This is a genomic window from Neobacillus bataviensis (assembly GCF_019969725.1).
Genome location: NZ_JAHXYW010000007.1, coordinates 1 through 230,686, shown reverse-complemented (window position 1 = coordinate 230,686; position 230,686 = coordinate 1). Strand labels below are relative to the sequence as shown.

General features: G+C 37.8%; 244 protein-coding genes, 1 tRNA gene, 1 pseudogene, 2 riboswitches and 1 other annotated feature (1 of these 249 cut by a window edge). Of the genes and pseudogenes, 163 read left to right on the top strand and 83 right to left on the bottom strand.

The features are described from left to right. From gndA to LC455_RS18950, 6 genes are all read left to right on the top strand, one after another. Nucleotides 1-293: the final stretch of an NADP-dependent phosphogluconate dehydrogenase gene (gene gndA / locus LC455_RS18975; RefSeq protein ID WP_223593081.1), read on the top strand. The gene continues 1,120 nt to the left of window position 1, outside the view; only the last 293 of its 1,413 coding nucleotides appear in the window; its start codon lies beyond the left edge, outside the window; the stop codon is at nucleotides 291-293. Nucleotides 294-505: 212 nt separating this feature from the next. Then, nucleotides 506-1,393 (top strand): AraC family transcriptional regulator, encoded by an 888-nt coding sequence (locus LC455_RS18970; RefSeq protein ID WP_223593150.1) that lies wholly within the window; start codon nucleotides 506-508, stop codon nucleotides 1,391-1,393. Then, entirely contained in the window at nucleotides 1,393-2,280 is an 888-nt protein-coding gene (locus LC455_RS18965; protein ID WP_223593079.1) for a sugar phosphate isomerase/epimerase family protein, read from the top strand. Before LC455_RS18970 ends, LC455_RS18965 begins: the two co-directional genes overlap by 1 nt. A 2-nt stretch (nucleotides 2,281-2,282) precedes the next feature. Continuing rightward, nucleotides 2,283-3,443 (top strand): Gfo/Idh/MocA family protein, encoded by a 1,161-nt coding sequence (locus LC455_RS18960; protein ID WP_223593077.1) that lies wholly within the window; start codon nucleotides 2,283-2,285, stop codon nucleotides 3,441-3,443. Nucleotides 3,444-3,507: 64 nt separating this feature from the next. Then, on the top strand, nucleotides 3,508-4,512 hold the full coding sequence (locus tag LC455_RS18955) for a Gfo/Idh/MocA family protein (RefSeq protein ID WP_223593076.1): 1,005 nt from the start codon (nucleotides 3,508-3,510) through the stop codon (nucleotides 4,510-4,512). Between the two features lie 3 nt (nucleotides 4,513-4,515). Further along, the gene (locus tag LC455_RS18950; RefSeq protein WP_223593075.1) at nucleotides 4,516-5,373 is read left to right on the top strand and encodes a sugar phosphate isomerase/epimerase family protein; all 858 of its coding nucleotides are present in this window, start codon (nucleotides 4,516-4,518) and stop codon (nucleotides 5,371-5,373) included. A 442-nt stretch (nucleotides 5,374-5,815) separates the two neighbouring features. Here the strand turns inward: LC455_RS18950 and LC455_RS18945 are convergent, their stop codons facing one another. Together LC455_RS18945 and LC455_RS18940 are read right to left on the bottom strand one after the other, a co-directional pair. After that, complete coding sequence (locus tag LC455_RS18945) at nucleotides 5,816-6,724, bottom strand: nuclease-related domain-containing protein (RefSeq protein ID WP_223593074.1); 909 nt, start codon at nucleotides 6,722-6,724, stop codon at nucleotides 5,816-5,818. Between the two features lie 109 nt (nucleotides 6,725-6,833). Continuing rightward, nucleotides 6,834-8,003 carry an ROK family transcriptional regulator gene (locus LC455_RS18940; RefSeq protein WP_223593072.1) on the bottom strand — a complete coding sequence of 390 codons (1,170 nt, stop codon included), beginning with the start codon at nucleotides 8,001-8,003 and terminating at the stop codon, nucleotides 6,834-6,836. A 201-nt stretch (nucleotides 8,004-8,204) separates the two neighbouring features. Between LC455_RS18940 and LC455_RS18935 the strand changes: the two genes are divergently transcribed. From LC455_RS18935 to LC455_RS18905, 8 genes are all read left to right on the top strand, one after another. Further along, entirely contained in the window at nucleotides 8,205-9,473 is a 1,269-nt protein-coding gene (locus LC455_RS18935) for a lactate racemase domain-containing protein (RefSeq protein ID WP_223593071.1), read from the top strand. A 21-nt stretch (nucleotides 9,474-9,494) separates the two neighbouring features. Then, on the top strand, nucleotides 9,495-10,265 hold the full coding sequence (locus LC455_RS18930) for an SDR family oxidoreductase (RefSeq protein WP_223593070.1): 771 nt from the start codon (nucleotides 9,495-9,497) through the stop codon (nucleotides 10,263-10,265). Between the two features lie 55 nt (nucleotides 10,266-10,320). Then, nucleotides 10,321-11,121: an ATP-dependent sacrificial sulfur transferase LarE gene (gene larE / locus LC455_RS18925; protein ID WP_223593068.1), complete on the top strand. Its 801-nt coding sequence runs from the start codon at nucleotides 10,321-10,323 to the stop codon at nucleotides 11,119-11,121. 106 nt (nucleotides 11,122-11,227) lie between these two features. Continuing rightward, nucleotides 11,228-12,700, top strand: coding sequence for a gluconokinase (locus LC455_RS18920; RefSeq protein WP_223593066.1), 1,473 nt, complete (start codon nucleotides 11,228-11,230; stop codon nucleotides 12,698-12,700). 33 nt (nucleotides 12,701-12,733) lie between these two features. Next, a complete protein-coding gene (larB, locus tag LC455_RS18915; RefSeq protein WP_223593064.1) occupies nucleotides 12,734-13,507 on the top strand; it encodes a nickel pincer cofactor biosynthesis protein LarB in 774 nt (257 codons plus the stop codon). Further along, nucleotides 13,488-14,375 carry a LarC family nickel insertion protein gene (locus tag LC455_RS18910; protein ID WP_263297838.1) on the top strand — a complete coding sequence of 296 codons (888 nt, stop codon included), beginning with the start codon at nucleotides 13,488-13,490 and terminating at the stop codon, nucleotides 14,373-14,375. Before larB ends, LC455_RS18910 begins: the two co-directional genes overlap by 20 nt. Beyond that, nucleotides 14,372-14,836: a LarC family nickel insertion protein gene (locus LC455_RS31480; RefSeq protein WP_263297837.1), complete on the top strand. Its 465-nt coding sequence runs from the start codon at nucleotides 14,372-14,374 to the stop codon at nucleotides 14,834-14,836. Before LC455_RS18910 ends, LC455_RS31480 begins: the two co-directional genes overlap by 4 nt. A gap of 223 nt (nucleotides 14,837-15,059) precedes the next feature. Further along, nucleotides 15,060-16,409: a GntP family permease gene (locus tag LC455_RS18905; RefSeq protein WP_223593062.1), complete on the top strand. Its 1,350-nt coding sequence runs from the start codon at nucleotides 15,060-15,062 to the stop codon at nucleotides 16,407-16,409. A gap of 58 nt (nucleotides 16,410-16,467) precedes the next feature. On the opposite strand, the gene LC455_RS18900 is transcribed toward LC455_RS18905, so the two are convergent. Next, a complete protein-coding gene (locus tag LC455_RS18900; protein WP_223593060.1) occupies nucleotides 16,468-17,313 on the bottom strand; it encodes a MurR/RpiR family transcriptional regulator in 846 nt (281 codons plus the stop codon). A 130-nt stretch (nucleotides 17,314-17,443) separates the two neighbouring features. Between LC455_RS18900 and gntK the strand changes: the two genes are divergently transcribed. Further along, nucleotides 17,444-18,985, top strand: a complete 1,542-nt coding sequence (gene gntK, locus LC455_RS18895) for a gluconokinase (RefSeq protein ID WP_223593059.1) — start codon at nucleotides 17,444-17,446, stop codon at nucleotides 18,983-18,985. 47 nt (nucleotides 18,986-19,032) lie between these two features. On the opposite strand, the gene LC455_RS18890 is transcribed toward gntK, so the two are convergent. The 3 genes from LC455_RS18890 to LC455_RS18880 form a co-directional block, all read right to left on the bottom strand. Next, nucleotides 19,033-19,311, bottom strand: coding sequence for a hypothetical protein (locus LC455_RS18890; RefSeq protein WP_223593057.1), 279 nt, complete (start codon nucleotides 19,309-19,311; stop codon nucleotides 19,033-19,035). A gap of 11 nt (nucleotides 19,312-19,322) precedes the next feature. Then, nucleotides 19,323-20,603 (bottom strand): ArsB/NhaD family transporter, encoded by a 1,281-nt coding sequence (locus LC455_RS18885; RefSeq protein WP_223593055.1) that lies wholly within the window; start codon nucleotides 20,601-20,603, stop codon nucleotides 19,323-19,325. Between the two features lie 153 nt (nucleotides 20,604-20,756). After that, on the bottom strand, nucleotides 20,757-21,878 hold the full coding sequence (locus LC455_RS18880; RefSeq protein ID WP_223593054.1) for a metallophosphoesterase: 1,122 nt from the start codon (nucleotides 21,876-21,878) through the stop codon (nucleotides 20,757-20,759). Nucleotides 21,879-22,075: 197 nt separating this feature from the next. Between LC455_RS18880 and LC455_RS18875 the strand changes: the two genes are divergently transcribed. Further along, complete coding sequence (locus LC455_RS18875) at nucleotides 22,076-22,396, top strand: hypothetical protein (protein ID WP_223593053.1); 321 nt, start codon at nucleotides 22,076-22,078, stop codon at nucleotides 22,394-22,396. Nucleotides 22,397-22,436: 40 nt separating this feature from the next. Here the strand turns inward: LC455_RS18875 and LC455_RS18870 are convergent, their stop codons facing one another. Beyond that, nucleotides 22,437-24,611: an MMPL family transporter gene (locus LC455_RS18870; protein ID WP_223593052.1), complete on the bottom strand. Its 2,175-nt coding sequence runs from the start codon at nucleotides 24,609-24,611 to the stop codon at nucleotides 22,437-22,439. Nucleotides 24,612-24,810: 199 nt separating this feature from the next. Between LC455_RS18870 and LC455_RS18865 the strand changes: the two genes are divergently transcribed. The 7 genes and pseudogenes from LC455_RS18865 to LC455_RS18835 form a co-directional block, all read left to right on the top strand. After that, complete coding sequence (locus LC455_RS18865) at nucleotides 24,811-25,755, top strand: sugar-binding transcriptional regulator (protein ID WP_223593051.1); 945 nt, start codon at nucleotides 24,811-24,813, stop codon at nucleotides 25,753-25,755. Nucleotides 25,756-25,940: 185 nt separating this feature from the next. Further along, complete coding sequence (deoC, locus tag LC455_RS18860) at nucleotides 25,941-26,615, top strand: deoxyribose-phosphate aldolase (protein WP_223593050.1); 675 nt, start codon at nucleotides 25,941-25,943, stop codon at nucleotides 26,613-26,615. A 23-nt stretch (nucleotides 26,616-26,638) separates the two neighbouring features. Then, a complete protein-coding gene (locus LC455_RS18855) occupies nucleotides 26,639-26,809 on the top strand; it encodes a DUF1427 family protein (RefSeq protein WP_223593049.1) in 171 nt (56 codons plus the stop codon). A gap of 25 nt (nucleotides 26,810-26,834) precedes the next feature. Further along, nucleotides 26,835-27,233 (top strand): cytidine deaminase, encoded by a 399-nt coding sequence (locus LC455_RS18850; protein WP_223593048.1) that lies wholly within the window; start codon nucleotides 26,835-26,837, stop codon nucleotides 27,231-27,233. Between the two features lie 104 nt (nucleotides 27,234-27,337). Continuing rightward, a complete protein-coding gene (locus tag LC455_RS18845; protein ID WP_223593047.1) occupies nucleotides 27,338-27,850 on the top strand; it encodes a DUF3189 family protein in 513 nt (170 codons plus the stop codon). A 21-nt stretch (nucleotides 27,851-27,871) separates the two neighbouring features. Beyond that, nucleotides 27,872-28,675 (top strand): pyrroline-5-carboxylate reductase, encoded by an 804-nt coding sequence (gene proC / locus LC455_RS18840; protein WP_223593045.1) that lies wholly within the window; start codon nucleotides 27,872-27,874, stop codon nucleotides 28,673-28,675. 289 nt (nucleotides 28,676-28,964) lie between these two features. Beyond that, nucleotides 28,965-29,225, top strand: a pseudogene (locus LC455_RS18835) (glycosyltransferase); the annotation flags it as partial. 27 nt (nucleotides 29,226-29,252) lie between these two features. On the opposite strand, the gene LC455_RS18830 reads toward LC455_RS18835, so the two are convergent. From LC455_RS18830 to LC455_RS18820, 3 genes are all read right to left on the bottom strand, one after another. Next, nucleotides 29,253-29,828 carry a YitT family protein gene (locus LC455_RS18830; RefSeq protein WP_223593043.1) on the bottom strand — a complete coding sequence of 192 codons (576 nt, stop codon included), beginning with the start codon at nucleotides 29,826-29,828 and terminating at the stop codon, nucleotides 29,253-29,255. Nucleotides 29,829-29,943: 115 nt separating this feature from the next. Beyond that, complete coding sequence (locus LC455_RS18825) at nucleotides 29,944-30,930, bottom strand: inorganic phosphate transporter (protein ID WP_223593041.1); 987 nt, start codon at nucleotides 30,928-30,930, stop codon at nucleotides 29,944-29,946. A gap of 11 nt (nucleotides 30,931-30,941) precedes the next feature. Further along, the gene (locus LC455_RS18820; RefSeq protein WP_223593039.1) at nucleotides 30,942-31,559 is read right to left on the bottom strand and encodes a DUF47 domain-containing protein; all 618 of its coding nucleotides are present in this window, start codon (nucleotides 31,557-31,559) and stop codon (nucleotides 30,942-30,944) included. 308 nt (nucleotides 31,560-31,867) lie between these two features. Between LC455_RS18820 and LC455_RS18815 the strand changes: the two genes are divergently transcribed. Together LC455_RS18815 and LC455_RS18810 are read left to right on the top strand one after the other, a co-directional pair. Next, nucleotides 31,868-32,572 (top strand): pirin family protein, encoded by a 705-nt coding sequence (locus LC455_RS18815; protein ID WP_223593037.1) that lies wholly within the window; start codon nucleotides 31,868-31,870, stop codon nucleotides 32,570-32,572. Between the two features lie 171 nt (nucleotides 32,573-32,743). After that, the gene (locus tag LC455_RS18810) at nucleotides 32,744-32,998 is read left to right on the top strand and encodes a GlsB/YeaQ/YmgE family stress response membrane protein (protein WP_223593035.1); all 255 of its coding nucleotides are present in this window, start codon (nucleotides 32,744-32,746) and stop codon (nucleotides 32,996-32,998) included. A 37-nt stretch (nucleotides 32,999-33,035) separates the two neighbouring features. On the opposite strand, the gene LC455_RS18805 is transcribed toward LC455_RS18810, so the two are convergent. Continuing rightward, nucleotides 33,036-33,959 (bottom strand): RluA family pseudouridine synthase, encoded by a 924-nt coding sequence (locus LC455_RS18805; protein ID WP_223593033.1) that lies wholly within the window; start codon nucleotides 33,957-33,959, stop codon nucleotides 33,036-33,038. A gap of 109 nt (nucleotides 33,960-34,068) precedes the next feature. Between LC455_RS18805 and LC455_RS18800 the strand changes: the two genes are divergently transcribed. Both LC455_RS18800 and LC455_RS18795 read left to right on the top strand, forming a co-directional pair. Then, the gene (locus LC455_RS18800) at nucleotides 34,069-34,467 is read left to right on the top strand and encodes a YhcU family protein (RefSeq protein ID WP_223593031.1); all 399 of its coding nucleotides are present in this window, start codon (nucleotides 34,069-34,071) and stop codon (nucleotides 34,465-34,467) included. Between the two features lie 191 nt (nucleotides 34,468-34,658). Then, nucleotides 34,659-36,401, top strand: coding sequence for a phospho-sugar mutase (locus LC455_RS18795; RefSeq protein ID WP_223593030.1), 1,743 nt, complete (start codon nucleotides 34,659-34,661; stop codon nucleotides 36,399-36,401). A gap of 447 nt (nucleotides 36,402-36,848) precedes the next feature. On the opposite strand, the gene LC455_RS18790 is transcribed toward LC455_RS18795, so the two are convergent. From LC455_RS18790 to LC455_RS18780, 3 genes are all read right to left on the bottom strand, one after another. Beyond that, on the bottom strand, nucleotides 36,849-38,261 hold the full coding sequence (locus LC455_RS18790) for a SpoVR family protein (RefSeq protein WP_223593029.1): 1,413 nt from the start codon (nucleotides 38,259-38,261) through the stop codon (nucleotides 36,849-36,851). Between the two features lie 90 nt (nucleotides 38,262-38,351). Then, on the bottom strand, nucleotides 38,352-38,669 hold the full coding sequence (locus tag LC455_RS18785) for a DUF3889 domain-containing protein (protein ID WP_223593027.1): 318 nt from the start codon (nucleotides 38,667-38,669) through the stop codon (nucleotides 38,352-38,354). A 61-nt stretch (nucleotides 38,670-38,730) separates the two neighbouring features. Then, on the bottom strand, nucleotides 38,731-39,708 hold the full coding sequence (locus LC455_RS18780; protein WP_223593025.1) for a M14 family zinc carboxypeptidase: 978 nt from the start codon (nucleotides 39,706-39,708) through the stop codon (nucleotides 38,731-38,733). A 136-nt stretch (nucleotides 39,709-39,844) separates the two neighbouring features. Here LC455_RS18780 and LC455_RS18775 point away from each other — a divergent pair, with 136 nt between their 5' ends. Continuing rightward, on the top strand, nucleotides 39,845-40,099 hold the full coding sequence (locus LC455_RS18775) for a YhdB family protein (RefSeq protein ID WP_223593024.1): 255 nt from the start codon (nucleotides 39,845-39,847) through the stop codon (nucleotides 40,097-40,099). A gap of 92 nt (nucleotides 40,100-40,191) precedes the next feature. On the opposite strand, the gene LC455_RS18770 is transcribed toward LC455_RS18775, so the two are convergent. Together LC455_RS18770 and LC455_RS18765 are read right to left on the bottom strand one after the other, a co-directional pair. Further along, complete coding sequence (locus LC455_RS18770; protein ID WP_223593022.1) at nucleotides 40,192-40,842, bottom strand: response regulator; 651 nt, start codon at nucleotides 40,840-40,842, stop codon at nucleotides 40,192-40,194. 13 nt (nucleotides 40,843-40,855) lie between these two features. Next, entirely contained in the window at nucleotides 40,856-41,971 is a 1,116-nt protein-coding gene (locus LC455_RS18765; protein ID WP_223593020.1) for a GAF domain-containing sensor histidine kinase, read from the bottom strand. 243 nt (nucleotides 41,972-42,214) lie between these two features. On the opposite strand from LC455_RS18765, the gene LC455_RS18760 reads away from it, so the two are divergent. Beyond that, entirely contained in the window at nucleotides 42,215-43,693 is a 1,479-nt protein-coding gene (locus LC455_RS18760; protein WP_223593018.1) for an FTR1 family iron permease, read from the top strand. A 21-nt stretch (nucleotides 43,694-43,714) separates the two neighbouring features. After that, complete coding sequence (locus LC455_RS18755) at nucleotides 43,715-44,089, top strand: hypothetical protein (protein WP_223593016.1); 375 nt, start codon at nucleotides 43,715-43,717, stop codon at nucleotides 44,087-44,089. Between the two features lie 685 nt (nucleotides 44,090-44,774). On the opposite strand, the gene ald is transcribed toward LC455_RS18755, so the two are convergent. Beyond that, nucleotides 44,775-45,908 carry an alanine dehydrogenase gene (gene ald, locus LC455_RS18750; RefSeq protein ID WP_223593014.1) on the bottom strand — a complete coding sequence of 378 codons (1,134 nt, stop codon included), beginning with the start codon at nucleotides 45,906-45,908 and terminating at the stop codon, nucleotides 44,775-44,777. A 130-nt stretch (nucleotides 45,909-46,038) separates the two neighbouring features. Then, nucleotides 46,039-47,292 carry a PucR family transcriptional regulator gene (locus LC455_RS18745; RefSeq protein ID WP_223593012.1) on the bottom strand — a complete coding sequence of 418 codons (1,254 nt, stop codon included), beginning with the start codon at nucleotides 47,290-47,292 and terminating at the stop codon, nucleotides 46,039-46,041. A gap of 300 nt (nucleotides 47,293-47,592) precedes the next feature. Here LC455_RS18745 and LC455_RS18740 point away from each other — a divergent pair, with 300 nt between their 5' ends. The 4 genes from LC455_RS18740 to LC455_RS18725 all read left to right on the top strand — a co-directional run bounded on the left by LC455_RS18740 (nucleotide 47,593) and on the right by LC455_RS18725 (nucleotide 51,878). Continuing rightward, nucleotides 47,593-48,993 (top strand): amino acid permease, encoded by a 1,401-nt coding sequence (locus tag LC455_RS18740; RefSeq protein ID WP_223593010.1) that lies wholly within the window; start codon nucleotides 47,593-47,595, stop codon nucleotides 48,991-48,993. Between the two features lie 85 nt (nucleotides 48,994-49,078). Further along, entirely contained in the window at nucleotides 49,079-49,891 is an 813-nt protein-coding gene (locus LC455_RS18735; RefSeq protein ID WP_223593008.1) for a 5'-nucleotidase, lipoprotein e(P4) family, read from the top strand. A 217-nt stretch (nucleotides 49,892-50,108) separates the two neighbouring features. Then, nucleotides 50,109-50,978, top strand: a complete 870-nt coding sequence (locus tag LC455_RS18730; protein ID WP_223593006.1) for a permease — start codon at nucleotides 50,109-50,111, stop codon at nucleotides 50,976-50,978. A 12-nt stretch (nucleotides 50,979-50,990) separates the two neighbouring features. Then, nucleotides 50,991-51,878: a TIGR03943 family putative permease subunit gene (locus LC455_RS18725; protein WP_223593005.1), complete on the top strand. Its 888-nt coding sequence runs from the start codon at nucleotides 50,991-50,993 to the stop codon at nucleotides 51,876-51,878. Between the two features lie 90 nt (nucleotides 51,879-51,968). On the opposite strand, the gene LC455_RS18720 is transcribed toward LC455_RS18725, so the two are convergent. From LC455_RS18720 to LC455_RS18710, 3 genes are all read right to left on the bottom strand, one after another. Further along, a complete protein-coding gene (locus LC455_RS18720) occupies nucleotides 51,969-52,334 on the bottom strand; it encodes a cytochrome-c oxidase (protein WP_223593003.1) in 366 nt (121 codons plus the stop codon). Between the two features lie 136 nt (nucleotides 52,335-52,470). Beyond that, complete coding sequence (locus LC455_RS18715) at nucleotides 52,471-53,727, bottom strand: DUF445 domain-containing protein (RefSeq protein ID WP_223593001.1); 1,257 nt, start codon at nucleotides 53,725-53,727, stop codon at nucleotides 52,471-52,473. 125 nt (nucleotides 53,728-53,852) lie between these two features. Next, a complete protein-coding gene (locus tag LC455_RS18710; RefSeq protein WP_223593000.1) occupies nucleotides 53,853-55,055 on the bottom strand; it encodes a HupE/UreJ family protein in 1,203 nt (400 codons plus the stop codon). Nucleotides 55,056-55,337: 282 nt separating this feature from the next. Here LC455_RS18710 and LC455_RS18705 point away from each other — a divergent pair, with 282 nt between their 5' ends. Next, nucleotides 55,338-61,883, top strand: a complete 6,546-nt coding sequence (locus tag LC455_RS18705) for an Ig-like domain-containing protein (RefSeq protein ID WP_223592998.1) — start codon at nucleotides 55,338-55,340, stop codon at nucleotides 61,881-61,883. A gap of 168 nt (nucleotides 61,884-62,051) precedes the next feature. Beyond that, entirely contained in the window at nucleotides 62,052-62,591 is a 540-nt protein-coding gene (locus LC455_RS18700; RefSeq protein ID WP_223592996.1) for a YgdI/YgdR family lipoprotein, read from the top strand. Nucleotides 62,592-62,637: 46 nt separating this feature from the next. Here LC455_RS18700 and LC455_RS18695 read toward each other — a convergent pair whose 3' ends face one another. Beyond that, on the bottom strand, nucleotides 62,638-62,949 hold the full coding sequence (locus LC455_RS18695; RefSeq protein ID WP_223592994.1) for a HesB/YadR/YfhF family protein: 312 nt from the start codon (nucleotides 62,947-62,949) through the stop codon (nucleotides 62,638-62,640). Between the two features lie 253 nt (nucleotides 62,950-63,202). Between LC455_RS18695 and LC455_RS18690 the strand changes: the two genes are divergently transcribed. Beyond that, a complete protein-coding gene (locus tag LC455_RS18690; protein ID WP_223592993.1) occupies nucleotides 63,203-63,499 on the top strand; it encodes a hypothetical protein in 297 nt (98 codons plus the stop codon). 69 nt (nucleotides 63,500-63,568) lie between these two features. On the opposite strand, the gene LC455_RS18685 is transcribed toward LC455_RS18690, so the two are convergent. From LC455_RS18685 to LC455_RS18660, 6 genes are all read right to left on the bottom strand, one after another. Beyond that, nucleotides 63,569-63,751, bottom strand: coding sequence for a hypothetical protein (locus tag LC455_RS18685; RefSeq protein WP_223592992.1), 183 nt, complete (start codon nucleotides 63,749-63,751; stop codon nucleotides 63,569-63,571). Between the two features lie 117 nt (nucleotides 63,752-63,868). Further along, nucleotides 63,869-65,221, bottom strand: a complete 1,353-nt coding sequence (locus LC455_RS18680; RefSeq protein ID WP_223592991.1) for a hemolysin family protein — start codon at nucleotides 65,219-65,221, stop codon at nucleotides 63,869-63,871. A 61-nt stretch (nucleotides 65,222-65,282) separates the two neighbouring features. Further along, a complete protein-coding gene (locus LC455_RS18675) occupies nucleotides 65,283-65,714 on the bottom strand; it encodes a MerR family transcriptional regulator (RefSeq protein WP_223593148.1) in 432 nt (143 codons plus the stop codon). A 159-nt stretch (nucleotides 65,715-65,873) separates the two neighbouring features. After that, nucleotides 65,874-67,181, bottom strand: coding sequence for a hemolysin family protein (locus tag LC455_RS18670; RefSeq protein ID WP_223592990.1), 1,308 nt, complete (start codon nucleotides 67,179-67,181; stop codon nucleotides 65,874-65,876). 135 nt (nucleotides 67,182-67,316) lie between these two features. Next, complete coding sequence (locus tag LC455_RS18665; RefSeq protein ID WP_223592989.1) at nucleotides 67,317-67,871, bottom strand: GNAT family N-acetyltransferase; 555 nt, start codon at nucleotides 67,869-67,871, stop codon at nucleotides 67,317-67,319. Nucleotides 67,872-67,992: 121 nt separating this feature from the next. Continuing rightward, nucleotides 67,993-69,135, bottom strand: coding sequence for a histidine kinase N-terminal domain-containing protein (locus LC455_RS18660; protein ID WP_223592988.1), 1,143 nt, complete (start codon nucleotides 69,133-69,135; stop codon nucleotides 67,993-67,995). A gap of 198 nt (nucleotides 69,136-69,333) precedes the next feature. Beyond that, a riboswitch (TPP riboswitch) is annotated at nucleotides 69,334-69,440 on the top strand. A 71-nt stretch (nucleotides 69,441-69,511) separates the two neighbouring features. On the opposite strand from LC455_RS18660, the gene thiT reads away from it, so the two are divergent. From thiT to LC455_RS18600, 12 genes are all read left to right on the top strand, one after another. Then, nucleotides 69,512-70,102: an energy-coupled thiamine transporter ThiT gene (gene thiT, locus LC455_RS18655; RefSeq protein ID WP_223592987.1), complete on the top strand. Its 591-nt coding sequence runs from the start codon at nucleotides 69,512-69,514 to the stop codon at nucleotides 70,100-70,102. A gap of 328 nt (nucleotides 70,103-70,430) precedes the next feature. Next, nucleotides 70,431-70,655 carry a FeoA family protein gene (locus LC455_RS18650; protein WP_223592986.1) on the top strand — a complete coding sequence of 75 codons (225 nt, stop codon included), beginning with the start codon at nucleotides 70,431-70,433 and terminating at the stop codon, nucleotides 70,653-70,655. Beyond that, the gene (gene feoB, locus LC455_RS18645; RefSeq protein ID WP_223592985.1) at nucleotides 70,655-72,658 is read left to right on the top strand and encodes a ferrous iron transport protein B; all 2,004 of its coding nucleotides are present in this window, start codon (nucleotides 70,655-70,657) and stop codon (nucleotides 72,656-72,658) included. Before LC455_RS18650 ends, feoB begins: the two co-directional genes overlap by 1 nt. 37 nt (nucleotides 72,659-72,695) lie before the next feature. After that, nucleotides 72,696-72,848: a FeoB-associated Cys-rich membrane protein gene (locus LC455_RS18640; RefSeq protein WP_223593146.1), complete on the top strand. Its 153-nt coding sequence runs from the start codon at nucleotides 72,696-72,698 to the stop codon at nucleotides 72,846-72,848. Nucleotides 72,849-72,966: 118 nt separating this feature from the next. Beyond that, complete coding sequence (locus LC455_RS18635) at nucleotides 72,967-73,422, top strand: helix-turn-helix transcriptional regulator (RefSeq protein WP_223592984.1); 456 nt, start codon at nucleotides 72,967-72,969, stop codon at nucleotides 73,420-73,422. 60 nt (nucleotides 73,423-73,482) lie between these two features. After that, entirely contained in the window at nucleotides 73,483-75,477 is a 1,995-nt protein-coding gene (locus LC455_RS18630) for a transglycosylase domain-containing protein (RefSeq protein WP_223592983.1), read from the top strand. 140 nt (nucleotides 75,478-75,617) lie between these two features. Next, complete coding sequence (gene sigY / locus LC455_RS18625) at nucleotides 75,618-76,175, top strand: RNA polymerase sigma factor SigY (RefSeq protein WP_223592982.1); 558 nt, start codon at nucleotides 75,618-75,620, stop codon at nucleotides 76,173-76,175. After that, nucleotides 76,129-76,476, top strand: a complete 348-nt coding sequence (locus LC455_RS18620; protein WP_223592981.1) for a YxlC family protein — start codon at nucleotides 76,129-76,131, stop codon at nucleotides 76,474-76,476. The genes sigY and LC455_RS18620 overlap by 47 nt, the downstream gene beginning before the upstream one ends. Further along, a complete protein-coding gene (locus tag LC455_RS18615; RefSeq protein ID WP_223592979.1) occupies nucleotides 76,473-76,709 on the top strand; it encodes a sigma-Y antisigma factor component in 237 nt (78 codons plus the stop codon). The genes LC455_RS18620 and LC455_RS18615 overlap by 4 nt, the downstream gene beginning before the upstream one ends. Beyond that, nucleotides 76,690-77,004 carry a YbjQ family protein gene (locus LC455_RS18610; RefSeq protein ID WP_223592977.1) on the top strand — a complete coding sequence of 105 codons (315 nt, stop codon included), beginning with the start codon at nucleotides 76,690-76,692 and terminating at the stop codon, nucleotides 77,002-77,004. The genes LC455_RS18615 and LC455_RS18610 overlap by 20 nt, the downstream gene beginning before the upstream one ends. A 317-nt stretch (nucleotides 77,005-77,321) precedes the next feature. Further along, the gene (locus tag LC455_RS18605) at nucleotides 77,322-79,079 is read left to right on the top strand and encodes an ABC transporter ATP-binding protein (RefSeq protein ID WP_223592976.1); all 1,758 of its coding nucleotides are present in this window, start codon (nucleotides 77,322-77,324) and stop codon (nucleotides 79,077-79,079) included. Next, complete coding sequence (locus tag LC455_RS18600; RefSeq protein ID WP_223592975.1) at nucleotides 79,076-81,091, top strand: ABC transporter ATP-binding protein; 2,016 nt, start codon at nucleotides 79,076-79,078, stop codon at nucleotides 81,089-81,091. The genes LC455_RS18605 and LC455_RS18600 overlap by 4 nt, the downstream gene beginning before the upstream one ends. Nucleotides 81,092-81,129: 38 nt before the next feature. Here LC455_RS18600 and LC455_RS18595 read toward each other — a convergent pair whose 3' ends face one another. Continuing rightward, nucleotides 81,130-81,753 carry an NAD(P)-dependent oxidoreductase gene (locus tag LC455_RS18595; protein WP_223592974.1) on the bottom strand — a complete coding sequence of 208 codons (624 nt, stop codon included), beginning with the start codon at nucleotides 81,751-81,753 and terminating at the stop codon, nucleotides 81,130-81,132. A 298-nt stretch (nucleotides 81,754-82,051) separates the two neighbouring features. On the opposite strand from LC455_RS18595, the gene fumC reads away from it, so the two are divergent. Beyond that, nucleotides 82,052-83,431: a class II fumarate hydratase gene (gene fumC, locus LC455_RS18590; RefSeq protein WP_223592973.1), complete on the top strand. Its 1,380-nt coding sequence runs from the start codon at nucleotides 82,052-82,054 to the stop codon at nucleotides 83,429-83,431. Nucleotides 83,432-83,510: 79 nt separating this feature from the next. On the opposite strand, the gene LC455_RS18585 is transcribed toward fumC, so the two are convergent. Then, the gene (locus LC455_RS18585; RefSeq protein WP_223592972.1) at nucleotides 83,511-83,717 is read right to left on the bottom strand and encodes an alpha/beta-type small acid-soluble spore protein; all 207 of its coding nucleotides are present in this window, start codon (nucleotides 83,715-83,717) and stop codon (nucleotides 83,511-83,513) included. Nucleotides 83,718-84,050: 333 nt separating this feature from the next. On the opposite strand from LC455_RS18585, the gene LC455_RS18580 reads away from it, so the two are divergent. After that, entirely contained in the window at nucleotides 84,051-84,293 is a 243-nt protein-coding gene (locus LC455_RS18580; RefSeq protein ID WP_223592971.1) for a hypothetical protein, read from the top strand. Between the two features lie 41 nt (nucleotides 84,294-84,334). Here the strand turns inward: LC455_RS18580 and LC455_RS18575 are convergent, their stop codons facing one another. From LC455_RS18575 to LC455_RS18540, 8 genes are all read right to left on the bottom strand, one after another. Next, entirely contained in the window at nucleotides 84,335-85,435 is a 1,101-nt protein-coding gene (locus LC455_RS18575; protein WP_223592969.1) for an ABC transporter ATP-binding protein, read from the bottom strand. Between the two features lie 108 nt (nucleotides 85,436-85,543). Then, entirely contained in the window at nucleotides 85,544-86,449 is a 906-nt protein-coding gene (locus LC455_RS18570; protein WP_223592968.1) for a PucR family transcriptional regulator, read from the bottom strand. 116 nt (nucleotides 86,450-86,565) lie between these two features. After that, the gene (locus tag LC455_RS18565; protein ID WP_223592967.1) at nucleotides 86,566-86,757 is read right to left on the bottom strand and encodes a hypothetical protein; all 192 of its coding nucleotides are present in this window, start codon (nucleotides 86,755-86,757) and stop codon (nucleotides 86,566-86,568) included. A 53-nt stretch (nucleotides 86,758-86,810) separates the two neighbouring features. Then, nucleotides 86,811-87,020 (bottom strand): YheE family protein, encoded by a 210-nt coding sequence (locus LC455_RS18560; RefSeq protein WP_223592966.1) that lies wholly within the window; start codon nucleotides 87,018-87,020, stop codon nucleotides 86,811-86,813. Between the two features lie 75 nt (nucleotides 87,021-87,095). Then, nucleotides 87,096-88,145 carry a YheC/YheD family endospore coat-associated protein gene (locus LC455_RS18555; protein ID WP_223592965.1) on the bottom strand — a complete coding sequence of 350 codons (1,050 nt, stop codon included), beginning with the start codon at nucleotides 88,143-88,145 and terminating at the stop codon, nucleotides 87,096-87,098. Continuing rightward, nucleotides 88,142-89,506 (bottom strand): YheC/YheD family endospore coat-associated protein, encoded by a 1,365-nt coding sequence (locus tag LC455_RS18550; protein WP_223592964.1) that lies wholly within the window; start codon nucleotides 89,504-89,506, stop codon nucleotides 88,142-88,144. Before LC455_RS18550 ends, LC455_RS18555 begins: the two co-directional genes overlap by 4 nt. Continuing rightward, nucleotides 89,484-90,587: a YheC/YheD family endospore coat-associated protein gene (locus tag LC455_RS18545; protein ID WP_223592963.1), complete on the bottom strand. Its 1,104-nt coding sequence runs from the start codon at nucleotides 90,585-90,587 to the stop codon at nucleotides 89,484-89,486. Before LC455_RS18545 ends, LC455_RS18550 begins: the two co-directional genes overlap by 23 nt. Nucleotide 90,588: 1 nt before the next feature. After that, complete coding sequence (locus LC455_RS18540; protein WP_223592962.1) at nucleotides 90,589-91,968, bottom strand: YheC/YheD family endospore coat-associated protein; 1,380 nt, start codon at nucleotides 91,966-91,968, stop codon at nucleotides 90,589-90,591. A 239-nt stretch (nucleotides 91,969-92,207) separates the two neighbouring features. Between LC455_RS18540 and LC455_RS18535 the strand changes: the two genes are divergently transcribed. From LC455_RS18535 to LC455_RS18515, 5 genes are all read left to right on the top strand, one after another. Next, the gene (locus tag LC455_RS18535; protein WP_223592960.1) at nucleotides 92,208-92,558 is read left to right on the top strand and encodes a YlbF family regulator; all 351 of its coding nucleotides are present in this window, start codon (nucleotides 92,208-92,210) and stop codon (nucleotides 92,556-92,558) included. A 127-nt stretch (nucleotides 92,559-92,685) separates the two neighbouring features. Next, entirely contained in the window at nucleotides 92,686-93,555 is an 870-nt protein-coding gene (locus LC455_RS18530; protein WP_223592958.1) for a Cof-type HAD-IIB family hydrolase, read from the top strand. Between the two features lie 128 nt (nucleotides 93,556-93,683). After that, nucleotides 93,684-95,195, top strand: a complete 1,512-nt coding sequence (locus LC455_RS18525) for a coproporphyrinogen III oxidase (protein WP_223592956.1) — start codon at nucleotides 93,684-93,686, stop codon at nucleotides 95,193-95,195. 133 nt (nucleotides 95,196-95,328) lie between these two features. After that, a complete protein-coding gene (locus tag LC455_RS18520; protein WP_223592954.1) occupies nucleotides 95,329-96,948 on the top strand; it encodes a long-chain fatty acid--CoA ligase in 1,620 nt (539 codons plus the stop codon). Between the two features lie 149 nt (nucleotides 96,949-97,097). Further along, the gene (locus tag LC455_RS18515) at nucleotides 97,098-97,883 is read left to right on the top strand and encodes an enoyl-CoA hydratase (RefSeq protein WP_223593144.1); all 786 of its coding nucleotides are present in this window, start codon (nucleotides 97,098-97,100) and stop codon (nucleotides 97,881-97,883) included. A 37-nt stretch (nucleotides 97,884-97,920) separates the two neighbouring features. On the opposite strand, the gene LC455_RS18510 is transcribed toward LC455_RS18515, so the two are convergent. Further along, nucleotides 97,921-98,106, bottom strand: a complete 186-nt coding sequence (locus LC455_RS18510) for a YhzD family protein (RefSeq protein ID WP_223592952.1) — start codon at nucleotides 98,104-98,106, stop codon at nucleotides 97,921-97,923. Nucleotides 98,107-98,230: 124 nt separating this feature from the next. On the opposite strand from LC455_RS18510, the gene LC455_RS18505 reads away from it, so the two are divergent. The 6 genes from LC455_RS18505 to LC455_RS18480 all read left to right on the top strand — a co-directional run bounded on the left by LC455_RS18505 (nucleotide 98,231) and on the right by LC455_RS18480 (nucleotide 106,011). After that, nucleotides 98,231-99,130 carry an ABC transporter ATP-binding protein gene (locus LC455_RS18505; RefSeq protein ID WP_223592951.1) on the top strand — a complete coding sequence of 300 codons (900 nt, stop codon included), beginning with the start codon at nucleotides 98,231-98,233 and terminating at the stop codon, nucleotides 99,128-99,130. After that, a complete protein-coding gene (locus LC455_RS18500; RefSeq protein WP_223592950.1) occupies nucleotides 99,123-100,376 on the top strand; it encodes an ABC transporter permease in 1,254 nt (417 codons plus the stop codon). The genes LC455_RS18505 and LC455_RS18500 overlap by 8 nt, the downstream gene beginning before the upstream one ends. Before the next feature lie 117 nt (nucleotides 100,377-100,493). Beyond that, the gene (locus LC455_RS18495; RefSeq protein WP_223592949.1) at nucleotides 100,494-101,714 is read left to right on the top strand and encodes a metallophosphoesterase family protein; all 1,221 of its coding nucleotides are present in this window, start codon (nucleotides 100,494-100,496) and stop codon (nucleotides 101,712-101,714) included. 20 nt (nucleotides 101,715-101,734) lie between these two features. Further along, nucleotides 101,735-104,737, top strand: coding sequence for an ATP-binding protein (locus LC455_RS18490; RefSeq protein WP_223592948.1), 3,003 nt, complete (start codon nucleotides 101,735-101,737; stop codon nucleotides 104,735-104,737). Nucleotides 104,738-104,785: 48 nt separating this feature from the next. After that, on the top strand, nucleotides 104,786-105,733 hold the full coding sequence (gene yhaM, locus LC455_RS18485; protein WP_440446412.1) for a 3'-5' exoribonuclease YhaM: 948 nt from the start codon (nucleotides 104,786-104,788) through the stop codon (nucleotides 105,731-105,733). Between the two features lie 83 nt (nucleotides 105,734-105,816). After that, on the top strand, nucleotides 105,817-106,011 hold the full coding sequence (locus LC455_RS18480; RefSeq protein ID WP_420491622.1) for a sporulation YhaL family protein: 195 nt from the start codon (nucleotides 105,817-105,819) through the stop codon (nucleotides 106,009-106,011). A 41-nt stretch (nucleotides 106,012-106,052) separates the two neighbouring features. Here LC455_RS18480 and LC455_RS18475 read toward each other — a convergent pair whose 3' ends face one another. Then, nucleotides 106,053-106,922 carry a peptidylprolyl isomerase gene (locus LC455_RS18475; RefSeq protein WP_223592946.1) on the bottom strand — a complete coding sequence of 290 codons (870 nt, stop codon included), beginning with the start codon at nucleotides 106,920-106,922 and terminating at the stop codon, nucleotides 106,053-106,055. Nucleotides 106,923-107,129: 207 nt separating this feature from the next. Here LC455_RS18475 and LC455_RS18470 point away from each other — a divergent pair, with 207 nt between their 5' ends. Together LC455_RS18470 and LC455_RS18465 are read left to right on the top strand one after the other, a co-directional pair. Continuing rightward, nucleotides 107,130-107,216 (top strand): YjcZ family sporulation protein, encoded by an 87-nt coding sequence (locus LC455_RS18470; RefSeq protein WP_223593141.1) that lies wholly within the window; start codon nucleotides 107,130-107,132, stop codon nucleotides 107,214-107,216. Between the two features lie 33 nt (nucleotides 107,217-107,249). After that, on the top strand, nucleotides 107,250-107,342 hold the full coding sequence (locus tag LC455_RS18465) for a YjcZ family sporulation protein (RefSeq protein ID WP_223592945.1): 93 nt from the start codon (nucleotides 107,250-107,252) through the stop codon (nucleotides 107,340-107,342). Nucleotides 107,343-107,448: 106 nt separating this feature from the next. Here the strand turns inward: LC455_RS18465 and LC455_RS18460 are convergent, their stop codons facing one another. Next, nucleotides 107,449-107,628, bottom strand: coding sequence for a hypothetical protein (locus LC455_RS18460; RefSeq protein ID WP_213116688.1), 180 nt, complete (start codon nucleotides 107,626-107,628; stop codon nucleotides 107,449-107,451). A gap of 209 nt (nucleotides 107,629-107,837) precedes the next feature. Here LC455_RS18460 and LC455_RS18455 point away from each other — a divergent pair, with 209 nt between their 5' ends. Further along, complete coding sequence (locus tag LC455_RS18455) at nucleotides 107,838-108,176, top strand: DUF1878 family protein (RefSeq protein ID WP_223592944.1); 339 nt, start codon at nucleotides 107,838-107,840, stop codon at nucleotides 108,174-108,176. On the opposite strand, the gene LC455_RS18450 is transcribed toward LC455_RS18455, so the two are convergent. Then, entirely contained in the window at nucleotides 108,173-108,748 is a 576-nt protein-coding gene (locus tag LC455_RS18450) for an HTH-type transcriptional regulator Hpr (RefSeq protein ID WP_223592942.1), read from the bottom strand. The genes LC455_RS18455 and LC455_RS18450 overlap by 4 nt on opposite strands. A 222-nt stretch (nucleotides 108,749-108,970) precedes the next feature. Here LC455_RS18450 and LC455_RS18445 point away from each other — a divergent pair, with 222 nt between their 5' ends. Beyond that, nucleotides 108,971-109,162, top strand: coding sequence for a hypothetical protein (locus LC455_RS18445; protein WP_223592940.1), 192 nt, complete (start codon nucleotides 108,971-108,973; stop codon nucleotides 109,160-109,162). Between the two features lie 68 nt (nucleotides 109,163-109,230). Here LC455_RS18445 and LC455_RS18440 read toward each other — a convergent pair whose 3' ends face one another. Next, nucleotides 109,231-109,758, bottom strand: a complete 528-nt coding sequence (locus LC455_RS18440) for a tryptophan transporter (protein ID WP_223592938.1) — start codon at nucleotides 109,756-109,758, stop codon at nucleotides 109,231-109,233. A gap of 136 nt (nucleotides 109,759-109,894) precedes the next feature. Further along, the gene (locus LC455_RS18435; RefSeq protein WP_223592936.1) at nucleotides 109,895-110,314 is read right to left on the bottom strand and encodes an HIT family protein; all 420 of its coding nucleotides are present in this window, start codon (nucleotides 110,312-110,314) and stop codon (nucleotides 109,895-109,897) included. A 595-nt stretch (nucleotides 110,315-110,909) separates the two neighbouring features. On the opposite strand from LC455_RS18435, the gene LC455_RS18430 reads away from it, so the two are divergent. The 3 genes from LC455_RS18430 (at nucleotide 110,910) to LC455_RS18420 (ending at nucleotide 113,651) form a co-directional block, all read left to right on the top strand. After that, complete coding sequence (locus LC455_RS18430; RefSeq protein WP_223592934.1) at nucleotides 110,910-111,650, top strand: ABC transporter ATP-binding protein; 741 nt, start codon at nucleotides 110,910-110,912, stop codon at nucleotides 111,648-111,650. Beyond that, nucleotides 111,643-112,866, top strand: coding sequence for an ABC transporter permease (locus LC455_RS18425; protein WP_223592933.1), 1,224 nt, complete (start codon nucleotides 111,643-111,645; stop codon nucleotides 112,864-112,866). The genes LC455_RS18430 and LC455_RS18425 overlap by 8 nt, the downstream gene beginning before the upstream one ends. A 62-nt stretch (nucleotides 112,867-112,928) precedes the next feature. Further along, the gene (locus tag LC455_RS18420) at nucleotides 112,929-113,651 is read left to right on the top strand and encodes an EcsC family protein (RefSeq protein WP_223592930.1); all 723 of its coding nucleotides are present in this window, start codon (nucleotides 112,929-112,931) and stop codon (nucleotides 113,649-113,651) included. Nucleotides 113,652-113,673: 22 nt separating this feature from the next. Here LC455_RS18420 and LC455_RS18415 read toward each other — a convergent pair whose 3' ends face one another. Next, nucleotides 113,674-114,846 (bottom strand): M20 family metallopeptidase, encoded by a 1,173-nt coding sequence (locus LC455_RS18415; RefSeq protein ID WP_223592928.1) that lies wholly within the window; start codon nucleotides 114,844-114,846, stop codon nucleotides 113,674-113,676. A 139-nt stretch (nucleotides 114,847-114,985) separates the two neighbouring features. Here LC455_RS18415 and LC455_RS18410 point away from each other — a divergent pair, with 139 nt between their 5' ends. After that, nucleotides 114,986-115,621, top strand: coding sequence for a phosphatase PAP2 family protein (locus LC455_RS18410; RefSeq protein ID WP_223592926.1), 636 nt, complete (start codon nucleotides 114,986-114,988; stop codon nucleotides 115,619-115,621). 37 nt (nucleotides 115,622-115,658) lie between these two features. Here LC455_RS18410 and LC455_RS18405 read toward each other — a convergent pair whose 3' ends face one another. After that, entirely contained in the window at nucleotides 115,659-117,056 is a 1,398-nt protein-coding gene (locus tag LC455_RS18405; RefSeq protein ID WP_223592925.1) for a hypothetical protein, read from the bottom strand. Nucleotides 117,057-117,345: 289 nt separating this feature from the next. Between LC455_RS18405 and hemE the strand changes: the two genes are divergently transcribed. The 11 genes from hemE to LC455_RS18350 all read left to right on the top strand — a co-directional run bounded on the left by hemE (nucleotide 117,346) and on the right by LC455_RS18350 (nucleotide 128,199). Beyond that, nucleotides 117,346-118,392, top strand: a complete 1,047-nt coding sequence (gene hemE, locus LC455_RS18400; RefSeq protein WP_223592923.1) for a uroporphyrinogen decarboxylase — start codon at nucleotides 117,346-117,348, stop codon at nucleotides 118,390-118,392. A 107-nt stretch (nucleotides 118,393-118,499) separates the two neighbouring features. Then, nucleotides 118,500-119,432 (top strand): ferrochelatase, encoded by a 933-nt coding sequence (hemH, locus tag LC455_RS18395; protein WP_223592922.1) that lies wholly within the window; start codon nucleotides 118,500-118,502, stop codon nucleotides 119,430-119,432. 32 nt (nucleotides 119,433-119,464) lie between these two features. After that, nucleotides 119,465-120,907 carry a protoporphyrinogen oxidase gene (hemY, locus tag LC455_RS18390; protein ID WP_223592921.1) on the top strand — a complete coding sequence of 481 codons (1,443 nt, stop codon included), beginning with the start codon at nucleotides 119,465-119,467 and terminating at the stop codon, nucleotides 120,905-120,907. 116 nt (nucleotides 120,908-121,023) lie between these two features. Continuing rightward, nucleotides 121,024-121,758 carry an MBL fold metallo-hydrolase gene (locus LC455_RS18385; RefSeq protein ID WP_223592920.1) on the top strand — a complete coding sequence of 245 codons (735 nt, stop codon included), beginning with the start codon at nucleotides 121,024-121,026 and terminating at the stop codon, nucleotides 121,756-121,758. Between the two features lie 16 nt (nucleotides 121,759-121,774). Further along, the gene (locus LC455_RS18380; RefSeq protein WP_223592919.1) at nucleotides 121,775-122,764 is read left to right on the top strand and encodes a lipoate--protein ligase; all 990 of its coding nucleotides are present in this window, start codon (nucleotides 121,775-121,777) and stop codon (nucleotides 122,762-122,764) included. A gap of 144 nt (nucleotides 122,765-122,908) precedes the next feature. Beyond that, the gene (locus tag LC455_RS18375) at nucleotides 122,909-124,471 is read left to right on the top strand and encodes a fatty acid--CoA ligase family protein (RefSeq protein WP_223592918.1); all 1,563 of its coding nucleotides are present in this window, start codon (nucleotides 122,909-122,911) and stop codon (nucleotides 124,469-124,471) included. A gap of 79 nt (nucleotides 124,472-124,550) precedes the next feature. Next, entirely contained in the window at nucleotides 124,551-125,327 is a 777-nt protein-coding gene (locus LC455_RS18370; protein WP_223592917.1) for an enoyl-CoA hydratase-related protein, read from the top strand. Between the two features lie 95 nt (nucleotides 125,328-125,422). Continuing rightward, nucleotides 125,423-126,154 (top strand): AzlC family ABC transporter permease, encoded by a 732-nt coding sequence (locus LC455_RS18365; RefSeq protein WP_223592915.1) that lies wholly within the window; start codon nucleotides 125,423-125,425, stop codon nucleotides 126,152-126,154. Further along, complete coding sequence (locus LC455_RS18360; RefSeq protein ID WP_223592913.1) at nucleotides 126,144-126,452, top strand: AzlD domain-containing protein; 309 nt, start codon at nucleotides 126,144-126,146, stop codon at nucleotides 126,450-126,452. The genes LC455_RS18365 and LC455_RS18360 overlap by 11 nt, the downstream gene beginning before the upstream one ends. Nucleotides 126,453-126,549: 97 nt before the next feature. Then, nucleotides 126,550-127,818: a M48 family metallopeptidase gene (locus tag LC455_RS18355; RefSeq protein WP_223592912.1), complete on the top strand. Its 1,269-nt coding sequence runs from the start codon at nucleotides 126,550-126,552 to the stop codon at nucleotides 127,816-127,818. A gap of 141 nt (nucleotides 127,819-127,959) precedes the next feature. Continuing rightward, nucleotides 127,960-128,199, top strand: a complete 240-nt coding sequence (locus tag LC455_RS18350; RefSeq protein ID WP_223592910.1) for a hypothetical protein — start codon at nucleotides 127,960-127,962, stop codon at nucleotides 128,197-128,199. Between the two features lie 74 nt (nucleotides 128,200-128,273). On the opposite strand, the gene LC455_RS18345 is transcribed toward LC455_RS18350, so the two are convergent. Continuing rightward, nucleotides 128,274-128,510, bottom strand: a complete 237-nt coding sequence (locus LC455_RS18345) for an IDEAL domain-containing protein (RefSeq protein ID WP_223592908.1) — start codon at nucleotides 128,508-128,510, stop codon at nucleotides 128,274-128,276. A gap of 198 nt (nucleotides 128,511-128,708) precedes the next feature. On the opposite strand from LC455_RS18345, the gene LC455_RS18340 reads away from it, so the two are divergent. Then, nucleotides 128,709-129,281: a competence protein ComK gene (locus LC455_RS18340; RefSeq protein WP_223592907.1), complete on the top strand. Its 573-nt coding sequence runs from the start codon at nucleotides 128,709-128,711 to the stop codon at nucleotides 129,279-129,281. A 19-nt stretch (nucleotides 129,282-129,300) separates the two neighbouring features. Here LC455_RS18340 and LC455_RS18335 read toward each other — a convergent pair whose 3' ends face one another. After that, nucleotides 129,301-129,666 (bottom strand): hypothetical protein, encoded by a 366-nt coding sequence (locus LC455_RS18335; RefSeq protein WP_223592905.1) that lies wholly within the window; start codon nucleotides 129,664-129,666, stop codon nucleotides 129,301-129,303. A gap of 268 nt (nucleotides 129,667-129,934) precedes the next feature. Between LC455_RS18335 and LC455_RS18330 the strand changes: the two genes are divergently transcribed. The 5 genes from LC455_RS18330 (at nucleotide 129,935) to addA (ending at nucleotide 139,599) form a co-directional block, all read left to right on the top strand. Next, nucleotides 129,935-130,876 (top strand): LCP family protein, encoded by a 942-nt coding sequence (locus tag LC455_RS18330; RefSeq protein ID WP_223592903.1) that lies wholly within the window; start codon nucleotides 129,935-129,937, stop codon nucleotides 130,874-130,876. 49 nt (nucleotides 130,877-130,925) lie between these two features. After that, nucleotides 130,926-131,594, top strand: a complete 669-nt coding sequence (locus tag LC455_RS18325) for a TVP38/TMEM64 family protein (protein WP_223592902.1) — start codon at nucleotides 130,926-130,928, stop codon at nucleotides 131,592-131,594. Beyond that, nucleotides 131,584-132,138 (top strand): signal peptidase I, encoded by a 555-nt coding sequence (lepB, locus tag LC455_RS18320; protein ID WP_223592900.1) that lies wholly within the window; start codon nucleotides 131,584-131,586, stop codon nucleotides 132,136-132,138. Before LC455_RS18325 ends, lepB begins: the two co-directional genes overlap by 11 nt. A gap of 203 nt (nucleotides 132,139-132,341) precedes the next feature. Beyond that, on the top strand, nucleotides 132,342-135,827 hold the full coding sequence (addB, locus tag LC455_RS18315) for a helicase-exonuclease AddAB subunit AddB (RefSeq protein ID WP_223592898.1): 3,486 nt from the start codon (nucleotides 132,342-132,344) through the stop codon (nucleotides 135,825-135,827). Beyond that, on the top strand, nucleotides 135,820-139,599 hold the full coding sequence (gene addA / locus LC455_RS18310) for a helicase-exonuclease AddAB subunit AddA (RefSeq protein WP_223592897.1): 3,780 nt from the start codon (nucleotides 135,820-135,822) through the stop codon (nucleotides 139,597-139,599). Before addB ends, addA begins: the two co-directional genes overlap by 8 nt. A 41-nt stretch (nucleotides 139,600-139,640) precedes the next feature. Here addA and LC455_RS18305 read toward each other — a convergent pair whose 3' ends face one another. The 6 genes from LC455_RS18305 to LC455_RS18280 form a co-directional block, all read right to left on the bottom strand. Next, the gene (locus LC455_RS18305; RefSeq protein WP_223592895.1) at nucleotides 139,641-139,859 is read right to left on the bottom strand and encodes a spore germination protein; all 219 of its coding nucleotides are present in this window, start codon (nucleotides 139,857-139,859) and stop codon (nucleotides 139,641-139,643) included. 78 nt (nucleotides 139,860-139,937) lie between these two features. Beyond that, nucleotides 139,938-140,345 carry a spore germination protein GerPE gene (locus tag LC455_RS18300; RefSeq protein ID WP_223592894.1) on the bottom strand — a complete coding sequence of 136 codons (408 nt, stop codon included), beginning with the start codon at nucleotides 140,343-140,345 and terminating at the stop codon, nucleotides 139,938-139,940. 2 nt (nucleotides 140,346-140,347) lie between these two features. Further along, nucleotides 140,348-140,530 carry a spore gernimation protein GerPD gene (locus LC455_RS18295; protein ID WP_223592893.1) on the bottom strand — a complete coding sequence of 61 codons (183 nt, stop codon included), beginning with the start codon at nucleotides 140,528-140,530 and terminating at the stop codon, nucleotides 140,348-140,350. Beyond that, nucleotides 140,520-141,140: a spore germination protein GerPC gene (gerPC, locus tag LC455_RS18290; RefSeq protein WP_223592892.1), complete on the bottom strand. Its 621-nt coding sequence runs from the start codon at nucleotides 141,138-141,140 to the stop codon at nucleotides 140,520-140,522. The genes LC455_RS18295 and gerPC overlap by 11 nt, the downstream gene beginning before the upstream one ends. Nucleotides 141,141-141,149: 9 nt before the next feature. Then, nucleotides 141,150-141,392: a spore germination protein GerPB gene (locus tag LC455_RS18285; protein WP_223592891.1), complete on the bottom strand. Its 243-nt coding sequence runs from the start codon at nucleotides 141,390-141,392 to the stop codon at nucleotides 141,150-141,152. A 17-nt stretch (nucleotides 141,393-141,409) separates the two neighbouring features. Next, nucleotides 141,410-141,631: a spore germination protein gene (locus LC455_RS18280; RefSeq protein WP_223592890.1), complete on the bottom strand. Its 222-nt coding sequence runs from the start codon at nucleotides 141,629-141,631 to the stop codon at nucleotides 141,410-141,412. A gap of 214 nt (nucleotides 141,632-141,845) precedes the next feature. Continuing rightward, nucleotides 141,846-141,932, top strand: a riboswitch (cyclic di-GMP riboswitch). Between the two features lie 17 nt (nucleotides 141,933-141,949). On the opposite strand from LC455_RS18280, the gene LC455_RS18275 reads away from it, so the two are divergent. From LC455_RS18275 to LC455_RS18260, 4 genes are all read left to right on the top strand, one after another. Then, nucleotides 141,950-142,390 carry an ATPase, T2SS/T4P/T4SS family gene (locus tag LC455_RS18275; protein WP_223592889.1) on the top strand — a complete coding sequence of 147 codons (441 nt, stop codon included), beginning with the start codon at nucleotides 141,950-141,952 and terminating at the stop codon, nucleotides 142,388-142,390. A 115-nt stretch (nucleotides 142,391-142,505) separates the two neighbouring features. Further along, a complete protein-coding gene (locus LC455_RS18270) occupies nucleotides 142,506-142,874 on the top strand; it encodes a YisL family protein (RefSeq protein ID WP_223592888.1) in 369 nt (122 codons plus the stop codon). A 124-nt stretch (nucleotides 142,875-142,998) separates the two neighbouring features. Next, nucleotides 142,999-143,271, top strand: a complete 273-nt coding sequence (locus tag LC455_RS18265; protein WP_223592887.1) for a ubiquitin-like small modifier protein 1 — start codon at nucleotides 142,999-143,001, stop codon at nucleotides 143,269-143,271. Nucleotide 143,272: 1 nt separating this feature from the next. Continuing rightward, entirely contained in the window at nucleotides 143,273-143,545 is a 273-nt protein-coding gene (locus LC455_RS18260) for a hypothetical protein (protein WP_223592885.1), read from the top strand. A 39-nt stretch (nucleotides 143,546-143,584) separates the two neighbouring features. Here the strand turns inward: LC455_RS18260 and LC455_RS18255 are convergent, their stop codons facing one another. Next, complete coding sequence (locus tag LC455_RS18255; RefSeq protein ID WP_223592883.1) at nucleotides 143,585-145,417, bottom strand: aldehyde ferredoxin oxidoreductase family protein; 1,833 nt, start codon at nucleotides 145,415-145,417, stop codon at nucleotides 143,585-143,587. A gap of 158 nt (nucleotides 145,418-145,575) precedes the next feature. On the opposite strand from LC455_RS18255, the gene LC455_RS18250 reads away from it, so the two are divergent. After that, nucleotides 145,576-146,604 (top strand): ThiF family adenylyltransferase, encoded by a 1,029-nt coding sequence (locus LC455_RS18250; protein ID WP_223592881.1) that lies wholly within the window; start codon nucleotides 145,576-145,578, stop codon nucleotides 146,602-146,604. 31 nt (nucleotides 146,605-146,635) lie between these two features. Here the strand turns inward: LC455_RS18250 and LC455_RS18245 are convergent, their stop codons facing one another. Beyond that, complete coding sequence (locus LC455_RS18245; RefSeq protein WP_223592879.1) at nucleotides 146,636-147,199, bottom strand: DUF2777 domain-containing protein; 564 nt, start codon at nucleotides 147,197-147,199, stop codon at nucleotides 146,636-146,638. Between the two features lie 416 nt (nucleotides 147,200-147,615). On the opposite strand from LC455_RS18245, the gene asnB reads away from it, so the two are divergent. Together asnB and LC455_RS18235 are read left to right on the top strand one after the other, a co-directional pair. Continuing rightward, nucleotides 147,616-149,463: an asparagine synthase (glutamine-hydrolyzing) gene (gene asnB / locus LC455_RS18240; protein WP_223592877.1), complete on the top strand. Its 1,848-nt coding sequence runs from the start codon at nucleotides 147,616-147,618 to the stop codon at nucleotides 149,461-149,463. 105 nt (nucleotides 149,464-149,568) lie between these two features. Beyond that, on the top strand, nucleotides 149,569-151,086 hold the full coding sequence (locus tag LC455_RS18235; protein ID WP_223592876.1) for an alpha-amylase family glycosyl hydrolase: 1,518 nt from the start codon (nucleotides 149,569-149,571) through the stop codon (nucleotides 151,084-151,086). A 35-nt stretch (nucleotides 151,087-151,121) separates the two neighbouring features. Here the strand turns inward: LC455_RS18235 and LC455_RS18230 are convergent, their stop codons facing one another. Together LC455_RS18230 and LC455_RS18225 are read right to left on the bottom strand one after the other, a co-directional pair. Continuing rightward, entirely contained in the window at nucleotides 151,122-151,994 is an 873-nt protein-coding gene (locus tag LC455_RS18230; protein WP_223592874.1) for an SDR family oxidoreductase, read from the bottom strand. A gap of 105 nt (nucleotides 151,995-152,099) precedes the next feature. Next, on the bottom strand, nucleotides 152,100-152,591 hold the full coding sequence (locus LC455_RS18225; RefSeq protein ID WP_223592873.1) for a YajQ family cyclic di-GMP-binding protein: 492 nt from the start codon (nucleotides 152,589-152,591) through the stop codon (nucleotides 152,100-152,102). A 137-nt stretch (nucleotides 152,592-152,728) separates the two neighbouring features. On the opposite strand from LC455_RS18225, the gene LC455_RS18220 reads away from it, so the two are divergent. Both LC455_RS18220 and LC455_RS18215 read left to right on the top strand, forming a co-directional pair. Continuing rightward, nucleotides 152,729-153,592, top strand: coding sequence for a CvfB family protein (locus LC455_RS18220; protein WP_223592871.1), 864 nt, complete (start codon nucleotides 152,729-152,731; stop codon nucleotides 153,590-153,592). Nucleotides 153,593-153,664: 72 nt separating this feature from the next. Then, nucleotides 153,665-153,796: a DUF3941 domain-containing protein gene (locus LC455_RS18215; RefSeq protein ID WP_223592870.1), complete on the top strand. Its 132-nt coding sequence runs from the start codon at nucleotides 153,665-153,667 to the stop codon at nucleotides 153,794-153,796. Nucleotides 153,797-153,823: 27 nt separating this feature from the next. Here the strand turns inward: LC455_RS18215 and LC455_RS18210 are convergent, their stop codons facing one another. Continuing rightward, nucleotides 153,824-154,681, bottom strand: a complete 858-nt coding sequence (locus tag LC455_RS18210) for a DegV family protein (protein WP_223592868.1) — start codon at nucleotides 154,679-154,681, stop codon at nucleotides 153,824-153,826. Nucleotides 154,682-154,789: 108 nt separating this feature from the next. Between LC455_RS18210 and LC455_RS18205 the strand changes: the two genes are divergently transcribed. Both LC455_RS18205 and LC455_RS18200 read left to right on the top strand, forming a co-directional pair. Beyond that, nucleotides 154,790-155,632 (top strand): YitT family protein, encoded by an 843-nt coding sequence (locus LC455_RS18205; protein ID WP_223592866.1) that lies wholly within the window; start codon nucleotides 154,790-154,792, stop codon nucleotides 155,630-155,632. An 18-nt stretch (nucleotides 155,633-155,650) separates the two neighbouring features. Beyond that, nucleotides 155,651-156,412, top strand: a complete 762-nt coding sequence (locus tag LC455_RS18200) for a BsuPI-related putative proteinase inhibitor (protein ID WP_223592864.1) — start codon at nucleotides 155,651-155,653, stop codon at nucleotides 156,410-156,412. A gap of 47 nt (nucleotides 156,413-156,459) precedes the next feature. Here LC455_RS18200 and LC455_RS18195 read toward each other — a convergent pair whose 3' ends face one another. The 3 genes from LC455_RS18195 to LC455_RS18185 all read right to left on the bottom strand — a co-directional run bounded on the left by LC455_RS18195 (nucleotide 156,460) and on the right by LC455_RS18185 (nucleotide 157,726). Then, nucleotides 156,460-156,645, bottom strand: coding sequence for a DUF3813 domain-containing protein (locus LC455_RS18195; RefSeq protein ID WP_223592863.1), 186 nt, complete (start codon nucleotides 156,643-156,645; stop codon nucleotides 156,460-156,462). 1 nt (nucleotide 156,646) lies between these two features. Then, nucleotides 156,647-156,799: a hypothetical protein gene (locus LC455_RS18190; RefSeq protein ID WP_223592861.1), complete on the bottom strand. Its 153-nt coding sequence runs from the start codon at nucleotides 156,797-156,799 to the stop codon at nucleotides 156,647-156,649. 111 nt (nucleotides 156,800-156,910) lie between these two features. Continuing rightward, nucleotides 156,911-157,726 (bottom strand): Cof-type HAD-IIB family hydrolase, encoded by an 816-nt coding sequence (locus tag LC455_RS18185; RefSeq protein WP_223592859.1) that lies wholly within the window; start codon nucleotides 157,724-157,726, stop codon nucleotides 156,911-156,913. Nucleotides 157,727-157,959: 233 nt separating this feature from the next. On the opposite strand from LC455_RS18185, the gene LC455_RS18180 reads away from it, so the two are divergent. Both LC455_RS18180 and LC455_RS18175 read left to right on the top strand, forming a co-directional pair. Beyond that, nucleotides 157,960-158,268, top strand: a complete 309-nt coding sequence (locus tag LC455_RS18180) for a metal-sulfur cluster assembly factor (protein ID WP_223592858.1) — start codon at nucleotides 157,960-157,962, stop codon at nucleotides 158,266-158,268. Between the two features lie 176 nt (nucleotides 158,269-158,444). Beyond that, nucleotides 158,445-159,569, top strand: a complete 1,125-nt coding sequence (locus LC455_RS18175; RefSeq protein ID WP_223592857.1) for a TIGR04053 family radical SAM/SPASM domain-containing protein — start codon at nucleotides 158,445-158,447, stop codon at nucleotides 159,567-159,569. 35 nt (nucleotides 159,570-159,604) lie between these two features. Here LC455_RS18175 and LC455_RS18170 read toward each other — a convergent pair whose 3' ends face one another. After that, nucleotides 159,605-160,303: a Crp/Fnr family transcriptional regulator gene (locus LC455_RS18170; protein ID WP_223592856.1), complete on the bottom strand. Its 699-nt coding sequence runs from the start codon at nucleotides 160,301-160,303 to the stop codon at nucleotides 159,605-159,607. 287 nt (nucleotides 160,304-160,590) lie between these two features. Between LC455_RS18170 and moaA the strand changes: the two genes are divergently transcribed. Beyond that, on the top strand, nucleotides 160,591-161,607 hold the full coding sequence (gene moaA, locus LC455_RS18165; RefSeq protein WP_223592855.1) for a GTP 3',8-cyclase MoaA: 1,017 nt from the start codon (nucleotides 160,591-160,593) through the stop codon (nucleotides 161,605-161,607). Between the two features lie 37 nt (nucleotides 161,608-161,644). Here moaA and ric read toward each other — a convergent pair whose 3' ends face one another. Beyond that, nucleotides 161,645-162,343: an iron-sulfur cluster repair di-iron protein gene (gene ric, locus LC455_RS18160; protein ID WP_223592854.1), complete on the bottom strand. Its 699-nt coding sequence runs from the start codon at nucleotides 162,341-162,343 to the stop codon at nucleotides 161,645-161,647. Between the two features lie 233 nt (nucleotides 162,344-162,576). On the opposite strand from ric, the gene LC455_RS18155 reads away from it, so the two are divergent. Beyond that, a complete protein-coding gene (locus LC455_RS18155; RefSeq protein WP_223592853.1) occupies nucleotides 162,577-163,842 on the top strand; it encodes a molybdopterin molybdotransferase MoeA in 1,266 nt (421 codons plus the stop codon). After that, the gene (gene mobB / locus LC455_RS18150) at nucleotides 163,830-164,360 is read left to right on the top strand and encodes a molybdopterin-guanine dinucleotide biosynthesis protein B (RefSeq protein WP_223592852.1); all 531 of its coding nucleotides are present in this window, start codon (nucleotides 163,830-163,832) and stop codon (nucleotides 164,358-164,360) included. The genes LC455_RS18155 and mobB overlap by 13 nt, the downstream gene beginning before the upstream one ends. Nucleotides 164,361-164,396: 36 nt before the next feature. Here the strand turns inward: mobB and LC455_RS18145 are convergent, their stop codons facing one another. Then, entirely contained in the window at nucleotides 164,397-165,071 is a 675-nt protein-coding gene (locus LC455_RS18145) for a Crp/Fnr family transcriptional regulator (RefSeq protein WP_223593139.1), read from the bottom strand. A 297-nt stretch (nucleotides 165,072-165,368) separates the two neighbouring features. Between LC455_RS18145 and LC455_RS18140 the strand changes: the two genes are divergently transcribed. Both LC455_RS18140 and clpB read left to right on the top strand, forming a co-directional pair. Further along, on the top strand, nucleotides 165,369-165,548 hold the full coding sequence (locus LC455_RS18140; RefSeq protein ID WP_223592850.1) for a YjzC family protein: 180 nt from the start codon (nucleotides 165,369-165,371) through the stop codon (nucleotides 165,546-165,548). 127 nt (nucleotides 165,549-165,675) lie between these two features. Further along, complete coding sequence (gene clpB / locus LC455_RS18135; protein ID WP_223592848.1) at nucleotides 165,676-168,270, top strand: ATP-dependent chaperone ClpB; 2,595 nt, start codon at nucleotides 165,676-165,678, stop codon at nucleotides 168,268-168,270. 59 nt (nucleotides 168,271-168,329) lie between these two features. Here clpB and LC455_RS18130 read toward each other — a convergent pair whose 3' ends face one another. Continuing rightward, complete coding sequence (locus LC455_RS18130) at nucleotides 168,330-168,512, bottom strand: DUF2929 family protein (protein WP_223592847.1); 183 nt, start codon at nucleotides 168,510-168,512, stop codon at nucleotides 168,330-168,332. A gap of 201 nt (nucleotides 168,513-168,713) precedes the next feature. Here LC455_RS18130 and LC455_RS18125 point away from each other — a divergent pair, with 201 nt between their 5' ends. From LC455_RS18125 to LC455_RS18110, 4 genes are all read left to right on the top strand, one after another. Next, complete coding sequence (locus LC455_RS18125; protein WP_223592844.1) at nucleotides 168,714-169,436, top strand: hydrolase; 723 nt, start codon at nucleotides 168,714-168,716, stop codon at nucleotides 169,434-169,436. A gap of 80 nt (nucleotides 169,437-169,516) precedes the next feature. Next, nucleotides 169,517-170,350, top strand: coding sequence for a hypothetical protein (locus LC455_RS18120; protein ID WP_223592843.1), 834 nt, complete (start codon nucleotides 169,517-169,519; stop codon nucleotides 170,348-170,350). Between the two features lie 173 nt (nucleotides 170,351-170,523). Continuing rightward, nucleotides 170,524-171,474: a BMP family ABC transporter substrate-binding protein gene (locus LC455_RS18115; protein ID WP_223592841.1), complete on the top strand. Its 951-nt coding sequence runs from the start codon at nucleotides 170,524-170,526 to the stop codon at nucleotides 171,472-171,474. 19 nt (nucleotides 171,475-171,493) lie between these two features. Further along, on the top strand, nucleotides 171,494-171,691 hold the full coding sequence (locus LC455_RS18110) for a ComZ family protein (RefSeq protein WP_223592839.1): 198 nt from the start codon (nucleotides 171,494-171,496) through the stop codon (nucleotides 171,689-171,691). A 29-nt stretch (nucleotides 171,692-171,720) separates the two neighbouring features. Here the strand turns inward: LC455_RS18110 and LC455_RS18105 are convergent, their stop codons facing one another. Beyond that, a complete protein-coding gene (locus LC455_RS18105) occupies nucleotides 171,721-172,041 on the bottom strand; it encodes a hypothetical protein (protein WP_223592837.1) in 321 nt (106 codons plus the stop codon). A gap of 204 nt (nucleotides 172,042-172,245) precedes the next feature. On the opposite strand from LC455_RS18105, the gene LC455_RS18100 reads away from it, so the two are divergent. From LC455_RS18100 to LC455_RS18060, 9 genes are all read left to right on the top strand, one after another. Further along, nucleotides 172,246-173,178: a beta-ketoacyl-ACP synthase III gene (locus tag LC455_RS18100; RefSeq protein ID WP_223592835.1), complete on the top strand. Its 933-nt coding sequence runs from the start codon at nucleotides 172,246-172,248 to the stop codon at nucleotides 173,176-173,178. 54 nt (nucleotides 173,179-173,232) lie between these two features. Next, nucleotides 173,233-174,471, top strand: a complete 1,239-nt coding sequence (gene fabF, locus LC455_RS18095) for a beta-ketoacyl-ACP synthase II (protein ID WP_223592833.1) — start codon at nucleotides 173,233-173,235, stop codon at nucleotides 174,469-174,471. A gap of 223 nt (nucleotides 174,472-174,694) precedes the next feature. Continuing rightward, a complete protein-coding gene (locus tag LC455_RS18090; RefSeq protein WP_223592832.1) occupies nucleotides 174,695-175,468 on the top strand; it encodes a DUF2268 domain-containing protein in 774 nt (257 codons plus the stop codon). Between the two features lie 172 nt (nucleotides 175,469-175,640). Then, nucleotides 175,641-176,663, top strand: a complete 1,023-nt coding sequence (locus LC455_RS18085) for an ABC transporter ATP-binding protein (protein WP_223592831.1) — start codon at nucleotides 175,641-175,643, stop codon at nucleotides 176,661-176,663. Continuing rightward, complete coding sequence (locus LC455_RS18080; RefSeq protein ID WP_223592830.1) at nucleotides 176,663-177,673, top strand: ABC transporter ATP-binding protein; 1,011 nt, start codon at nucleotides 176,663-176,665, stop codon at nucleotides 177,671-177,673. The genes LC455_RS18085 and LC455_RS18080 overlap by 1 nt, the downstream gene beginning before the upstream one ends. 34 nt (nucleotides 177,674-177,707) lie before the next feature. Continuing rightward, on the top strand, nucleotides 177,708-179,423 hold the full coding sequence (opp4A, locus tag LC455_RS18075) for an oligopeptide ABC transporter substrate-binding protein (protein ID WP_223592829.1): 1,716 nt from the start codon (nucleotides 177,708-177,710) through the stop codon (nucleotides 179,421-179,423). A gap of 156 nt (nucleotides 179,424-179,579) precedes the next feature. Then, nucleotides 179,580-180,545: an oligopeptide ABC transporter permease gene (gene opp4B / locus LC455_RS18070; RefSeq protein WP_223592828.1), complete on the top strand. Its 966-nt coding sequence runs from the start codon at nucleotides 179,580-179,582 to the stop codon at nucleotides 180,543-180,545. A gap of 11 nt (nucleotides 180,546-180,556) precedes the next feature. After that, nucleotides 180,557-181,468 carry an oligopeptide ABC transporter permease gene (gene opp4C, locus LC455_RS18065; RefSeq protein ID WP_223593137.1) on the top strand — a complete coding sequence of 304 codons (912 nt, stop codon included), beginning with the start codon at nucleotides 180,557-180,559 and terminating at the stop codon, nucleotides 181,466-181,468. 181 nt (nucleotides 181,469-181,649) lie between these two features. Beyond that, entirely contained in the window at nucleotides 181,650-182,396 is a 747-nt protein-coding gene (locus LC455_RS18060) for a YjbA family protein (protein WP_223592827.1), read from the top strand. A gap of 59 nt (nucleotides 182,397-182,455) precedes the next feature. Here LC455_RS18060 and trpS read toward each other — a convergent pair whose 3' ends face one another. After that, a complete protein-coding gene (gene trpS, locus LC455_RS18055) occupies nucleotides 182,456-183,445 on the bottom strand; it encodes a tryptophan--tRNA ligase (protein WP_223592826.1) in 990 nt (329 codons plus the stop codon). Nucleotides 183,446-183,495: 50 nt separating this feature from the next. Beyond that, nucleotides 183,496-183,752 (bottom strand) — a binding site (T-box leader). A gap of 46 nt (nucleotides 183,753-183,798) precedes the next feature. Further along, on the bottom strand, nucleotides 183,799-184,164 hold the full coding sequence (locus LC455_RS18050; protein ID WP_223592825.1) for a DUF3899 domain-containing protein: 366 nt from the start codon (nucleotides 184,162-184,164) through the stop codon (nucleotides 183,799-183,801). Between the two features lie 221 nt (nucleotides 184,165-184,385). Here LC455_RS18050 and LC455_RS18045 point away from each other — a divergent pair, with 221 nt between their 5' ends. From LC455_RS18045 to LC455_RS18025, 5 genes are all read left to right on the top strand, one after another. Continuing rightward, a complete protein-coding gene (locus tag LC455_RS18045; protein WP_223592823.1) occupies nucleotides 184,386-186,077 on the top strand; it encodes a peptide ABC transporter substrate-binding protein in 1,692 nt (563 codons plus the stop codon). Nucleotides 186,078-186,190: 113 nt separating this feature from the next. Further along, nucleotides 186,191-187,123: an oligopeptide ABC transporter permease gene (opp3b, locus tag LC455_RS18040; protein ID WP_223592821.1), complete on the top strand. Its 933-nt coding sequence runs from the start codon at nucleotides 186,191-186,193 to the stop codon at nucleotides 187,121-187,123. Next, a complete protein-coding gene (gene opp3C / locus LC455_RS18035) occupies nucleotides 187,120-188,148 on the top strand; it encodes an oligopeptide ABC transporter permease (RefSeq protein ID WP_223592819.1) in 1,029 nt (342 codons plus the stop codon). The genes opp3b and opp3C overlap by 4 nt, the downstream gene beginning before the upstream one ends. A 17-nt stretch (nucleotides 188,149-188,165) precedes the next feature. Beyond that, nucleotides 188,166-189,251, top strand: a complete 1,086-nt coding sequence (locus LC455_RS18030) for an ABC transporter ATP-binding protein (RefSeq protein ID WP_223593135.1) — start codon at nucleotides 188,166-188,168, stop codon at nucleotides 189,249-189,251. Next, nucleotides 189,252-190,193 carry an ABC transporter ATP-binding protein gene (locus LC455_RS18025; protein ID WP_223592817.1) on the top strand — a complete coding sequence of 314 codons (942 nt, stop codon included), beginning with the start codon at nucleotides 189,252-189,254 and terminating at the stop codon, nucleotides 190,191-190,193. Nucleotides 190,194-190,231: 38 nt separating this feature from the next. On the opposite strand, the gene LC455_RS18020 is transcribed toward LC455_RS18025, so the two are convergent. Next, nucleotides 190,232-190,417: a hypothetical protein gene (locus LC455_RS18020; protein WP_223592816.1), complete on the bottom strand. Its 186-nt coding sequence runs from the start codon at nucleotides 190,415-190,417 to the stop codon at nucleotides 190,232-190,234. Nucleotides 190,418-190,973: 556 nt separating this feature from the next. Between LC455_RS18020 and spxA the strand changes: the two genes are divergently transcribed. The 5 genes from spxA to pepF all read left to right on the top strand — a co-directional run bounded on the left by spxA (nucleotide 190,974) and on the right by pepF (nucleotide 197,190). After that, nucleotides 190,974-191,369 carry a transcriptional regulator SpxA gene (gene spxA / locus LC455_RS18015; RefSeq protein ID WP_223592815.1) on the top strand — a complete coding sequence of 132 codons (396 nt, stop codon included), beginning with the start codon at nucleotides 190,974-190,976 and terminating at the stop codon, nucleotides 191,367-191,369. 316 nt (nucleotides 191,370-191,685) lie between these two features. After that, nucleotides 191,686-192,357, top strand: a complete 672-nt coding sequence (gene mecA / locus LC455_RS18010) for an adaptor protein MecA (protein WP_223593133.1) — start codon at nucleotides 191,686-191,688, stop codon at nucleotides 192,355-192,357. Between the two features lie 74 nt (nucleotides 192,358-192,431). Then, nucleotides 192,432-193,943: a cardiolipin synthase gene (cls, locus tag LC455_RS18005; protein WP_223593131.1), complete on the top strand. Its 1,512-nt coding sequence runs from the start codon at nucleotides 192,432-192,434 to the stop codon at nucleotides 193,941-193,943. Between the two features lie 95 nt (nucleotides 193,944-194,038). Next, a complete protein-coding gene (locus LC455_RS18000; RefSeq protein WP_223592814.1) occupies nucleotides 194,039-195,235 on the top strand; it encodes a competence protein CoiA in 1,197 nt (398 codons plus the stop codon). Nucleotides 195,236-195,372: 137 nt separating this feature from the next. Beyond that, nucleotides 195,373-197,190: an oligoendopeptidase F gene (gene pepF / locus LC455_RS17995; RefSeq protein ID WP_223592813.1), complete on the top strand. Its 1,818-nt coding sequence runs from the start codon at nucleotides 195,373-195,375 to the stop codon at nucleotides 197,188-197,190. A gap of 489 nt (nucleotides 197,191-197,679) precedes the next feature. Here the strand turns inward: pepF and LC455_RS17990 are convergent, their stop codons facing one another. The 3 genes from LC455_RS17990 to LC455_RS17980 form a co-directional block, all read right to left on the bottom strand. Beyond that, nucleotides 197,680-198,552 (bottom strand): ClpXP adapter SpxH family protein, encoded by an 873-nt coding sequence (locus LC455_RS17990; protein WP_440446411.1) that lies wholly within the window; start codon nucleotides 198,550-198,552, stop codon nucleotides 197,680-197,682. After that, nucleotides 198,539-198,949, bottom strand: coding sequence for a globin domain-containing protein (locus LC455_RS17985; protein ID WP_223592811.1), 411 nt, complete (start codon nucleotides 198,947-198,949; stop codon nucleotides 198,539-198,541). Before LC455_RS17985 ends, LC455_RS17990 begins: the two co-directional genes overlap by 14 nt. 133 nt (nucleotides 198,950-199,082) lie before the next feature. Further along, nucleotides 199,083-199,667, bottom strand: coding sequence for a CYTH domain-containing protein (locus LC455_RS17980; RefSeq protein ID WP_223592810.1), 585 nt, complete (start codon nucleotides 199,665-199,667; stop codon nucleotides 199,083-199,085). A gap of 127 nt (nucleotides 199,668-199,794) precedes the next feature. Between LC455_RS17980 and LC455_RS17975 the strand changes: the two genes are divergently transcribed. From LC455_RS17975 to LC455_RS17960, 4 genes are read left to right on the top strand one after another with little or no spacing between them, the layout of a single operon-like run. Beyond that, a complete protein-coding gene (locus tag LC455_RS17975) occupies nucleotides 199,795-200,154 on the top strand; it encodes a hypothetical protein (protein WP_223592809.1) in 360 nt (119 codons plus the stop codon). Between the two features lie 16 nt (nucleotides 200,155-200,170). After that, nucleotides 200,171-200,809 carry a GTP pyrophosphokinase gene (locus tag LC455_RS17970; RefSeq protein WP_223592807.1) on the top strand — a complete coding sequence of 213 codons (639 nt, stop codon included), beginning with the start codon at nucleotides 200,171-200,173 and terminating at the stop codon, nucleotides 200,807-200,809. A gap of 46 nt (nucleotides 200,810-200,855) precedes the next feature. After that, the gene (locus LC455_RS17965; protein ID WP_223592805.1) at nucleotides 200,856-201,650 is read left to right on the top strand and encodes an NAD kinase; all 795 of its coding nucleotides are present in this window, start codon (nucleotides 200,856-200,858) and stop codon (nucleotides 201,648-201,650) included. A 14-nt stretch (nucleotides 201,651-201,664) separates the two neighbouring features. Then, entirely contained in the window at nucleotides 201,665-202,570 is a 906-nt protein-coding gene (locus LC455_RS17960; protein WP_223592803.1) for an RluA family pseudouridine synthase, read from the top strand. Nucleotides 202,571-202,583: 13 nt separating this feature from the next. Here the strand turns inward: LC455_RS17960 and prpE are convergent, their stop codons facing one another. Next, nucleotides 202,584-203,339: a bis(5'-nucleosyl)-tetraphosphatase PrpE gene (prpE, locus tag LC455_RS17955; RefSeq protein ID WP_223592802.1), complete on the bottom strand. Its 756-nt coding sequence runs from the start codon at nucleotides 203,337-203,339 to the stop codon at nucleotides 202,584-202,586. A gap of 97 nt (nucleotides 203,340-203,436) precedes the next feature. Between prpE and LC455_RS17950 the strand changes: the two genes are divergently transcribed. The 3 genes from LC455_RS17950 (at nucleotide 203,437) to LC455_RS17940 (ending at nucleotide 206,769) form a co-directional block, all read left to right on the top strand. Further along, the gene (locus tag LC455_RS17950; protein ID WP_223592801.1) at nucleotides 203,437-205,296 is read left to right on the top strand and encodes a monovalent cation:proton antiporter family protein; all 1,860 of its coding nucleotides are present in this window, start codon (nucleotides 203,437-203,439) and stop codon (nucleotides 205,294-205,296) included. A 105-nt stretch (nucleotides 205,297-205,401) separates the two neighbouring features. Continuing rightward, entirely contained in the window at nucleotides 205,402-206,172 is a 771-nt protein-coding gene (fabI, locus tag LC455_RS17945; RefSeq protein ID WP_223592800.1) for an enoyl-ACP reductase FabI, read from the top strand. Nucleotides 206,173-206,289: 117 nt separating this feature from the next. Further along, a complete protein-coding gene (locus LC455_RS17940) occupies nucleotides 206,290-206,769 on the top strand; it encodes a CotO family spore coat protein (protein WP_223592799.1) in 480 nt (159 codons plus the stop codon). Nucleotides 206,770-206,821: 52 nt separating this feature from the next. Here the strand turns inward: LC455_RS17940 and LC455_RS17935 are convergent, their stop codons facing one another. After that, nucleotides 206,822-207,334 (bottom strand): CotY/CotZ family spore coat protein, encoded by a 513-nt coding sequence (locus tag LC455_RS17935; RefSeq protein ID WP_223592798.1) that lies wholly within the window; start codon nucleotides 207,332-207,334, stop codon nucleotides 206,822-206,824. Nucleotides 207,335-207,461: 127 nt separating this feature from the next. On the opposite strand from LC455_RS17935, the gene LC455_RS17930 reads away from it, so the two are divergent. The 7 genes from LC455_RS17930 (at nucleotide 207,462) to LC455_RS17900 (ending at nucleotide 211,149) form a co-directional block, all read left to right on the top strand. Continuing rightward, nucleotides 207,462-207,818, top strand: coding sequence for a DUF1360 domain-containing protein (locus LC455_RS17930; protein ID WP_223592797.1), 357 nt, complete (start codon nucleotides 207,462-207,464; stop codon nucleotides 207,816-207,818). 371 nt (nucleotides 207,819-208,189) lie between these two features. Further along, nucleotides 208,190-208,657, top strand: a complete 468-nt coding sequence (locus LC455_RS17925; RefSeq protein WP_223592796.1) for a YhcN/YlaJ family sporulation lipoprotein — start codon at nucleotides 208,190-208,192, stop codon at nucleotides 208,655-208,657. A 16-nt stretch (nucleotides 208,658-208,673) separates the two neighbouring features. After that, complete coding sequence (gene spoVAC / locus LC455_RS17920; protein WP_223592794.1) at nucleotides 208,674-209,150, top strand: stage V sporulation protein AC; 477 nt, start codon at nucleotides 208,674-208,676, stop codon at nucleotides 209,148-209,150. After that, nucleotides 209,151-210,167: a stage V sporulation protein AD gene (gene spoVAD, locus LC455_RS17915; protein ID WP_223592793.1), complete on the top strand. Its 1,017-nt coding sequence runs from the start codon at nucleotides 209,151-209,153 to the stop codon at nucleotides 210,165-210,167. Between the two features lie 13 nt (nucleotides 210,168-210,180). After that, entirely contained in the window at nucleotides 210,181-210,537 is a 357-nt protein-coding gene (gene spoVAE / locus LC455_RS17910) for a stage V sporulation protein AE (protein ID WP_223592791.1), read from the top strand. A 108-nt stretch (nucleotides 210,538-210,645) separates the two neighbouring features. Continuing rightward, nucleotides 210,646-210,762 (top strand): YjcZ family sporulation protein, encoded by a 117-nt coding sequence (locus LC455_RS17905; RefSeq protein WP_223592790.1) that lies wholly within the window; start codon nucleotides 210,646-210,648, stop codon nucleotides 210,760-210,762. Nucleotides 210,763-210,894: 132 nt separating this feature from the next. Beyond that, the gene (locus LC455_RS17900) at nucleotides 210,895-211,149 is read left to right on the top strand and encodes a stage VI sporulation protein F (RefSeq protein WP_223592788.1); all 255 of its coding nucleotides are present in this window, start codon (nucleotides 210,895-210,897) and stop codon (nucleotides 211,147-211,149) included. 23 nt (nucleotides 211,150-211,172) lie between these two features. On the opposite strand, the gene LC455_RS17895 is transcribed toward LC455_RS17900, so the two are convergent. The 5 genes from LC455_RS17895 to LC455_RS17875 all read right to left on the bottom strand — a co-directional run bounded on the left by LC455_RS17895 (nucleotide 211,173) and on the right by LC455_RS17875 (nucleotide 215,737). Then, nucleotides 211,173-213,464, bottom strand: coding sequence for a UvrD-helicase domain-containing protein (locus LC455_RS17895; RefSeq protein WP_223592787.1), 2,292 nt, complete (start codon nucleotides 213,462-213,464; stop codon nucleotides 211,173-211,175). A 138-nt stretch (nucleotides 213,465-213,602) separates the two neighbouring features. Further along, nucleotides 213,603-214,025 (bottom strand): GNAT family N-acetyltransferase, encoded by a 423-nt coding sequence (locus LC455_RS17890; protein ID WP_223593129.1) that lies wholly within the window; start codon nucleotides 214,023-214,025, stop codon nucleotides 213,603-213,605. Between the two features lie 5 nt (nucleotides 214,026-214,030). Continuing rightward, complete coding sequence (locus LC455_RS17885; protein ID WP_223592785.1) at nucleotides 214,031-214,543, bottom strand: YjcG family protein; 513 nt, start codon at nucleotides 214,541-214,543, stop codon at nucleotides 214,031-214,033. A 139-nt stretch (nucleotides 214,544-214,682) separates the two neighbouring features. Beyond that, a complete protein-coding gene (locus tag LC455_RS17880; protein ID WP_223592783.1) occupies nucleotides 214,683-215,405 on the bottom strand; it encodes an alpha/beta hydrolase in 723 nt (240 codons plus the stop codon). Nucleotides 215,406-215,512: 107 nt separating this feature from the next. Further along, nucleotides 215,513-215,737, bottom strand: coding sequence for a hypothetical protein (locus LC455_RS17875; protein WP_223592782.1), 225 nt, complete (start codon nucleotides 215,735-215,737; stop codon nucleotides 215,513-215,515). Between the two features lie 164 nt (nucleotides 215,738-215,901). Here LC455_RS17875 and LC455_RS17870 point away from each other — a divergent pair. From LC455_RS17870 to LC455_RS17850, 5 genes are all read left to right on the top strand, one after another. Next, nucleotides 215,902-215,974, top strand: a tRNA-Val gene (locus LC455_RS17870). 165 nt (nucleotides 215,975-216,139) lie between these two features. After that, nucleotides 216,140-217,183: a tyrosine-type recombinase/integrase gene (locus LC455_RS17865; RefSeq protein WP_263297832.1), complete on the top strand. Its 1,044-nt coding sequence runs from the start codon at nucleotides 216,140-216,142 to the stop codon at nucleotides 217,181-217,183. 271 nt (nucleotides 217,184-217,454) lie between these two features. Then, nucleotides 217,455-217,793: a YolD-like family protein gene (locus LC455_RS17860; protein WP_223592781.1), complete on the top strand. Its 339-nt coding sequence runs from the start codon at nucleotides 217,455-217,457 to the stop codon at nucleotides 217,791-217,793. A 249-nt stretch (nucleotides 217,794-218,042) separates the two neighbouring features. After that, nucleotides 218,043-218,270 carry a hypothetical protein gene (locus LC455_RS17855; RefSeq protein WP_223592780.1) on the top strand — a complete coding sequence of 76 codons (228 nt, stop codon included), beginning with the start codon at nucleotides 218,043-218,045 and terminating at the stop codon, nucleotides 218,268-218,270. 332 nt (nucleotides 218,271-218,602) lie between these two features. Beyond that, entirely contained in the window at nucleotides 218,603-218,788 is a 186-nt protein-coding gene (locus tag LC455_RS17850) for a hypothetical protein (RefSeq protein WP_223592779.1), read from the top strand. Nucleotides 218,789-218,857: 69 nt separating this feature from the next. Here LC455_RS17850 and LC455_RS17845 read toward each other — a convergent pair whose 3' ends face one another. The 3 genes from LC455_RS17845 to LC455_RS17835 form a co-directional block, all read right to left on the bottom strand. Continuing rightward, on the bottom strand, nucleotides 218,858-219,034 hold the full coding sequence (locus LC455_RS17845) for a hypothetical protein (RefSeq protein WP_223592778.1): 177 nt from the start codon (nucleotides 219,032-219,034) through the stop codon (nucleotides 218,858-218,860). A gap of 138 nt (nucleotides 219,035-219,172) precedes the next feature. Next, on the bottom strand, nucleotides 219,173-219,355 hold the full coding sequence (locus tag LC455_RS17840) for a hypothetical protein (protein ID WP_223592777.1): 183 nt from the start codon (nucleotides 219,353-219,355) through the stop codon (nucleotides 219,173-219,175). A 57-nt stretch (nucleotides 219,356-219,412) separates the two neighbouring features. Continuing rightward, entirely contained in the window at nucleotides 219,413-219,613 is a 201-nt protein-coding gene (locus LC455_RS17835) for a helix-turn-helix transcriptional regulator (RefSeq protein ID WP_223592775.1), read from the bottom strand. A gap of 414 nt (nucleotides 219,614-220,027) precedes the next feature. On the opposite strand from LC455_RS17835, the gene LC455_RS17830 reads away from it, so the two are divergent. The 16 genes from LC455_RS17830 to LC455_RS17755 all read left to right on the top strand — a co-directional run bounded on the left by LC455_RS17830 (nucleotide 220,028) and on the right by LC455_RS17755 (nucleotide 230,523). After that, nucleotides 220,028-221,200, top strand: coding sequence for an FtsK/SpoIIIE domain-containing protein (locus LC455_RS17830; RefSeq protein ID WP_223592774.1), 1,173 nt, complete (start codon nucleotides 220,028-220,030; stop codon nucleotides 221,198-221,200). Beyond that, nucleotides 221,133-221,747 (top strand): replication-relaxation family protein, encoded by a 615-nt coding sequence (locus tag LC455_RS17825; protein ID WP_223592772.1) that lies wholly within the window; start codon nucleotides 221,133-221,135, stop codon nucleotides 221,745-221,747. The genes LC455_RS17830 and LC455_RS17825 overlap by 68 nt, the downstream gene beginning before the upstream one ends. A 15-nt stretch (nucleotides 221,748-221,762) precedes the next feature. Continuing rightward, nucleotides 221,763-222,197 carry a hypothetical protein gene (locus LC455_RS17820; protein WP_223592771.1) on the top strand — a complete coding sequence of 145 codons (435 nt, stop codon included), beginning with the start codon at nucleotides 221,763-221,765 and terminating at the stop codon, nucleotides 222,195-222,197. Beyond that, nucleotides 222,194-222,796, top strand: coding sequence for a M23 family metallopeptidase (locus LC455_RS17815; protein ID WP_223592770.1), 603 nt, complete (start codon nucleotides 222,194-222,196; stop codon nucleotides 222,794-222,796). The genes LC455_RS17820 and LC455_RS17815 overlap by 4 nt, the downstream gene beginning before the upstream one ends. Further along, complete coding sequence (locus tag LC455_RS17810) at nucleotides 222,748-223,050, top strand: hypothetical protein (RefSeq protein WP_223592769.1); 303 nt, start codon at nucleotides 222,748-222,750, stop codon at nucleotides 223,048-223,050. Before LC455_RS17815 ends, LC455_RS17810 begins: the two co-directional genes overlap by 49 nt. A gap of 366 nt (nucleotides 223,051-223,416) precedes the next feature. Then, nucleotides 223,417-223,857: a helix-turn-helix domain-containing protein gene (locus tag LC455_RS17805; protein WP_223592768.1), complete on the top strand. Its 441-nt coding sequence runs from the start codon at nucleotides 223,417-223,419 to the stop codon at nucleotides 223,855-223,857. A gap of 238 nt (nucleotides 223,858-224,095) precedes the next feature. Beyond that, nucleotides 224,096-224,698 (top strand): hypothetical protein, encoded by a 603-nt coding sequence (locus LC455_RS17800; RefSeq protein WP_223592767.1) that lies wholly within the window; start codon nucleotides 224,096-224,098, stop codon nucleotides 224,696-224,698. Between the two features lie 168 nt (nucleotides 224,699-224,866). Next, nucleotides 224,867-225,373 carry a hypothetical protein gene (locus LC455_RS17795; protein WP_223592766.1) on the top strand — a complete coding sequence of 169 codons (507 nt, stop codon included), beginning with the start codon at nucleotides 224,867-224,869 and terminating at the stop codon, nucleotides 225,371-225,373. Then, nucleotides 225,366-226,451: a serine/threonine-protein kinase gene (locus LC455_RS17790; RefSeq protein ID WP_223592765.1), complete on the top strand. Its 1,086-nt coding sequence runs from the start codon at nucleotides 225,366-225,368 to the stop codon at nucleotides 226,449-226,451. The genes LC455_RS17795 and LC455_RS17790 overlap by 8 nt, the downstream gene beginning before the upstream one ends. Before the next feature lie 21 nt (nucleotides 226,452-226,472). Beyond that, nucleotides 226,473-226,658, top strand: a complete 186-nt coding sequence (locus LC455_RS17785; RefSeq protein ID WP_223592763.1) for a hypothetical protein — start codon at nucleotides 226,473-226,475, stop codon at nucleotides 226,656-226,658. Nucleotides 226,659-226,769: 111 nt separating this feature from the next. Then, nucleotides 226,770-226,994: a helix-turn-helix domain-containing protein gene (locus LC455_RS17780; RefSeq protein WP_223592762.1), complete on the top strand. Its 225-nt coding sequence runs from the start codon at nucleotides 226,770-226,772 to the stop codon at nucleotides 226,992-226,994. Continuing rightward, nucleotides 226,994-227,179, top strand: a complete 186-nt coding sequence (locus tag LC455_RS17775; RefSeq protein WP_223592760.1) for a hypothetical protein — start codon at nucleotides 226,994-226,996, stop codon at nucleotides 227,177-227,179. Before LC455_RS17780 ends, LC455_RS17775 begins: the two co-directional genes overlap by 1 nt. Next, nucleotides 227,164-227,412, top strand: a complete 249-nt coding sequence (locus LC455_RS17770) for a hypothetical protein (protein ID WP_223592758.1) — start codon at nucleotides 227,164-227,166, stop codon at nucleotides 227,410-227,412. The genes LC455_RS17775 and LC455_RS17770 overlap by 16 nt, the downstream gene beginning before the upstream one ends. Before the next feature lie 615 nt (nucleotides 227,413-228,027). Then, nucleotides 228,028-228,423: a hypothetical protein gene (locus LC455_RS17765; RefSeq protein ID WP_223592757.1), complete on the top strand. Its 396-nt coding sequence runs from the start codon at nucleotides 228,028-228,030 to the stop codon at nucleotides 228,421-228,423. 16 nt (nucleotides 228,424-228,439) lie between these two features. Continuing rightward, nucleotides 228,440-229,228, top strand: a complete 789-nt coding sequence (locus LC455_RS17760; RefSeq protein WP_223592756.1) for a hypothetical protein — start codon at nucleotides 228,440-228,442, stop codon at nucleotides 229,226-229,228. A 473-nt stretch (nucleotides 229,229-229,701) separates the two neighbouring features. Beyond that, the gene (locus LC455_RS17755) at nucleotides 229,702-230,523 is read left to right on the top strand and encodes an ATP-dependent DNA ligase (protein ID WP_223592755.1); all 822 of its coding nucleotides are present in this window, start codon (nucleotides 229,702-229,704) and stop codon (nucleotides 230,521-230,523) included. Nucleotides 230,524-230,686 lie beyond the last annotated feature (163 nt).

Here is a 230,686-nt window from a genome sequence, read left to right as displayed (position 1 = left end):
AAAAAATTAAGGATGCCTATGACCGTGAACCACAATTAGCTAATTTGTTATTAGATCCTTATTTTAAAGAAATCGCAGAAAGCTATCAGAAGGACTTACGTCAAGTTCTGGCTGTGGCGATTGAACGCGGTATTCCTGTGCCGTCATTCGCAAGTGCGATTGCCTATTATGACAGCTATCGGACTGAAACTCTTCCAGCGAACTTGCTTCAGGCACAACGTGACTACTTTGGTGCTCACACGTATCAACGCATTGATAAAGATGGCGTTTTCCATACAAACTGGATGGAATAATCTTAGCCGGCAAAAGAGACAAAACTTTCCAATGGTTTTGTCTCTTTTTACTGAAATTAACATATAAAAAGCAATCTCAGTCAAAAATATATAATAATAAAGCAGTTTTAGAGAATGATTTTTATCAATATTTTTATTAAAATTAAAGTATGTTAAGTTAACAAACAAATTTTGTTAGCGCTTACTCAAAAAGGTGTGAGATCTTGAAATTAATGAATGAGTGGATTAACGCTTTTTATCGAGTACGAGGGGTAGAATCTAATACCTTTCAATTTCATTCACATCAGGAATATGAGATTTACTTTTTTCATTCTGGAGATTGTAAGTATTTAATTAACAATCGAATTTATGAATTGCAGCCGGGAGATATTATCCTTCTGGATGGTTTAACCTTGCATAAACCAAATCCAAAACCGGGCAGCACGTATACCAGGAGCATGCTTCATTTTTCCCCTACCTGGTTAGATGAGATTTTGTCAGTATTAGGGATGCCTTATTTGTTAGACCCATTTAAAAAACTTAATAATTATTTGCTCCGTACCGGGTATGATGAATCAGGGCAATTTGTAGATGGAAGAATCAAGAAAATTGCCGGCCTAATTGCTGAAACTGATGAAGAAAAACAGCGAACTGGTCAGAAATGTGAACCCATTGAAGCAGAAATAAGGCTTGAACTCATTCAATTATTATTAGGAATTTATAAAATGAGTCAAAAGGATTTGGCACAGCTCCCGAGCAAAAAGGCAGAGAAGGAGATTCATGCTGAGTCTATTGCCTCTTGGATTAATGACCATTATTTCGAAAAGATAACATTGGACCGAATTGCCGCTGAACTGAATTTAAGTAAATATTATACCTCTCATGTCTTTAAGGAAGTGACAGGATTTACGATTATGGAATATGTGATGGGCTGCCGTCTAAATCAAGTAAAGTATTTACTAGAAATGGAACCAGATCGAACATTATCTGAGATTGCTCGTGAAACAGGCTTTGAAAGTATGGCTCATTTCAGTCGTTTCTTTAAAGAAAAGGCAGGGATGACGCCGTCCAATTATCGAAAAAATAAACTTAATACTGTAAAAAAGGAGGATATAAATTAATGAATAAGGATTTATTGATTTCTGGCTTTTCTGATGAAATCTCGTCTGATTTTGATACTCAGCTTGAGGTTGTTGCAAACCTGGGCATGCGTTATCTTTCACTGCGTGGAATTGATGGGAAAAATATTGGCGACTTTTCTGTTGCCGAAATCAAAGAAAGTGTACAGCCTCGTTTACAAAAAGCCGGAATAGGCGTTTCTTCTATCGGATCGCCGCTCGGAAAAATCTTTATCAATGATGAAGAGGGATTTGCCAAACAAAAGGTGATGCTTAAGGAGCTTTGCAAAATTAGTAATTTGCTAGATTGCAAGTATATCCGCATATTCAGCTTTTATATCCCAAAGGGTGAGGACGCCGATACCTTTCGAGAGGATGTAATCAGTAAGTTAAAGCAGTTCGCTGCAATTGCTGCTGAATATAATGTCATTTTATTACATGAGAATGAGAAAGACATATTCGGCGATATTGCACGACGCTGCAATGAAATTTTGAAAGCGGTTGACTCTCCAAACTTTAAGGCGATTTTTGATTTTGCAAACTTTGTACAATGTGGCGAGGACACTCAAGCTTGCTACGACTTACTTAAGGATGAAGTCATTTATGTACACATTAAGGATGCTGTTTCATCTGATAAAGAAAATGTGGTCTGCGGAACAGGAGAAGGGAAAATACCAGAGCTGCTCTCTCAATTTATAAAATCAGGATATAAAGGCTTCTTAACTTTAGAGCCTCATTTAGTTCTTTTTGATTCTTTAAAAGATTTAGAGCTGGAAGAGGCAGCTGAAATTATTAAGGATAATAAAGGACTTGATGGTGTTGGCGCATACAAGCTTCAATATGAAGCTCTATTAGATATTCTTAATAAAATAGAAAGCGGGGAAATGTAATTATGGCAGACGTACGATTAGGAATTATTGGTTTAGGTGCACAAGGCGGTGCATATGCTGGTTTCATAGCAGAAGGCAAAGTGAAAAATATGGTTATCGGTGCCATTTGCGATACGGATCCTGCTAAAAAGCAATTGGCTCAGGAAAAGTATCCTGATGTCCCATTCTATGAAAATTATATTGATATGTTAGAAAGTGGAACAGTTGATGCTGTTGTTACATGTGTACCTCACTATTTACACCCAGAAATGGGAATAGAATCGTTAAAAAGAGACATCCATGCATTAGTTGAAAAACCAGCTGGTGTTTATACCAAACAGGTTCAAGAGTTAAATGATTTTGCTGCAACTAAGCCGGAGGTTAAGTTTGGAATCATGTTTAACCAACGGACAAATCCTCTTTATCAAAAAGTAAAAGAAATTATTGATAATGGTGAAATTGGTAATATCCGCCGTACAAACTGGGTTATTACTACTTGGTGGAGACCACAAGGTTACTACAACCAAAGTGAATGGAGAGCAACATGGGGCGGCGAAGGCGGCGGTGTTCTTGTAAACCAGGCACCACACCAAATCGATTTGCTTCAATGGATCTGCGGGATGCCGAAAAAAGTCTGCTCCAACGTAAAATATGGATACCAAAGAGATATCGTAGTAGAAGATGAAGTAACAGCTGTACTTGACTATGGCAATGGTGCTACTGGGGTTTTTGTAACTTGTACACATGATGTTGTAGGTACTGACCGCTTTGAAATCTTAGGGGATAAAGGGAAAATTGTTGTTGATGACAGCAAAAAGGTAACAATTAAACGTCTTGTTAAACCCGAAAACGAAATGAGCGCTACCATGAACATGCAAGATGTAATGAAAATTTTCATGGGCGGAAATGCAGATGATATTTTCACCGAGGAAGTGCTTGAGTTTGGCAGCGTTTGGGGCGGACAGCACATTGCCGTATTAGAGGACTTTGCTTCTGCAATTGTAGAAGGTACTCCACTATTAGCGCCAGGCAGTGATGGTATCAATGGTGTTAGACTTGCAAATGCAATTCATCTTTCAAGCTGGTTAGGAAAAGAAGTAGAAGTACCATTTGATGAAGATTTATTCCTGGAAGAATTAAATAAAAGAATTGCTGATGAAGGTAAATATCCTGTAAGAGGCTAATCTATCACAATAAACGAACTCATCGCTGAAAGGCTTTGAGTTCGTTTTAAAGAGGGGAATAGTTATGCTAAAAGCAGCGTTAATTGGGCTTGGTGATATTTCCAAAATTCATTTGCCTGCAATTAAAGAAAACCCAAATGTAGAACTGACTGCGGTATGTGATGTAAATGAAGACTTAAGAACTCTTGTACCGGAAGCTCGCTTTTATACTGACTACCAAGACATGCTGGAATCAGAAGCACTTGATGTTGTCCATATTTGCTTGCCTCATTATCTGCACAATCCAGTCACAAAGGCCTGTATCGAAAAGGGCGTCCATGTCTTTCTTGAAAAGCCGCTAGGATTAAATACAGAGGAGGCACTCGAGATCGTTAATCTGGAGGAAGCACATCAGGAAGTAAAGGTCTGTGTCTGCTTCCAAAACAGATATAATGAGTCGTTTGAAATGCTCCAAAAAATAGCGCTTAGCGGCGAATATGGAAAGATAGTTGGAATTAAAGGGCTTGTCGCTTGGTATAGACCGAAATCTTATTATGACGTAAAGCCATGGCGTGGACAGATGGAATATGCCGGCGGCGGTGTCATGATCAATCAGGCACTTCATACGCTCGACTTGATGCAATTACTTGGCGGTAAAATCGAGTCCATTCGCGGAAGTCTTGATCAACTGCTTGATTATGGAATTGAAGTGGAAGACACTGCATCAGCACGGATTCAATTTGAAAACGGCGTCACGGGGTTGTTCTTTGCTACAAATGCAAATGCAGAAAATTCAAGTGTTGAACTTGAAGTAATTTTCGAAAAAGGTAAATTTACGATTAAAGATAGCATCTTAACTCGAGTAACTGAAAATGGGGAAAAGGAAGAATTAGTAGAAGATGCAAAGCTTCCTGGTTCCAAATTTTATTATGGTGCGAGCCATGTTAAGTTAATTCATCAATTCTATCAATGTATTGAACAAGGTACGGAAAATTATGTTCATGCTAAGGATGCTTTTCCAGCAATTCAAATAATCGATATAATCCGCAAATCATCAGATTCGAAGCAAGCAATTCAATTGGAGGGATAACGAATGAATAAACGTAAAATTGGCGTGCAGATGTTTAATCTTAAAAATAAAATTATTGAGTTAGGCGTATATGAAACGTTAAGAAAAATAAAAGAGCTTGGATTCAATGCTGTTGAGGTTACACAAATTCAGATGACCGAGGAAAATGTCGCGGAGCTTAGAAGGGCAAGTGTGGATTTTGATATTAAAATCGCTTCGATTTCAGCTCCATTAGACACTATGCCAGGAATGCCAGGGGAGTCATTGGCAAAGGACTTTGATAAAATCGTCAATGATTGCAGAATCCTTGATTGTAACTTCATCCGAATCGGGATGATGCCAATTACATTAATGGGCCAAAAGGATAAAGCGATGGAATATATACACGCGGCAGAAGAAATGGCTGAGCGATTGGCGGAATATGGAATTGAACTCTATTATCATAACCATCACATTGAATTTGAGAAATATGATAATGAATGTCTGCTAGATATTATGAAAAATAATACAACAAAACTTGGTTTTGAGTTAGATGTTCATTGGGCTCAAAGAGGCGGTGAGAATCCGATAAATGTTATTAAGAGATTTGCAGGACGTGTCTCCTTAATTCACTTAAAGGATTACCGGATTGGTCATATGGATTTAACAGAAGATGATTATAAAGATTTGGGTAAGTTCATGCAGAAATTCACGAATATTATTGAATTTGCAGAGCTTGGCCAAGGGAACCTTGATATCAAAGGGATTATGGATGCTGGAGTTGAGAGCGGGGTTCAATATTATTTAATTGAACAAGATGATACCTATGGACGAGATCCATTTGATTGTCTTAAAGAATCAGCTGACTACTTAAGAGAAATAGGCTATGAAGACTGGTTTTAAGAATGAAAAAGGCAGCTGTGATAAAGCTGCCTTTTTCAGATTATAGAGTTGATAAAACGTTGCTGTTGGGGACAAAACTAGTAAGAAAATCAATAGAAATGTCCTCAATAAGGGCTCTTGGGGACAAAACTAGTAAGGAAATTGAGAGAAATGTCCTCAATAAGGGCTGTTGGGGACAAACCTAGTAAGAAAATCAATAGAAATGTCCTCAATAAGGGCTGTTGGGGACAAAACTATTAAGGAAATTGAGAGAAATGTCCTCAATAAGGGCTGTTGGGGACAAAACTAGTAAGGAAATTGAGAGAAATGTCCTCAATAAGGGCTCTTGGGGACAAAACTAGTAAGGAAATTGAGAGAAATGTCCTCAATAAGGGCTGTTGGGGACAAAACTAGTAAGAAAATCAATAGAAATGTCCTCAATAAACAAAAAAATTATTTTTAATCAATACTCGAAATAAGCCCATTGTCCAACACCGACAATTTTAAAGTTTTTCTCTAAAATCCTACGAATTCTTTTTTTTGACTCCACAACCCCACACCATTCATGAATAACATTGGTAGAAATTTTTTGATCAGGAAAAAGAAGCATATACTCCCGTACGCATCGCATAACAGCAACTGTTACCAATTCTTCATGCCCACAATCTCCACACACACATTTCTTTCCTGTGACAGAAATCGAAAACGAGTTGCACAAAGCACATGTTAGCCCCTTCCGGACCTCATCATATTTATAGGTAGGTAATATCGTATAAGGATTTTCTTCAATATGAAGTGAAATTAGTTTGTCAGCAAGTTTTTCCTGCCGGGTAGTCAGTATCGATGGCATCAAATCTAATTTTTTTAAATAACTATTAACTAATGTTGGAAGAATAATAGGCTTATCTAGTGGTGCTTGGTATAGGGTGAACTCAGGATTGATAAATACAACCTTGCCGTCAATGGGGAACTGATAACCTTCACGATGCAGTAATTGGCGGAGTAGTGATTCGCTTCGATTCAATTGGACTAGAGGATCACTATATTCAGTTTTGGGCTTCTTGTATAATCTCTCACCTTCATAAAAATACTCACCCTCATAATTTTTCACTTCGTAAACATGCATATTTTCAGATATTATTATCAGTGTATCGATTTGGAACGTGGAGTTGTTTACTTTGAATAACAAGTCGTTTAAGATCGTGCATTCATACTGTAACTTCTCAGTTAATGTATCAAACATTACCTCACCCTCATAACCCTTTTTAAGGCTGTAATAATGTTGCCGATCTTTTTCAGCTAGCGTCATTCGTGTGTTCAAGGATTTTAAAATTCTTAATTCTTTGGATTCAATACGATTCTTCTTAGCCATGTGACACTTCCTTATTTTTTTGATCACTCCGAGTCTATTTTATAAAATAAAACCGACTCGGCTTGTCAAAAAAGTGAAGAGTTTGTTAATTTATCGAAAGAATCGCTCGTTATCTATGATCAGCCAAAGACAAATTTAGTTCCGGTACCTCTAAAAACTTCTTAATCGCCATCGCGCAAGCGCCTAAGATACAAGCCTTTTTTCCAAAATCTGAAATTACCAGTTCACGATAGTGACCAACTGAAGAGTTCAAATGATTTTTTAATTCAAAAACAGCTTCAGGAAACAATCGGAGCAGCTCGCTATTAATAACAACAATTTCAGGATTATATAGATTAATAATATTATTAAGGCCAACGGATAATATTTTAATAAACTGTTTTATTTGATGACAAGTAGTAGAATCCCTATTGTTAATCCAATCTTTCAATTCTTCATAGCTAATGGCGTCCATTTGTTTTATCTCAGCTAATCGCCTAATAAAACTGGCTTCAGAAGCATATTGTTCAAAACAGCCTTTTTTCCCGCAGCGGCACAGTTTCCCTTCTGGAACAACAATCATATGCCCAATTTCCCCAGCATAACCATGGTATCCTTTTATTAATTCTTTATTAACCATCAGTCCAAGACCAATTCCAGAATACAGACTAACAGATAATAAATTTTCACTTTGATGGTGTTTATAAACGATTTCAGAAAAAGCGCACAAATTTGCGTTATTTTCGATAAATATATTGACACCGGTTTCATTTTTTAAATCAACCTTTAAATTCTTGTTACGCCATTGGTGGTGGGGGGCGAAATAGATGATTTCATCGTTATTCACAATACCGTGAATTCCAATAACTACACCAATCAGTCCATAGCGGGCATTAGCATATTTTTCTTTATAATCTTTAATATATTTTGATAATAACAAGAGAACCTCATTATAATCAGTGGTTTGAAGCGCAATTGTTTCAGTGGAAATAGGCCTGCCGCTTAAGTCTGATAACGTAAAAGTTATGGTAGATTTATCAAGGTCAATTCCTAAGGAAAATCCAGCATTCTGAATAATCGAAAGCATTATTGGGTTTCTGCCAAGATTTTTATGCTCCTTTGGTGTTTCGATAATTAATTTTTCGGCTAATAAATCAGCTGCCTGAACAGAGATTGTTGCTTTATTTAAGCCAGTTATTTTCGCTAAATCTGAACGTGAAACCCTCCCGTGCTCAATAATTTTGCTAAGGATTAAGGAACGATTGATTTTTTTAATGTAAGCTGCATCCCCAGTAAGCATAATTTACTCCTTTATTTATTGACGTTTTGGAAGCATAATGATATTATACAGGTAATTAGTTTGTTTGATGAACAAATTAAAATAAATAAATTTATAAATAGCCTTAAAAATGAAAGGGATTTCAAGTAACTGACAAAGTAATTACATGGAATATAATCCCGTGAGGAACACTTTAAACAATGAAAAGGAGTGAGTATATACATGGGGATTCTGCAAGAATTAGTTAAAGATATTCCAATTCCAAAGATGGCCAAAGTAAGAGTAAAGTTTGATGATACGAAAATTGAAAACCTTGAAAAAGAACTAAAAGAAAAATTACAACGAGAAAAAATCCAGAAACAAATTAAACCTGGAATGGAAATTGCGATTGCTGTCGGCAGCAGAGGGCTTGATTGCCTTGTTGAACTTACGGCAGTAACCGTGAAATTTTTAAAAGAATTAGGAGCCAAACCCTTTATTGTACCAAGTATGGGAAGCCATGGCGGTGCGACTGCAGAAGGACAGAGAGAAGTGTTAGCGCATCTTGGAGTAACAGAGGAAAGTGCAGGTTGTGAAATTCGCTCATCGATGGAAGTTGTAAAGATTAGCGAACTGCCAAACGGACTGCCAGTATATGTCGATAAATATGCTTCAGAAGCTGATGGCATCGTGGTGATTAATCGGGTGAAACCCCATACCGCCTTTAGGGGACCAGTTGAAAGCGGCATCATGAAGATGATCAGTATTGGTTTAGGGAAACAAAAAGGGGCAGAAGCATGTCATCAAATGGGTTTTAAGTATATGGCAGAAAATGTACCGGCCATGGCAAAGATCATCATGGAAAAAACACCATTCCTTTTTGGCGTTGCTTCGGTTGAAAATGCATTTGACAGGGTAGCCATTGTTGATGTGTTAACACCAGAAGAGATTATTGAAAAAGAACCTGATTTACAGAAACAAGCCAAAGCCTTATTGCCAAAGTTGTTTTTTGATCAAATAGATGTCCTCGTGATTGATGAAATTGGTAAAAATATTTCGGGTGATGGAATGGACCCAAATATCACTGGCCGCTATCCAACACCCTATGCGTCAGGTGGTCCCGATGTAAGTAAAATGGTCGTGCTTGATGTCACTCGAGAGTCAGAGGGAAATGCCAATGGTGTTGGAACTGCAGATTTTACCTGCCAGCGCCTTGTTGACAAAATGGATTTAGAAGGAACCTATGCCAATGGTTTGACTTCTACGGTAGTCGCTCCTACAAAAATTGCAACTACCTTACCTAATGATAAACAGACCATTCAAGCAGCCATAAAAACATGTAATATCTTGGATTTTACAACAGTCAAACTCGTACGGATCAAAAATACATTAAAGCTTAGTGAAATTGAAGTGTCTGAGCCATTGCTTGAGTATATAAAAAATCATCCAAATATGGAGCAAATATCAGAAGTCTATGAGTTTCCTTTTGGGGAAAACGGAAATTTATTCTAGAATATAGGGGAGAGAAGAGACATGACAAATTTATTTGATTTAACTGGTAAAACCGCAGTAGCCATTGGGGGAAATGGTGTACTAGGGTCAGCAATGGCAAAAGGGTTGGCGGCACACGGTGCGAAAGTGGCCATTGTCGGACGAAACCTTGAAAAAGCTGAAGAAGTAGTAAAAGAAATTGAACAAAATGGCGGAGAAGCCAAAGCATTTGCTGCGGATGTCAGTTCACAGGAATCATTAATTCAAGCGGCAAAAGAAATTGAACAATGGTCCGGCGGCTGGGACATTCTTTTAAATGCTCCCGGTACGAATAGTGCAACGCCTTTCTTTGAAATTGGAATGGATGAATATGACAAAATTATGGATATAAACTTGAAGGGGATTGTATTAACCTGTCAGATTTTTGCTAAAAGAATGATAGAGCAGGAAAGAAAGGGAAGTATCATTAATATTTCGTCTGTTTCTTCCACAACACCTCTTTCTAGAGTATTTACGTATTCCGTTTCCAAAGCGGGCCTTAACAGTGTTACGCAGTTCTTAGCACGAGAATTTGCACCGAATGGAATTCGTGTGAATGCCATTATTCCAGGGTTCTTCCCAGCGGAACAAAACCGAAAAATCTTAGATAAAGAACGAATCGAATCGATCATGAGTCATACTCCAATGAATCGCTTTGGGGAAGCAGAAGAACTACAAGGGGCAACCGTTTGGCTTGCATCAGAAAAAGCTTCAAGCTTCGTAACGGGAGCCTTGATTCGAGTAGATGGCGGCTTTGGAAGCATGACAATATAATAAGACACATAGTTATATACAAGTAATTGGCTCTAAAAAGATGGGAGAGGGGACAATGCAAATAGAGAAGTATAATAACCTACAGTCAATTCTCCGTGAAATGGAATCAGTGGTGGTCGCATTCTCAGGAGGGGTGGACAGTACTTTTCTTTTAAAAGCAGCTGTGGAGACATTAGGCACGGACCGTGTTTTGGCTGTAACTGCAGATTCAGAAACGTATCCTTCAAGTGAACTGGAAGAGGCCAAAATACTTGCTGAAAAAATCGGTGTTAAGCACCAGGTAATCGAAACATCAGAGTTAGCGATTCCTGGATATGCGGAGAACAATAAGAATCGATGCTACTTTTGTAAAAGCAGTCTATTTGACCACTTAATCCCGGTCATGGAAGAAAAGGGATTTCAGAATGTGATTTATGGCGTCATTGCAGATGATATGAATGAATTCAGACCAGGCATGCAGGCTGCAAAAGAAAAAGGAATCCGCGGACCGCTGCAAGAAGCTAATCTTTTCAAAGAAGAAATACGTGAACTTTCACGAAATTTCGATTTACCAACATGGAATAAACCATCATTTGCCTGTCTATCTTCAAGGATTGCCTATGGTGAATATATTACTAAAGAAAAGTTAACAAAGGTTGAAAAAGCGGAAAGCTATTTAAAATCTTTACAAATTCGGCAGGTCCGGGTTCGAACTCATCAGGAGATTGCTAGAATCGAGGTAGAACCGACCGACATGAAGATTGTTTTGGATAACCACGATTCTATAGTCAAAGAACTTCAAGCCTTTGGATATAAATATATTACTTTAGATTTAATTGGCTACCAAAGTGGCAGTATGAACAAAGTTTTATCCTAAAAGGAAGCAGCTAAAAGAAAAGGCTTTGGAATCCTCCAAGGCTTTTTCTTTTAACGATATTAAAAATATAGATATACTATGTTTTATTTGAAAAGGAAGAGGAAGCATGTATAAAGAGTATGTAATGGGTATTGATTTTGGAACAACTAGCGTCAAAGCATGTGTATTCAATTTGACTGGAAAGCTCATCGCTGATTCAGAAGAAATGATTACCTCTTATTATCCTAAGCCTGGATGGGTAGAGCAGGATCCAATAGAAATCGAAAGGTTAACAATTAAAGCGGTAAGGAATGCAATTAACAAAGCAGCCATTAAAAAAAATGAACTACTTTCCGTTGGATTTTCAGCGGCAATGCATTCACTCATATGTGTTGATGAAAATAAAAAGCCGATATCTCCAGCACTTATATGGGCAGATGGAAGAAGCTTTGATCAGGCTGAAAAGGTATTGGAAAAAACCGGGAGCAAATATTATGCCAATACAGGAACGCCTATTCACCCGATGACACCATTCGTCAAGCTTTTATGGATGAAGGAAACAAACTATGAATCCTATAATCTGGCAGCCTACTATATGTCGATTAAGGAGTTTGTGCTTCACACATGGTTTGAACAGCGTGTGATTGACTATTCGATGGCTTCTGCCACAGGTCTATTTAATCCAGCCACACAAAGCTGGGATTCGGAATTATTAGGGTTAACTGGTATAAACGAAGGACAGCTTTCGAACATCGTTCCTCCGACTGCGATATTAACAGGAATCAACCCGATTGTTGCGGAAGAAATTGGTCTCGATCCTAGTACACCTTTCGTAATTGGAGCTGCTGACGGCCAATTAGCAAACCTTGGAATCGGTGCTATTCTCCCTGGGGAAGCAGCAGTTTCAGTGGGGACTAGCGGGGCAATTAGACAATTTACCAAAGGCGTAAAAATAAGTGAAAACCAAGAAACCTTTTGTTATTCCTTTACAGAGGGCACTTCCATCATTGGCGGTCCAACGAACAATGGCGGAATTGCCTTGCAATGGTTAAAAGATCTTCTGAATTACGAAGGAAGTTATGATGAATTCCTTGCAGAAGCAGGACGAGTTGCTCCTGGGGCCGATGGCATTATTTTTCTTCCCTATATAAACGGTGAAAGAGCACCGATTTGGAATCAGCAGGCTAAAGGAAATTTTTATGGGGTTTCGATTACCCACGGTAAAGAACATTTTATTCGTGCCGTATTAGAAGGAATTACTTTTAATCTCTATCAAATTGGGAAAGCTTTAGAGAGATTAGCTGGCGAGCCGCAAAAAATTTATGTAAACGGCGGTTTATCCAGGTCCCCGATTTGGCTGCAAATGATGGCTGATGTATTTGAAGCTGAAATATATGTTTCAGAAAGTCATCACAGTGCTGCATGGGGGGCAGCATGGACGGCATTAGTGGCTACTGATAAAGCTGGTTCCTTCGAAGAGATTAAGAAGAATATCCCTATGGGGGAAGCAATTCTTCCAAATATCGAAAACAGTAAGGCCTATAAAAAGGTTTACAAGAAATATGAAAAGCTGGCAGTAGATATCGCGAAGTATTTTTAATAATCATTACGATTCGGATTGGGGGGGATTTTTATGCTTGAGGAAATTTTGGAGCAGGTTCAAAAAGGTACCCTCAGCGTTGCAGAGGCAAAAGAGAAGCTAGCTACATTTGAGAATTTGGGTTTTGCTAAAGTTGATCACCACCGAAAGAAAAGACAGGGGTTCCCTGAAGTTGTTTTTGGCGAAGGGAAAACTGCTGAGCAAATCGTCACTATTATTCAGGCATTAAGAGCACGAAATAATCAAGTTTTAGTAACAAGAATTTCCAAAGAAAAGGCGGAAACGGTTCAGAAAACCTGTCCTGATTTTACTTATAACGAAATAGCAAACATTCTATTTTGGAAGGATGAAGCACGCCCAGCAGGAAATACTCAGGGATACATTGCCGTGGTTGCCGCAGGCACATCGGATTTAAGAGTAGCTGAAGAAGCAGCCGTTACAGCAGAAGTCCTTGGGAGTAATGTTCATCGGATATACGATGTAGGTGTTGCGGGCATTCATAGATTATTAAACCATGCTGAAGAAATTCAAAATGCGACGGTTTCTGTTGTCGTGGCGGGAATGGAAGGGGCATTGCCCAGTGTGGTTGGCGGACTTGTTTCCCATCCCGTAATTGCTGTGCCAACTAGTATCGGATATGGCGCTAACTTTAATGGATTATCAGCCTTACTAACGATGCTTAATTCATGTGCTTCTGGAATTAGTGTTGTTAATATTGATAATGGTTTTGGCGGGGGATATAATGCGGTTTTAATCCATCAACTTGCACAAAAAGGGGCAGGCAAAAATGAAGACACTTTATTTTGATTGTTTTTCAGGAATCAGCGGCGATATGGTCATTGGCGCACTCATCGATGCTGGTGCAGATCCTAATATTTTAGTCGAAGAATTAAAGAAACTTCATCTTGAGGATGAATATGAAATAACCTGGAAAAAAATTGTGAAGAACGGGATTACTAGTACAAAATTTGATGTATCGTTGAAACAACACACTCATAATCATCAACATAATCACGGGCATGAACATGCCCATCATCATGACCATGACCATCACCATGAACATAATCATCATCATGAACACGACCATGAACATGACCATGACCATGAACATAATCATGAAAATGACCATGGTCACCACCACCATCATGACCATGACCATCATCACCGTGCTTATCAAGATATCGTTAAATTAATTGAGGAAGCTGGATTTTCTGACCATGTGAAGGAAACAGCTTTAAAGATATTTAAGAAAATTGGTGAAGCAGAAGGCAACATTCATGGAATACCATTAGAGAAAGTTCATTTTCATGAAGTGGGTGCGATTGATTCCATCATTGATATAATCGGGGCAGCCATTCTGATTCATCAGTTGGAAATATCAACAGTAAAAGCATCTCCTGTACCCGTGGGAACAGGCAGAATTCACATCGATCATGGCATTTATCCAGTGCCTGCACCGGCAACACTTGAAATATTAAAAGGGGTACCTATTGAACAATCCGATATGAGAGCAGAGCTTACGACTCCGACCGGCGCAGCCATTGTTGCGGTACTGGTGGAAGAGTTTTGTTCCCTTCCCTCGATGAAGGTTCAGTCAATTGGCTATGGAGCAGGAACAAAAACCTTTAAGGACCGGCCAAACGTACTGCGTGTCGTTATTGGAGAGTCAAAATGATTTCACTCCCTCCTAATCATGAACATCTTGATGATCAAATGATCAAAATGGAAGTCAATCTTGACGATATTCCAGGGGAATGGCTGGGTAATGTAATGGACCTGCTATTCGAGGCCGGGGCAAATGATGTTTTTTATACACCTATTTATATGAAAAAAAATCGTCCGGGCATTTTGCTTCAGTTGCTATGTTCTTTTCAAAATGTAGATAGGATGAAAGAAATTTTATTTCATGAAACAACCACACTTGGTGTACGGTATTATCCTTTAACTGTTCATAGACTAGAAAGAAAGTTTAGAAAAATTATGACTGAATGGGGAACGGTAACGGTAAAAGAGGGAATTTATCATGGACAGGTTGTGCAAAGTGCACCAGAATTTGAAGAATGCAAAAACATTTCAAGACTGCATAATGTACCATTAAAGAAAGTATATGAACAGGTTTGGAAAGCTTTGCGCTAAGATAAACTAGACACGATTTATTAAATAAAGAATAAAAAAAGAGTTACTGCTCAGATTAATCATGACAGTAACTCTTTTTATTTCCTAATATTTCAATAAATATTTTTTTAAAAAACATATTGCATTAAGAAATTTTTTTTCATATAATCAATTACACATGAAAGTGCTTTCAGAAATATGCATGTAAAAATAAAACAAGTTAGTCTATATGGGGGGTTCATCAATGTTATTATTGATTGTGTTTGCCGCAATTGTAGCGTTACTATTGTTAATTACAGTTGCAAAATTAAATCCGTTTGTCGCATTAATTATCACAGCAGTTGGAGTAGGGTTGGCAACGGGTATGCCTTTGGTGGCTCCGGATCCGGAACATCCTGGTATTATTGATTCCATTAAAGCTGGTATGGGTAATACGTTAGGATTCCTTGCTATTGTCCTTGGTCTTGGTACAATGCTTGGTAAAATGATGGCAGAATCCGGCGGTGCCGAAAGAATTGCTCAAACGCTGATCAACCGTTTTGGTCAAAAGAATGTACACTGGGCCATGATGTTTGTTGGTTTTATCGTAGGTATTTCTGTATTCTTCCAAGTTGGTTTTGTGTTATTAATTCCATTAGCCTTTACGATTGCTCGTCAAACGGGTGTTTCATTAGTTAAAATTGGGGTACCATTGGTAGCTGGTCTTTCAGTAGTGCACGGTTTGGTTCCTCCGCATCCAGCAGCCATGGCCGCAGTAGGAATTTTTAAAGCAGATGTTGGTAAAACCATTCTTTATTCCATTATTGTTGGATTGCCAACTGCAATCCTCGCAGGTCCAGTATATGCAAGCTGGATTGGAAAACGCATTCACAAAGATGTTCCAAAAGAATTAGCTGAACAAATGTCAGCTCCGAAGGATTTAAAAGAATTACCAAGCTTTTTCAATACAATTTTTACAGTTCTTCTTCCTGTTATTCTTATGCTTGTTGCATCTATAGCGGAAATCCAATTAGACAAAGCAAGCTTTGGTTATAAAGCACTTAAATTCTTGGGAGATCCAGTAGTTGCGTTATTAATTGCAACAGTTTACTCATTCTTTAGCCTTGGTTTCTCTCGCGGCATGAATCGTGAAAAAATCTTGAAATTTACGAATGACTGTTTAGCGCCAACTGCTTCAATCTTATTAGTTATTGGTGCAGGCGGAGCATTTAATAAAGTATTACTTGATTCTGGTATCGGAACATACATCGCTGACTTAGCAAAAGAATCACATATGTCACCAATCCTTTTAGGCTGGGGAATTGCAGCCATGATTCGTGTTGCAACAGGATCTGCTACTGTATCTATGATGACAGCAGCTGGAATTGTTGCACCAATTGCAGCAGCTATGCCTGGTACAAACGCTGAACTGCTTGTTTTAGCAACTGGAGCAGGGTCACTCATTCTTTCACACGTTAATGATGCAGGCTTTTGGATGTTCAAGGAGTACTTTGGAATGTCAGTAAAAGAAACATTAATGACATGGACAGCACTTGAAACAATCATAGCAACAGCAGCATTAGTGTTTATTCTCATCCTAAATGTATTTGTATAGCATCACGAGTTGTTTAAAAAAGATGAACCCGCAGTGGGTTCATCTTTTAAAGTTTTCTTTATATACGAGTATCAGAAATGGCACTTCTAATTTTTTCAATGGCTGTTTTAGCTCTTTCTTTATTTAGAATCATCAAATTCACATAAAGGGCATCAATAAGGCTTAATTGAGCAATTCTTGATGCAAGTGCCTCAGAGCGATATTCTGTCTCGTCTGAACTAGTGTATAAGGCAACATCGACATTTTGGCTAATCGGTGACTTGGGGAAACTGGTAATTCCAATCGTCTTGGCACCGCTTTCAATTGCAGTATTTAAAATATTCGTAGTATCTTTATTTGTTCCGGAATGGGAAATGACTACTGCGACATCATTTTTTGTTAACTGTGATGCAGACATGAGCTGAAAATGGGAATCTAAAAAAGCAAATGCTTTTATACCAGTTCGAATAAACTTGTGAAACGCATCCATGGCAATGAGTGCCGAACCTCCCGTTCCATAAAACTCTACTCTGTCAGCAGAATGAAGCAATTCAACTGCTTTTTGGATAGAATCACTGTCCATGATTTGTAATGTATTTTCGAGGGTACGAATATTGGATTGAAAGACCTTTTCCGAAATGGTTTTTTCGCTGTCATGTTCTGAAATTTTTTCGTGGATTTGCTGAATCGGCGTGATGATTTCTGAAGCAAGGGCAATTTTCAATGCTTGATAGCCTTTATAACCAATTCGTTTGCAAAAACGAAACACTGTGGCATCGGCAACGTTTAAATCTTCAGCTACCTCATTAATTGTGCAGTGAATAATTTTATCTGGATTATCTAAAATATAATTGGCAATTTTCTTTTCTTTATCGCTAAATCTTGCGTAATAAGAACGTATTTTTCCAAGGCAGCTTTCTGTCATTACGGATTTCCTTTCTTAAGTCAGTAGATACTATCAGTATACCATAATAATAGCTGCGAAAAAATATTTCCCGCAAGCGATTACAAAAGTAAAAAATATTAACTAGTTTCCTTTTTGGAGGTATGGATTTATGAATGAAAAATATGTTATTGGCGTTGATATCGGTACAACTAGTACAAAATCGGTTCTGTTTTCAAAAACCGGGAAAGTGATATCGACTCATGGAATTGAATACCCTTTATTTTCGCCGACGCCAGCTACTGCAGAACAAGACCCTGAAGAAATTTTTCAAGCTGTTATTGATACCATAAAGACAGTCATTAAAAAAAGTGGGACTGCACCAAATGATATCCTTTGTATATCATTTAGTTCAGCGATGCACAGTGTAATTGCAGTGGATGAATCTGGTAAACCTCTTACCAATTGTATTACATGGGCAGATAACCGAAGTGCTGAATGGGCGGAGAAATTATTAAACGAAATGAATGGACATGAAATTTATCTTCGAACCGGAACCCCTATTCATCCAATGTCCCCGCTTTCAAAATTAATTTGGTTAAGGAATGAACAGGGAGACATTTTTAATCGTACATATAAATTTATTTCAATTAAAGAATATGTTTTTTATAAACTTTTTAACGAGTATGTAATCGATTATTCCATTGCATCAGCAACGGGGATGTTTAATTTAGCTTCCTTGCAATGGGATGAAGAAGCACTAAGAGTTGCAGGGATTTCTCCCGACAAGCTATCAAAGCCAGTCTCCACTACCTTCAGTCTAACTGGTTTAAATGAAAGTTTTGCGGAAGAGATGACGCTTCCGATGGACACTCCTTTTGTTGTCGGTGCAAGTGACGGGGTGTTGTCCAATTTAGGTGTAAACGCAATTGATCCAGGAGTTGTAGCCGTTACCATTGGAACGAGTGGAGCCATACGGGCTGTGACAAATAAACCTGTCACCGATCCAAAAGGAAGGATTTTCTGTTATGCACTGACCGAAAATCATTGGGTTATTGGGGGACCGGTTAATAATGGTGGCATGCTTTTTAGATGGGTTCGGGATCAACTTGGATCCGCCGAAGTGGAAACCGCAAAGCGTCTGGGGAAGGACCCTTATGAAGTGTTAACAGAGATTGCTTCACGCATCACACCTGGTTCGGACGGACTTTTATTTCATCCTTATTTTGCCGGAGAAAGGGCGCCAATTTGGGACGCGAATGCACGAGGCTCCTTTTTTGGATTAGGATTGCATCATAAAAAAGAGCACTTAATTCGGGCTGTATTAGAAGGGGTTATTTTAAACTTGTATACAGTACTCTTGGCCTTAGAGGAATTAATCGGGGAACCGAAAAAAATTCAGGCCACTGGCGGATTTGCCCGGTCAGAGCTATGGCGTCAAATGATGGCGGATATATTTAATCAAGAAGTAAGTATTCCTGAAAGCTTTGAAAGTTCATGTCTGGGTGCTGCCATATTAGGCTTATATAGTTTGGGTGAAGTAGATTCATTAAATGTGGTTTCCGAAATGGTCGGGGCAACCAATCATCATGAACCTGTTCCAGAAAATGTTGAAATTTATCAAGAATTAATCCCAATCTATATTCGCCTATCACGACTGTTAAAAGAAGAATACGCAAGCATTTCTGCCTTCCAGAAAAAGTGGATTGGGTAATAATCAAACAAAAAAGGATGTCCATCTTACTAGGACATCCTTTTTTGTTATACCCATTTAATTTCCTTCAATAACCCCTGCCTGAATAATTGAATTATAAATTCATTGTAAAAGTCTTTTCTTACGATAATTTGATATTTATTATTTGGATGAATGTAAAAGTAGATATCTGAAATAACGTCATTTTCATCAAAAAAATCTCGAACTTTTTTTAGATTTTTCTTTAACTCACTGTCAATTAGAGTAATGGAAATTTCAATATCATTGCCGTTAACCGTTTCTGTTATCTCAAGTAATTGCTCGTTATATTTATACTCTGTCTTCATTCCAATTCCCCCTATATTAAATATCGCAGGTAAATATAAACAGTACAGATTATGATAGAAAGAATCATTAATGGAAAAGCGATGATTAGAAATTTGCCAAAAGTGATGTTATATCCTTCTTTTGCCGCAAGACCAGCCACAATGACATTAGCACTGGCTCCTATTAAAGTTCCGTTTCCGCCCAAACAGGCTCCAAGGGACAAGCTCCACCACAGCGGCTCTAAATTTTGAATTCCGAGGTCCCCCATATCTTTAATCATTGGAATCATCGTAGCGACGAATGGGATATTATCAATAAAGGCAGAGGCTATTGCACTCACCCAAAGAATTAAAATAGAAGTGGAGGTAACATCTCCTCCCGTTAAATGAACAGAATAATCCGCTAATAACGAGATCACTCCTGTCTCAATCAATCCGGATACGAGAACGAAAAGCCCGATAAAGAAAAAGATGGTTGTCCATTCTACCTTGTCAAAAGCTTTATCCAAGTAACTTTCCCCTGTTAATAAAAGTAAAAGAAAAGCTCCTGCTAAAGCTACTGTCGCTGATTCTATGTGAAAAAGCTGATGCAAGAAGAATCCCAAAATGGTTAATGCTAATGCAGTTAACGACTTTATTAAAAGAGCTTTGTCTGTAATTTCTTCCTTTTCATCCAAATTCATTAGATTTGATTTTAATTCGGCAGACGTTTTAAGCTGCTTACGGTAAATGAATGCTAAAATTCCGATATTCACAAATAAAATGAAAAATGTAATAGCTGTTAAATTGTTGATAAACGCCATAAATGTCAGCTCTTTTACAGCGCTTCCAAGCATAATATTCGGCGGGTCACCAATCAGGGTCGAAGTTCCGCCAATATTGGAAGCAATTATTTCGGTGATCAAAAAAGGAATCGGGTTTACCCGCAATTGTCTGGTGATACTGAAAGTGACAGGTACCATCAATAGAACGGTGGTAACGTTATCTAAAAAGGCCGATCCTAAAGCTGTAATGACCCCTAGGACAAGCAGGATTTTTAACGGGTCACCCTTTACTTTTTTTGCAGACCAAATCGCTATGTATTTAAAAAGTCCCGTTTCAGAGGTTATCGCGACAATAATCATCATCCCAGTTAGTAACCCGAGCGTATTAAAATCAATATGATGAAGGGCCTTTTCCTGACCGACAATTCCTAGAAGGATCATCATGATGGCGCCGGCCATTGCAATAATGGTTCGGTGAATTTTTTCTGTGACGATAAAGGCATATGTAATAAGAAATACGCCCAGTGCAATGTATGCTTGTGTTGACATGTTTTACCTCATTCCCCTTATTACGGTGTTTAAAAAAATGCAAAAAGGAGCCTGCTTTGACAGACTCCACCAAAATTACACCGTATATATTATTTACTTAATATTATAAAAATATAACTTGGTTGTAAAGTAAGAACTTTTTTGGGAAGGCTGCTACAACCCTAATTTTCTAATAAAATCTACTGTTTCTTGATGCTCTGGTCTTATGATTCTATATAAATTTTTATCATTTTTAACAAGCGGTTGCCCATTCTCATTACTAATAGCCCTAGTGGTGGAGGTCCCTTGTAAGACCGTCCACTTCCCAGCTGTCTTCTTGATTTTTAAATCAATAATACCAAGACGGTTCCCGAAAGCTCCAGCCATTACAACGGGTTTTCCATTGATTATGCCCTTTTCAATATCTGTGTTTGGGAGGTGTTGAAATACGGGGCCAGGGAAGACACTGTGTGAGTGGCCGGCTAATATAGCATTTATTTCTGGTAATTGTGTTAAATAATAGACAGCATTTTCTGTATCAGGATTATAAGGCTCACTGCTGATACCTGTGTGAGCAAGGGCAATAATAATATCTGCTCCTTTGGCCTTAATAATCGGGATAAATTCCTTTGCCGCATCAAGAATCGGTTTTGCATAGACCTTTCCTTCTAAATTTGCTTTATCCCATTTCATTATCTGAGTGGGCATGAAGGCGATAACCCCTACGTTTAATGAGTACTTATTTCCACTTTGGTCGACAACATTCTTTTTTAAAATCGTATATGGTGTAAAATATGGCTTGTTGTTTTTTACCGAAAAAACATTCGCATTTAAAACAGGCATTTTGGCCCCTTTTATCGCTGAGTTTAAAAACTTTAGTCCGTAATTAAATTCATGATTTCCAATGGCAACTGCGTCATAATCTAAATAATTAAAGGCACGGTAGACTGGATGCGTTTTACCTTTATTAATCCCCCTGATTCTGGCGAGATACTCACCAAGTGGATTGCCTTTTAGATGGTCCCCATCATCAAACAATAAGGAATTTTTAACCTCGCCTCTTGCTTCTTGAATAAGGGTAGCCGTTTTAACAAGGCCAATCCTGTTATCTACTTTTGTTTGATAGTAATCATAATTGACCAATGAAGCATGTAAATCGGTTGTTTCTAAGATTCGCAAATCGATTATTCCGCTATTATTTGGTTTAACCTCTTCAGCAAAAGTGCTTAACGGGTAAATATAACAATAAAGAAGAATGAACGTGATTAATAGGAAAGGAACCTTTTTTTCAAGCATTATTGTACCTCCTCCATCATTTTTCTACTGTTATTATTTTGCCTAAAACGGATGTTAATACCTTTTAAAGGGAGTAATGAAAATGGACAGAAATTTGTCAAAAACATTTGAATAAAAAACGAATTAAAGAGATTTCAAACATTAGGGAAGTGAAAATGATTTATAATGAAGCCATAAAAAAGTGGAGGTAAGGAAAAATGAACATTACAACCATTATTGAATTAGAAAATCAGGAAGTCGAAAATATCACAGGTGCTAAATTAGTGTTTACTCAAGAACAAATTGATGAAAATATTATCGAAACATGTGTAGATTGCTTACAAATGGAGGATTCAGAAAAAATGATTACCACAGAGGAGGCAATGCAACTAGTATTTGAACAATTACAGGAAAGGGGACTCATTCCAGCAAAAGTTGAGGATTTTTCGTATGAAATGCCATCATGTGAGCGTTTAAAAAGAAAAACTGAAAGTGAGACAGATTTACCACAAAAAGTAATCCTTTCATTTATGTCTTAAAAGAAGTCCTTGATAAAGGGGAAAAGCCAGCCTTGAAAAGTCAGGCTGGCTTTTTTCGTTTCTCCAATTGATTTTTGTTTTTGATTCCAAAGAACCACCAGTTCCAGTCACCAAGAAGCTTCATTAAGGCAGGGACAAGAACCATCCTGACAAGGGTCGCATCAATAAAAATGGCTGTAGCAATGCCAACACCCAATTGCTTTATTGGCATAACTCCTGTAAAAGCGAAGGCCCCTGTTACAACAATCATGATAGCAGCCGCTGACGTAATAATCTTGCTTGTATAGGTTAAGCCATAGATTGTCGCCTCGCTGTTATTACCTGTTTCTAGATAAAACTCTTGAATTCTCGAGATAAGAAAGACCTCATAATCCATTGAAAGCCCAAAGACAAGAGTAAAAACAAATACTGGTAAAATTAAGGCAATATTTGCAGGTGTCATACCCAAATGGCCTTGTTGAAATATCCAAACGACAATGCCAAACGTGCAGCCAAGGCTTAATATATTCATTAAGATTGCTTTTATTGGAATAAGAATTGATCGAAATGCCGCCATCAAAATCACAAGTGTGGAAATAACAATTAAAAGTAATCCATAAGGTGCTTTTTTATAAATTTCCGTAAAGATTTCTTGTTCAAATTTTATCGAGCCGCCAAAAAAAGCTTTCAAGCCTAAATCTTTTGTTGACCATTTTTCAACCCAAGCTCGAGCTTTTGAAGAATGCTCACTAGTTTTTAAATAAACCTCAAAAAGCATTTTATTATCTTTTATAAAATAGTCTATTATCGGTGCAACCTTAGATTTGTCCCCATTGGTTAAAAACTGAAGGAGCTGGTCTGAGTCGTTTATTCCTGTTACTGAAAATGGGGAATTAACAGTATTGACGAGAGGATCTTCCTCAATTCGATTTATTACCTGACCAATTTTATTAAAATTGTTCTTTTCAAAGATTTTTCCATTCGTGGTTAAGACGATGGTTACTTTTTTCTCGTCTCGTTTCTCCTTAGCGATAAATTGATGCTTGAAGGTTTCTAATGCTACTCTTGAAGGATATTTTGCCGGCAATGAATCTGTCCCAGGGATGGTTAAGACCATCTGCTTAACTGGAATAAGGCCGGACAGAAGAATTGCAAGTGCCGTAATCGACATGAGAACAGGACGCCGCATCACAAATTTAGCGAACTTATACCATAAACTAGTTTGTTTATCTGTAACAGGCAGTAAACTTAATTTATTTACCTTTTTTCCTAATATAGACAAAATGGCAGGGAGAAAGGTTAAAGCGCACAGAGCAGATAAAAATACAACTGTCATTCCGCCCAAGGCAACATTTTGAAAAATATCAATCTTGATAAACCAAAGCCCAGATAAACCAATAAACACACAAAGTCCTGAAAAGATAATTGAACGGCCGGCGGTTTCCACTGTTATCTCAATTGCTTCTTGAATTGGTTTCGTATCGATTTCCTCTTTAAAGCGGTTTATTAATAACAACGCAAAATCAATGCTTAAAGCCAGACCAATCATCGGGACAATATTTAAAATAAAAATAGTTAAATCAGCACCATAGCTAAAAAAATAAACAGCTCCCATAGTTGTTAAGATGGAAACCACTCCAATAACAAGTGGAAGAGAGGCAGCCACAAGACCGCCAAAAGCTAGGATAAGGACAATGAGGGCAATTGGCAGGCCAATCATTTCAGCTTTTGCGAGATCTTCCTGACTTGCGGTATTTAAATCTTGGACGATTATTGGTTCTCCGGTTATGGTAACCTTTAATCCGTTTTTATTATTTAGGAACTTTTTTAATTCATCAATTTCATTACCAAGGCTTTCGGCTTTTTTGTTAAAAGTGAGCAGCCCATAGGCATAGTTCCCCTTTAGCATTCCATCACGCTCAAAAGGAGTTGTCACTTTGTGCTGGCCATCAAAATTTCTCAATTTATCAAATGTATTTTGAATAAAGTCATGAAATTTCTCTTCACTTATTTGTTTTTCTTTTTCAAAAACCAAGATAATCGACGATTTGGGCTGACCAAAGTCCTGCTCTAATATCCTCCTTGTTTCACTGTAATCCCCTTTAAATTCAAAGCCGTTTCCACTTAAAACTGAAGGCAATTGTAATGCGAAAAATCCAAAAAAGATAATGATTGCTATCCATAATCCTAAAATCAATTTTCGCTTTTGGTAAATGTATAAGCCAAATTTTTTCAATGTATCACTCCTTATCCAAAGGAAAACAGTTGGTTAATAAATTTTCCCCTTATATCAATTTGAAAATTCACTATTTAATTCAACTCCTAAGCCGTTAATAATTAGAATATGTTCATATTGATTTTTACAAATGTAAAACTGTTATGACTATACTCCTTTTTTTGATACAATAAAGAAAATATCTTTTTAGGTGGGACCTATGGATCGAGAAAAATTAAGTAAGGTGATTGAAGCAGCCAAGTTATATTATTTACTGGATTATAATCAAAACGAGATAGCAAAAGTTTTAGGTGTCTCCCGCCCGACAGTATCCAGGTTATTACAGCAAGCAAAAAGTGATGGTATCGTTAAGATCAGCATCATGGACCCTACAGAAAATGTTGAAAATTTGTCAGAGCAATTAGAAAAAAAATTCAATTTAAAAAAAGCCATTGTCGCATCGATTCCGCAATTTGAAAACCACATCATCAAAAACTATCTTGGCGAAAAAGCAGCCCAATTTCTTGATGAAATTGTGAAGGATAATGACATTATCGGTGTGACCTGGGGAACAACCCTTTACCATATCGCAATAGAGTTGAAACAGAAATTTGTTAAAGATGTAAAAGTCATCCAGCTAAAGGGTGGAGTCAGCCATGCCGAAACGAATACGTATGCCTCAGAAATTTTATATCTTTTTGGTAAAGCCTATAATACGACCCCACACAACCTTCCACTTCCAGCTATTGTGGATCATGTGGTGGTAAAGCAGGCGATGGAGGCAGATCGGCATATTCGTAAAATCCTTGAACTTGGCAGGCAGGCGAACATTGCCTTGTTTACCATTGGATCAATAAAAACAGATTCTTTACTATTTCAGTTGGGGTATTTTACCGAAAGTGATTTGGAATCATTGTATGGAACTGCTGTCGGGGATATTTGCTCGCGTTTCTTCGATAAAGATGGGAGAATCTGCAACGAAAGCTTGAATCAAAGAACCTTAGGAGTCAATTTGAATGATCTAAGGGCGAAAGAGCATTCTATTCTTGTCGCTGGTGGCCCAAACAAAATTGATGGTATATACGGTGCTTTAAAAGGCGGTTATGCAAATGTCCTCGTAACTGATCAATTTACTGCCCAATTTTTACTTGATAAAAAGGAATAATAGCTTAAAAAAAACAGCCTTGGAGCTGTTTTTTGTCTTTTATGTGAATAAATGATAAACGAAATTTACATTTGTTCATAAAAGTGTTTACAAATGTTCAATGTCTTTGCTATAGTAACAGTGTGATAATTAACCTTTAAAATTTTAAATAAAAATGTTTTAAAAATCGGGGAGGAATTCCAGTTATGACTCAAAATATTGTAAAAATGATTGATCATACATTATTAAAAGCAGACGCTACGAAAGAAGAAATCAAAATATTAGCAGAAGAAGCTAAAGAGTATTCTTTTGCTTCAGTCTGTGTCAATCCTACTTGGGTAAGTACTGCAGCTAAAATTCTTGCAGATAAACCTGAAGTGAAGGTATGTACCGTCATCGGTTTCCCGCTTGGCGCTTCAACACCTGAGACAAAAGCATTTGAAACCATAAATGCCATTGAAAACGGCGCAGATGAAATTGATATGGTCATAAATATTGCAGCTCTTAAAGATAAACAAGATGATTTAGTGGAAAAAGATATTCGAGCAGTTGTAGAAGCAGCTAATGGAAAAGCTTTAGTTAAAGTTATTATTGAGACATGTTTATTAACGAATGAGGAAAAAATAAGAGCATGTGAAATATCCGTTAAAGCAGGTGCAGACTTTGTTAAAACATCCACTGGTTTTTCAACAGGAGGCGCAACGGTTGAGGATATTCGCTTAATGCGTGAAACAGTAGGTCCTGAAATTGGTGTAAAAGCTTCCGGCGGAGTTCGCAGCCGTGAAGATGCACTGGCAATGGTGGAAGCAGGAGCTACTCGTATTGGCGCAAGTTCTGGAGTATCAATCGCTAAAGGTGAACTTTCTTATAGTAATTACTAATAATTAATGAGAGGGTATCAAATATGAGAGATGTATTAATGGCGTTATTAGCCGGCTTAGTTGTTGGAATGCTGTTTAAATTTTTAAAATTGCCATTACCTGCACCCCCAGTATTCTCAGCAGTCGTTGGTGTTTTCGGTGTATACTTTGGCGGCGTAATACTTGAATGGATTTTTAAATTAGTTCAACATTAATATTTCACGGCGGAGAGTGAGAAGGATGGAAGAAAAAGATTTAATGATCGAAGCGAATAAAGCGAGAGAGTTTGCTTATGTTCCCTATTCTAAATTTAAGGTTGGCGCAGCCCTTTTATCTAGTGACGGTCAAATATTTCATGGCTGCAACATTGAAAATGCCGCTTATGGGATGACCAACTGTGCAGAGAGGACCGCATTATTTAAGGCCTATTCAGAAGGGATAACTAAGTTTGATTCACTTGTAGTTGTGGCCGATACAGAGCGGCCCGTTCCTCCGTGCGGTGCCTGCCGTCAAGTGATTTCTGAGCTATGTGATGAAAATATGGAAGTAGTTCTTACCAATCTAAAGGGTGATATCCAAAGAATTCTTGTAAAAGACCTTCTTCCAGGTGCTTTTTCGCCAAAGGATTTAAATAAATAATCTCTCAAAAGAAGCTTTTAGATTTATCTAAAGGCTTCTTTTTTTGGTTAATCTTTCAATAATCATCCATAATAAAAATAGACAAAAGTATAAAGGATGATACCATGATTTATATCTATAATGATTATGGTGGGACACATACAACTGCTTTAGCAGCTGCATATCATTTAAAACAATTGCCACAATCGGAACAGAAATTGACGACGGAAGAAATATTAAATGTGAAGTATTTCAATAAATTAACGAAACAGGATTTTGGCAAGCTTATTTTTCACGGGGTGGATGAAGAAGGACATTCTGTGTACACAATTGGACGGAAAAGAAACAAATATGTAATTCCGGCATTAAAAGAAATGAGTTTATTGCTGCAAGAAAAATTTAAGTTTGATGAAAAAATCGTGTTTTCCAACACATCTCCAACGGTACCATTTTTAATGTCAATGGGAGGATTTTTTTCGAGAGGATTAAAAATTGATGTTATCGGAGTGCCTCTTTTAGTAAAAGGGGCGAAAAGATGTTGTGACAATGTTTATCGCTTAGTGGAAAATACAAAAGAAGTTGGGAGAACAACGTTTGCAGAAAATGTCATCATATTAGAAAATGAAATGTACAAGTAAGAAGAATAGGGTGTGGAGAGCATGAATAAAAAGATAGGATTTATTGGAGCGGGGAAAATGGCGCAGGCCATGCTGGGGGGAATAGTAAAATCAGAAGTGATTTCACGTGAAAACATCATGGCAAGTTCAGCAACAAAAAATACGATTGATAAAATTGCTGAGAACTTCCGGATTAGGACATCTTTACATAATATTGAAGTTGCAAGGTTTGCAGATATTCTTATCCTCGCTATCAAGCCAGAACTTCATACTTCCGTAATTGAGGAAATTAAGCATGAAATTAAACAAGATACAATTATTGTAACAATTGCAGCAGGCATTACTTTAGTTGATCTTGAACATGCCTTTGGCCAGAAGGTTAAAGCTGTTCGGACCATGCCAAATACGCCTTCCCTTGTAGGAGAAGGAATGAGTGTCATTTGTCCAAATGACCTTCTTAGTGAAGAAGATATAATGGAAGTTGAGCACTTGTTCAAGACCTTTGGAAAAACTGAGCGACTCGAAGAAAAATGGATGGATGCAGTGCCAGCAATAAGTGGTTCTTCCCCTGCTTATATTTATATGCTTATTGAAGCCATGGCAGATGGAGGAGTTCAACAAGGAATCCCAAGGGACAAGTCCTATCGTCTTGCTGCTCAGGCCATTCTCGGCGCAGCCAAAATGGTTCTGGAAACTGGTATTCATCCTGGCGAACTTAAGGATAATGTGTGTACCCCTGGGGGTGCAACCATTGAAGCTGTGGTTGCTCTTGAGAAAATGCAATTTCGTGGAGCCATCCTAACTGCGATGAAGAGCTGTACGGATAAGGTAAAAATGTTAAGGTGATTTTCACATTGGATCCATTTAAGCATCCTTTTTTTATAAATGGCTATGTTAAAGGGGAATGTTGATTTTTAACACTGTTGATTGGAGCAGAAGGCGCGAAGACTCCTGCGGGAGTACGGGGCAGGGGAGACCCCGAAGGCGCCAAAGCGCCGAGGAGGCTCCCCGGGACGCCCTAAGGTACGCGAAGCGCCTGGAGCGCAAATCAACAACTAATTTTAACAGAGCCTTATAAATAGGAAAAAATAAATCGGGAGGAGCTGCATTATTGCTGATTTGAAAGGTGAAAAAAATGGAACAACTAATTAGTTATGTTTCAGAGTTTGTGTTTTGGTATCCATTAATGATGTCTTTGGTTTGGATAGCGGGTACTCACTTATTTTTTAATTATCGTGAACAAGAAGACATAATTGATTTTGATCAAATTGAATGGCCGTTAATCAGTATTTTAGTACCATGCTATAACGAAGAGGAAACTGTTGAAGAAACCATACACTATTTGTCTAAAATCAATTATCCGAAAAAAGAAATTATTGCTGTAAATAATGGGAGTACTGATAACACTTTTGCTGGTGGTCTTCTAATGTGTTTCCGGTCTTTTTGCCACAGTTACAGTTGTCATGAGTCCAACACAAATTATTGTCAAAAGGGAATAAAAAAACTTTTCCAATCCAACTACTTGAATGCCGCTTGTTATAATCAGCCCGTCAATTAAGAAAATGATAATTCCTATATTAATGGAAGTAAATTTAGTTAACAGCTGGGCTAATAAATCCGTCCCGCCAGTGCTTGTTTCATAACGAAGCATGACGCCGATGCCAATCCCAACAAGCAAGCCGCCAATGACTGTACTTGGTAAAATGCCGAGATTGATTCTTCCATTAATAAAGGAAAAAAGATCAATACAAAAAGAAGAAATAATTAAACCATGAAGGCTGTAGAAGAAATAACGCCTCTCAAAAAACCAAGCTAAAACATAGAGGGGAAGGCTTAGAAGAATAATACTAAGTCCAGTGGGCCAGCCATAAAAATAATGAATGATTAGGCCTAAACCAATTACACCACCATCTAGCAAGTGATAAGGGACTAGAAATCCGTTTACACCTAAACTTAATAAAATTGAACCAATCATCATTGCGAATATTTTTTCAATCATAAGTTTCACCTCAAAACTTGTCCTTTTACAATAAAGTTATGAAGTAGTGACCTAATTAGAAGTGAATCCAATAAAAAAAGAGGAGGAAACAATCGTTTCTTCCTCTTTTTATCATTTAAAAAATAAGATTTAGAATAAAGTAGCAAATTCCTGCTAATACAGCAGTAATTGGCAGAGTAATAACCCAAGTTATGAGCATACGCTGAGCTGTACCCCATTTAACACCCTTAAGACGATGAGCAGAGCCAACCCCTAAAATACCGGAAGAAATAACGTGAGTTGTACTTACAGGTAAATGAATGTAGGTAGCACCAAAAATAATGGCAGCCCCTGTTAAATCCGCAGCAACCCCGTTAATTGGCCGTATTTTCATGATCTTTCCACCAACGGTTTTAATGATTTTCCAACCACCGATAGAGGTCCCAAGTCCCATGGCAATCGCACAGGAAGCTTGAACCCAAAAAGGAACTTCATCACTCTGAATCGTACCAGTGGTCAGAAGGGCCATTGTGATGATTCCCATCGATTTTTGTGCATCGTTCGTTCCATGTGAATAGGACTGTAATGCAGCTGTAGCTATTTGGATATAACGAAAGTTTCGATTGGTTTTTGTTAAATTAAAATTCTTAAATACAACTTTAAAGATACTATAAACGATGTATCCGACAACAAACGCTATAATTGGAGAAAGAATTAGTGCTTGTAAAATTTTTAAAAACCCGCCATAGTTAAGTGAAGCAAAACCTTCTGCAGCAATGGCAGCCCCTGCAATAGAGCCAATTATCGCGTGAGAGGAACTACTTGGAATTCCGTAGTACCAAGTGATTAGGTTCCATGCAATGGCAGCAATTAAAGCTGCTAAAATTACAATTGAACCATTGCCAAGGCTAAATGGATCGACAATATCTTTTGATACCGTTTTTGCAACCCCAGTAAATGTCATTGCCCCAATAAAGTTCATTACCGCAGCCAAAATGATGGCATGACGGGGTTTTAACGCTTTTGTTGAAACAGATGTCGCAATTGCATTTGCTGTATCATGGAAACCATTAATAAAGTCAAATGCAAGGGCACCAATTACAATTAATATAAGTAGAGTCATGTTTATGCTCCTTATGCATTTTTCATAATAATGGTTTCAAGAGTATTGGCAACTGATTGACAGTAGTCAGCAATGTCCTCTAGATTTTCATAAATTTCTTTGTATTGAATAATGCGGATTGGGTCTTTTTCAACAGTAAATAAATTTTTGATGGATTGTCTTAAGATATTATCGCATTTTGATTCAAAATCTTTTATTTTGATGGCGTGCTCTCTAATTTGAGTAAGCTTCTTATTGGAAAGAAGTACAACGGCTTTATCGATTTCATGAACACTTCCCTGAATGGCTTCTACAAACTTAACCATAAAATCATCAGCACTAGTTATAGAATACATTTCAAATAGCGCTGAACATCCTTCAAGTCCATCTAGGACATCATCCATACTCATGGCAAGATGCAGAATGTCTTCTCGTTCAATTGGAGTGATAAAGGCGTCATTTAATTCTTTAATCACTTCATGAACGTAGGAATCTCCTTTTGTTTCAAGCTCTTTCATTTTTTCAGAGAAAATTTTTAAATCACTTACGTTTTTTAATTTGTATTCTGTAAAGAAATTGGCACTTTCCTTTAAGTTAGCGGAAATATTATTTAATAAAACCGAGAACTTATCATTTTTTTTGAATGCCATGTAATTACCTCCAATATTCATATGAAAAGTTTGTACTCTTACCGAAAATTATTTTATCGGAAAGTTGTCGAAAAAAGAAACATATCTTAACGAAATTTACAAAAACTTAACATTAGAATTTTCTGAATAATACTTCATGTTTGATAGTACTTTTTTACTTTTTCCATAGAAATGTTTCATTATGTATGAAGTTGACTAATATCGACGCGGGTAGTATAATTATCTCGAATTAAAGATATTTGATTTTGAGATTGTGAAGTACAAAAAATATTGGGATACTACTATAAAAACAATTGAGGTGGAAACTGATGATAAACATTTATAAAGCTGAGAATAGATACACTGCCGACCATGGCTGGTTAAAAAGTAATTTTAGTTTTTCTTTTGCTGAATATTATGATCCAGCTAACATGCAATTTGGACCAATGCGCGTTTTAAATGATGATATTGTCCAGCCCTTAAGAGGTTTCGGGGCACACCCGCATCGTGAAATGGAAATTATATCCTTAGTTTTAAAGGGACAATTAAAGCATGAAGATAGTACCGGACGAAGTGCTGTGACGACCTTTGGCGGGGTTCAAAGGATGTCAGCAGGAACTGGGGTTATTCATTCTGAGGTAAATCCTTCAGCTACAGAAGAAGTAAACTTCTTGCAATTATGGTTTATGCCTGAGCAAAATGGTCTTTCACCATCCTATGAGAAAACAGAATTTGATGTAAATCAAATGAAAAATAAGCTGTTACCAATTGTATCGAAAAATGGTGAAGGTGAAAAAGTAGCTGGTATCCATCAAGATTTAACCATTTATTTGTCTGATTTAGATGAGGGCAGTGAGTTGACTTTTCAACAAGAAAAGAATCGGCGGATATTCTTCTTTGTGATTGAGGGAGATGTAGAACTAAACCAAGATTATAAGTTGAATAAGCGCGATTCTGCTCGGATAAAAGATACTACTGAATTACAAATCAGGGCTGTTAATAAAAGCAGATTAATGCTGATTGATTTACCATAATCTAGACCGGATTCTTTGAATCCGGTTTTTATTCTTTCTATGAGTAATAAAATAAAAAAAATTGGGTAATTTATAGGTACAGGCAGGAAGAATTCAATTTCTTCACCCACAGCCTGAAATGCAGGCTCAGACGCTTTAAAAATAGGTGAAAACTAAAAAGGAGTGTTCGTAATGGGCTTTATTTGGTCATTAATCGTTGGTGGTATTATTGGATGGTTAGCAGGTCTAATCGTTGGAAGAAATATTCCTGGTGGCATTATTGGTAATATAATTGCTGGATTTGTTGGCGCATGGCTTGGAACAATGATTTTAGGAAACTGGGGTCCGCATGTTGCTGATTTTGCCATCATCCCGGCGATAATTGGAGCTGCTGTACTCGTTCTCCTCCTAAGCTTCATCATGAGGGCATTTAGACGAGCCGATTAAGAAATCAAAGCCTCCCAATACGGGAGGCTTTATCTATTTATATCGAATATACATCAATATCATCAAAAATAACTGGAGTATCGATAAAAGGTGCGTGACAGCTGATTTTTTCATGTGTAAACGGATGGACAAATTCAAGCTTAGCGGCATGAAGGGCCTGCCTGTTTACAAGTGGTTTTCCTCCGTACAAAATATCTCCAACTAAAGGATGGCCGAGGTGACTTAAGTGAACGCGGATTTGATGTGTTCTCCCGGTATCCAGCCAGCACTTTACATATGACAGATTCCGTACTTTAACATCTTTTAATACTTGATAATGGGTAATAGCTGCCTGTCCAGAAGGAGAAACTCTTCTTTTGGTTGCATGATGGCGATCACGCCCTATTGGAGCATTAATGGTCCCTTTTTTTCTCTGTATTAAGCCATGCACCATTGCAAGGTAGGTTCTCTTTATTTGGCGCTCTTCCAGCATTCTATCTAAGATAACACCAGCTAAAACGTGCTTCGCAAACAAGATTGCTCCCGATGTATCCCGGTCTAAGCGGTGGATTTGGCGTACGTTTTTCATTTCACCTTTTGACAATAAATAAAAAGAGGCGGCATTGATTAAAGTGTTTGTTTCCGTATTTGTATCATTTGGATGAGTATTCATAAACGGCGGCTTATTGATAACAAGAAAATGATCATCCTCGAACAAAACATCGATTTCATAGTAATGTGGAGTGACCTGAATATCTTCTTCCTCAAAAATTTGAATTTGCAGTTTAATGCCTGCTGTAAGCGGCAAATTCCAATCTACACGATTCCCTTCCAAGCGGACCTTTTCTTCCATTCTAAAAGAATGAATGACTTTTTTTGGAGCTTTCCACTCATGGCGGAAAATTTCATCAGTTGTTTTGCCTTCCCACTCTTTTGGGGTAATGATTTGCAGCCAATCTCCCTGTCGTATTGTATTAAGCATAAGTACTCCTTTACTTTCTATTAATTACCACACTTTATTCTTTGGTTGTTATGTTATTCTTATCATATATATTACGATAGAATTATGCGATGGCAAAGGTGGGTTATAAGTGAAAATTGTTTTTGCCTCGACACCAAGTCAGGAGCAAGAAATTTGTGAACTTGTGAGGTATATTTACTCTAATATTTTTCCACTCTATTTTACTGATGAGGAAATTTTTCAGTTCGAACAGTTAAAGGTCCTGCATACTTCAGGGAAGCATGTTGAAGATTTTAGTACCTTAAAGGATGCCTTTCAGGTAATGACAAGCATTCAAACGATCATTTCCATTCTTGAGGCATCACCTCTTGATGAACAGTATGCTGCTTTATTTGATAAAAATGTTGCGAATCTGCAGGAATTTGGATTGTTTTTCCCATTTGAATTTGAACAGTTTATTGAAGCCAAGAGTTTGAAAAATACGATCCTTAGTATATACACGAAAGCAGATAACGAATTGCTCATATAAAAAGTAAAATGCCTGCATTTTTTGCAGGCATTTTACTTTGCATTTTTTTAATTTATTAAAATTATAAGGTAAAATAGTAATGGGTAATATACCATTCTGCGAAAATTGTCGGATTTTTTATGAGATTTTTAAAGGAGTAACATGTTATAACTAAGAAAAAATAAAAATTAGAATGAAACGGGAGGGCCCTCATGGACTGGAAAGAAGTAGCAAATAGTTGGATTGAATTTAAGGATTTGGATGTAGAATTACATAATCAATTAGAAGAAATAAAGAAAGAAGAAAAACTACTTGAAGAGGCATTTTATAAGAATTTGGAATTTGGAACTGGCGGAATGCGCGGTGAATTAGGTGTTGGGACAAACCGTATGAACATCTATACGGTACGAAAGGCTTCTGCCGGACTGGCTGCATACATAGAAGAACATGACTTAGAAGCAAAACAACGCGGAGTTGTGATTGCCTTTGATTCCCGCCACAAATCACCGGAATTCGCAATGGAGGCTGCCAAAACACTTGCCACCAAAGGAATTCAAACATATGTATTTGATGAATTAAGACCAACTCCTGAATTATCGTTTGCCCTAAGGCATTTAAATGCTTTTTCTGGAATTGTCATTACCGCAAGTCATAATCCTCCGGAATATAACGGATATAAGGTTTATGGTTCTGATGGCGGCCAGCTTCCTCCTGCTGATGCCGATATAGTAATCAGCCGGGTAAATGAAATTGAGAACGAATTATTAATCGAGGTCGACAGCGAGGAAAAGTTAAAAGCTGCGGGACTTATTAAAACCATTGGTCAAGAAGTGGACAAAGCTTACCTTGAAAACTTAAAAACAATTTCCGAGAATCCGCATCTTGCAGAAGAAACGGATCTTCATGTAGTATTTACTCCGTTACATGGAACGGCCAATAAACCGGTTCGTTCAGCGCTTGCTGCTTTAGGCTATAAGAATGTAACAGTGGTGAAGGAGCAAGAGCTTCCAGACCCTGAATTTTCAACAGTAAAAAGTCCAAACCCGGAAGAGCATGCGGCCTTTGAATTAGCCATTCGTGATGGGAAACGAGTAGGGGCAGATCTTTTAATTGCGACGGATCCGGATGCAGATAGACTTGGTATAGCAGTCCTTAATCCTGAGGGCGAGTATGTTGTTTTAACTGGGAATCAAACAGGGGCTCTTTTACTTGATTATCTCTTAACCCAGAAAAAGGCAAAAGGAACTTTGCCTCAAAATGGAGTTGTGTTAAAAACGATCGTAACATCGGAATTAGGTCGAAAAATTGCTTCCGCTTTCCAATTAGAAACGATTGATGTATTAACAGGCTTTAAATTTATCGCTGAAAAAATCAAAGAGTATGAAGCTACAGGTGAGCATACATACCTATTTGGTTATGAAGAATCATACGGATATCTCATTGGCGATTTTGCTCGTGATAAGGACGCAGTCCAAGCTGCACTATTGGCAACAGAGGTTTGCGCATATTATAAGAAACAAGGAATGTCCCTTTATGAAGGAATGATTCAGGTTTTTGAAAAGTACGGTTATTATCAGGAAGGTCTTCGCTCTCTAACGTTAAAAGGTAAAGAGGGAGCGGAACAAATTCAGCGCATTTTAGCCTCATTCCGAAACGATCCGCTTAAGAACCTTGGCTCATTGAAAACAGCAGTATCTGAGGATTATTTAACGGGACTTCGTATAAGCGGAAATAAGGAAGAAAGAATTGAATTGCCAAAATCCAATGTATTAAAATATACTTTCGAAGACGGTTCATGGGTATGTTTAAGACCTTCAGGTACTGAACCGAAAGTAAAATTCTATTTCGGAGTAAATAGTGAAAGTCTTAAAGATAGTAAAGCGAAACTAGCAGCTATTGAGAAGGACTTTATGGAACTTGTAGATCAAAAAGTCAAGATGGTGCAAGAAATTTAATAATTTAACAGCATCCAAGAATTTCAACAATATCCGATATCAAAAGAATACCCCCGAAAGGCTTAGGTGCCTTTCGGGGGTATTTTTTTGAAAATGGTTACTGGATTGAAATCGAAGTGGTAAAAGCGGAGGCAGGAATGACTTTACGTTACCTAAAATGTGGTGATGAATAGAAATGGTAACGTAGAAGGAGTCTACGTTACCGAAAACGAGGTGGTGAAGAGAAAAGGGTAACGTAGAAAGGGTCTACGTTACCAAAATGATGCTGAAGAGGATATAACGGTCACGTAGAAAAAGTTTCATTGCCCGAAGCGCATAAAAAAGAGTTTGGATGGTAAAATGAAAAGGCAATTCATTGCCCGTAGCGCCTAAAAAAGAGCTCCTACGGTATATGAAAGCCCAGCTAAAAAAGCCATCCCACCTAAAGCAGGATAGCTCACTCCAATATTATAAATATTTCCGATGTACACCTTTGCCGTCATAGGAAAACAGCATTTTTCTTTCCTCAATGATGGTTTCAATATGGACGGGTCTTCCCCAAAGCTGCTGAACGTATGGCAATACCTTTTCAAGATATTTCACATCTAATTCAACGCCTTCATACCAATGCTTTAAGTAAAGTTCACCATTTTTGAGGTAATCGCCATCATTAACGGTAATGTACGGAAACCCTCCATTTACCCGCATATTGACTAATTGATCGCGGATATGCTCCCACTGCTTATCAACAATCTTATAATCCCGTCCTTGCTTTTGGAAAAGATACATATCCTCTCGCATGACAAGGTCTTTATTCAAATAATTTCGTAAGAAGGAAATATCTGATTCAACCTCACGAACTTCAAATATTTTATCACGTCCAGAACCTGGCTGTACTCCCCTAAGCTTCATTTCTTCTGTTGGGTTATTGTAGCGCTCCTCGATATCTTCAAAAATTTTAATACCAAGATAATAAGGATTAATGCCTGTTTTTGAAGGCTGTACCACACCAGCATTTAATTTGGCAAATTCAATGGCTTCCCCGCTTGTTAATTCCAATTCTCGTAATATCCGTTGATGCCAGAAGGATGCCCAGCCTTCGTTCATGATTTTTGTTTCCAGCTGCGGCCAGAAGTAGAGCATTTCTTCACGCATCATAGTTAAAATATCCCGCTGCCAATCTTCAAGCTCTCTGCTGTAGGTTTCAATAAAAAGGAGCAAATCCTTTTCCGGCCTAGGTGGAAATTTCTTTTTCCTTGGCTGTGCAGGTTCCTGTTTTTCCTTTTCATCTAAACTCCATAGGTCATCGTAGGGAGTGATGATTGGGTTTTCCCCCGATTCTTCTTCTTGATCGCCAATTGACCAAGCAAGCTTTGGCCTCATCAACGAAGGATCAATATGCTCATCAATTGCCAATACTGCATCTAAAAATGTTTCTACTTCTTTTTTTCCGTATTGAATTTCATATTTGTGAATTCGTTCAGCAGTGGCGGCCATGCTTTCTACCATATCCCGCTTTGTATTTTGGAAACGGACGTTATTTTTAAAGAAATCACAGTGGGCTAAAACGTGAGCAACGATTAACTTATTTTGAATCAGGGTATTAGAATCAAGTAAAAAGGCGTAGCATGGATTTGAATTAATAACCAGTTCGTAAATTTTACTCAAACCCAGGTCATAATGGAGTTTCATTTTGTGAAATTGCTTTCCAAAACTCCAGTGTGAAAACCGGGTTGGCATACCATAGGCTCCAAAGGTATAAATAATTTCAGCGGGACAAATTTCATATCTCATTGGATAAAAATCCAGCCCAAATCCACTTGCAATCTCCGTAATTTCACTAATTGCATATTCTAGTGATTTGCGTTCTTCTCCATTCAATTGCCATTCCCCCCTTTTCCTCTTACCACAATGTATGAGGGTAAACTGGGAATGATGAGAAAGAAGCCAAAAAACAATAAGCAAGGCTGCTTATTGTTTTTGATTTTCCACGTTTATATTTAAAACCTTATTATTTGTGGCATCATGACTCACTCTTACAATCACAAAGAAGTTCTGGTTATTTTCTTGCACTTTAAAACGGAAACCATCCTCTACCTTTGTTGCATCAATTTTCTTCCTTCCCAAGTATTCATAATCTTTAATGGGGGCGCCTGGAAAATCTGCCTGTACAACTGTTATGGCAATCCTGCCAAATTTTTCATAGTCAGGCTTTTGTGCCTCTCCTTGTAGGTTAACATAGACTAAAAAACACAACATAATAAATAGGCCAGCTAAAAACTTTCTCAAGAAAATCCCTCCAAAAAAAAGCGTTTGAGAATATTTTGTCCAAAATGTTCTGTATTATGTATTATTTGGAAATTTCTTTCGCTTCTTGTGCAAGCTTTAGTCCCACCAATCGATTTCGTTTCCATTCCTTTTTAAAAACAGATAAAGGAGGGCTTGTCTCTCCAACAAGATAACTAATTTCAATCGTCATAGCGGGTTTGTGATATGTGGTGATAAACCAGTCAGTGAATCCTCCTCCAACCGCATCATCAGGGGGAGTATTTAATTTATATCCTGTTATCTTCGCAATTTTTTTAGCGATTAATTTATCCCGGACAAGATTCTTTCCATTTTTATATTTCCAAAAAATCTCTTCTCCAGCCGTATGATAAGCAACTGCAATGGAAGGATTAATTTCATTAATAAAATTGGTCAAGGCTATAACTTCTTTAGCTTGCAGCGGTTTTTTCCCTTTATAAAATTTATAAAATGGTTTGTTCATACTTGTATCTAGACTTTCCCATCCTGCGGGATATTGCCTGTTTAGGTCTATACCTACTCCATTTGCTTTCCATCTTTTATATCGTTTTGAATCATCATTCATATGGAATATTTGATCCTTTTGTTTCGCTGAAAATTGTTTAAAGTTGTGTTGTTGTATGGCAACACCATCTGGATTTAGCATAGGGACAAACCAAATCGAAATTTCGTTTAAAATATTTTTAGAGCCTGTCGTTTCCAATGCATGATAATCATGGGCATAAGTCTCCAGCATTTTCATTAAAAGCATACTCGTAAGCCATTCACGACCGTGATGAGAGCCAATTAAGACGATATTTTTTTCCCCGGTGCCAAGCTTAACCGCTAAAATATTTTGTCCAAAATGGGTCGTTCCGATTGTTTTTAATTCCATTTCTTCTTTATATTTTTCCTTCAATAGCTTAAGGTCATGTTCAAGGATTTCATAAGAATATGGTTTATTTGTTTTTACAATAGCGGCATTAGCTGTGGTTTGAAATGCAAGGAAGAGCACTATTAGTAAACAAAGATATTTAACCATATAACCTCCTAAAAAGAATTTATACAGGTAAAAGTTGAAAAGGGCATAAGAATAGGGTGTCCAACATTTTCTGTGAAAGTTCTTTTAAAAATGTCATACAATAAACTCAACTCCTAATAAGGAGGAGAGATAAAAAATGAATAAAGTGGATTATGACAGGGCGTTATATTATACGCATCGGTCAGAATGGGACAATTTACTGATTTTAATGGTTCGAACAAAAGATCAATTTTTATCCAAAAAGATTGAACAATTCCTGCATGCTTACAATTTTGAACGTGACTACAGTGTTCTTGAAAAGAAACTATATAACCTGCTTCGTTACATCGACCATGCTAATGAAACTTTTGAAGCCGATCCTAATGAGATACCGATGTATAGTCTTTCCTAAAAAAACAAGTGGATACAGAATTGTGTGAGAAACTTTTTTACAACCGGACCAAAGAATTCCACCAAAAAACACGGCTTTCCTTAAGCCGTGTTTTAACTGTTTTTTATGACACCATTTCGTACAGCATAAAGGGCAGCTTGGGTTCGGTCAGCAAGCTCTAGTTTAGCTAAAATGCTGGAAACATGGGTTTTAACTGTTTTTTCAGTAATAAAGAGGGATGCTGCAATGTCTTTATTGCTTTTTCCGCTGGCGATTTCTTTGAGGACTTCCAATTCTCTTCTTGTCAAATCTTCTAAAGGCTTTTTTTCTTCATTATTCTTTGAAGAGAATTGAGTTAAAAGATGAGTGGTTGCTTTGGGATGTAATTGATTTTCGCCTTTCATTAATTGTCTAATGGCTTTAACAAGTTCATCAGGCTCAATATCTTTTAGTTGATACCCGGATGCACCAGCTTCGATCGCTGGAATGACATGGTTTTGGTCAGAAAAACTGGTTAAGATCATGATATTCATGTCCGGATGCATTTCTTTAATTTTTCGTGTTGCTTCAATTCCGTCCATTACTGGCATGACTAAGTCCATTAGGACTACATCTGGTAAAAGGGTGCCTGCCAGCTCGACGGCTTCTTTTCCATTTTTCGCTTCCCCGATGATTTCGATGTTCTCTTGTGTTTTTAAGAAAAATACCAAGCCTCTTCGGACAACATGGTGGTCATCAGCTATAAGTATTCGAATGATACTCATTGTTCTTCTCCCCTTAGAAAGGTATATTAACTTTAATTATTGTCCCTTTATCTGTTTCACTTTTGATATGAAAAGTCCCCCCTAATGCTTCAGTTCGGTCCTTCATACTTTTTAATCCGAGAGATGGGAGTTCTTTTGTTTCGTCATAATGAAAACCGGTGCCGTGATCTTTAATCTTAAGGGAAATTCTATTTTCACTTGAATGGATAGAAAGATGAACAATCGTCTCCCCAGAATGTTTTTTACAATTCGCCAAGGCTTCCTGACCGATTCTCCATAATCCTTCCTCAATGGTACTTGGCAAATGGATTACACCATTCACATTTATGTTGACCTTTAATCCGAGCATGTCTCCGTAGCTGCACAAAGCACTGACGATGCCCTTTTCTAGTCCCCTTGGACGCAGCTGCCAAATAAGCGCTCTCATTTCGTTCAAGGCTTCCTGAGCCAAATCTTGAATATAGCCAAAGGTTTCTTTAACATCCGTATTCTTTGACATTTCCATACCGCCCCGTGCCGTCAGACTCAAGGAAAAAAGAAGCTGGTTGACGGAATCGTGCAAATCTCTAGCAAGTCTGTTTCTTTCTGCTGTTAAAGCAATTTCTTGTTCTCGTTGTGTCAGGTTTATTCGCTTTAAGGCAGAACCAATTTGCAGGGCTATAGATTCTAATAAAGCGAGCTCTTCATGGTTAAATCTTGTTTTATAGGGGGAACCCACATTCAAAAGGCCGAATTTTTCGTTTCCAGCTTTTAATGGGACAGTGGCGTGATGTGTTAATCCACATGTATCTCCCAGACCTTGTTCAATAGCAATCTCTAGCCGTTTACATTCGATGATATTGGTAGCTTTATCTAAGCGGCCATTATTGTAACGGTTAATACACCAGCAGTCCCCGCTGCACATAAGTGTATTTTGATTCTCTGTCAATGCCGGAGGTAAGTTTTCTTTCGCAGCCAGTACAAATTGGCCTGTTCGGTCAATCAGAAAAATCCAGCCTGTCTGCAAACCAGTTACATTAAGCAGTTTTTTAAGAACCTCTGTAAGGATTGACTGAAAATCAGTGCCACGGTTAAGAAGTTCGGCAATTTCTTTCAGTATTTTTAATTCTGATAGATGGTTTTCGTTCATTTAAAAGGCCCCCAGAAAATTCTAACTCTTCCATTATTATAACGCTTTATATTCCAAGGAGCCTTAGAAAAAAGTACAGCTTTTTCTACGACTAAAGTCTGAAATGAAAGACTATGTTTATGTTTTAACAATTTTAAAAAAACTAATTGACAATGATTATCATTGAAAATAAAATGAATACATGAGAATGATATTGAAATTCGTTATCAATTAAAAATATTAGGTATCAAATAGGGGGAGCTTATGGCAAAGAACTTATTACTCAAAATATTTATCCTTCTACTGATCATAGGATTGGGAATACATAATCCTGCACTTGCAGCTGAAGATTCCAGTGAAGCTATTAAGAGAGCGGAGGTATCGGTTGATCAAGCCATAGAATTTGCAGCAAAAGGTGACCTTGCAAACGCCGAGAAGTCATACAATCAATTTAATAAAACCTGGAGAGATATTGAAGAAGGGATTAAAGCTGATTCGGCCACTGCCTATCGCGATATTGAATCGAATATGGGTAAGGTCGTCTATACCCTTACTCTAAAAAAACAAGATCAAGTCTTGCAGGCTTTAAATGATTTAAAGGCTGTAAATGAAAAAGTGGCGAATGGCGGTTATCCAAAAGAACCTGGATTTAAAAAAGAGGATATTTCCTTAGATGATTTTATTTTACTACTTCAACAAACAAAGAAGGACGTTGAAAAGCATAATCAAGCTCAAGCGCTTGAGGGGATTAAAAAAGCAAGCAGCAGCTGGTTAAGCGTTGAGGGAGTCGTAGTTGCACAATCAGCTAAGGTATATAGTGATTCTGAAAGGGACTTGGTCACCATTCAAGCAATGCTAGATGCGAATCCTCCAAACTATGAAAAAGCAAGTCAAACGATTGATAACATGGTAAAATACTTAACCCCTTTAGCTGAAAAATCAAGTTACACCTACTGGGATGCAGCGATGATTCTCATTCGTGAGGGCCTAGAGGCTTTACTTGTTGTAATCGCACTTATGTCTTTTGTTAAAAAATCAGGTGAATCTAAAGGGAAAGGCTGGATTTGGACTGGGGTATTAAGTGGACTTGGTGTTAGTGTGGTGCTTGCCATCATCGTGAAATTTGTCATTTCATCAGGTGCGTTTGGTAATAATAATGCCCTTATCGCCGGCTGGACAGGTGTGTTTGCGGCAGTCATGTTACTGTATATGAGCTATTGGCTTCATAGCCAATCCAATATCGCTGATTGGAACCGCTATATCCGTGAGAAAAGCCAGACGGCCTTAACTACCGGTAAACTCGTATCACTAGGTGTGCTGGCGTTTCTTGCAGTGTTTCGTGAAGGGACAGAAACTGTACTTTTTTATATCGGAATGGCAAGCCAAATTAACCTGCAATCATTATTGATCGGTTTTCTAATCGGTGCAGCCATTCTTGGAATCCTTGCTTATCTGATGGTATTTGTAGGGTTAAAATTGCCGCTTCGGCCCTTCTTTATGGTTTCTAGTCTAATTGTTTTTTATCTTTGTATCAAGTTTACTGGAATGGGTATTCACAGCTTGCAATTAGCTGGTTTTATCTCAACAACCAATGCAGAAAGCATACCGAGCGTTGAATTTTTCGCCCTTTACCCTTCATGGGAAAGTACGATTCCACAAGTTATTCTCGTTCTATGCGCCGTTATTATCCTTTTATCAAAGCAATTTAAAAGTAAAAAACTTATGACAGCAAACAACAATTAATTTTGAAAGTAGGAATTTATAATGAAAAAGTTGACATCAATGGTTTTAGCGCTCGGTCTTGGAAGTGCATTATTTCTGGCTGGCTGCGGTTCAAATGATTCTAAAGTTTCTGAAGGTGTAAATAAAATGCTCGACACAACGGAACAGTTGTCCAAAGCAATTGATAGCGGCGACCAGGCAAAAGTGAAAGAAGTCGGCCCAAAATTAGAAGATCAATGGTCTTCATTTGAAGATGATGTGAAAAAAGATGATAAAGAACTATATGAGAAAATTGAGAAATATCTTGATCCTACAATCGCCGGTTCAGAAGCAGCAACCCTTGATAAAGAAGCATTAGGCACTTTGAACGATCAACTTACAGATGCTTTGAAGGAATTAGCCGATAAAACAAAATAATGAAAAGAAGAGACTAGTGAATAGTAACGGGTTCCGTTTCCTATCGCAAAACCCAAAATTGAATAGAAAAATGTATACCTAATCGCACCGTATTTTGCGGTGCCTTTTTATTTTTGTCTCTGCTATTGTTCATTGTTGATTTTTGGCAGGCGTTCTCGCTTAGTCGGAGGAATTCCGCTTATTTTGAAAAAGTAATGGGTTTGAAAGAGAAATAGGCGGAGATTTTCCGCCTAAATAACCTTAGAAGCCTTAAAATCATGGAAATATATAGTTTAACAGGAAAAAATCCGCCTATTTGTAGGGAAATATGTGAATTTCCTGATTTAGCAGGAATCTTTCCGCCTATTTTTCAATGCCACAAATATCTCAGCTTAAACTGGGCTATTTGTATGTAAAAATGTAGTGCAATTTGTAGGGGTACACTGGTTATTGAACCCCTACATTTTCATATACAAGTTGTACTACAAATTCACTAAAAATTATAACCAAAATCCCTTCATATCAACCAAAAATGACCTACAAATTGGGATACAATTTGCAGGTCATTTTGCATTACATTTTTAATGTTTGCGATAGCTAACGGAACCCGTTAAGTGAATAGTCTCTTCTTTTTGTATCTAATATTTTCCTATAGGATTTATAAAAAAAGGCAGCTGTCAGCTGCCTTTTTTATGCCTTTATGTGATTAGATAACTGCAAGTTCTTTTTGAAGAGCATCTTCTACTGTTACATACTCATAACCAAGATCCTTTGCAACCGCTTCGAATGTGATTTCACCGTTAGCAACGTTCACGCCTTGTTTTAATGCTGTGTTTTCAGCAATAGCCTTATAAACGCCTTTATTAGCGATTTGAAGGGCATATGGAACCGTTACGTTAGTTAAAGCAATAGTTGAAGTTCTAGGAACAGCACCAGGCATATTCGCAACAGAGTAGTGAATAACGCCATGCTTTTCGAAAGTTGGATTGTCGTGAGTTGTTACATGGTCGATTGTTTCAACAATTCCACCCTGGTCAATGGCAACGTCCACGATAACTGAACCCGGTTTCATAGTTTTAACCATTTCTTCTGTTACAAGCTTAGGAGCTTTCGCACCAGGAATTAGAACCGCACCAATTAAAAGATCTGCTTCTGCAACTGCTTCTGCAATATTGAAGGGATTAGACATTAATGTTTTAATTTGATTTCCGAAAATATCATCAAGCTGGCGAAGACGGTCAGCGCTTAAGTCGATGATGGTAACATCTGCACCAAGTCCAATTGCCATTTTTGCAGCGTTTGTTCCAACAATACCACCGCCGACGATGGTTACTTTACCGCGGTTAACCCCAGGTACACCTGCAAGAAGGATGCCTTGGCCGCCATTATTCTTTTGTAAGAACTGTGCTCCGATTTGAGCTGCCATACGTCCAGCCACTTCGCTCATTGGAGTTAAAAGTGGAAGCGTTCTGTTTGCTGTAACAGTTTCGTAAGCGATAGCAATTACGCCGTTATCTTTAAGTGCTTGAGCGAGAGGGGGCTCAGCAGCAAGATGTAAATACGTAAATAGGATTAAACCTTGACGGAAGTACTTGTATTCACTTGTAAGAGGTTCTTTTACCTTCATAATCATATCCGCTTTTGTCCAAACTTGTTCAGCACTGTCGATAATCTCAGCACCGGCTTTTGCGTAATCCTCATTAGTGAAACCGCTTCCAATACCGGCGTCCTTTTCTACCAAAACAATATGACCCGCATTTAAAAATGAAACAACACCAGCTGGAGTAAGTGCTACACGATTTTCATTGTTTTTAATTTCTTTAGGTACACCAATAAACATAACCTAAATTCCTCCCTAATTAACTTAAAAGTAATTTACCTATGGCTAAAGTATAAAAGGTTCGCAATAAAATTTCTTTGTTAAGAACGGAGAAAGATTCTTTCTCTTTTTGGGGATTTTCACAAAAAGTTCAAATCCCCTGATATTTTTCAAGTTTTAAATCTAAGTAGAGCATCATTTTTTGATTCGGATCCTTAAAATTTACTTCGCCAATTTCTGCGATCCTTTTCAAGCGATAATTTAACGTATTGGCGTGGACATTTAATTCCTTAGCAGCATCATTAATGTTATTATCATTATTTAAAAAAATCTCTAAGGTTTCCACGAGATTGCTATTATGCTTCTGATCATAATCGTGTAATTTTGTTAAGGAATAGTTTTCATATTCTTCGGTTTTCCTTTTTTCCAACAGGAGACCTAAGAATTGATAAATGCCAAGCTTTTGATAATTGTATATGTCTTTGGTTTCGAAAGGGAATTTTTGTTTAATAGATAAAACAGATAATGTCTCCTCATAGGCTTGTCTGATTTTTTGATAATCCTTATAAATACCACTCAAAACAGGTGTGATATCCCTAACTCCGTATCGATCCCCCATCTTCAGTACAAAAAGCTGGCTAAATTGTTCAAGCTCTGTAAGCGGGTTTTCTAATCCTTCAGCAGAAATTAATAGAATGAGCTGGTTACAGTCTATAGTATAAAGCATTATTTTCAGCCGCTGGTTTGTCTTTAAAAGATAAGAGATGTTTTGCTCTTCTTTACTAGTGATATTTTCATTAAACTGAAAAACTAAAACGGCGAACGAAGACGAAGGTGTTATTTGCAAAGTATGGAAGTTTTCATATATTTCTTCCTGAACCTTCAAATGACCTGTTAAAAGCTTCCAGAAAAATTCCTGTGAACGTTCTTCCTTTTTATTTTTCCTTGTCTGAAGCTGAAGGAGTTTATTTTTGGCAGCAGCTGCAGCCTGTTTTAATAGGCTGAAATCATCATCCGTTAAGGATTTGTCGATTTCCAATGCCCAAATAAATCCGATTACCTCATCCTGCTTCCAAATCGAAATAGCGACCCTGTTGCTGAGTCCTACATCATCTATACTCTTTACACGAATTGGCTCCTTTGTTTTAAGGAGAGAAGGGATCGTTCCTTCTTTCCATAATTGATTAATAACTTTCTCTGGAACTCTGCGGCCAATAATCGTCGAAATTCTTGCTGAATCCGTCCGTTCATCATGGGTGCTATAGGCAAGAAGCCGATGATTCGAATCCTCAATGGTCACAGGACACTTCAAAACCTGACTAATGAGGTCAGCAAAATCATCTAAACTATCAAATGCCGTTCTAAAAGGGTCGTGTAATTTATTACTCAAACTGGTAACCTCCATAATGGAAGAATTAATAATATTCCTTTGTTTAATTTTACAAAATAAAAGCGCAAATTTCTTGGTTTTTTACAAAAAAAATCGTTCACAATAATGTTAAAATAATTTCAAGAAATATTCAAAAAAGTAATTATTTAAAAAAAATTTATTTTGAAAGCGTTATCAATTAGGAAAAAGGGAGGAGAAAACACTAATACTTTATACCGTTGTGGTAAAATAAATAATATTGTTACTATTGTAATAAAATCAAATAAAGTGGATGGAAGAGAAATTGAAGTTGATTAATCAGGGGGAGATTAATATATGAGCAAGAACACTCATGGCAAAGAACTTCATCGCGGTTTAGAAGAAAGGCATATTACCTTGATGTCTTTAGGGGCAGCGATCGGGGTTGGACTGTTTTTAGGTTCTGCAACCGCAATTAAAATGGCTGGACCGGGTATTTTATTTGGATACGCCTTTAGTGGCTTGATTATGTTTTTCATTATGAGAGCCCTTGGGGAAATGGCGATTCAAAAACCTGTTGCCGGTTCATTTAGTAAATACGCACGTGATTATTTGGGACCGCTTGCAGGCTATATAACAGGCTGGAATTATTGGTTTTTGTGGGTCGTTACTTGTATGGCTGAAATTACGGCAGTGGGAATCTATATGGAATATTGGTACCCGGGTGTTCCACGTTGGATTTGGGCACTTGCTGCACTTGTCATTATGGCAACTGTAAACTTTTTAGCGGTTAAAGCGTATGGGGAATTGGAATTCTGGTTTGCTCTTATTAAAATTGTAACTATTTTGGCTATGATTGTTGTAGGAGCTGGAATGATTTTCTTTGGATTAGGAAACGGCGGCCTTGCAACAGGAATTAAAAATTTATGGGAACATGGCGGCTTTTTCCCAAATGGAATAAAAGGTGTTCTCCTGTCCTTACAAATGGTTATGTTTGCCTATCTTGGAATTGAAATGATTGGGGTAACGGCTGGGGAAGTAAAGAATCCGGAGAAATCTCTTTCAAGGGCGATTGACTCTGTCTTCTGGCGAATTTTAATTTTTTATGTAGGTGCCTTGTTTGTGATCATGTCGATTTATCCATGGGAAGAAATTGGAACGAAAGGAAGTCCGTTTGTTCTTACTTTTGAAAAAATAGGCATTCCGGGTGCTGCAGGAATTATTAACTTTGTCGTGTTAACGGCAGCACTTTCCTCTTGTAACAGCGGTATTTTTAGTACAGCACGGATGCTATTCAATCTGGCGGAGCATGGTGAAGCACCGCAGAATTTTGCTAAAGTAACAAAAAATGGTGTTCCAGGCATTGCGGTTTTAGCTTCTGCGGGTGCTTTATTAATTGGCGTAGTGCTGAACTATATCGTTCCGGCAAAAGTTTTTACCTGGGTGACTAGTATTGCAACATTTGGAGCGATTTGGACATGGGGAGTAATCCTGTTATCGCAAATTCGTTATCGTAGATCCTTAAGGCCAAATGAAGTGACGAATTTAAAATACAAAGTTCCTTTATTCCCAATTACTTCGTATATCTCATTAGCCTTTTTAGCCTTTGTTATTGCTCTAATGGCCTATAATCCGGATACAAGAATTGCCTTAGTGATAGGCCCGCTCTTCCTAGTATTCTTGGTTGGAGTTTATTATTTAAAAGGTTTTCATAAAAGAGATTTAAACCAAACTACTTCTAAAAAACAAATAAGTTAAGTGTAAATGAGGCCCAGGAAAAAGGGCCTCATTTTTTTATTTTGATTCCACATACTAATATGGAATCAAAAAGGAGGTCCAAATATTGGAGAAGAGTAAAATAATCTGTATCACAGCATTGACCTTATTTTTTACTTTTTCCTGTGATCAGGCGAAGTCACAAACCGTTATTAACCCTTTGCAGGAGCAAAATACCATGTCAGTTCTTTGGTTTCAAAAAGCAGGGGAGGCAAGGGCATTATTTTATCAAGGATATAACATTGGAAAAATGAGATTGGATGACATCCTTAGTAAAAAACAATGGAAACAAGGGTTGAAGCCTGCAATTGTTCTGGATTTAGATGAGACCGTAATTGATAATAGCCCGCTATTCGCTCAGAAAATCATGTCACCACCAAGTCCATATTTAAATTGGGGAACGTGGGTTGAACGTTCTGCAGCCAAAGCTTTACCAGGAGCGATAGACTTTTTAAGGTATGCTGATTCAAAGGGCGTAGCAATTTACTATATATCCAATCGTAAAGAGGCTCAAAAAGCATCAACGATAAAAAATTTACAAAATATTGGAGCGCCTCAAGCGGATGCAGCACATGTTTTATTGAAGCAAAAGGGTGAAAGAGGAAAAGAAGCACGACGTCTGCAGGTTGCCCAAACACACGATATTGTGTTGTTGTTTGGTGATAATCTTGGGGATTTCAGTGGATTTGAGGGGCTATCTGTAACCCAAAGAGCACAAATGGCCGACAAACAAAGGAGTGAATTTGGAAGGAAGTTAATCGTTTTCCCTAATCCAATGTATGGAGATTGGGAAGGTGCCATTTATCAATATGATTCCAGAAGATCTGATCCTGAAAAAGCAAAGCTAAGGAAAGATAATTTAGAGCCATTTCAACCATGATTTTCGTGAATATCATTAGGCAGTTCCGATTTTGAAGGAGCTGTCTTTTTGTTTTTGTTTTTCAAATTAAAGTAGTATGATGTATTTATTCTTTAAAACAAGTAATCTACCACATTTGGAAAATGAAAACATAACAATATACATTGTTTTTTGATATGATAGAATTTGTTTTTAAATAAACCTAGTAAATGAAGTGTTTCTTCAAGGAGGTACTTCTATGGATCGATTATTGCAATTAAATACGATTTTTATCAGCATTGTGATTGAAGCTATTCCTTTTATTGTCATCGGGGCATTAATTTCTGCACTGATTGAAGTATTCGTATCTGAAAATATGATTATTCGATTGATGCCTAAAAATAGATTTTTATCGGTTATTACAGCTAGTTTTTTAGGGGTATTATTCCCTGGGTGTGAATGTGGAATAGTCCCGATAGCTTCAAGATTAATAAAGAAGGGGGTAGCCCCTCATGCGGCTATTTCCTTTATGCTCTCATCACCTATTATCAATCCCATTGTAGTATTCGCCACATTTATCGCATTTGGTGATAGTTGGACAATGGTTTTTTACAGAGCAGGTTTAGCGTTAGTTGTTTCTATTTTGGTTGGTATTGTTCTATCTTTTGTTATCAAAGAAAATCCATTGAAAGAGAAAATTGATGTGCACGCCCATGATCATTCAAACCAAAACACAAAACAAAAGCTGATTAGTGTTGTTACACATACAATTGATGAATTTCTAAGTGTAGCTAAATTTCTGGTTATGGGGTCATTGATTGCTGCTGCTATGCAGGTTTATGTACCTACAAAGATTCTGCTTACTTTAGGTGATACAAAGGTGACTGCAATTTTAGTCATGATGGGCTTAGCGTTTATCTTATCGATTTGTTCGGAAGCGGATGCTTTTGTTGCTTCATCATTTAGAAATAGTTTCGGCCAAAGTTCTATTGTCGCTTTTCTGGTATTAGGGCCCATGTTAGATATAAAAAATGTTTTGATGATGACTGGTTATTTCCAGAAAAAAATCGTTATTATTTTAGTTACTTTAATTTCAGTCTTTGTATTCATTGGCTCACTTCTTCTGTAAAGGAGGATTTAAATGTTTAGAGTTGTAATCTTATTATTGTTTACCAACTTATTTTTTACTCTGCACCTTTCAGGGAACATTTCAAAATATATAAACATGAAATATGCCTTCCTATCTAAAAGCATGGTCGTGGTGTTATTTTTGTTGACGATTGCGGAAGGAATAAGATGGTATTTAGCTGACAAGAAGCAACAAAAGGACCATATTGGTTGTGATTGTCACCACGACCATGATCACGAACACAATCATGAATTTGACAAAAAGAAAGTATCCAAAGGAAAAAAGGTAAAAAGATTTTTATCTTACACGTTTGTATTAATACCTGCTCTTACAGGTGTTCTTTTACCTGTTGCAACTTTGGATTCACAGCTAGTGAATGCTAAAGGGTTTCAATTCCCTAATTTAGAAGATGGAAATGATAAGTACGGAATGCATCAAGTTCTTAATCCTGATATGAGCCAATTTTTAGGGCAAGATGCCTTCTTAGATTTAGTTCGTAAGGAGTCCAAGTCATATAAAGTAAAAGAAGACATTACTTTAACTGATAATGATTATTTAAAAGCATTAGAAGTTATTTATAATTATTCGGGAGATTTCGTAGGGAAAACAATTACTTTTAAAGGTTTCTCTTATAACGGTCCTAGCCTAAACAACAATCAAATCTTTTTACTTCGGTTTGGGATTATCCATTGTATAGCAGACTCTGGGGCCTTTGGTATGATGATTCAATTCCCGAATGACATTCATATTCCAAATGACCAATGGTACCAGGTAACAGGAAAAGTGGATACCGTATATTATCCTCCAATGAAGGCAAGAATTCCTGTTATCAAAGTGACAAGTTATAAAACAATCAACCAGCCTAAAGATCCTTATGTTTATCGAAACAGCTTTAATTAATAAATTGGATATAGATTATGGTTTGCGATTATTGAAACAAAGGACCCCCCTGGGGTCCTTTGTTAATATCATTATTCTTTCACTGCTATGCTAGCTCTTAACATTCTTTAGGATATTTATGGCGAAGAGAATGATGGCCAGAACCAAAAATGTTCCGCCAATGGCAATGAAAGGACCAGCGGATTCAACTCCAGAAACTAAGCACGCGAGGGCAATCATCATGATAGGCAATGCAATATTATGGAGCCAAAAGTGAACTTTTGCTAATCCTGTTTCCGCTGCACTTGGATAAAACGCATAAATGAGTCCAGCTAGGGCCATTGACACCCATCCTAACAAATTAACATGGACATGTACTGGCGTTAGGTCAAATTTCTCTGTCATGGACATATACATTCCCATACAAACCCCAATGACAAAATACACGACAGAGATTTTAATAAACCTGATCCCCATTCCTCAGCCTCCTTATTATGTTAAAAAATATGACTTCAGTACTAAATATGAAGAACTACATGGAAAAAGAACTTTCATTTCATAGGACATAATTTGTTTTTTTTTCAGAAAAAAAGCAGCCCCAAAATACGGCTGCTTAGAAAAAGGTTTTAATTCCAATTAATACGAGGCCAATTAAAAATCCACAAACAGCCCCATTTACCCGGATCCATTGGAGGTCCTTTCCGACATTGTTTTCAATCATGTTGATGAGTGTTTCGTTATCAAGCTTTTCTAAATTCTCTTCGACGAGTTTGCCTATTTTTGAATGATTATTATCAACAAAGTTGGAAATATGCTTCTTAATCCAAGATTCCAGATTGTTAATTTTTTCAGGATTTGCTTTAAATTCATTTAAGCTATTTTCGATTAAAGGCAATAAATATTCATTAATAAATTTAGGGTCTTCTAAAGTTTCAACAGCTTTCTGCTGTAGTTTAGTTAAAAAGCCGATAATTTTTTCTTCCGGTTCCCATTTGTCTATCAATTGAGTTTTAAAGTTTTCAATCTCATCATAAATCTTTTCATCACTTTTAATGTTTTGCAATTTATTATGGATATGAATGAGCAAGGTTTGTCTATTTTGATTAAAGGGATCACGGAAACTATCTACACCTTTAAGGATTAGATTCTGGAGAATTCCTCCTAATTTTTCCTCATTAACCAGATTGCTAAAGGACTTCAAAGCAAACTGCATGATACCATCTGCTTTTATATTTTCAATAGCGTCAACTGCCATTCCCCCGAGTTTGTATTTCGTTGTTTCTCTAGATGCCCATTCATCAATCTCTTTTAATACGAAATCAAGTGCTTTTTCATCGTATTTCCTAATCGATACTTGATCAATAAGTAAGGGTAGAAAGTGTTTAATATCCAGTTCATTTAGATAATTCTTTATTTCCTTTTCAATAATGGGAGCAATTTTATTAATATCTACTTTGTTAAGTAAATATTGAATAAGGGATTTGAAATTTTTTTGCACACCAGGCGAGTGTAATTCCTTTTCAATTAAGGAAAGAATTTTATCCGAGAAATGAAAGGTATCAATTTTCTCACGAATACTTTCCTTTGTCAGCCAATCGTTTTCCAACATTGAAATAATGCCCCCAATGATTCTCTTACGATTCTTGGGGAGTAAAGCTGTATGTGGAATAGGAATACCAAGTGGATGTCGAAACAAAGCGGTTACGGCAAACCAATCGGCTAGCCCTCCAACAAGTCCGGCTTCGAAACCACCCTGCAAGATTACACCCCAAAGTGAATCCTGATAAGGCATTGTAGCAATGAACCCAATTGCCATCACAGCAAGGGAAATAGCGGCAAGATGCCTTGATTTATTTTTTTGCTTGAACATTTTTGTACCCCTCGTTTATAGATAAATATGGTAATGTTATTATCTCAATTTAACATATTAAAAAGCAAAAAATACTTCTTAATAAAATAGTGAAAAATTTTATTAAGAAGTACCTATCTGATTTTTTAAGTAAAGATCCGTTCAATTAACCAAAAGGCACCCAATAAGGTGATGATTATTGAACCAATTTGGACAATCCATCCATAAGCCTTTTGCTTATGGATTAATGCCAGGATTGGCAGAAGTATTAGAACGATTGAAATCTGAACAGCTTCAATTCCTAAGTTAAAATTAATTAGGGCAACGGCAAGATGGCTTTTTGGAATGGCCATTTCTCTTAAAATAGAAGCAAAACCAAGACCATGAATTAAACCGAACATGAAAGTGACACTCCACCGGTACTTAATCTCTTTTCGGAAGATATTTTCGAGAGCAACGTAACAAATACTTAGAGCAATTGTTGCCTCTACAAACCGAGATGGAAGGGTAACAAAGCCCAAGACAGCTAAGCTAAGAGTAATGCTGTGTGCAATGGTAAAGGAAGTGACAATGGCAACATATTGTTTAAAGGTTTGTTTTCTTAACAATAAGGCAAATAGAAATAATAAATGGTCATACCCGGTTAAAATATGCATCATTCCTAATTTGAAAAAAGAGAACCAGGAAGTAGGAGTATTGGATTTTTCCTGCTCTGCTTGGTCCGTTTGGCTTTGATTTGTATTTTGTTGTACCGATTGCCCCCCTGGAGCCTGTTGCTCTTGTTGCACCTCGGTGGCCAGAAAGGTCCAGGTTCTATTTTTTCCCTCTAACACTGCTTCGCTCGTTTCACCCAAATAGGATGCTGAGATGAGATCGACATAGTTAGTGCCCGTGTCATTGAAATAAAATCCATCATTATAAGAGAGTGTTTCACCTGGTGAGAATGCAGGATAGCTCATGTAAGTTGATAAAAATTCTTTATTTCCTTTCTTGATGATTTTCATCTTTTCAATTTTCGGTTCTAGTTCCCTGTTACCCTTATCAAGAGTAAGCCCCTCTGTAATTAATTCATCTAAATGATGCCTGTCGCTGTTAATTTCCGATTTTTCTAGTACCCAATTTTTATTTTTATCAATCTTTGGAAGTAACTCCAATATCGACAACGTATCAATGGAGAAGACCACTTCGGTCTTTTCTTGATTCATTGTTATCTGTGTATAACTTGCACTATACGCATGTGCTGATGACTGGGAGGGAAAAGAGGTAAAGATAAATAGTAAAAGTGCTAGTGAAATCAAGGTTAGAGGTCTGACATTCAACCTTTGTCGAATTTTGCAGGAACGATACATTGAAAAAATCCTCCTGATAAATATTATATTAAAATAATTACTTAGATTTAACCAATTAAAAGTAAAACAAAATTTCTCCTCTATATAACCATATTTTGTGCTTGTTTGTACATATTTAATGAAATTTTTTAAAATATTTATATAATAAATTTACAGAAAATATATATCTTTCAGTTTGAAAATTTTGTAGAATAATAGAGGAACCAGATGCAGGAAAGAAGACCTATGAAATCGTTTTCTATTTTGCGTTTTCAAAATTTACAGACAAAAGGTGGTATGTGAATGATAGCAAGCAATCGGAAGTTTAAGCGCTGGACAAGTACGTTTATGGCAGCGCTGCTACTGATCAGCACATTTTTGCCAAGCAGTTTCATTGGCAGGGCTCATGCCGAGCAAGCTGATCATGTTGTTATTTCCCAGTATTTTGGTGGGGGAGGTAATTCGGGGGCGCCTTATAAGAACGACTTTATCGAGTTATACAATCCAACGAATGAAGATATTGTCCTTGATAACTGGTCTGTCCAATATGCGTCCACATCTGGAACAAGTTGGCAGGTAACTCCTCTAAAGGGAACGATTAAAGCTCATGGTTATTACCTCATTGGAGAAGGTGCTGGTGCCGGCAATGGAGTGGATCTTCCAGCTGTTGATGCATCAGGCGCTTTAGCGATGTCTGGTACAGGAGCTAAAATCGCATTATTCAAAGACAAAACCACTGCAGCATCAGGTACGAAACCTGATGATACAGTAGACTTTGTCGGTATGGGCTCTGCGAATGCTTATGAAGGACTAGCAGCAACTAAAGCCCCATCTAACACAACAAGTGTCCAACGTCGCCCTTATGCGAACGTAGACCCATCTCCTAGTAAAGGAAACGCATGGGATACAGATGATAACGCGGCAGACTTTTATGTAGGACCAGTTGCTGCACCAAGGAATACTGCGAGCCCTACTGAAGAGCCTATGGTTCCAGTGACTAGCTTGCAGCCAAATGGAATGAACATTCAATTTTTACAAGATGGCACTTCAGCAAAAGTAACAGGTCTAGCAGAGGCTGCTGAAGCAAATTCTACTATTAATATTTATGAAACCGCGTCCAAAGGCACAGCTCTTGCTACTGGAACAGCGAATGCTGATGGTTCTTTTGATATTAGTTTTACAACAACATTATCGACTGTCTATGTAGCGGCTACCCAGACTGATCTGGCTGAAAGTGCTGCTATTAAAATTGATTTAGCGACAGCAAGTGCACAAGTAGCACAAGCGAAATTAAGTTATGTTGTAACCGATGGCGCAGGAACATTAATTGGCGGCGTCGGTGCTGCTGCAGCAAATGGCATCATTAATGTTTATCCAAATGAAACTGCAACGAAAGAAGAACAATTAAATACACAAGAAGTCAAAGCAGGAACATCAGGAGATTTCTCTGTAACGATCAAAAATGCTCCTAATACAGTCTATGTAACGCAAATTACTAGCTCTGCAACGGGAATCAAGTTAGAAAGTGTTCCTGTTTCGGTGACAAAAGCCGATACAACGGCTGTTTCGAAACTTGCGGACGTTCGTGCTTCTGATTCGAAAGGGCAGCCGGTAAACCTGAATAAGTTCTTCACGGTTGAAGGTGTTGCCACCGTCGATAACCAAATTCTTGGAACGCAAAAGCAAAACTTCTATCTTCAAGATGATACAGCTGGTATCAACATTTTCAGCTCATCTCTTGATATCGGATATAAGGTTTTGAAAGGCGATAAATTACGGATTACTGGTAAAGTACTAGTTTATAACGGCTTAACGGAATTTGAACCTACTTCAATTGAAAAAATCAGCGAAGGAAATGCAATCCCAACACCAAAAAATCTAACCATTCTAGATTTAAATACGTATGTAACAGCTGAGCCAATTGAAGGAAGTCTAGTAACTATTTCTGGCAAGGTTTCAGCAGTTACAGGCGGCCCTAACTATAATGTTACGTTTGTTGATGAAAACAACAAGACGACAACCATCAGGGTTATGGGCGCAACTGGTATTAAACCTGATACTGATTTAATCATTGGAAAAAGCTATGTCATTACAGGTGTTTTAGGTCAATATACAACGAATGCTTCAGCAACAAACGGATATCAAGTATATCCACGCGAAGTGAAAGATATTGCTCCAATTTTAGGCATTACACACACAGCATTAACACAAGTATACAAAGATACAAACGTTGAATTCGAGGCGAATGCCGATGGTGCAGAATCTGTAACGGTATACTACAGAGCAAAAGATGCTACTGAATATACTGCATTACCAATGGTAAATGGCGGCGACGGACGCTATACAGCTACATTAAATGCAGCCGATGTACCGCAAAGCGGATTCGAATATTACATCGAAGCAAAAGCAGGTACGCAAGTCCAATCAGCTGGAACAAGTGCAGTTCCATATGCAGTGGCATTGGTAGCAGATGAAACAGGACCAGCGATTACAGGTGAAACTCCACAGTCTGGAGATAAAGTAGAAAGCCCGACTCCGGAAATTTCAGCGTTACTGGACGACCCAAGCGGTGTGGACGACACAACTGTTCATTTTTGGCTGGATGGCCAGGAGCTTACTGCCCCTGCTGCAACCATTAGCAGAACACAAGTGAAATATGTTCCTGAAAGTGATCTTGCACTAGGAACCCATACAGTAAAGGTTTCTGCCAAAGACAGCAAAGGCAACCTAAATGAAAAAGAATGGACATTTGAAGTGGTTCCACGTTTTACTGGCGGTAATCATTACCGTGGTACAACACACAACCACACGAATATTTCACACGATGGTGCTGGTACACCGGAGGATGCCTTAAAGGCTGGTAAAGCCCATCATTATGATTGGTTTGCTTTCTCTGACCACTCACATGATATCGACCCGGAAAAATTAGGTACAGATACAGTAGTACGTGATGGAATGCAGGAGCGTACGGGCGGCTCACAGTGGCAATTAACAAAAGACCTGGCTAAGCAATACACAACCAGTGATTATGTAGTATTCCCAGCATTCGAAATGACTTCTACTACATGGGGTCACTCCAATATCTTCGGAACCGACAATTTTATCGACCGAAACATTAATGGGAAACAATACCAAGATTTAAATCAATATTATGCTTGGGTTATGACATACGACGATATCGTAGGACAGTTTAACCACCCAGATATGTCTGCAAATGCATTTAATAACTTTAAACCGTATAACAAAGATGTGGACAAGCTCTTTACTATGTTAGAAGTTGGTAATGGTTCTGGCCACTATGGTTATGCAAATGCTGAAACCAAGTTTTACTCAGCTCTTGATTTAGGCTGGCACGTAGCTCCGACTTATGGAGAAGACAACCATGAAGGAACATGGGGCCAAGTTAATGCTCGTACCGTTATCGTAGCGGACGATCTTTCTCAAGCATCCCTTCTTCACTCCATGCGAAATATGCGCGTGTACATGGAAGAAGATCCGAACTTCACGTTAGATGTACTAGCAAATGGCTACTACATGGGTTCAACAGTAGACAGCAAAAAATTGAGCTTCAAAATCACAGGAAGCGACTTAGTGGCTGAAGCGCATAATGATAGCGACTATAACTACCTTCCAACATCTTATAAGTCTGATGATAGAATTTCTAAGGTTGAGTTAATTACAAATGGTGGAAAAGTAGTAGATTCCTATTCACCGATGGAAAAAGAATTCACTTGGAATCCATCATACACCGTAACAGGCGGACAGCAATGGTTTGTGGTTAAGGTTACCCAAATGGATGGCGAACGCATTTACTCTGCACCAATCTGGTCAAAAGAAGAAGCTGTTGATGTAAAAGTGAACAGCATTGACGTTGATGGCGGAGCAATCGTCGGCGGCAACCCTGCAACATTAAAAGCAACTGTTGCCAACAACGGAACAGAAGTAGTGAAAAACCTTAAGGTAGACTTTTATTACGATGAAGTTAAGCCTGAAAACTTAATTGGCACAAACAACATTTCTTCGATTCTTTCTAAAGGATCAGCGGTTGCCACAGCAACTTGGGCAAGTCCGATTAAAGGTGACCATAAGCTCATTGCCGTTGTTACATCACTTGATGGCTTAGATCTTGGTGATACCACCTTTACGGTTCCAGTCCAAATCAAAGAACCGCTTGGTATTAAAGTATTAATCGATGCTAACCATGGCAACGAAAATACAAGTGCTGACGGTGGTACGTATAAAGACAACTTAAAAGCATTTACACTCATGCTTCAAAAAGAAGGCTACACAGTAGTTGAAAATAAAGTGGCACTTACCGACGATGTGTTAAGCAGTGTAAAAGTATTAGTTTTAACACACGCAAGAACAGCTTTAACAGCTGATGAAAATGCAGCCGTAGCGAAGTTCGTGAAAAACGGCGGCTCCCTGTTAATGGCTGGAAAAAGCAATAACAGCACAGACCCTACGATTAACAATGTATTATTAAGTGATATTGGTTCATCTATCCGTTTGGGTAACGACGGGGTATTTGATGACAGCAAAACAGGTAACTTCTGGAGTGATCCAAAAGTCAGCCCATATGCTGTGAGATTACATCCTGGTTTAGTTTCAAACTATATCACTGACCGCGTATCGTTTATCGATTATTACAGCGGAACAAGTCTTTCAGGTGTTGATAACCAGGCGCTAACAGAAAGCGGCAAGGTTGTCATCCTCGCAAAAGGTAATGAAACAACCTATCAAGGCAATATCAAGGGTGGATACACTTATGATTCCATATCCGATACAACTGGCGGTTCAGCCATTCCTATGATTGCATCAGAGGAAATTGGAGATCAAGGCCGTATCGTTGTATCAGGAATGAATATTTTCAATGATAAGCAAATGGATGAATCGTTTGAACCAAAAGGTAACGACGAATTCACTCTTAACACAATCAACTGGTTAGCTCATCGTGAAACAAAGGTTTCAAACATTGCGGATGTGCGCACGCTAGCCGATGGAACAGATGTAGTCGTAGAAGGGACTGTTGTAACAGGTGCAGGCAATTTCTTTGATGCCTTCTACGTGCAGGATGCCACTGGCGGTATTATGGCATTCCAAGAGGTTCCAGAAGGTTCGATTAAACCAGGCGACAAAGTGCGTGTGTATGGTCATATTAAGACTTTCGAAAATAACAAAGAATTAGAGTTTACTACATTTGCAAATGATGTTATTAAACTGGGCTCAGGCGATCCTGTCCAGCCGAAACAAGTAGCAACTGGTGAAGCAACTTCTGCTGCGAACCAAGGACTGCTTGTAAAGGTGAAGGGAACTGTAGTCTCTAAGTTTGATGAAAATTCTTATGTCATCAATGATGGCTCTGGTGATGTATTAGTCTTTACGGACGGTTACATTGTGAACCAAAGTGGTCCAGTACCAGATCTTTCAAAAGGTGACACTCTTGAAGCAGTCGGTCTATCTGGTGCCTTTGCACAGGGTACACGTATTCGTGTAAGAGATACAAAGGAATTAGTTGGTACGATTGCACCGGATACTACGGCGCCAGAAGCACCTGTAGTACAACCAGTATCTGAGAATGATACTGTAATATCCGGAACAGCGGAAGCTGGAGCAACAGTTGTTGCGAAAGTTGACGGCCAAGAAATCGGTAAGGCAACAGCCGATGCAGAAGGCAAATTTACTATCACCATTGAAAAACAAGTAGCAGGCAAAAAGATTATCGTAACAGCAGCCGATGCAACAGGCAACATAAGTACTGAAGTGACTGTAACTGTCAGCGATGCTACAGCACCAAAAACACCGATAGCCTATCCAGTTTCGAAAAACGATGTTGTCATCACTGGAACTGCCGAAGTTAACGCAACTGTAATTGCAAAAGTAGGCAGCCAAGAAATCGGAAAAGCAGTAGCAGATGCAGAAGGAAAATTCTCTATTACTATTGAGAAGCAGGCTGCAGGTACAAAGATCCTTGTAACAGCTGTAGATGCTGCAGGAAATGAAAGTAATGCGTATGAAGTAATTGTAATGAACGTAATTGCACCTTCAGTGCCAGAATTAATCTATGATGTAACACAATTCGATACTTTTATAGCTGGTTATGCAGATGCAGGTTCAAACGTTGAAGTAAGAGTAAAGGATAAGTTGATCGGCTCAGGTATTGCTGACGAGGATGGATACTTTGAAATTGAAATCCCTGCACAGGCAGTAGGTACGGTATTAGTTCTGACAGCTACTGATGCTGCTAGTAATGTAAGTGAAAAAGTAGAAACCACAGTAATTAAAGCTGAAACCGGTTGGATTGAAGTCGATAAGAACGTTTGGCTTTATATTGATCCTGTAACTGGAGAATTAGTAAGTGGCTGGTTAGAAATTGCCGGAAAGAAATATTTCCTTGACGAAGAAGAATACACCATGGTTACTGGATGGAAAGAAATCGACGGCTCTTGGTTCTATTTTGCAGGAAACGGTTCAATGCTTTCAAATGCATGGGTACTATCAAGCGGTAAGTGGTATTATGTTGCTGCAAATGGAAAAATGGCAACTAATAAGTGGATTCTTTCCAACGGCAAATGGTACTTTGTCGATAATAATGGAGTCATGAAAACAAATTCATGGATTCAATCAGGCAAAAAATGGTATTACGTTGATGCAAAAGGAATCATGAAGGCAAGTTCATGGGTTCAATTAAGTGGAAAATGGTATTACTTAAATGCAGACGGTTCTATGGCAACCGGCTGGATTAAAGTAAGCAACAAGTGGTACTATTTATACAATGACGGGCATATGGCTGTCAATACCATGATTGGTAAGTATAAAATTGGGAAAGATGGTGCCTGGATTCAATAATCAGCACCTATAAACAAAACCTCCTCTCATAATGAGAGGAGGTTTTGTTCTGATTTCTGTAATTGGTGATAAAATTATTATCTTTGAAACCTTTTTTTATATCTTTCGTCTTATTAAATGTTGTAAAATTTGCAAGGCTTATAAAAAGATTATTAGGGGGAAAACAATATGAAGAAGTTTTTGTTATTATTATCAGCTTTAACGATGGCTGCTGGTCTTGCAGCCTGCTCAAGCAGCAACGAGGAGAAGACAGCTGAGAAGGACACAAAAGAATCTCAAGAAGCAGCTGCTCCTAAAGTTGATGTAAAAAAAGAATTAGTCAAATTCTATATGGATCTTGGTAAGCGTATTAACGCAAAAGATGTTGATTTAAATGCTTACGTTGCGAAGGCCTCAAAGGAAGATGCGAAACCTGAGGAATTGCCTACAGATGAGGATAGAGCTGCTGCTAGTGCATCTGCTGCAGCAGTAGCAACTGACCTAAATAGTCTGCAAATTCCTGCTGAATTAAAGGATCAGAAAGCGGATCTTGAGGCTGCTGTTAAGGATTATGCTGCATCTTATCAAGCGAAGGCTGATGAATTGAAAAAAGACAGGCCAGCATTTGATGCAGCGGATGCAACCTTTGCACAAGGTGAGCAAAAGCTTGCTGCAGTTTTTGAGGTGGCAAAATTGCTTGCTCCAAGCTTAGATAAACAAGTAAACTAAACAAGTGAAAAAAGCAAGCCAGATTAATCCGGCTTGCTTTTTCCCTTTAATTAATGGCAGTTGCGATTTCTTCCTTAAAGGCAACCTGCAATTCATCTATCAGGTCATTAACTGACAAATATGTTTCCGTATTTTCAAAAAACCATACATCGTTTCCTTCAATATAAAAAGTAATACCGTTTATTTCTTTTGTAAAACCTATGTCTTCAGGAGTTTCCGCAGAGAAGGCAAGGCTATAGCCTTTATGCTGTTGCCCAAATCCAGCATATCTTGGGAACATTCGAATACTAAATGGCTTATTACATTCAAACTCTTTAGTGAACCATCTGGCAGCCTTTTCATCAATTGATATGAACATATTTTTACACCAACCTTTTCACGTGGTAAGAATCACTTTAAAAAGGAAAGAAGTATCTTTTCCCTATATTGCAAGAATATAATTTTTTAAGTGTTCTGCCTGTGATAATATTCACGGACTTCTGCCATTCAGGACGAATTAAAAAAATGTTCACGTTTTTGTTTCGAAGTGTTCACATTGTTGTTGCTTTTAACAACTTCATCATAGTGCAAACGATGATAAAATAATGACAACAAGAAGGGGAGATGATACCATGGATCGTGAACTTGAAAACTTGACAGCGAATATTAATGATATCAAAACTTTAATTAATAAATTTAATGAAACATTAGATACTATTGAAAAACGACTTACTAGATTAGAAAAAGTAGATAGTATCGAACACAGAGTGGCTGTGAACCAAATTGATCTATCTGATATTAAAGAATCTCTTCAGCGAATTGAGGAGGCAAGGAGCAACGAAATTCAAAATATTAATCGCCGGCTCGATTCTCATTTAGTCAAAATAGCGAAAGCTGAAGAAGAAATTATTATGATTAAATCGAAATAAAGGATTTCATAAAAAAAGATCAGGTTACGGACAACCTGATCTTTTTTAATCCAGAATCGAAAGCGTTTACTAACTTTTAATAAGTGCTTTTATTCCATAATAAATAAGTGCAAAAGCAAAAATTAGAATGGCCAGGGCTCCAACGATATGAAAAAAAGGATAAAGGCCAGCTAAAAAACCGATAGTTGGCATTTTTATTAAGGCAAAGCCTGCTAAAATACAAGCTAAATATAAACCAGCTGCATAATTCATGTTCTTCACCCCCCCTACGAGTAACATATGATTTTTCTCCCAATGATGATTAGGCAAATGTACAATCAAAAGCAAAAAAAAGACCAATCATTTTGGTCTTTTTTTAATAACATTTCTTTAGGATAATACTTCCGACTTGGATACGGCGATTTGCTGTATGGTAGCTTCACCGTTATGTGCATTTTTCGTCACTTCAATATATTTAATATGATGTTCTTCCATATCAAGGATTTTAAAAGTATAGGATTCGTGAATCATGACGTCGCCTTCTTTTGCCTCGTAATTTTCAGTTAGAATCCAGCCGCCAATTGTATCAACATCTTCATCGTCGATTTCTACGCCCAATAAATCATTCACTTCGCTGACTAATACTTTTGAATCAATGATATAATGGTTTTCTTTTATCTTGCGGATCATCGGAATTTCATCCATATCAAATTCGTCGCGAATTTCGCCCACAATTTCTTCAAGAATATCTTCAACAGTTACAAGACCTGAGGTACCGCCATATTCATCCATTAATACAGCCATGTGCATCCGGTCTTTTTGCATTTTTACCAGCAAATCATGAATTGGAATTGTTTCTATTACTCTAATAATCGGACGAGTATAGCCTTCTAATGTTTGTTTTGATAAATTCTCATTTCCAATTAAATCTGTCACCATTTCCTTAATATTCACAAGCCCAATGATGTGGTCCTTATCTCCATCAATAATTGGATATCTTGTGAATTTTTCCTCACGTGTTACCTCAAGAAAGGTCTCTAACGTATCATCCTTCGATAAAGAAACAATTTCCGTTCTAGGAACCATAATTTCTTTTGCAATCCGATTATCAAATTCAAAAATTTTATTTACATACTTAAACTCTGATTGGTTAATCTCACCACTTTTATAGCTTTCAGATAGGATAATTCGAAGCTCTTCCTCTGTATGAGCGATCTCGTTTTCGGAAACAGGCTTTAAGCCAAAAATACTGGATACAATACGCGCTGAACCATTTAGTACCCAAATAAACGGATACATAATCTTATAAAAGATGATTAACGGACGTGCTACCGTGAGGGTTATGAACTCAGCTTTTTGAATCGCCAGTGTTTTTGGAGCAAGTTCACCAACAACTACATGTAAAAATGTAATCGAAGCAAATGCAATCGCAATTGATAATATTTCCGTTGCTCCCTCGGGAATGTTTAGTTTTAAGAAAACAGGACCGAGCAAATGCTCTATAGTCGATTCCCCAATCCAACCTAGGCCCAAGGCCGTTATGGTTATCCCAAGCTGACAGGCAGAAAGGTATTCATCCAGATTCGAAATCACTTTTTTGGCTGAAACAGCCTTCGAATTTCCTTCTTCAATTAACTGATCAATTCTTGAACTTCTAATCTTAACAATAGCAAACTCTGAAGTTACAAAAAAGGCAGTCAATGCAATTAAAATGGCTATTAAAACCAAGTTAAATATGTCCAAATAAATTCCCTTAGCTCGCTGTTAGACGAGTAAGGAGTCACCTCCCAGTATTATACAAAAATTAGCTCGTTACACTTACGAGCGATTTTTTTAAAGCAGATCTTAGCAGACTAACATTATTAATCAGCTTTTCCTTTTGTTGTTCATCCAGTTTTTCTAAAATTGGCAGCAGGTCAAATAAATCACTATGCAGCTGCTTCATCTGCTGTGTTACCGCACATACATGTTTATCCACTTCGGATAGGCGGATACTACCCGCTTTCCGCATTTCTAGTTTTCTTCTAATCTCGTCTAAAGGAAAGTGCAAACTCTTGCATTCTTCGATAAACTTTAAATCATTTAATGCTTCATCTGTATAAATGCGGTAATTTGACTTAGAACGTTCTGCCCTTAGTAAGCCAATTGACGTATAATAGTCAATCGTTCGTTTCGACACATGCGCTATTTCTGCTATTTCGCCAATTCGATAGACAGCCCCATCATACCACCTCAACAATTTATAAAATTAACAATAATTATAAAGAATTTAAACCGTACAGTCAAACGTTCTGGTTATAGTAGTCATTGTTATCTACATTTTATGGGAAAATCGTCATTAGTATGAATGGTAAAAACAAAATATTCTAAAAATATAATCATAAAAAGCGCCTCCTTATTCTGGAGACGCTTTTGTTTTTTTTACCTCTATGTAGAGAATATGATGACCTTCGATTTCCTTGATTTGAAATATGAAGCCTCCCTTTTCAAGCTTATCGCCTTTATGCACATCAAATTTTTGGGTTAAAAACCATCCTCCGATCGTGTCTACATCTTCTTCCTCGAGAGTAGTACCGAGAAGATCGTTTACCTCGCTAATAAGGACTTTCCCATCCAAAATATAATGATTATCGTCTTTTTTCTGTATTAGTGGCAATTCGTCCACATCAAATTCATCACGAATTTCACCGACAATTTCCTCCAAAATATCTTCAACAGTCACAATCCCGGCAGTTCCGCCATATTCATCGGATAACACGGCCATATGGGATCTGTTTTTTTGGAGTTTTACTAAAAGTTCCTGGATCGGAATCGTTTCAATTACATGAATGACAGGCTTTAAATAAGGCATAAGCGGCTCTTCACCGTTACATTTTTGCTGGATGCAATCTGTTAATACTTCTTTAATATTAACAATTCCTAAGATATTGTCCTTGTCTCCTTCAATGAGGGGATAACGAGTGTATTTTTCCTCCTTTACAATTTCAAGAATCTCTTCCATGGTGGCAGTTTTAGAGAGCGAAATTACCTCTGTCCGGGGTACCATGATTTCTTTCGCTATCCTGTCATCAAATTCAAAGATTCGATTCATGTATTTGTATTCAGATTGATTAATTTCACCGCTTTCATAGCTTTGGGAAAGAATCATCCGTAATTCCTCTTCCGATAAGCTAATATCATGTTCGGAAGCAGGCAGGATTCCAAAAAGTCCCGTAACAAACCGTGCAGAGCGGTTAAGGGCCCAAATAAAGGGATACATGATCTTATAAAATAAGATGAGCGGACCGGCAAAAAGTAAAATGATTTCTTCCGCTTTTTGAATTGCAAACGTCTTTGGAGATAATTCACCAATGACAACATGAATAAAGGTAATGGCGATAAAAGAAATAATTACAGAGATAATGTGCTCTATAGCCGGTGGAATTTGTATGAAATTAAAAACAGGCTGTAATATATTTCGGATGGTTGGTTCGCCCAGCCAGCCTAAAATTAAGGAAATAATAGTGATACCAACTTGTGTTGCGGATAGGTAACCATCTAAATTTGAGATTACTTTTTTAGCTGCCTCCGCTTTGTTGTTTCCTTCCGACACTAGTTGATCAATTCTTGTTGTCCGGACTCTTACAATTGCAAATTCAGATGCAACAAAAAAAGCGGTAAGAGTAATTAAAATAGCAATTATGAATATGTTCATTAATATCATTTAACACCTTACCATTCGTAAGGTATGCCACCTCACTTAAAATACTCATTATTTATATTATTTCAAAATAGGTCTTAAAAAGCAAAAAAGCCAGTTTAACAAAAAAACTGCTAATAAAAGCAGCTTTAGAGGTTCTTATTTATTGACCCAGCCATTCCACTCACGAGCTAGCATGCTATAAACAATTAAGTCATGGAAGTGGCCATTTAATTTTTCGCCATCTCTAATTAAACCTTCCTTGGTAAATCCTAATCTTTCCGGTATGGCTCGGCTTTTCTTATTTTTCACTCCACAGCGAATTTCTACTCGATTTAAACCCAATTGATTAAAAGTATAGTTAAGTAATGCTTGGACAGCCCGAGTCATAACCCCGTGGCCTTCTGCATTTTTAGCAAGATAATAGCCAATGCTGGTCATGCTATTATGCCAGTCCATTTGGTGTAAGCCAATCGAGCCGACAAGTTCTCCTTTATAAAGAATTCCAACATTAAATCCAGTACTCTCTGCGAATTGATTAAGCCAAACAGGGATAATCGTCTCAAATTGATAGGGAGAAGTCATGCTGTCTACCCAGGGCAGCCACTTCCGTAAATGATTACGATTGTCCTCAACCAGTTGAAAAAGCTTAAAGGCATGATGCCTCTCAAACAATTGAAGCTCAATTTCATTATCGACTTTTAATGTAAACATTGGACTTTTCTCCTGCTTAAATTTTTTCCTATATCCTATGCAAGATAGGGGGAAGTCGGAAGAAGTGTCCAAAATAAAAAAATCCCGACTTTTTTAAAGTGGGATTAATTTCTATCAGATATTAAATGTCAGGTTCTAAATTTAATGCAATCGGTAAATGTATGGAGAAGGTGGTTTTATTCGGTGTGGAATTACAGGCTAATTTCCCCTTGTGCTTTTCAATAATTTCTTTACAAACGAAAAGACCTAGACCAGTACCAAGTTTTTTCGTCGTGAAGAATGGTTCAAAAATTGTTTTTTGCAATTCAGTTGGAATCGCCGGTCCATTATTAGAAATGGTAACAATAATGTATTGGTTGTCTTCTAAAGTACTGTTAATTTCAATTGTTGGCTGTGGATTTGCATGATGATTTAAAACATCAATTGCATTAAATATTATATTGATAAAAACTTGTCTAATTTCATCCGCATAACCGTGCAGCGTTATTTCCTCGCACAATTCTTTGATTACTTTCACTTTTCCATCAAGTATGCTAGGGTAGAGAAAGTTCAAAACTTCGTCTATCAATTTATTTAGTTTAAAATAATCTTTTTCCTTCCCAATCAATTCTTTTTTGGATAATAACAGAAACTGAGAAATTCTAAAATTTAACTGATCTAGTTCACTTGAAATAATATCTAGATATCTCATATTTGGAAAATCGGCTTTAAGCAATTGGATAAATCCTTGTACAGATGTAAGCGGGTTTCTAAATTCATGAATAAAGCTGGATGTCATTTGCCCCAAAAGGGTTAGCCGATCCTGATGGGTTGAGTCGATGAACATAGTCTTTTCCTCGATAATTTTGTTTTTGGCTTCTGTATAATGGGATACTGCATAGTATAAAAACTTGTCAAAACAGAAATTGATCCGATTGATCGATTCTTGCATTTCCCCCCATGATATCCCCGTTTTGCTTAAATAACTGTACATAATCGTTCTGCCAAGATTTACATTATAAACAAAATCCCCAATATTAATATTGGCAATGACTCTTTCTTCCGATATTTCTTTTGCCAGCTTTTCGATTACTAATAAAAGCTCCTCTTCGGTCAACTTATGCATATTTAAGATAACATGAAAAAGTGCTTTGGCATTTTCGCTTATTTTTTCTATATATGGGTCTTCTTTAGAAATAATATATGAATTTTCCCAATCAAGAAGTAATTGATCTTTATGTTTATCAAAGAAAGCAATTAAATCTATTTGATCATTTTTAAACATATTGTCCCTCCTGAAACACATTAAGCCTTACCATCTTAATTCGCTGATAATGACAAAAAAACCTCTTAAAAACATGTTAAAATTATTTTCCAAATAATTACATAGTTAATTTGTCATGAAATCTTCTCTTGAATATAGTTTGAATTTACTCTTGTATTCATTTTGAAATAGTAGTATATTCTTAATGAAATAATTGTATAGTTCCACAGGGGGAGCTGCAAATGGCGGCTGAGAGTGAACGGTTGAGTTCTGACCCTATGAACCTGTTAGTTAACACTAGCGTAGGGATGTGGTTTGCCAGATAGATAGCAATGCAGACAATCCTTATGTCTTGCATTGCTATTTTTTTGTTCACCAACATGGAGGAGAAATTGAAATGACTAAAAGAAGTAATACTTTATTTATTACCGAGGTTGCTGTTTTTACTGCACTCGCGTATTTATTGGATTATGTGGGAAATATTCTTTCGTTTAAAATCTGGCCGCAGGGAGGCTCGGTTTCAATCGCAATGGTACCGATTTTCTTAATGGCCTTCCGCTGGGGACTGAAAGGCGGTCTTTTAACTGGATTTTTATTAGGATTATTACAGTTCATTCTTGGCTTTGCACAAGTATATACAATTATTCAAGGAATCATCGATTACTTTATAGCTTTTACAGTTGTAGGATTTGCGGGCATTTTTGCCCGTCAAATAAGCAATATGCTTAATGAAGGGAAAAAAGGCAAATGGATTAGCTATGTAATATTTGGAGCATTCATTGGAAGCTTGCTTCGATATCTATGCCATTTCGTTTCAGGGTTTGTTTTCTTTGGAGAGTATGCTCCAAAGGGCCAGCCGGTTATGATATATTCCCTGCTTTATAATGGGACATATATGCTTCCGAGCTTTGTAATCAGTGTCATCATTGTCGTTCTTGTTATCAGTGCAATGCCCAAGAGAATGCTAGTACGGGAAAATAATATTTAGTCTGTGTAAAAAACCGTTATTGATTTTTTAACACTGTTGATTGGAGCGGAAGGCGCGAAGAGTCCTACGGGAGTACGGGGCAGGGGGAGACCCCGCAGGAGCGAAGCGACGAGGAGGCTCTCCGGCACGCCCGTGGAAAGCGAAGCGCCTGGAGCGCAAATCAACAACCAAGTTTAACAGTCAAGATTTTAAAAAAGAAAAGCCTCACGGCTTTTTTTTTTCGATTTTTTGTCACAAGTCTAATAACCTAAATACCTAAACAAAATGATAAAATTACCTTATAAAGAAAGAGAATCATTCTCAATTAACATAGATAGGGTGATAATACATGTTTGGTTTATTAAAAGCAGGGGAGAAAGGAAAAATCATTGACATTTCACATGTTGGTCACCTCGTACAAAGACGATTGCTTGATTTAGGAATTACCGAAGGATCAGAAGTTTCCGTAAAGTGTGTAATGCCCTTTGGCGGTCCTATTATGATTGAATCATGCGGCCAGTGTATTGGAATCCGGAGGAAAGAAGCAGTTCAAATAGAAGTGGTGAGAATATAATGGAAATTGCGCTAATTGGAAACCCCAATACTGGGAAAACATCGCTTTTTAATAATCTAACAGGTTCCTATGAGTATGTTGGCAACTGGAGCGGTGTAACAGTTGAAAAGAAAGTAGGAGTATTTAAAAATAATATTGGCAGATTAATTGATTTGCCAGGTGTGTATACTCTGAATCCACTTTCAAAGGATGAAGGGGTTGTAACGTCATTCTTTTTAAATGAATCAGTAGATCGCTTGCTTAACATTCTCGATGCTTCTCAATTAGAACGCAATTTGCATTTGACTTTGCAATTGTTGGAATTTGAAAAGCCTGCCCTTATCGGACTAAATATGATTGATGTCGCAAGTAAACGTGGAATTCATATTGATGCACTAAAGCTGGCTGAAATTCTCGGCGTACCTGTTGTTCCAGTTGTCGCTCGGAGCGGGAAGGGCTGTGATAGGCTTGTAGATGTCATTTCATCGAAATCAATCATCCCCATAAAAAAGAATCTAGTTCATTATGGGAAAGAGGTTGAAGAGGCGCTTTCGGCATTGTCTAATGAAATCACGGGTAAAACGGAACATTCATTAAGATGGCTGGCGATTCAATTCTTAGAGGGTAATGAATACGTTAATAATTATCTAAATAAAATATCTGACTCACAAAAAATTAGTGTTATTGCTGCTAACTTGGAATTGAAATTACAAAAACACTATGGTACCAAGTCTTTGGCTAATTTCATTTATTTAAAGAGAAAAGAAGCTATTGATAAAATTATCGCTGAGGTTGCGAGAAAAAGTAATTCGGTTATTCCTCTTTCAGAAAAAATTGATAGCATCGTCACGAATCGTTATTTAGGGATGCCGATCTTTTTGCTGCTAATGTATTTAATGTTTATGCTGACATTTGATTGGCTTGGAACACCGCTGTCAGATGGCTTGGATGCTCTTTTAACCGGACCAATTACGGCCGGTATTGAAAAAATATTAACAGGTATACATGCCACTGATTTTATTCATGCACTCATCATTGAAGGGTTAATAGCAGGTGTTGGCGGGGTACTTGTCTTTGTACCGCAAATTTTTATCTTGTTCTTCTTCATTTCCTTATTAGAAGACTCAGGATATATGGCTCGTGTTGCCCTGGTTATGGATCGAATAATGGAAGCAGTAGGATTGAATGGGAAAGCTTTTATTCCAATGATGATTGGCTTTGGCTGTAATGTTCCCGGAATAATGGCGGCAAGGACCATTGAAACACCTCGAGAACGGCTGTTAACAATTTTGCTGACACCCTTAATGTCCTGTTCGGCACGCTTACCCGTTTATGCCTTATTTGTCGGGGCATTCTTTGCTGCCCATAAAGCACTCATTGTACTAAGCTTATATATTCTTGGAATAGTTGTCGCTTTGATCTTAGCAAAAATATTTTCTTCTACCCTATTAAAATCAGAAACTTCGCTTTTTGTCATTGAGTTGCCGCCATACCGCATGCCTCAATTTCAATCATTATGGAGAAGTACATGGGATAAAGGGAAAGGGTTTGTGAGAAAGGCTGGTACCTTTATTTTTGCAGGTTCAGTGTTTATCTGGTTATTATCCTATGCAGGACCGAACGGTTTAAATGTAAACATGGATAACAGCTTCCTAGCAGCCATTGGAGGTATCCTTTCCCCAATCCTCGCGCCAATTGGTTTTGGTACATGGCAAGCTGCTGCATCCTTAATTACCGGCTTCCTAGCTAAAGAGGCTATTATTTCAACCATGAATATTATCTATTTTGTGCCCAATGATAACAGCCTGCAAGGACTGCTATCCGATTATTACATGCCTCTCTCTGCCTATAGTTTTATGGTATTTATACTTTTGTATATTCCTTGCCTAGCTACTACTGCAACGATTTATAAAGAAACCGGTTCTAAAAAATGGACGGCTTTTTCAATGGGGTATGCATTAGCAATTGCCTACATTTTGTCGCTAATCATATATCAGGGTGGAAAACTGATTGGTCTTGGATGATTTATTTAAGGCCTTTTCTTTTAAAGAGGTGAATATGATGATTGCCAGTATTGTTATAGGTGCTGTCATTTTTGGATACGCTGCGTGGGCGATGATGAAGTTTATCAATAAATCGAAAAAAGGCAAGTGTGCCGCCTGTGATTTGAAAAATTCGTGTTCAAGCCAGTGTGGCAATTCGGCAGAATTATAATATTTGTTCATTAAACTGTTATCGAAGAATTGATAGCAGTTTTTTTTATGATAAAATTTGAATGATTACTGGAACTTGTGTAAAATTACACCATAGGCTATTGAAGGAAGGGCTTAACATGACCAGAGATGAAATCATATTGAAAGTGTCTGAAAAGCTTCGCTTGATTCGGACTGAAGCAGGCTATACCCAGGATAGAATGGCTGAAATCATTGGTGTATCAAAGAAAACACTTGTTCAAATTGAAAAAGGAAGAGTCCTTGCTAACTGGTCAACAGTCGTTGCTATTTGTGCTCTTTTCCGGGAAACGGAAACAGTACAATTTTTATTTGGTAATGAGCCACTTGAGGTTTTGGAAACGGTAGCTCGAGAAGGAATTGATTACCGCAAAACGAAAACATTAGGCGGTCGGATCTGGTGGAGAGCAATATCAAAGAAAAGTGGATTTATTCTCCAACAAAATATCCTCAGTAAACATTTTAGGATATTGGATGAAGGAAATTATCGGATTTTTAGCAGCTTTGATGAGAAGCTTTCCAAACAGCGTTTTAAAGAATTGACGAAAAGTGAATAATATCTAAACATAAGATAGGGTTCTCCTGTCTTTTTTTTCTCTTCCAAATAGGAGGCATCTATGAAAAACTTGAAAAAATGGCATGTAGTCCAAATCGTGGTATTAAGCGGCTTAATTTTCATTTTAGGCTTCTTTGGTGCAATTTATTTTTTTTCCAAGACTGCCAATATATCTGAACTTAAAAATGAACTACCCCAGCCAACGGTTTTTTATGATGTAAACGGAAAAATAGCGAGCAAGGTTTCGGCGAATAAAAATGAAGGAGTTCCAATTAAGGAAGTCCCTGAATCTATGAAAAATGCCGTAATTGCCATTGAGGATCATCGATTTTATCAACATGGAGGTGTTGATTTAATTGGAACGTCAAGGGCGCTTTTCCGTGACTTAAAGGCAGGAGGAATGGTAGAAGGCGGAAGCACCATCACACAGCAATTGACGAAAAATACTATCCTAACATCCCAAAAAACGCTTAAAAGAAAAATAGAAGAGGTCTTTTTAGCATTGGCAGTTGAGCGGGAATATTCGAAACAAGAAATTCTGCAAATGTATTTAAACCAAATCTATTTTGGAAATGGGGCATATGGGATTAAACAAGCGGCAGGAAAATACTTTGCTAAAGAGGTTAAGGAGCTTTCGATTAGTGAATCCGCTTTGCTAGCCGGGTTAATTAAAGCTCCATCTGCCCTGAATCCATATGACCATATGAAAAAGGCTGTTAAACGGAGAAATATTGTCTTGCTGCAAATGAAAAATCAAGGCTATATTACAAATGAACAATATGAAAAAGCCAAGCAGGAAAAAATGGTTTTAGATGATAAAGGCGGCGACCCGTTCCGCGGTAAATTCCCTTATTATGTCGATCAGGTATTAGATGAAGCAATTCATCAGTATGGGTTATCGCAAGATGATTTGCTTACTGGAGGCTATCAAATTTATACAGAGCTTGACCCTAATATGCAATCGGTGATGGAAACAACCTATCAAAACAACAGTTTATTTCCAAAAGGAAAAGACCGGTTGGTTCAAAGCGGAGGAGTCTTAGTAGACCCGAAAACAGGCGGGGTCCGAGCCCTTGCAGGCGGAAGGGGAGAACACACTTTTAGAGGCTACAACCGGGCGTCTCAATTAAAAGCACAGCCCGGTTCTTCATTTAAGCCATTAGCTGTCTACACCCCTGCGCTAGAAGAGGGCTGGAAAATCACCGATATGCTAAAAGATGAACCGATGAAATTTGGAAATTATCAGCCTAGTAATTACGATCATCAATATATGGGGGAAGTCCCGATGTATGATGCGGTTAAGGAATCGAAAAATGTATCAGCAGTATGGCTTTTAAATGAAATCGGAATTGAAAAGGGGCTAGATTCAGTTAAACGATTCGGTATTTCTTTGGATAAAGCTGACCGGAATTTATCGGTTGCCCTTGGAGGCTTGCATAAAGGAGTCTCTCCGCTAAACATGGCAGAAGCTTTTTCCGCATTTCCGAATAATGGTGTCAAAGTGAAGGCCCACGTAATCAAAAAAATCGTCGAGGCAAATGGCAATGTGGTTGCCGAATGGAAAGTCAAAAAGGAGAGAGTTACGACAAAAGCAGTGACCGATGATATGACAACAATGCTGCTAGGCGTTGTAGAACAAGGGACAGGAAAAGCAGCCAAAATACCTGGCCGTGAAACGGCAGGGAAAACTGGCTCCACCCAAGTACCGATTAAAGGAATTAATGGTCTGAAAGACCAGTGGTTTGTTGGCTATACACCGCAGCTAGTGGGAGCCATCTGGGTCGGTTATGATAAAACAGATGCGGAACATTATATCACGCCAACCAGCAAAACAGGTTCTGCTGTTATTTTTCGTGAAGTCATGTCGGAAGCATTAAAAAATAAACCAAAACAAAAATTTAATGTGACGCATATTTCCGCTTTGGAAGAAAAAAGTCGATTTAATTTTCAAGAGGAATTTAATAATGAAATTCAAAAGTGGGAAGAAAAATGGAACAAGCAAATAGAGAGATGGGAAAAGAAAGGAAAAAATAAGGGGCATGGAAAAGGGGATTAAGGGCACGGAGCAATCCGTGTCTTTTTGTTTCCAATGTTTAAGAGTAAAATAAATATAGAATGAACGAAAGTTAGTTTTGTTCGTCATAAATAAAGAGAGAAAAAACAAGGAATATGGGGGAAAGAGAGGGCTATTACTAAATGGATGCATTAATAAAAAATGCTAAAAAAGGGGACCATCTCGCGTTTGCCATGTTGTTTAAAGAACATTATCCATTCCTTGTAAAATATTTAATAAAAATTACAATGAATCCCGATACTGCTGAAGAATTAGCTCAAGAGACAATGGCAAAATGTATTCAAAAGATTCACCTATATAATGGGCAAAGCAAATTTTCCACATGGCTCGTTTCAATTGCGACAAATACATATATTGACCAGTGCCGAAAGAAAAAAAGAGAAAAGAACTGGCAGGGGCAAGAGGAAATTTACCGGAAACTGAAGTGGCATTTCGAAAGCAGAAATGAAGACTGGAATGACGCTCTTGAGGCACTCGGGAGATTGCCGGAGGACATCCGTATTCCCATTATTTTAAAGCATTATTATGGCTACTCTTACGAAGAGATAGGCGAATGGATGAAAATATCTCCTGGAACGGTGAAATCAAGAGTGCATAATGGAATCAAGTCAGTCAGAAAGGAGCTGAACCTAAGTGAAGAAACAGAAAGTCATCGTTTTGGACAGCGAACAACAAAATAAACAGGAGATTTTAGCTATTTCTAAGATGCAAGAAGGTTTAAACAAAATGGAACAATTTCCAGTCTATTCCCCGGACCTTCAATGGTTTGAACAAATGGTTCTAGCGGAAAAACAGCGAATCAGGAAAAAACTGATTAGGGATTTGTCTATATATTTAATAGTAGCAATCATCATTTTGTGCGGGATTATGATTTCCTTATTTCAAATGCCGGCAGTTTTTATATTTTTACAGATCGCCACGACCATTTTTATTGCATTTTATAGTGGAACACGTTTAATGAAGAAGGTGAATGGCGGATGAAAGGAGAATATTCATTAACCGTCATCATCATAGTGTCTGCTATTTTGTTAGTGCAAAGCATATATTTATTTTTAGATGCCCGTAAACATAATCATAATTATTGGCTTTGGGGAATTGTCGGCCTTATTCAAGCGCCAATGCCGACATTGTTTTATTTGATTTTTGTGAGAAAAATTTTTCGTAAAAAGAGAAGAAGTGAGGCGAATTCAAATTATGATGATTGTTACGACTGATTACCTGCCGGGCAGGGAAATTAAAGAGGTGCTTGGTGTGGTGAAGGGAAGTACAGTCCAATCCAAGCATATTGGCAAGGACTTATTGGCTGGGCTAAAGACCATTGTAGGCGGAGAAATAAAGGAATATACCGATATGTTAAATGAAGCTAGACAAAAGGCGATTGAGAGGATGGTAGAAGAAGCCAGGCTGTTAGGGGCAGATGCCATCATCGCAATGAGATTACAATCCAGTTCGGTCATGCAGGGGGCATCAGAATTAATCGCTTATGGAACGGCGGTAAGGGCAGAATAATTCTGAAAAATGGGAATTGACTTTCATAACGACTGGTGATAATCTAACAAAGGAAGAAAAAATAGGAAATGGAGGGTTGCGTCATGATTAGAAGAAGAAAAGTTAATTTTAAAACTAAATATTTAAATGCAACCTGTCCAAAAGAGAATTCTCTTTAATTCCTTTAACGTACATTTAATAAATGACAAAACACAGGTTGCGTTCTTTAATGATGCGTAATGTGTGTTTTTTTGTCTCTTTTTTCCAGAGGCATACTGCACTTATACTGCGGTATGCCTCTTTTTTTATTTTTACTTGAGCAGAGGGGAGGAACAATCATGTTTTCGGTATTAAAAAAATTAAGCTGGTTTTTCAAAGAAAACTGGCAGAGATATGCTATTGCGGTTAGTTTATTAATTTTGGTAGGAATATTAGATGTCCTGCCGCCAAAATTGATTGGTATGGCAATCGATAATATTCATTTTGGGGAGATGAATAAAAATAAAATCTTTCACTATTTAAGTGTTCTATTATTAATCATGTTTTCATCCTATCTAATCACCTATGTGTGGATGTATAAATTGTTTGGAGGCGCTTTCCTCGTTGAAAGAAAACTTCGCTCACGATTTATGCAGCACCTTTTAAAGATGACGCCAACTTTTTATGAAAAGAACCGAACAGGAGATTTAATGGCCCGAGCTACTAATGATTTAAAAGCCATTTCGATAACCGCCGGGTTCGGTATTTTAACGCTGGTCGATTCTAGTGTTTGGATGCTGACATTATTGTTGACTATGGGATTATTTATTAGTTGGAAGCTAACGTTAGCAGCCATTATTCCATTGCCGGTTATGGCAATCCTGATGCAAATTTATGGTAAGAGAATTCACACTCGTTTTATGGAGGCGCAGGATGCTTTCGGTGAGTTAAATGACCGGGTTCTGGAATCAGTTGCAGGAGTCAGGGTCATTCGTGCCTATGTCCAAGAACAGGCTGATCAGAATAGGTTCCATCTATTAACAGAGGACGTTTATCAAAAAAACCTAAAAGTGGCGAGGATTGATTCTTTATTTGATCCAACAATTAAGATCCTGGTTGGAATCAGTTATTTAATCGGGCTTGGCTATGGCGCCTATTTAGTTTTTCATCAAACGATTACTTTAGGCAATCTTGTTTCCTTCAATGTCTATTTAGGGATGTTGATATGGCCCATGTTTGCAATTGGCGAGTTAATCAATGTAATGCAGCGGGGAAATGCTTCTTTAGACCGTGTTAATGAAACATTGGCCTATCAGGAAGAGGTTGAAAATCCAAGTAATCCGGTAGCTGTCAATGCTCCTGAAAATATAAAATACAAGAGGGTAACCTTTTGCTATCCCTCCTCTAAAAATAATAATTTGGAAAATGTGAATGTCCAATTATTTCAAGGTCAAACACTGGGGATTGTGGGGAAAACAGGAAGCGGAAAAACAACCTTTATTAAACAATTATTAAGACAGTACCCGCTTGGGACCGGGGAACTATCCATTACTGAGGTTCCAATTGAAGAGCAGAAGCTGGAGCAGATACGAAATTGGATTGGCTATGTACCCCAGGACCATGTTTTATTTTCAAGAAGTGTAAAGGAGAATATTCTCTTTGGCAGTAAGGATGCAAGCGATCAAGAGTTAGAGAATGCTATCGATTTGGCCGCATTTCGGAAGGATCTTGAGATGCTTCCGGAAGGGATAAGTACTTTGGTGGGTGAAAAAGGGGTAGCTCTTTCCGGAGGGCAAAAGCAGAGGATTTCGATTGCACGTGCCCTCATTAAAAATCCGGAAATTCTCATTCTTGACGATTCATTATCAGCGGTTGATGCCAAAACCGAAAAAAGAATTATTGAGAATATTCGTCAAGTGAGAAACAACAAAACTACGATTATCACCACTCACCGAATGTCGGCTGTTCAGCATGCTGATCATATTATTGTCCTTGATGAAGGAAGAATTATTGAAGAAGGGACACATAAACAGCTCATAGAGGTTGACGGGTGGTATAAAGAACAATTTTTACGGCAGCAAATTGAAGGAAATGTTGAAGAGGAGGTGTCAGCATGACCACAGGCAGACGATTATTTGGATATGCATTAGCTTATAAAAAGATTATTATAGCTGCATTGGTTATGCTCACCATCTCAGTCGTGACAGATCTAGCAGGCCCCTTTATTGCCAAAAAAGTGATAGACCAGCATATTTTAGGGATTGAGTCAAAATGGTATGTATCCAAGAAGGACGCAAATGCGGTAGAGTATAATGGCCAATTTTACAAAAGAGGAAAGTATTTTGTAGATGGTGAACAAAAAGGGCAGCAAATCAGGATTCTGCAAGTAGGCTCAAAATTTATTTTCCTTGATAGGGAGCTGGAGTTTGATGGAAAAAGAACGATTGCTGAAGGGTCCTTAGTTATTGAAAAAGGGAAAAACGAAGCAGTTTATCCGGTAAAAATCCTAAAGGGCGAAGAACTCCTTAAATTTTATCAGCCGGAAATTCCGTCGATTATTCAATTATTGATCATTTATTTCAGCTTATTAGTGGTTTCAGCCATTTTTCAATTTGGCGAACACTATCTTCTGAAAAAATCGGCAAACCGAATTATTCAAAAAATGCGTGGGGATATTTTTGGCCATATCCAACGACTTCCAATCCAATATTTCGATAATCTGCCTGCGGGAAAAGTTGTGGCGAGAATTACGAATGATACAGAAGCGATCCGTGAACTTTACGTTACCGTTCTTGCTACCTTTTTTACAAGCGTAATTTATATTACAGGTATATATATTGCCTTGTTTATTTTGAACGTGAAGCTAGCTGCGATTTGTTTAGTATTGCTGCCAATCCTGTACATTTGGATATTGGGTTACCGTAAGTATGCATCCGAATATAATCGTGTAATTCGATCGCGCAATAGTGACATAAATGCCATGATCAATGAATCCATTCAGGGAATGACGATTATTCAGGCCTTTAGCAGGGAAGAGGAGACGAAAGAGGAGTTTGAAAAGCTTAATCATGAGCATTTTACTTATCAAAACAAATTGTTAAGCTTAAATTCTTTAACATCCCATAACCTCGTTGGGATATTAAGAAACCTAATATTTGTGGCGTTTATTTGGTATTTTGGGGCTCAGTCGCTTCTGCCTGCAAATATTATTTCACTCGGAATGCTCTATGCCTTTGTAGATTATATAAATCGTCTTTTCCAGCCAATTCAGGGTATTGTAAATCAATTAGCCAATTTGGAGCAAGCTTTGGTAGCGGGTGAGCGCGTGTTTAAACTAATGGATGAACAAGGTGAAAATGTCAGTACTGAACGGATATCAAGGTTTAAAGGAAATGTATCTTTTGATAATGTTTCTTTTGGATATAAAGATGGTGAGTATGTCCTTAAGAATATCGAATTCCAGGCAAAGCAGGGTGAAACTGTTGCCCTTGTAGGCCACACTGGTTCTGGGAAAAGTTCAATTATGAATTTACTGTTCCGTTTTTATGACTGCCAAAAAGGGAAAATTACGATTGATGGAAAAGATGTAGAAAGTTTGCCGCGGCAAACTGTCCGAAATCATATGGGGATAGTCCTGCAGGATCCTTATTTGTTTTCAGGGACAATTGCTTCGAATGTCAGTCTAAATGATCCTTCAATTACGAGGGAAAAGGTGGAAAAAGCCTTGAAGGATGTTGGCGCAGATAAGGTGTTTAGAAATTTAGAGAATGGTTATGACGAACCGGTTATTGAGAAGGGAAGCACCCTTTCAAGCGGACAAAGGCAGTTGATTTCGTTTGCACGAGCGCTAGCATTTAATCCGGCAATTCTTATTCTCGATGAAGCAACCTCCAGTATTGATACCGAAACGGAAGCTGTTATTCAAGAAGCAATGGAAGTGTTAAAGAAAGGAAGAACAACATTTATTATTGCCCACCGCTTATCAACCATCCGAAATGCCGATCAAATTCTTGTCCTTGACCGGGGAACGATTGTGGAGAGAGGAACACATGACGAGTTAATGGCCGGTAAGGGCAAATATTATCAGATGTATCAGCTGCAGCAAGGTGGCAGTGAACTGGCTGGTTAGATAAAGGAGGCCCTTCTTTTAAGAAGGGTCTCATTTTTTTAATAGGTAAGTCCAACCCTTGAGCCAATAAATTTATTGCTGAAAAGCTGTTGAAATGCAAAATCCCCTGTATCATAGATCGAAATTGAAGAAGGATTTTCGGGAAGAATATCTATTTCGTATCGATATTGCCCCAGTCTTTCTCCAACTGGTAAATAGGTTGGACAAACGACAGTCCAATCTAGCCCAGAAGCCTTTAACAACAAATATGCTTTTAAATGCTCCTCGGCATCAAGAGTACTTTTTCTTTTTGACTCAGACGATTGGAAGCGAAATAAATGCGGGGCAGATCGAGCCTGGAGGATTCCAGCTGTTCCAATAGTAATAATCCTTTTGATTCCTTCCCTTTTCATATTACTGATAATTAAAGGCATAGATTGAGAAAGTGTGCTGTTTCCATCCGTATTTAATGCGCTTATTACAATGTCAGTCCCCTTCATTGTCTGTGCAATATCCTCTTCATTTAAAACGTTCCCTGTCCTGACTTTAAGGAGTCCGCCCGAATCCGTATTTAGTTTTTCCAAATCCCTCACCAGCGCTTGAACAGAAATTTGATTGGATAACGAATTTTCTAAAATAACAGAGCCTACTCTCCCGGTTGCTCCGAAAAGGCAAATGTTCACAAAAAATTCACTCCTTTGAACACCAAAGTGTAATGATTATCACAGGTAAAAAAACCCGCTCGTGATAGATTAAAATTGTTTAACAATTTTATTTAAACTGGGGTGGTATAGTATAATGTCAGATTATTCAATTGTCCTATTAATCGGCAGCTTTTTAATTCTTTCTTATTATATCGGATATATGATCTATAAAGCATAAACTGCAGACAAGCGTCTGCAGTTTTTTTTATTTTTGGGAAGAATTGCCTTCAGAATGGGAATATATATTGAAGTAATGCAAAAAAGTGAGGTGGAATCCTTGGAGAATTTTAGAGTCGAAAAAGATACGCTGGGTGAGGTGAAAGTACCAGCAAATAAATTTTGGGGGGCACAAACACAGCGCAGCAAAGAAAATTTTAAAATTGGCAGCGAGAAAATGCCGATTGAACTAATTTATGGTTTAGCATTTATAAAAAAAGCAGCCGCAACTGTAAATTTTCAAGTAGGAAAGCTAAGTGAATTAAAAATGAATGCAATTAACCATGTATGCAATCAACTTCTAAATGGAGATTTTGATGACCACTTTCCCTTAATCGTATGGCAGACAGGCAGCGGAACGCAATCCAATATGAATGTTAATGAAGTGATTGCTAATCGGGCCAATGAATGGTTAAGAGAGCAAGGCAGCGACCAATATGTTCATCCAAATGATGATGTCAATATGTCCCAAAGCTCGAATGATACGTTTCCAACCGCGATGCATATTGCTGCTTATATAAAAATAACTAAAAACCTGCTTCCAGCCATACAGGAGTTGAAAAGCACCCTGCTAGAAAAAGAAAATTCTTATTCAAAAATTGTTAAAATCGGAAGAACCCATTTACAGGATGCAACCCCATTAACCCTTGGCCAGGAAATTAGTGGATGGCGGTTCATGCTCGATAAGAATGAAAAAATGGTCTCAGAAGCAAGCCATTATTTGCTTGATTTAGCCATTGGAGGGACCGCTGTTGGAACAGGCATTAATGCAGGCTCTGAATTTGGAAAAAGGATGGCTGAACAGCTTTCAAAGCTTACTGGTTTTACGTTTAGGTCTTCAGAAAATAAATTTCATGCCCTGACAAGCCACGATGAAATTGTTTATACCCATGGTGCCCTAAAAGCATTAGCGGCTGACCTAATGAAAATTGCAAATGATATTCGCTGGCTTGCAAGCGGGCCAAGAAGCGGCATAGGAGAAATTAGCATTCCTGCTAATGAGCCTGGTAGCTCTATCATGCCTGGAAAGGTCAATCCTACTCAAAGTGAAGCCTTGACGATGATTGTATGTCAGGTCTTTGGTAATGACACGAGCATCAGTATGGCTGCAAGTCAAGGGAATTTTGAGTTAAATGTCTTTAAACCAGTAATTATTTATAATCTAATCCAATCCATCAGACTTCTGACAGATGGTATCCGGTCATTTAATGAAAATTGTGCTTATGGAATAGAAGCAAATGAACAAGTCATTAAGGAACATGTGGCACGATCCTTAATGTTAGTCACAGCCCTAAATCCGCATATAGGTTATGAAAAAGCAGCAGAGATTGCTAAATTGGCGTTCAAAGAAAATAGCACCTTGAAAGAAGCAGCAATCAAAACTGGTTATGTTTCAGAAGAACAATTTGACCAATGGATCAAACCAGAAAATATGATTTAAATTAAAATGAAAGCCCCCTCCAATAGTGGAGGGGGCTTAAGCCATATTATTTAATTGGTATATATGGGTTTGCTAAAAATTAACGCTGGAAGCCGCCGCCAAGTTGGGACTCAGCCATTTGAACAAGACGCTTTGTAATTTCTCCACCGACAGAACCGTTGGCACGTGAAGTAGTGTCTGCACCAAGATTAACACCAAACTCAGTTGCAATTTCATACTTCATTTGGTTAAGAGCTTGTTCTACACCTGGTACTAATAGTTGATTAGAGTTGTTGTTATTAGCCATAGTTGATTAACACTCCTCTTAATAAGTTTGGGGTTAGTATGGTATTGAACCATAATGGAAAACCATTGCCACCATGGCCTAACCCATATTATCAATTTTCGTTTGATAAAAGTTATTAGTATCGGAGAAAGTATATTTGGTTGGATGATCCGGAGTTGCACCGGCTGTTACCCTTGTTGGTTTCATCCATCGATGTAATGTGTTGCTTGTAATTTTATTATGATTAAAAAGTAAAGACTTATTCGAAAGAATTGATTAGTAATTTATTCCATTACTTAGGCTAAGTAAAGTAACACAAACTAAAGGCATCTACTTTTCAAAAGGGTGAAGAATATGGCGATTTGTCCAGTTTGTAATGGTTTGCGCGAAGCCTATTTAATGTGTTCAAACTGCGGAGATTCAATGATAGAGAGCGGTAGACTGATGGATTTTTATGATGATTACAGTCCGTATATGGAAATTGATTTAATGAAAATGGAGGATGGTTTTCCAGACACAAATTCAGGAGAGAAGTGTCCACATCTTTACCGCTGCCCAACTTGTCAAAAAGATGAAATTATTTTTATAAAAGAATAAGCCCCGTCTTTTAAAAACGGGACTTATCAGTTAATTCACTTTTATGGGCGGATTCTTCCTTCTGTTTCAGCATCAAAGAAATGTGCTTTATTTAAGTCGAAGGCAAGCTCTAATTTATCACCTGGTTTAACATCTGCACGTGAATCTAAGCGGGCAACAAAATCTTGTTCTCCAAGACTTGAATATACCATCATTTCTGCTCCAGTTAATTCAGCAACATCGATGTTGGCAGTAATCTTAGTACCTGTAGATGCCTCAATGAAGACTGGTTCATCATGAATGTCTTCTGGGCGTACGCCTAGAATAATTGATTTTCCAATATACCCTTGTTCACGTAAATACTTCATTTTCCCTTCTGGGACAGCAATTGAAGATTTTCCAATGATAAACTTGCCGTCTTCTAATTTTCCATTAAAAAAGTTCATCGCTGGTGACCCGATGAAGCCGCCAACAAACACATTTTCTGGTTTTTCATAAACTTCTTTTGGTGTACCAACTTGTTGAATGATACCGTCTTTCATAACAACTAAACGGGAAGCCATTGTCATTGCTTCTGTTTGGTCATGGGTAACATAGATTGTTGTTGTATTTAAGCGGCGGTGAAGCTTGGCAATTTCAGCACGCATCGCCACGCGAAGCTTAGCATCCAGGTTAGACAAAGGTTCATCCATAAGGAATACCTTTGCATCACGAACGATGGCACGACCCAAAGCAACACGCTGGCGTTGTCCACCTGAAAGAGCCTTTGGTTTACGAGTTAAATATGCTTCTAATCCTAAAATTTTTGCCGCTTCCTTTACACGACGGTCGATTTCATCTTTTGGAAATTTGCGAAGCTTTAATCCAAAAGCCATATTATCGTAAACAGTCATGTGAGGATAAAGGGCATAGTTTTGGAAAACCATCGCAATATCACGATCTTTTGGAGCTACATCGTTGACTCTTTTGCCGTCAATGTAGAAATCACCTTTTGAAATATCCTCAAGGCCTGCGACCATTCGAAGTGTAGTAGATTTTCCGCATCCTGAGGGTCCGACAAAGACGATAAATTCTTTATCTTCAATATGTAAATTGAAGTCTTGTACAGCGGTTACTTTATTATCGTAAATTTTATAAATATGATCCAATTTTAATTCTGCCATTCTTTTATTCCTCCCAATATCATTTTGTAACTTTAGTTTACAGGGGAGGGATTAAAATTTATATGGACAGTCTGCACAAAGAATGAAAACGCTTTTTTGGGCATATTGTTATTTTTTTTGCTGTTCAAACAAAAGACAGGCTAAAAAGACGGTAAAGGCTCCGTAGAAATCCTTTAAGCCAATCCCGGTTTTTTCGGTAAATTTGTCAATTCGATATTGCAGAGTATTTCGATGGATATATAATTTTTTAGCCGTCATACTTGCATTTAAATTTTGTTCTAAAAAAAACTTAATTGTGGAAAACATTTCTGTATCATTCGAAAATAGCTCAAATATTTCCTGGTTTATCTTTTGTTGTAATTCATCAGGCAAATGACGGACTAAATAAGACGGAAATACTCGTTCAAATGAAAGTATATTAGAAAATCCAAGATAAGCAATTGCAAATGAAAAGTATTCTTGCTCTTGCTTAAATTTAGTCCGAAGTTGAATAGAAAATGGATTTAGTTTTCCAATAAAAAAAGAAATTTTAACGTAAAAATCACTTTCCAAAGTTTCCGCCATCGACAATAATTCTTCTTCTGAAAGAAAAATTTGTTTTTTTTCCTCTATGACGATACCTATATTTTTGCTTTCCCAAATAATGATAATCTCTTCAGAAAAGAACCCCTTTAAGGCTGATTCCATTTCTTCTTGATGATGATCATCACCAGTAATATAAAAATGAATAAATCGTAATGGTGTATCATCCTTGTATATAGGGGGAGGGCCATCAGATAATAGAAATTCAGACCAAGTTTTACCTATTCTCGAAAAGGAGACTGGCTGGATTTCGACTAATTCATAAAGCGTTTTAAGAAGAGTTAACTCTTTTTCTCCTAATTCAGCTTTTGGTATGCCAATCCATTCGTTCGCAATCTCATCATAAAACGTATAAACTAACTCGGAAGGGTGAGTGGGCCGACCGGAAAACAAAGTGGAATTCTTATATATAGATAATAATTTTCGAAGCATCGTACCTTCCCCGTCATTAAAATTTATTGGTTCTATTATAACAGTTGAGTCCTGCAGCATGAAATTAAAAAAGGCTGAGCCTTTTTCGGTCCAGCCTGCCATTATATGCAGAGATATTAATCACACTCATATGGTGGTTGTTCTTCAACCAAATCTCGTGCCTCTTCAATATTGGTTGAATCATATCGGGCGTGCACAGAACCGCCTGACATTCCCTCATTAATCATGCGGTCAACATCCATAAACGCCTTGTCTCTGCCCTCATGTGCAGAGCCTTGATTTGTTAACTGATCTTTACCTTTTTCCATGATTATCCATCCTTTCCCTTTTATATCTTTATTGTGTGGGAAAGGATAAATTTTCATTCATAAACATGATAGAGCATTAGTTCATGAATCTGACTTGTTAACGCTTCAATATCTTCTTGTTCAGGAGTATTTGTTGTCCATTCAATTTTTCCGGTTTGGTGGTAAATTCCGCTGAATCTTTGCTTCTTATAATAAAAGGAAAAACTCCAGCCTGGTATATTTTTATTTTCAAATAATGGCTTAAACTGAAAGTGCATGAGCATGTGATAATCCCCCTTTGATTTCTCAGGTTATTTTTAGCTTACCTTGTTTTGGAGATTATTTAAATAGATATCCTGTTACTTTTTATAATAATTTGCCAGCTGGACGAATAAACGGCAAAGCTGCTCTATTTTCTTATCTTCGATTTCAGTTTCGTCAAAACTCATTGGTTTGGAGTTTACTTCAAAAATATAATATTTTCCTGACTCACTTACCGCAGCATCTATCGAAAATTCTCCAAAAAAGCCAAACTGTTCCGATAATGCCTTTCCTATTTGAGGAACGATTGTTTGAATGAATTGGTCATGTGCAGTCGTTTGCAGAAGTTTGTAGGGGAGAAGCCTCCCGCCTGATGGAATATGGGTCGTAATTTCTTGTTCCTGTGAAGAACGAATACCAATCCCTGTTAGGCTAAAGTCATCTTTATATGCATGAGCTAGTATTCTAAAATCAAAACGTGCTCCATCATATTTGGCTGAGGATATTTCTTCTTGTGCAATATAATTTTTATCCATCAGCTCTTTGTTCCAGTCTTTCCAAAAAAGATGAAAGGAGGTATAGGTTTTCTTTTCTTTTACTCCCTCCATCTCAATTTCCCTTGAATTCATGATTCGTAAGCGGTATATGCCTTTTCCTTTGGAGGCTTGACTAGGTTTTAAATAAACATTCTTATGCTTTTTTAGAAATAAAAAAAATTCATTTTTTGTATGGACAAGAATGGTTTGTGGTAAGTAACGTTGAAGGATCAAATGATTTTTTAACAAATTAAACAATTCATATTTATCAATAAAACAAGGGTTAAAAAAAGGAATCTTTTTTTCTTTTAAGTGGGAAAAAAAGTGTTTGCATTGTTCATCTTGTTCTGATTTGCGAAAAGGGATTCGATTATAAACAAGGTCAGGATATGGAAATGTTTTCCGTATCCATCGATTTTCATTCGGTGAAAAGGAATATCCTTTAATTGTATCCTGTTCTACCCCTTCGATTGTAAAAATAAAGCTCATTCCGTTAAGGGAAATAAGCTTCTTTTGCAATTCTATAAAAAGCGGGCCATTGCCTGTTATCGCACCATTAGATTTACGTGCCGTCATAATACCAATAAGGGGAGTTTTTTTATCGTTCGTCATTTGAAAAGTTCCTCTGGGTGGAATAGGGATTGTTCTGTCAGGAATACAGCAAAGGCTAGAGATAATCTTCGAGTTAATAAATCAAATGGTTTTAGTTCTGGATGACTGAAGATGGATCTTCCTGGCTTAGAATTCGCTTCGAAGAGCCATACATCACCGTTTCGGTCGATACCTAAATCAAAACCAATCTCGCCAATAATCCCCGATATATTTTTATCAATAGCCTTGCTTAATAAGAGGGCAGCATTCGATAATTTTTTAGTAAATAACTCGCATTCATCCTTCGGAAAAATCTCTTCTATCGTTTTTATCGCTCCACCGCTTCTAGTGTGTGTTGTTACACTGCCTGCACCAGCAATTTTGGCTGCAATGGCGGTTACATGCCAAATTCCTGAATCGTCCTTATTCGTATGAACGCGAAAATCAATGGACCGACTGTCATGCCTTTGTAAGTGAATGCCTTGTTGTACCAGCATTTTTTCAAGTGACTGATTACCAAAAACGGATTGAAACAATCTTTCTAAGCTTGAAAATTTGCGTAAGCGGTTAATGCCTTCGTTGTCTTGGTACCGGCAAAAATATTCAGATGTAGACTTATCATAGATAATTTGGTGTACACCTAATCCAAGGCTTCCGTTTTTAGGTTTAATATACACATGACCATAATTTGAAAGCATCCTTTCAACTAAGGAAAAAGAGGTAAACGGATGGGTTTCAGGCAGATAGGCTTCGACTGAACCATCCTGCTGCAGTCTCTCGTATATATCCAGCTTATTAAAGAAGCCAGGATTGTACCAGGGAATAAGGCAGTCTTTTTGTAATCTGTTCTTCACTTTGATTAATTTTGGATTTCCTTCACTTCTGCGATTTGGCAGACGGTCGTAAATAACATTTGGAAAGGGCACTTCGAAATGATGCCAAGAGGAATCATAATAAAAGACCCCCTCAATTATACCACGTTCCCAATCAATATGCTGCTCTCCAAAAAGATAGGCAATTGCCCCAACCTCTTTATTTACTGATAAAAGTTTCGAAAAGAATAACGTTCTTTCTCCAATGGGCTGTTCCGGAATTTGTGTAAATCCAGCAGTGAAGATTCCAACGAGCGGTCCAATATAAAGTATTTCATTTTCTAAAAAAATATGGAGCGGAATACTAAAGGACGGGAAATGTATAGCCTTTTGAATTACTTTACTAATCACAATTCGGTCATTTTTGTCTGGATGGGGGCGGAAATCAACTTCCATCGATTTTGACCCGAAGGCAATTCTTTTTATAGTTTTTTCTTTAATAAGTGAAGGCGGACAAAAAACGATTAATTGACTATTTGGGGCAATTTCAATGAGATAACGTTTTCTCATGAAAGCTCTTCCTTTCTGATTGACCGGTCTGAAATAAATGTTTTCCATAAAGAAGAGGAGTTAAGTAAAGCGTTTCTTTTAAAGTTGGCTGGGTTTCTAAAATAACCTTTCTCCCTGGCTTGGAATTAATGTCTAGAATCCAAATTGATCCGTTTTTAGCGATTCCTATATCAACACCAAGCTCAAATAATGGCAAAAATTCTTTTTCAAGCAGAAGGGGGAGCTGGGAAAGGATATATTCTAACTCCTCTCGGATATACTTTCCTTTTGCCGGCTGCAATGATGATGTCCAATCCGAGAAGGTAATAACGGAACCTCCGGCACTTAAATTTGATAAGATACCTCCAGAACTACCTAATCGAATACCTCTGCCAAGTTCACCCCAGGCTCCCTGAATATTCTTTTGCAGGAGAACGCGAATATCAAAGGGCTGAAGTTCATCATTGGATAATTCCAGAAACGGCTGGATCAGGTATTGGCGGTTAGATATCAATGGATCCAGCCACTTGATAAGCTTGGACTCATTTGGAAAAATCCGCGAAATAATCTTTTTTTGTTTCTCTGTTTTGACATGAAAGGTCTTGTCATTTTTCTTCAATGAATAAATGCCAAATCCTTGAGACCCATTAATTGGCTTTATTATAATTTTCTTTAACTTATTCAGTTCTTTTAAGATGATCCTTGAATCATCTGCAAATTTTGTCGGTGGTAAATAGGCAGATAATGCTGTGTTTTTAAGTGAATGGTAAAGTTCGAGCTTGTTTGGTAATCCATAGCCTAAAAAAGTAATATCGTTTCTGCTTTTAAGCCAGGAAACAATTGGCAGGCAAAGCTTGGAATGTTCATCATCACCATAAAAACAACGATCATATATAATGGGTGGAATTGGAAACTCTAATTCTATCCACTGAGTAGTTTTTGCATCAAATTTTTTACCTCGTACCTGAAGTGAATGGGGGTTAATTTCAGTAGGGATAAAACGGTAACACTCCATTTCGCACGATTCCGCATGTTTAGCGATATCGTTAATATAAGAATCTTCACTATCCAGCTTTAGGGACATAATTCCAAATGAAATCAATTTATTCAACCTCCTTTTCAGAAATAACGTCTTTGGCCAGCTTTGTACAAAATTGGATAATTGCTTTTGCTGACGGTCTTATTTTTCCGGGATTGTCTTCAAATAGTTTGGAAGGTTTTGAGTTTACTTCAATTAGCCAAGGTTTTCCTCCTTCGTCAACCCCAATGTCAATTCCAAGCTCTCCGGTTATACCCGTTGAGCGTCGGCCTATGTTTTCCGCAATTTCAATTGATAATTCTTTCATAAGGGAGATAGTTTGAAGTGCATTCCTTCGATCCATCCATGTTAATAAGGCCTGGAGCGGCCGTAGTAATGTTCCGCCTCTAGCTAAATTGGAAACGAATTCTTGTTCATTTGCGACTCTTGCTACCATAGATGTCACACCCCAAACGTCATTTTCATTTCTATGGCATAACACCCGAAAATCTATAGAACGGGAGTCTTGGGTAATTAAGCAAATTCCTTGTTGAATAAGAAAGATTCGATTGGTGAGCAGAGGCTTAATTCGTTGATAGATTTCCTCTAGAGAATAAATACTTTCAATTTTGGCGGTATGTGTGGTAAACGATGTTTGAAAACGATATAGGTTTTCCTTTTCCCTTACTATTTTTATAATGTTTTTTCCCTGACTTCCATGAATAGGTTTTATATAAACTGTTTGATATTTTTGAACAAATTCAAAAAGGCTTTCTTTTGAATAAATTTTAGTCTCCGGTGTATAGGGGATTAAGTGGTTCTCCTCTCTAATATGTTTATACACTTCCCATTTAGAGAGAAAACGGTCATTAAACAATGGGATGTTCAGCTTTTCAATTCTGTTACGGAAATCCTGAAATTGATTTTTTTGTTCGAGAAGTCGGGAATGAATGCGATTATAGATTACATCAGGTAAAGGAAGCTTCGCAGGACTCCATTTTCCTGCGTTAAAGTAATATCCTTGTGATGAAAATTGCTCTAATGAAAACACATAGAATAAACCACCATTTTCAGAAATTCCTTGATGAAGTTCTTCACAAAAACCATGGATAGAACGAAAATGCGGTTGGTTTATTTCATCAGTCGCGAAATCGGTTAGCAGTCCTACGACTGGACCAAGATGAAGTGTTTGCATGTCACGACGGTAAAAGGCCTGTAACTTTATTTTTATGGAAGGTAAATCTAATGCCGTCATGATAGAATCGGGTATTTGCACTATGTTGGTATCCATTTCTATAATTTGTATGTTTACCTTTTTAGATGACCTGCCAATAGTGATTTTTATTTCCTGATTGTTATTAATTTGAAAATGTTGAAACAGTTGGCGGGATATTTGTATGAAGTGGTCATGTTGTTTTGAAGACACTATTGGAATAATTGAAATGGTTGAAAATGAAAAAGACATAATCACCCCTCATTTATTTTTCAAAAATGGGCATTAGTTGATATAGGTATCGTATGTTGTAACGTTATGGATGGTGAATTGAACATTCTCGCATTTATTTGAATAGTTTGTTATAGTTGATTGGAATTGTTTATCAATAGGCTGTGTTAAAGGTTACTGTTGATTTTTAACCCTGTTGATTGGAGCGGAAATCAATAGGCAAGTTTAACACAGCCAATAAATAAAGGGAGTGTTTTATAATGGCAGTTAATTTATTTGATTCCGCCTATGCACTTGAAACGGCTATTCGTCAAAGCGATGAATATACAGCATTAAAAAATGCCTACAATGAAGTAAATGCAGATCCGGCAGCTAAAAAGATGTTTGACCAGTTCCGGCAAATGCAAATGAACTTGCAGCAAAAACAAATGATGGGACAGAATATTTCTGATCAAGAAGTGCAACAAGCTCAGGCAACGGTTGCCCAAGTTCAACAGAATCCAAAGATTGCCAATCTTATGCAAGCTGAACAACGGATGAGCATGATTATTGGGGAACTTAACCAAATTATTATGAAACCATTAGAAGAGCTTTACGGGAAAATGCAATAACAATACTTTCAAGCCTTCGGTGCCGAAACCGAAGGCTTTTTTCTTGTTCTTGGGTTAGTCATATAAATGGATAAACAGTCATAAAAGTGATATAAGGGTAATTTCACCAAGAACAGGAGGCAACAAAATGATTTATCGTTTGCTTGCTTTAAATATTGATGGAACACTATTACAAACGAATGGAAAAATTCATAAGTCAACGAAGGATGCCATAGAATATGTACAGCAAAAAGGGATTTATGTTACACTCGTTACTTCAAGAAGTTTTCCATCTGCGAAAAAGGTGGCTAAGGCATTAAAGATAAAATTACCGCTCATTACACATCAGGGTGCTTTAATTGCAAGCGAAGTAGAAAAACCGATTTATGTTAAACGGATTAATGAGGATATTACCTACGATACAGTACGATTCCTAGAGGGCATCCCGTGCCAAATCAGGCTGGTACATGAACAATATTCGCTGGCAAATAAATTCAAGCTCCAAAATAATTTATTAGCGAAAACGGTTTTTACCTCAGGGGACCCTATCTTTTATTCACAGCAGTTTGTTTCTTCCTTAAGTGAACATTTACATGATCAGCCTGTAACACCGCCAAAGATTGAGGTATATTTTGAAGAAAAAAGCGATTTAATTGATGCCAAAAAAGCGCTTAGTAAAATGTTTACTGAGATTGAAATTATTGAACTGGATTCATTAAGAGTAGATATTGTCCCTTCTGGTGTTTCCAAACTTGCCGGATTAACCAGCCTTGCTAATCAGCTTGGGCTTAAAGCGAGAGAAGTGGTTTATATAGGTGACGGACTAGACGATATACCATTAATTGAAGCAGCCGGCTTAGGGGTCGCGATGTGGAATGCTGATTTTGCTGTAAAAAAAGCCTCAGATTGGGTCACGAGGTCGCAAAATGAACAGGGTGTAGCCTATATGGTAAAAGAACACTTTAGAAAACAACAGCCGATTGAGTTTTTACGGAAGATGAAAATAATAAAAAATTGAACATAAAAAGATATCATCGGCGGAAGCCATTGATATCTTTTTTGCTTTTATGGAATAATTTCCACTATATTGACCTTAGATTACTGATTTTGTACACTTAAGGAAGTTTAATTTGAAAGGTGATATACTTGCGGATTTCAATAATAGGGTTAGAGGATGAAAGATTCAATCGGCCGCTCCAGCTGATAGCCAATTTGTTTTTTGAAGAATCTCAGATTTTCATGTTAGTCGGTGAAGAAGCTGATATACAAATAAATTTTAACTTGCAGGTTCAGGATAAAATACTGGTTTCAGCTGAATTGAAGAGTAAAGACGATAAAGTCTTTGCCTCAGAATATCAAAGAGAGATAAAAATAACAGATTCAGAAAAAGAACGTTTTAAGCAGATAAAAAATGCTGTTTCCCATGTTTATTTAACAGTTTTGCAGGATTACACAGGCATTACCCAAAAATGGGGAATTTTAACAGGTGTCAGACCGACAAAACTGCTTCACAAAAAAGTGCAGGAAGGGATTCCATTAGAAGCTGCACATCAGCAATTAAAGGCAGATTACTTGATTACAGATGAAAAAATCGAACTTATGCAACAAATCGTTGATCGTCAATTGACAGTAGTTCCGGATCTATATTCACTGCAAAAAGAAGTGAGTATTTATATCGGTATCCCTTTCTGTCCTACAAAATGTGCTTATTGCACCTTCCCGGCCTATGCGATAAACGGACGTCAAGGCTCCGTTGACTCTTTCTTAGGCGGTCTTCATTATGAAATGAAGAAAATCGGTGCATGGTTAAAGGAAAAAGGAATCAGGATTACAACCGTCTATTATGGAGGCGGAACGCCAACAAGTATTACCGCTGAAGAGATGGACATGCTCTATGAAGAAATGTACACATCTTTCCCGGAAGTTGATAAAATTCGCGAAATTACGGTTGAAGCAGGTCGTCCGGACACAATCAGTCCTGAAAAATTGGAAGTATTAAAAAAATGGAAGATTGATCGTATCAGTATTAATCCTCAGTCATATACACAAGAAACCTTAAAGGCCATCGGCAGACATCATACGGTAACAGAAACTATTGAAAAATATCATCTTGCACGGCGGATGGGTATGAATAATATCAATATGGACTTAATTATTGGCCTGCCAGGTGAAGGAATTCCTGAATTTACCCACTCCTTGAATGAAACTGAAAAACTGATGCCTGAATCTTTAACCGTTCATACCTTGTCGTTTAAGCGTGCCTCAGAAATGACTAAGAATAAAGAGAAATATAAGGTCGCAGACCGCAGCGAAGTGGAAAAAATGATGGAGCTCGCTGAGGACTGGACATCTAGCCATGGCTATGTACCCTATTATTTATACAGGCAAAAGAACATCCTAGGCAATCTGGAAAACGTTGGTTACTCTTTGCCAAGTCAAGAAAGTATTTATAATATCATGATTATGGAAGAAGTTCAGACCATAATTGGTCTTGGCTGTGGTGCATCAAGTAAATTTGTTGATCCTTTGACAGGAAAAATTACACACTTTGCCAATCCAAAGGATCCAAAATCCTACAATGACGGTTTTGAAGCTTATACAAATGAGAAAATCAAAATTTTAGATGAATTATTCTCGGAAAAAGGGTCTCCTGCTTAATGAAGCGGGAGAATTTTTTTTGGCTTTGTTCTTAATAAAGGTTTATTTAACTAGAATGTCGAATATTTTATAGGATATTCTTCATAGAATACTACAAAATTAAAACGCTTTCATTAGTGGAGGGGATAAATTTATGATGCAAACACCTTTAACGATGACGCAAATGATTGAAAGAGCAGAAAGGTATTTTCCAAAGAAACAAGTGGTTTCAAGAACGGCAAGCGGCATCAATAGATTTACCTATAAACAAATTGCAGAAAGAACTAGAAGGCTCGCCGACGCCCTAATTACGTTAGGCGTTACTAAAGGTGATAGAGTAGGAACTTTAGCCTGGAACCATCACCGCCATTTGGAAGCCTATTTTGCCATACCATGTATGGGAGCGGTACTTCATACTATCAATATTCGTCTTGCCCAGCAGCATATTTCCTACATCATTAATCATGCAGAGGACAAGGTCCTGCTAGTTGACGCAGACATCCTGCCATTAATCGAAAAATGTGCGCATGAATTACCAAACGTTAAAGCTTATATCGTCATGACCGATGAAAAGGACCTTCCGGAAACAAAGCTCTCTCCCGTCTATCACTATGAGGACCTATTAGCTGAAGCAAATCCTGCCTACCAATACCCAAATGATATCGATGAGAATGATCCAGCAGGCATGTGCTATACATCCGCAACCACTGGAAATCCAAAAGGTGTGATTTATTCGCATCGCGGCATCTATCTGCACAGCATGGCTCTAGGTCTTGCGGATACCGCGGCCATAAGCGAAAAGGACATCGCCCTTCCTGTGGTACCAATGTTCCATGCCAACGCTTGGGGAATGCCATTTGCCGCCGTTTGGTTTGGTACTTCTCTAGTTTTACCAGGGCCAAATTTTACACCAAAATTGCTGGCTGAGCTTATCGAACAAGAAAGGGTAACGATTACAGCAGGGGTCCCTACAATCTGGCTGGGACTATTAAAGGAACTGGATGAAGGCTCTTATGATTTGAGCAGTTTAAGAGGGGTTTTATGTGGAGGATCTGCCGCACCAAAAGGCATGATAAAGGCATATGAGCAGCGCCATAAAATTCCTTTCATGCATGCCTATGGGATGACAGAAACAAGCCCGCTAGCCGTTATTTCTACTTTAAAAAGCTACCAAAAGGAGTTAGATCCTGAGGAGAAACTAAATATTAGAGCGAAACAAGGGACCCTTGTTCCAGGTTTAGAAATGAAAATTGTCGGCAAGGATGGCGAAGTAGCCTGGGATGGAAATGAAATGGGAGAACTATGTATTAGAGGACCATGGATTGCATCCGAATATTATCGTGATGAACGGACTTTGGATGCATTCAGGGATGGCTGGCTCCATACAGGAGATGTGGTGACAATTGATGAGGAAGGCTTTGTGAAAATCGTAGACCGAACAAAGGATCTGATCAAGAGCGGCGGCGAATGGATTTCCTCAGTTGACTTAGAAAATGCCTTGATGGCACATGATGCTGTGTTTGAAGCAGCCGTTGTCGCCGTTCCTCATGAAAGGTGGCAAGAGCGTCCGGTTGCCTGTGTTGTTTTAAAAGATGCCTTTAAAGGAAAAACAACGTCTGATGAGCTATTTGAGTTTTTAAAACCACAGTTTGCTAAATGGTGGATTCCAGATGATATCCTATTTGTTTCGGAAATTCCAAAAACTTCAGTTGGTAAATTCCTGAAAATGGCATTAAGGGAACAGGTCCAAAAAGATATTCTTCCAAAAAATTAAAATTAAGGACAAAAGGTTCAGCCTTTTGTCCTTTTGCTGTGCACTTAAATATTAGAAGAAGATTCAATATATTAAGAAAGTTTGTTTTTATTCCTTCCATTTCCAGCTATAATGGAACTGAATGAACTATTAGGGGGGAGTTTAAATTGATGAATTTTGTTACGGATAAGGTCAATGTGAAAATTGAAGGCCGTGTGGCAACGGTGGAAATGAATCGTCCAGATTCAATGAACGCAATGGATACAGATGTTATTAAAGGGCTCGTTTGTAAACTAAAGGAAATTAGCGAATCTGATGATATTGATATCGTTGTCCTAACAGGCAAGGGGAGAGCCTTTTCGGCTGGCGGAGATATTAAAACCATGCTCTCCAACATGAATGAGAGCGATTTCTTGCATGTTATGGATTGCATCAGTGAATTGATTATCACGCTTTATAGCATCCCAAAATTAACGATCAGTGCTGTATCAGGAGCTGCCGCCGGATTAGGGTTCAGTTTAGCATTAGCGACTGACTATATTATTGCAGATAAGGCAAGCAAACTGGCAATGAATTTTATTGGAATTGGACTTATTCCTGATGGCGGGGCGCATTTCTTTTTAGAAAAGAGATTAGGTGAAACGAAGGCAAAGCAAGTGATTTGGGACGGTAAAATGATGAGTGCGGAAGAAGCATATAAACTGGGGCTTGTTCAGGAAGTAGCGGAAGAAGATCTTCAAGAGACATTACATACACGAATTACCGACTGGCTAGGCCGCCCAGTCCAAGCAATGATTAAAACAAAAAAGATTTTAGCAGAAAAGAATCGGCCGCAATTATTAAAAATTTTGGAATTAGAAAAATACGGCCAGCAGAAAATGCGGGAAACCTTAGACCATAAAGAAGGTATTAAGGCCTTTATTGAAAAAAGAAAGCCAAATTTTATCGGCAAGTAATAAAAAACCAAAGAAGCTCACGAGCTTCTTTGGTTTTTTAAGAATGAAACAACAATAACTTTCCGCTTGGTGAGATGCAGCGATGTGTTTTTTCTAATAAGTTTTTCTCTGATAATAGTTTTTCACCTTGCTTCTTAGCAGCATCATCATTTTCTGCCTGAAAGGCTTCATCTAAAAGCTTTTCTCCATTTGCTTCAAAGGCTGTTAGTTTATAAGTTTTCATCACACATACCCCTTTATTAAAAAATAATCACTATTATTTTCACATAATTCTTAATATTTTTCAAAGGAAAAAATTTGAAACTTTTTCCTGATTGAAACGTATGAAAGCGGAAGGAGTGATTTACGTGGTACTCAAACTTGAAGGTGTGTCGAAGCGTTTTGGGCAATTTACGGCTGTCAATCAATTATCCTTAGAAATTCCCGATAGAGAAATGTTTGGCTTCTTAGGAGCTAACGGTGCGGGCAAAACCACGACCTTTCGTATGATTCTAGGCCTTTTGGATTCGACCGGCGGAAGAATCACATGGGATGAAAAGCCGATTGATTATTCTGCCAGCCACTTAGTCGGTTATCTTCCTGAGGAAAGAGGCTTGTACCCAAAACTGAAAGTCCGCGACCAACTCGTTTATTTAGCTAGATTAAGAGGGATGCAAAAAAATGATGCTCTAATTGAATTAAAATCATGGCTAGAGCGATTTAAAATACCAGAGTATGAGAATAAGAAGGTGGAGGAGCTTTCCAAAGGGAATCAGCAGAAAATCCAATTTATTGCTGCAGTTCTACATAAACCAAAATTATTAATTCTCGATGAACCCTTTAGCGGCCTGGATCCGGTTAATGTGGAAATGTTAAAGGAAGCCGTTCTGGCTTTAAAGGAAAATGGGGCGACCATTGTGTTTTCAAGCCACAGGATGGAGCATGTCGAGGAAATGTGTGAGCACCTCTGCATTTTGCATAAGGGAAGTCCAGTCGTACATGGTTCATTAAAAGAAATCAAGCGGGCATTCGGCAAAAAGAATCTTGTAATCCATGCTGATTTTGAATTAGACCAGTTAAAAAATTTCCCTGGAGTTATAAGGGCGAAATCAACAATGGAGGGAGTTCATTTGCAGATTGAAGGGGAGCCAGTTGCAGAAAAAATATTAAAAGAAATAGTAGGGAAAGGATTCATCCGAAAATTTGCCCTTGAAGAACCTTCTTTAAATGATATTTTTATAGAGAAAGTAGGTAATTCTTATGAATAATTTTTGGATTATCTTATTTCATACTTATCTTAACAAACTGAAAAGCAAATCGTTTATTGTCACAACCCTTTTAACCGTTGTGATTGTCCTTGCCCTCACAAATTTAAATAATATCATTTCTATATTTGATAAAAATGGCGGTAAAGAAACAGTAGCCGTGCTCGATGAGACAGGAAAGCTTTATGAGCCTTTCAAGCAACAAGCTGCCGCAATAAATAACGATATAAAACTTACTAAGTATAATGGAACAGAAAAAGAAGCGGAAAAAGCTATCGGAAATGGCGAATTTAAAGGACTTATTCAATTACGCTTTAATGATGAAAAGCTGCCGGAAGCAACCTATAAAGCTAGGAGCATTGCAGATTCGTCCTTGTTTACGGACTTGCAGACTAGTTTGCAGCAGGTAAAAACCATGCTTGCCGCAACGCAAATAAATTTGACTCCCACTCAACTTGAAAAGCTATATGAACCAGTGTCTTTTGAAAAATTTGCCCTAGAAAAAAATGCGAAAACGGAAGAGGAATTGAATCAAGCAAGAGGTCTTGTCTATGTTCTTCTTTTCATTATTTATTTTAGCGTTATTATGTATGCCAATATGATTGCGATGGAGGTTGCGACCGAAAAATCCTCAAGGGTCATGGAAATCTTAATATCAAGCGTTTCGCCAATTAAGCAAATGTTTGCCAAAATTATTGGCATCGGTTTATTAAGCCTGACGCAGCTGGCGGTATTTTTAATCGTGGGTTATTACTCATTAACCAAGAATATGGATTCATTAAAAGACGGCTTTTTTGGGGTTTACGGCTTTAAAGATATACCAGGGATAACGATTATGTATGCTGTCATCTTCTTTATTCTCGGATATTTCCTTTATGCTACACTCGCGGCATTATTAGGTTCTCTCGTCAGCAGAATTGAAGATGTCCAGCAGATGATTACCCCAATGACACTGCTAGTAGTTGGAGGTTTTATGATTGCCATGTTTGGGCTTGGAAAGCCGGACGCCCCGTTTATTACGGCTACGTCCTATATTCCATTTTTTACACCAATGATTATGTTTTTGCGTGTTGGGATGCTGACTATTCCAGCTTGGGAGGCGATATTAGGAATATCCATCCTTGTAATCACTATTGTTGCTTTAGCCGTATTCGGTGCCCGTGTATATCGTGGCGGAGTGCTTATGTATGGGCAGTCAAATTCCTATAAAGATATTAAAAAAGCGTTACAATTAACTAAGAATAAATAGAAGGTTTAAGCCTTGCCGTTTTTGGTAAGGCTTATTATTATTTTTATTACAGAACGTGCATTCGTATTTTAAAGGTGTTAAAATGAAAGAAAAGAGGAAGAAAGGAATATTTTGCTGATGAAAAAGATAACGTTTATTCATGCAGCGGATCTGCATTTAGATAGCCCAATGGTCGGACTAAAACATTTGCCCCCAGACATCTTTTCAAGAATTAAAGAAAGTACCTTCACGGCCTTAAAAAAGCTTACAGCTGCAGCTATCTGCCATCAAGTCGATTTTGTCATAATAGCCGGTGATTTATTTGATGGAGAAGACCGCAGCCTGCGTGCCCAGTCACGGTTTCGAACAGAGATGCAGAAGCTTTTAGTGCATCATATTCCTGTTTTTGTTATTCATGGAAATCACGATCACTTAAATGGTTCATGGGTTCATTTGGATATGCCGGCAAATGTCCATATTTTTGATAGTGAGGTTGAGGTTAAGGATTTACATACAAGAAGTGGTGAAAAGGTTCACCTTTATGGGTTTAGTTATCCAACCAGGCACGTGTTCGAAAGAAAAATAGATGAATATATGAAAGTAGAAGGGGCCGATTTCCATATCGGTATTCTTCATGGCAATGAGAGTTCTGGCACGGAGCACGATAACTACGCGCCTTTTTCCATCCAAGAACTAAATGAAAAAGGTTTTGATTATTGGGCTTTAGGACATATCCATAAGCGGGCAGTTTTATCGGAATCCCCGCCTATTATTTATCCGGGAAATATTCAGGGGAGAAATAAGAAGGAAACAGGAACAAAAGGCTGCTATTTAGTAGAGCTTTCAGAATCGGATGTAAATATGAAGTTTATAGAAACCTCTGATATTGTGTGGCAGGAAGCGTTCCTAGATGCTGCACCAGCAAATTCTATTGACGAAATCCTTAAGCTCTTGTCCGCAAAAATAAATGACATCCGACAGGAAAAAACAGGAACGCTTTTAACTCTTCATTTAGAAAATGTTCATTTGACTGATGACCGGGAAAAAAGGGGGTTAAACGAGGAACTATTAGAACTGCTTATTGAGGGTGAACGAGAAGAAGAATCATTTGTATGGACTTTCGAGTTAATGATGATGACGTCACAGCAAATTGACAAAGAACACTTAAAAACGGAAGCAAATTTTTATGCCGAGCTTTTTGAGACGATTGAAAATTACCAAGAAATAAACCAGGCCATGACTCCATTATATAATCATCCATTAGGGAGGAAATATTTATCCCATTTAACAGAGGAAGATCAAGATAATCTAATCAAACAAGCTGAAAAACTATTAATCGAATTACTTTATCAATCTTAAAAGAAGGGAGTGAATCCATATTGAAAATTGTCGAGCTGCAGATTTATGGCTATGGTCAACTTGAGAATGTAAAAATCAATGACATATCCGAATTCCAAGTTTTTTTTGGTGAAAACGAAGCCGGAAAATCGACGATAATGGCCTTTATTCATGGTGTCTTCTTTGGGTTCCCTACGAAACAACAAACTGAACTTCGCTACGAGCCGAAACATCACCATAAATATGGGGGGAAAATAAAAGTTTATCATGAAGATTACGGATATGCAGTCATTGAACGAGTAAAGGGCAAAGCAGCAGGTGACGTAACGGTTATCATTGACAATGGAAAGGTTGGCGGCGAGGAACTGCTGAAAGAAATACTTGAAAATTTCGACAAGGGTCTATTTCAGGCGGTTTTTTCCTTTAATTTACAAGGGCTGCAAAATATTCATCAAATGAAGGGTGAAGAAATTGGAAGGTTTTTATTTTCCGCAGGGACCTTAGGGACGGAAAAATTAGCGAAAACCGAATCCATTTTACAAAAGGAATTAGATTTCCGCTTTAAACCATCCGGTAAGAAACCTATTATAAATGAAAAACTTCAAGAACTTCATGAAATTAATGCAGAATTAAAAAAAGCAGCAGCAAAAAATAAGGACTACGAACTTCTTGTCGATAAAAAAGAAAAGCTCCAGCAGGAAATGGAAAATGTAAATTATTCCCTTGCTAAAATGCATGAAAAGGTAGAAAAACTATCCGAATGGAAAAGAATTGAGGCAATCGTAAAAGAGGAAAAATGGACGAAAAAAGATCTCGCTGAACTAGGAGAAATAGCCTTTCCTACACGTGGAATTGAAAGAATAGAAAAATTAACTCAGCTCATTCATCCTTATAATGCCCAAATTGCCAGCCTAGAGGAAAGAATTATCCAAATAAAAAATGAACTAGAAGATATTCAGCCTGAGCATTCTATTTTGGAAAATGAAGCAGCAATTTTATCATCACTCGATCAAGTACCTCTTCATGATCAATTGAAACTTGAAAAGCAGCAGTGTGAAACAAAATTGCTAGAAATTGAAGAAAAGCTTGCGGCCATTAAAGAAAGACTTCATTTGAATATTAATGAAGAAGAAATTCTCTCGATTAATACTAATATTTATATGAAAAATCAGGTAGAAAGGGTCTCGCGAAAACAGCAAAAGCTTGAGGAAGCTAAAGAAGACCTGGAGGCGCAATTTAGAGAAGAAAAAAACAATCTGCAGGAAATTGAAACAGAAATCCGCTTAACAGAATCCGTTTGTTTACCAAATCAAAAAAGAGATCTGCTTGTTGAACAAGTTAACCAAGGAAATGATAAAAAAAGCTTGGAGGCAGAATTAAAGTCTACACAAGATAAATTTGAATTTTACCAACAGGCACTTGAACGGGAAAAGAATGAAAAGGAAAGGTTTGTTAAGCAGAGAAGGTTTCAATTTGTTATTTCTGATCTAATATTACTAGCAATAGCTTTATATGGATTGTTAACCAAGCAGGTTGCTTTATTAGCATTTGGGTGTCTTGGATGCTTGATAATCACCTTTTTCATGATTAGAAGCCTTAATAATTCCAAACAGAAGACTGTTGATCCAATGCTTACGGAATTAAAAGAAAAGGAAAAAGCAATCCTTCAAAAATTACAATCAGCTGAAATTAAAGATTTTTCACAGTTGGAGGAACAATTAAGGCTGGATAATCTCCGTCATGATCAGCTGCAAAAGTTGAAAATTAAATTAGAACAACAGCAAAAGCATTATGAAAAGGTAATTACTAAGTTTGAGGAATGGGAACTAGAAGCGGCACAAAATAAGGAACAGCTGTTTTCTATAAGCAGTGAATTAAAGATTCCTGAATATATTGCCAATACTTTCTTGCAGGAAGCCTTCCATTTAATTGAACAATATAAATCAGTATTACGTGAGAAAAAACAAATGCTTGAAAGACTTGAGCACATTAATCAACAGCAAGCTGAAATTGTGAAAGACCTTAATATAATTGCAAGTAGGTATTTGCCGGAGATGAGTGTGGAATTACAAAAAACAGCTTATTTAGTGCGAAATAAGCTTAAGGAAGAGCATGAAAAACAGATTAAGAGTCAAGAAAGAGTTTCAAAATTAGCCGACCTTGAAGCTGAATTGCAGCTTAAAAAGCAAGAACAGGGCCATCTTCAGCTTGAATACCAAAAGCTCATAGATGATGCTGAGGTAGATTCAGAGCAAAAATACTATGAACTTGGTGAAAAAGCAGCAAAGCAGGGAAAGCTTCTTGAACGTCTTGAATTCATTCAAAACCAACTGCATTTCTCCATACTTTCAGAGCCGGAAAGAGACAGCTATTTACAACTTCAAAATGGTGAGGAATTATTGATTGAATGTAATCGCCAAATACAAGGTTTACAAGCAAAATTAAAGAACCTCCAAGAGGAGCTGGCATCAATAAAATACGAAATACAGGCACTTGAAGAAGGCGGTTTGTATTCCGATATTCTACATCACTATAAACAGAAAAAATTTGAATTAGAAGAAACAGCCAAAGAGTGGTCGGTTTATAGTTTGGCACAGGATATTCTTGTAGGTACAATTGAAAGGTACAAGAATATTCATCTACCAAGGATGTTATCAAAGGCAGAAGGATATCTATCATTTCTAACAAATGGCAGCTATCAAAAGATTCATCTGCAAAAATCAGGTACTGGCTTTTTAGTTGAAAGGGAAGACCATACATTATTTGAAGCGAATGAACTAAGTCAAGCGACGACAGAACAGCTTTATTTAGCAGTTCGGCTTGCCTTGGCAACTACACTTTATGAAAACTACCATTTCCCAATCATCATTGACGATAGTTTTGTAAATTTTGATGCCGGCAGGACTGAAAAAGTTATTCAGCTTCTTAATCAATTGGATAGGAATCAGATTTTATTTTTCACGTGCCATAGTCATATCCTTCATTATTTTAAAAAGGAAAATGTTCTTCGGTTGGAAAAAGGTGCTGTTCAGATTATTTCATAGAGTTATAGCCAGGTATGTTATACTCGTACTATAAGAAGGAGCGTGGATATGTTGGCTAAAGGTGTATTGCATTATGAGATTGGGGAACAGGTTGAATTATTTTTATTAATAAAAAGTTCAACAAAAGGAATTGCGAGTAATGGCAAGCCGTTTTTGACGTTAATCCTTCAGGACCAAAGCGGTGAGATAGAGGCAAAGCTCTGGGATGTTGGTGAAGAGGAAGAAAAAAACTACGCAGCCCAAAATATTGTCAAAATTCAGGGGGATTTACAAAATTATCGCGGGAAAAGCCAATTAAAAATTCGTCAGATTCGACGATCTGGACCATCAGATGGCGTTAAATTAGATGACTTTCTCGAAACAGCTCCGCTAAGTCAAGATGAGATGGTCAGCAAGCTGACCTCATATATTTTTGAAATGAAAAATCCAAACATCCAACGAATTACTCGTCATTTAATCAAAAAACATCAAAAGGCGTTCCTGGAATACCCAGCAGCAACAAAAAACCATCATGAGTTTGTCTCAGGACTAGCCTATCACGTTGTTAGCATGCTGGACCTGGCGAAGGCAATTGCATCCTTGTATCCCAGTCTTGATAAAGACTTACTCTATGCAGGAGTGATCTTGCACGATATGGGAAAAGTAATGGAGTTATCCGGACCCATTTCGACCGTCTATACGATCCAAGGTAATTTACTGGGGCACATCACCATTATGATCAATGAAATCGGCAAAGCAGCCGAGGAACTGGGAATTACAGGTGAGGAAGTGCTTATACTTCAGCATTTGGTTCTAAGCCATCATGGTAAAGCTGAATGGGGCAGCCCGAAACCGCCATTAATTAAAGAGGCGGAGATTCTTCATTATATTGATAACCTCGATGCAAAAATGAATATGCTTGACCGAGCTCTCGAAAGAGTAAAGCCTGGTGAATTTTCTGAGCGAATTTATGCATTGGATAATCGGTCATTCTATAAGCCAGTTTTTCATAAATAAAATAACCCATCATGGGTTATTTTTTTTTATCGTAATGAATATGTTGTTAATAAAAAGTGGACAGCCACTAATGAAAGGAGCAAATGATATTGACTATTCCTATTTGGATTTATGCAGTTGTGGTTGGAATTGTAGTAAGTGCACTCATGGCCATTAAAACAGGCAGAGAAGAGCGAAGGCTTGAACTAGAAAACATTGAGCAAGAAGGTGAAATCTATATAAAACGTCTTGAACGCGAAAAAGAAAAGAGAGAAGAACTAAAGGCCACAGGTGAATAAAAAAAGCGGAAACGCCAAATGGGGCGCTTCCGCTTTTTTTATTATTGTCCAGCAGCTGCTGAAGTTTGTGGCTTCAGTGCATCTTTAAGGTCTTTATCATTTATTTTTACGTTTGCAGCTTTAAGCTCGCGCTCCATAGCTTTGTTAATGTCATCGCTAGTTAATTTAGATGATTTTACTTGATATTCAATTTCTTTCTTCATGTCAGCATAGGATTTTTTCTCTTTTTTGTCGGTAACCTGAATAATATGATAGCCAAATTGTGTTTTCACTGGAGCACTAATTTCATTCACTTTTAATGCATAGGCAGCTTTTTCAAAATCAGGATCCATTTTTCCAGTACCAAACCAGCCTAAATCGCCACCGTTTTGCGCTGATGCTGTATCTGTTGAATATTCTTTAGCAACATCTTCAAACTTAGCACCGCCATCAAGTTTTTTCTTTACTTCATTTGCAGTTTTTTCATCAGCAACAAGAATGTGGCGTGCCTTAATTTCTGGCTTATAGTTATCATAGTAGTCCTTCATTTCTTTTTCTGTTGCTTTGACATCCTTCAGCGCAGCTTTTTCTTGAAGCATGCCAAGCTTCATCGTTTTCTTTAAATCATCTTCACTTTTGTACCCATATTGAGCAAGGGTAGTTTCAAAGTTTGCACCCAGATCCGATTTTAATTGGTCAATCTTGTCATTTAATTCTTTATCGGTTACCTTGTACTTCTTAGAAAGAACCTTTTCATAAACAAGTTGCTGGAGGGCTTGTTCACCATATTTTGTCTTCATCGAATTGTAAAGATCTTCTTGGGTTACATTACCAACCTTACTCTCTGCAACTGTATCAGATCCGCTTTGATTACAAGCACTTAACGCAAGTACCCCACTTGCTAAAGAAAGGGCTAATATCCATTTTTTCATGTTGAAATCTCTCCTAAACAGTTTATTCTTGTCCACAAATTCTACTATAACATAAATGGCAACTACTGCAAAAATAAAAACTGTGTTTGTTTTTTGAATATTGCACAAATCCACTCTAGACTTTTCCAAAAAATTTTGGCAAATGCCTAAACGAAATGAATACCGGTTGAATAGTATATGGTAGCAAATGAAAAAGGAGGTATTACGATGAGTGGTGGATATGGAGCTGGCTTCGCTCTAATTGTAGTACTTTTCATACTATTGATTATTGTTGGAGCTTCCTGGATTTACTAAAAAATTTAAAGTTTGCTGAAGGGAGGTAAAGATATGTCTGGTGCAGGTGGATATGGTGGAGGATTTGCGTTAGTCGTTGTTCTTTTCATTTTATTAATTATTATCGGAGCATCTTGGGTTTATTAATTTCAAAATGGTAAACTAAAAGCGATGAGATTTCCTCATCGCTTCTATTTTTTATTGTTTAGAGTCCATTACATATCCTTTGTCCCGCAATACGATAACAGTTGGATTATGTATATAAAATTTCCAAATATGAAGAAATCAGAAGGATAGTGACTAGAACATTAATGGTACGAAAAACCTTATGCTGGCGTTCTTCAGGAATTTCTTTTTGAATACAAAGGGAACTGGTCATTTTATTTACATAAAACAAGATAAAAATAGCGAAGACAATAAAAATGGAGATCATCAACGATTCCCTCCTTGTTGTTCATTATGATACCTACATTATCAAAAATTACGAAAAAAAGATAGTCAAAAAGAGTTGAAGAATATTAGACTTTTTATTCCTTTGCATTAAATTTCAGACAGTGGCTTAAAAAAAAGGGTTTACCCTTATTTAAAAAAGGTGAATAATGTTAATAAGCTAACTTTAAAGTTCCGAAATGAGGCTTGATTATGACAGATTACGAATTGCTATTACAAAAAATAAACCTGCTTGAATACCATCAAAAGCTGCTTTTAGAACTCCTTAACAATCCAAAGCTAGAATTTTATAAGCTCATTATTGAAAAGGGAATATCTAAACAGGAAGTAAAAAATTTCTTTCAATTATGTGATGAAATGAGCATAAAATTAGAAGAACAAAAAGCGGAAGGGTATGTATACTTTCATCCGCTTTTTGACGAAATTTCTGCTTCTTTACCTGGATCACTGGAAATAAAAGAAGTACTTAATGCCTGCATTAAGCAGGGCCTTTTCAAGACATTGTTTCTGGAGTTCAAAAAATACATCTAAGCAAGCTCTTGTTCGGGCTTCTCAGCCTTACGAAGTTTACCATTTTCTTCGGTAAATTCACTTTCTATGTTATGGAAGGAACGTTCGAAAATCTCCATAAAATCCGCCCCATAAATATTGCGGACAATTGCCATTGTTTCAATAAAATCTGGGAATTTTCCATACAGCTCTCTTAGTGGAAGGGCACCAGAAAATGCAGAATTGCTATCCGGCTCATAGGTTTCCATTAATTGCAGTAAAATGTCTTCCCCTTTTTCAGTTAGTTGAATGTAGGTATTCCGCTTATCATTTTCTTTTTTAGAAAATTGAAGCAATCCTCTTTCTTCTAACTTTTTTGAAAAATTAAAAGCTGTAGAAACATGCATCACACCGAACTTTGCCACATCCGAGATAGAAGCACCATTTAAATGATGGGCAATCCATAGAATATGATGTTCGTTAATATTTAAATCAAACGGTTTAATCCATTGCTGCCAATCTTTCTCAATCGATTTCCATAGCGCTTTACTTAATTGAGCAATTCGTTGACTAAAAAAGAAAGCTTCCTTCATTGAATATTGTTTCTCTGTCATCCCCATTTTCACCTACTTTATTATTTCTCTATTATCATTATGCCAATAAAATAAAAATTAATAAAGATATAAATTCACAAAATTTTTAGAAATTATGAAAATTTTATCTTGATATTTCATTTTTATGCAAAAAATAAGCCTTGTTCATAGGAATGGACGATCTATCATATAAATAATTACAAGAATAATGCGAAATTTTTTAATATTTAAAGGGGGCAAAAAATGAAGAGTGCAACTGTATTTTTCTTTATCCTTAGTGCCATCCTTTTTTTGGGCACATTTAAATATTTATTAGCTTATAAAAGACCTGGTGTCTATCCACCGAAACAAGTTTTAAAGAAAAGAATAACGGCATTAGCTGGAGGGTGTGGAATCTGCCTTCTCGTTGCTTCCATGCTTTCTTATTTTTTATAAAATCTGGTAATATTTGAATTTAAGAAAAGAACCCTGTTGGGTTCTTTTCTTAAAAAGGATCCCGACCATTATTTTTGAATGACGGAAGTTGTAGATAATTTAGTTCTTTTAACAATTGAAAGAGCCACTGGATACAAAATAAACATCGTAATGGCATTTAGTGCGATTGCGGGTAATACACCTGCTGAGAATAGTAATGCGAATGAATTAGGTAAGCCGACAATGAAATACGCCGCTGTTAAAAAGACAGTCCCTGAAACAGCTGTACCCACTGCAGTTAAGACAGCTACACTTACAACAGAATTCCGGTATTTTTTCAAGGCCAAAAACAAACCAAAAAAGACTAATGCAGTAATAGGTTTATCGATAATATTTGGAATTTGGCCGCCTGGAAAACCAGTTGTTAATGCAGACAGCACACCAGTAACAATAGCTAATAGCATGACACTTTTTAATTCTGGAATAAGGACGATTCCTAAAAACATCATAGCCAGCATCATGTCTGGCTTAATTCCAAAGAATGATGGCATTACCGTGTGTAAAACTACCCCAATCCCCGCTAACAATGCTAAAACAACAAGATTTTTTGTATTCATTTCTCATCTCTCCTCTGCTCTTCTAAGCTATTTGTTTCTCCTGCAGTGCACTCATTGCCTGCAGCGAAAAACTTAAATTCATTATAACATAATAATATAATATTAATAAAGAAATAATTTTCTGATTATTTTAAAATTAAAGCTGTTTTGAAATTTTGGCTGCCATTTCCTGCAATTGTTGCGGCGTATAATCACTTTGATTGTTCTTCCAAACAGCGCCAAAGCCATCACCTTTACCATAGCGCGGAATTAAGTGCATATGGTAATGAAACACGGATTGGCCAGCATGCTCACCATTATTGTTGATCGAGTTAAGTCCGATTGGTTCATATTCACGTTTTAAAGCGTTGGCAATAGAAGGGACAACCTCAAAAAGGTTTCTGGCAATCTCAGGTGTTAATTCAAATAAATTTTCCTTATGTACTTTCGGAATAACCAGCGTATGTCCTTTTGTCACCTGGCTAATATCCAAGAAAGCCAAAACATGTTCGTTTTCAAATACTTTTGCTGCAGGAATATCTCCATTGACAATTTTACAAAAAATACATTCACTCATTAATTTCACAGCCTTTCATAAAATGTTTGTCTTATTTTACCATATTAAAGCAGGATAAAAAAGAAAAGAACAGGATTCGCATGGAATCCTGCCCTCTCGAAGGGGACCTGCTTCATTTTGACGTTCAATTAGGAGTGTTCTTTGATAAACACCTCATTTTTCGTAGAGTGTTTTTATAAAGAGACATCATTGTTCAAGCTGACCATCCCCTATATGTGTTTTTATATGTTTTCCCAACTTATAAAAACAGGTGGCGATCTGCGGTAAACACCTCATTTGCCGTTTATTTTTTTAAGATAAACAGTGGTGTTACTTGAACTCCAAATGGTTACCATGCACATTGTACAAAACAACCATCCCCTTATCTGATACGATTGAGAAGCTCACTTGTTTGAATGGAAAATGTCTTTAACAGACACCTCATTTCAAATTTTGATGAATTGCTTCATCGAAGTAAGTTGTTTCCCCTTCGAATATTATGATGTCCGGATATGAAAGAAATATACAAAAAAATATTGAAAAATTGAATTCCTATTTTTATTGAACGCATTTTGATAAAATAAACCTTAATCATGCTATGGAAGGACGTTAAAAAATGTCTTTATTAACAATTGAAAATCTTGTCGGGGGATACACAAGAAACCCGGTATTAAAGGATGTTTCTTTTGAAGTAAAAGAAAAAGAAATGGTTGGTCTCATCGGACTAAATGGAGCCGGAAAAAGTACGACCATAAAACATATCATCGGATTAATGGAACCGCACAAGGGGTACATAAAAATTAATGGAAAATCTTTTACTGAGGATAAAGAGGCATATCGCCATTTGTTCACCTTCGTTCCCGAAACTCCTGTTTTATATGAGGAGCTTACACTAGACGAGCATTTGAAATTAACAGCTATGGCCTATGGGCTGGATGAATCGTCGTATAAATCAAGAGTTGCGCCTTTGTTATCTGAATTTCGAATGGAAAAACGCCTTAACTGGTTTCCAGCCCATTTTTCAAAAGGGATGAAACAAAAGGTAATGATCATGTGTGCATTCTTAGTACAGCCAGCTCTTTATATTGTCGATGAACCTTTTGTCGGGCTAGACCCCCTCGGAATCCAATCCTTACTTGATTTAATGAAAAAAATGAAGGAAAGCGGTGCAGGTATTTTAATGTCAACCCACATTTTGGCAACTGCTGAAAAATATTGTGACCGTTTTGTAATCCTCCATGAAGGAAAAATTAGAGCAAAGGGAACATTAGAGGAATTAAGGGAACAATTTTCAATGCCTGCCGCTTCATTAGATGATTTATATATCCAATTAACGAAGGAAGAAAAATATGTTTGATGAAAAAAGGCTTTGGAAGGATCGGGCAGGGGTTCGTGTAAAGGATTTAGGAAGGTATCTTAGATATATTTTTAATGGGCATCTTGTTATTGTTTTGTTATTTCTTATTGGTACGGCAGCCTTTTATTATCAAAAATGGATTGAGGGACTTTCTTCTGGATTTCCGGCAGAAATCATCATGGCCATAATTTTGGGGGGATTCTTAACCTACAGTCCGGTTTATAATTTTTTATTGGACGCGGATAAAGTGTTTTTAATACCGCTCGAAAGCAAATTAAAACGATATTTTTTTCGCTCAGGAATAGCCAGCCTTTTTTTTCAAGGATATGTTCTATTAATGGTTCTTGCCATATTAATGCCAATGTATGCACATATAAGCAGCGACGGATTCCACCGCTTTTTCCTGTTTTTCGTGGTCTTGTTAGCTTTAAAGGCATGGAATCTTGCTTCAAGCTGGAGAATCCACTATTATGTTCAATCGTCTGTGCATAGATGGGACTTAGTTGTCCGTTATTTATTGAATGCAGTCTTTACCTATTTATTATTTAAGCAGGCGAACGTTTTGCTCCTTTTCCTTATCGTTTTAATCATGGCCTTTTATTATTACTCCTTTTATATGCGAACAAAAAGAATGGGGCTGAAGTGGGATTTATTAATTGATGGTGAAGAAAAAAGAATGGCTTCATTTTATCGGCTGGCTAATCTTTTTACCGATGTCCCTATGTTAAAGGATACGGTCAAAAGAAGAAAATGGCTTGATTTCATTATTAATGGAATAAGCTTTTCGCAAGACAAAACATACCTTTATTTGTTTTCAAGAACGTTCCTGCGATCGTCTGATTACCTTGGTCTTTTTATCCGCCTAACAGTAATTGGAACATTAGCCATTTATTTTATATCGTTTGGGCTGGGACAAATTCTTTTAAGTGTTTTATTTTTATATTTAACCGGTTTTCAGCTTCTTCCATTATGGAACCAACATCAAAACAAGCTATGGGTTGATTTATATCCAGTTGCTCCTATGTACAAATCAGCTGCATTCCATTCATTATTAAGGACTATTATGATTGTCCAGGCTGTGATTTTCGCTTTGTTCATTTTAATTAAAGGTGAACTGGTTATTGCATTGCTAGCATTACTTGGAGGAATTTTGTTTACCTTCATTTTTGTAAATTTTTACAGTAAAAATCGTATAAAAGATATATCCTCCATTTGAAACCAGTGGGCAGATTCCACCGTAAATAAGCATAAATTATTATGGAGGGGTGGGTCATAAAAATGAATGAATATGAATTGACAGTCTATGAAGAAGTAGAAGAATGGAAAAGAAAAATAATGAGACGGTCAGGAATGATGAATCGTCTCTCCAAAAAAGCTCAAGGAAAAATAAATGAATTCATTCCGGAAAAGGTCCATGAGGTGATGACGGAGAGTATTAAAGCGATGGTCAAAGCAACATTATTTGGATCACAGGTAACGACAAATATGGATCAGGCACGCGGGATGACATTAGCTGAACGAGATGACTTGGCTCGAAAAAAAATATCTACGTTTCAAAAGACTGCTATAATCGAAGGAGCCGGTACAGGTGCAGGAGGGATTTTACTCGGACTGGCTGATTTTCCATTACTGCTTACCATTAAAATGAAATATCTTTTTGAGACAGCAGCTGTTTATGGATTCGATACCAAGAATTATGAGGAAAGATTATTTATTCTCCATGTTTTTCAGCTTGCTTTTTCAAGTGATGAAATTCGGAAAAATACTTTATATGAGATTGAAAATTGGGAAACACGAAAACAAGCGCTAGTGGAAATGGATTGGCGCCAGTTTCAGCAGGAATATCGCGATTATATTGATCTAGTTAAAATGTTGCAGCTTGTCCCAGGGATTGGGGCATTTGTTGGTGCCTATGCCAATAACAATCTCTTAAAGCATTTGGGAGAAACAGCGATGAATGCCTTCAGGCTAAGAATTTTGCAAAAAGCCCCTGAACTATAAAATTGTTCAGGGGTTCTTTTAATTATTTCTGAAATTTTATTGCGGCAGATCCGAGGGTTTTTGCAGCAATTAGCATCGCTTTTTCATCTATATCAAACTTAGGATGGTGATGCGGGTAACCGGCATCATCAATGACTGGTTTCGCTCCTGTATAAAAGAATGTCCCCGGAATTTCCTGTAAATAATAGGCGAAATCCTCGCCGCCCATTTGAGGCTCGGTTTCTTCAATAGTTACAACCTCAGGTACATCTTCAGCACATGAAATTAAAAATTCTGTTTCATTTGCATGATTTACGACCGCAGGGTATCCTCTGAAATAATGATACTCATAACCGCAATCCGACAAATAACATGTACCATGTATAATTCGTTTCATTTCATCCTCGATGAACTGGCGGATATCTTCTTTAAACGTGCGGACGGTACCAATCAGTTTAGCTTTATCTGCAATGACATTAAAAGCATTTTGAGCCGTAAAAGAGCCAACTGTTACAACAGCGGATTCAACCGGATTAACCTTGCGGCTGACGATTTGTTGTAAATTTAATACCAGCTGTGAAGCAGTAACGATAGCATCCTTCGTTTTATGAGGCTGGGCTCCATGTCCACCTTTTCCTTGAATATCAATTTCAAACCTGTCAGCCGCTGCCATAATCGGTCCAGTTCGATATTGAATCTTCCCTGTAGGTTCACCTGCCCATAGATGTGTCCCGAAAATGACATCTACTCCCTTTAGACATCCTGCCTCAATCATCGATTTCGCCCCGCCCGGTGCATATTCTTCGGCATGCTGGTGAATAAAGACGTAGTTTCCTACAAGTTCATCTTTTAATTCATTTAAGGCTTTTGCTAGTACTAGGAGAGTAGCGGTATGACCGTCATGTCCACAAGCGTGCATCACGCCAGGTACTAATGACTTGTAGGGGACATCCTTTTCGTCCTGAATTGGCAGGGCATCGAAGTCAGCTCTAAGTGCAACAGTTTTACCAGGCCTTTTCCCATAAATCCTTGCCACCACACCATTTCCGCCAATATTCCCTTCGACTTCAATATTTAAATTTTCATAAAAGGATTTAATAAATTTTGCTGTTTCATATTCTTCAAAGGAAAGTTCTGGATGCTGGTGCATGTGCCTTCGAATCGAGACCATTTCATCATAATAGTTTTCTAATTTAGCAAAGAGTGTATTTAACATATGTAACCCCCCAAACCTTTGATTATTAAGAATGTATTTTCAAACTATTTTAACATTTTTTGCTTGAAATGTAGATTTTTATGTCTTCTTTCATTATACTTTTAAAAGTAATTTAACTAGTAAGAAAGGGTTTTGAGGAATGGATCTTAAAAATAAATGGAATTATTCTTATACATTTATCATCATCGCTGTGTTAATCACGTTATACATCTCCATTAAAGTTGCATTAAACAGTCTATTTTTAATTGATGACAACGTGGCAGGCTGGGCATCCTATGTCCCTGATTCAGTCATTCCCTTTTTTGTGCAGATAACAGAAATGGGCGATAAAAAAGGGATTGGGGTTGTTGCCCTACTAACTCTTGCCTGGTTATTACTGAGGAAAAGAAACTATTTGGGCGCTGCAGTTTTTGCTTTGTCAGTAGCTTTAGGTAATGAAGCGAGTAAGCTTCTAAAAAACCTTTTTGACCGGCCAAGACCTGACCTGGAGCATCTTGTCCAAGTAAAAAGTTACAGCTATCCAAGCGGACACGCGATGGTGGGGATGATTGTTTATTTTTTAATTGCTTATCTTTTAATGGAAGCAGCCAAATCAAAAACTGTGAAGATCATTATAATCTGTGCTGCCGCCATTTTACTTCTTTTAATAGGGGCGAGCAGAATCATTTTGCAGGTTCATTATCCTTCTGATGTATTAGGTGGATATGCTTTAGGGTACATATGGGTGTTTTTCTCACTATTAATCTATAAATATTTTAAAAAGCGGGTAAAATAACTAGAGGCAGAATAAATTTCTGCCTCTAGTTATTTGTTTATATTAAAAACATAGCAACTATCGTTGTGACAACAAGACCAATGCATACTGGGACAAGGTTTCGTCTGGCTAAGTCGAATGGATCTACTTTACATATGGCGGCCGCTGGGATTAGAGCCCATGGTACGAGTACCCCGCCGCCTACCCAAATCGCTGCAATTTGCCCAAGTGCCGTCAAGGTAGCAATACCTTTGCCGATGGCTGCGCCAAATAGGGCAGCAACTGAACCAGCTAAAGAAATCCCAGAGAATCCCGAACCATCTAATCCAGTAATTGCCCCAACTGCAGTTAATGTAACCGCTCCTACTTCTTTACTCAATGGCACAACATTGGCAAGAGCAACACCTAAATCGTTGACGATTCCTTGTGAAGCTTTCGGTAAGAAATCACCGATAATTTTTCCAAAACCGGTATCGCCTAAATAGAAGAAAGCGGCAATTGGAATAACAGGACCAAACACTTTAAACCCAAATGTGAATCCTTCAATTAAATATTGAGTAGTTTTTTCAAGCCCCTTATTTTTATGGCTCGTTAATGTGATTAACAATAAAATGAGGATAGAGGTTCCGCCAATTAATGCGGTTGCATCGCCGCCTGTTAAATCTAACATAGTCATTGCGGCCACATCAGCAGCAAATAATAAAGGTACTAAAATAGCGAAGAATCGTTTTTGGGCAACTGATAAAAGTTCTGGCTGATTGATTTCTTCTACATGAGTGTCTTGTATAACAGAGTCTGTTATTTTTAGGACGCCCCGCTTCATATCTCTCCTTAAAAAGAAGTATGCCGCAACTGTTGTAACAATCCCCATGGTGAAAACTAAAGGAACGCTGGCATTAATAACATCTTGTATTGGAATACCTGCTGCATCAGAAGTTAGCTTTGGAGCAGCCTGAATCACGAAATCCCCAGATAAAGCAATCCCATGACCGAACAAGTTCATTGCCATGGCGGTGCCCAGTGCAGGCAAACCAGCTTCATAAGCGACTGGCAGAAGAACAGCTCCGATGAGGGCGACTGCAGGGGAAGGCCAGAAGAACCAGGATATGACCATCATCAGAATACCAATGGTCCAATAAGCAAGCGTAGGGTTGCGAATTAACTTTCTAAAAGGTGAAATCATGACAGCATTAATCCCAGTCGAGGTTAAGGTGTTACTCATGGCAACAATAATGGAAATAACGAGAATAGTAGACAATAATTCTGTAATGGCATAACTAAAACTGTTGAAAATACTGCTAATGGAATGACTTAAACTGCCAGTTGCAGTAATAGCGATTAAGAATATCCCAGCAATACAAACAATGGTTGTATCCCTCCTCATCACCATGAATCCGATAATTAGTGCAATAAAGACAACATAAATCCAATGGAGAGCGGTAAGTTCAACAATCATATAATTCCCCCCCTTCTTTTATCCACTGGGCTCTAGCCCTGTTGGATGTAATACAGAATATGAAAAACACCCAAAGTGGTGAAAGGGATTAAAAAAATTCGTTCTTATAATTTAAACATTTTATTAAACGTAAAAAACGAATTTTTTTTGACAGATATGCACGTTATCTATACAGAAATAGGATTAATAGATATAGTGAAGACAGTCTATATATTAGAATGTTTTTAAAATCATCCGATATATATTAAAATGGAAAACAGACATGTCTTTGAAAGGTGGACTTTTTTTTATGACCAGACCGATTAATGAAACATTTTTAAAAGCTGCAAAAGGGGAGAAGACCGACTACGTTCCAGTATGGTATATGCGGCAGGCAGGGAGGTCCCAGCCAGAATATCGAGAAATTAAAGAAAAGTATTCGCTATTTGAAATAACGCATCAGCCAGAGCTATGTGCGTATGTAACGCGTTTGCCGGTTGAGCAATATAACGTCGACGCAGCAATTCTATATAAAGATATCATGACACCCCTTCCGGCAATCGGAATGCAGGTTGAAATAAAGGGTGGAATTGGACCAGTAATTGACAATCCAATCCGTTCTTTAGCCGATGTAGAGAAACTAGGCGAAATAAATCCTGAGGAAGACGTTCCCTATGTGCTCGAAACCATCAAATTACTGACAACTGAACAATTATCCGTGCCATTAATTGGTTTTTCCGGTGCGCCATTCACCCTCTCCAGCTATATGATTGAAGGCGGCCCATCGAAGAACTATAACAAAACAAAAGCCTTTATGTATACGGAGCCAAAAGCTTGGTTCGCGTTAATGGATAAGCTAGGTGATATGACCATTACATATGTGAAGTCTCAAATAAAAGCGGGTGCAAAAGCGATCCAAATATTCGATTCTTGGGTAGGTGCCCTGAATGTAGAGGATTATCGTTACTTCATTAAACCAGTAATGAATAGAATCTTTACTTCATTAAAAGAAGAAAATGTCCCATTGATCATGTTTGGTGTCGGGGCAAGTCATCTGGCATTAGAATGGAATGACCTTCCGCTCGATGTTGTTGGTTTAGATTGGCGCTTGCCGATCAAACAGGCTAGAGAGTTGGGTATTCATAAAACCGTACAAGGAAATCTTGACCCTGCGATTTTGCTTGCTCCATGGGAAGTCATTGAGGAAAGAGCTAAAGCGATCTTAGACCAAGGCATGGATCAGGATGGATACATCTTTAATTTAGGTCATGGAGTATTCCCTTCTGTCAACCCGGAAACATTGAAAAAATTAACTTCATTTATCCATGAGTATTCAGCATCAAAATTAAGTCGATAGGACTCACGGTTAAGTGTTAAAATTGGTAAGTCGTCCAATTTTTTGGCACAATAAAGTGATACCTCCATCACTGGAGAAAGTGAAAGACTTAAAAATGAGGTGCGAACATGACAAAAAAGAAAATGGGACTGCTCGTAATGGCATACGGTACCCCATATAAATTAGATGATTTAGAGAGATATTATACCCATATTCGACATGGCCGGAAACCAACTGATGCAATGCTTGAAGACCTTCGCAATCGATATGAAGCAATTGGAGGCATCTCTCCATTAGCAAAAATAACTCTAGAACAAGCGGAGAAGCTTGAAGCGCATTTGAATAAAATCCAGGACGAAATCGAGTTTAAAATGTATCTTGGATTGAAGCATATCGACCCATTTATTGAGGATGCTGTTAAACAAATGCATAAAGATGGAATTGAAGAGGCGGTTAGTATTGTCCTTGCCCCGCATTTTTCAACCTTCAGTGTACAATCCTACAATGGACGTGCCGTTGAAGAAGCAGCAAAATTGGGGAACCTTAAAATTAAAACCATAGAGAGCTGGTATCAGGAACCGAAATTTATCGATTATTGGGCAGATATGATAACACAAGTATTTGAATCCATGCCCGAGGAAGAAGAAGACGAAGCAATGCTAATCGTTTCTGCACACAGTCTGCCAGAGAAAATTTTACAATTTGGTGACCCATACCCAAAACAACTGCAAGAAACAGCGGATTTAATTGCGAAACGTACAGGTGTTAAAAATTATGTGATTGGCTGGCAAAGTGCCGGAAATACACCGGAACCGTGGCTGGGGCCTGATGTCCAGGATTTAACAAGGGAATTATTTAATGAACATCAATATAAAGCATTCGTATTTGCTCCTGTCGGGTTTGTCTGTGATCACCTTGAGGTGCTTTACGATAACGATATCGAATGCAAAGCAGTTACTGACGAATTAGGAGTCAGCTACTATCGTGCTGAAATGCCAAATTCTAAAGAAGAGTTTATTGATACTGTTTCCAGCGTCGTCCTTAAAGAATTGGAGCGGTAGGATAGGAAATACAATGGAAGAAGGTGACGTCCGTGGCGGAAGAAAAACAAAAGGTTGTCATTATCGGGGGAGGAATAGCGGGGCTTACGTCAGCATTTTACCTTCAAAAGGCAGCTAAGGAGCTTTCACTTCCTATCGAAATTAAATTAGTTGAAGCATCCCACCGTCTCGGAGGCAAGCTGCAAACGGTTGTCAGGGATGGCTTTACGATTGAAAGAGGCCCAGATTCCTTTTTAGCAAGAAAGACAAGTATGATAAGGCTGGCAAAAGAAGTGGGGATGGATGATCAATTAGTCCATAATTCCACAGGAAAATCCTATGTTTTAGTAAACGAAAGGCTTCATTCCATGCCGGGGGGTTCGATTATGGGAATCCCAACAGAAATTGGACCTTTTATCACGTCAGGTCTATTTTCGCTTCCCGGCAAATTAAGAGCGGCGGCTGATTTTGTTCTACCACGGTCGGAAAGCGGTAAAGACCAATCTTTAGGAGAGTTTTTTAGAAGAAGGCTCGGCGATGAGGTGGTTGAGAACCTAATTGAGCCATTATTATCGGGTATATATGCCGGTGATATTGATCAATTAAGCTTAATGTCAACTTTTCCACAATTTTATGAAGTAGAGCAAAAATACCGTAGCTTAATCCTAGGGATGAAAAAATCAACTCCTGCTCAACCAAAAAAACCTGTAAATACCGAAAAACCAAAAGGGGCATTTCTAACTTTTGTCAGCGGTCTCCAATCGTTTGCCGAAGCGATTGAAGCGAAATTAGACCCTGCATCAATTTTAAAAGGGCATCGTGTTGATAAAATCATGAAAACTGACAATCAATATGAAATTTATTTAAATAATGGGGAAACCATTTATGCAGATAGTATAATTGCGGCGACACCTCACCAAGTGACGCAAATGATGTTTTCACAATATAACTTTTTTGAACCTTTTAAATCTGTGCCTTCTACATCGGTTGCAACTGTTGCTTTGGCCTTTCCGGAAGAGGCTGTTAAACAAGATATTGATGGAACAGGGTTTGTTGTTTCTAGAAATGGTGATTATTCTATAACAGCCTGCACATGGACTCATAAAAAATGGGCCCATTCCACTCCAAAAGGAAAAGTACTGCTCCGCTGTTATGTTGGAAGAGCAGGGGACGAAACAATTGTTGACCTTTCGGATGACCAAATTACAAAGATCGTTCTTGACGATTTAAATAAGACAATGAAAATAACGATGAAGCCCGACTTCGCTATTGTTTCCCGTTGGAAAGAATCCATGCCGCAATACACGGTCGGCCATAAACAGCGCCTTGAAACCATTCTTGCACATGTGAAAGAAGAGCTTCCAGGAGTGTTTTTGGCAGGTGCATCCTATGGGGGTGTAGGAGTTCCTGATTGCATTGACCAAGGAGAGGCAGCTGTAAAATCCGTTTTGGATTATTTAAAAGGGACGGGAATATCTAAGGAAGCTGTTCACTGATAACAGCTTTCTTTTTTACATTTAAGACCAGCCGAATCAATGATCCGGCTTTTTTTGTTTGTGAAAGGATGGTGTATATTATAGTTAATTAGTTTAATTTGATGGAGGAGTTCGTAATGAAACTAACAATAATTGGATATTGGGGCGGTTACCCGAAGAAGAATGGTGCAAGCTCTGGATATTTACTTGAACACGAAGGTTTTCATTTATTAATCGATTGTGGAAGCGGCGTCCTTGCAAAATTGCAAAATGTCATAGGTCCTGAAGACCTTAATGCGGTCATCATTTCTCACTACCATCCTGACCATACAGCGGATATTGGTGTTCTGCAGCATGCCAGATTAATTCAAGGTTTCTTGGGAAAAGATTTTCCAACCCTGCCGATATACGGACACCATTATGATCAATATGAATTTACAAAGCTTACCTATAAAAACATAACAAAAGGAATCCCATATGATCCAGCTGAAAGTCTTACGGTTGGACCCTTCCAAATCTCCTTTTTAAAGACCGAACATCCGGTTCCATGCTATGCGATGAGAATCGAGGCAGGCGGCAAGATTATTATTTATTCAGCTGATGGTGCTTTTAAAGAAGAATGTATTGAGTTTAGCCAAGGTGCCGATGTTTTATTGTGTGAATGTAATTTCTATGGCCATCAAAATGGAAAGTCTGCCGGCCATATGAATAGTCTGGAGGCTGGCAGACTCGCGGCCGATGCTGGTGTTAAGCAATTAATACTTACACACCTCCCGCATTACGGAAATTTATCTGATTTACTTAGTGAAGCATCGGGTGAATTTGCTGGTATAATTAAACTTGCAGAGGAATTCCAAACTATTTCACTATAAGGGGGCTCTTACTCGTATGTTATTTATCAATAATAAAGGTATCACAGATCCACGCATTAATCTTGCAATTGAAGAGTATGCATTGAAAAATCTTGATATCAATGAGACATACCTGCTATTTTACATAAATGAACCTTCCATCATTATTGGAAAGAATCAAAACACCATTGAAGAAATTAATACCGAGTATGTTGAGGGTAATGGTATTCATGTTGTACGACGTTTATCAGGCGGCGGCGCAGTGTACCATGATCTTGGAAACTTAAATTTTAGTTTTATAACGAAGGATGATGGGGAAAGCTTCCATAATTTCCGTAAATTTACCGAGCCCGTTATTAAGGCACTGCAAAAATTAGGGGTAAATGCGGAGCTTAGCGGAAGAAATGATATTGAAGTCGAAGGCAGAAAGATTTCTGGAAATGCTCAATTTTCAACAAAGGGCAGGATGTTCAGTCATGGAACACTATTATTTGATTCAGAAATGGACCATGTCGTCTCTGCTTTAAAGGTGAAGAAAGATAAGATTGAATCAAAGGGAATTAAATCTGTCCGCAGCCGGGTAGCCAATATATCTGAATTTCTAACGGAAAAAATTACGATTGAGGAATTTCGCTCCTTGATTCTAAAATATATTTTTGAAGGAGCCGAAAAAATTTCCGAATATGTGCTTACCGAAGAGGATTGGGAGAAAATTCACCAGCTTTCAAAGGAACGCTACCAAAATTGGGAGTGGAACTTCGGGAAATCGCCAAAATTCAATCTGAAGCATTCACAACGCTTTCCTGTAGGTTCTATAGATGTCCGTTTGGAAGTTAATAAAGGAACGATTGAGAATTGTAAAATCTACGGCGACTTTTTTGGTGTAGGCGATGTTAGTGATCTTGAAAACATGTTAAAAGGTGTTAGATATGATAAAAGGGAAATAGATAAGGCTCTCATAGGTATCGATACGACATACTATTTTGGCAAAATTTCAAAAGATGAATTTATCAATTTGATTTATTAAGAATGAAACGCGATGTTTTTTAGCATCGCGTTTTTTTATTTTTTGCATGTTATACTTGAATACATAAAATTCTTTAAATATAATATATTCAGAAAATTAATATGATTAAATGAATGAATATTCATTCATAAAAGGGGGAGAGTTATGAATCTATCATCACAGCTTTATCAAACAGCTAAGGACTATTCGAATAAACCAGCCTATTATTTTATGGGACAGTCCAGTACCTATGCCGAATTGGATGGTGCGATTACAAAGTTTGCATCAGGGTTAGAAAAATTGGGGGTCAAGCAAGGGGATCATATTGCTTTATTGTTGGGGAATTCTCCTCATTTTGTCATCAGCTTATACGGGGCACTAAGACTGGGAGCAACAGTTATTCCGGTTAATCCAATCTATACAGCGGAGGAAATTGGCTATATCTTAAATAATGGCGATGTTAAAGCGGTTGTAGCCCTTGACTTAGCGATTCCTTTGGCCGAAAAGGTGCATACTTTGCTGCCAAAAGTTGAACATTTCGTCTTTTGTGAAACGAATCCAAATGGTATGGTACAGTCAGAAATGGAAAATCTATCAGTGTTTTCAAAAATGAAACCGTTTACAGATGTAGTGGCGCTCGGTGATTTAAGCTTTAAGGGGCCTGAGCTAAATGATGATGATACAGCCATCATTCTCTATACTTCAGGAACAACAGGGAAACCAAAGGGAGCCATGCTGACCCATAAGAATTTATATAGCAATGCTAAAGATGTTGGGGAATATTTAAAAATGAACAACAATGACCGGGTTATCACGACTCTGCCAATGTTCCATGTTTTTTGCTTAACAGTAGCCTTGAATGCACCATTATTGAACGGTGCAACATTATTGATTGCCCCAAGGTTCAGCCCTAAGGAAATTTTTAGTCTTGCAAAAGAATATCAAGCTACTGTTTTTGCAGGCGTTCCAACTATGTATAATTTCCTTTATCAATTTCCAGAGGGGAGTCCAGAAGATTTAAAAACATTGCGTTTATGCATATCTGGCGGTGCATCAATGCCAGTTGCCCTTTTAAAGAATTTTGAGCAGAAATTTAATGTTTTAGTTTCAGAAGGATACGGCTTATCTGAGGCATCCCCGGTAACATGCTTTAACCCACTGGATCGTCCACGGAAGCCTGGTTCGATTGGAACTACTATTGTTAATGTAGAAAACAAGGTGGTGAACGAGCTGGGTGAAGAGGTTCCTTTTGGAGAGGCAGGGGAGTTAATCGTTCGTGGTCCGAATGTAATGAAAGGCTATTATAAAATGGCTGAGGAAACGGCAGCCACAATTAAGAATGGATGGCTTTATACTGGTGATATAGCTAGAATGGATGAAGATGGCTATTTTTATATTGTCGATCGGAAAAAAGATTTAATTATTGTTGGCGGATATAATGTTTATCCGCGTGAGGTAGAGGAAGTCATCTATAATCACGAGGATGTTGTAGAAGCAGCGGTTCTCGGTGTTCTTGACCCTAATCAAGGAGAAACCGTAAAAGCTTTTGTTGTTAGTAAAAATCCGGAGCTTACACCTGATCGATTACTTAAGTATTGTAAAGAACACTTGGCTAAATATAAAGTTCCATCATCAATTGAATTTTTAGATGAGCTTCCAAAGAATACAACTGGGAAAATATTAAGACGTGCATTAAAAACACAACTAACAGAAACGGCAGTAAAATAATATATTTTTTAAAAATAAAGGCAGGCTTTTGGCTTGCCTTTTTCGAATTTTTAAAGAGGATTAAAAAGGAGTGAAAATTATGGAGCAAATTTTAGTGAATTTAGAGAATCATATTGCCTTTGTTACGATTAATCGTGCGGAAGCACTAAATGCTTTCAATTATGAAACTCTACTTGAGCTGCAAAGAAAGGTAGAAGACATTCGTATCAATCCAGAAGTCCGCGCTGTTATTTTTAGTGGAGCGGGGGAAAAAGCCTTTAGTGTGGGGGCTGATTTAATAGAGCGAAAAAACCTTACCGATGAACAAGTGAAACGAAATTTATACAAAATTAATGAGGTATTTAATACCATTGATCAACTGCCGCAGCCGACTGTAGCTGCTATTAACGGCTTTGCCTTTGGCGGTGGAATGGAGCTCGCTCTTGCCTGCGATTTTCGCATTGCTGCAAATGTTGCGGTAATGGGATTAACGGAGACAAGTCTAGCGATTATACCTGGTGCAGGAGGAACTCAGCGCCTGCCAAGATTAATCGGTCAAGCCAAAGCGTTGGAGCTCATTTTGACCGCACGCAGGCTTACTGCAGACGAGGCGTTTAGTTATGGGATATTGACAAAGGTTGTTGATCGTAAACAGCTCCTCTCAGAAAGTATCGCTTTTTGTTCAGGGCTGCTTGCGAATGGGCCAGTAGCTTTACAGCAAGCGAAATTTGCAATAAAAAATGGTATGAATACTGATCTAAGCACTGGTCTGCAAATCGAGCGAAAAGCCTATGAGGTGACGCTTCCAACTGAAGATCGGATAGAAGCTTTGCAGGCCTTCGCTGAGAAAAGAAAACCAGTATTTAAAGGCAAATAAACATGGCAGCCTGCCATGTTTTTTTATTTATTAATTTCTAAAAATTTGCTAAAATTTATTCTTAATTGTGTGATTGAAACAAGGGGGGAATAAAGTTGGCAGATTTGGCATTAGGAAAGGAATCATCAGATTTTAAAAAAGGGCTTCAAGCAGGAATCAGTATCGGGATTGGCTATTTTCCGATTGCACTGACTTTTGGTCTCCTCGCAAAGACTTCGGGGCTATCAATTTATGAAACAGTATTAATGAGTCTTATTGTGTTTGCCGGCGCATCTCAATATATTTCATTAAGTTTAATTGCCTATGGGACGGGGATTTTCGAGATTATCTTAACGACTTTCATCGTAAACATTCGCCATTTTTTAATGAGTACATCTTTAAATGAAAAATGTGAAGAAGACCAATTAATTAATAAGTTAATCTATTCTTTCGGCATAACAGATGAAACTTTTTCTGTCGTAGCCACTAAAGAGGGCACTGCATCGACAGGCTTTCTGTTTGGGGTTATATCCGTTTCCTATACGAGCTGGGTTGTTTTTTCTGGCATAGGTCATTTAATTGGAGCAAACCTTCCTCAAACTTTGCAAGATAGTATGGCTGTGGCTTTGTATGCGATGTTTATTGGTCTTTTGGTTCCTTCGATGAAAAATAATGTTAAAGTTATTTTTCTGGCGGTCTTTGGGGCCATTTTTAATTCTATTTTTACTATTGGACACATCATGGCGCAAGGTTGGTCTATTGTGACGGCAACCCTTTTATCTGCCATCCTTATTGAGTCAGCAGAAATCATCAAAGCTAAATACAGAGGTGCTGGACATGAGAAGTGAAATCATTTGGATGATTGTTGGTATGGGATTGGTTACCTATATTCCCCGCATGCTGCCCTTTGTTCTCTTTAAGGGGAAAGAGCTTCCCCCTTTTATTCAAGGCGTATTAAAAAATGTACCCTATGCAACACTAGGTGCACTTATTTTCCCTGCGATTGTTTTTATTCAAAAAGATGATATTTGGTATGGTATTTTAGGGGCCGCCGCCGCATTTATTGCCGCTTTTTTAGGTGCTAATGTCATTGTTGTTGTGCTTGGTTCTATAGCCGCTCTCGCCCTATATTCATATCTATTGTAGCCAGTAATTTGCTGGCTTTTTTTTATGTCCAGTTCTAAATCAACGATTTTTTACTACACTATTTATAGAGAGGTTGTACACAAAGGGGGACAAAATCATGGTCAGAAAAATGGGGTTCTATGCGGTTTTGGCCTTTTGCCTATATGGGCTGTTTTTTTATTGGTATTTATTCCATCTTGCCGACCCAAAGCTGCCATTTGAATATCAAGGAACTAAAGCGGATCCTGCAACTTTTTTAAATGGCAGAGAACTTATGTTGAGTGAAGAGTATTCAAAAATACGAAATTTATTATTTTTCCTTTCAACGCCTTTTGAATGGCTTTTCTATTTTCTAATTTTATTATTTGGTTTTTCCAAGGTTTTTAAGCGGTGGGCAGAAAGCTCTGCAAAGTACAAAATCTTGCAAACACCAATCTATTTGATTTGGTTATCATTTTTTGCCTTCCTGGCCACTTTACCTTTGAATTATATAAGTTATTCTTTATCCAAAACCTATCATATTTCTACCCAGACCTTCCCATCATGGATGAAGGATGAGCTAATTGACTTTTGGCTTAATTACGGAACATGGTTAATTATTGTACCGGTCTTATACTGGCTGATGAAAAAAAGCCAAAAGCGCTGGTGGCTATATGGCTGGCTGTTATCCATACCTTTTACTTTATTTATGATGTTCTTGCAGCCGGTTGTCATTGACCCGCTCTACAATGATTTTTATCCATTAAAAAATAAAGAATTAGAGACGAAAATATTAGCACTCGCCGATAAGGCTCATATTCCTGCCCAACATGTTTTTGAAGTGAATATGGCGGATAAAACAAATTCATTAAATGCTTATGTTACCGGAATTGGCTCAAACGCCAGGATTGTTCTCTGGGATACGACCTTGAATAAACTGACAGACGACCAAATCTTATTTATCATGGCACATGAAATGTGTCATTATGTTGAAAAGCATATTTATTGGGGGATAGCAGGGTACTTATTAATTTCACTATTGGGTTTATATCTGACGTATAGATTTATGAATTGGACAGTTAAACGCTGGGGAAAAGAATTGAAAATCTCAGATGTTAGAGATATAAGGTCTCTCCCGTTATTTTTTATGATCATATCCATGCTGCTATTTGCGGCAAGTCCGCTGACAAATTTGGCATCACGGTATCAGGAAACACGGGCAGATCGGTATGCTATTGAGATGACCAAAAACCCTGAAGCTGCCATTACTTCATTTCAGGAATTGACCCGATCTGGTTTAAGCCAGGTAAAACCTCCGCTATTAGTGAAAATTTTTAGATACACCCATCCTTCCATGCTTGACCGGATTTCAATGTTGGAAGAATATCAAATAAAGAATGACAAGTAACAGTGTAATTTGCAGGCTGATGACTAATACTTTGTCATCAGCCTATTTATATAAATTTAGGCGAATAAGTAGATATTTTCATTAGACAAGCTTTTTCCCCCTTTCATTTAATATAGAAACGGAATGAAAGGGGGTGCTATAGTGAATAATTCACCAGATATTGTGTTCATTATTTGGGAAAGAAACTCAAGTAACAGTAGAGCCCCTCGGAGAATTGTACAAGCTACTGTTATTGGCAGTGCTAATCCATGTCGGAATCTTTTAGACCGTAATGATCGTTTTTCACGTGCTCAAAGGTGCTTATTAGAAAACGGCTTTGAGAGAGAATTCCAAGAAGTATTTGGAACCTTCGGGGTTTCCGTATTTGTTCGTAGTTCCTAATTGCAATACAATCAAAAAAGTGCCAGCCTGTCACGTTTAGCTGATAGGCTGGCACTTTTTATTAATCTGAAGGCTTAAGTTCCAAATCGTTTGTTAATTTCTTTAAGCTGTCCTGATAGATGGAGAAATGACTTTTTGTCCCGATGATCAATGGCATAGTCGATTTTTCGTAATAATTTTTCCTTTTCAACTGTTAGCTGGATTTCTGATAAGAGCATATCAATGTATAAATCCTGGACGAAATTTTCCTTCAGTCGATTTCGTTTCATGGCACCAAGTTTCATTAATTCCGTGTATGATTTTTCACTCATGAAAATCACCTCTGATGCTTTTTTTTATTATATGGGTTTTTTTGAATAATATCATTAAATTATTTTAATTTTCAGAAAAATTTTTACTTGACAGATAAAATGTGAATAATTAATAACAATTCAGAAAAGTAGAGGAATTGGAAAAATAAAAGTGGTAAGATATGGTGGAATTAGGAGTATGAAAAGGAGTTGAATGGATTGAAAGAACAGCAAATTGAAGAATATGAGATTAGTTCATGCACCATGTTTTTGAAGCCTGTCGTTTATGGAAGTAAAATTTATTCCCAGATTTACGAAGTGGAGGATTGTTTCCTGTCTCCGTTTAAACCATTAGATATTATAAAAAATAGCTGTGATTACTTTGGTGTCGATTATGAAAGCCGGAAAAGGGGAACACGAAAATTAACTGGTTATAATCGCAAAAACCCAATTGCCATTGAACCGACTAATCACATTTTCTTTTTTCCAACTGCCTCACCTAGTATCCCTGAATGTATTTGGCTCTCACAGGCGCATATTAAGGACTACCGTCGTGCAGGGGCAAACCAAACGCTGATTACTTTCCATAATAAACAATCTTATCTTTTTCCGGTTTCATGCTCTACAATTGAAACTCAATTATTAAGAACGGCATTATTAAAATCAACCATTTTACAAAGAATTGAACATAAGGGAAGAAAGTTAACTTACTTGCTGCACGTTCCCAAGGCGTTACAAGCCTCAGAAAGTACCCATGAATATGCTGGTGAATTCTCGAAGGGTGAAGAGTAAACCGGTTAATTATTATCCTCTAACGGGACAGGTGTTTCTTTAATAAATATAGCTCCATTAATTCTTGAACTTTATTGCGAATTCTAGGATTAAAGTAATTATGGTTTTCTTCATATCCTTTATAAATAAACATGAACATTGTAAAGGCATCGTCCCGTTTTGTTTCAATTACCTGAAGATTGTTCTTTTTCATATATTGTTTTACCTCCGAGAGTTCCCTCTGGATTTCTTTCATTGTCTCCTCAATTAAATCCAAATAAGGTTTTTTTAATTTGAAGGGGCTTTTATCCACAACTTCTAAGTCCCGATTTAAGACGATTAAAACCATCGGTAAATAGATGGCTTTTTCCATGATGTCGCGATCATTCTCTGGAATCCTGGTCATTTACCACCACACCTTTCTACCTAAAAAGAACAAGTGTTCCTATTTTATTTTACATAAAAGCTGCATTAAAAGCAATACTGCATTCCTTTTTAGAAAACTCGCTTAAAAGCGAGCTTTTTTATTGCAAATTTTCTCATTTTCGTGAGAAAGTTTTTATTAATAGAAGGATATCTGATAGGGGAAAATGAATTAAAGAAGAAACCTTGAAAAAGAAAATGAGGCTATAGATAGATGAACGGAAAATACATGGACGAGATAGGTGATTACATTGAGGTCTGAAAAACATCAAAAAAAGAAAAAGAGAAGATGGACGTCCATTTTGCTTGTATTCTTATTACTAATTGGCGGTGTGGCAGGATATGCTTATTATGAATTTAAGCAAGGAGTTAATCAATCTTTAAAAAAAATAAATAAAGACCAGAAGGAAACGAAGGTTGTTTATACATTTGAAGGCAAGAAGGATCAGTATGGCGACACCAATATCTTATTGCTTGGAAGTGATGCACGAGGAAAAGAAAAAGCCAGAGCCGACACGATTATGATTGCTCATTATAACGAAGATAAAGGCACCTTTAAGCTTACCTCGATAATGCGTGACAGTTATGTGGAGATTCCGGACCATGGAAAACATAAAATAAATTCTGCCTTTGCCCGTGGGGGTCCAGAATTAATGAGACAAACAATCAAACAAAATTTTGATATTGACTTGCAATATTATGCGATTGTTGATTTTCAGGGCTTTGTGCAGCTTATCGATGAAGCTTTCCCAAATGGAGTAGAAATTGATGTTGAGAAAAAAATGGAAAAGAATATTTACATGACGCTAGAGCCCGGTCTGCAACGATTAAATGGCACACAGATGCTGGGGTATGTTCGTTTTCGACATGATGCCATGGGTGATTTTGGGCGAGTAGAGCGGCAGCAAAAGGCAGTAAAAGCGATTAGAGACCAATTAAGTGGATTTCAAACAATTACAAAACTCCCAAAACTAGTTGGAGTCGTTGCCCCGTATGTTAATACAAATATGAAAACTTCTGACATGATTTTTATGGCAAAAGATTTCTTTTCCGATAAAAGAGGAAACGTTGAGACATTAAGAATCCCTGTCGAAAATAGCTTTACGGAACCACGTATAGAAGGAGAAGGAGCAGTATTAGATATTGATATCGAAAAAAATAAAGAAGCGCTTCACCAATTTATTACAAAATAAGCGCCAAAACATTATCTAAAATAATGGAAAAAGAAATAAGGAGAAGCGGATGGATATCGAATCGATTAGAGCATGGTTTACCATTGAAAATTTGATGAATCTTATCCAGGAATATCGAGCCCTTGGTCCCATTCCTGTCATATTGCTTATTATTATTGAAGCCTTTTTGCCGTTTCTCCCCTTATTTTTGTTTGTAATGGCTAATGCTAGTGCTTTTGGACTTTGGCTGGGTTTTTTATATTCCTGGCTTGGTGCATGTATTGGAGCATTCCTAGTATTTTCTTTAATCCGAAGATATGGGCAAAAAAGGTTATTGTCTTTTTTGCCTAATCACCCGAAGGTTCGTAAATTAATGGACTGGGTTGACAGGCATGGCTTCGGTCCTCTTTTCATATTACTATGTTTTCCCTTTACACCCTCGGCTGTCGTGAATATTGTCGCCGGACTTTCGAAAATCAGCATTGCTCAATATATGCTTGCGGTATGTATTGGAAAAATGGTGATGATTTTCACTCTAAGCTTTGTGGGTTATGACATTCATTCCTTGATAACACAGCCGTATCGAACGGTTATTGTGTTAATTGTTATTTTCATCCTATGGTATGTAGGTAAACGAATCGAGATTAGATTGAATAAACCTTTAGAAAATGTCCATACTGGAGAAATAGATAGAATGAAAGAACAGGAGAAACGGAGGAGGAATGTCAGTGAAGATTGAATGGAAACAAGAAGGAATGGAATGGGTGAAGGCTTTTGCCATTGGTATCATCATTTTTGCTTTTATTCGAACTTTTTTCTTTTCAAATTATGTAGTCGAAGGCGAGTCAATGATGCCAACTCTTCAGGACGGAAATAAGCTGGTAGTGAACAAACTTGGATACCAAGTCGGAGAATTGCATCGTTTTGACGTAATTGTTTTTCATGCAAATGAAAAAGAAGATTTTGTGAAACGAATTATTGGATTACCTGGCGATAAAATTGAATACCGTGATGATACCTTGTACATTAACGGGCATAAGTATGATGAGCCATTTTTGAATGTTTATAAACAAAAGTCACCTGGTGTGAAAATAACAGGCGATTTCAGTTTAAAAGACATTACCGGTGTAGAATCCGTGCCTAACGGAAAATTATTTGTACTCGGGGACAACCGATTAGGCAGCTGGGACAGCCGGCATTTTGGTTTTATTAATGCCCAACAAGTAGTCGGTAAGGTGGATTTGCGCTACTGGCCATTAAACGAAATGGACGTGCATTTTTAAGTGAATATATGGAATAACTCTGTTGATTGGAGCGGAAATCAACAGACATATATTAAAAAGGAAAACACGATTTTGCGATCGTGTTTTTTTATTACCAATTTTGGTATGAATCTGTCTTCAGCAATCCAAACGTTTGTACTCATATTATGATAGAATGAAAGATACAGAGTTTTTTGAAGGGATAGGAAAGGAGAGATTCATGCATGTCATTAAGAATGGTAATTGGGCGATCGGGAACCGGAAAAACGACGATGTTTTTTGACGAAATTCATAATCAACTTTTGGAAGACCCAAAAGGAAATCCCATTATCTATATTGCCCCAGAACAGATGACCTTTTTGTCTGAATACCGTATGGCTGTGAATCCAGAGATTGGCGGAATGATTCGGGCTCAAGTGTTTAGTTTTCCCCGCTTGGCATGGCGCATCCTACAGGAGACGGGTGGAATAAGCCGGGTTCATTTAAGCAGTGTCGGGATGAATATGCTGATCCGAAAAATAATTGATGACCAAAAGGATCAATTAAAATTGTTCCACCGAGCTGCCGATAAGAGTGGCTTTGTTCAGCAGCTAGAACAAATGATTACAGAATTTAAACGTTATTGTATTCGGCCGGAAGAGCTTATTCAAGATTCATTAAAGTCCGGAGGGGCCACCAAAGCCCTGCAGGATAAGTTGAATGATTTAGAACTAATTTATAAAAAATTTGAAGACGAGGTTTTTGGAAAGTACATTGATTCGGAAGATTATTTTCGACTTCTTGCAGAGAAAATCCAAGCCTCGGATTATCTTAAAGAGGCTGAAATCTATATAGATGGCTTTTATAACTTTTCACCGCAGGAATACCAGGTTATTCAAGAATTAATGAAGCACTGTAAACGCGTTTCGGTCGCCTTGACAACCGATCGGATATTGTTCGATGCTGTACCGGACGAATTGGAATTGTTCCGTTTAACTAGTGATGCCTGCTTTTCCATTTGCGAAATAGCAAAAGCCAGTGGAATTGAAATCGAACGACCAATATTCCTAAAAGAACAAAAAAAATGGCAAACGATGTCATTAGCTCATTTAGAGGAAAAGTTTGATGTCCGCCCAGCGGAAGCTTTTCATGGGGAAACAACGATTACGATTTTTCAGGCAGTAAATCGGCGCGCTGAAATAGAGGGGATTGCAAGAGAAATTCGCCATTTAGTTCGAACAAAGGGGTACCGCTTTCGAGATATCGCGGTATTGATAAGAAATGGTGCAGATTATCATGAGACGGTTGAACCCGTTTTCGCTGATTATCAGATTCCTTATTTTATTGACCAAAAAAGGACGATGCTAAACCATCCTCTAATTGAGCTCATTCGTTCAAGCCTTGAAGTCATTAATTCTTTTTGGCGCTATGAGTCTGTCTTCAGGGTAATAAAAACCGAATTAATCTACCCTTTGCAGGATAATCCCGCAAAAATGCGAGAGAAGCTTGATAGATTTGAAAACTATGTATTAGCTTATGGAATAAACGGCAGTAAGTGGACGAAAAAGGATCGATGGAGTTATCGGCGGATAAGAGCATTAGAGTTGGAAACGAATGTTCAAACAGATGCAGAAAAAGAAATGGAGCAGGAATTAAATGAATTAAAACTTATGATAACTGCTCCAATACTGCGCCTAACACGCCGCTTGAAAAAAGCAGATACAGGAAGAAAGCTTTGTGAAGCCGTTTATTTATTTTTAGAGGAATTAGATATTCCTGCGAAGCTGGAAAACTGGAAAATAGCGGCTGAAGGGCAAGGGAATTTAGTTAGAGCAAGAGAACACGAACAGGTTTGGAATTCTGTAATTGATTTACTTGACCAATATGTTGAAATATTGGGAGAAGAGCCTGTTTCTTTAAAAACGTTTGCTTCCATTTTAGAAACGGGCTTTGAATCGATGCATTTTTCCCTAATTCCGCCAGCACTCGACCAAGTATTAATAGGAGATTTGGAGAAATCACGCCTGACTGAAATCAAGGTGGTCTTTGTAGTGGGGGTTAATGAAGGCGTCTTGCCTGGCAAAATTTCTGGTGATGGAATTTTAGCAGACGAAGATAGAGAAATGTTAGTAGACGCAGGCATTAAGGTGGCTCCTAGCAGCCGGACGCGCCTGCTGGATGAGAACTTCTTGGCCTATAAAGCTTTTACTGCACCCTCCGAAATCCTATACGTTAGTTATCCCTTAGCAAATGATGAAGGAAAAGCTCTGATTCCCTCTTCGTATATTAAAAGAATTAAAGATATGTTTCCAGACGTCCGAGAGGATTTCTATGTTACAGACCCTGCTGAACTAACGGAGGAGGGGCAATTAAGCTTTGTATCGAATGTAACAACTGCCTTATCCTATCTTAATTCCCAGCTGCAATTAAACAAACGCCATTATCCGATTTCTGATTTATGGTGGGATGTTTATAACTTTTATATGAAGAGCAAGTGGAAGGGACAGGCTTTTAAAGTATTCTCAAGTCTTTTTTACACCAATCAGGCTGTGAAACTTTCGAAAGAAGTAGCAGATGAACTATATGGTGAAGCAATTCAGGCAAGTGTTTCCAGAATGGAACTTTATAATAGTTGTGCTTTCTCACATTTCGCCCAGCATGGACTAAAACTTCGTGAGCGTCAGGTATTCCGTTTAGAGGCACCCGACATTGGGGAATTATTTCATGCCGCTTTAAAGCAGATTGCGGATATCGTCAATGAACAAAATTTGACATGGGCTCAGTTAACGCGTCAGCAATGTGAGGAACTTTCAAAAGAAGCAGTTAAGACATTGGCACCTAAGCTTCAAAATGAAATCCTTCTCAGTTCGGAGCGCCATCTTTATATCAAGCGAAAATTGGAGCAAATTATTACTCGTGCTTCTCTTGTTTTAAGCGAGCATGCAAAAGTGAGCGGATTCTCGCCAATCGGTTTGGAATTAGCCTTTGGTCCGAATGGCAAGCTGCCACCGTTATCCTTCACCTTGAAAAACGGAAAAAAGATGGAATTAGCGGGGCGGATTGACCGGGTTGACCAGGCTAAAGGTGAAGATGACCAGGTCTTTTTACGAGTGATTGATTACAAATCCAGCGAAAAGGATGTCAATTTAACGGAAGTGTATTATGGACTTGCCCTGCAAATGTTAACCTATCTTGATATTGTTATGACGCATTCAAAAGAGTTGGTAGAGATGCAAGCTAGTCCTGCTGGTGTTCTCTATTTTCATGTTCATAATCCATTCATTAATACTACCAAAATGCTTACAATCGATGAAATTGAAAATCAAATTTTAAAAAAATTTAAAATGAATGGGTTAATGCTGAGCGATCAAAATGTCATCCGCTTGATGGATCAAGCCCTTGAATCCGGTGATTCACAAATAATTGCTGCTGGCATTAAGAAGGACGGCAATTTGTCCAAAAAATCTAAGGTTGCCAGTTTAAATGAATTCAACAATCTCAAAAACCATGTCCGTGAATTATATCAAAAAACAGGAAATGCCATTATCGATGGCGAGAATGGCATTACACCATACAAACTGAAGGATAAAACACCTTGTACATTTTGTGCCTATAAATCAGTATGTCAATTTGATGAATCGATTGAAAACAATCAATACAGAATTCTAACACCATATTCGAAGGAAGAAGTATTGGGATTAATACGGAAGGAGGTTGATTCAAATGAGTAACTTTGTTATTCCGCCAAAGCCGGAAAACGTGACATGGACTGATGACCAGTGGAAAGCGATTATGGCGAGAGATAAAGATATTCTTGTCGCCGCAGCGGCAGGGTCAGGAAAAACTGCTGTTTTAGTCGAGAGAATCATTCGAAAAATTCTTTCAGAAGACAATCCAATTGATGTTGATGAATTATTAGTCGTGACATTTACAAATGCTTCGGCAGCTGAGATGCGACACAGGATTGGCGAGGCATTAGAAAAAGCCCTCGATGCAGATCCAAGCTCCCGTCACTTAAGAAAACAGCTTAGTTTGCTGAATAAAGCATCCATTTCAACACTTCATTCTTTTTGCATGGAGGTTATCAGGAAATATTATTATTTAATCGATGTCGACCCAGGATTTAGAATCGCGGATGAAACTGAAGCACAATTAATCAGAGATGAAGTAATGGACGAGTTGTTTGAAGAAGAATACGGAAAAGGGGAGAATGAAGTATTTTTTAAATTGGTCGATTCATTCACGAGTGATCGGAGCGATTCAGCATTAATGGATATTGTTCGGTCCATTTATGATTTTGCCCGGTCAAATCCCCTTCCTGATGAATACTTACATGGTATTGTTTCCATGTATGATGTAGGCGGGATAACGAATATCGAAGAACTTCCTTTTATCCAAGCACTTCTTTTTGATATTGAATTACAGTTAGAAGCTGCCAAGGAAATGATTAAAAAGGGATTGGAACTGACAAAGCTGCCAGGAGGTCCCTCCCCAAGGGCGGAAAATTTTATTGATGATTTACAGGTCATTAATACGCTTATTTTAGCTAAACAAGATTCATGGGCTGTTCTATATCAGGCAATGCAGAATTGGTCATTTTCTACTGCCAAAAGGCTGAAAAAGGGCGAACATGACGAGAGTTTGACAGAAAAGGCACAAAAGCTCAGGGAAAAGGCGAAGAAGAAAATTCAGGATATTAAAGAAGAACTCTTTTCCAGAAAGCCAGAAAGTTTTTTACGTGATATGGAGGAAATGCTGCCTTTAATTGAAACACTTGTCCATCTTGTTAAAGAATTTTCCGTCCGTTTTGAAAAAGCAAAAAAAGTAAAGGGGCTAGTGGATTATTCGGATTTGGAGCATTATTGCCTGGATATTTTAACAGGTCATATTTCACCAGAAGGAGAATTTACCCCCTCGGAAGCAGCCTTGGCTTTTCGAAATCATTTTAAAGAGGTCTATTGTGATGAATATCAGGACACGAATATGGTGCAGGAAACGATTTTAAAGCTGGTAGCAAAGCCGGAGGAGGCAAACGGCAACCTATTTATGGTCGGGGATGTTAAACAATCGATATACCGCTTTCGGTTAGCGGAGCCCAATCTGTTTTTAGGGAAGTATAATCGTTTCAGGCTTGATGGAGAAGGGACAGGCCTCAGAATCGATTTAGCTCAGAATTTCCGCAGCAGAAAAGAAGTCCTCGATGCCACCAATTATTTATTTAAACAAATTATGGGTGTAAAGGTCGGGGAAATTGCTTATGACGAAGCTGCTGAATTGAAAAATGGTGCACCGTATCCCGAGGAAGTTCCCTATCCCGTAGAGGTTATGATTATTGACCAAACTGCAGAAACAGCGGAATCGACTTCCGACAGCGAAGTTGAGTCCAATGAGGTGGCGCCTGAATTTGATCAGGCAGATCTTGAACAGTCTCAGCTGGAAGCGAGAGTAATAGCCGCCAAAATAAAGGAATTAGTTGCAGAAGGAGCACCAGTTTATAATACAAAAACGAAATCGGAACGGCCTATAATGTACCGGGATATCGTCATTCTCCTCCGTTCCATGACGTGGGCACCTCAAATTATGGAGGAATTTAAGCAGCAAGGAATTCCAATTTACGCCAATTTATCCACTGGCTATTTTGAAGCTACCGAAGTGGCAATAATGCTTTCGCTGCTCCGGGTTATTGATAATCCTTACCAGGACATTCCTTTAGCGTCGGTATTGCGTTCGCCAATCGTTGGTATAAATGAAGAAGAGTTATCAAAGATTCGTATTCATCAGAAAAGGGGATCTTTTTGGGAGGCTGTTTCTGCTTTTTGCCGGAGTAGGGAAACTGAAAGTAATGAAGCTTTTTATGAAAAAGTTCGCCTGTTTTATGACTCCTTAAAAGTTTGGCGGGAATTAGCACGTCAAGGCTCGCTTTCCGAATTAATCTGGCAGCTTTATCGGGACACACAGTTTTATGATTTTGTCGGAGGCCTCCCAGGCGGTAAACAGAGACAGGCAAATTTGCGGGCCTTTTATGATAGGGCGCGAGGTTATGAACAAACCTCCTTTCGCGGATTGTTCCGCTTTTTACGTTTCGTAGAACGAATGATGGAAAGAGGGGATGACCTCGGTGCAGCAAGAGCACTTGGGGAGCAGGAGGATGTTGTAAGGATCATGACGATTCACAGCAGTAAAGGATTGGAATTTCCGATTGTTTTTATGGCTGGTATGGGGAGAAATTTTAATATGATGGATTTACGAAAACCATATATGCTTGATAAGGAATTCGGATTTGCCGCAAAGTATGTCAATGCTGAAAAAAGAATTTCCTATCCATCCCTGCCGCAAATTGCGTTTAAGCGAAAAAAGAAAATGGAAATGCTTGCAGAAGAAATGCGGGTTTTATATGTGGCCATGACAAGGGCGAAGGAGAAGCTTTACATGACAGCCACATTAAAGGAAGCGATAAAAAAGATTGAGCAATGGATAGAGATGTCCACGAATCAAGAATGGCTGTTAAAGGATTATGAGCGCGCAAGCAGCACGAGTTATATTGACTGGATAGGACCGGCGCTTATCCGTCATCATCACGGACAGGTATTAACACCTTCAGCTGAGGAAAGTGGGTTTATACCGGAGGAAATTACACATCATCCCTCCTGTTGGAAAATTTCGATCATGTCTGCAGAGGAAATTAAAAAACAGGAAGTAACTTTAGAAATGGAAGAGGACCACTACCTAGAATTGGTTCAAAAGGGTCATGAGGTTCCGGTAACATCTGCTTTTTCAGAGGAAATTAGCTCGAGACTCTCGTGGGAATATTTATACCCAAATGCATCATCACATCGCTCTAAGCAGACCGTCTCCGAAATAAAACGCCAGCGGGAAATAGCTGACGAGCAAAGTGGTACAGACCTTGTTCGCCGGATTAAAAAGCCAATTTTAAAACGGCCTAAATTTATGCAGGAAAAGTCAATAAGCCCTGCAGAGCGTGGTACTGCCATGCACATGGTGATGCAGCACGTGGATTTGACAAAGCCAATTACGAATGAGTCCGTTCTCAAGCAGCTAGGCTGGATGGTTCAGAATGAATTACTAACGGAGGAGCAAGCGGGAATTATCGACACCAATTTAATTTGTCAATTTTTTAATACAGAATTGGGGCAAAAATATTTTTCTGCTAAGTCTATTTATAGAGAAATTCCGTTTACACTTACACTGCCAGCAAATGAAGTATATCCAGATTGGAAGGACGAGAATGAATCTGTTTTTGTTCAAGGGATTATTGACTGCATTCTTGAAGATGAGAATGGACTAATCTTAATCGACTATAAATCTGATGGAATTAATGACAGATATAAGGGCGGGTTTACCCAGGCAAGACCAATTCTTGAAAATAGATACAGACTGCAAATTGATATTTATTCAAAAGCTATCGAACAAATTTGGAGAAGAAAGGTTTCGCAAAGATTTTTATTTTTCTTCGACGGTGCTCATCTATTGAAACTTGAATAATACAAAAATGACATAGACCAATGTATTGGTTTATGTCATTTTTAATTATTGCCCGCTATAGGCTGATCAATTAAATTAGTATCAAGAACATTGGTTCCATTTAAACCGTTATTTGTTACAATTAATCCACCAGTATTAAATGCCCCTGAACCTGCAGCAGTTTTAGAGGCGCTTTTTGGAGATATATAAACAGTATCTCCGAATTGAACGATTCCCCCGCCTACGTTTACAATTTGTACTGGACCAATAATTGCTGGCATAAAAAACATCCTTTTTGGTTTTACTCCATTAATATGATTCTACTGGTAACCTATTCGTTTATCGTTGTCCCTGTTCGTTTATTTTTCACTCTGCGTCTCCTTATCCTCCTCCGATCTAGGAATAGGAAGGAGCTGTCTAATATGCTTAACTCGTGCCTCCATGGATATATGCTTACTATTTCCAACGTGAAGAACAGAAGAAGAAGATACGCCGATAATATCGATTGCGTTAACTTTAATTTTAGGACTTTGATTGTGAGTATAAAAAGTAACAGCTTCAGTAATTGGTTGGAAAGGAATGGGCTCTGAAAACACCCGATAGGGGGAGAGATCTCCTTCATCCCCATAAAAAATTTCTGCTTCCCTTTGAACTGCTAAAGCTCGTGACAGTCCATTCACAATGCATGAATCCCCCAATTGAAAAATGGAGGCAAAAGAAAAAATCTTGACGTTTATTCTATCCACACAAGAAGTCCGTTCAAACATAATTATCTCCCTTCCGGTGCTAAAGGAACAAACGGTCCAATGATTAACGATTCTGCAGGGGTGTCGAATGTAGACGCAAGCTGTATTGATTCAGTATCGCCTACGAAGACTAATGAGGAACTCGCTACCCCAATAATGCGGATACTTCCTACACAGAGTTCCCTATTATAGACTTCAAAGTTCATTCTTTCCCATTCCTTTCACATGTTCTGGCAAATTGTTTAAAAATAAATGTACGCCATTTTGGATTTCCTGCTTTAACGTTTCAATGATTAACTCCTCATAATTAGCATGTTCTGAAGAATTGTTCCTAGTTTTATGGGTGTTTAAATGGTATTCAATCCTATTAGGAAGCTGTTTGATGATATCTTGTTTAATAAAGGAAAAATAGGATTCATTCGGCTGCAGGCCTAATTCCTTCTCTGTATTTTCTACTAAGAGTGGTAAATCTGTTTCTAAATATCTATAAATTGCTTCTTCAATTTTCATTGATCGTTGCATTTGAGCTTTGGGGGCGATGGGAGTGGTTAATGATTGATTTTGTACCGCAAAGTCTTCGACTTCGGATAAATCCGATGGATTTAGGCCAATGTTTAAGGTTCCTTCAAGAGTTTCGACCTTCAATTGATCAAATTTATATTCGATTTTGTCGACGTGTATAGATTTCTTTTCATTTAATTGCTTCATTTCTTCTTGGATTTTTTTTAGAGAAGACTCCAGTGCCGCAATTCTTTGTTCTTGAGCTTGAAGAGTCATTTGTAGCCATTGAAGGTATTGGTAAAAATCCTGATACATTCAATCACCTCACAATTTTCCTGTCGTTCGTACCGGCGCCTGTAAAGGGACGGCAGGGGCACTCATGGAGGTTGATGGAAGCTGCCCAACTTTCTGTGCAGTGGGTGCAGGCCCTGTAAATCCTCCAGTATTGTAAAGATGTGCCGCCGGTTTTATGATTCCAGCGCTGCCAATTTGAAAGACAGAGGAATTGGATATTCCACTAATTCTAATAAAATGAATCTGAATGGACTGCTGGATATAAAAATTCATTGTAAACCACCCATTCATTAAGCATTAAGAGCTATTCCTTGATCGATGACATCAGAGTCAGCTGTGTTGGTTGAGCTAATATTGTTATTAAGATGTAAGCTCTCCCCGGTATTGAAGGACCCTGCTCCAGAAAAGGTTTTGGCAGTGGAGAGGGGCATAATCTTATAAACGTCGCCAATATGGAAAACAGAGCTGCTTCCAAGTGTTATGACCTGTGCAACTCCAACAATTGCTGGCATGTTCAACACCCTTTTTTTATTAATATCTTTACATTCTATGATTGGGCGAGTGTAATGTGATTCATTAGCCCAAATAAAGTTTTTTATTGAAAAACATTAAAATGAGTCATAATAACTATTGTTTAAGCTTATAAATGATAGATTAGTAGGATATTATGTGAGGTAAAATCATACTATGATAATAGTGAGAACAGTCGATAACAAATTTACTGATTCTCGATAAAGGCAAAACTGATGAAAATCAGTGACGCAAAGCTAAAGGGGCTAAAGTGCATTAGCACAATGCCAGCCAGTTACCGAAAGAGGAGGGTCGACTGAATGGGTCTATTAAAGCGCATTCAAGAAAAAAATAATCAAACAGGCGGAGGATTGAAAAAAGTATCATCTTCCGGTGGAAGTTTATCATCTACACCTAAACTTAAGATGATAACTCCTTTCCATGCATTTGGGCCGATTAAATCACTTCTTTTGGATAGTGATGTTACAGAAGTTTTGGTGAATGGACCAAACGAAGTGTACTGTGAGCGGAATGGTAAAATATTATTAACATCCACTCAATTCCGAAATAACGAGCATTTAATAAGCGTAATAAAAAAAATTGGCACCACTTTTGGAAGAAAAATTGACGAAAATTCACCGATGATTGATTTCACGCTGCCAGATGAAGGGCAGGTTAGAGCCATGATTCCACCACTTGTTTCATACGGCCCAATGATAACAATCACCAAAAATTCAAAAAAATTATCTGACATAAATTAGTAACAATATCATATTAATTGTCTATTTTAGAACATACTTTTTTCGATTTTTGGAACTCCCTATGGTATGATAGTTTCCGAATAAACGAAATAAACATACATAAGGAGGCAATTCGATGATTCACGCTCATATTACTTCGTGGGTTTTAGCGCTAATATTATTTTTTGTGGCTCTTTCCTTACATAAAGGAGGAAAAGCAAAAGGTGCTAAAATTGTTCAAATGATCTTAAGGGTGCTGTACTTACTCATTATAGCAACAGGAATTGGGCTTCTAGCCAAATTAAACGGGATTGGAAATATTACACCAATGTATTGGTTAAAAGCAGTCGTTGGTCTCTGGGTAATTGGTTTATTTGAAATGATTCTTGGCAGAGTTGCTAACCAAAGGAGAGTTTCTGCATTTTGGATTCAGTTTGTGGTGGCATTTCTGCTAGTATTATATTTAGGCTTTGTTCAATTGCCTATGTCATTTTTGAGTCCATGATATTTGTACAAGGAATGGCTGTCTATTAAAGACAGCCTATTTGTTTGCGCTTTTTTAAGATAACCCTAGTGACAAGTTAGTTATTTACTTTTAATATTGAAATATATAGAGAGGAGAGGGTTTTGTGCTTGTAAAGGTGTTTGCTAATCTCCGGCAAATTTGCGGTGGAGTTACTGTAGAAGTTCAGCCAGATGGCGAACGAGTAATTGATGTTCTTGATAAAATGGTTGAAATGTTTCCTAATTTACAAAATGAAATTTTTTCAAGTGAGAAAGCGCTGCTTCCTTTTGTTCATGTGTATGTAAATGGAAGGAATATTATCCATCTAGATGATCTTCAAACTAAAGTAAATGAAACGGATCAATTTGCTCTTTTTCCGCCTGTTGCAGGAGGTTAAAATGCCACATCGGGATTTAGAGTTTCGTGGGATTAGTAAGGAACATCTCGGAATGTATTTTGAAGAGCTCGGGGCAAGACGGATAACTGACTCATTCCCGTTTATTTATTCTGCAGATAGCTGGGAAGGGCAGGTTTTATCAGAAATGGAGATTTTTTTCACAAAAATATTTAAGGTCAATGCTATCCAAATTCGCATTTGTGCTAATGATGAGAATGCGCTAGATGATCTTATTAAAAAATATCGATATAAAACCACCAGAGTAGGCGGGTGAAAAAGGCTTCTGCAATAACTCGCAGAAGCCTTTTCATTATTAAATCGTTTGTTTTATTTCAGGATCAATAATCCCTAGTTCACGAAGCTTCTCACTTGTGGCTATGCCATCTTTCCAACCGCGAACCTGGTAATACTCTTCTAGCATGATATCCATACGGCTTACATGACCAGCGCTGTTTCCTGATGCAGGTTCTTCAGTGAATCGTTTTGGAAGAAAGTCGTCTTCGCGTTTATCGAAGCCTGCAAGATTATTATAGTAGCGCTCAAGATTGTAAATTCTTTCTCCAGCCTTCATTACATCCTCAGCTGTCATTGGGATACCAGTCATGGCACTATATTGTTCTGCGTAGTGTTCAGCACTTTCAGAGAAAGACGAAAACTTGCAAATGTTCATAGAGTCAGAGAAGGCAAGCATGTCTTGGAATATTTTTAATAATTCGCCTTTGCCTTCTGGCTTTAACCTGTCAGTTGGTTCAGGAATACCGGCGATTTCACTCGCGACAGTATAGCCGCGCAAGTGACAGGCACCACGGTTGCTGGTTGCATAGCCAAGACCGATTCCTTGAATACCACGTGGATCATAAGCAGGAATCGACTGACCTTTAACAGACATAGATAATTCAGGGGCGCCCCAGAGAGCAGTTGCACGCGCTGGACCTTCAGCTAAAATACCGCCAAAGCCTTCACGATGGGCAATTTTTCTTGTTAATTCAATCATGGAATCAGCATCGCCCCAAATCAGTTCTTCGGATATGATGCCTTTTTCATAGGCTTCCATGGTTACAGAGAAAGCATGACCTAGTTCGATTGTATCTAGACCATACTCATTACAGCGGTCAATTAGATAGGAAATCGCTTCGGCATTGCTTAAGAGGCAATTTGAACCAAGGGACCAGGCAGATTCGAACTCAACGCTTTCTACTCGAGTTTTATATTTTCCATCTTTTACCTCTACCTCAATTTTACAACCTACAGGGCAGGCGTGGCAGGTATTGTTTGCCACCCGCAAATGGGTGTTTACGAATTCACCGCTGTGTTTTTCTGCTTCATCCCAATGTGTGAATTGTGAGTTTTTCGTTGGAAGGGCACCAACCTCATTGATGAGATTGGTCAATACATTTGTTCCATAAACAGATAAACCGCCCTTATTCGGCGCTGTTAGTCCGCCATCAAGGATCGCTTTTACTGCTTTTTTATTAGCTTCTTTGTAATCGCTTTCTAATTTTGCTGCTGGCATGTTTCCTTTTTGAGCCGCTTTAATAACAATCGCTTTTAACTTTTTATAGCCGGCAATTGCAGCAGTGCCGCCACGGCCTGCTGCACGATCATGTTCATTAATAAAGGATGCAAATCGAACAGTATTTTCACCGGCTTGACCAATCGTCATGACGCTAAGGTCTTCCTCACCGTATTGGTCCTTCATCGCCTTAATAAAGGCTCTTGTGCTTGTTCCCCAAAGATTCGAAGCATCCCGGAGTTCAGCCTGCCCATTTTCAATGTAAAGGTAAACAGGCTTATCACTTTTTCCAGTGAAGATAATATTATCGACACCTGCCCACTTTAATCGTGCAGCCGTCCAGCCGCCGATGTGAGAATCAGTCACAGTACCTGTAAGTGGAGATTTTGTAACCACACAAAGGCGTCCACTCATAGAAGAACGCGATCCCGTAACAGGGCCAGTCATGATACATAGAGCGTTTTCAGCAGATAATGGTTCTACTTCGGGACCATTATCTAATACATATTTGACACCGAGTCCACGGCCGCCTATGTATTTTTTTGCATCTTCTTCATTAATCGTTCTGTAATTAACAGTGCCGTATGTTAAATCCACAACTACTTCTTTGTTTTTAAAACCGCCAAGATTCAAATTTTTCCCCTCTTTTCTATTTTGTGATTTTATACTAATCTCTAATTATATTAGAAAAAAATCTGAGAAGTTCTTCCAATATTTATTATAACTTTTAAAAAGAAAAAATAAAATTAAAATATTTAGATAATTTCGTTATTAGTGAGGAGAAGATTTTCATGAGCGATTTAGAACGTTATTCAAGACAGATTCTCTTTCAGCCCATTGGTGAAGAGGGGCAGCGTAAATTGCTAAATAGCAGAGTAGCCATTGTTGGCGTTGGAGCACTTGGAACCGTGATTGCCAACCAGCTTACTCGCTCTGGGGTTGGCTATATTAAGTTAATAGATAGGGATTTAGTTGAACTATCAAATTTACAGAGGCAGATTCTTTTTGAGGAAAAGGATGCAAGATTACATTTACCCAAAGTGATTGCGGCAAAGAACAAGCTAAATGCGATTAATTCCGGTGTTACAATTGAACCGGTGATTGCAGATGTAAACCTCGAAAACGCGGAGGATTTATTAAAGGATGTCAATGTGATTGTTGATGGTACGGATAATTTTATGACGCGTTTTTTAATTAATGATGCAGCTGTTAAACACGGTATCCCCTGGGTTCATGGTGCAGCGGTCAGTTCAAGGGGGATGTTTGCAGCAATTATTCCGGGGAAAACACCTTGCTATCGCTGCCTCTTTCCACATGTTCCAACTGGTACGGGGGAAACCTGTGATACGATCGGGGTTCTTTCACCGCTTACAAGTATTATCGGTTCTTTTCAGGCAATGGAAGCGATAAAAATAATCGTTGAGGCAGAGACGAGCCCGAACCTGGAACAATTGGATATATGGTCAAATGAGTTTTTGCAGATGGATATAACAAAAGGAAGAAATCCAGATTGCCCGGCTTGTGGTAAACGGGAGTTTGAGTTTTTAGATCGGTCCTCTAGGCAGCAAATAGTCTATACAACGCTTTGCGGTCGAGATACAGTGCAAATATACTTTCGCGATAAAAGAGAAATTGATTTAAAAAAATTAGGAGCAAGTTTAAAGAAAAGCGGCAAAGTGCTTGCCAATGACTTTCTGCTCCGATTTTCCCCTGACGACCAAATTTCCATGGTTATTTTCAAGGATGGGCGTGTATTAGTCCATGGAACAAATGATAGTGTAAAAGCAAAATTGCTTTATGCCAGATTTATTGGAAACTAAAAAAGGCTGGGATCATCCCTGCCTTTTCGTTTCATGAAATCATTTTCTCGATAATAAGTCTTTTTCCGGTATTTAAAGTGAATTCGAAGCGGTCGTTAACCTTTTCGTAGTAGAAAAAATGATGCTGAACATTGCAAATTTGCTCCTGATTATCAAAAACCATAAAATTTACGCCATCTTTCCGGTGTTCATCCGATAAAAATGAGAGATGATTGTAGCAATAAATACAATCGTAAATAGAAAAGTTTAACGAGTTTAATGTGGTAACAAATTGGAAGAATGCGTCATCATTAACCCCTTCTAAAAGCCTTTCGAGGGAGTAGACTAAATGCTTCCGGATTCTCACCAGGTCATGATCCCGAAGCATGGTCGCTTCTTTTCCGATTCGAATTTTCCCAGACTCATACAAAATCCCTTTTTTCCATCGATTCATCCGGAAAACTTCAATTTCCTGCTGTAGATAATCCTCCAGCATAGCTGCTTCTTCCGTCTCCTCATCAAAAAATATCCACTGATCATTAATTTGTTCGACTGTTCCCTCGGTATAGGCTCTTTGTTGAATATCGTAAAGATTCATTCGTTGTTGTCGATTCATTATTAACCTCCGTACCAGATGCTTTCATCATCCTTTTTAGACATCTTCCTGAAATTTTATAACAAGGTAATTTTATTTTAATTTGCTGTGTTAAAGGCCATTGTTGATTATTACCACTGTTGGTTGGAGCGGAAGGCACGAAGACTCCTGCGGGAGTACGGGGCAAGGGAGACCCCGCAGGCGCTAAAGCGCCGAGGAGGCTCCCCGGCACGCCCGCGGAAAGCGAAGTGCTTGGAGCGCAAATCAACAACCAAGTTTAACAGAGCCTTTTAATTAAGTATTAATATATAAACCCTTTTGGTATACCAAAATTTGCGATTCTGATAATGGACAAATAACCAAAAATAATGGGCTGAATACAATAAACCATAAATTGGATGTACAGTCAGTTCGATTTACTGAAAGGAGATACGTACATGTGTGGAATCACTGGATGGATTAATTATGATATGGACGTAAGAAACGAATCAAATATAATTGAAAAAATGACCAAAACCCTGGCAAAGAGAGGCCCTGATGAAACGAACATCTGGACTGAGACACATGTAGGCTTTGGGCACAAGCGTCTTATTGTTGTCGACCCTGAAGGGGGCAGGCAGCCCATGTCCAAACAAAAGGAAAGCGCAAAATTCACCATTTGCTATAATGGGGAATTATATAACACTGAAGATATCCGCAAAATTCTCCTTACTAAAGGATATTCCTTTAAAGGTCATTCTGATACAGAAGTTCTGTTAACTGCCTATATAGAATGGGCGGAAGAATGCGTAAATTACTTAAACGGGATCTATGCCTTTGCAATCTGGGATAGCAACAACGAAAAACTCTTTATAGGACGAGACAGACTAGGGGTAAAACCGCTATTTTTCACGGAACATCATAAAGGGCTTTTATTTGCATCGGAAATAAAGGCAATCCTTGCACACCCGGAAATGAAAACCGAAGTAACCCAAGAAGGGCTGGCTGAGATATTTGGAGCAGGTCCATCAAGATCACCTGGGTCAGGTGTGTTTAAAGGAGTTCAGGAGCTTAGGCCTGCACATGCGTTAACTTTTTCTAAAGAGGGATTAAAGATTTGGCGCTATTGGAATGTAAAAAGCGAAAAACATCAGGATAGTATAGGGGAAACGGCTGAAAAGGTCCGTTTTTTAGTTAGTGATGCAGTGACCAGGCAGCTTGTTTCCGATGTACCGTTATGTACCTTTTTATCAGGTGGTCTGGATTCAAGTATTATCACTGCCATTGCTGCCAAAGGCTTCGAAGATCAAAATAAAGGGAAGCTTCATACTTATTCGATTGACTATGAAGGAAATGACCAATATTTTTCATCGAATGAGTTTCAGCCAGATGCGGACGGAAAATATATTAAAATGATAACAGACAATTTTCACACCGAGCACCGTAATAAGGTCATTTCTCAGCAGCAATTAGTTAGTGATTTAATCGAAGCGGTTCATGTAAGAGACTTACCAGGGATGGCAGACATTGATTCCTCACTGCTTTGGTTTTGTAAGGAAATAAAAAAGGATTTTGTTGTAAGTCTATCCGGTGAATGTGCTGATGAAATTTTTGGAGGTTACCCATGGTTCCATCGCAAACAGGACTTGGAGCGGCCAGGGTTCCCGTGGATGCGTTCAGTGTCAGAGCGGGAAAATTTATTAAAGCCTCATTGGCAGGAAAAATTACAATTACAGGATTATTGCTTGGAGCAATATCAAAAGGCAATTGCGGAAACTCCAAAATTAGAAGGAGAAAGCTTAGAAGAAGCCAAACGCCGTGAATTATTCTATATAAATATGACCTGGTTTATGACCACCCTGCTCGACCGGAAAGACAGAATGAGTATGGGAGCAAGTCTTGAAGTAAGAGTCCCATTTGCAGACCACCGGGTGGTCGAATATGTTTGGAATATCCCATGGGAGATGAAGATGTATCGGGGAAGAGAAAAAGGACTGTTACGGAAGGCATTTGAAGGAATCCTTCCAGAAGAAGTTCTTTACCGGAAGAAAAGTCCTTATCCTAAAACACATAATCCACAGTATACAATGGCGGTCCAGAAAATCTTAAAAAATGTTCTGCAGGATAAATCCTCAGCCTTACATGAATTCTTTAATAAAGAGAAGCTAGAGGCAATTGTCGATTCAGGAGGGAAATCCTTTCAAGAGCCATGGTTTGGCCAGTTGATGACAGGGCCGCAATTATTGGCTTACCTTGTACAGCTTCACACATGGTTTAAAGATTATAATATCAACATAGTAAATTAGAAAAATAAATTGTTAGTTTAAATTTGGAATAAGGCATTGGTTGGATTAAAATAAGTGTAGGGTGGGGGCCCGTTCCCCCGCTTTTTTTATGAGGAGGATATTATAATGAAACGGATTACACTCATTTTAATCGCAATATTGTTATTTTCATCCATTCCGGTTAGCGCTAAGGTACAAAAAGAAAAACGTTTATGGCAGGATGAAACGGTATATTCAATCATGGTCGACCGCTTTAATGACGGTGACACAAGCAATGATATAGATACAAATACAAAAGATTCGTTAACTTTTAATGGCGGTGATATTCAAGGGATAATCGATAAATTGGATTACATACAGGATATGGGCTTTACCGCCATTCGTCTAACCCCCATTTTTGCCAATGCCAAGAATGGATACCATGGCTATTGGGTAAATGATTTTTATAAAGTGGACGAGCATTTTGGAACGCTCGAAACCTTTCAAAAGCTTGTAAAAGAAGCACATCAAAGAAAAATGAAAGTGATTCTTGATTTTGTTACTAACAATGTAGCAGCTACCAATCCGTGGGTGAAAGATCCTAGCAAAAGCAATTGGTTTCATCCAAAACAAGGAATAGCCGATTGGAATAATCGGGAGCAAATTGAAAATGGATGGGTAAATGGCTTGCCTGACCTAAATCAAGATAATCCGGAAGTAAAAAAATATTTAATTGACGCAGCTAAATGGTGGATGAAAAAGACAGAAGTGGATGGTTTTGGTCTGCCAGAAGTAAATCATGTTCCATTAAGCTTTTGGAAGGACTTTTCGAGAGATGTTAAAAAAGATAAAAAGGACTTCTTCCTACAAGGAATTCCGGCAGAAAATACTTCACTTGATTTAAATAAATTTCAAAGCGCTGGTATCGATAGCTTGTTTGATTATAATCAAAGTGAGTCTTTACGGAAAGCCTTTGCGAATACGAATCAATCCTTACATTCAGTCTCATCGAATACTGAAAACGGGCAATCAGCTTTTCAAAATGGAACATTTTTTGATAATGAGTACACCGTCAGATTTACGAGTGACATTGTGGACCAGAGGCAGTTTCCAGGCTCACGCTGGAAAACGGCTTTGACCTATCTCTATACGACTCCAGGAATTCCGGATGTGTATTATGGAACCGAAATTGCATTAAATGGTGGAGAAATTCCAGACAATCGCCGGCAAATGAGTTTTAGAGCAGAAAAGGAGCTAATCGACTATATTACAAAGCTGGGTGAATTAAGAAATACACTGCCTTCATTAACAAGAGGAGCAATGGAGATGCTCTATAACCAGGATGGGATGTCTGTTTATAAGCGTGTCTACCAAGGTGAAACCTCCATTATTGCAATCAATAATACACGAAAATCCCAAAAGGTTACGTTGACAAAAAATCAGCTAGAAGGCGGGAAAGAGCTGCGCGGCTTACTTGGAGGAGACCTTGTTCGAAGCCATGATAATCAATATAATCTAATTATCGATCGCGATGAATCAGAAATATATGTCTTAACAAAGAAAAGTGGACTCAATATACCACATATATCATCGTTAATTGTCGTTTATTTATTGGTGTTCTTATTTCTTATTTTAATTCTTAAAAGAAGAAGAAGAGCGAATTAAAAACGCATCGGGGGCTTTACTCCCGATGCGTTTTTTTACCCATTTACAATGGTTCCACCGTTCACATGTATCATTTGACCGCTTACATAGGAAGAGTCGTCTGATGCCAGGAAAACATAGCTGGGTGCAAGTTCGCAAGGCTGCCCTGCCCTTCCCATAGTCGTCGTCGAACCAAAGGTTGCAACCTGATCTTCAGGAAAGGTAGAGGGGATAAGCGGCGTCCAGATTGGTCCGGGTGCAACACCGTTTACACGGATTCCTTGAGGTGCAAGCGATTTTGCCAGTGAACGCGTAAAGGTAACAATGGCACCTTTAGTAGCAGAGTAATCCAGTAATTGTTCATTCCCCTCGTAGGCAGTGATGGAAGCGGTATTGATAATCGTTGCCCCAGTCTTTAAATAAGGCAGAGCCATTTTCGTCATGTAAAAGTAAGAAAAAATATTGGTCCTGAACGTTTTTTCTAATTGTGCAGAAGTAATATTTAGCAAGCTTTTTTGCGGATGCTGCTCAGCAGCATTGTTAACGAGAATGTCCAGCTTACCAAATTCAGAAATGATTTTATGAACGATATCCTTACAATAATCCTCATTTCCGATATCACCTGCATAAAGGAGGCAACGTCGGCCCTCCGCTTCTATTAACTTTTTTGTTTCTTCCGCATCTCCATGTTCTTCCAAGTAGACAATTGCTATATCAGCGCCTTCTTTGGCAAAATATATGGCCACTGATTTCCCAATGCCGCTGTCACCGCCGGTAATTATCGCTGATTTTCCTGCTAGCTTCCCGCTTGGCTTATAATTGGGATCAAACGATACAGGCAGTGGATTCATTTCGCTTTCAATACCCGGTTGATGATTTTGATGCTGAGGCGGGAAGATGACTTTTGGTTGGTTTTGCTTGTTGCTCATGAGTAAATACCTCCAATTGATCATTTCACCTGTTAGTTTTCGTGTAAATCTAATGTTGAATACAATAAAAAAAGGCGTCAGGATAAAAATCCTTTCGCCATGATTTTAACGGTAATTAATAAATTGAACATCTACAGTAAGATCGGCTTCACGAACCAAGGAAATTATTTTTTGCAAATCGTCACGGCTTTTGCCGCTAACCCGTACTTGGTCATCTTGAACCTGACTTTTTACCTTAACCCCACTGTTTTTAATAATGGTATTAATCTTTTTCGCATTTTCCTTGTCAATGCCTTGAACTAGCTTGGCTCTTTGACGAACTGTACCGCCTGAGGCTTTTTCGATTTTCCCATAATCAAGGTTTCTTACTGGAACACCTCTTTTGATTAATTTTCCGAGTAGAACATCTTTTAACTGATCCATTTTATACTCATCATCGGAAACAAGGACAAGCTCTTCTTTGTCGAGAGAAACCTCACTCTTGCTGCCTTTAAAATCGTAGCGGGTGCTAATTTCCTTCATTGTTTGCGTAATGGCATTGGTAACTTCGGAAAAATCGACTTTGGATACAATATCAAATGAGCTGTCTTTAGACATAACAAAACCTCCATTTTTTTAACCTATATGCACAAATATTTCCCTGCTAAAGTTTCCCTTTATGGGTACATTATAGTAAAATATAGCAGGCTATTACAACTTAAATTAAAGCTCCAAAAAGAAAAGGGGAGTAATATATGTCTTTATATGAACTAATTGGTCAAACTACAACATTATCCGTAGCGAGACAAGCTGCATTTGGTTATTTTTTAACTGATGGAACTGAAGATGTGTTATTACATAATAATGAAGCGCATCAAGAATTAAATGAAGGGGATCAAGTTGAGGTTTTTCTTTACGTTGACGCAGCAGGACGAATATCTGCTTCAACAAATATTCCGGAAATCGCTGTAGGAAAATATGCATGGGTCAAGGTAACAGATGTTAACCCTGATCTTGGCGTCTTCCTTAACATTGGTCTGCAAAAGGATATCCTGTTGGGAAGAGATGATCTCCCTACATATAGATCTGTATGGCCAAAGGAAGGAGATTTAGTCTATATCACCTTAAGAGTTACACGAAATTACCTTTTGTATGCAAAGCTTGCAAGTGATCAGGTTATACAATCTATCTCAACAAAAGCAACGAGAAAAGATTTTAACAAAAATATTCAGGGACACATTTACCGAACAGCGAAAGTTGGAAGCTGGGTTTACACTTTGGAAGGCTTCAAAGGATTTATTCATGAGTCGCAGCGAAAGCAGGAGCCTCGTTTAGGTGAAAAAGTAGAAGGGCGAATCATCGATATTAAGGAAGACGGAACGATTAACGTTTCCTTGCTTGCCAGAAAAGAAGAATCGCAGGACTTAGATGCGGAAAGGATTTATGAATACCTGATGAGCAGAAATGGTGCGATGCCATACAACGATAAAAGTATGCCGGAAGATATTCAAGAACGTTTTCAATTAAGCAAGGGTGCATTCAAACGGGCACTGGGAAAGTTAATGAAAGATGGCAGGGTATATCAGGAAGGAAGCTGGACATACGCCAAGAAAGAATAATAAGTCGATTACATATCTTTTTCAAATTAACAGAAACTACAAGTGAAGTAATTTGAAAGGGGTAAGAAAAAGATGCCGCATACATCAGATAATGATAAAAAAGCAAAAGATAATAATGCACTTCGCCATGAAAAAAATATGATGCGCGAAAAAAATCGTCAGGCCGGGAAAAATCAATACTCGAAAACGACAGATCACAAATAAAAAACAGAGCAATTCTGCTCTGTTTTTTTATGGGTGTTCGTTTAAAAAGAATATAGCGATGGTACCTGCACCAGTATGAGCGCCAATAGCTGATCCAATTGAAGAAATGTAAACTTCTTTTGGATGGAACGCTTCCTCAATCATTGTTTTTATTTCTAAGGCGGTTTCTTCATTATCAGCGTGACTGATCCCGATAATTTGTTCCTGCATATTTGAACCGCGTTCTTCCATTAGCTCAATTAAACGACGAAATACTTTTTTCTTTCCCCGTAATTTTTCAATCGGAACAAGTTTTCCATCTTCTACATTTAGTATAGGCTTGATATTCAGCAATCCGCCGAGAAAGGCAGATGCTTTAGAGACTCGGCCGCCTTTTGCCAAATAGTCCAAATCTTCAACCGTAAAGAGATGCTCCATATGCTGACTTCTAAACTGAACTTCTTTTAAAATGTTTTCCTTGTCTGTATTTTCAGCAGCTAGTTTTGTTGCTTCCTTGACGATTAAGCCTTGTCCAAGCGAGGCACACTTCGTATCGACTATCGTTAAATTAAAATTTGGATATTTTTCCTTCACTTGGTCAAGAATCATAACAGCGGTGGAATATGTTCCTGACAATTCGGAAGAAAAGGCTATGTAAATTCCATCTTCATTATTTTCGGCCATTTGTGTGAAAATCTCCTCAAACGTTAGGGGAGAAGCTTGTGAGGTTTTGGGAACAGATCCTCGGCGAATGGCATCATAAACCGTTTTTGGGTCAATCGTTTTTACATCTTCAAATTCCTCATCATTAATGTGGACCTTCAAGGGAATTAATGTGACATTATTATCTTCGTAGAAACTTAGAGGTAAATCGCATGCGCTGTCAGCCAGTATTTTCACCTGCATGAAGCTCACCTGCTTTCAAGCTATTATATTTAGTTTCAGTTTATCGGTTTCACCTTAAAAATACAATTATCAAATTGTCATGTATAAAAAATAAAGGAGGGCGTTTTCTTGCTTCGGCTCCAAACCCAAAAAATCATCATTGTCGTTGCAGGGGCATTCCTAAATGCATTAGGAATGAATTTATTTCTTATCCCTGCAAATATATACTCCAGTGGGGTGGCTGGTATTGCTCAATTACTTTCAAAGGTTTTAAGTGACCATACACCTATTCACGTTTCAATGGGATTTTTACTATTGTTACTGAATATTCCAGTTGCAATTCTTGGATGGATGAAAGTGGGTAGGTCATTTACTGTTTATAGCTTTCTTAGTGTTGCGCTTTCATCTTTATTTTTAGAGATAATACCTGTTAAACAAGTATCGCACGATATATTGTTAAATGCCGTTTTTGGCGGTGTCATTGTAGCGGCAGGTGTTGGTATAACATTAAAATGGGGAGCTTCCACCGGAGGCCTAGATATCATTGCAATGGTATTATCAAGATTAAAGGACAAGCCAATTGGTCCGTATATGTTTGTGTTAAATAGTATTATCATTGTCACGGCGGGATTCCTTTATGGTGCCGAAAAAGCGCTTTATACCCTTGTCTTCTTATACACCTCAACAAGGGTAGTGGATGCTATCCATACCAGGCATGCAAAGCTTACAGCTTTTATCATTACAAAAAAAGCAGACGAAATGAAAAAAGCGATTCATGCCAAACTTGTAAGGGGTATTACCATGATTCAGGGGAAAGGAGCCTTTACGAATGAAACTCGTGAAATCATGATGATCGTTATTACCCGCTATGAGCTGTTTGATTTAGAGAGAATTATAAAAGAAGTTGATCCCAATGCTTTCACAAATATCATTCAGACAACTGGAGTTTATGGCTTTTTTAGAAGAGAATAAAGGAAAAAGGAGACCAACATGCGAATTCTTTTATGTGTAATCCTGCTTTTCTTTTCAATAGCAATGAATACCAATGCGAACGGGGTGAATGATTTCAATTATTCGTTTTATCTTATACCAGTAGCAGATCCTGAAAAGGTGATATTTGAAATAGTCATCAAAAACGAAGGAGACCTGCCGCTCCATTTTGAATTTCCTACCTCGCAAATGATTGAAATAACCATTACCGACCAAGCGGGGGCGGAAGTGTATGTTTATTCAAAAGGAAGGTATTTCCTTCAGGCATTTCAAACCATTGTTGTAGAGCCGCATCAATCGGTAAAAAGGTATGAGAAATGGAATTATCAATTCAAGGGTAAAAGGGTACCTTCAGGGGTTTATACGGTTAATGCCACGCTCAAGCCAATAAGTCTAAATGATGAACCCATTAAAAATCGGGCAAAACTATACCATAGTCAAAAGCTAAAGGTTCCTGAAGAAAACCCTGCATTTAGGTTTGTAAAGGTGTCAGGCACCAAAGGGGATTATGTTGTTACAGGAGAAGTTAGACCAGCAAACAGGAGGCTATTTTATTCGGTAGAGGATGGTCATCAGGAGTATATAAAGGAAAAAGAGGTTGTTTTTGACGGGAAGGAAGAGTGGGAGAAGTTTAAGCTTTCGATTCAACTTTCAATAGATAAACTTCCTGATAATGGTTCTTTGATGTTAAATCTTTATGAACGAGATAAAAATGGAAATATTATTAGCCTTTACCCGATAGTTTTAGAAATTATACATTAAGAAAAGCGGAAGTTCCAAATGGAAACTTCCGCCTTTCTTATTTTAAATTAAGTAATCTGTTCAAGCTCTTGTTGCATTTGTTGGAGCTGTTCTTGCTCTGCTCTAGTCGAATTAGCAAATGCTGAACTCAAGGCATTATTTGCTTTGGCGACAGCAGAGTCAACATCAGCAGGGCTGGCAGACTTCGCCATTTCAACAAATCTTCGTGCTTCCTGGAACAATTGGTTTCCCATTTTATATTCCTCCAAGCGAGGATTCGTGCACATTGGCCATTTTCTGAGCTTCCGCTTCAGCGTAGGTCATGTGATAAGGAATACGCTCGGCATGCTTGCTGACGGTATCCTTTCCTTGCTGGACAAAGCGTTTTGATTTGTTTCGTTTACCCATTCGAATCCCTCCAATATGCTCATAGCTCAAATTGAAACAGCATTGCTGCTTCATAAAATAGTATGCACCAATCAAGATTCGTTCATTTAGGTAAACAATGGTGAATTACAATTAAACTTTTAAATTTAACAAATTTGCCAAATATTGTGCAACTCCATCTTCTTCATTTGTAAGTGTAATATCATTGGCAATATTCTTCACTTTATCAATTGCATTACCCATCGCAATCCCGTGACCAGCATATTCAAGCATTTCAAGGTCATTATCTTCATCACCAAAAGCAATAATTCGTTCTGAAGGTATATCAAAGTAATCGGCTGCCTTTTTCAAACCAACAGCTTTACTTAAGCCTACCTTAATGATTTCAATAACGTGCCATGGTGCTGCCCAGCTTCGATGATCGACAACCTCAGCATGTACTGCTGATAAATGGTCACGTATCGTTTTTAATTGATCTTCTTCGGTATGAATCAGCAAACTAGTTGGGGAATCCTGTAAATAATCAGCTAAATCTCCAGTTGTGATTTTAGGATTTCCAAAGTTAAAAATATCGATTAGCTTTTCATCGTGATAATGGAAGTATACATCATCTATTACTTCAGCGATTATATTATGAAAATGAAAGCTTCTGCAGGCTTCAACAATTTCCTTCGCCACTTTGACATCCAACGGTTCATGGTAAAATCCCCATTTTGGATTTCGTGGATGATGCATAAATGCGCCATTAAAATTTACTATTGGTGTGTCTAGCTCGAGCTCCCGATAATACATTTCGCTGGAACGATACGGTCTGCCTGTAGCGATCATCACAATATGACCTTCATCTCTCGCCTTTTTTAGAGTATCCTTTGTTTTTTCAGATATTGTTTTATCATCCTTTAATAATGTCCCATCCAAATCTAATGCGATTAAATGTTTTTCTGCCATATGGACTCCTTTTATTTAGGAAATATTTTATTTCCATGATACACTACGGCTATGGAAATTTTTATTTCTATAGTTTCTATGTTAACAATTTTATATCTAAAGTGTAAAAAAATTCACATTAAAAGGGTTAAAAAAACTTTATACTTAGTAAGAAAGATGAAAAACAAAGGAAATGTGGTTTAAAATTAGCTTTTGTTATAATAAATATAAAAATAAATAGGAGTGAAGAAAATATGAATGAAGATTTAAAAGAAAATATAATGGGAGCTTTGGAATTAGTAATAGACCCTGAGTTAGGTGTGGATATTGTTAATTTAGGATTAGTTTATAATCTTGAAATGAATGATGAAGGGAAACTAACCGTTACAATGACTCTTACTACTATGGGCTGCCCGCTTGCAGGCACCATCGTTGACCAAGTGAAACGAGCATTAACGGATATCCCTGAAATTAAAGATGTTGACGTTAATATTGTCTGGAATCCGCCATGGAATAAAGAGATGATGTCACGTTATGCAAAAATTGCTCTTGGAATTAGATAAATTACTTTAAAAAACAGCAGAGAGAGTTCTGCTGTTTTTTTTTGCATTTTCACAAAACAGACATATAAAATGGCCAGGTTGTGAGATAGTTCACTTTTTTACCCTATAAACACCTTTATAATACAAAGTAATATAGGCTATTTGATTTGAAATAGCTGTTATTAGGAGGCGTTTCTATGGCTTTTAGCCGAGATTTTAATAAAGATCCTTTTATTGTTATTTGGGAGCTTACACGTGCCTGTCAATTAAAATGCCTGCATTGCCGCGCAGAAGCACAGTACAGACGTGACCCGCGTGAATTATCGTTTGAAGAAGGCAAAAACCTTATTGATCAAATATATGAAATGAATAATCCAATGCTTGTATTTACTGGCGGGGACCCTTTGATGCGAGAAGACGTCTTTGATATTGCTAAATATGCTGTAGAAAAAGGAGTTCGTGTTTCTATGACTCCAAGTGCTACACCGAATGTGACAAAAGAAGCAATTGAAAAGGCAAAAGAGGTTGGTCTTTCGCGCTGGGCATTCAGTATTGATGGACCGACTGCAGAAGTCCATGACCATTTCCGCGGAACTGCAGGATCGTTTGATTTAACAATGGAAAGAATAAAATATTTACACGAGCTTGAAATCCCGATTCAGATTAATACGGTAATTTCTAGGTACAATATAAACAACCTTGATGAAATGGCTAAAATGGTGGAAGATTTAGGCTGCGTATTATGGAGTGTCTTTTTCCTAGTTCCGACGGGAAGAGGACAGGAATCTGATATGATTTCACCTGTAGAACATGAAAAAGTATTTAGATGGCTATATGATCTAAGCAAACGAGTTTCCTTTGATATTAAAACAACTGCTGCACAGCATTATCGCCGCGTTGTTATTCAGCAAAAAATGCGTGAAGCAAAGGAACAGACAGCAGAAATTAATTATTTAAGTGCTTTAACGGAACAGGGATTAACAGGTTCGATTGATGGACTCGGACGAGCTCCAAAGGGAGTAAATGACGGTAACGGCTTTGTGTTCATTTCTCATATTGGAGATGTATATCCTAGTGGTCTTCTTCCGGTAAAAGCAGGAAATGTTCGCGAGCAGCCATTAGCGGAAATTTACCGAGAATCACCTATTTTCAAATCCTTAAGAAATCCCGATGAGTTTAAGGGGAAATGTGGAGTTTGCGAATTCCGGTATGTTTGCGGTGGCTCAAGATCAAGAGCCTATGCCATGACAGGCGATTATCTTGAAAGTGAACCATTCTGTGTTTACATTCCAAAAGCATTAAGGGAAAAACAGGAACAATAAAGTCCAATAAAAAGGGATGGGAGAAATCTCCCATCCTACTCAATATTGCAATAAATAGTTGAACAGTTTTCGCAGCCAATTTCATCCTTTAAATATTGTAAATCTAAGATAGTTATTTTTCCTTTTTTTACAGAGATGATATTTTCTTTCTTTAAATCACTAAGAATTCGGTTTGTGCTTTCACGGGAAGTGCCGCAGAAATTGGCAAGTTCTTGATTGGTTAAAGGCAAGTCAATTAAAATTCCATTGCCTTTTTCAACTCCATAGCTATTTGTCATTCGAATTAAGGTTGAAAAAAGTGCTCCGCGTTTACCATTAAGGACAAGGTCGCGAAATTTTGTCTGTGTTTTTCGAAAATGGTCACTCATCCATTTCATAAATTCAAAGGCGAGCTTACTGTTTTGGAAAATTTCACTTTCGATTACATCCTTTTTAATTGCGGCAATTTCGCCCTCTTCAAGAACCTTAGCACTCAATAAATACTTTGGACTATCGGTAAAAAGAGTTAATTCACCACAAATATCATTTTCTCCGCAAATTCTTAAAGATAGCTCGCGTCCGTCAGAAGTTATTTTACTGATTTGAATCTTTCCAGAAATAATTACGTAAAGTTCTTCCGCCACCATACCTTCTTGAAATAAAAAACTATCCCTTTCACTCTTGAATCTCCGGTCTGCCAATTTAAGTAATTCCTTTATTTCTATAGAATGGGTTGGTTTCATTTGTGCTAACATAGGATTTCACCTTCTATCATATTTTTTATATAAATGTCAATTTTGGATTCGTTAGTAACATTTTATCTCAAGATTAGCCATAAAAATGAAGTAAACAATGACAATATAGTGAAAACTACGCTAAATTTTTTTCCATAAACAATTATTTCCTCCTTGTTTAACATCTGTTAAGATTAAAATAAAATTAAAAAGTATATTGATAGTGAATAAAGTAACAGTCTTTTTAGTAAAACACTGGTACACTTATGATAATTCTTGCTTTTTTTAAAATAATGGAGTTGATGCAAATGGAAAAAACCATTATTAAAGATAAACTGGATCGACCGATACGTGACTTGCGTATCTCAGTGATTGACCGGTGTAATTTTCGCTGCCAATACTGTATGCCAGCTGATCAATTCGGTCCTGATTTTGAATTTCTACCTAGGTCTGCCTTATTGACATATGAAGAAATTGAACGTCTTGGAAAAATATTTGTTAATTTAGGTGTCGAAAAAATCCGCTTAACTGGCGGAGAGCCGCTGCTGCGAAAGGATTTACCGATACTTGTGAAAAAACTTTCTGCTATTGAAGATTTAAGTGACATTGGCTTAACTACAAATGGAGTTCTGTTGCCGAAATTGGCAGGAGAGTTAAAATCAGCTGGTCTTAAACGAGTAAATGTCAGCCTTGATACTTTAAATGATGAATTGTTCGGACAAATCAATGGACGCGGGGTAGGCACTGGACCGGTTTTAGAGGGGATAGAAGCAGCTAAACAAGCCGGTCTTGGAGTTAAAATCAACATGGTTGTAAAAAAAGGACTTAATGATGCAGATATTATTCCGATGGCAGAATACTGTAAAAATCATGGATTGGAGCTTCGCTATATCGAGTTTATGGATGTTGGCTCCACGAACGGGTGGAAGATGGACGATGTAGTGACCAAAAAACAGATTTATCTTCTGTTAAAAGATCACTTTGAGTTAGAGCCAGTTGACCCGGCCTATTTTGGGGAAGTGGCCAAGCTTTATCATTATAAAGACGCCGATGTGAAGGTTGGATTTATTACTTCTGTTTCAGAGTCATTCTGCTCCAGCTGTACACGTTCTCGTTTATCTGCAAATGGGCAGATTTTTACTTGTTTGTTTAATGGAAATGGCCATGATATCCGGAATTTCATGAGAAATGGTGCTAGTGATGAGGATATAGCAAAGCGAATTACAGCGATTTGGAATGGTCGTGACGACCGATATTCTGACGAAAGAACAGCAGAAACAAACAAAAACCGCAAAAAAATTGAAATGTCCTATATCGGTGGTTAAAAAACAGCCCGCTTAATGTTAAGCGGGCTGTTTTTTACTATGCAATATATCGTGGAAATAAAATGTTGTTTTCAAGATGCACATGCATGAAGGTCAAACTTTCCAGAGCTTCTAAACGTGCGTAAACTAAGCGATATGTTCCACAAGCATCAAGTGGTAGAGTGAAATCAGAAGTTACCGCACGGATTTGTCTTAAAATTTCTCCTGCATGATCATGTTCCTTTTCAAGCTCAGTAACTAAATTAATGGCTTCCTCTTTATTTTCTATGGTTCCGTCGGCTAATTTCCTGATTAACGGGAAGACAATTGCTTCTTCTTTCTCCATGTGTTCAATCAATTCTTTTTTAAATTCATAAAATAATTCATACACTTTTAATAGCTCTGGATGGTTATCGCCATGTACGCGTGAAACCTTTGTCACATAGGGGCTGAGCATTGTTAATTCTTCTTCTGAAGTACGATGGTAATTAGAGATAATATGATCAATAATCGTATTAGAGTCAGATTCTGTCCAAACTTCTACATCTTGTTCCTCGTGCTCATATTTTTCAAAAACGATTTTTAATTCTTCCAGCAAATTTTCCATGTTAAGTCCGTTTTGTGCCACAGCTTCTGAAAGTGGAATGTTTCCCCCGCAGCAAAAATCAATCCGGTTCTTCTTGAAAACATCACTTGTTTTAGGTAATTCATTTACAATATCTTTAACTAATGTAGTAGACGTAAATGGAAAAGTCATTTATAGTTCCTCCTAAAAATAAAGGTAATTGGTTTCTGACTTAAGCATACTGGAATTAAGAATAAAATTTGGTGATATGCATCACACTTTGCAAATGATTTTTTTTATTCATTAAGTTTCTATCAATTCTGTGACATTTGATATGTCGGTAAGTTTTTTGTAGGCTTATAATGATAAATGATAAGGAATGAGTTTATTACATACCGTTTTTTTAGAGATAGGAGCCGATTCATTTGTTTGAAAGAAGAACACCGCTTGCGATAGGGGAAGCAGTCCAAAAAATTATGAACTTTCAATTACAGGGGTTAACTGAGCATGTTTTGATCGAGGAAAGCTTTGGCCGTTTTTTATCAGAGGATATAGTGGCAACAAGTGATGTGCCTCATTTTGACAGGGCACCCTATGATGGCTTTGCTATTAGATCGATAGACACTGTTAATGCCTCTCAATCATGTCCCATTGAAATGGAAGTAATTGATCATATTGGAGCAGGAATGGTCTCCACTAAGGTTGTCAAACAATACCAAGCTATAAGAATTATGACCGGCGCTATGATGCCAGAGGGCACCGATTGCGTTGTCATGTTTGAGGTTGCAAAGTCATATGAAAAGAATGGAATTCCACATATATTGATCAAAAGAAGCTTTAAAAATGGTGACAATGTTTCCTTCAGAGGCGAAGATGCAAAGAAAGGAGAAATTTTAGTTAAAAAGGGAACGCTAATTAATCCAGGAATTCAGGCAATGCTCGCAACTTTTGGATATAAGCACGTCCCAGTTGCGAAAAAACCCCTCGTTGGCCTATTCGCAACAGGGACAGAACTTTTAGAAGTTGACGATGAATTGGTCCCCGGTAAGATTCGCAACAGCAATTCACATATGGTTGCTGCCCAAATCGAACGGGCAGGAGGAACGGTTCATTATTTTGGGAAGCTGCCAGATGAATTTGATACATGCTTTGACGCAGTAAAAAATAGTCTGGATAAAGTTGATTTGTTAGTTACCACTGGAGGAGTTTCAGTTGGGGACTTTGATTACCTGCCTGAAATTTATGAAAAATTAGGAGCAGAGGTTTTCTTTAATAAAGTAGCGATGCGTCCAGGCAGTGTTACAACCGTCGCACATCATAATGGAAAGCTCCTATTCGGTCTTTCTGGTAACCCTTCCGCTTGCTATGTGGGGTTTGAATTATTTGCACGGCCGATCCTCCGAAGATGTTTATTTTCGGAAAAACCGCATTTACGAAAAGAAAAAGCTATACTAGATGCTGATTTCCCTAAAGCAAATCCATTTACACGATTTGTACGCAGTTCCGCATTTATTAAAGACGGCAGACTTAAAGCGACACCCAGCGGATTAGACAAGTCGAATATTATTATGAGCCTTGCAGGGGCGAATTCCTTGATGATATTACCGGGTGGTACTCGAGGTTTTACGGCAGGAACAGAGATTGAGGTTCTTCTCCTTGAGGATCAGACTGGCAGTGAGTGGCCTTGGTAAAACCGGTAATATTTCAGATTGTAGGTTACCAAAATAGTGGAAAGACAACATTTATGGAAAGACTAATCGAAAGCTTAAAAGGTCAAGGTATGATATCAGCAGTGATAAAACACCACGGACATGGCGGAAAACCTGATATAGTGGATAATAAGGATTCTACAAAATATCTCGCAGCAGGAGCTGCTGCCTCGATTATTGAAGGAGATGGCAGGCTCCTTCTCCAAGTAGAAAAATGGGTGAACAGCCTTGAGCACCAGATAGAATTAATGAGTTTTTTTGATCCGGATGTGATTTTAATTGAAGGATATAAACAAAAAAAATACCCGAAGCTTTTAATATTAAGGGATCTAGAAGACCTTCCTTTGTTAAAAAGTGTGACCAATATAGTGGCCGTTGTTTATTGGAAGGAATGTATAAGAGATCACCTTAAAGGACATATAAACATACCATGTTTTTTTATTAAAGATGAAGTATCGATAAGCTGGACTGTAAACTTATTAAAAAAATCGGTCAAATAAGACCGATTTTTATTAATAAGGATCCAATTTAATTATTTAATCCACCTTGCAAATTTCCGTTGGACAATCCTCACAATCAATTTCATTCTTCAAAAACTCTAAATCATGAATGGTGATCGTTCCTTTATCAATTGAAATAATTTTCTCTTTTCTAAGGTCGCTTAATAAACGATTAACCACTTCCCTTGATGTACCGCAGAAATTAGCTAATTCTTGGTTTGTTAATGGTATTTCAAGCAATATTCCATTATTGGTATTAATTCCATAGCTATTGCTTAATCGAATCAATGTAGAGTATAAAGCTCCCTTTTTTCCGTGTAAAACGAGGTCGCGAAATTTTGTTTGAGTTTTGCGATATTGCTGACTCATCCATTTAATGAATTCAAAGGAAAGGGAAAGATTTTGCGATAGTTTTTCCTCAAGAACATCCTTCATAATTACTGCTACCTCGCCACTTTCAACGACACGTGCACTTAATAAATACCTGGAAGAAGGGGAAAATAAATTTAATTCACCGATAAAATCACCATTAGAGCACATTCTTAAGGTAAGTTCTCTCCCATCCGGAATAATTTTACTGATTTGCAAAATACCGCTTTGTACGATATACATTTCATCGGCTGGTGAGCCTTCTTGAAATAAAAATGTTCCCTTTTCAATTTTTTTAGTATGGTGTACGGTCTCAAGGAGATGTAACAGCGATACCGGCATTTCTTTTACTGCCTGCATACAAAAGACCACCTTTAATGGTACGACATAAATCATTTACTTAACTTTTAATAACTGTCAGTCAAGGTTGGTTAAAAGATATTACTATAATTATATTGTTTACAAAGAATATTTAGCAATAAATGTGGAATAAATTCATACAATCGTCAAAAAGTCAAACATGTTTCGTTTATTTCTTAGGAAATACTGTCGAACAATGTGAAAAAATGAAAGAACTTCCTTTAATGGACACTCTAGAAAAGGAAATAATAATGATGTAGACGATAAGGAGGGAAAAGAATGGGACAAAATCATCAGTTCAAATCGGGTAAAAAAGCACCAAATAATGGGGTATATATTGAAATTGGTGAAACTGGAGACAATGTGATCAATCCTAAAAAAATTAAACTAAAAGCTGGAGACTCGTTTCCAGAAACATCCAATGATAAACGTGTTTGGACTTATCAACGAAAACCATGACAGTTATAAAAGGTAAAAAGTCATCCAAACAGGATGACTTTTTTCTTAGTCAAATTTTACTTAAAATCTGCGATTGTTTTATAATAAAAGTAATAGGTCAAAAATGGTCAATGAGGGAGTGTGAAAAGTGGATATTAACCGAATGACAGAGCGGTTACAAAAAGGAATAATGGATGCGCAATCTTTAGCGGTAAAAAATAATCATCAAGAGATAGATGAATCCCATTTATTTTTGGCATTAATGAATCAAACGGACAGTCTTTTTGAATCTATATTTAAGCGATTGACATTGCCATCTGAAACCATTAAGAAAAGGTTGAAAGTATCCCTTGAAAAAAAACCTCAGGTCACTGGAACTGGGGCAGAACACGGTAAAATATTTGTTACAGACCGGCTGCAAAAGCTTTTAGCAGCTGCCGAAGAATTCGCAAGAAAGTTTTCCGATGAATATATTTCGGTAGAGCATATCCTCTTAGCTGCAGTCTATTCAAATCAATCCGAAATGAAAAAAATCATTCAATCTTTTGACCACAGACCTGAAGATATTTTAAAAGCAATAAAAGAAATAAGGGGGAACCAAAGAGTGACATCACAGAATCCTGAAGCAGGATATGATGCTTTGAAAAAATATGGAAGGGATTTGGTTGCTGAAGTAAGAGCGGGAAAGGTCGATCCTGTTATTGGACGGGATACGGAGATTCGAAATGTCATTCGTATCTTATCAAGGAAAACCAAGAATAACCCTGTATTAATTGGAGAACCTGGTGTAGGAAAAACCGCAATCGTAGAGGGACTGGCCCAGCGGATTGTTAGAAAAGATGTTCCAGAAGGACTTAAGGACAAAACCATCTTTTCCTTAGATATGAGTTCGTTAATAGCTGGTGCTAAATTCAGAGGTGAATTTGAAGAACGATTAAAAGCGGTTCTGAATGAAATCAAAAAAAGTGACGGACAAATCTTACTGTTTATCGATGAAATTCATACCATTGTTGGTGCCGGAAAAACAGAAGGAGCGATGGATGCAGGCAATATGTTAAAACCAATGCTTGCCCGCGGTGAACTTCATTGTATTGGCGCAACCACACTTGATGAACATCGGAAGTATATAGAAAAGGATCCTGCTTTAGAACGGAGGTTCCAGCAGGTGCTTGTACAAGAACCAAATGTAGAAGATACCATTTCTATATTACGTGGATTAAAGGAACGATTTGAGGTTCACCATGGTGTGAAAATTCACGACCATGCTTTAGTTGCTGCAGCTACTTTATCGGACCGATATATAACTGATCGTTTCCTACCGGACAAAGCTATAGATCTGGTTGATGAAGCATGTGCGTTAATTCGCACAGAAATTGATTCCATGCCAACAGAACTAGATGAAGTAACACGCAGAGTCATGCAGTTAGAAATTGAGGAGGCAGCTTTAAGAAAAGAAAACGATGAAGCAAGTAAACTACGATTGCAGTCCCTTCTAAAGGAACTGGGCGATTTAAAGGAACAGGCCGATACAATGAAGGCAAAATGGCTAGAAGAAAAGAAAAGTATTCAGACGTTACAAGAAAAAAGGGAACAACTGGAGAAACTTCGCCGTGAGCTGCAGCAAGCCGAGGACAAATACGATTTAAACCGTGCTGCTGAATTAAGACATGGTCAAATTCCGTTAGTTGAAAAAGAACTTAAAAGTTTAGAAATGGAAACGGAAAAGGAGAATCGGTTACTGCGCGAAGAGGTAACAGGTGAGGAAATTTCCCATATTGTATCAAGGTGGACAGGAATTCCGCTCTCTAAACTAGTTGAGGGGGAGAGAGAAAAGTTATTGAAACTTGAAGCAATTCTCCACGAGAGAGTAATCGGACAAAATGAAGCCGTCAATTTAGTAGCAGACGCAGTACTACGGGCTAGGGCCGGCATTAAAGAACCTAATCGCCCAATTGGATCCTTTCTATTTTTAGGGCCAACTGGTGTAGGGAAAACAGAGTTAGCAAAAGCTTTGGCGGAGTCTTTATTTGATAGTGAAGAGCATATTATTCGTATCGATATGTCGGAATACATGGAAAAGCATGCAGTATCACGCCTAATTGGGGCTCCACCAGGGTATGTTGGCTATGAAGAAGGAGGGCAGCTGACAGAAGCGGTTAGAAGGAGACCTTATTCTGTTGTTCTGATGGACGAAATAGAAAAGGCCCATCCGGAAGTCTTCAATATTCTCCTTCAAGCCTTAGATGATGGGCGCATCACTGATTCACAAGGAAGGGTAGTAGATTTTAAAAATACCGTTATTATTATGACCTCCAATATAGGATCACAATTTTTACTCGAACGTTCTGAAAATGAAATTGAAATAACTGAAACAGCAAGAGAAATGGTATTAGGCCAACTAAGAGTGCATTTTCGTCCGGAATTTTTAAACCGTATTGATGAAATTATCCTATTTAAGCCGTTATCATTAGGAGAAATCAAAAATATTGTCGTCAAGATGCTAAAAGAACTTCAGAACAGATTAAAAGAACAGCAAATAAATATCTCAATCAGTGAGGATGCCAAGGAATTCATCGCTGTTAACGGATATGACCCAACCTATGGTGCCAGACCGCTAAAGCGTTATATCCAAAGAAATATAGAAACGAAGTTAGCTCGAGAAATTATTGCAGGACGGGTTCATGATGGATCAAGCCTTGAAATTAAGATTCAAAATGAAGAAGTGATAATTTTAATAAAATAAAATGAGATTGATCCATTAAAAAAGTCTTCCATTGATGTGGAAGACTTTTTTATCGGCACTTAATGTTTTTCAACAGGCTCATTTGGTATCAAAGATGATACCACAAAAACTAAGATGGTTACAGCAACAGCTAAAATGGAACCTACTTTAACATCAAATGCAACACCATTCATTGAACTTACAACATATGTAAGCATTTGCACTAGTAAAAATAACCAGAAAAAAGTCCAAAAGAAACGCACTATTTTTCACCTCTAACCTTATTTACATCATTTCTAATATTACCATATGACTTCTAATTAATAAATGTTTATTTGATAATTCACTCATTTAATTAATTGTCTGGACATAAATGTAAATTAATAAAAATGGGCAAACTCCCTTTCATCTTTTGTGAACTAACATACAATATCGTGAGGAAATATGTAAAAGGAGATTTACCTATGGACAGTCGTAATTTTCAGATGGATACCCAATGGAATATCATTTATTACCCAGAAAAGCCTACTGGATTTGGGGTCTTAATAATTGGAGATGAACGGCATTTTGTGGACGATTGTAAAAGCTTTTGGACACAAAATGAAGGGAAGTCCGCTATTATCAACCAACTAAAAGAAAAAGGTTACACGATTTTTTCCTCAAATCTTTATGGGCGAAACTGGGGGAGCGAAAAATCGGTTGATTTGGCTCAGCGACTTTATCAGCATGTAATTCGAAGTGAAATCCTAAATAATAAAATTCATATTTTAGCAGAAGGAATGGGCGCGCTAGTTGCGGTAAAGTTAATGGAAAAATTAAAGGGCTGTATTCGATCGGTCATCCTTTTAAACCCAATCATTTCATTAAAGCATCATTTAGAACAGGAAAAGGAACATAAATTCTTTTATAAAAAATTGATAAGAGAATTGGTAACAGCTCATCAACTAGAACAAAATGTACTTGAAAGCACCATCTTTAGTATGGATGATCATGTTAATCTTGATTTTGGATTTCCTGTCAAAATCATTCATGTTTTGTCTGGAGGAAAATCATATAATCAATCAAAGCTTTATCAGAAAATTATCAAATATCCTGAAATCACTCCAACTTATATGCTGCCAGAAAAGAAACCTCAGCTTGGCAATATATGCATAAAGTTTTTTACAAGCCATGAAGCGGTACTCTAAGCCTCCCCTGCCCCATAATGAAATAATTCCTTATTCAAACGCATAGGATTCATTAAGGATAGTATGGGGAGGAAGATTTTATGGACAAGGCCATTATATTTGGTGTATATGATTTTGTCAGTTTTCATATTTGTAAAACGTTGCTTAATAAAGGAATAGAGGTCTATGGGGTCAATATTGAAGATATAGACAATATTCAATATCTTGATGAAAAAAGATTTGAAGTTGGCAGAAATTCAAATTTCATTGAACATGCTCTTGTAGATTGGGAGAAAAACCAAGGTCAAGGGAATAGAGATACCGTCGTTATTTTTTCATTATTTGATTCCTATATGCAAAATAAGGAAGGAATTTATTTAGAGGAAAAGGTTACTGAGCCAATATTGAACTATATTGAGCGAAATAATTCCAATACAGAATTTGTCTTTATTCTCCCAATTCAATTGTTGGGAGCTGAAGGTGAAAAAGTGCACCGAGGATTTTTGAATCAAGTAAAAGGATTGGTGAAAAAGACTCAATTCTTTTATTTACCTTCTATATATGGTCCCTGGCAGACCGAAACTTTTATCTTTCAACAAGTGATTATGTCAGACTTTCAACAAAAAGAAATTTATAAATCGAATAGGGAATGGACAATCGATACAATTTTTGTGGAGGATGCAATCGATTCTATCTTTGAAATAATGGATATAAATGTGATGGGAAGCTTTATATTAGAAAGTGGAAAGAAGAATTATTGGGATTTATGCGCGTCCTATTTAAAACTTGAAAAGAATCTTATTCATTCAAACCGCGTTGAACCATTTGCAATAGATCCATCAGTTGTTAAGATTCAAATGAAAAAAATCACACCGATTTCCGAATCATTTTTGAAACAAAAAAATCAAGCAGAACAGTTGAATGGAAGCCGATAAAATATGATAGGGTTCACTTAATATCCAGATAGTGGAAGTGCAGGAAATTTATCTTTTCATTTTATTATTCAAAGGGTAGAATAAAAATTGAAAAATGAGGATTACAGGTCCATTATTTATATCTAGAAAGAATCAGTTATAGAAATGGCAGTGGTATGAAGGAGATGCATTGAATGCTAAACCGTTTCGGGATCATTCTTTTATGTCTTTTTTTACTTGGCGCCTGCGGGGTAACCAAAAAAACCTCAGGCAAATTACAAAATGTTGGCTTATTAGTGCCTGAAACGGTTAATGACCAAGTATGGGGAACAAAGGGCTTTAAAGGGATGCTAAAAATACAATCAAAATTCAATGTGGAGGTTTACTATAAAGAAGGAATGAATTCTGAATCGGTAGTTGAAAGGGCGGTGAAAGAGTTTGAGCAAAAAGGGGTAAATCTTATTTTTGGTCACGGTTCAGAGTATGCTGAATATTTTAATAAGATTTCAAAGGATTATCCTAAAATTCACTTTGTCAGTTTTAATGGCGATGCTAAAAACCCTAACACTACCAGTTTAACCTTTAAAGCACACGCGATGGGCTTTTTTGGCGGTATGGTTGCTGCCCATATGTCGAAGGAACAGAAGGTAGGAGTGTTGGCTGCCTATGAATGGCAGCCAGAAATAGAAGGATTCTATCAAGGAGCATTGGCAGAAAATAAAAATGCCCAAGTAAGCATAGAATACGTAGGGAATTGGGATGATGAAAAAAAAGCGATACAATTAGTCGATCGTATGATGGAAAAAGGGGTCGACGTAATCTATCCTGCTGGAGATGGTTTTAATGTCCCTGTGATTGAAAGGGTCAAGGAACGAGGACTATATGTTATCGGCTATGTTTCCGACCAATCAGATTTGGGGCAATCGACGGTTCTAACGAGCACGATTCAGCAGGTAGATAAATTATATGAGAAGGTTGCTGAACAATATAATAACGGTAAATTAAAAGCAGGAAATCTTTCCTTTGATTTTGAAGATAATGTCATAACCCTAGGAAAATATAGTCCGTTAGTGAGCAAGGAATTTATTAAGAAAATTAATAAGCAAATCCAAACATATAAGCAAACCGGAAAGTTACCACAATAAATTATTAAAGGGGATACATATGAACAACCAAGATAAGTCATTACAATTTATGATGATTGCTATGAAATATTTACCTGAAGCCAAGGAACAGTTGGAAAAATCAGGAGTAGAATTATCAATGGAATTAATTGAACCGTTTATGAATTTATTTACTAAGGTTATGCAAGAAGCATACGACCTTGGCCGTGAAGAAGCTCTTCAGGAAGTAAATCAATAGTGAAGATAAGCTGCCGTTGAAAAGGCAGCTTATTTCTTTTTCCAAAATTGCTGGATAAATGGATAGAACTTTTGAAATATTGGCTTTAAGCCCTGTACTGATTCCCATAAAGCATCAATACTCATCATGAGTTGTTCATAATCGATATCTGAAGGGTTTTGATGAGAATTTTGAGTATGACGATTGCCAAATAACGGGGTCCTTTCATGGTGAGGTCTTCTTGACCCAAACATTAAACTGGTAAACCGATCTTGATGCTTTTCATCCTCAAAAATCGCTTGATCCTTTTCATGCTCAAAATTCGCTTGCTGCTTTTCTAAAGTTGATTCTTCTTTTTCCCAATCTTCCATTTCCTCTTACACTCCTTCAAAGAAAAATGTCTCTTACCTTTAGAATATGAGCAAACTATCAAAAGGAATGTACTATAGCGGAGGGGTAAAAGTAAGTAACAGTTGCTTAAATAAGGTCTTATTTGATAAAATTAGTACCAAGTCATAATAATTGATATTAATCTTTGGTATAGAGAAACTTATCATATTAAAGGAGATGGAATAATGAAAGCTGGTATTGTTGGAATAGGAAGGTATTTACCAGAAAAAATTCTCACCAACCATGATTTAGAAAAAATGATGGATACTTCTGATGAATGGATTCGTACTATGACAGGTATCGAAGAACGAAGGATAGCATCAGACGATATTGATACATCGGATATGGCCTTGGCTGCTGCCCAGAAAGCAATTCAAGATGCAGATATAAATCCAGAAGAAATTGATTTAATCTTGGTTGCAACAGTTACTCCAGATTCACCTTTTCCATCCGTTGCCTGCAGAATTCAGGAAAAATTAGGGGCCTTTAAGGCAGCTGCCATGGATGTTAGTGCAGCATGTGCTGGGTTCATGTATGGAATTATCACAGGGAAGCAGTTTATAGAAACAGGAGAATATAAACATGTACTTGTTGTAGGGGTTGAAAAGCTTTCGAAAATTACGGATTGGAGCGATAGAAATACCGCTGTCCTATTTGGGGACGGTGCCGGTGCAGTCGTACTTGGCCCAGTATCCGAAAATCGAGGAATTCTTTCATTTGAGCTTGGTGCAGATGGAACTGGGGCAAAGCATTTATATCAAGATGAATATATCATTATGAATGGACGAGAAGTATTCAAATTTGCCGTTAGACAAATGGGCGAGAGCTGTATAAATGTTCTTGAAAAAGCAGGACTTACCAAGGATGACGTCGATTTCCTTATCCCTCATCAAGCCAATATTCGGATTATGGAAGCATCGAGACAGCGGTTAGAGCTCCCTGTCGAAAAAATGTCTAAAACAATTAATAAATATGGAAATACTTCTGCAGCATCAATACCAATTTCAATTGTAGAAGAATTAGAAGCAGGAAAGATTAAAGATGATGACCTCCTAGTAATGGTAGGTTTTGGCGGCGGCTTAACTTGGGGAGCCATTGCAATCCGTTGGGGTAAATAAGAAGATTTTTTTATAAAAATAGGGAAAAGTTAGCAGATAAAAGGAGATGTACAAATGGAAAAGCGCAGGGTCGTAGTAACGGGCGTAGGAGCAGTGACACCACTTGGAAATGATGCTGAAACAACTTGGAAAGGAATTCTTGAAGGGAAATCAGGAATTGGACCGCTGACAAGAGTTAATGCAGATGAGTATCCAGCGAAGGTAGCTGCTGAAGTAAAGGATTTTAATCCAGAAGTTTTTATGGATAAAAAAGAAGCAAGAAAAATGGACCGTTTTACGCAATTTGCAGTTGCAAGTGCAATAATGGCTGTAAAAGATGCGGATTTAACGATCAATGAAGAAAATTCCCACCGCGTAGGGGTTTGGATTGGTTCAGGAATTGGCGGTATGGAAACCTTTGAACAGCAATTTGAAATTTTTCAAAAAAGGGGCTATAAACGCGTAAGTCCTTTCTTCGTACCAATGTTGATTCCGGATATGGCAACTGGCCAGGTTTCCATTACACTTGGTGCACGGGGATTTAATTCATGTACGGTTACAGCCTGTGCAACCGGTACAAATTCAATTGGAGATGCCTTTAAGGTGATCCAGCGCGGTGACGCAGATGTTATGGTATCAGGAGGTGCAGAAGCGCCGATTACGAGAATGTCTGTTGCTGGGTTCTGTGCCAACACTGCCCTTTCCACAAACCCTGATCCAAATACTGCAAGCAGGCCGTTTGATAAAAATCGCGACGGCTTTGTAATTGGTGAAGGTGCAGGCATCATCGTCTTGGAAGAGTTAGAGCATGCATTGGCGCGCGGAGCAAAAATTTATGCTGAAATCATTGGTTACGGGGCAACAGGTGATGCCTATCATATTACTGCACCGGCACCAGGTGGTGAAGGCGGTGCCCGAGCAATGAAAATGGCGATTACTGATGGAGGCTTAGAGCCTAAAGATATTGATTATATTAATGCCCATGGAACAAGTACAGAATATAATGATAAATTTGAAACACTTGCCGTTAAAGAAGTATTTGGCGAGCATGCTTATAAGCTTGCAATGAGTTCAACCAAATCCATGACTGGACATTTACTTGGTGCTGCTGGTGGTGTTGAAGCCATCTTTACATTATTGGCAATGAGAGATAGGATGCTTCCGCCGACAATGAATTATGTAACGCCAGATCCGGAATGTGATTTGGACTATGTTGTAAATGCGGCACGTCCATTGGAAATTAAAGCAGCCATGAGTAATTCATTAGGCTTTGGTGGTCATAACGCGACAATTGTCTTTAAAAAATACGAATAGTATATAAAAAATCGGTCAGGACTTACTGGCCGATTTTTTTTTGTACGGCTGTGTTAAAGGACATAGTTGATTTTTAACACAGTTGATTGGAGCGAAGTGCCTGGAGCGCAAATCAACAACCAAGTTTAACAGAGCCTTTCGAATAAATCCCTATCCTTCTATACGAACCTATCCCTTCAACATTCATAAAATGATCAAAAGATACCGTATTCGAGGTGAGAAAATGGGCATTATTCGAACGGATAAATGGTTAATGGTTGATTTTGAACAGCCAGTAAAAATCTGTGAAAGGTTGAAACCGTATTTTAACGGGCAGACTGCTCAATCCGTTTACCGCCAATTAACGAACTTTGGGATGTATAGTCCATCAGGAAGTTCAAAGAGAAATTTAAACCGAATGGTTGAACAGAAAGCATGGAATCGTGTTGAACGGCTGTTTCAAAACTATAAGAATAAATGGTCTGGACCGGATGTACCTGTCTTTCTCTTTCCTATAGGACAATCAGGTGGATTTTTTATACGAAGGGAAGAAAGACAAAAGGGCGGGGTTTCATTCCCTGATAAAATGTTTCTGTTTCTTTCAGATATAGAGGACCCTAAAGAAATAGAGGCACTTCTGGTCCATGAATACCATCATGTTTGCCGCCTTCAAGCTCTAAACAAAAAAATGGAAGAGTATACGCTGCTAGACTCAATTGTAATAGAGGGTCTGGCAGAATATGCTGTATTAAAAAATTGCGGTAAAGAATACCTGGCAAATTGGTGCAGAATGTATTCTGAAAAGGAATTATCTATATTTTGGGATAAATATATGAAAAAACAGTTAAGCAGTAAAAAAGATGAAAGGATTCATGACCATTTATTGTATGGAGGCGGGAGGATACCCAAGTTGCTTGGATATGCTGCAGGATATAATATTGTTAGGGAATATTACAAAACGCATCAATATTCTACAAAACTATCTTTTACGGCCCCATCATTAAATTTTTTAGAGTGAAAAACCAAATATTTAGCAAAAAAAGCCTAATAAACAAGGGCTTTTTTTATTTTGATAAGTGTGAATATTACCAATTTTTTAAAAGAGTCTTGCAATTGTAACAATTCTGTAATAGAATTTTACTTGAACAAATATAATTAACAGAATAATTCAAAAAGTAAGAGGGTGTACTATGAGCACAAAAAAATCGCTACTCAAAGAGGCACCATTGCTCGAAGTGAAAAATTTAGAAACGGCATTTGACATTGACGGAATCGATTATAATGCTGTTGATAATGTTTCGTTTAAAGTAAAACCTCGTCAAATAGTCGGAGTTGTAGGTGAATCTGGATGTGGCAAATCTGTTATGAGTCTCTCAATCATGCAGCTTCTTCCAAAAGGAAGCGGTAAGGTAAAATCCGGTGAAATCCTATTTGAAGGGTTGAATCTTGAAAAACTAACAGAATCCCAAATTAATAAAATCCGTGGAAAAGACATCTCAATGATATTCCAAGAACCAATGACCTCTCTTAATCCAGTTTTTACAATTGGATATCAACTTCAAGAAGTATTATTTAATCATACAAAAATTTCCAAACAGGAAGCACGTCAAAAAGCAATAGCCTTATTAAAAAGTGTAGGGATCTCCAGGCCCGAAAAAATTGTGGATGAATATCCACATCAATTATCCGGCGGGATGAGACAGCGTGTCATGATTGCTATAGCCATTGCATGTCAGCCTAAATTATTAATAGCTGACGAACCAACGACTGCATTGGATGTGACTGTACAGGCTCAAATTCTAGAACTTTTAAAAGATATTCAAGCAGTTAATGACATGTCTGTTATTCTCATTACACATGATTTAGGTGTCGTAGCTGAAATGTGTGATGAAGTAATCGTTATGTATGCCGGAAAAATTGTTGAAAGAACAGATGTAGACACTTTGTTCTATAATCCCAAGCATCCATATACGACACTTCTTCTAGGCGCTATTCCTAAAATGGAAGAAGAAGAAGAGCGACTAAGTTCCATACAAGGAATAGTTCCTTCCCTAACAAATATGCCTAAATCCGGCTGTCGTTTTGCTAATCGATGTCCAAAGGCAATGCCTGAATGTCTAACCATAACCCCAGAGCTTGCAGAAGTCGATCAAGGTCATGAAGTGGCCTGTCTCCTTTTTGATACTAGTAAACCAAGGGAAGGGGTGCGGTAATGAGTACTGATACTATACATAAAAATGATGAAAAACAATCCTCTCAACCTGAAAATCTATTAGAAATCCAAAATTTAAAAACCTATTACCCTGTAAAAGGGGGATTTTTTAAACGTACAATTGGCCATGTGAAAGCGGTTGATAATATATCATTTGAGATTAAAAGAGGGGAAACACTAGGATTAGTTGGTGAATCTGGGTGCGGCAAATCAACCGCGGGGCGGACAATACTGCGCCTCTTAAAACCGACAGAAGGCAGCATTCTGTTCGAAGGAAAAAACATCACTAGAGTTTCGGGTAAATCCCTTCGAGAAATTAGGCAGGACATGCAGATGGTGTTTCAGGATCCATACGCCTCTCTAAATCCAATGCAAATGGTTGGGGACATAATAGCGGAGCCAATTTATAACTACTCCAAGAAAAGTAAGGCTGAATTAAAACAGGAAGTAATGGATCTATTAGAAAAGGTTGGTCTCCCGCCAGAAGCCTATTTTAAATATGCCCATGAATTTTCCGGGGGACAGCGGCAGAGAATCGGAATTGCCCGAGCCCTCGCATTAAAACCAAAGTTGATTATTGCTGATGAACCTGTATCTGCCCTTGATGTTTCAGTACAATCGCAGGTATTAAATTTATTAAAAGACTTACAGGAAGAATTTGAGTTAACCTTCCTATTTATTGCACATGATTTAAGTGTTGTTAAGCATATGAGTGACCGAATAGGGGTTATGTATTTAGGCAACATGGTGGAGATTGCAGATAAAAATAGTCTTTACGCTGAACCGCTGCACCCTTATACACAGGCTTTAATTTCTGCAATTCCATCTCCTGACCCAAGACAAAAGAAAGAGAGGATTATTTTAAAGGGTGATGTCCCAAGTCCTATCAATCCTCCGTCCGGATGTCCATTCCATCCTCGTTGTCCAATGGCAATGGGAGAATGCACTAAACAAAAACCTGCATTAAAGGAGGTGAAGCCCTCTCATCGAGTAGCTTGCCACCTTTACTAGAACTAAAAATTAAATTTTTATAGGGGGGAAACAAATGAAGAAAAGAAGCATGCTCATGTTAGCAGCCTTAATGCTTGTATTATCGGCATTTTTAGCGGCTTGCGACGGCGGAGAAAAAGCTGGAACGAAGAAAAATGACAATGAGGGTAAGACGGGAGAAACATCGGCAAAACCTCAGGATGGCGGAACACTCGTTTATGCCTTGGATTCAGCTCCTGAAGGTAAATTCAACTATGCTTTTTATGGAAATCAAACTGATGCTTATGTAATTGATTTCTTTGATGAGAACCTTATTGATTATGATGCGCAATTAAAGGCACAGCCGCATATTGCCTCATGGAAAACAACAGACAATAAAGTCTTTGATTTTGAAATCAAAAAAGGTGTTAAATGGCATAACGGAGACGAACTATCAGTAAAAGACTGGGAATTCGCTTTAAAAGTAATTGCTGACAAGGATTATGAGGGACCACGTTTTGATAACGTAAGAAATATTGTTGGTGCCCAAGATTACCACGATGGAAAAGCAAAAGAAATTTCAGGTATTAAAGTAATTGATGATTACCATATTCAAATTACTTTTGATAAAGCACGTGTTAATAACTTGGATAACCTTTGGACATATCCAATGAATCGTACTGAATTTAAAGGAATGGCTGTAAAAGATATGATGGGATCTGAACAGGTTCGTACAAAACCTGTTGGATTAGGTCCATTTAAAGTAACAAAAGTTGTACCAGGCGAATCAATTGAAATGGAACGTTTTGACGATTATTTCGGTGGAAAGCCTCATATTGAAAAGGTTGTTATTAAGGTAATTGACCCATCACTTTCAGTTGGCGAACTTAAAAACGGAACTCTTGATATGACTGCATTCCATCCAAGTATCATAGATCAAGTTAAAGCACTTGATAATGTAAATGCAATCACATATCCTGGCGTAAGTTATTATTATGTTGGTTTCAGATTAGGTACTTGGGATGGCGAAAAAAATGTCATGAACGAACCAAAGTATCAAGATAAGAAACTTCGTGAGGCAATGTACTATGCGATTAATCGTGAGGAATGGGTAAAAGCGTTCTTCTTCGGCGTAGGAAAGCCAGTTAACCGCCCAATTCCAACAAATCACTGGATTGCAGCAGATAATAAAGAATTAGAGCAATATAAGTACGACCCTAAGAAAGCAAAAGAATTATTAGATGAAGCAGGCTATAAAGATGTTGACGGAGATGGCTTCCGTGAAGATCCGCAAGGTAAAAAGTTTGTTGTTAACTTCAGCCACTATGCAACACAAAACCCAACATTCGAATCACGTGCAAAAGCATTAACTCAATATTGGGAAGAAGTTGGCTTGAAAACGAAACTTACTATGACAGATGTAAATCTATATTACGATATGCTTGAAAAAGCTGACAAATCAATGGAAGTATTCTTTGGCGGCTGGTCTACAGGGTCAGATCCAGATCCAACTCCACTTTGGGGTTCTAAAGCACTTTGGAACTATCCACGCTGGGTAAATGCGGATAGTGATAAATTGCTTGATGAAGCACTAGATATCAATGTTGTCGGAACAGATTCAAATAAGCGTAAAGATCTTTATGTACAATGGCAAAAGCTGTTTATGAAAGATCTGCCTGTATTGCCAATTGCCGAGCTTGAAGAAACAATGGCAGTAAGCAAGCGCGTTAATGGTGTGAAATTCGATGTATCAGGTATGAACCGTCCAAATGAATGGTGGATTAAGCAATAATTTCAATGGCTAAGAGATATAGTCTAAGTTAACTGCTTAATTTTATAAACTCAATCTTTATATTCGAATGGGAGGAGGTCAACTTCTCCCATTCGAACAAGATAGGGTTTTTTAATAGCTAAGGTTCATCAAAGCTTAAAGACAAGGAGAATGCACATGTTAAAATATGCATTTCGCAGAATATTGGGAATGATTCCAATGCTGCTCCTTACATCCATCATTGTTTTTTCCTTGGCAAAGTTAATGCCCGGGGATTCACTTAGTGGAGAAATCGATCCAAGAAATACAAACCCACAGTATATTGCGGAAATGCGTGAAAAGCTAGGCTATAATGACCCTATGCCACAGCAATATTTTCGTTGGGTTAGTAATTTCATCGAAGGAGATTTTGGAAAATCAACCCGATTTAAAATTGAAGTAGCCGATGTTATTGGAGAAAGATTGCCTAATACGATATTACTAGGATTCACATCTATCATAATTACTTATTTTCTTGCTTTTATGATGGGTTCATATGCAGGAAGAAAACCATATACGCTTGGGGATAATCTAATTGGCGGGATAAACTATCTAGGTTTGTCCATACCATCTTTTGTTGCAGGAGTATTTGCTATTTATTTCTTTTCATTTAAGCTGGGCTTGTTTCCGTCAAATGGATCTGTTGATATCGGTGTTACCGAAGGTACATTTGATTGGTGGTTAAGCCGCTTGCACCATGTATTATTACCTGCTTTTGTCCTAGGATTTTTAAATATTGCAAGTTATACACAATTTTTACGAAACGATATTATTGAAAATAGCCGAAAGGACTATGTCCGTACGGCAAGAGCGAAAGGTACACCCGAAAGTAAAATTTATAATGTACACATACTTAGAAATTCCGTAATTCCGCTTATAACCTATTTAGGATTCGATATAGTTGCTATTATTAGCGGTGCAATTATCACTGAAACTATTTTTACATATCCTGGCCTTGGACAATTATTTTTACAATCCGTCGGGGTGAGGGATTATCCTGTTTTATTGACGTTGACAATGATGTTCTCCTTCTTAACACTATTCGGCAATTTAATAGCTGATATTTTATATGGTGTTGTAGATCCGAGAATCAGATTAGATTAGGGGGAGAAATGATGGAAATAGTTACACAAAACGAAACAAATGTTACCCATGCCCCCCAGAAAAAAAGTTTATCTCCATTAGCAATTGCCAGGAAAAAATTTATTAAGAACAAATTAGCAATGACCAGCCTTATTTTTTTAGCACTTGTTGCGATTATTTCCTGTCTTGCCCCGTATATTACAACCGCTGACATTACGAAAATAAATATTGGTGAAATGGGATTAGAACCTTCTAGTAAGCATTGGTTAGGAACGGATAAAGCTGGACGGGATGTTTTTACGAGGTTACTTTACGGCGGCCGGATCTCACTGCTAGTTGGAATCAGTTGTACATTTTTTGTCATATTTATTGGTACCTTAATTGGTTCTATTGCCGGTTATTTTGGGGGCACAGCAGATAGTTTATTAATGAGATTTACTGATTTAATTTTAAACTTTCCTTTTCTTGTTTTTGTTATCGTTTTAAACGCCATTCTTTTTGGTAAAGTATCTGGACTATGGGTATTAATAGGAGTAATCAGTCTTCTATACTGGGGAGGAATTGCTCGGATTGTCCGCAGTAAAATTCTTGCTGAAAAGGAAAATGAGTATATTATTGCGGCAATATCTATAGGCTGTTCACCAACGAAAATCATCGTTAAACATCTTCTGCCCAACGTACTTTCAACCATTATTGTACAGGCAACGATTACGTTTGCGACAATGATTGTAGTTGAATCGGCATTAAGTTACTTAGGATTTGGGGTGCCGCAAGAGGTGCCAAGCTGGGGAAATATGCTGAATTCAGCTAATGAACCTGATGTGCTTCAATATAAGCTGTGGATTTGGGTACCGCCTGCATTGATTATCACTTTAACCATTCTTTCGATTAACTTTATCGGAGAAGGTTTAAAAGATGCCTTTAATCCAAAATCAAGAAGATAAAAATCTTCCATCAATCTACCATCCCTATATGGTAGATTTTTTATTTTGTACTAATCATATCTGCCGTTTCATATATCTTAAGTAAAATTTAGGACATGTTCAATTTCCTCAAAAGGAATAATTTAACTTATGTCTGCCCATACTGATTGACAAACAGTTTCTTGAAGTGAGGGGTTGTATAATGTTATATCTCCATGATGTTTGGGTAAATTGGTTTGAAGGTGAAGAAAACGGTTATAATGTTTGTCACTTTCATGAATGGCGTAAAGATGACGGAGTGGAACTGCTAGACCAGGTTCCGCTGTTAAGGGTCGAGCCGATTCTATTTAACTATATTGAAAATGATTTGTCAGAGTTACCTCAACAACTTCTAGATGATATTTATCAAAAAGCATACTTAAGGAAAAATCATGAAAGAGTTCAACTGGATTATTGCTTTGTTGTAACCGATGGGACGGGGATACTGGCAGTAGATACAATCGGCTATAATATCCCAATCAGGAAAAGCAGGCTTATCCCAAGACAGGAACAGCTTGTATATGAAATGATTGGGACACATGATGCCCAAAAATATCATTTTTATCAACAGCCAAAAACAAAGGATTTTCATATTCTTTCTCCTGAACCAGAACTGATGACAGGGTTAACTCGTAAAGAACGACAACTAAAACAGCTGTTGTTTATGGCCCTTGATCAGCTGCTCTCTTCAAATAATGAAGCAGAGATTCGCTATTGGTTTACAGAGTGGTGCCCTGAACAGTATTCCACCATCCAAGAGTTAAATTTTAAAGAAGCTTGGGAACAGTTATTTGAAGAAGCAAAATACGGATGGTCTAAAAAGCACGAGACATTCTGTGAAAATTTAATTAAAGGACAGCCATTTTTTGAAAAACTATGGGAAATGGAGCATGGTCCAAAAGTAAATTAAAAGCCTGGCCCAAAAGGTATGCTGCACATATCTTTTGCGGTTCAGGCTTTTGTTTTTTGTTATTTCCTTTTTCTTCCAATTCCCATTGCGCGTTCCATTTTCTTAAGCGTTTTGGAAGCCACTGCGTTTGCTTTTTCAGCACCGCGGTCTAAAATTTCATCAAGTTCACTTGATTCCAACAAATTGTAGTATTTTTCTTGAATCGGTTTAAAGAAATTAACGACTACTTCAGCCAATTCGCCTTTAAAATCCCCATATCCTTTACCATGGTACATTGCCTCTAGCTCAGGAATAGATTTTCCTCCCAAGATAGAGTAAATAGATAAAAGATTAGAAATGCCAGGTTTAGTTTCTCGATCGAATTTAACGATTCCTTCCGAATCGGTAACCGCACTTTTAATTTTTTTCTCCATTTGTTTTGGATCATCTAAAAGTGTGATGGATGCTTTTTTATTTGGATCGGATTTACTCATTTTTTTCGTTGGTTCTTGAAGTGACATAATTCGTGCCCCAACCTTTGGAATACTGATTTCGGGAATAGTAAGAATGTCATTGTACTTCTTATTAAATCTTTCTGCCAAATCCCGTGTTAATTCCAAATGCTGTTTTTGATCTTCCCCAACTGGAACAAGGTCAGTGTTATATAATAGTATATCAGCTGCCATTAGTGGCGGGTAGGTTAACAAACTGGCGGAAACAGCTTCTTTCCCAGCAGATTTATCTTTAAATTGTGTCATTCTTTCCAATTCTCCGATATAGGCGACACATTGCATCAACCAACCTGCCTGGGCATGTGACGGAACTTCAGATTGTATAAATAAAGTGGCTTTGTCAGGATCGATCCCAACAGCCAGATATAATGCTGCTAAGCTTCGGATATTTTTACGCAGCGTTGCCGGATCCTGGGGAACAGTGATAGCATGCTGGTCAACAATGCAAAAAAAGCAATTGTAATCATTTTGCAATTCCACGAATTGCTTCAAAGCCCCAATATAGTTCCCAAGTGTAATCGTTCCACTCGGCTGAATACCTGAAAAAATTGTCTTCATTTTATTCCTCCTAAAAATATAAATAAAAAACCATTCATCCCCTAAAAAACAATAGGGACGAATGGTTTCGCGGTACCACCCTAAATTACTCAAAATGAGTCACTCAGTTCCAAAATCAACAAATAAATTGATTAGGATTCCTTTTTAACGTAAGGAAAACGTCTAGTCCTACTAAAGTTTCCAATAAAGGAAAGGTTCAGAAAGAAGCTCCAAAGTCCATTCAGTAATTCATTCGTGTTTGTTTCCACCAGCCACAAACTCTCTGTAACGAAAAATAATACTTACTACTCTTTATCATCGCTTTTTTTACAGTATGCATTTACAAACATTATAAATGAAATGCATATTTATTTTCAAGTCAGCAAAAAATAATAGGCGAAGAGGGCAAGCAGCATTAAAAAACCGTTCACAAGACCAATAAAAAGCAGCGGTTTTTGATTAACTGTTACAAGTTCTGATAATCCCGGGATTTCAGTAAACTTTTTATCCTTATGTCCCCTTGAAAAGGCAAGAGTAAAGGACCTTGAAATGACATCATAAAAACCGCTATTAATTGTATATAGAAGCAATGCGGTTAAAAGAAAAGCAGCACTGATGTAAAAAGATATATTGATATAGCTTAATAAAGAAATATCATGGTTAAAGATAAGGGACAAGGAAAAAATGGCAAGTTGTGTAAACGCTACCATTATTAATTGGTTTCTTAGTCTCAATTTCACAAGTGAACCTCCGAAACATTGATTTATAAAGGAAAATATAGCTATATTATACCCGAAAATGGCTACAAGAATAAATTATACCACAGGTATTTGTAATGTTAACGTAAAGATTGTATCTAATCTGTAAATTAATTTTCAAAAAGTAATGTACAATTGGTTGAAAATATGTATAATAGAGAATGTAGTAATTTTTCAGAATAATAGAAAAGGGAGGTCTACTAGTGAAGAAATCAAAACTTTCACTACTATTAGTACTATCACTAGTTCTTAGCATGTTCCTCGCAGCGTGTGCTGGTGGTAAAGACACAAGCAAGGATACTGGCAAAAAAGAAGACAATAAAGGCGCTGCTACTGAGCAATTAGCAGACAAGCAAGAACTTAATGTTCTGGAATCTGCTGAAATTCCTTCAATGGATAGCGTTATGTCTCAGGACACTATGAGTTTCACAACGTTAAATGCAACAAATGAAGGATTATATCGTTTAGACCCTGATCAAAAGGTTATTCCTGGAGTAGCTGATGGGGCGCCAACATATAACGATGATAAGACTGTTATCACAATTAAATTGAAAAAAGACGTAAAATGGTCAAATGGTGACCCTGTTACAGCTAAAGACTTTGTTTTTGCATGGCAACGTGCAATCGATCCGAAAGTTGCTGCTCCATATGGTGCATATTTCATGGAAGGCAAAATCAAAAATGCCTCTGAAATTGTTGCAGGAAAAGCAAAGCTTGAAGATCTTGGTATCAAAGCTTTAGATGATAATACTTTAGAAATTACGTTAGTAAGAGCGCTTCCATATATCGAATCATACTTAACATTCCCATTATTCTATCCGCAAAACCAAAAGTATGTTGAAGCACAAGGCGCTAACTTTGCAAAGGATGCTGCTCACTTGCTTTTCAACGGACCATTCAAAATGACTAAGTGGGATGGCCCTACTGGAACTGAATGGGTAATGGAAAAGAACGATACTTACTGGAATGCAAAAGACGTTACTTTAACTAAAATCAACGTTAACGTTTCAAAAGACCCACAAGCATCTGCAAACGCATTCACTGCTGGTGAAGCTGATATTACACCAAAGCTTGCACAAGCTGCCATCCTTTCGCAATTTGAAGGATCAGATGAATTACTACGTTACCAAGAGCCATCAATTTGGTGGTTAAAAATGAATGAGAATATTCCAGCACTGAAAAATGTTAACATCCGTAAAGCAATTGCACTATCTGTTGACAAGAAGGCATTAGTTGAAGATGTTTTAGCTAATGGTTCTATCGCTGCAGACTTCCTTGTTCCAAAAGGATTTTCATTCTTAGATAATAAAGATTTCCGTGAGACTGCGGGAACTTACTTAAAGACAAACAAAGAAGAGGCTAAAAAGCTTTGGGAAAAAGGTCTAGCTGAAACTGGATTGAAAGAAGTATCATTAGTTTATGTTGGTCAAGACACTGAAACAGCAAAAACCACTGATGCGTTCATTAAAGATCAGTTAGAGAAAAACCTTCCTGGATTAAAGCTTACTATTGAAAGCGTACCTTTCAAAATCCGTATTGCTCGTGAAGACAAAGAAGATTACGGTCTATTAATGGGTGGTTGGGGACCTGACTATGCAGACCCAATGACTTATATGGACCTGTGGGTTACAGGCGGCGGACAAAACCATATGGAATATAGTAATCCAGAATTTGATAAGTTAATCAAAGCTGCAAATGAAGACCTAGTTGCTAAGCCACAAGAACGCTGGAAAGCTCTTCAAGACGCTGAAAAAATCTTGTTAGAAGATGATGCAGCAATTGCACCATTATACCAACGTTCCGTTAACCTTTTGGTCAATCCAAAAGTTAAAGGCTTTGCGCACCATGCATTCGGTCCTGACTATAGTTACCAGTGGATTAAAATCACAAAATAGTAACTATAACTAATCAAATAGAAAGAGAGTATATTGAAGAAATATACTCTCTTTTTACCTGTATCAGAATTGTCGAAAAACGTCGAATATTTAACCAATTAGGAGGTGTAGGCATGGCAAAGTATTTATTACAACGGATTGGCTATATGATTATTACACTTTTTATTGTGACATCACTTACTTTTTTCCTCATGAAGCTTATTCCAGGTAGCCCTTTTAACAATTTCGAAAAGCTTACAGAATTTCAGCGTAACATTTTGCTAAATAAATATGGCTTGAACGATCCCGTGCCTGTTCAATATTATAATTATATGAAGAACTTGGTAATGGGTGATCTAGGAATCTCCTTTCAGTTCGATAATACCCCTGTAACGGAACTTCTTGCCAACCGCATAGGGCCATCTGCTCAATTAGGTTTACAAGCAATGATTGTCGGTGCAATATTAGGTATATTCTTGGGTGTAATTGCTGCCCTAAAACAAAATACTTGGTTGGACTACGGTTCAACATTTATTGCAGTAGTTGGGAAATCAGTACCTTCATTTATTTTTGCTGGATTGCTTCAGTACTACATTGCAGTTAAATTAGGTTGGCTTCCAGTTATGTTATGGAGAGGGCCAGAGTATACCATTCTTCCTACTATTGCGTTAGCAATGTTCCCAATATCCATTGCTGCCCGCTTTATGCGTACTGAAATGATTGAGGTATTAGGATCTGATTATATTACTTTGGCAAGAGCTAAGGGAGCAAGCCGTTGGCAAATTAGTATAAAACATGCATTAAGAAATGCTTTAATACCTGTTGTAACCGTTTTAGGTCCATTAGCGGTAGGTTTAATGACTGGTTCACTTGTTATTGAGCGTATTTTTGGAGTTCCTGGTCTCGGGGAGCAGTTTGTTAAATCAATTTCTGTAAATGACTACCCAGTAATCATGGGAACAAATATTTTATTTGCTGTATTTTTTGTCGTAGTTATCTTGATTGTTGATATTCTTTATGGAATCATCGACCCACGTATTCGTATATCGGGGGGGAAATCTAAATGATCAACAAAGGGAATATAATCTCAAAAGAGATGTTTGCACCTGCCCATATTGACCCATCAAAGAGTGAAAAAATTGCAAAGCCAAGCTTAAACTTTTGGCAAGATTCATGGCTAAGAGTCCGAAAAAATAAGGGTGCGGTTATAAGTTTAGTAATACTAACTATCTTAATCATCATGGCATTTGTTGGTCCATTGATTACACCATATGAATACGATACGCAAAATACTAAACACAATAACTTGCCCCCACGTATTCAATCTTTAGAAAATGTCCATTGGCTTCCTTTTGATGGTACATTAACAAGAAGAGACGGTACAGAATACAACGCTTATGAAGTGCGGAAGATTGATGCTTATTATTGGTTTGGTACTGATAATTTAGGCCGAGATCTATTTGCGCGTGTATGGAAAGGGACACAAGTTTCATTATTTATTGCTTTTATGGCAGCTTTAATTGATATGGTTATTGGGGTAACATATGGAGCTGTATCAGGCTATTTAGGTGGGCGTACTGATAGCTTCATGCAGCGGATTATTGAAATTATTGTCGGTATACCAAACCTGATAATTGTAGTTTTAATGATTCTTGTATTAAAGCCAGGGATTATTCCAATTATTATTGCCTTAACCATAACAGGATGGACGAGTATGGCACGTGTTGTCCGTGCTCAAGTGTTGAAATTTAAAGGCCAGGAATTTGTATTGGCGGCAAAAACACTGGGGGCATCAGATAGCTCGATTATTTTTAAACATATGATTCCGAACATGTTTGGTGTAATTATCATAAATACGATGTTTTCTATCCCGAATGCCATTTTCTTTGAAGCATTTTTGAGCTTTATCGGGTTAGGACTACAAGAGCCAAATGCATCACTAGGAACATTAGTTAATGATGGATTTAAATCGATGATTGCTTTTCCTTATCAAATGATTATTCCTTCCATCATGATTGCATTGATAATGGTATGCTTTAACTTAGTGGCTGACGGATTACGAGATGCACTAGATCCAAAAATGCGTGATTAGAAGGCAGGTGAATGGTAGTGGAGAAAGTTTTACAAGTAAAAGATTTAAATATTTCGTTTCATACCTTTTCAGGTGAAGTAAAAGCAATTCGCGGTGTTAGCTTTGATTTAATTAAAGGGGAAACGTTAGCAATTGTTGGTGAGTCAGGTTCAGGTAAATCAGTGACAACTAAATCAATTATGCGGTTACTTCCTGAACACAATTCAGAAATAAAAAGCGGCGAAATTCTTTTTGACGGAAAAGATCTAACCAAATTAAAAGATAAAGATATGCAAAAAATCCGTGGAAAAGATATTTCGATGATTTTCCAGGACCCGATGACCTCTTTGAATCCGACAATGAAAATCGGCAATCAGATTATGGAACCGTTAATTAAGCATCAAAACATGAGTAAACATGCTGCAAAGGAAAGAGCGGTTGAGTTATTAAAACTTGTTGGGATCCCAAAGCCGGAGATTCGTGTTAATCAATATCCTCACCAATTCTCTGGTGGAATGAGACAAAGGGTTGTTATTGCCATCGCTTTAGCATGTAATCCGAAAGTTCTAATTGCCGATGAACCGACAACAGCATTGGACGTAACGATTCAAGCACAAATTCTTGAATTAATGAAGGATTTGCAGAAAAAAATTGATACATCGATTATTTTCATCACCCATGACCTTGGTGTTGTTGCTAATGTTGCAGATCGGGTAGCTGTTATGTATGGTGGAAAAATCGTTGAAATTGGAACAGCTGATGAGATTTTCTATAATCCACAGCATCCATATACGTGGGGATTAATCAGTTCTATGCCTGACATGGATACAGATGACGAAGAGTTGTTCTCTATTCCAGGGACACCGCCTGATTTATTAGATCCTCCAAAGGGAGATGCGTTTGCACCACGTAATCCTTTTGTTATGAAAATTGACTTAGAGCAGGAGCCGCCATTCTTCAAGGTGTCAGACACTCATTATGCTGCAACGTGGCTCTTACATCCGGATGCACCAAAGGTTGAACCTCCTGATGCTGTTAAGAGACGTCAAAGTCAATTTCCAGTTAAAGCAGGAGTAGGTGCGGGGGCAGGAAGTCAATTCCCTGGAATGAAGGAGGGAAAATAAATGGCTGAAAGAAAGAAATTATTAGAAATTAAGGGTTTAAAGCAATATTTCAATGAAGGCAAGGCAAATGAGGTTAAAGCAGTAGATAATGTATCTTTCGAGATTTTTAAAGGTGAAGTTATGGGTCTTGTGGGCGAGTCTGGGTGCGGAAAATCCACAACGGGCCGGACAATTATCCGTTTATATGATGCCACTGGCGGAGAAGTTATATATGACGGAGTAAACGTTCATGGCAAGAAATCTAAAAAACAATTGAAAGAGTTTAACCGGAAAATGCAAATGATTTTCCAAGATCCATATGCTTCTTTAAACCCAAGATTAAAAATCGCCGATGTAATTGCCGAGGGAATTGATATTCATGGATTGGCAAAATCCAAGGAAGACCGCATGAATCAAGTTTATGAACTCCTAGAAACAGTTGGTTTAAATAGGGAGCACGCTAACCGTTATCCTCATGAGTTTTCTGGTGGTCAGCGTCAGCGTATTGGGATTGCCCGTGCCCTTGCTGTTCAACCAGAGTTTATTATTGCGGATGAGCCTATTTCAGCATTGGACGTTTCAATCCAAGCTCAAGTTGTTAATCTCATGAAAAAGCTGCAAAAAGAAAAAGAGCTAACATATTTATTCATAGCGCATGACCTTTCAATGGTAAAATACATTAGTGATCGTATTGGCGTTATGTATTTTGGGAAAATGGTCGAGCTTACTACAGCTGATGAACTTTACAAAAACCCACTTCATCCGTATACGCAATCGTTATTATCAGCGATTCCAGCTCCAGATCCAATCACTGAGCGGACTCGCAAACGTAAATCCTATGATCCTGCAAGTCATAACTATCAGGACAACGAAACAGTTGAATTCAGAGAGGTTACTCCTGGGCACTTCGTTCTTTGTTCTGAAAGAGAATTTAAACAATATCAAGCACAGAGTAAACATTAAAAAAAACGATCTCAACTTTGAGATCGTTTTTTCTTAAATCATTTTCTGTTGCCACCGACATTTTTCCAACCAGTTTGAAATTTAGCACCCTGATCTGTAAATTCAGTGCGGCGTTTTCCTCCAAAGACCTTTTCTCCAAAACTGTTTGTTATGACACCCATAAGGGCTGTAATCCCAACAATTAATAAAGCAACAATCGTTAAATCAGTTATGTAAGCACCCATAGAAACACCCTCCAATTTTTGCAATGCAAAACTTAAATCCCTCCATTTCTATTTTAAAAGAAGTTACAACTTAAGGGAAGAGGAAAATAAACACCCACTTTCCAAAGTTCACTGCTGGAATGTATGCGTTTTCATTTCGGATTTTTAATTGAGAATGCGCTTATGGCTTTTTATGGCGAGTTTCAATAGGTTAGTAATTTTTTTCTAAAATTTTTAAAATGCCCTCCCAAAAGCGGAAGCTAGTCACGAAAATTATTGTATACAAAATGATTCGGTAAAAAAAAATTCTAACGTTAATTTGTAAATATTTTTGAAACCTTTAGACTAAATATTCGTCTAATAAGATAGAAACGTCATTTTTCTTAATTTTTAGGTGTTTAACATTTTTTGAAAAAGGGATATCCTTTTTGGAAACAGTGGTGTATAATAAATGATATAAATTCCTTATTTATAATAATTTTAATTATTTATCCTGTTTTTCATTGTATACTTTAAAAATTTCTAATTTCGTTTTAATAAATATGAATCGTAAATTAAAGAGGAGTGTGAAGAACGAATGGTAACATTATACACTTCACCAAGTTGTACATCATGTCGTAAAGCTAAATCATGGCTAGAAGAGCATGAGATTCCATACAAAGAGAGAAACATCTTTTCGGAACCATTATCAATGGAAGAAATTAAGGAAATTCTACGGATGACTGAGGATGGAACAGATGAAATCATATCCACAAGGTCGAAGACTTTTCAAAAATTAGATGTAAACCTAGATAATATGCCACTTCAAGATTTATTTCAATTAATTAAAGAAAATCCAGGTCTCCTTAGACGCCCTATTATCATAGACGAAAAACGTTTACAGGTCGGCTATAATGAGGATGAAATTAGACGTTTCTTGCCTAGAAGAGTAAGGACCTATCAATTGCGAGTAGCTCAACGGATGGTTAACTAAATATTAAGACCTTCATTGCCTGGAGGTCTTTTTTTGTATCTCTAATGTTTGTTATTTTGATTTAGTTTTGTTATAATTTAAGGAATATCCTAATTTGAAAATTCCTTAAATAATTAGGCTTTTAATGGATTTTTTGATTTTGGATTTTTTTATTTCCCTTATTAGTACTTATATCATAAAATGAAAGTACAGGAGTATTTACATTTTGTAGCAAATAAATTTGAATAAACCTTTTTATTTGAGTAAATGCTAATTGGCATTATCTGCTGGGGGTATTTAGTCCCTTCAATATCGACAAAGGAAGGGAGAGATTATGTTGGAGATTGAACGTATTAACGAAAATACAGTGAAATTTTATATTTCCTATGGTGACATAGAAGAAAGAGGATTTGATCGCGAAGAAATCTGGTACAATCGCGAACGAAGCGAAGAACTCTTTTGGGAAATGATGGATGAAGTTCATGATGAAGAGGAGTTTGTTGTTGAAGGCCCGCTTTGGATTCAAGTTCAAGCTCTTGATAAGGGATTAGAGGTTCTTGTAACAAAAGCCCAGCTTTCAAAAGATGGCCAAAAGTTTGAGCTCCCTATTCCTAATGATAAATTAAAGGATTTGCCAGTAGATGAAAAACTTGAAGAAATCTTAGATCAACACTTCAGTCCAAATCATAGTGACGATGATGAAATTTTACTCGAAGAAGAAACTTTGGAGTTCATTCTTGCCTTTAAAGATTTTGAAGATTTAATTATGTTATCAAAACGCTCAGGATTAGACAATTTAGTAACCCAGCTATTTCATTTTGAAGGGAAATACTATTTATATACTGAATTTCCGGAAGATTTATTTGAAGAGGATGAAATCGATGACCTATTAAGTCTATTGCTTGAGTATGGTTATGAAACCCAACTTACGATTCATCGGATTCAAGAATATGGTAAAGAAATAATTTCTGAAGATGTTTTTGGAACACTAAGGAAACATTTTAGCTAGACATGTACCGATTTCAGTATTGAAATCGGTATTTTAGTATGAAATAAATTTGTAGCTTCTGGCAGGTGAGGACACTGAAAAACACTGTAAGGGTTGTTTGCTTTCTTTTAGTTTTATCCATACTTTTGTTTTTCTTTAAGGATCGATTGGAAAGCGGACTTCTTGGATTCTTAAGCGTTTTAATATCGCTGTCAGTCATTTTTATTGGATTTGTCATCTTTTTAGAAAATCGTCATCCCACGCAAACCATTACATGGCTCGTCGTTTTAGGAAGCTTTCCGCTTGTCGGGTTTATCTTTTATCTTTTGTTTGGACGTAATTATCGCAAAGAGAAGATGTTTAGAAAAAAGTATTTTCTTGATAAACAAGCTTTTTTAACGGTTGAAGGTGAAAATGATCCAAGAAGTGAAGAAAAATTAAATCTTTTAGGAGAACATCAGGGGAAATTATTCACTTTAGCTCAAAAATTAGGCAATAGTCCTATTTCCTTTGATACTTCTACAAAAATTTTAACAAATGGAGAAGAAACGTTTCTTCATATCATTGAGCAATTAAAAAGGGCTAAGCACCATATTCATTTAGAATACTATATTGTTCGCCATGATCGGATTGGTCAGGAAATTAAAAATATCTTAATTGAAAAAGCGCAGCAGGGGGTAAAGGTTCGATTTTTATATGATGCAGTTGGTTCCTGGCAGCTTTCTAAAGTATATATAAATGATTTAAAAAATGCCGGTATCGAAACGGTTACTTTTGGACCAGTTAAACTCCCCTTTTTAAATAATAAGTTTAATTTCCGTAATCATCGGAAAATCATTGTAATTGATGGCACAATCGGATTTGTTGGCGGATTGAATATCGGGGATGAGTATTTAGGAAGAGACAAAGATATAGGCTTTTGGCGTGATACTCACTTAATGCTGAAGGGGGAAGCCGTTCGAACACTGCAATTAATCTTCCTTCAGGATTGGTATTACATGACCAATCATAGTTTTTTAACCGCTGAATACTTATCGCCGCAAATTGATTTTAAAAGTCATGGTGGAGTTCAGCTGATTGCTGGAGGTCCTGATAATGAGTGGAGTGTTATAAAAAATATCTTTTTTTCCATGATTGCATCTGCTAAAAAGTCTGTTTGGATTGCTTCCCCTTATTTTATTCCAGATGAGGATATCTTTTCGGCCATAAAAGTTGCAGCGCTTAGTGGAATTGATGTTAGGCTCCTCGTGCCTAATCGGCCTGATAAACGAATTGTGTTTCATGCCTCAAGATCGTATTTTCCTGAACTTTTAGAAGCTGGCGTAAAAGTATACGAGTATGAGAGGGGCTTTATGCATAGTAAAATTGTGATTGTAGATGACGAACTGGCATCAATTGGCACATCTAATATGGATATGAGAAGCTTTCATTTAAATTTTGAAGTCAATGCTTTCTTATTTAGGACAGAAAGTACCCAAAAGCTTGTGGCTGAATATTTAAATGACATAAAGCATTCTAAGCAGCTTGAATTACAAACCTTTCAGCAGCGGCATTTTGGCTTTAGATTGCTGGAATCGACTGCGCGATTGCTTTCTCCACTCTTATAAAGATAAAAAACTCGTCGAATGGCGAGTTTTTTAATTGAAAAAAAGGATTTTTAGCAAATTTTGCCGAATCTTAATGGTGAAAGGAGGAGAAAATCTTGTTAACTGCTAATACGAAATCAGGTAAACAAGTATGTCTCGGCTATCATTACAGGAAGGAAACTCTTATTTCCCTTCGTAACAAAGAAGAATTTATTTGCCCAATCTGCGGGGAAAGTGTATTGCTAAAATTGGGAGACCAACGAATTTTTCATTTTGCTCATAAAAGTGGCGGGAGATGCCGAGAGTTTTTTGAGAATGAAACCATAAATCATATGGCAGGAAAACGACAGCTCTTTCAGTGGCTTTTAGGACAAAACATTCCTGCGGTTTTAGAGTTTTATGAAAAGGAAATTGGGCAGCGTCCTGACATTATGTTTCATTATGAGGGTGAGAAATACGCATTGGAATATCAATGTTCTCCATTGCCAGAAAAGGATTTTATCAAGAGAACGACCAATTATTTAACTCATGAATATATCCCGTTGTGGATTATCGCCAGCAGCCATATCCATAAAAAAAGAAGAAATGTCGTGGCATTGTCAAACTTTGATTATTTATTTTTACGGAATGCTCCAAAAGAAAATTACTTTATTCCATCGTATTGCCCCGAAAATAGGCAGTTCCATCTCCTAGAATCCATTCAACCCATCTCAATAAAAAATGCCTTCGTTCAACATTCCATATATCAACTCGATAAATTTAGTCTGGAACGATTATTAGGGCCTAGGTTATCAGCCAATACAAATATAGATAACTGGAATAAAGAAAAAGAATCGTTCATTTTAAATTGGATGCTTCATCCCAATCCAAAACAAAACTCTTTCCTCCATGAAATATATAAACGAAATTTAAATATGTTTTTATTACCTCCAGAAATAGGCCTTCATGTTCCACATTCAATTCTAATACAAACACCTCCCATTATATGGCAAACATATTTATTTATTGATTTGCTCGCTGACAAACAACCACAGGAAACTTTTACACTAAAGGAATTAAATTTTCATTTTAATAAAAGAGTCTATCGAAAGGAAATTATACTGCGAAATTTGCCGCAGCTTGATTCTCTTGATCCAATTTCGGCTGAGATTTCCTACTTGAAACTGTTGGAAAGGATTGGGGTTTTAACTGAACTTGGAGAAAATACTTTTAAACTAGAGCGGAAAATATTGATCCCAACTTCTAATCGCGAAAAGGAAGTAGCAAAGCTGCATTTTAATCAAAAATATCTTAATATGTTAGCGAAACAGTAAATGAAATAATGGCTATGGGCATAATATAGAAGGGTAAAACGTTTCTTTTCAAACCTTAAAAGAGGAAATTGGAAGGATTAGGAGAATATTATGTATGTGTATGGTTATTCGTAAAACAATAGAATGGAGGATGGACGATGGCAAATGAGGCAGCTGTAAAATCGCTACCATTAAGAAGTGAGATTCCCGTTGAAGATACATGGAAATTAGAAGATATTTTTTCCAATGACCAGGATTGGGAAAAAGAGTTTCAGGACGTAAAAAGTCAAATTGCCGGTATTAAAGAATTTGAGGGAAAATTGGGTGAAAGTGCCGAAACCTTTTATAAAGCTCTTCAATTTCAGGATAAGCTGCTTGAACGAATTGGAAGGCTATATACATATTCCCATATGAGATATGATCAGGATACGACAAATTCTTTTTATCAAGGATTAGACGATAGAATGAAAGCTCTGTATTCTCAAGCAGCTAGTCAACTTGCCTTTATTGTTCCTGAAATTCTAGCAATTGATGAAAACAAAGTGACTAGCTTTTTAAATGAAAAGACGGAATTAAAGCTATATGAGCATGCAATTGCTGAAATTAATTTGCAGAGACCACATGTACTGTCTGCTGAGCAGGAAGCTTTGCTAGCTGAAGCAGGTGAAGTAATGGATGCATCAAGTAATACGTTTGGAATGCTTAATAATGCTGATTTGGAGTTCCCATCTATTAAAGATGAAAATGGGGAAGAGGTAGAAATCACACATGGCCGCTATATTCGCTTTTTGGAAAGCAAGGATCAGCGTGTTAGACGTGATGCCTTCAAGGCAGTTTATAAAACATATGGAAATTTTAAAAATACCTTTTCTAGTACACTAAGCGCCAACGTGAAGAAGGATAATTTCAACGCAAGAATAAGGAAATATGAATCGGCAAGACATGCAGCCCTTTCTGCTAATAATATACCTGAAAGTGTATATGACAACCTTGTTAATACCGTAACTGATAATCTTCATTTATTACATCGATATATAAAGCTTCGTAAAAAAGTGCTAGGCATAGATGAGCTCCATATGTATGATTTGTATACACCACTTGTAAAAGATGTGAAAATGGAAATTAAATACGAAGAAGCAAAAGATTTAATCATTAAGGGGTTAGCGCCATTAGGTGAGGAATACTCAAAGATATTACAAGAAGGCTTTGAAAGCCGCTGGGTCGATGTCCATGAAAATAAAGGTAAACGCAGTGGCGCGTATTCTTCTGGGGCATATGGGACTCACCCTTATATTTTGATGAACTGGCAGGATAATGTGAACAATTTGTTTACACTTGCCCATGAGTTTGGTCATTCTGTGCACAGTTACTACACTAGAAAATCACAGCCATATCCGTATGGAAACTATTCCATTTTCGTGGCTGAAGTCGCTTCAACCTGTAACGAAGCACTATTAAATGATTATTTATTAAAGACGATTGATGATGAACAAAAGCGGATTTACCTTTTAAATCACTATTTAGAAGGCTTTAGAGGAACTGTATTCCGCCAGACGATGTTTGCAGAATTCGAACACTTGATTCATCAAAAAGCCCAAAATAATGAGGCGTTAACAGCAGAATCTTTAACGGAAAGCTACTATGCATTAAACAAAAAATATTTTGGAGAAGAAGATATTGTGATAGATGAGGAAATCGGATTAGAATGGGCTAGAATTCCACATTTCTACTACAATTACTACGTTTATCAATACGCAACTGGTTTCAGCGCGGCTACTGCCTTAAGCAAGCAAATTCTAGAAGAGGGAGAATCGGCAGTCAAAAGATATATTGATTTCCTCAGCGCAGGAAGCTCAGATTATCCGATTGAAGTGTTAAAGAAAGCGGGAGTCGATATGACCAGCGCTGATCCAATAAAAAATGCATGTAAGGTATTCGAAGAAAAACTAAATGAATTAGAGCAGTTATTATCATAAGGAAAATAAAGGGATGGTGACTATTGTCGCCATCTCTTTTAAAAACCTTTAAATCGCTTTCGGTTATTAAGGTAAAAAATAAAAATAAGAATGGATACAAACAAAATTGGGGTACTAAGCATTATTGGAAAAATTTTAAGCAATGCAAGCAAATGGAGAAAAAATGCAGCCAATATAAAAAGAATCATTACGATAAATGGAAATTTACTCAAAGGAATTCCACCTTTTTAAAATTATCTAATAGTATGTTTATTGTCCATTTCTTGAATTTATGATTTTTTGACAATAATGTGAAATAACACACAAACTCATTGTCAGTCTATTAAACCCCATGCTATATTTAATACGTGAAGTTGATCACTACAAACATATACCCCTTTGTTTGACCGTGAAAAATTTCTCCCATCCCCTTTGTTCGTATTAATAGAAAAATGCCTTGCAGCAAGACTGCAAGGCATTTTCTCTTATTGAAAATAAAAAGTGACATACTTAATTTTCTTCAATATATCTCCAAAAGGTTCCGTATTTTGCAGGAATTTGTTCCACAATCTGCTTTAAAAGAAGCTTTTTCATTTCTTTTTCAATTTGAGAAATGGACATATTATACACAACGGCAATTTCCTTTGAAGCAACAAATTTAAAAAACTTCAAAAATGTCTCTAATGGAGGTGGGGAAGATTGAATTGGTTTTTCTGATAGCATTTCTTCTAAAATTTGAACATAAACCTCATAGGGATAGGTCCCAGTAATCTTTATCCCCTCATCCTCGACATTTTCATTAAAAAATACTAGAGTCGGAATTTCATGTACATCCATTTCTGATGTAATCTTTAAATCACATTGAAAGGCTTTAGCAGCACTCTCTGAATGCATATCATTGATAAACTCCTCCACATCAAGGCCGGCACTTTCTGCACAATCTTTAAGCACCTTTAGATCCGAAATATTCCGCTTCTCTAAAAATAATACCTCCTGTATTTTTCGCAAAAAACGGATTCCGGCTCGTCTTCCTTGAAGTTCTGCAGATTTTAAGGCAATAGAAACATTATAAGGAGCATCGACTGGATTTTCTAACCAAAGGCTTCCATCACATGACATTCCCGATCTGCTTGCTGTTTTCTCCCATAAATCAGCCATGCTCTCATAGCTTTTTTTTCTGCTTAAATTTAAATTAGCCAGTCTTCCACTTAGTACATGTTTAATTGAAAAATAACGACCATATTCAATTTGCAATTTTTTCAATATCGGTTCAAGCGCCCAACATTCAGGACATAAAGGATCAATAAACATATAAATTTCAATTGGCTTTTTATCAGGGCAATTCTGCTTAGGGCTTGAAGGCCAAGAATTATTCACGAGCATCACCAATATTTTCTTTATTATCAGGGGTATTTATCATATGTTGGGCGGTAAGATACAGTCGAGAATAAAATTCATCCCTTATTGGTCCCTGGAATCCGATTATATCCATTGCTTGAGTCATACATGAAAGCCACGCATTGGCACGGGTTGGTGTAACTGGAAATGGCAAATGGCGTGCCCGCATCATCGGATGACCATGTTCATCAGTATAAAGTGATGGCCCGCCTAAATATTGTGTTAAGAATTGCTTTTGTTTACGAGCAATTTCGGTAAATTCATTTGGGAATATTGGTGCAAGATCAGGATGTTGTGCAACAAGGCCATAAAAAGTATCCACAAGCCGGTGTAGAGTTTCTTCCCCAATGGCTTCGAATGGTGTAAGCTTTTTCTCAATCATGTTGACAACTCCTTTTAGTACTTTTGTATGTTTTATTGTAGCAATGCATTTTTCATATCTCAAATAAATAGCCTTGAAAATGCTAATTTATTGAGGTGCACATGTTATTTAATGTATACAAGCAGGATGTTTTTTACTTATTAATTTCATGTTTTTGCCTATAAAAACGCTGGATTTTATTTTCTGTTTTTCGCTCTGGAACATGGTAATCATGAAGGAGTTCTTGAAAAACCTGCTTTCCTTCCTCATAGTTTTCCGCCTCGAATTCTAATTCATAATCTTCATGCTGTAAATAAATGCTGTGATCTAAGACGAGTAATCCTTTTTTATAATCAGTTTCTGCCCTATTTGTTACCAAAGATCCAAAGTATTCCAATTCAGAAATAGAAATACCATTTTCTTTTAAAATATCTTTAATTTTTCCAAATGGTAAATTCCCAAAATGAATAGCATGATATGCTTCTTCTTCGGTTAAAGTTTGATTTGTTTCAAGAAGACCAACTTTAGCAGGCTGCTTAAGTGTCATTTCGTAAGTATTCTTTTTTTTACGAATGCGTAATGCCGAGGATGTTGCTTTTAAGGAAAAACTTGGAGTATCAAAATAATGGTTTTCTTGAGTGATAATTTGCTTATAATCTATGTTAAATTTTTTAAGCAAGTTTTCATATTCCGCTTTGGTCAGCATATTTTTAAATTCGATTTCAATATTTTCTGACACCCTATTTCAATCCTTCCTAGTTTCAATTTAAATTCATTATCTTAAATATAACACTAACTGCAATCCTTGGGTGAAATGGGGGAATTATGCTAAAATAGAGGGGAGTGGAAGACGGAGGTAATAAATAATGAAAAGAAGTATAACAATTCAAAACGCGAACCTAACAGACAACAAACTTCTATTAGAAGTTGACCAACTAATTGAAGGGTTAATCCCAGAAGGTCAAATTCTCGTGGATTCCGAAAAATATTCCTTTATTTATTTAATGGAAGACCAAGAAGATTATACATATATCATCCTGCCTGAACAAATCTGGGTGAACTTAAAAACTTCATTTGAACAAAAAATTCCAGTATGGCTTAGAGGGAACGATAAAGAAATTGAACTGATAAATTTCCATGATGAATTGGAATACGTTATTAACAATATAAAGGGTAATAGTAACTATGGACAAGAAATGGTCGCTAAAGTAGAGAGTATTTTCTAACATTGAGGTGGGATTCATGAAGCATTGGGACCAATTTTTAGCACCATATAAACAAGCGGTTAATGAATTGAAAATCAAACTAAAAGGAATTAGGGGACAGTTTGAGCTTGATTCTTCTCATTCACCTATTGAATTTGTAACAGGAAGAGTTAAACCCATCGCTAGTATTTTAGATAAAGCAAATCAAAAAGGAATTCCACTAGATAAATTGCAAGAAGAAATGCAGGACATAGCGGGGATGCGGATGATGTGTCAGTTTGTCGAAGATATTCATCGTGTAGTTGGTTTATTAAGAAACCGCAATGATTTTGAAATTGTGGAGGAAAGAGATTATATTTCGCATGAGAAAACAAGCGGTTATCGCTCTTATCATGTTGTGATTAGCTACCCTGTTCAAACGATTAACGGTGAAAAGAAAATACTCGCTGAAATTCAAATTAGAACATTAGCGATGAATTTTTGGGCAACGATTGAGCACTCGCTAAATTACAAATACAAGGGCGTTTTTCCAAGCGATATTAAGATGAGGCTGCAAAGGGCGGCGGAAGCGGCTTTCCGTTTGGATAAGGAGATGTCATTAATTCGCGGTGAAATCCAGGAAGCTCAAGCATTCTTTACCAGAAAAAAAGAGCAGAAACAAGAAGAAAAAAACTGATGGAGAGACCCCTTTAGAATCATTCTGAACAAGGAGCTATACTTATATGAAATTTGCGATTACCTCAAAAGGAGATCAAAAATCAAATATCTTGATGCACAAAATGAGAACATATTTGCTTGATTTTGATCTTAAGTACGATGAAGATCAACCGGACATCGTTATTTCTATCGGCGGCGATGGTACGTTGCTTTATGCCTTTCACCGCTACAGCAGCCGTTTAGATAAAACAGCTTTTGTCGGAATCCATACCGGCCATTTAGGCTTTTACGCTGATTGGATTCCAGACGAAATTGAAAAGCTTGTGATCGCTATTGCTAAAACCCCTTTTCAAGTAGTCGAATACCCGCTCCTCGAGGTTATTATTCGCTATTCTCATGCTGGAAAGGAATCAAGATATTTAGCATTAAATGAATCGACTGTAAAAAGTGTTGAGGGGACACTTGTGATGGATGTCGAGATTCGCGGTCAGCATTTCGAACGTTTTCGTGGAGATGGCCTGTGTGTATCCACACCATCCGGCAGTACAGCCTATAATAAAGCGTTAGGCGGGGCCATTATTCATCCATCGATTCCTGCTCTTCAGGTTGCAGAAATGGCTTCGATTAATAATAAAGTTTTTAGAACCGTGGGGTCACCGCTCATTCTCCCGGCTCATCATACCTGTATGCTAAAGCCCGTAAATCGGTCTGATTTCCAGATTACGATCGATCATTTGACTTTGCTTCATAAAGATGTAAAGTCAATTCAATTCAGGGTGCCAGATGAAAAAATCAGATTTGCCCGCTTCCGCCCATTTCCTTTTTGGAAAAGAGTGCATGATTCGTTTATTTCTGATTGAGCAGGGGGCCAAAAATGGAATCACAATTTCAATTGGAATGGGGTATTGATGCCAGCAATGCCGGAATGCTGATCAAAGAATTTTTAAAAATGAAAGAAATATCGCGTTCCGCTTTAACAGATATCAAGTTTAACGGCGGGAAAATTCTTGTAAATAATGAAGAGGTAAACGTTCGATACAAACTGCTGGAGGGGGATTGTTTAAGTATTATTTTTCCGCCTGAAAGCCCAAGTGAAGGACTAAAAGGAAAAGGAATTCCGTTAGAAATTTTATTTGAAGATGATTATCTGCTCGTTGTTAATAAGCCTGCTGGAATAAATACGATTCCATCACGTGAACATCCGGATGGAAGCTTAGCGAATGGCCTTGTTGGCTATTATGAAGACAAGGGTATTCAAGCGACTTCCCATATTGTTACCCGGCTCGACCGGGATACTTCAGGAATCGTTTTAATTGCAAAGCATCGACATGTACATCATTTGTTTAGTCTGATGCAGCGTAGTGGTATGGTGAAGCGGACTTACGAAGCCTTTGCTGGCGGTTCAGTTGTGGAAAATAAAGGAACGATTACTGCTCCAATTGGGCGTAAAATGGACAGCATAATTGAAAGAGAAGTCCGTGACGACGGTCAATATGCCTGTACCCATTTTGAGGTGATAGGGAGGTATCCTTCCTATACCCATATAGAACTTAACTTAGAAACTGGCAGGACCCATCAAATTAGAGTTCATCTATCTTATATAGGGCACCCGCTGCTCGGTGATGATTTATATGGGGGAGAGACTTCTTTAATTGAAAGGCAAGCCCTGCATTGTAAAAAAATAGAATTTACTCATCCTCTTTCACATAAGACTATGTCATTTATTGCACTGCTACCTGGTGATATGCAAGATATTTTAAAGGCTGCCCCGCATTTATAGGGACAGCCTTTCTTTATTTGCTGCTTATCAAATCAAATTGTTTAAATTTTTCAGGAACATATGGCATAGTTGAAGGAACAGAAACGATTTCCATTTCGGGATACCTTAAAGCCGTCAGCATTCCGCCAAAAACTGCTCCTGTATCTATATTATACGTATTGTTAATTATTCTGGGTTCATTGACTGGGGTATGGCCGTAGACTATACAGGCTTCGCCATGATACTTTTTAGCCCAATCCCTTCTGACAGGCGATCCGTCTGGGTGTTTTTCACCCGAAATATCCCCATATAGAACAAATTCTTTGACTTTTGCATGCGTTTGTCCGATATATTCTTGTTTAATTCCCGCATGAGCAATAACTAACATTTGTTTGTCCAATACTAAATAAAGTGAAGCTTTTTCATAAAGCTCGATAAATTTTTTACGAATGGATTGCTGGTCTTTTTTATATAATGATTCATATTCGGCAACCGTTGTTTCAAGCCCATGTTTAATTTGTACTTTGTTGCCTAAGAAAAAGCGATATAATTTGTTACAATGATTCCCTGGCGTGTAATAAGCCTTTTTATGATTTATTACAAGCTCCCAAACGATCTCAGCTATCATAAGTGAGGCAGGACCTCGATCAGTCAGATCGCCAACAAATCCTAGGACTCTGTTTCCTGGATGAAGCGGAATGCCGCTATCCCATTTATAACCAAGTTTACTCGTAAGATTTTGAAATTCCGGCAAACATCCGTGGATATCGCCGATTATATCTATTTTCATTGACTGTTACCCCCTTCAATTCCTTTATTTTTTGTCCTGAAGCTGATTTTTATAAAATGAATCTTTGGATTATGTGATTTTAGAGGGAGGCAAAAAAATGGAACAGCATGTTTCAGTTATTTCCTTACTTGTTGTAGTTACGATGGCCTTTCTAACCCCAATCCTGCTGCATCGATTTAAGTTGAATTTTATTCCGATTGTTGTAGCTGAAATTATTATGGGGCTTATTATTGGGAAAAGCGGTTTTAATTTAGTTCATGAGGATATGTGGCTAACCACTCTAAAGACTCTTGGATTTATCTTTCTGATGTTTTTAAGCGGCCTTGAAATTGACTTTACAGCCTTCTCAAAGGGAAAAGCACGTGAAATCCTTCCAAATGGCAAGAAAGAACCGAATTCGTTTGTTATCTCCTCTTTCATTTTTTTAGGAATATTTATTTTTTCGCTTGGATTATCATACCTATTTGTTTGGGCTGGTTTCATTGATAATGCCTTTTTAATGACATTGATCATTTCAACCATTTCATTGGGGGTTGTTGTTCCCACCTTGAAGGAAGCCCATTTGATGAAAACGGTCATTGGCCAAATTATTTTGCTTGTTGCCGTCATCGCCGATTTAGCCACGATGATTTTACTTGCCATTTTTGTTTCAATCTATGAGGCTGGGCATGGAAATACTTGGCTGCTTTTAATATTGTTTGCAGCCGGAATCGGACTTTATTTTATTGGAAAAAGATTTAAAAATCGGACCTTTGTTCAAGCACTATCTACAGGAACGGTTCAGATTGGAACACGTGCAGTGTTTACCTTAATAATTGTTTTAGTTGGTCTTTCTGAAACAGTAGGGGCCGAAAATATTTTAGGGGCTTTTTTAGCAGGGGTTCTCGTTTCATTGCTATCTCCGAATCAAGAGCTTGTACATAAACTTGACTCATTCGGCTATGGTTTTTTAATCCCGATTTTCTTTGTGATGGTTGGTGTTAATCTCGATGTCTGGTCATTATTTAGTGAAAAAAAATTACTTTTATTAATCCCGCTTTTATTAGTTGGGCTGCTTTTATCTAAACTAATACCCGTATATCTTTTGAAATTTTGGTATGATGCGAAAACAGTAATTGCATCAGGGTTTCTTTTAACTTCGACACTCTCGCTCGTCATTGCAGCTGCAACAATTGGAGAACGGATGGAAGTCATAACCGAACAAATGAGTGGTACATTAATATTAGTTGCTGTCATTACGTCTATTTTTACACCAATGGTCTTCAAGAAGCTATTTCCAAAAGAAGCCGCTGAGGGGAAAAAGGTCAGCGTTGCTTTCTTAGGTGCCAACCAAGTTACACTGCCTGTTTCACGAGAATTAAAATCCGGTTTATATAATCCGGTTTTATATCATACAATTATGGATAAATCAGACAGGCAGATTGCCGATTCGCTTTTCGATATTGAGGAAATCGAGGATTACTCCATCGAGAGTATTGCCAAAACAAAAGTTTATCAATCAGAGGTTGTCGTGATATCAACTGGAGATGAGGAGCAAAATGCTGCCTTGTCCATTGCTGCTAAAGAAAAAGGTGTACCAAGGGTTATTGCCCGAATTGAAAGTCCTGAAATAGAGCAAAGCGTACGTGAGCATAATATAGAAGTATTTTCTGCCTTTATGTCCACCAAAGCATTGCTTCGGGCATTAATTGAATCACCGAGTGTCATAAATATTTTAACGAATCAAGAAACCGGCTTGTTCGAAATCAAAATGATGAATGAACAATTTGAGGGAATGTCATTAAGAAGATTTCCATTTACGGGTGATATTATTTTTGTACGGATATTTAGAGGGAAGGATTCAATTGTGCCGCATGGCGATACTGAGCTTCAACTAGCCGATCGTTTGATTGTAACTGGTTCAAAGGAATATGTCGATGAATTAAAAAGAGAGCTGGAATTTTGTGAACCCTGTTAAATTATTCACCGTTCTCGGTACTGTACTTTTCATTTTTCTTAAATTAGTGTAGAATTAGTACCAAGTACTAATAACACGTATTTATTGTGGGAGGAATTTTTCAAGATGAATCTTTCATTAGCTGGAAAAACATTTGTAGTAATGGGTGTTGCCAATAAACGCAGTATTGCATGGGGTATTGCACGCTCACTTCATAATTCGGGTGCACGCTTAGTATTTACATTCGCAGGCGAGAGACTTGAAAGCAGTGTCCGTGAATTGGCTGGCTCTTTAGAAGCTGAAGGAACAATTATCCTTCCATGTGACGTTACAAGTGATGAAGCCATTGCCAAGTGCTTTGCAGATATTAAAGAAGCGGTTGGAACCATTCATGGAGTAGCACACTGTATCGCATTTGCCAATAAAGAAGAGTTGCAAGGGGAGTATATGAATACTACCAGAGAGGGCTTTTTACTTGCTCACAATATCAGTGCTTATTCTTTAACAGCTGTGGCAAAGGAAGCACGCGGTTTAATGACCGAAGGCGGCAGCATCGTGACACTCACGTATTTGGGTGGTGAGCGTGCTATCGCCAATTATAATGTTATGGGTGTAGCTAAGGCTTCACTAGACGCAAGTGTCCGTTATTTAGCGGCTGACCTTGGTAAGGATAATATCCGTGTTAATTCGATTTCCGCAGGTCCAATCCGAACATTGTCAGCTAAAGGAGTAAGTGATTTTAACTCGATTTTAAAAGAAATTGAGGAAAAAGCGCCATTACGGAGAACAACAACGCCTGAAGAGGTTGGAGACACGGCTGTATTCCTTTTCAGTGAACTTTCACGTGGTATCACAGGAGAAAACATTCACGTGGATTCAGGATATCATATTCTATAATATTAACTCAGGGCCTGCTATTAAAGCAGGCTTTTTCTTTGTTAAAACAGTGTGACGGGTATAGGCATTTCGCATACATATAAAGTGAAGGAATATGTAAATGGAGGTGCATTAAGCATGTCGAAAAAAAGGAGTCAAGAACCGTTACTTTTTATTAATCAGCCAATCTCCAAGACTCCATCAAACCAAAATATGCAGGAAGTCTACACAAACAGACATGAAAGGGAGGAGCAAAAGGAAGAAAACCATAAAGTAGAAACAAAAAAGAGCATAAAAAAAGAGGCATTACTTGACGACATTGCAATGGAGGTGGCCAAAAAAGAAAGTAAGACGCACCAAATGAAAAGTCAGTCCTCATTTTCCAGAGTAAAGCCCTTTAAAGAAATGAATATAAAGGAACGGATTGAATATTTACTAAACTTCCCAAAGGTTCTTCCGCCTCCTCCATGCGTTATTTATACTTCAGATAACAGGTACCAAGGTATTCTAATTGAATATACTGACAATCGAGTAACCATTAAATCACCAGATCAATCTACAAATACAATACTTCTCGAAGATATTAAAAACGTAATTATGATTGGGATTAAAAGATAGGATAGGTAGAAATTTAAAAAGCCAGCCGATTTAACCGACTGGCTCATTTAATTTAGTTGCAAATTCCTAAGTTCACGTCCGCAATACATTGTACTGCACAGAAGCATTTTAAATCTACTGTGATACAGTCGTTACTAGCACGGAAGCGTTCAACTTGGCAAACTCTTGTAAGGTCAACACAGCATCTGTCTCCGCTTGAAACAAGATTTACCGGTACAAAGTTACCGCCCTCTCTGCGGCCTGGTACTAACACACGAAGTGTTGCACAGCAGTTATCAAATACGTCTTCTACACGGAAGAAGATTGATACACAAGCGTTATTTTCGCCGCTAAAGAATGCGTGGAATGGAGTCCCATCCGCAGTGCTCAGTACAAATACGCGAGTATCAACAGGATCTCTTCTAACAGGTGAGACTAGTGAACCAAGAGGTTCGTTAAAACAACTGGAACATTCCGAGCATTCCGCTTCTTCAACTGCATTATCCTGGATATCTTTTATCGCACGAACTACTTCACACACACAGTTTCCGTGACGATCATGATCATGACTTCCACAACAACCCATTATTTTTCCTCCTTAATCCCTGTTATATATCTTACATTACTAACATATTTTAAAGAGCGTTTTTGGGTTACGGACAATTGCCTCTTTTAAAAAAATTAGGCGGATTAATAGAAAGGACAAATGTATAATGAAAATAACCTTTTTAAACATATTCCTTTTATCATTATCCTGCTTTAGACTAACAAGGCTGCTTGTTTTTGACAAAATAACTGTATTTATTCGGAAGCCCTTTTTTGATGAAATAAAAGAAGAAAATGACAATGGTGAAATCGAGATTTACTATCTTCCTAAGAAAAAGGGGATAAAAAAATTTTTTGGCGAGCTATTAAGCTGCTATTGGTGTACAGGAATATGGGTATCGGCGATTATAGTCACAGCCTATATACTATTTCCCATCTATTCCGCACCGATTATTCTTATCCTAGCAATTGCTGGTTTAGCCTCTTTCATCGAAACAATTGTTCAATTTTTTATTGAAAAATAATGTTGTTCGTGGAGACAAGACTAACAGGTTGTTCATATTCTAATTAGTAGCTTATGAATTATTTGGAAGGAGAGACTACATGAGCAACACAAATAACACAAATAACACAAATAACACAAACAAAAAGAAAAAGAGCACAGAAACAAATCAAGGATACCAACCTTCAAAACCTATTAAGTCAAAAGGGTGCGGCTGTGGTAAAAAAACTTCAATGTAAATAGGAAAACTGCTAGTTTTGACTGGCAGTTTTTATCTTTTTAGCCCTACTAATTGTTTAAAAATTAAACTTATCTAGTCATAATTTTAACGAATCTCGAAAAAACTAAATGGTATCAGAATGTCATAAAACTTAATCAAGGGAAGGAAATTATATGCATATTATTTTTCGTTTAATTGTATTGGCTTGCTTTGTCATACTCTCTTCCTGTAATCAGCATCAACAAGTTAAGGATAGTCAACTCTCTCTTATAAAAACGACTAATCCTAAGCCAGTTATAACGGATAAAAAAAGTAAACGGGACAGTGTAACTGAAATCAAAAAGGATGTAAGCTCCTTGCCGGAATTATATGATGTCGCCGTCGTGAAAGGGAAAAGAGATACTCTCGTTGTTTATAAAGTCAAACATTTACACCGCTTTCAAATGAAAAAAATCGAAAAGAATATTAATAAAATGCTTGAAGAAAAATACCCAAAGGAAAATTTTACAGTCTCAAGTGATTATAAAATTTTTCTTGAAGCCATTAGACTTGATGAACGGATGAAATCTTCTAAGTTTTCCCATCAGGATGCAGAAAAACGTTTAAAGGAAATCGTCAAAATGACGGAAGAATTGAAATAAGAAAGGGTGAAACAGGATGGCAAACAAGCAAAAAAACATGACTCCTCAACAGCAAAACTATCAACAGCTTCAGCAAAAACATGAGATAAAACGGCCTGTCCTAAAAAATTGTATAAAAGCATTTTTTGTTGGAGGCTTGATTTGTGTCGTTGGCCAAGCTATTAGTTATTTTTACATATATTTCTTTAATTTTACGGAACAAAGTGTAGGAAATCCAACTGTTGCAACGATGGTCTTTTTATCGATGCTGTTAACCGGCTTTGGAATTTATGACAGGATCGGACAATTTGCTGGCGCAGGCAGTGCAGTACCTGTAACCGGTTTTGGCAATGCCGTTATTTCTGCCTGCATCGAGCACCGTACGGAAGGACTTGTTCTCGGAGTTGGAGGCAATATGTTTAAGCTTGCAGGATCAGTCATTCTTTTTGGTGTCTTCTCCGCCTTTGTAGTAGCACTTGTTAAAACGTTACTAGTTATTTGGGGGGTTTTATAATTGTTAAAAGGGCATCAATCATGGGTGTTTGAAAACCGGCCAATGATTTCTGCAACAGGGGTAACGGGCGGCCCATTCGAAGCAAATGGAAAATTGGCGAATGATTTTGATCTCTTATATGAAGATTTGTGGATGGGTAAAGAGTCTTACGAGAAAGCACATAGGCTATTGCTTGAAGAAGCGATTAAAATCACCTTGGAAAAAGCGAACCTCCAAAAAGAACAAATTCAATTTTTATTTGCAGGTGATCTAATCAATCAAATTACCCCAACAAGCTTTGCGGCGAGGACGATGCAAATACCGTATTTCGGGCTTTTTGGAGCCTGCTCGACCTCGATGGAGGGGTTGGCACTGGCTTCCTTTGTCGTCAATTACCAAGGGGCAAAAAAGGTCTTAACAGGTGCATCCAGTCATAATGCGGCTGTTGAAAAGCAGTTCCGCTATCCAACAGAATACGGTGGACAAAAACCACCAACGGCACAATGGACAATAACCGGTGCTGGGGTAGCACTTGTCGAGCCTAATGAATCTGGACGCCATGTCCCAATTACTACAGCGGCGACAATTGGTAAGGTGATTGACATGGGGCTGACTGATCCTTTTAATATGGGCGGTGCAATGGCACCGGCTGCTGCTGATACGATAATGGCACATTTCCGTGATCTACAATTAGATCCAACACATTATGATTTAATTGTTACTGGGGATTTGGGGAGAGTCGGCCATGATACTGCTTTTGAATTACTAAATAAAAGTGGCCTTAAGCTTGCACGAAAACAATTTCAAGATTGCGGTTTATTAATGTATAAAGAGGACCAGCCTGTACAATCAGGTGGAAGCGGTGCAGGCTGTTCTGCTACTGTACTTTATGGACATTTACTAAACCAATTGAAAAAGGGTACATTTAAGCGGATTTTAATAGTGGCAACGGGGGCATTGTTATCCCCGCTCAGCTTTCAACAAAATGAATCCATTCCATGTATTGCACATGCTGTTGGCATTGAAATGAATGGATAAAAGGGGTGAATTTATGCTCGCGATGTTTTTTTGGGCATTTGTGATTGGCGGATTCATATGTGTCATTGGGCAGCTTCTTTTTGACGTTGCCAAGTTGACTCCAGGGCATACATTAAGCCTGCTTGTTGTGGCGGGTGCAGTATTGGATGGATTCGGATTATATGAACCGCTCGTTGACTTTGCAGGGGCTGGAGCAACCATTCCCATTACCAGTTTTGGGAATGCCTTAGTCCACGGGGCTTTACAGGATGCCAAGGCCCACGGAATTATTGGGGTGTTAACCGGAATGTTTCAGGTAACAAGTTCTGGAGTATCTGCTGCAATAATTTTTGGATTTATTGGATCCCTAATCTTTAAACCTAAAGGGTAAATGAACACATTTTTTAAGCCAATTCCTGGATTAAGCTATCTTGCCTATACACTTTTTTAAGTACTTTCATATGTTATTAATGAAACTACTAAGGTGAGGTGACTATCTATGTTCTATGGATGTGGCGGCTACGGTTATGGTGGATTTGGTGGCTACGGTTCAACTTTTGTGTTAATCGTAGTATTATTCATTCTGTTAATCATTGTAGGTGCAAGCTTTTATTAAACCATTTAAAAGCTTGACAGCGGTGGAAGGGGTTGGTCATAATTGTGGCCAGCCCTTTCTTTGCCTTTTATTCACAAAATCGCCCTGCCTTCATACAATAAAGTAGTTTATGAAGGAGTGTGAATTTTTAACATGGATAATGGTTTCTTTAAAAATATAGAAAAGAAAACTGGCGTTAATATGAAAGAAATCTTTGAATTAGCGAACTCCTTACAGCATGCCAATTTTAAGGACCCAGATACTGTTCGTAGTGTCATTCAAAAAGTTTCTCGAATTGCCGGCAAACCGGTTAGTAAAGATCTTGAAGATCAAATTGTTCAATCTATTATTAAAGATGGAAAACAGCTTGACTTTAATACCATAACAAAAATGATGAATAAAAAATAAAAAGCAAGACCTCATTCCTGTGCTCAGGAGTGGGTCTTCTTCTTTTTTGTGAGTGGTGCGAGAAACCTTGAACGGTTTACTTTTTTTCCTCGTCTATTTTCGGGAACGGCAATAAAAAGCTGGTCTCGGGCACGTGTCATTGCAACGTAAAATAATCTCCGCTCTTCTTCTAGGGAAGAAAAATCGCCATTTCGATTAGCTTCCAGGGCAAAGTCGTGAGGCAGGCTGCCATCGACAGCATCAAGAATATAAACAGTTTTATATTCAAGCCCTTTTGCCCGGTGTATGGTACTTAGGGTAATAGCTTCAGTAAAATGCTTACTTAAATTCTTAATTTCCTTATTCATGGCGGACATATGCTCGGCATGTGCAAGCATAGCCTCAATCGAGTCGAAGCTTTTAGCCGCAACCTTTAAATCCTTAAGGTCATCAGATCCTTTTTCCAGCACGCTCGCTTCATTGCCGCGTTTTTTGAGGAAATCAAGAAAGCCAATATCCTTTTCAATTTTTCCTAATGCTGCCTGAGGGTTCAAATGCTTTAATCCACGAATGATACTAACAGCCTGCATTAATTTTTTTGCTTGAAACGCATGGGCGGTTTTAAGGTGAGATAATGCCTCAAGAAAACTACAATCTTGCAAAATGCTGATTGCTTTAATATCTTTCATAACCGTCTGTTTTAAAAATAATAACGGTAAAATGTCCGCTAGTGCATGTGGATCATCCTCATTTAAACTTAGCTTTAAGAAGGATAGGGCGCTCCTGACAATGTATCGATCGTAAAAGGCTTCAGCATCCAAGTCAATTTTAAAAGGAAGATTTGAGCCTGCTAAACGCTCAAAAATCGCCCTTGAGCTGGCATTGGTTCGGTACAGAATGGCAAAATCAGAAGGATTTGCACCATTTGTGATCCTTTCTTGAATGTCGGTAGCTATCATTGTTGCTTCTTCCTCTTCATCATAAGGGAAAAACAACATCGGAAGGGTCCCTGATGAAAATTGCGCCTCCATCTTTTTCGTTCTCCTGATTTTATTTACAGTGATCATTTGATTAGCAGCCGCAACAATTTCATGGGTGGAACGATAGTTTTGATCAAGAGTGACTAGCTTTGCAAAAGGGAAATCTTTTTCAAAATCCAACAAGTAGCTTGGATCACTGCCTCTAAAGGAATAAATGGCTTGATCATCGTCACCAACAGCACAGACATTTTTATGCTTTCCTGATAATAATTTAATCAGTTCATATTGAACTTTATTAATATCCTGAAACTCATCAATTAGAAAGTAATGGAATCGTTCTTGATACTGTTCAAGAAGGGAAGGGGAAGTTTTTAAGAGCTGGTAACAGCCCAACAGCATGTCATCAAAATCAAACAGTCCTTCTCTTTGCTTAAATTCTTCATATCTTTTATATAATAGTGCAGCTCTTTCTTCCCATTCTGATGCAGGCCTGATTTCATTCGGCATTAGCAGCGAGTTTTTCCAAAACCCAATTTGTTGCAGCGCTAAATCATAAGCAAATTCTTTCTCTGATAAATCCAGCTCTTTTCCGGCATCTTTTAAGATTTTTTCCCGTTGCCATTCCTTCTTCAATAGATTGTTTGATGACCAATTCGCTGCATCATGAAACATAAGGATACGATAAAAAATACTGTGAAAGGTTCCGGAGACAAGCTGATTGATTTTTTCTCGCTTCATTTCCGGATAGGAAAGCAAACGATTTTTCATTTCAGAAGCAGCTTTAGATGTGAAGGTTACAAGCATGATTGTTCGTGGATTAATTTGCTTGATCTCCAGCATATAGGCCGTACGAGCAGTAAGAACACGAGTTTTTCCACTTCCTGCACCCGCAAGTACTAATAAAGAGCCTTCTGTTTCTAAAACAGCTGCAGCTTGATTTTCATCTAGGACAACCCCATTTTCTGCTAGAAGAAGTAAATAGGGAGAGCCAGCTTGGTGTGTTCCGTCCATTTTCTTGTTAAAAAGGACTTCATATTCAATCGTTTTAGCAGGTTTGTATAAGTCTTGGGAAGTGGAGGCTTCGGTAATGGTTCTGCCATGAGGTATCTTAAATCCGTTTCGCTCGATAAAGTTTTCATTTATCTTTGGTTGAACGGGTTCAGTGCATCGTTTCTCAGGTGAAAATGTATGAAAAAAATGAGGAGACTCTTTAATGCCAAGGAACAGCCTCATCTTTTCATTGCATACTGGGCAACGTAATTCTCCGTTTTTTCCAGCTAAAAAAATTTTTTGGTACTCATCACGATTTAAATGAGTAAGATTAATATTTTGTTCTTGATAAATTACAGTTTTCATAGTTTATTAACCCTCAATTTCGATAAATAACACATGTTCTATCATATCAAAACCATATCTTATCTAAAAGTACTTCATCAGGATAGGTTGAATTAACCAAAAAAGCACCTGCTGTTTTTTCAGCAAGTGCTTCTCTCGTTATAGTTCTTTAACCATTGTTTTGTGTGGAATTCCTGCGTCCAAAAATTCCTCTGAGACAACTTCGTAGCCCAGACCGGCATAGAAAGGAATGGCATGTGTTTGAGCATTTAGCTTTAATTTGTGTAGCCCGTTTGCACTGGCATGGTCTTCGATTTTATTCATAATCGCTTTTCCGGCACCCGTTTTTCTGGCTTCTTTCATTACACAAATCCGTTCAACTTTTCCAAACCCATCAACAATCCGAAACCTGCCAGCCCCAACGGGAGCATCATTCTGGTACATGACAAAATGGGTGGCTTCATTTTCATATTGGTCAATTTCCTCTTCTAGAGGGACATTTTGCTCCTCCACAAAAACGATTTTTCTAACGGAATAAGCATCTTCTAGTTCTTTTTGATTTTGAACAACCCTAACTTTCACTGCCATTATTCCTTTCCAAGACGAAATGTTTCATAAACCGTCCAAGAACCATTTTCTAATTGATATAGGAGATGGAAACGGTCAACTGTTTCTTCATGATTTAATTTAGTCATACGGAGTGAACCATATACATCGGAATGCTCATCATTGGATAGATTTTGACCAATTGTAATATGCGGGACAAAGGCATAATCTAAGTTTTGCTCGCTAAACTCTTGATTGATTTCGGCATGAAGAGCAGTTAACTCCTCTGTAGGATCTACTTTAAAATAAATAACATTATTAACAGGCTGAAATGAGCTGATTTTGGATGTTTTTAATGTGAAAGCATTTGTATTTCTGGCAATTTGCCGTAACTTTTCAGCAAATTCCTTTGCCTCTTCCTCAGTCGCATTAAATGAATTTTTTAATGTAAGATGTGGAGTAATTAGGGCATAATGCGGGTCATAGCGCTTTCTATAGGAATTAGCTAAATCCTGAAGCTTTTTGGATGGAAAAATAACAATGCCAAATTTCATAAGGATACCTCCATATAAGAAATTATTTTTATAGAAAAATAAATGCTTTATTTAGCCTTCCTAATATTATAGCAAATTTTCTAAATTTATTAAATAATATAAAATGAATCGATAACATTTTGGTTCGTTTGACATAAGTCTAAAATAGCATTTTCAGTGCTCGTCTTAGATCTGGCTGCCAATATGTCCATGTGTGATTTCCGTTAAATTCCTCATAAAAATATGTAAATGGTCTCTCTTTTAGCAGCTTGGAAAGCTGTCTATTAGGTGTTAGGAAGTCGCCTACTTTACCGTTCGTCATTTGCACTTCAGTCTCTTGCTTTCCTATGATATGGTAGATGTCTAAAAGCTGCGGTTCAGGCAAGTCAGCGACTAATTCTAACACTTTCTGGTCTACATAGGGAGATTGTAAAAGCACTTTTCCGAATGTGTGCGGATATTGAAGCGCTGTCATTAATGAAACAGTCGCACCCAGAGAATCTCCAATCAATGCTCTAGTTGAACCCATGTGATAAGTAGGGAATTCTTGATCTAAAAAAGGAACTAATTCATGGGCAAGGAAGCGGATGTAGGACTGTGTTTGTACACCTTCGGGGTGGTATTTTTTGCGGCGGTCTTCCACATTTTTATAGGGTACCCCAACAATTATTAAATTTTCAATTTCCTTTTCATAAAGATACTCGTCTGCTAAACGTCCAATCCTGCCAAGTTGAAAATAATCCCGGCCATCCTGGGCGATTAGCAGCGAGTATTTATATAATGGTGAAAAGTTTGCAGGCAGATAAATAAGCAGCTGCATTTCTTCTCCAAGCTCTTTGCTATAAATGGTAAGTTCTTTAATTGTTCCTTTTGGAAACTGCATGCGACAAAACCCCCAATAAATCGATAGAATACAACTGCATTTTATCATATCTTGAAAGGAAATGCTTTTAAGTTTGGGGACTAGCCAGAGGGAATTATGTGCAGTAGTTAGTGAAGGTAGCTTTTTTTAGGGCGGGATTCAGGCAGAATGGATAAGATATTTTCACGTCTAAAGGTTCGGATTTGTTTTCTAAGCAGGCAATAGGCACGAATGTATTCGTCGGATATTTCTTTAACGATTAATGATCGCTGTGATAATTCTTGATTTTCTGCAAGATAAATCATCTCTAAAGGAATATTTTCTTCAATTGAACGCATCAAAAGTCCATCCATGTAAATCGCTCCTTTCAATTTTCATAATATTATTATAACCGAACGTTAGTTCTTTATTCAATAATAAAAGGAACATATGTTCTAGTCTGTTTGATAAATTTTTTCCGAAAAAGTTATTGACATTCTATAAAATTTTTATATAATTAAATTTGTACTTAATAATTGATCTGTTAGCTCAGCTGGGAGAGCGCAACCTTGACAGGGTTGAGGTCGGGGGTTCGAACCCCTCACAGGTCATCCGGACGGTAGAAACGTTGATATGACGGTGTTCTACCGTTTTTTATTTCCGCTGACTTATGCGTTGACTTAATCGCAGGGTAGCGCTCCTATTTGCGACAGGGTAGCGCTGGGTTTATGCGTCTTTTGTTCCGTTGACTTAACCGAACAGGGGGCGTTTTTATTTTGGCAGACATACGAACTGGCAAGCGTGTTAAAAACGTAAGAACATTACGGAAGACAGCGCACAACTTAGATTCTTTATTTCAATCGTTCAAGGCGATTAAACGTGCGGAGGGTAGAGCTGCAGGTACGCTTAATCAATACGAAGATAATTACGGGTATTTTATCGAGTATCTTGATCGACACGATATTAAGCGGTCAGTAAAGGAAATTACGAAGGATACAATTCGCGATTATATAGTTTATATGCGCGATAAATGGGTGAAATTCGAGGATCATAAGTTTAAGCCTGAAGATTCGATGACGGTGGGACTGTCGCCATCGACGATTAATACTCGACTAAAGACATTGCGCGTTATGTTTAAGTGTTTGCTCGACGAAGGGTTAATCGACAGCAATCCGATGGAAGGCATTAAGAACGTCAGCGAGCCGGAGGAGGAAATCGTCGTATTAAATGCTGATGAATTGAAACGGCTGCTTAACGTGCCTAATCAGCGTCATTATGCAGAGTTTCGCGATTATGTGCTGATGCACTTCCTTATCGACGGAATGACACGGATTAGTGAAACGTTAGGGCTTAAACATTCCGATATTGATTTCGCAACCAGGACGGCCACAATACCGGCCAGCATAGCGAAGAGTAGGAAGGCACGGACTATACCGCTTCAAGCAGTAACGGCCCGCTTATTGAAGGAATTAATTACGGAGAACAAGGCGGACTTTGACAGCGAATTTATCTTTCTTTCAAACTACGGAGAGCAATTAACGCGCGATCATTTCCGCAATAGATTGAATGGATACGCTAAGAAGGCCGGGATAACTAAGAATGTGCATCCGCATCTATTCCGGCATACTGCAGCGACTATGTTCCTGGAATCAGGCGGAGATATCCGACACTTACAATTATTGCTCGGTCATGCGGACCTTCGCGTTGTATTGCGATATACGCATTTATCGAAGGAATCGTTAATCAATCAGCACGAAAAGTATTCCGCAATGAATCAGATAACCGGAAAGCTGAATAAACCGCGAAAGATTAAGCGATAACCATGCGTCACCTTAACCGGTGGCGTTTTTCATTTGTTTGTCATATTATCTTCCTTAAAAGCCCTATATGCCAAATAAATCAAAGTAAAAGTCATTGATGACAAAACAAACAATAGGGTATAAACGGTATTAATAACATGATAATAAATCCAATCGAGCATTTACTTTCTCCTTAAACAATGTGATGAAGATTAGTATTTCCTTTTTATTAAAAAGTTTTCATTTACATACAGAACGTTTGTTCGTGTATAATAATATCGAGGTGATTTTTATGGCGATACGTGATCGCGGTAAAATTAAATGGAATCCAGCGTCGTTTATGCCGGAAGGGTTTGCTATGCAACGTGAAATGTTTAAGGACCAGGAGCGCTTAGCAAAGCCGAAATTAGACGAATACCAAGCGGAAGAGTTTGACCTACGGATAGCCTACGCAATGGAATACGGCCATTCTGTGAGGCTTAGCGTGTGGTCTGACGGCTTTACTACGGAGATAGTTGGCCGCATTCATTACGTGGATCCTATAACGCATGAGCTGCGGATAGAAGTAAAGGCGTGTGAGATTGAGCGGGTGGCTTTCGATATGGTTGTCGGAGTGAAGGTCGTTAGTTAATCGGAAACTTCATCGCTCCATAGTAAAAATAATATATACGAAGTAGATACCCATAAACAGACATACTAACCATAACAATATATCGTTGAGCTTGGACATACATCTAACCTCCCTATATCTATCGTTTATCATAAGCGATAAAATATACAAAGAGAAATCGGGTGCGTTAGTTAATACCGACATTACCTAGTGTAATACTCGGATATATAATAGAAGGAACTAGGCATAACGAAGAATAGGCGGGTTAGGTTGCGTAAGGTACCGAAGGATACGAAGGCCTACTGTCGGGGATATGGCGGTGCGCCTTTCGTCTGGTCAAAACGTTACATATTCGCAATATCATCAGCACGAAGCGCCTGGGGCGGAAGGTGGTCCAGAACTCACGGGGTAGGCCGGATCATAACGGTAGGCATGCCGCAGTTACAATATCGACCGCTTAGTCGTTATGCATTAATACCGGGAAATACTCCGCAATAATGCCGGCATAACCGCGCCAGTATACGGATGTATAGGATAGTGCATATCGCCTTTATCTGCGTAACGATTTAACGTTGATATAACAACGATCTGATATCGCATAATTGCAGATAATCTATATTTTACGCAGTTTTGTTGAATATTGATTCATCGTTATACATTCGTGATGATTACGATTTAATATCCAATAGGAATAATATGAATTTCCCCAAGCCCACGTCCAAAAAGCCTGTCATTTGACGACTCTAATTAGCGCACAATTTTTCTAACTCAGGTGTCTAAAATATCTTTACATTCCCGAAAATTCTGATATTATAACAGGGGGTGAAAACATGAACATTTCAGAATTACTCGGATTACGTTTTCCTTACGACAACCTAATCGAAGCCCGAGTCGATAAGAGTCCAGATGAATTAGTCGTAAGCGATAACGGCCGCACGTTTTATATTGTGTCGCGTGAGTTATCCGATAAACTAAAACCACACGGATACGAAATCGTAGTAACAGACGGAGAGTAATTTGCTCTCCGTTTTTTATTTCGTAAAAATAGCGCCCGACTCAACGAAAGCCAGACGCCTCAACGCTAACTACTTCGGAATTTCTGCCGACTCGAAAGCATTATCAATCGCAGCTTCTTCGCTTTCACCGCATCCAATTACTCCGATCCCATTCTCATAATCCGTTACTAGCGCTTCGTAATTTCCGTTATCAATCTGATATGTAGCAATCCTAACCGTACCGATCTCTCGTATCTTCACAGGCATCCGCATTCACCTCGCTTCCTACGTTAAAGTATTCGGCTAAGGTAGGATGATTCCCGCTATTAATATTGACAGTTCCGTGACATTCGCTACTTCCAATATGACATTAAAACCCCGCCTATTAAGACGGGGCCTTTCTTATTAATCTGCGTTTTCAGAGTCAATTTCTTCTAATTGGTTAGATGAATAAACGTAATTGCCTATGTCACCGTCTAATCTTATTGTAACCATGCTGCCGCTAACTTCTTCTACGGTTCCTTCTCTTGTATAGTGGTCATCTTTAGGATCGATAACAGTTACTCGAACGCTATTTCTTAAACTCATATCAACACCTCCCCTAGGTAAATTTACCATAAATGGTGAGATATGGGTAGTACAACGTTATTCCGCTTCAAATCTATATAAATCGTCCACTTTCACGCCTAACAATGCCGCCAGTTTAAATAATTGCGGTGCAGTAGGGTACGTTTTCCCCGTACACCAATTCGATAGGGTATTCCGCGAAACTTCCATATGTTTCTGAATATGGTCCCGTCTATATCCCGACTCTTTTATCCGTTCGCCTATTACGCTAATTATCATAGTAGATCACCTACGTATATAATTCGACACGTCTCGTCCTTATCCTTTCACAAATTCGCGGAGATATTTTGCACAAAATTTTGGTATGGACCTGCAATATTGGGCGGAATTCCCATAGACTCTACTATACGCATTAACAATCGGCAGCATCACGGAAGGGCGAAGGGTAGAAAGTCGCCTCTATCCTTTCGACATGAACAGTCCTATTATTCGCTTCCACTATGCGTATCTATTACAACTATCACTACGTGATTAAGGAAGGAGCGTGGCGATTTGTTATTCGAAGTATTGACCACCGGCAGCATGCTCGGAGTGCTGGGCGCAAGTTACTATTATAAGACGAACTTGAACGACGACAGCGATAAGATTCTCAAGATTGCGGAGAACTGCGGCCTGTACAAAAAGGACGATAAGATGCGCCTCTATCGACGCAACTATAATAAGGCCGGCAAATATACGGAATATGTCTTTAAGATTCCGCTAGGGCTCGAGCTGAAAGATTTCGTCGATAAGCACGGCAAATTTAAAGACGGCCTCAATAATCGCAGTGCCAGGCGGATCAATTTAAAAGACTTCCGCAATCTGAAATTTGACGCTACCTTGCCGAAGCAAATCCGGGCGATATTAGAGAACCGCGTCCAGCTGAGTAAGGAAATCGAGATGGAATACGACGGCATGCTTATCATGCGCGTTTATGACGAAGGGCTTCAGCAAAGTTACGATCTTACACCGGAAATTATTAAGGCCGCTAAATCGTGGCAGGTGCCGCTCGGTGTGACGCTTAAAGGTCAGGTCGTCCATGATTTCGAAAAGGGTCCGCATATTTTGATTGGTGGAGCTACGGATATGGGCAAGAGCAACATTCTAAACGTCATTATCACGGTGCTGCTTTCGAATCAACCGGAAGACGTCGAGTTTACACTGATCGACTTAAAAGGCGGCCTCGAGTTCGGCATTTACGAAAATCTGCCGCAAGTAAAGAACTTCGCAACCAATGCGGAAGAGGCTAAGACGGCACTGGAAAACGTTAAGGACGAAATGGAGCGCATGTTTAATAAACTGCGGAGCACTGGCAAAAAGAACGTAAAGGCTTTAGGCGTAACCAAGAGGCATTTCGTAATAATCGATGAATCGGCAGAATTAAGCAGCTCAGGCGAACAGGATCGGGAGGAAAAGGCGCTAAAAATCGAATGTGAGAACTTAATAAAGGATATTGCCAGGCGCGGAAGAGCTAGCGGTATACGGCTCTTATATTGCACGCAGTATCCAACGGCTGAAACGGTAAGCAGTCAAGTTAAGCGAAACCTAATTACTCGTATTTGTCTGCCGGTCGATACTGCGACAGCAAGCACCGTTGTATTAGACGAAGGCGGAGCGGAGGACTTACCGCTAATACAAGGAAGGGCCATCTATAAACGCAACCGTTGTACGCAAATGCAGGCTTATTATATAAGCGATGAAATTATCGATAAGACCGTAAAGCCGTTAATACGAATCAGACCGCGTAAGGAGGAACGTTATGTACCACTCAGAAAGGAAACGCCAGAAAAGGGAGGAAGCTATACTACTCGATTTGAAGAAACTTGACTATCTGACGCGGAGCCAAATTCAGCGCTTGCACAATTTAAAAAGCGACCGGAATGCTCAGCGCGTCTTAAAGCAAATGGAGGAATATGTAAGCGTGATGCGAAGCGGTGAGAACATTTATTATCTTAACGCAAAAGGGCGGGCAGTCGTTAACTGCGATAAGGTCCGAAAGAGCACCGGCAATGTGCAGCACTATATAATGCGCAACTATATTTATATCGACTATGGCTGCCCGCCAAGTTGGAAGAATGAGGTGCGAATTGTAAGCGAAGGAAAGACCAAGAAGGATAAGGTCGTATGTGTTCCGGATGCTCTCTTTAAAAAAGGCGATCAATACGTAATAGTCGAGGTCGATAACACGCAAACGATGAAAAAGAATCATGCGAAAATTGTGCGGTATCGGATATTAAAAGAGCGGCTTGCTTTCGGAATGATGGCGCCTAAATTTATCTGGATTACAACGACGGAGCACAGGCGACAAGAATTATTGAAATTAAGCGAAGGGCTTCAGACGCAAGTATTTACAATGGCGGATTTTAACGCATAGGAAGGGGAAATCAGCATGTTTAGACGCAAAGAAGAGGTTTATTCCATTAAGGAGTTTATGAATAAGGATGTGCGCGACGTCGCGCAAGGTTTAACCGAAAAGGAAAAGAAGGCATTCTTAGAAACTGGCATCTTAATTCCGTTAGCAGTTGCGCCATTCTTGAAAGTTAAGGCGGCATTCGCGGCCGAAGCGATTCCGGTATCTGCAGCGGCAGCCACTAGCGCAATGTACGGCAGAATGGTTCACGCATTTGATCCGTTAGTTACTCTTATCCAGGCGCTAGCTTATCCGGTTGCAATGGTCGTTGTACTTGGCGGAGCACTCTTCATTATGATCGGCAATAAGGAGAAGGGCTTTAGCATGATGCAAGGCGCAGGCCTTGGATACGTGCTCGTACAGATGACACCAATGGTTCTTAACATTCTCGTAGAGGCGATGAAGGCGCTATGATAGTCCGGATAACAAGTAAATTTGGCGCGGTCGATGCGGTCCATAAAACGCCTCATACTGGCGTTGACATCGCGATAACTGAAGGAACGACGCTCAGGGCGCTAGGCGAGGGTGTAGTCGACCGTATTTATGACGGCTCAGCTAATATCGGCAAAGGGCTATCGATTAAACTCGACGACGGTACGCAGCTTATTTACGGCCATATGAACGAAGTAAAGGCGCGGATAGGTGAACACGTTCATGCTGGAGAAATTATCGGACTCAGCGGCAATACGGGGAATTCGACGGGACCGCATTTGCATCTCGGAATGAAGGCGACCGATGGGAGCTGGCTCGATCCGACTCACCTTGCTGATAAAGTAGCGAATGTAAATTGGATTAACGGACCAATAACGCAAATATGGGGGTTATTACGTGAAAAAGTATCGGAAATTACCATTGACGGCTTTACTGATTATCTTGCGGATTTTATTGTGGCATTCCCCGTTATCGCCGTTGTTAGCGGTGGCGTGTATGCTCTTGTTAGGATTCTTAGTAAAGGCGGTGCAACATGGGCTGCGATAGGTACGATGATTTATGGCTTATTAATCGTCAAATAAAAATGACTCAGGCTTATTTGTCGGAGTATTCTTCTTTTACTAACGAAAAGCAATTAAAAGAAACGCTCCAGTACCGTCGTGTTATCAAGGATGAACTGGCGAAGCTTATGCCGGTTTATAATATGCTGCGGGCTGAGGTCGGCAAAGTTAACGAACAATATGATTGGGCCATTCGAAAAGGCTACGAGCTGAGACAATCGTTAAATGTTACGCTTGGAATTGAAGAAGTATTAGCGGCATTGGATGTCGGCTAAATAACGAAGATAGATCGTTTTCCTGGAATGGAAGGCGGTCTATTTTTTATTACATTTTTGTTACAATTCCCGAAAAAGCGTCCGATTTCACAATCTCATGCGACATACGTAGTAGGAGGCTGCGCGGATATGTATGCTAATGCGTCATAAATAGTGTAAACAAATTTGTCCGAAAACGGAAACAGCCACGGCAATCTACTTGAATAGAAAAATTTTTTTAATTGAAGAGCCCGATTCTAAAGGGGTTGACAGTATCCTTGCTAAAATGACCTGCGCGGATTCGTCTGCTCATCCTTATTTATTAATGTAGGGTTTCTCCGCGGCTCGCCCGCGTTCAAAATCAAAATTTAACGGAGGGGATACGAAATGGAAAGAAAGGTTTACGACAAAACTTCGCCAACGGAAGGAGGGAAACATTTTATACCGCTACCAAGCGACACCAGGCATTACGTTCATCACGATAAAATGAACGCCGGCAAGTTATTTTTATATGCGTTAATTATCGATTACTACAATCCGCAGGATGGATGTGCATATCCGTCCGTCGAAACTTTATCCGTCAAATACGGTAAGGTGCCGGACACTACAAGCGGACATCTCGATGACTTGAAGGAAGTCGGGCTGATCGATTTTCCAGAAAAGGGCTATTATGTACCGCTTGTTCCTTTAAGCCAGGAAGAATTCTTTAAATCGTTTCCTAAAGCGGAAGAGAATTACAAAACATCAATTAAGCGAAGTGATACAAGACGTAAGGCTGCGGCTGAACGGATGCGAAAATGGAGACAGGAAAATGGTTACACGGATTGACAATTTCCTGTACACCTAATCAACAAGGATAACAAGTCTGTCATTTAGGTGTTAACTAGATTTAATGAACGATACTTAAAACGAGATTTAAAAAGATTGCGACTCATTTCATTCGTCGCTACGCTATAAAGATATCGCATATATGGTATTTGTTGAAGGAATTCTTTTCTAAAAGAAAACAAGAGAAAAGCGTTCACCTAATTGACCGTGTAACGCTTTTAAAGGGGGATGACGATTGATGGATAAAAACGAAGGAGCAATACTGCAAGTAAAGAAGCGCCTGAATAGAATAAAAATTAAGATCGACGCCAAGTTTACAGACATTAACTGGTTAAAGGAGGAGACCGACGACATTATCGAGGAATACATTAGAATTGGCGGCTATCATCCTATATCGGAAATACCGAGAGAATTGTCGTTGATGAGCATGTTACTGGCCAAGACACACGAAAATATTGAACGGCTGAACATTACGCGACGATCACGCGAAGAGTGGGACGAAATAGAGCAGCAATTTATTCCACCAATACCGCTTGATATTCCAGAAGGTTTTAAGGTTTGCGGATGTTGGAACTGCAACCGGCTATTTAAACTACAGGGAAAAAATAAATATTGTTCGGATACTTGTCGTCAGGAACAGGAGGACGCAAAAAAGCGATTTAAGAAAACTGGCACCTATCTCGCACCTTATCGGGATAAATACCGGCCTAAACGAGACGAGACACCGGAGAGAATCCGGAAGGAAAAAGAAATTCACTTAACCGAAAAAATGTCGAAGAGGATGCCGACAATCGAGTTCGGGATTAATGGAAAAATAAAGAATAAATATAAGGTTATTTGAAAAAGGGAAAAAATCCGAATATATGAGGGCAAATAACAAGATGGCCAGTTGTTATTACCCTAATCGCTCTAGTCTATATGACTAGTGCCTTTTTGTGTGGCAAGCAGGAAAATCCTCCTATTAATCTTGAATTATGGTAATATATAGAAGAGAATGGAGGAGAAACAGATGAAGGCAATTGGTATTAGGGCTGAGCCTACTGAAATATATTATGCAATTGTGGAAACTAACCCTGAAGATCCCACTGATTTTAGGTATTCTTTACAAAAATTAAAGCTTCCAATAGCTCTAAGTAATGATATTCCACGACAGCTGTCATACATTAGAACTACATTGTTCTCAATTATTTGTGAGTATGAAGTAAGCTACGCTGGATTAAGAACTGCGGAAGGATCTGCACAAACCCCAAGCATATTTAGAATGAACATTGAGGGTGTTATACAAGAATTATTTTCAAACAGTACAATAAAGAAGTATTTCACAGGTACTTTTACTTCTATTGCCGCAAGGGTGAATAGCACTAGTACAGAGATAAAAAACTGCTGTAAAGGTAAGACTAATTTGTTAAACGTTGATAAATGGAACAATATTAATTCTAACCACAGAGAATGCTTATTTGCAGCTCTTGCATCAATTAATTATAAAATTAATACAGAGGTACCAGCCAATGATTAAGGTTAATCACGTTAAACCACAGTTATCTTTAGATCAATGGAAACCAATAGGGGCGGTTGAAGGAAGAAATTCAGAAGTATGGATTGCACGGGATACGCAACTAGAACAGGTTCTAATTCTAAAAAAAATCACAAAAAAATCTTTAGATAAGCAAAATGTTGAAGATTATTTTTCGGAGGCTAAAATACTAAATGAAAGTAATCATCCTCACATTATGCCTATATTTTATTCTGCAGAAGATGAGGAAAATGTTTATATAACTATGCCTTATTACAATAATGGTTCATTAAACACCATTATTGACAGTGCCAGTCTAACAATAAGGGAGATAATAAAATACTCCTTGGATTTTTTATCTGGCTTACTTTTTATACATATTAAAGGCCTGCTTCACTTAGATATAAAGCCAACTAATATTATTATTAACGATATTGATCGTGCAGTATTAACAGATTTTGGCTTATCAAAATATTTAGATGAAAATGGATTTGCTGATCAAGAGTGGCAATATGTTCAACATAGATCACCTGAGTCTTATACCACATCAAAGAAAACAGTACTTGACGATATTTATCAAGCTGGCTTAACCTTGTATCGGTTATGCAATGGTAATGAAGAATTTAAGATTCAGTTTGAAAATCTAAAATTAAAACACCACGCTGATCATAGCAAAATGATGAAAAGTATAACAAAGGGTGAGTTTCCAAATAGAAAAAAATATTTACCCCATATTCCAGTTAAACTGCGTAGAATTATTAATAAAATGATTCATCCCGATGTAAATATAAGGTATCAGGATGTCTTATCCATAATTAATGATCTCAGTAAAATAGGCGAGACATTAGATTGGAAGTGTGGTATAATCAAAAGGGAACAAGAGTTCGAATTTGTATATGATAACGGTAAATCGGTAATTACTATAAATCTAATACAAAGTTCCAATAAGTACTTAACATCAGGAACGAAATATATTTATGAAAGTAAAAAACGTACAAATGTTAATAAAGTTAAAAAAACTCACAATTCTTTAGAAAAGGCTTTTGAATTTCTTGAAAACAATTTCCCTAAATACTCATAAACTCTATAAGGAGGTTTGATAATGGAATTTAAAAAAGCTAGTGAATTATCTCGCAAATACTTAGCAAATCCACATCAGAATAAATCCTTTTTAGAGCGTCTAAAAAATAATAACTCAATCGATCTTCGTGACAATTGTTACGTTATTGACCTAGGTAATGGGTATAACAGTTTTAAGCCAATTGATAAAAGTAAATATTTTGAATAGAATTGACCTCCTTATTTTAATTTGGAGGTCTTTTTTAGTATTAAAAGGTACTGGTCATTTTGATCAGGCCTTTTTTATTTATTGAAATTTTATGAAAGGAGATGAAGTAAGTTGAACGGTAAGACTTTACAAATTTTACGCTATCGTTCGAACCTGTCTATTAAAGAAATGGCTGATAAGCTAGGAATCAGCGAGTCATTATTAACAAAGATAGAAGCAGAATTTACACCGATTTCAACACGGGTAAAAACGCGTATCTTAACGGCTTGCGAAGTTGACGAAGGCCTATTCGAAATTGTTAGTAAGATGCGACTATTCGATGAGGAGCTGAACTAATGGACTATGAAATTATTAAAATTCATCTGTATCTCGGAAACAATTATATAGACACAAAAGAGGCAAGATTTTACTCAAACGGTAAGCTGGAATACTTCCCGGAGCCCGAATATGACGATGAAGAGGACTTGGACGAGCAAGTGTCAGAAAAGGACGAGGAGGAAATAAGGTGTATGACGAGTTAGACCCAATTGATTTGTTTTTTCATTCAGTAATTGAATTTGTCGAAAGTTACACGGTGTTTAGCAACTTCAAAAAGATGGATGAAGCCACGAAAGCAAAGTACGTCGAGAAGCTCACTATCATGATCGTGTTTGCAACTTCACCGCGCAAGAATTACGACATTAGCATGGACACCATTCGCCTTGCAGTAAGGGATATCCTCGATAAGAAAGCGAGTGAGTTGCAGGATGAATAAACTTCAACGATTTTTCTCGGATAATTGCGCCACATACGACATTAACGGCAAATGTTATCTTGAAACTGGTGCCAACGGCGACAGGACCTGCGTTTACTTTCGGGAAAATGGCGGGCGCTGCTCCTACGCTGAACAAAGCGTTATTCCAGGTGATCACTCAATCGAGGTTCTTTATTGGTCGGAGCGAGGTGTAACCATGTCCGGGGATTTTTGCGAATCATGCTTGCAGCCGTTCGAAAGGAAAAGCAACCGGCAGCGCTACTGCAAGAAATGCGGAGAGATTGCCGAAAGAGAAAATCGTCGTCAAAGGGACCGAGAATATAAGGCGAGAAAACGACGGTTTAAGGACTAAAATAAGTGATATGAGCGTCATTATCGCCGATATTAGCGGTTTAACTGATGCGGTAATGCAATAAGACTATGATACTACTTTTTACATTCTAAATGGTGGAAACGGAGGAGATTTAATTAGTCGTAGGAACGCAAAGGCTGCTCGTATTGATAATATGAAACAGTTTGAGAAAAGGAAGTACAAACGCAAAAATAGTCCAAATAGTCGTAAAGTCAAAGATTGGACGGATTATTTATTCGCTACATTTCAGGAGAGGAATCCTAATGACCGAAAGAAGTAAAGTAACATGCGTTTACCTTACTGTAAATGACCGAGGTTATGGCGACGGCTATTCGGCTGGTTGTGAGCTTTGGAAAGAAGATTCAGTTTACTGCATTTTCTCGTTATACCTATCTAAAGCGAAATATAAAAACAAAACAAAAGCTTTACGGCATGTAATCTCATTAGTTTTAAGTGAAATCGATGAGCAGGCAGAGGTAATACTGTTCTATTCTCCAATGAAACACTTTTTTCAAGTAAAGAGGCTGCACAAAATGACTGATGAATTAAAAAAAGGTAAAGACGTTCGCTACTTTAAAGCTGAGCGCATACCGGAATCGGTCCACGCCTTAGAACTAGACGCATCTATGAGGCAAGAAGACATTATTGAACATTTATAAAAAGGGGAGATATTGAATGAGCAAAATCGAAAAGATTAAAAGTTTAGTAGGTAAAGCGCAAGAACTGCAGCAGGATACGACTAGGATGTACCGTTTATTTCAAGAGGATATTATTCAGAAACAATCTCAAATCAAACTTAATGACGAGTATACCGAAAAAGGCAAGCAGAAGCTGATAGAGTCACTTAAAGCACGAAAGACAGTCGAGTTTCTTAAAAGTGCCCGCCATCTTCAAACCGAATTTAAGAAGAATTTGACGGCTGCAAAAAAGGAAGCTGAGTCCATTGTTTACGGCAAAATTCCGCAAGTTGATCCGGATAAGATGGAGCGCTTTAAGAATCGATTTAATGAGGTAAAGACGGAGATTTTACTTGCGTCTTCGGCACGCAGAAAAAAGGATATTCTTGAAGAGTTCCTCGGCAATGTCGACGAACCTGGTCTTGCGGTAGTTGTAAAAAATGAGTTTGACGAGGTAATTAAGCCGATTTTGGACGAAGCGGGTACAGATGGGATGAAGTTTCGAAATGACCTAAACAGAGCATTCGAGGACTTAAAAGTGCGCTCAATGGATCCGGAGGCGATAGAGGCGATTCAAATTATCGAGTATACAGATGCGGTCATGAATAGCAGATACTTCAGCCCTATGGTAGAGCAGAACGTGCAACAAGTCCTCGGTAGGACGGCTCATATGTACATGGAGCGACCTGACGAATACTTCGAACAGAATCCCGAGGAGGATACGCCGGAATCGCCTTTCCGCTCTATTCAAGAAATAGAAGAGGAAGAAGAGGCTAAGAAACTTTAATTAAAGGAGAAGATGAAAATGCGTCACGGTAATAGAATTGTTGCATCGTCTTGAAGTAGCGGAAAAGGAAACCAAACATTTTCATTCCCGGTATTCCAAGTCCGTTTGATCGTTAATTGTTACGATAATCCTTTAACATTGAAATACAAGACTTATAGAAACTTATACGAAACATTTACCTTATATCCTGGCGAATGTTTTGACGAAGATACGGAACCGTTCAAAGAGTTACAAATTACAGCCGACGACAACACTCGATGGCAATTCACTGGCTATTGTGACCTTGACGGATATCCGTATTTAGTCAGCACGTACTAATATTATATGGTGATGAAGCGCGAATTTGCCATTGTTTATCGCGTGGAGCTCCTGATGTTGGCGCCTTTTTCCGGGCGTCCTTTTTATTTTCCTTCCAACAGTCTCCTAATCTTCCATAATACTTATCGTGGTACAATTGTATTGAGGTGTTTACTATGTTTATCTCACCAATGTTACTGCATAAATCAGATCAACCGTTCGATGATACCGAGTATATAAGTGAACTTAAGCTCGACGGTATCCGATTAATATATTCCGTGGACGATACAGGTAAAGTTCGCCTGTACTCCCGACACAATAACGAAATAACCGCGAAGTTCCCCGAACTTCAAAATCTTAGTATACCGCCTGGGACCGTACTCGATGGCGAGTTAATCGTTAGCGGAAACGATGGCAAGCCGGACTTCGAAGCGATGATGAGTCGGTTTATGAGTTCACGTGATAAAACTCCCGTTACTTTCGTAACCTTTGACGTCATTCAGCACGAAGGGGAACGCGTCACAAAACTTCCGTTGCTCGAGCGCAAGGAATTACTTGCTGACATTGTTCCAACGGATACAGCGTTAATTGCCAAGACGCAATTCATCGAAGGCCATGGCGAGGCTTATTTTGAAGCTATCAAGGCGCAAGCACTGGAAGGTATCGTCTTAAAGCGAAAGGATTCTCGATATGAAGTCGGCAAGCGGTCGCATTCGTGGTTAAAGGTTATTAATTACCAATATGCCAATGTGCATGTCGTGGGCTACCGCAAGCAGCCGAAAGACTTCGGATGGCTGCTTCAATTTGACGATGGCCGGTATGCGGGCGTTATGGAGCTCGGTGTGCCTGCGAAGGAACGTGCGAAGGTTTATAACTCGCAGATAATCAGCGAAAACAAAGACTTTGCGTACATTGAGCCGCTCAAATGCCGAGTAAAATATCGCAATTTAACAAAGGCGGGTTTATTGAGGCTGCCAAGTTTTTTAGAGTGGGTTTAACGCCCACTCTTTTTTGATCTCTTATTCAACTAAAGCACCCGTTAGTTGAAGAAGACTAAATGACATTAGATAATACTTTCCCTTTTAATGTCAATCAAATCTGGGTCTAGTTCTTCAAGTTTATCTTCGAATTCTTCCCAACCATTTTGTCTAATAAATTCTG

Excerpts from the sequence above, each read along its gene's own strand:
- LC455_RS18970 (WP_223593150.1), top strand. The coding sequence starts at position 506 with ATGAATGAGTGGATTAACGCTTTTTATCGAGTACGAGGGGTAGAATCT.
- LC455_RS18965 (WP_223593079.1), top strand. The coding sequence starts at position 1,393 with ATGAATAAGGATTTATTGATTTCTGGCTTTTCTGATGAAATCTCGTCT.
- LC455_RS18960 (WP_223593077.1), top strand. The coding sequence starts at position 2,283 with ATGGCAGACGTACGATTAGGAATTATTGGTTTAGGTGCACAAGGCGGT.
- LC455_RS18955 (WP_223593076.1), top strand. The coding sequence starts at position 3,508 with ATGCTAAAAGCAGCGTTAATTGGGCTTGGTGATATTTCCAAAATTCAT.
- LC455_RS18950 (WP_223593075.1), top strand. The coding sequence starts at position 4,516 with ATGAATAAACGTAAAATTGGCGTGCAGATGTTTAATCTTAAAAATAAA.
- LC455_RS18945 (WP_223593074.1), bottom strand. The coding sequence starts at position 6,724 with ATGGCTAAGAAGAATCGTATTGAATCCAAAGAATTAAGAATTTTAAAA.
- LC455_RS18940 (WP_223593072.1), bottom strand. The coding sequence starts at position 8,003 with ATGCTTACTGGGGATGCAGCTTACATTAAAAAAATCAATCGTTCCTTA.
- LC455_RS18935 (WP_223593071.1), top strand. The coding sequence starts at position 8,205 with ATGGGGATTCTGCAAGAATTAGTTAAAGATATTCCAATTCCAAAGATG.
- LC455_RS18930 (WP_223593070.1), top strand. The coding sequence starts at position 9,495 with ATGACAAATTTATTTGATTTAACTGGTAAAACCGCAGTAGCCATTGGG.
- larE (WP_223593068.1), top strand. The coding sequence starts at position 10,321 with ATGCAAATAGAGAAGTATAATAACCTACAGTCAATTCTCCGTGAAATG.
- LC455_RS18920 (WP_223593066.1), top strand. The coding sequence starts at position 11,228 with ATGTATAAAGAGTATGTAATGGGTATTGATTTTGGAACAACTAGCGTC.
- larB (WP_223593064.1), top strand. The coding sequence starts at position 12,734 with ATGCTTGAGGAAATTTTGGAGCAGGTTCAAAAAGGTACCCTCAGCGTT.
- LC455_RS18910 (WP_263297838.1), top strand. The coding sequence starts at position 13,488 with ATGAAGACACTTTATTTTGATTGTTTTTCAGGAATCAGCGGCGATATG.
- LC455_RS31480 (WP_263297837.1), top strand. The coding sequence starts at position 14,372 with ATGATTTCACTCCCTCCTAATCATGAACATCTTGATGATCAAATGATC.
- LC455_RS18905 (WP_223593062.1), top strand. The coding sequence starts at position 15,060 with ATGTTATTATTGATTGTGTTTGCCGCAATTGTAGCGTTACTATTGTTA.
- LC455_RS18900 (WP_223593060.1), bottom strand. The coding sequence starts at position 17,313 with ATGACAGAAAGCTGCCTTGGAAAAATACGTTCTTATTACGCAAGATTT.
- gntK (WP_223593059.1), top strand. The coding sequence starts at position 17,444 with ATGAATGAAAAATATGTTATTGGCGTTGATATCGGTACAACTAGTACA.
- LC455_RS18890 (WP_223593057.1), bottom strand. The coding sequence starts at position 19,311 with ATGAAGACAGAGTATAAATATAACGAGCAATTACTTGAGATAACAGAA.
- LC455_RS18885 (WP_223593055.1), bottom strand. The coding sequence starts at position 20,603 with ATGTCAACACAAGCATACATTGCACTGGGCGTATTTCTTATTACATAT.
- LC455_RS18880 (WP_223593054.1), bottom strand. The coding sequence starts at position 21,878 with ATGCTTGAAAAAAAGGTTCCTTTCCTATTAATCACGTTCATTCTTCTT.
- LC455_RS18875 (WP_223593053.1), top strand. The coding sequence starts at position 22,076 with ATGAACATTACAACCATTATTGAATTAGAAAATCAGGAAGTCGAAAAT.
- LC455_RS18865 (WP_223593051.1), top strand. The coding sequence starts at position 24,811 with ATGGATCGAGAAAAATTAAGTAAGGTGATTGAAGCAGCCAAGTTATAT.
- deoC (WP_223593050.1), top strand. The coding sequence starts at position 25,941 with ATGACTCAAAATATTGTAAAAATGATTGATCATACATTATTAAAAGCA.
- LC455_RS18855 (WP_223593049.1), top strand. The coding sequence starts at position 26,639 with ATGAGAGATGTATTAATGGCGTTATTAGCCGGCTTAGTTGTTGGAATG.
- LC455_RS18850 (WP_223593048.1), top strand. The coding sequence starts at position 26,835 with ATGGAAGAAAAAGATTTAATGATCGAAGCGAATAAAGCGAGAGAGTTT.
- LC455_RS18845 (WP_223593047.1), top strand. The coding sequence starts at position 27,338 with ATGATTTATATCTATAATGATTATGGTGGGACACATACAACTGCTTTA.
- proC (WP_223593045.1), top strand. The coding sequence starts at position 27,872 with ATGAATAAAAAGATAGGATTTATTGGAGCGGGGAAAATGGCGCAGGCC.
- LC455_RS18830 (WP_223593043.1), bottom strand. The coding sequence starts at position 29,828 with ATGATTGAAAAAATATTCGCAATGATGATTGGTTCAATTTTATTAAGT.
- LC455_RS18825 (WP_223593041.1), bottom strand. The coding sequence starts at position 30,930 with ATGACTCTACTTATATTAATTGTAATTGGTGCCCTTGCATTTGACTTT.
- LC455_RS18820 (WP_223593039.1), bottom strand. The coding sequence starts at position 31,559 with ATGGCATTCAAAAAAAATGATAAGTTCTCGGTTTTATTAAATAATATT.
- LC455_RS18815 (WP_223593037.1), top strand. The coding sequence starts at position 31,868 with ATGATAAACATTTATAAAGCTGAGAATAGATACACTGCCGACCATGGC.
- LC455_RS18810 (WP_223593035.1), top strand. The coding sequence starts at position 32,744 with ATGGGCTTTATTTGGTCATTAATCGTTGGTGGTATTATTGGATGGTTA.
- LC455_RS18805 (WP_223593033.1), bottom strand. The coding sequence starts at position 33,959 with ATGCTTAATACAATACGACAGGGAGATTGGCTGCAAATCATTACCCCA.
- LC455_RS18795 (WP_223593030.1), top strand. The coding sequence starts at position 34,659 with ATGGACTGGAAAGAAGTAGCAAATAGTTGGATTGAATTTAAGGATTTG.
- LC455_RS18780 (WP_223593025.1), bottom strand. The coding sequence starts at position 39,708 with ATGGTTAAATATCTTTGTTTACTAATAGTGCTCTTCCTTGCATTTCAA.
- LC455_RS18775 (WP_223593024.1), top strand. The coding sequence starts at position 39,845 with ATGAATAAAGTGGATTATGACAGGGCGTTATATTATACGCATCGGTCA.
- LC455_RS18770 (WP_223593022.1), bottom strand. The coding sequence starts at position 40,842 with ATGAGTATCATTCGAATACTTATAGCTGATGACCACCATGTTGTCCGA.
- LC455_RS18765 (WP_223593020.1), bottom strand. The coding sequence starts at position 41,971 with ATGAACGAAAACCATCTATCAGAATTAAAAATACTGAAAGAAATTGCC.
- LC455_RS18760 (WP_223593018.1), top strand. The coding sequence starts at position 42,215 with ATGGCAAAGAACTTATTACTCAAAATATTTATCCTTCTACTGATCATA.
- LC455_RS18755 (WP_223593016.1), top strand. The coding sequence starts at position 43,715 with ATGAAAAAGTTGACATCAATGGTTTTAGCGCTCGGTCTTGGAAGTGCA.
- ald (WP_223593014.1), bottom strand. The coding sequence starts at position 45,908 with ATGTTTATTGGTGTACCTAAAGAAATTAAAAACAATGAAAATCGTGTA.
- LC455_RS18745 (WP_223593012.1), bottom strand. The coding sequence starts at position 47,292 with ATGGAGGTTACCAGTTTGAGTAATAAATTACACGACCCTTTTAGAACG.
- LC455_RS18740 (WP_223593010.1), top strand. The coding sequence starts at position 47,593 with ATGAGCAAGAACACTCATGGCAAAGAACTTCATCGCGGTTTAGAAGAA.
- LC455_RS18730 (WP_223593006.1), top strand. The coding sequence starts at position 50,109 with ATGGATCGATTATTGCAATTAAATACGATTTTTATCAGCATTGTGATT.
- LC455_RS18725 (WP_223593005.1), top strand. The coding sequence starts at position 50,991 with ATGTTTAGAGTTGTAATCTTATTATTGTTTACCAACTTATTTTTTACT.
- LC455_RS18720 (WP_223593003.1), bottom strand. The coding sequence starts at position 52,334 with ATGGGGATCAGGTTTATTAAAATCTCTGTCGTGTATTTTGTCATTGGG.
- LC455_RS18715 (WP_223593001.1), bottom strand. The coding sequence starts at position 53,727 with ATGTTCAAGCAAAAAAATAAATCAAGGCATCTTGCCGCTATTTCCCTT.
- LC455_RS18710 (WP_223593000.1), bottom strand. The coding sequence starts at position 55,055 with ATGTATCGTTCCTGCAAAATTCGACAAAGGTTGAATGTCAGACCTCTA.
- LC455_RS18705 (WP_223592998.1), top strand. The coding sequence starts at position 55,338 with ATGATAGCAAGCAATCGGAAGTTTAAGCGCTGGACAAGTACGTTTATG.
- LC455_RS18700 (WP_223592996.1), top strand. The coding sequence starts at position 62,052 with ATGAAGAAGTTTTTGTTATTATTATCAGCTTTAACGATGGCTGCTGGT.
- LC455_RS18695 (WP_223592994.1), bottom strand. The coding sequence starts at position 62,949 with ATGTTCATATCAATTGATGAAAAGGCTGCCAGATGGTTCACTAAAGAG.
- LC455_RS18690 (WP_223592993.1), top strand. The coding sequence starts at position 63,203 with ATGGATCGTGAACTTGAAAACTTGACAGCGAATATTAATGATATCAAA.
- LC455_RS18685 (WP_223592992.1), bottom strand. The coding sequence starts at position 63,751 with ATGAATTATGCAGCTGGTTTATATTTAGCTTGTATTTTAGCAGGCTTT.
- LC455_RS18670 (WP_223592990.1), bottom strand. The coding sequence starts at position 67,181 with ATGATATTAATGAACATATTCATAATTGCTATTTTAATTACTCTTACC.
- LC455_RS18665 (WP_223592989.1), bottom strand. The coding sequence starts at position 67,871 with ATGTTTACATTAAAAGTCGATAATGAAATTGAGCTTCAATTGTTTGAG.
- LC455_RS18660 (WP_223592988.1), bottom strand. The coding sequence starts at position 69,135 with ATGTTTAAAAATGATCAAATAGATTTAATTGCTTTCTTTGATAAACAT.
- thiT (WP_223592987.1), top strand. The coding sequence starts at position 69,512 with ATGACTAAAAGAAGTAATACTTTATTTATTACCGAGGTTGCTGTTTTT.
- LC455_RS18650 (WP_223592986.1), top strand. The coding sequence starts at position 70,431 with ATGTTTGGTTTATTAAAAGCAGGGGAGAAAGGAAAAATCATTGACATT.
- feoB (WP_223592985.1), top strand. The coding sequence starts at position 70,655 with ATGGAAATTGCGCTAATTGGAAACCCCAATACTGGGAAAACATCGCTT.
- LC455_RS18640 (WP_223593146.1), top strand. The coding sequence starts at position 72,696 with ATGATTGCCAGTATTGTTATAGGTGCTGTCATTTTTGGATACGCTGCG.
- LC455_RS18635 (WP_223592984.1), top strand. The coding sequence starts at position 72,967 with ATGACCAGAGATGAAATCATATTGAAAGTGTCTGAAAAGCTTCGCTTG.
- LC455_RS18630 (WP_223592983.1), top strand. The coding sequence starts at position 73,483 with ATGAAAAACTTGAAAAAATGGCATGTAGTCCAAATCGTGGTATTAAGC.
- sigY (WP_223592982.1), top strand. The coding sequence starts at position 75,618 with ATGGATGCATTAATAAAAAATGCTAAAAAAGGGGACCATCTCGCGTTT.
- LC455_RS18615 (WP_223592979.1), top strand. The coding sequence starts at position 76,473 with ATGAAAGGAGAATATTCATTAACCGTCATCATCATAGTGTCTGCTATT.
- LC455_RS18610 (WP_223592977.1), top strand. The coding sequence starts at position 76,690 with ATGATGATTGTTACGACTGATTACCTGCCGGGCAGGGAAATTAAAGAG.
- LC455_RS18605 (WP_223592976.1), top strand. The coding sequence starts at position 77,322 with ATGTTTTCGGTATTAAAAAAATTAAGCTGGTTTTTCAAAGAAAACTGG.
- LC455_RS18600 (WP_223592975.1), top strand. The coding sequence starts at position 79,076 with ATGACCACAGGCAGACGATTATTTGGATATGCATTAGCTTATAAAAAG.
- LC455_RS18585 (WP_223592972.1), bottom strand. The coding sequence starts at position 83,717 with ATGGCTAATAACAACAACTCTAATCAACTATTAGTACCAGGTGTAGAA.
- LC455_RS18580 (WP_223592971.1), top strand. The coding sequence starts at position 84,051 with ATGGCGATTTGTCCAGTTTGTAATGGTTTGCGCGAAGCCTATTTAATG.
- LC455_RS18575 (WP_223592969.1), bottom strand. The coding sequence starts at position 85,435 with ATGGCAGAATTAAAATTGGATCATATTTATAAAATTTACGATAATAAA.
- LC455_RS18570 (WP_223592968.1), bottom strand. The coding sequence starts at position 86,449 with ATGCTTCGAAAATTATTATCTATATATAAGAATTCCACTTTGTTTTCC.
- LC455_RS18565 (WP_223592967.1), bottom strand. The coding sequence starts at position 86,757 with ATGGAAAAAGGTAAAGATCAGTTAACAAATCAAGGCTCTGCACATGAG.
- LC455_RS18560 (WP_223592966.1), bottom strand. The coding sequence starts at position 87,020 with ATGCTCATGCACTTTCAGTTTAAGCCATTATTTGAAAATAAAAATATA.
- LC455_RS18555 (WP_223592965.1), bottom strand. The coding sequence starts at position 88,145 with ATGACGAACGATAAAAAAACTCCCCTTATTGGTATTATGACGGCACGT.
- LC455_RS18550 (WP_223592964.1), bottom strand. The coding sequence starts at position 89,506 with ATGAGAAAACGTTATCTCATTGAAATTGCCCCAAATAGTCAATTAATC.
- LC455_RS18540 (WP_223592962.1), bottom strand. The coding sequence starts at position 91,968 with ATGTCTTTTTCATTTTCAACCATTTCAATTATTCCAATAGTGTCTTCA.
- LC455_RS18535 (WP_223592960.1), top strand. The coding sequence starts at position 92,208 with ATGGCAGTTAATTTATTTGATTCCGCCTATGCACTTGAAACGGCTATT.
- LC455_RS18530 (WP_223592958.1), top strand. The coding sequence starts at position 92,686 with ATGATTTATCGTTTGCTTGCTTTAAATATTGATGGAACACTATTACAA.
- LC455_RS18520 (WP_223592954.1), top strand. The coding sequence starts at position 95,329 with ATGATGCAAACACCTTTAACGATGACGCAAATGATTGAAAGAGCAGAA.
- LC455_RS18515 (WP_223593144.1), top strand. The coding sequence starts at position 97,098 with ATGAATTTTGTTACGGATAAGGTCAATGTGAAAATTGAAGGCCGTGTG.
- LC455_RS18510 (WP_223592952.1), bottom strand. The coding sequence starts at position 98,106 with ATGAAAACTTATAAACTAACAGCCTTTGAAGCAAATGGAGAAAAGCTT.
- LC455_RS18500 (WP_223592950.1), top strand. The coding sequence starts at position 99,123 with ATGAATAATTTTTGGATTATCTTATTTCATACTTATCTTAACAAACTG.
- LC455_RS18495 (WP_223592949.1), top strand. The coding sequence starts at position 100,494 with ATGAAAAAGATAACGTTTATTCATGCAGCGGATCTGCATTTAGATAGC.
- yhaM (WP_440446412.1), top strand. The coding sequence starts at position 104,786 with ATGTTGGCTAAAGGTGTATTGCATTATGAGATTGGGGAACAGGTTGAA.
- LC455_RS18480 (WP_420491622.1), top strand. The coding sequence starts at position 105,817 with ATGATATTGACTATTCCTATTTGGATTTATGCAGTTGTGGTTGGAATT.
- LC455_RS18475 (WP_223592946.1), bottom strand. The coding sequence starts at position 106,922 with ATGAAAAAATGGATATTAGCCCTTTCTTTAGCAAGTGGGGTACTTGCG.
- LC455_RS18470 (WP_223593141.1), top strand. The coding sequence starts at position 107,130 with ATGAGTGGTGGATATGGAGCTGGCTTCGCTCTAATTGTAGTACTTTTC.
- LC455_RS18465 (WP_223592945.1), top strand. The coding sequence starts at position 107,250 with ATGTCTGGTGCAGGTGGATATGGTGGAGGATTTGCGTTAGTCGTTGTT.
- LC455_RS18460 (WP_213116688.1), bottom strand. The coding sequence starts at position 107,628 with ATGATCTCCATTTTTATTGTCTTCGCTATTTTTATCTTGTTTTATGTA.
- LC455_RS18455 (WP_223592944.1), top strand. The coding sequence starts at position 107,838 with ATGACAGATTACGAATTGCTATTACAAAAAATAAACCTGCTTGAATAC.
- LC455_RS18450 (WP_223592942.1), bottom strand. The coding sequence starts at position 108,748 with ATGACAGAGAAACAATATTCAATGAAGGAAGCTTTCTTTTTTAGTCAA.
- LC455_RS18445 (WP_223592940.1), top strand. The coding sequence starts at position 108,971 with ATGAAGAGTGCAACTGTATTTTTCTTTATCCTTAGTGCCATCCTTTTT.
- LC455_RS18440 (WP_223592938.1), bottom strand. The coding sequence starts at position 109,758 with ATGAATACAAAAAATCTTGTTGTTTTAGCATTGTTAGCGGGGATTGGG.
- LC455_RS18435 (WP_223592936.1), bottom strand. The coding sequence starts at position 110,314 with ATGAGTGAATGTATTTTTTGTAAAATTGTCAATGGAGATATTCCTGCA.
- LC455_RS18430 (WP_223592934.1), top strand. The coding sequence starts at position 110,910 with ATGTCTTTATTAACAATTGAAAATCTTGTCGGGGGATACACAAGAAAC.
- LC455_RS18425 (WP_223592933.1), top strand. The coding sequence starts at position 111,643 with ATGTTTGATGAAAAAAGGCTTTGGAAGGATCGGGCAGGGGTTCGTGTA.
- LC455_RS18420 (WP_223592930.1), top strand. The coding sequence starts at position 112,929 with ATGAATGAATATGAATTGACAGTCTATGAAGAAGTAGAAGAATGGAAA.
- LC455_RS18415 (WP_223592928.1), bottom strand. The coding sequence starts at position 114,846 with ATGTTAAATACACTCTTTGCTAAATTAGAAAACTATTATGATGAAATG.
- LC455_RS18410 (WP_223592926.1), top strand. The coding sequence starts at position 114,986 with ATGGATCTTAAAAATAAATGGAATTATTCTTATACATTTATCATCATC.
- LC455_RS18405 (WP_223592925.1), bottom strand. The coding sequence starts at position 117,056 with ATGATTGTTGAACTTACCGCTCTCCATTGGATTTATGTTGTCTTTATT.
- hemE (WP_223592923.1), top strand. The coding sequence starts at position 117,346 with ATGACCAGACCGATTAATGAAACATTTTTAAAAGCTGCAAAAGGGGAG.
- hemH (WP_223592922.1), top strand. The coding sequence starts at position 118,500 with ATGACAAAAAAGAAAATGGGACTGCTCGTAATGGCATACGGTACCCCA.
- LC455_RS18385 (WP_223592920.1), top strand. The coding sequence starts at position 121,024 with ATGAAACTAACAATAATTGGATATTGGGGCGGTTACCCGAAGAAGAAT.
- LC455_RS18380 (WP_223592919.1), top strand. The coding sequence starts at position 121,775 with ATGTTATTTATCAATAATAAAGGTATCACAGATCCACGCATTAATCTT.
- LC455_RS18375 (WP_223592918.1), top strand. The coding sequence starts at position 122,909 with ATGAATCTATCATCACAGCTTTATCAAACAGCTAAGGACTATTCGAAT.
- LC455_RS18370 (WP_223592917.1), top strand. The coding sequence starts at position 124,551 with ATGGAGCAAATTTTAGTGAATTTAGAGAATCATATTGCCTTTGTTACG.
- LC455_RS18360 (WP_223592913.1), top strand. The coding sequence starts at position 126,144 with ATGAGAAGTGAAATCATTTGGATGATTGTTGGTATGGGATTGGTTACC.
- LC455_RS18355 (WP_223592912.1), top strand. The coding sequence starts at position 126,550 with ATGGTCAGAAAAATGGGGTTCTATGCGGTTTTGGCCTTTTGCCTATAT.
- LC455_RS18345 (WP_223592908.1), bottom strand. The coding sequence starts at position 128,510 with ATGAGTGAAAAATCATACACGGAATTAATGAAACTTGGTGCCATGAAA.
- LC455_RS18335 (WP_223592905.1), bottom strand. The coding sequence starts at position 129,666 with ATGACCAGGATTCCAGAGAATGATCGCGACATCATGGAAAAAGCCATC.
- LC455_RS18325 (WP_223592902.1), top strand. The coding sequence starts at position 130,926 with ATGGATATCGAATCGATTAGAGCATGGTTTACCATTGAAAATTTGATG.
- addB (WP_223592898.1), top strand. The coding sequence starts at position 132,342 with ATGTCATTAAGAATGGTAATTGGGCGATCGGGAACCGGAAAAACGACG.
- addA (WP_223592897.1), top strand. The coding sequence starts at position 135,820 with ATGAGTAACTTTGTTATTCCGCCAAAGCCGGAAAACGTGACATGGACT.
- LC455_RS18305 (WP_223592895.1), bottom strand. The coding sequence starts at position 139,859 with ATGCCAGCAATTATTGGTCCAGTACAAATTGTAAACGTAGGCGGGGGA.
- LC455_RS18300 (WP_223592894.1), bottom strand. The coding sequence starts at position 140,345 with ATGTTTGAACGGACTTCTTGTGTGGATAGAATAAACGTCAAGATTTTT.
- LC455_RS18295 (WP_223592893.1), bottom strand. The coding sequence starts at position 140,530 with ATGAACTTTGAAGTCTATAATAGGGAACTCTGTGTAGGAAGTATCCGC.
- gerPC (WP_223592892.1), bottom strand. The coding sequence starts at position 141,140 with ATGTATCAGGATTTTTACCAATACCTTCAATGGCTACAAATGACTCTT.
- LC455_RS18285 (WP_223592891.1), bottom strand. The coding sequence starts at position 141,392 with ATGAATTTTTATATCCAGCAGTCCATTCAGATTCATTTTATTAGAATT.
- LC455_RS18280 (WP_223592890.1), bottom strand. The coding sequence starts at position 141,631 with ATGCCAGCAATTGTTGGAGTTGCACAGGTCATAACACTTGGAAGCAGC.
- LC455_RS18275 (WP_223592889.1), top strand. The coding sequence starts at position 141,950 with ATGGGTCTATTAAAGCGCATTCAAGAAAAAAATAATCAAACAGGCGGA.
- LC455_RS18270 (WP_223592888.1), top strand. The coding sequence starts at position 142,506 with ATGATTCACGCTCATATTACTTCGTGGGTTTTAGCGCTAATATTATTT.
- LC455_RS18260 (WP_223592885.1), top strand. The coding sequence starts at position 143,273 with ATGCCACATCGGGATTTAGAGTTTCGTGGGATTAGTAAGGAACATCTC.
- LC455_RS18250 (WP_223592881.1), top strand. The coding sequence starts at position 145,576 with ATGAGCGATTTAGAACGTTATTCAAGACAGATTCTCTTTCAGCCCATT.
- LC455_RS18245 (WP_223592879.1), bottom strand. The coding sequence starts at position 147,199 with ATGAATCGACAACAACGAATGAATCTTTACGATATTCAACAAAGAGCC.
- asnB (WP_223592877.1), top strand. The coding sequence starts at position 147,616 with ATGTGTGGAATCACTGGATGGATTAATTATGATATGGACGTAAGAAAC.
- LC455_RS18235 (WP_223592876.1), top strand. The coding sequence starts at position 149,569 with ATGAAACGGATTACACTCATTTTAATCGCAATATTGTTATTTTCATCC.
- LC455_RS18230 (WP_223592874.1), bottom strand. The coding sequence starts at position 151,994 with ATGAGCAACAAGCAAAACCAACCAAAAGTCATCTTCCCGCCTCAGCAT.
- LC455_RS18225 (WP_223592873.1), bottom strand. The coding sequence starts at position 152,591 with ATGTCTAAAGACAGCTCATTTGATATTGTATCCAAAGTCGATTTTTCC.
- LC455_RS18220 (WP_223592871.1), top strand. The coding sequence starts at position 152,729 with ATGTCTTTATATGAACTAATTGGTCAAACTACAACATTATCCGTAGCG.
- LC455_RS18215 (WP_223592870.1), top strand. The coding sequence starts at position 153,665 with ATGCCGCATACATCAGATAATGATAAAAAAGCAAAAGATAATAATGCA.
- LC455_RS18210 (WP_223592868.1), bottom strand. The coding sequence starts at position 154,681 with ATGCAGGTGAAAATACTGGCTGACAGCGCATGCGATTTACCTCTAAGT.
- LC455_RS18200 (WP_223592864.1), top strand. The coding sequence starts at position 155,651 with ATGCGAATTCTTTTATGTGTAATCCTGCTTTTCTTTTCAATAGCAATG.
- LC455_RS18195 (WP_223592863.1), bottom strand. The coding sequence starts at position 156,645 with ATGGGAAACCAATTGTTCCAGGAAGCACGAAGATTTGTTGAAATGGCG.
- LC455_RS18190 (WP_223592861.1), bottom strand. The coding sequence starts at position 156,799 with ATGGGTAAACGAAACAAATCAAAACGCTTTGTCCAGCAAGGAAAGGAT.
- LC455_RS18185 (WP_223592859.1), bottom strand. The coding sequence starts at position 157,726 with ATGGCAGAAAAACATTTAATCGCATTAGATTTGGATGGGACATTATTA.
- LC455_RS18180 (WP_223592858.1), top strand. The coding sequence starts at position 157,960 with ATGAATGAAGATTTAAAAGAAAATATAATGGGAGCTTTGGAATTAGTA.
- LC455_RS18175 (WP_223592857.1), top strand. The coding sequence starts at position 158,445 with ATGGCTTTTAGCCGAGATTTTAATAAAGATCCTTTTATTGTTATTTGG.
- LC455_RS18170 (WP_223592856.1), bottom strand. The coding sequence starts at position 160,303 with ATGTTAGCACAAATGAAACCAACCCATTCTATAGAAATAAAGGAATTA.
- moaA (WP_223592855.1), top strand. The coding sequence starts at position 160,591 with ATGGAAAAAACCATTATTAAAGATAAACTGGATCGACCGATACGTGAC.
- ric (WP_223592854.1), bottom strand. The coding sequence starts at position 162,343 with ATGACTTTTCCATTTACGTCTACTACATTAGTTAAAGATATTGTAAAT.
- LC455_RS18145 (WP_223593139.1), bottom strand. The coding sequence starts at position 165,071 with ATGCCGGTATCGCTGTTACATCTCCTTGAGACCGTACACCATACTAAA.
- LC455_RS18140 (WP_223592850.1), top strand. The coding sequence starts at position 165,369 with ATGGGACAAAATCATCAGTTCAAATCGGGTAAAAAAGCACCAAATAAT.
- LC455_RS18125 (WP_223592844.1), top strand. The coding sequence starts at position 168,714 with ATGGACAGTCGTAATTTTCAGATGGATACCCAATGGAATATCATTTAT.
- LC455_RS18120 (WP_223592843.1), top strand. The coding sequence starts at position 169,517 with ATGGACAAGGCCATTATATTTGGTGTATATGATTTTGTCAGTTTTCAT.
- LC455_RS18115 (WP_223592841.1), top strand. The coding sequence starts at position 170,524 with ATGCTAAACCGTTTCGGGATCATTCTTTTATGTCTTTTTTTACTTGGC.
- LC455_RS18110 (WP_223592839.1), top strand. The coding sequence starts at position 171,494 with ATGAACAACCAAGATAAGTCATTACAATTTATGATGATTGCTATGAAA.
- LC455_RS18105 (WP_223592837.1), bottom strand. The coding sequence starts at position 172,041 with ATGGAAGATTGGGAAAAAGAAGAATCAACTTTAGAAAAGCAGCAAGCG.
- LC455_RS18100 (WP_223592835.1), top strand. The coding sequence starts at position 172,246 with ATGAAAGCTGGTATTGTTGGAATAGGAAGGTATTTACCAGAAAAAATT.
- fabF (WP_223592833.1), top strand. The coding sequence starts at position 173,233 with ATGGAAAAGCGCAGGGTCGTAGTAACGGGCGTAGGAGCAGTGACACCA.
- LC455_RS18090 (WP_223592832.1), top strand. The coding sequence starts at position 174,695 with ATGGGCATTATTCGAACGGATAAATGGTTAATGGTTGATTTTGAACAG.
- LC455_RS18085 (WP_223592831.1), top strand. The coding sequence starts at position 175,641 with ATGAGCACAAAAAAATCGCTACTCAAAGAGGCACCATTGCTCGAAGTG.
- LC455_RS18080 (WP_223592830.1), top strand. The coding sequence starts at position 176,663 with ATGAGTACTGATACTATACATAAAAATGATGAAAAACAATCCTCTCAA.
- opp4A (WP_223592829.1), top strand. The coding sequence starts at position 177,708 with ATGAAGAAAAGAAGCATGCTCATGTTAGCAGCCTTAATGCTTGTATTA.
- opp4B (WP_223592828.1), top strand. The coding sequence starts at position 179,580 with ATGTTAAAATATGCATTTCGCAGAATATTGGGAATGATTCCAATGCTG.
- opp4C (WP_223593137.1), top strand. The coding sequence starts at position 180,557 with ATGGAAATAGTTACACAAAACGAAACAAATGTTACCCATGCCCCCCAG.
- LC455_RS18060 (WP_223592827.1), top strand. The coding sequence starts at position 181,650 with ATGTTATATCTCCATGATGTTTGGGTAAATTGGTTTGAAGGTGAAGAA.
- trpS (WP_223592826.1), bottom strand. The coding sequence starts at position 183,445 with ATGAAGACAATTTTTTCAGGTATTCAGCCGAGTGGAACGATTACACTT.
- opp3b (WP_223592821.1), top strand. The coding sequence starts at position 186,191 with ATGGCAAAGTATTTATTACAACGGATTGGCTATATGATTATTACACTT.
- opp3C (WP_223592819.1), top strand. The coding sequence starts at position 187,120 with ATGATCAACAAAGGGAATATAATCTCAAAAGAGATGTTTGCACCTGCC.
- LC455_RS18025 (WP_223592817.1), top strand. The coding sequence starts at position 189,252 with ATGGCTGAAAGAAAGAAATTATTAGAAATTAAGGGTTTAAAGCAATAT.
- LC455_RS18020 (WP_223592816.1), bottom strand. The coding sequence starts at position 190,417 with ATGGGTGCTTACATAACTGATTTAACGATTGTTGCTTTATTAATTGTT.
- spxA (WP_223592815.1), top strand. The coding sequence starts at position 190,974 with ATGGTAACATTATACACTTCACCAAGTTGTACATCATGTCGTAAAGCT.
- pepF (WP_223592813.1), top strand. The coding sequence starts at position 195,373 with ATGGCAAATGAGGCAGCTGTAAAATCGCTACCATTAAGAAGTGAGATT.
- LC455_RS17990 (WP_440446411.1), bottom strand. The coding sequence starts at position 198,552 with ATGCTCGTGAATAATTCTTGGCCTTCAAGCCCTAAGCAGAATTGCCCT.
- LC455_RS17985 (WP_223592811.1), bottom strand. The coding sequence starts at position 198,949 with ATGATTGAGAAAAAGCTTACACCATTCGAAGCCATTGGGGAAGAAACT.
- LC455_RS17975 (WP_223592809.1), top strand. The coding sequence starts at position 199,795 with ATGAAAAGAAGTATAACAATTCAAAACGCGAACCTAACAGACAACAAA.
- LC455_RS17970 (WP_223592807.1), top strand. The coding sequence starts at position 200,171 with ATGAAGCATTGGGACCAATTTTTAGCACCATATAAACAAGCGGTTAAT.
- LC455_RS17965 (WP_223592805.1), top strand. The coding sequence starts at position 200,856 with ATGAAATTTGCGATTACCTCAAAAGGAGATCAAAAATCAAATATCTTG.
- LC455_RS17960 (WP_223592803.1), top strand. The coding sequence starts at position 201,665 with ATGGAATCACAATTTCAATTGGAATGGGGTATTGATGCCAGCAATGCC.
- prpE (WP_223592802.1), bottom strand. The coding sequence starts at position 203,339 with ATGAAAATAGATATAATCGGCGATATCCACGGATGTTTGCCGGAATTT.
- LC455_RS17950 (WP_223592801.1), top strand. The coding sequence starts at position 203,437 with ATGGAACAGCATGTTTCAGTTATTTCCTTACTTGTTGTAGTTACGATG.
- fabI (WP_223592800.1), top strand. The coding sequence starts at position 205,402 with ATGAATCTTTCATTAGCTGGAAAAACATTTGTAGTAATGGGTGTTGCC.
- LC455_RS17940 (WP_223592799.1), top strand. The coding sequence starts at position 206,290 with ATGTCGAAAAAAAGGAGTCAAGAACCGTTACTTTTTATTAATCAGCCA.
- LC455_RS17935 (WP_223592798.1), bottom strand. The coding sequence starts at position 207,334 with ATGGGTTGTTGTGGAAGTCATGATCATGATCGTCACGGAAACTGTGTG.
- LC455_RS17930 (WP_223592797.1), top strand. The coding sequence starts at position 207,462 with ATGAAAATAACCTTTTTAAACATATTCCTTTTATCATTATCCTGCTTT.
- LC455_RS17925 (WP_223592796.1), top strand. The coding sequence starts at position 208,190 with ATGCATATTATTTTTCGTTTAATTGTATTGGCTTGCTTTGTCATACTC.
- spoVAC (WP_223592794.1), top strand. The coding sequence starts at position 208,674 with ATGGCAAACAAGCAAAAAAACATGACTCCTCAACAGCAAAACTATCAA.
- spoVAE (WP_223592791.1), top strand. The coding sequence starts at position 210,181 with ATGCTCGCGATGTTTTTTTGGGCATTTGTGATTGGCGGATTCATATGT.
- LC455_RS17905 (WP_223592790.1), top strand. The coding sequence starts at position 210,646 with ATGTTCTATGGATGTGGCGGCTACGGTTATGGTGGATTTGGTGGCTAC.
- LC455_RS17900 (WP_223592788.1), top strand. The coding sequence starts at position 210,895 with ATGGATAATGGTTTCTTTAAAAATATAGAAAAGAAAACTGGCGTTAAT.
- LC455_RS17895 (WP_223592787.1), bottom strand. The coding sequence starts at position 213,464 with ATGAAAACTGTAATTTATCAAGAACAAAATATTAATCTTACTCATTTA.
- LC455_RS17885 (WP_223592785.1), bottom strand. The coding sequence starts at position 214,543 with ATGAAATTTGGCATTGTTATTTTTCCATCCAAAAAGCTTCAGGATTTA.
- LC455_RS17880 (WP_223592783.1), bottom strand. The coding sequence starts at position 215,405 with ATGCAGTTTCCAAAAGGAACAATTAAAGAACTTACCATTTATAGCAAA.
- LC455_RS17875 (WP_223592782.1), bottom strand. The coding sequence starts at position 215,737 with ATGGATGGACTTTTGATGCGTTCAATTGAAGAAAATATTCCTTTAGAG.
- LC455_RS17860 (WP_223592781.1), top strand. The coding sequence starts at position 217,455 with ATGGCGATACGTGATCGCGGTAAAATTAAATGGAATCCAGCGTCGTTT.
- LC455_RS17850 (WP_223592779.1), top strand. The coding sequence starts at position 218,603 with ATGAACATTTCAGAATTACTCGGATTACGTTTTCCTTACGACAACCTA.
- LC455_RS17845 (WP_223592778.1), bottom strand. The coding sequence starts at position 219,034 with ATGCCTGTGAAGATACGAGAGATCGGTACGGTTAGGATTGCTACATAT.
- LC455_RS17840 (WP_223592777.1), bottom strand. The coding sequence starts at position 219,355 with ATGAGTTTAAGAAATAGCGTTCGAGTAACTGTTATCGATCCTAAAGAT.
- LC455_RS17835 (WP_223592775.1), bottom strand. The coding sequence starts at position 219,613 with ATGATAATTAGCGTAATAGGCGAACGGATAAAAGAGTCGGGATATAGA.
- LC455_RS17830 (WP_223592774.1), top strand. The coding sequence starts at position 220,028 with ATGCGCCTCTATCGACGCAACTATAATAAGGCCGGCAAATATACGGAA.
- LC455_RS17825 (WP_223592772.1), top strand. The coding sequence starts at position 221,133 with ATGTACCACTCAGAAAGGAAACGCCAGAAAAGGGAGGAAGCTATACTA.
- LC455_RS17820 (WP_223592771.1), top strand. The coding sequence starts at position 221,763 with ATGTTTAGACGCAAAGAAGAGGTTTATTCCATTAAGGAGTTTATGAAT.
- LC455_RS17815 (WP_223592770.1), top strand. The coding sequence starts at position 222,194 with ATGATAGTCCGGATAACAAGTAAATTTGGCGCGGTCGATGCGGTCCAT.
- LC455_RS17810 (WP_223592769.1), top strand. The coding sequence starts at position 222,748 with ATGGGCTGCGATAGGTACGATGATTTATGGCTTATTAATCGTCAAATA.
- LC455_RS17805 (WP_223592768.1), top strand. The coding sequence starts at position 223,417 with ATGGAAAGAAAGGTTTACGACAAAACTTCGCCAACGGAAGGAGGGAAA.
- LC455_RS17800 (WP_223592767.1), top strand. The coding sequence starts at position 224,096 with ATGGATAAAAACGAAGGAGCAATACTGCAAGTAAAGAAGCGCCTGAAT.
- LC455_RS17795 (WP_223592766.1), top strand. The coding sequence starts at position 224,867 with ATGAAGGCAATTGGTATTAGGGCTGAGCCTACTGAAATATATTATGCA.
- LC455_RS17790 (WP_223592765.1), top strand. The coding sequence starts at position 225,366 with ATGATTAAGGTTAATCACGTTAAACCACAGTTATCTTTAGATCAATGG.
- LC455_RS17785 (WP_223592763.1), top strand. The coding sequence starts at position 226,473 with ATGGAATTTAAAAAAGCTAGTGAATTATCTCGCAAATACTTAGCAAAT.
- LC455_RS17775 (WP_223592760.1), top strand. The coding sequence starts at position 226,994 with ATGGACTATGAAATTATTAAAATTCATCTGTATCTCGGAAACAATTAT.
- LC455_RS17765 (WP_223592757.1), top strand. The coding sequence starts at position 228,028 with ATGACCGAAAGAAGTAAAGTAACATGCGTTTACCTTACTGTAAATGAC.
- LC455_RS17760 (WP_223592756.1), top strand. The coding sequence starts at position 228,440 with ATGAGCAAAATCGAAAAGATTAAAAGTTTAGTAGGTAAAGCGCAAGAA.
- LC455_RS17755 (WP_223592755.1), top strand. The coding sequence starts at position 229,702 with ATGTTTATCTCACCAATGTTACTGCATAAATCAGATCAACCGTTCGAT.